At 46.7% G+C, this 230,686-nt stretch carries 189 protein-coding genes, 1 rRNA gene, 1 pseudogene, 2 riboswitches and 1 other annotated feature (1 of these 194 cut by a window edge); of the genes and pseudogenes, 164 read left to right on the top strand and 27 right to left on the bottom strand.

Features of this window, described 5'->3' with window-relative positions; genetic code table 11:
* Positions 1-644, bottom strand: the 5' portion of a protein-coding gene (locus ACXX53_RS17780; protein WP_458570014.1) for an FAD:protein FMN transferase. Its footprint begins 475 nt before the window's first position; only the first 644 of its 1,119 coding nucleotides appear in the window; its start codon is at positions 642-644; its stop codon lies off the left edge, out of view.
* 251 nt (positions 645-895) lie between these two features.
* On the opposite strand from ACXX53_RS17780, the gene ACXX53_RS17775 reads away from it, so the two are divergent.
* The 8 genes from ACXX53_RS17775 to ACXX53_RS17740 all read left to right on the top strand — a co-directional run bounded on the left by ACXX53_RS17775 (position 896) and on the right by ACXX53_RS17740 (position 8,859).
* Positions 896-1,288, top strand: coding sequence for a NusG domain II-containing protein (locus tag ACXX53_RS17775; RefSeq protein ID WP_458570013.1), 393 nt, complete (start codon positions 896-898; stop codon positions 1,286-1,288).
* On the top strand, positions 1,272-1,838 hold the full coding sequence (locus ACXX53_RS17770; protein WP_458570012.1) for a Gx transporter family protein: 567 nt from the start codon (positions 1,272-1,274) through the stop codon (positions 1,836-1,838). The genes ACXX53_RS17775 and ACXX53_RS17770 overlap by 17 nt, the downstream gene beginning before the upstream one ends.
* Before the next feature lie 110 nt (positions 1,839-1,948).
* Entirely contained in the window at positions 1,949-2,773 is an 825-nt protein-coding gene (locus ACXX53_RS17765) for an energy-coupling factor transporter ATPase (RefSeq protein ID WP_458570011.1), read from the top strand.
* On the top strand, positions 2,746-3,642 hold the full coding sequence (locus ACXX53_RS17760; protein WP_458570010.1) for an ATP-binding cassette domain-containing protein: 897 nt from the start codon (positions 2,746-2,748) through the stop codon (positions 3,640-3,642). Before ACXX53_RS17765 ends, ACXX53_RS17760 begins: the two co-directional genes overlap by 28 nt.
* On the top strand, positions 3,643-4,440 hold the full coding sequence (locus ACXX53_RS17755; protein WP_458570009.1) for an energy-coupling factor transporter transmembrane component T family protein: 798 nt from the start codon (positions 3,643-3,645) through the stop codon (positions 4,438-4,440).
* Positions 4,441-4,585: 145 nt separating this feature from the next.
* A complete protein-coding gene (locus tag ACXX53_RS17750; RefSeq protein WP_458570008.1) occupies positions 4,586-6,568 on the top strand; it encodes a peptidase U32 family protein in 1,983 nt (660 codons plus the stop codon).
* A gap of 109 nt (positions 6,569-6,677) precedes the next feature.
* Positions 6,678-7,979 carry an aspartate aminotransferase family protein gene (locus ACXX53_RS17745; protein ID WP_458570007.1) on the top strand — a complete coding sequence of 434 codons (1,302 nt, stop codon included), beginning with the start codon at positions 6,678-6,680 and terminating at the stop codon, positions 7,977-7,979.
* Between the two features lie 7 nt (positions 7,980-7,986).
* Positions 7,987-8,859 (top strand): UbiA-like polyprenyltransferase, encoded by an 873-nt coding sequence (locus tag ACXX53_RS17740; RefSeq protein WP_458570006.1) that lies wholly within the window; start codon positions 7,987-7,989, stop codon positions 8,857-8,859.
* Between the two features lie 1,009 nt (positions 8,860-9,868).
* On the opposite strand, the gene ACXX53_RS17735 is transcribed toward ACXX53_RS17740, so the two are convergent.
* From ACXX53_RS17735 to ACXX53_RS17705, 7 genes are all read right to left on the bottom strand, one after another.
* Entirely contained in the window at positions 9,869-10,051 is a 183-nt protein-coding gene (locus ACXX53_RS17735) for a hypothetical protein (protein WP_458570005.1), read from the bottom strand.
* Between the two features lie 138 nt (positions 10,052-10,189).
* On the bottom strand, positions 10,190-11,635 hold the full coding sequence (cls, locus tag ACXX53_RS17730) for a cardiolipin synthase (protein ID WP_458570004.1): 1,446 nt from the start codon (positions 11,633-11,635) through the stop codon (positions 10,190-10,192).
* Positions 11,636-11,885: 250 nt separating this feature from the next.
* Entirely contained in the window at positions 11,886-12,383 is a 498-nt protein-coding gene (locus ACXX53_RS17725) for an ADP-heptose synthase (RefSeq protein WP_458570032.1), read from the bottom strand.
* A gap of 205 nt (positions 12,384-12,588) precedes the next feature.
* Positions 12,589-13,584 carry a polyprenyl synthetase family protein gene (locus ACXX53_RS17720; RefSeq protein WP_458570003.1) on the bottom strand — a complete coding sequence of 332 codons (996 nt, stop codon included), beginning with the start codon at positions 13,582-13,584 and terminating at the stop codon, positions 12,589-12,591.
* Positions 13,571-14,050, bottom strand: coding sequence for an adenylate kinase and related kinase (locus ACXX53_RS17715; protein WP_458570002.1), 480 nt, complete (start codon positions 14,048-14,050; stop codon positions 13,571-13,573). The genes ACXX53_RS17720 and ACXX53_RS17715 overlap by 14 nt, the downstream gene beginning before the upstream one ends.
* A 118-nt stretch (positions 14,051-14,168) precedes the next feature.
* The gene (locus ACXX53_RS17710; RefSeq protein WP_458570001.1) at positions 14,169-16,043 is read right to left on the bottom strand and encodes an FAD-dependent oxidoreductase; all 1,875 of its coding nucleotides are present in this window, start codon (positions 16,041-16,043) and stop codon (positions 14,169-14,171) included.
* A 184-nt stretch (positions 16,044-16,227) separates the two neighbouring features.
* On the bottom strand, positions 16,228-17,076 hold the full coding sequence (locus tag ACXX53_RS17705; protein WP_458570000.1) for an FMN-binding protein: 849 nt from the start codon (positions 17,074-17,076) through the stop codon (positions 16,228-16,230).
* Between the two features lie 371 nt (positions 17,077-17,447).
* On the opposite strand from ACXX53_RS17705, the gene ACXX53_RS17700 reads away from it, so the two are divergent.
* The 6 genes from ACXX53_RS17700 (at position 17,448) to ACXX53_RS17675 (ending at position 22,433) form a co-directional block, all read left to right on the top strand.
* The gene (locus tag ACXX53_RS17700) at positions 17,448-17,990 is read left to right on the top strand and encodes a PadR family transcriptional regulator (protein WP_458569999.1); all 543 of its coding nucleotides are present in this window, start codon (positions 17,448-17,450) and stop codon (positions 17,988-17,990) included.
* Positions 17,991-18,106: 116 nt separating this feature from the next.
* Entirely contained in the window at positions 18,107-18,793 is a 687-nt protein-coding gene (locus ACXX53_RS17695; protein WP_458569998.1) for a queuosine precursor transporter, read from the top strand.
* A 155-nt stretch (positions 18,794-18,948) separates the two neighbouring features.
* A riboswitch (TPP riboswitch) is annotated at positions 18,949-19,061 on the top strand.
* A gap of 366 nt (positions 19,062-19,427) precedes the next feature.
* A complete protein-coding gene (locus ACXX53_RS17690; RefSeq protein ID WP_458569997.1) occupies positions 19,428-20,477 on the top strand; it encodes an ABC transporter substrate-binding protein in 1,050 nt (349 codons plus the stop codon).
* A gap of 31 nt (positions 20,478-20,508) precedes the next feature.
* On the top strand, positions 20,509-20,802 hold the full coding sequence (locus ACXX53_RS17685) for a thiamine-binding protein (protein ID WP_458569996.1): 294 nt from the start codon (positions 20,509-20,511) through the stop codon (positions 20,800-20,802).
* Positions 20,799-21,575 (top strand): ABC transporter permease, encoded by a 777-nt coding sequence (locus tag ACXX53_RS17680; protein WP_458569995.1) that lies wholly within the window; start codon positions 20,799-20,801, stop codon positions 21,573-21,575. Before ACXX53_RS17685 ends, ACXX53_RS17680 begins: the two co-directional genes overlap by 4 nt.
* A gap of 12 nt (positions 21,576-21,587) precedes the next feature.
* Entirely contained in the window at positions 21,588-22,433 is an 846-nt protein-coding gene (locus ACXX53_RS17675) for an ABC transporter ATP-binding protein (protein WP_458569994.1), read from the top strand.
* 150 nt (positions 22,434-22,583) lie between these two features.
* On the opposite strand, the gene ACXX53_RS17670 is transcribed toward ACXX53_RS17675, so the two are convergent.
* Together ACXX53_RS17670 and ACXX53_RS17665 are read right to left on the bottom strand one after the other, a co-directional pair.
* Positions 22,584-23,441 (bottom strand): radical SAM protein, encoded by an 858-nt coding sequence (locus tag ACXX53_RS17670; protein ID WP_458569993.1) that lies wholly within the window; start codon positions 23,439-23,441, stop codon positions 22,584-22,586.
* Positions 23,442-23,632: 191 nt separating this feature from the next.
* Positions 23,633-24,976 (bottom strand): Na+/H+ antiporter family protein, encoded by a 1,344-nt coding sequence (locus tag ACXX53_RS17665; RefSeq protein ID WP_458569992.1) that lies wholly within the window; start codon positions 24,974-24,976, stop codon positions 23,633-23,635.
* A 238-nt stretch (positions 24,977-25,214) separates the two neighbouring features.
* Here ACXX53_RS17665 and ACXX53_RS17660 point away from each other — a divergent pair, with 238 nt between their 5' ends.
* The 5 genes from ACXX53_RS17660 (at position 25,215) to ACXX53_RS17640 (ending at position 31,402) form a co-directional block, all read left to right on the top strand.
* Entirely contained in the window at positions 25,215-26,486 is a 1,272-nt protein-coding gene (locus ACXX53_RS17660; RefSeq protein WP_458570031.1) for an MFS transporter, read from the top strand.
* A 107-nt stretch (positions 26,487-26,593) separates the two neighbouring features.
* Positions 26,594-26,847, top strand: a binding site (T-box leader).
* Positions 26,848-26,893: 46 nt separating this feature from the next.
* Positions 26,894-28,189 (top strand): threonine ammonia-lyase IlvA, encoded by a 1,296-nt coding sequence (gene ilvA / locus ACXX53_RS17655; protein WP_458569991.1) that lies wholly within the window; start codon positions 26,894-26,896, stop codon positions 28,187-28,189.
* 101 nt (positions 28,190-28,290) lie between these two features.
* A complete protein-coding gene (locus tag ACXX53_RS17650) occupies positions 28,291-29,241 on the top strand; it encodes a hypothetical protein (RefSeq protein WP_458569990.1) in 951 nt (316 codons plus the stop codon).
* Between the two features lie 96 nt (positions 29,242-29,337).
* Complete coding sequence (locus tag ACXX53_RS17645) at positions 29,338-31,014, top strand: glutamine--tRNA ligase/YqeY domain fusion protein (protein WP_458569989.1); 1,677 nt, start codon at positions 29,338-29,340, stop codon at positions 31,012-31,014.
* A 49-nt stretch (positions 31,015-31,063) separates the two neighbouring features.
* Positions 31,064-31,402 (top strand): DsrE family protein, encoded by a 339-nt coding sequence (locus ACXX53_RS17640; protein WP_458569988.1) that lies wholly within the window; start codon positions 31,064-31,066, stop codon positions 31,400-31,402.
* Between the two features lie 639 nt (positions 31,403-32,041).
* Here ACXX53_RS17640 and ACXX53_RS17635 read toward each other — a convergent pair.
* Complete coding sequence (locus tag ACXX53_RS17635; RefSeq protein WP_458570030.1) at positions 32,042-32,725, bottom strand: transposase; 684 nt, start codon at positions 32,723-32,725, stop codon at positions 32,042-32,044.
* Between the two features lie 36 nt (positions 32,726-32,761).
* A pseudogene (locus ACXX53_RS17630) lies at positions 32,762-32,944 on the bottom strand (transposase); the annotation flags it as partial.
* Positions 32,945-33,319: 375 nt separating this feature from the next.
* Between ACXX53_RS17630 and ACXX53_RS17625 the strand changes: the two are divergent.
* Both ACXX53_RS17625 and ACXX53_RS17620 read left to right on the top strand, forming a co-directional pair.
* Entirely contained in the window at positions 33,320-33,685 is a 366-nt protein-coding gene (locus ACXX53_RS17625; RefSeq protein ID WP_458569987.1) for a cytochrome-c oxidase, read from the top strand.
* 326 nt (positions 33,686-34,011) lie between these two features.
* Positions 34,012-35,562, top strand: coding sequence for a VanW family protein (locus tag ACXX53_RS17620; RefSeq protein ID WP_458569986.1), 1,551 nt, complete (start codon positions 34,012-34,014; stop codon positions 35,560-35,562).
* Between the two features lie 37 nt (positions 35,563-35,599).
* Here the strand turns inward: ACXX53_RS17620 and ACXX53_RS17615 are convergent, their stop codons facing one another.
* Positions 35,600-36,478, bottom strand: a complete 879-nt coding sequence (locus ACXX53_RS17615; RefSeq protein WP_458569985.1) for a C40 family peptidase — start codon at positions 36,476-36,478, stop codon at positions 35,600-35,602.
* A 601-nt stretch (positions 36,479-37,079) separates the two neighbouring features.
* On the opposite strand from ACXX53_RS17615, the gene ACXX53_RS17610 reads away from it, so the two are divergent.
* Together ACXX53_RS17610 and ACXX53_RS17605 are read left to right on the top strand one after the other, a co-directional pair.
* Entirely contained in the window at positions 37,080-38,363 is a 1,284-nt protein-coding gene (locus ACXX53_RS17610; protein ID WP_458569984.1) for a glycoside hydrolase family 125 protein, read from the top strand.
* Between the two features lie 46 nt (positions 38,364-38,409).
* Positions 38,410-41,127: an alpha-mannosidase gene (locus ACXX53_RS17605; protein WP_458569983.1), complete on the top strand. Its 2,718-nt coding sequence runs from the start codon at positions 38,410-38,412 to the stop codon at positions 41,125-41,127.
* 133 nt (positions 41,128-41,260) lie between these two features.
* Here ACXX53_RS17605 and ACXX53_RS17600 read toward each other — a convergent pair whose 3' ends face one another.
* Positions 41,261-42,352: a M24 family metallopeptidase gene (locus ACXX53_RS17600; protein WP_458569982.1), complete on the bottom strand. Its 1,092-nt coding sequence runs from the start codon at positions 42,350-42,352 to the stop codon at positions 41,261-41,263.
* Positions 42,353-42,870: 518 nt separating this feature from the next.
* On the opposite strand from ACXX53_RS17600, the gene ACXX53_RS17595 reads away from it, so the two are divergent.
* Positions 42,871-43,548 (top strand): TorD/DmsD family molecular chaperone, encoded by a 678-nt coding sequence (locus ACXX53_RS17595; protein ID WP_458569981.1) that lies wholly within the window; start codon positions 42,871-42,873, stop codon positions 43,546-43,548.
* A gap of 117 nt (positions 43,549-43,665) precedes the next feature.
* Here ACXX53_RS17595 and ACXX53_RS17590 read toward each other — a convergent pair whose 3' ends face one another.
* Genes ACXX53_RS17590 through ACXX53_RS17580 form a run of 3 tightly spaced genes read right to left on the bottom strand, consistent with a single transcriptional unit; the run spans position 43,666 to position 44,926 of the window.
* Positions 43,666-43,980, bottom strand: a complete 315-nt coding sequence (locus tag ACXX53_RS17590) for a DMT family transporter (protein ID WP_458569980.1) — start codon at positions 43,978-43,980, stop codon at positions 43,666-43,668.
* Positions 43,980-44,315 carry a DMT family transporter gene (locus tag ACXX53_RS17585; protein WP_458569979.1) on the bottom strand — a complete coding sequence of 112 codons (336 nt, stop codon included), beginning with the start codon at positions 44,313-44,315 and terminating at the stop codon, positions 43,980-43,982. Before ACXX53_RS17585 ends, ACXX53_RS17590 begins: the two co-directional genes overlap by 1 nt.
* Positions 44,316-44,344: 29 nt before the next feature.
* Positions 44,345-44,926: a TetR/AcrR family transcriptional regulator gene (locus ACXX53_RS17580; protein WP_458569978.1), complete on the bottom strand. Its 582-nt coding sequence runs from the start codon at positions 44,924-44,926 to the stop codon at positions 44,345-44,347.
* 233 nt (positions 44,927-45,159) lie between these two features.
* Between ACXX53_RS17580 and cls (ACXX53_RS17575) the strand changes: the two genes are divergently transcribed.
* The 9 genes from cls (ACXX53_RS17575) to ACXX53_RS17535 all read left to right on the top strand — a co-directional run bounded on the left by cls (ACXX53_RS17575) (position 45,160) and on the right by ACXX53_RS17535 (position 56,045).
* A complete protein-coding gene (gene cls, locus ACXX53_RS17575) occupies positions 45,160-46,671 on the top strand; it encodes a cardiolipin synthase (RefSeq protein ID WP_458569977.1) in 1,512 nt (503 codons plus the stop codon).
* Between the two features lie 372 nt (positions 46,672-47,043).
* Positions 47,044-47,706, top strand: coding sequence for an L-serine ammonia-lyase, iron-sulfur-dependent subunit beta (gene sdaAB, locus ACXX53_RS17570; protein ID WP_458569976.1), 663 nt, complete (start codon positions 47,044-47,046; stop codon positions 47,704-47,706).
* Positions 47,707-47,778: 72 nt separating this feature from the next.
* Positions 47,779-48,669 (top strand): L-serine ammonia-lyase, iron-sulfur-dependent, subunit alpha, encoded by an 891-nt coding sequence (gene sdaAA / locus ACXX53_RS17565; RefSeq protein ID WP_458569975.1) that lies wholly within the window; start codon positions 47,779-47,781, stop codon positions 48,667-48,669.
* Positions 48,670-48,982: 313 nt separating this feature from the next.
* On the top strand, positions 48,983-50,050 hold the full coding sequence (fni, locus tag ACXX53_RS17560; RefSeq protein WP_458569974.1) for a type 2 isopentenyl-diphosphate Delta-isomerase: 1,068 nt from the start codon (positions 48,983-48,985) through the stop codon (positions 50,048-50,050).
* 220 nt (positions 50,051-50,270) lie between these two features.
* On the top strand, positions 50,271-52,001 hold the full coding sequence (locus ACXX53_RS17555; protein ID WP_458569973.1) for a methyl-accepting chemotaxis protein: 1,731 nt from the start codon (positions 50,271-50,273) through the stop codon (positions 51,999-52,001).
* Positions 52,002-52,176: 175 nt separating this feature from the next.
* A complete protein-coding gene (locus tag ACXX53_RS17550; protein WP_458569972.1) occupies positions 52,177-53,538 on the top strand; it encodes a sodium-dependent transporter in 1,362 nt (453 codons plus the stop codon).
* Between the two features lie 40 nt (positions 53,539-53,578).
* Positions 53,579-53,710 (top strand): hypothetical protein, encoded by a 132-nt coding sequence (locus ACXX53_RS17545; RefSeq protein ID WP_458569971.1) that lies wholly within the window; start codon positions 53,579-53,581, stop codon positions 53,708-53,710.
* Positions 53,711-53,752: 42 nt separating this feature from the next.
* A complete protein-coding gene (locus ACXX53_RS17540; protein WP_458569970.1) occupies positions 53,753-54,709 on the top strand; it encodes a hypothetical protein in 957 nt (318 codons plus the stop codon).
* A gap of 196 nt (positions 54,710-54,905) precedes the next feature.
* The gene (locus ACXX53_RS17535; RefSeq protein ID WP_458569969.1) at positions 54,906-56,045 is read left to right on the top strand and encodes a hypothetical protein; all 1,140 of its coding nucleotides are present in this window, start codon (positions 54,906-54,908) and stop codon (positions 56,043-56,045) included.
* A gap of 48 nt (positions 56,046-56,093) precedes the next feature.
* On the opposite strand, the gene ACXX53_RS17530 is transcribed toward ACXX53_RS17535, so the two are convergent.
* Positions 56,094-56,240: a hypothetical protein gene (locus tag ACXX53_RS17530; protein ID WP_458569968.1), complete on the bottom strand. Its 147-nt coding sequence runs from the start codon at positions 56,238-56,240 to the stop codon at positions 56,094-56,096.
* 376 nt (positions 56,241-56,616) lie between these two features.
* Here ACXX53_RS17530 and ychF point away from each other — a divergent pair, with 376 nt between their 5' ends.
* The 22 genes from ychF to ACXX53_RS17420 all read left to right on the top strand — a co-directional run bounded on the left by ychF (position 56,617) and on the right by ACXX53_RS17420 (position 77,504).
* Positions 56,617-57,717, top strand: a complete 1,101-nt coding sequence (ychF, locus tag ACXX53_RS17525) for a redox-regulated ATPase YchF (RefSeq protein ID WP_458569967.1) — start codon at positions 56,617-56,619, stop codon at positions 57,715-57,717.
* Positions 57,718-57,794: 77 nt separating this feature from the next.
* Positions 57,795-58,868 (top strand): peptide chain release factor 1, encoded by a 1,074-nt coding sequence (prfA, locus tag ACXX53_RS17520; RefSeq protein WP_458570029.1) that lies wholly within the window; start codon positions 57,795-57,797, stop codon positions 58,866-58,868.
* A complete protein-coding gene (gene prmC / locus ACXX53_RS17515) occupies positions 58,865-59,788 on the top strand; it encodes a peptide chain release factor N(5)-glutamine methyltransferase (RefSeq protein WP_458569966.1) in 924 nt (307 codons plus the stop codon). Before prfA ends, prmC begins: the two co-directional genes overlap by 4 nt.
* Positions 59,789-61,502: 1,714 nt before the next feature.
* Positions 61,503-62,309: a stage II sporulation protein R gene (spoIIR, locus tag ACXX53_RS17510; RefSeq protein WP_458569965.1), complete on the top strand. Its 807-nt coding sequence runs from the start codon at positions 61,503-61,505 to the stop codon at positions 62,307-62,309.
* A gap of 124 nt (positions 62,310-62,433) precedes the next feature.
* Complete coding sequence (locus tag ACXX53_RS17505) at positions 62,434-63,618, top strand: L-threonylcarbamoyladenylate synthase (RefSeq protein WP_458569964.1); 1,185 nt, start codon at positions 62,434-62,436, stop codon at positions 63,616-63,618.
* A gap of 83 nt (positions 63,619-63,701) precedes the next feature.
* The gene (locus ACXX53_RS17500) at positions 63,702-64,265 is read left to right on the top strand and encodes a manganese efflux pump MntP (protein ID WP_458569963.1); all 564 of its coding nucleotides are present in this window, start codon (positions 63,702-63,704) and stop codon (positions 64,263-64,265) included.
* A gap of 106 nt (positions 64,266-64,371) precedes the next feature.
* A complete protein-coding gene (locus ACXX53_RS17495) occupies positions 64,372-64,944 on the top strand; it encodes a low molecular weight protein arginine phosphatase (RefSeq protein ID WP_458569962.1) in 573 nt (190 codons plus the stop codon).
* 61 nt (positions 64,945-65,005) lie between these two features.
* Positions 65,006-65,088, top strand: a riboswitch (ZMP/ZTP riboswitch).
* A gap of 157 nt (positions 65,089-65,245) precedes the next feature.
* Positions 65,246-65,704: a ribose 5-phosphate isomerase B gene (rpiB, locus tag ACXX53_RS17490; protein WP_458569961.1), complete on the top strand. Its 459-nt coding sequence runs from the start codon at positions 65,246-65,248 to the stop codon at positions 65,702-65,704.
* A 20-nt stretch (positions 65,705-65,724) separates the two neighbouring features.
* Positions 65,725-66,309 carry a TIGR01440 family protein gene (locus ACXX53_RS17485; RefSeq protein ID WP_458569960.1) on the top strand — a complete coding sequence of 195 codons (585 nt, stop codon included), beginning with the start codon at positions 65,725-65,727 and terminating at the stop codon, positions 66,307-66,309.
* A gap of 82 nt (positions 66,310-66,391) precedes the next feature.
* The gene (locus tag ACXX53_RS17480) at positions 66,392-67,642 is read left to right on the top strand and encodes a serine hydroxymethyltransferase (RefSeq protein ID WP_458569959.1); all 1,251 of its coding nucleotides are present in this window, start codon (positions 66,392-66,394) and stop codon (positions 67,640-67,642) included.
* Between the two features lie 466 nt (positions 67,643-68,108).
* On the top strand, positions 68,109-68,738 hold the full coding sequence (gene upp, locus ACXX53_RS17475; protein ID WP_458569958.1) for a uracil phosphoribosyltransferase: 630 nt from the start codon (positions 68,109-68,111) through the stop codon (positions 68,736-68,738).
* Positions 68,739-68,832: 94 nt separating this feature from the next.
* The gene (wecB, locus tag ACXX53_RS17470) at positions 68,833-69,987 is read left to right on the top strand and encodes a non-hydrolyzing UDP-N-acetylglucosamine 2-epimerase (RefSeq protein ID WP_458569957.1); all 1,155 of its coding nucleotides are present in this window, start codon (positions 68,833-68,835) and stop codon (positions 69,985-69,987) included.
* A 186-nt stretch (positions 69,988-70,173) separates the two neighbouring features.
* Entirely contained in the window at positions 70,174-70,404 is a 231-nt protein-coding gene (locus tag ACXX53_RS17465) for an AtpZ/AtpI family protein (protein ID WP_458569956.1), read from the top strand.
* Positions 70,401-70,781: an ATP synthase subunit I gene (locus ACXX53_RS17460; protein ID WP_458569955.1), complete on the top strand. Its 381-nt coding sequence runs from the start codon at positions 70,401-70,403 to the stop codon at positions 70,779-70,781. The genes ACXX53_RS17465 and ACXX53_RS17460 overlap by 4 nt, the downstream gene beginning before the upstream one ends.
* Positions 70,782-70,814: 33 nt before the next feature.
* Positions 70,815-71,561 (top strand): F0F1 ATP synthase subunit A, encoded by a 747-nt coding sequence (gene atpB / locus ACXX53_RS17455; protein WP_458569954.1) that lies wholly within the window; start codon positions 70,815-70,817, stop codon positions 71,559-71,561.
* A 100-nt stretch (positions 71,562-71,661) separates the two neighbouring features.
* Positions 71,662-71,874 (top strand): F0F1 ATP synthase subunit C, encoded by a 213-nt coding sequence (gene atpE / locus ACXX53_RS17450; protein WP_458569953.1) that lies wholly within the window; start codon positions 71,662-71,664, stop codon positions 71,872-71,874.
* 100 nt (positions 71,875-71,974) lie between these two features.
* Complete coding sequence (gene atpF, locus ACXX53_RS17445; RefSeq protein WP_458569952.1) at positions 71,975-72,460, top strand: F0F1 ATP synthase subunit B; 486 nt, start codon at positions 71,975-71,977, stop codon at positions 72,458-72,460.
* Entirely contained in the window at positions 72,460-73,008 is a 549-nt protein-coding gene (locus ACXX53_RS17440) for a F0F1 ATP synthase subunit delta (protein WP_458569951.1), read from the top strand. Before atpF ends, ACXX53_RS17440 begins: the two co-directional genes overlap by 1 nt.
* 33 nt (positions 73,009-73,041) lie before the next feature.
* Positions 73,042-74,556 carry a F0F1 ATP synthase subunit alpha gene (atpA, locus tag ACXX53_RS17435; protein WP_458569950.1) on the top strand — a complete coding sequence of 505 codons (1,515 nt, stop codon included), beginning with the start codon at positions 73,042-73,044 and terminating at the stop codon, positions 74,554-74,556.
* A gap of 106 nt (positions 74,557-74,662) precedes the next feature.
* Positions 74,663-75,529 carry an ATP synthase F1 subunit gamma gene (atpG, locus tag ACXX53_RS17430; protein WP_458569949.1) on the top strand — a complete coding sequence of 289 codons (867 nt, stop codon included), beginning with the start codon at positions 74,663-74,665 and terminating at the stop codon, positions 75,527-75,529.
* An 85-nt stretch (positions 75,530-75,614) separates the two neighbouring features.
* Positions 75,615-77,021: a F0F1 ATP synthase subunit beta gene (atpD, locus tag ACXX53_RS17425; protein ID WP_458569948.1), complete on the top strand. Its 1,407-nt coding sequence runs from the start codon at positions 75,615-75,617 to the stop codon at positions 77,019-77,021.
* Positions 77,022-77,090: 69 nt separating this feature from the next.
* Positions 77,091-77,504, top strand: coding sequence for a F0F1 ATP synthase subunit epsilon (locus tag ACXX53_RS17420; protein WP_458569947.1), 414 nt, complete (start codon positions 77,091-77,093; stop codon positions 77,502-77,504).
* A gap of 482 nt (positions 77,505-77,986) precedes the next feature.
* Here the strand turns inward: ACXX53_RS17420 and ACXX53_RS17415 are convergent, their stop codons facing one another.
* The gene (locus tag ACXX53_RS17415; protein WP_458569946.1) at positions 77,987-78,640 is read right to left on the bottom strand and encodes an SDR family NAD(P)-dependent oxidoreductase; all 654 of its coding nucleotides are present in this window, start codon (positions 78,638-78,640) and stop codon (positions 77,987-77,989) included.
* Between the two features lie 502 nt (positions 78,641-79,142).
* Between ACXX53_RS17415 and ACXX53_RS17410 the strand changes: the two genes are divergently transcribed.
* From ACXX53_RS17410 to argH, 78 genes are all read left to right on the top strand, one after another.
* Complete coding sequence (locus ACXX53_RS17410; protein WP_458569945.1) at positions 79,143-79,511, top strand: NADH-quinone oxidoreductase subunit A; 369 nt, start codon at positions 79,143-79,145, stop codon at positions 79,509-79,511.
* Positions 79,496-80,014, top strand: a complete 519-nt coding sequence (locus ACXX53_RS17405; protein ID WP_458569944.1) for a NuoB/complex I 20 kDa subunit family protein — start codon at positions 79,496-79,498, stop codon at positions 80,012-80,014. Before ACXX53_RS17410 ends, ACXX53_RS17405 begins: the two co-directional genes overlap by 16 nt.
* Positions 80,011-80,895, top strand: a complete 885-nt coding sequence (locus tag ACXX53_RS17400) for an NADH-quinone oxidoreductase subunit C (protein ID WP_458569943.1) — start codon at positions 80,011-80,013, stop codon at positions 80,893-80,895. The genes ACXX53_RS17405 and ACXX53_RS17400 overlap by 4 nt, the downstream gene beginning before the upstream one ends.
* Positions 80,896-80,901: 6 nt before the next feature.
* The gene (locus ACXX53_RS17395; RefSeq protein ID WP_458569942.1) at positions 80,902-82,002 is read left to right on the top strand and encodes an NADH-quinone oxidoreductase subunit D; all 1,101 of its coding nucleotides are present in this window, start codon (positions 80,902-80,904) and stop codon (positions 82,000-82,002) included.
* Positions 82,002-83,012 carry an NADH-quinone oxidoreductase subunit NuoH gene (gene nuoH / locus ACXX53_RS17390; RefSeq protein WP_458569941.1) on the top strand — a complete coding sequence of 337 codons (1,011 nt, stop codon included), beginning with the start codon at positions 82,002-82,004 and terminating at the stop codon, positions 83,010-83,012. Before ACXX53_RS17395 ends, nuoH begins: the two co-directional genes overlap by 1 nt.
* Positions 83,013-83,028: 16 nt before the next feature.
* Complete coding sequence (gene nuoI / locus ACXX53_RS17385; protein WP_458569940.1) at positions 83,029-83,481, top strand: NADH-quinone oxidoreductase subunit NuoI; 453 nt, start codon at positions 83,029-83,031, stop codon at positions 83,479-83,481.
* The gene (locus ACXX53_RS17380) at positions 83,474-84,121 is read left to right on the top strand and encodes an NADH-quinone oxidoreductase subunit J (RefSeq protein ID WP_458569939.1); all 648 of its coding nucleotides are present in this window, start codon (positions 83,474-83,476) and stop codon (positions 84,119-84,121) included. The genes nuoI and ACXX53_RS17380 overlap by 8 nt, the downstream gene beginning before the upstream one ends.
* Entirely contained in the window at positions 84,118-84,429 is a 312-nt protein-coding gene (nuoK, locus tag ACXX53_RS17375) for an NADH-quinone oxidoreductase subunit NuoK (RefSeq protein WP_458569938.1), read from the top strand. The genes ACXX53_RS17380 and nuoK overlap by 4 nt, the downstream gene beginning before the upstream one ends.
* Positions 84,430-84,495: 66 nt before the next feature.
* A complete protein-coding gene (gene nuoL, locus ACXX53_RS17370) occupies positions 84,496-86,388 on the top strand; it encodes an NADH-quinone oxidoreductase subunit L (protein WP_458569937.1) in 1,893 nt (630 codons plus the stop codon).
* On the top strand, positions 86,389-87,996 hold the full coding sequence (locus ACXX53_RS17365) for a complex I subunit 4 family protein (protein ID WP_458569936.1): 1,608 nt from the start codon (positions 86,389-86,391) through the stop codon (positions 87,994-87,996).
* The gene (locus ACXX53_RS17360; protein WP_458569935.1) at positions 87,993-89,546 is read left to right on the top strand and encodes an NADH-quinone oxidoreductase subunit N; all 1,554 of its coding nucleotides are present in this window, start codon (positions 87,993-87,995) and stop codon (positions 89,544-89,546) included. Before ACXX53_RS17365 ends, ACXX53_RS17360 begins: the two co-directional genes overlap by 4 nt.
* 268 nt (positions 89,547-89,814) lie before the next feature.
* Complete coding sequence (locus ACXX53_RS17355; RefSeq protein ID WP_458569934.1) at positions 89,815-92,634, top strand: S8 family peptidase; 2,820 nt, start codon at positions 89,815-89,817, stop codon at positions 92,632-92,634.
* A 38-nt stretch (positions 92,635-92,672) separates the two neighbouring features.
* Positions 92,673-92,927, top strand: coding sequence for a DUF1146 family protein (locus ACXX53_RS17350; RefSeq protein WP_458569933.1), 255 nt, complete (start codon positions 92,673-92,675; stop codon positions 92,925-92,927).
* A 314-nt stretch (positions 92,928-93,241) separates the two neighbouring features.
* Positions 93,242-94,582: a UDP-N-acetylglucosamine 1-carboxyvinyltransferase gene (gene murA / locus ACXX53_RS17345; RefSeq protein ID WP_458569932.1), complete on the top strand. Its 1,341-nt coding sequence runs from the start codon at positions 93,242-93,244 to the stop codon at positions 94,580-94,582.
* Between the two features lie 1,600 nt (positions 94,583-96,182).
* Positions 96,183-97,295, top strand: a complete 1,113-nt coding sequence (gene spoIID, locus ACXX53_RS17340; RefSeq protein WP_458569931.1) for a stage II sporulation protein D — start codon at positions 96,183-96,185, stop codon at positions 97,293-97,295.
* Positions 97,296-97,378: 83 nt separating this feature from the next.
* On the top strand, positions 97,379-98,140 hold the full coding sequence (locus tag ACXX53_RS17335; protein WP_458569930.1) for a peptidoglycan DD-metalloendopeptidase family protein: 762 nt from the start codon (positions 97,379-97,381) through the stop codon (positions 98,138-98,140).
* 207 nt (positions 98,141-98,347) lie between these two features.
* Positions 98,348-98,635, top strand: coding sequence for a sporulation transcriptional regulator SpoIIID (gene spoIIID, locus ACXX53_RS17330; protein ID WP_458569929.1), 288 nt, complete (start codon positions 98,348-98,350; stop codon positions 98,633-98,635).
* Positions 98,636-98,834: 199 nt separating this feature from the next.
* Positions 98,835-99,836, top strand: coding sequence for a rod shape-determining protein MreB (mreB, locus tag ACXX53_RS17325; RefSeq protein ID WP_458569928.1), 1,002 nt, complete (start codon positions 98,835-98,837; stop codon positions 99,834-99,836).
* 56 nt (positions 99,837-99,892) lie between these two features.
* Entirely contained in the window at positions 99,893-100,750 is an 858-nt protein-coding gene (locus ACXX53_RS17320; protein WP_458569927.1) for a flagellar hook-basal body protein, read from the top strand.
* A gap of 52 nt (positions 100,751-100,802) precedes the next feature.
* Complete coding sequence (locus ACXX53_RS17315) at positions 100,803-101,633, top strand: flagellar hook-basal body protein (protein ID WP_458569926.1); 831 nt, start codon at positions 100,803-100,805, stop codon at positions 101,631-101,633.
* A 21-nt stretch (positions 101,634-101,654) separates the two neighbouring features.
* On the top strand, positions 101,655-101,945 hold the full coding sequence (locus ACXX53_RS17310) for a DNA-directed RNA polymerase subunit beta (protein WP_458569925.1): 291 nt from the start codon (positions 101,655-101,657) through the stop codon (positions 101,943-101,945).
* A gap of 181 nt (positions 101,946-102,126) precedes the next feature.
* Positions 102,127-102,642: a CDP-alcohol phosphatidyltransferase family protein gene (locus ACXX53_RS17305; protein WP_458569924.1), complete on the top strand. Its 516-nt coding sequence runs from the start codon at positions 102,127-102,129 to the stop codon at positions 102,640-102,642.
* Positions 102,643-102,775: 133 nt separating this feature from the next.
* Complete coding sequence (gene fabZ, locus ACXX53_RS17300; protein ID WP_458569923.1) at positions 102,776-103,210, top strand: 3-hydroxyacyl-ACP dehydratase FabZ; 435 nt, start codon at positions 102,776-102,778, stop codon at positions 103,208-103,210.
* A gap of 113 nt (positions 103,211-103,323) precedes the next feature.
* The gene (locus ACXX53_RS17295) at positions 103,324-105,330 is read left to right on the top strand and encodes a DUF5693 family protein (protein ID WP_458569922.1); all 2,007 of its coding nucleotides are present in this window, start codon (positions 103,324-103,326) and stop codon (positions 105,328-105,330) included.
* Positions 105,306-106,427, top strand: a complete 1,122-nt coding sequence (csaB, locus tag ACXX53_RS17290) for a polysaccharide pyruvyl transferase CsaB (RefSeq protein WP_458569921.1) — start codon at positions 105,306-105,308, stop codon at positions 106,425-106,427. Before ACXX53_RS17295 ends, csaB begins: the two co-directional genes overlap by 25 nt.
* A 16-nt stretch (positions 106,428-106,443) precedes the next feature.
* Complete coding sequence (locus tag ACXX53_RS17285) at positions 106,444-107,196, top strand: WecB/TagA/CpsF family glycosyltransferase (protein WP_458569920.1); 753 nt, start codon at positions 106,444-106,446, stop codon at positions 107,194-107,196.
* 120 nt (positions 107,197-107,316) lie between these two features.
* Entirely contained in the window at positions 107,317-108,450 is a 1,134-nt protein-coding gene (locus tag ACXX53_RS17280; RefSeq protein WP_458569919.1) for an MraY family glycosyltransferase, read from the top strand.
* 195 nt (positions 108,451-108,645) lie between these two features.
* Complete coding sequence (locus ACXX53_RS17275; protein WP_458569918.1) at positions 108,646-112,683, top strand: S-layer homology domain-containing protein; 4,038 nt, start codon at positions 108,646-108,648, stop codon at positions 112,681-112,683.
* Between the two features lie 621 nt (positions 112,684-113,304).
* Positions 113,305-116,208: an S-layer homology domain-containing protein gene (locus tag ACXX53_RS17270; protein WP_458569917.1), complete on the top strand. Its 2,904-nt coding sequence runs from the start codon at positions 113,305-113,307 to the stop codon at positions 116,206-116,208.
* A 151-nt stretch (positions 116,209-116,359) separates the two neighbouring features.
* Complete coding sequence (locus ACXX53_RS17265; protein ID WP_458569916.1) at positions 116,360-118,861, top strand: hypothetical protein; 2,502 nt, start codon at positions 116,360-116,362, stop codon at positions 118,859-118,861.
* A gap of 18 nt (positions 118,862-118,879) precedes the next feature.
* A complete protein-coding gene (locus tag ACXX53_RS17260) occupies positions 118,880-119,419 on the top strand; it encodes a hypothetical protein (protein ID WP_458569915.1) in 540 nt (179 codons plus the stop codon).
* Between the two features lie 636 nt (positions 119,420-120,055).
* Positions 120,056-121,318 (top strand): group II intron reverse transcriptase/maturase, encoded by a 1,263-nt coding sequence (gene ltrA, locus ACXX53_RS17255; RefSeq protein WP_458569914.1) that lies wholly within the window; start codon positions 120,056-120,058, stop codon positions 121,316-121,318.
* Positions 121,319-121,498: 180 nt separating this feature from the next.
* On the top strand, positions 121,499-121,777 hold the full coding sequence (locus ACXX53_RS17250) for a small, acid-soluble spore protein, alpha/beta type (RefSeq protein ID WP_458569913.1): 279 nt from the start codon (positions 121,499-121,501) through the stop codon (positions 121,775-121,777).
* A gap of 187 nt (positions 121,778-121,964) precedes the next feature.
* The gene (gene metK / locus ACXX53_RS17245; RefSeq protein WP_458569912.1) at positions 121,965-123,164 is read left to right on the top strand and encodes a methionine adenosyltransferase; all 1,200 of its coding nucleotides are present in this window, start codon (positions 121,965-121,967) and stop codon (positions 123,162-123,164) included.
* A gap of 135 nt (positions 123,165-123,299) precedes the next feature.
* Positions 123,300-127,640: an Ig-like domain-containing protein gene (locus tag ACXX53_RS17240; protein ID WP_458569911.1), complete on the top strand. Its 4,341-nt coding sequence runs from the start codon at positions 123,300-123,302 to the stop codon at positions 127,638-127,640.
* Positions 127,641-127,913: 273 nt separating this feature from the next.
* Complete coding sequence (locus tag ACXX53_RS17235) at positions 127,914-130,631, top strand: stalk domain-containing protein (RefSeq protein ID WP_458569910.1); 2,718 nt, start codon at positions 127,914-127,916, stop codon at positions 130,629-130,631.
* Positions 130,632-130,688: 57 nt separating this feature from the next.
* Positions 130,689-131,843 (top strand): sensor histidine kinase, encoded by a 1,155-nt coding sequence (locus tag ACXX53_RS17230; RefSeq protein ID WP_458569909.1) that lies wholly within the window; start codon positions 130,689-130,691, stop codon positions 131,841-131,843.
* Positions 131,844-131,847: 4 nt separating this feature from the next.
* Entirely contained in the window at positions 131,848-132,567 is a 720-nt protein-coding gene (locus ACXX53_RS17225; protein ID WP_458569908.1) for a response regulator, read from the top strand.
* Positions 132,568-132,682: 115 nt separating this feature from the next.
* On the top strand, positions 132,683-133,126 hold the full coding sequence (locus ACXX53_RS17220; protein WP_458569907.1) for a glycosyltransferase family A protein: 444 nt from the start codon (positions 132,683-132,685) through the stop codon (positions 133,124-133,126).
* A 666-nt stretch (positions 133,127-133,792) separates the two neighbouring features.
* A complete protein-coding gene (locus ACXX53_RS17215; RefSeq protein ID WP_458570028.1) occupies positions 133,793-135,895 on the top strand; it encodes a DEAD/DEAH box helicase in 2,103 nt (700 codons plus the stop codon).
* A 12-nt stretch (positions 135,896-135,907) separates the two neighbouring features.
* The gene (locus ACXX53_RS17210; protein WP_458569906.1) at positions 135,908-136,138 is read left to right on the top strand and encodes a hypothetical protein; all 231 of its coding nucleotides are present in this window, start codon (positions 135,908-135,910) and stop codon (positions 136,136-136,138) included.
* Positions 136,138-136,767, top strand: coding sequence for a ComF family protein (locus ACXX53_RS17205; RefSeq protein ID WP_458569905.1), 630 nt, complete (start codon positions 136,138-136,140; stop codon positions 136,765-136,767). Before ACXX53_RS17210 ends, ACXX53_RS17205 begins: the two co-directional genes overlap by 1 nt.
* An 80-nt stretch (positions 136,768-136,847) precedes the next feature.
* Positions 136,848-137,270 carry a TIGR03826 family flagellar region protein gene (locus ACXX53_RS17200; RefSeq protein ID WP_458569904.1) on the top strand — a complete coding sequence of 141 codons (423 nt, stop codon included), beginning with the start codon at positions 136,848-136,850 and terminating at the stop codon, positions 137,268-137,270.
* A gap of 175 nt (positions 137,271-137,445) precedes the next feature.
* Complete coding sequence (gene flgM / locus ACXX53_RS17195) at positions 137,446-137,721, top strand: flagellar biosynthesis anti-sigma factor FlgM (protein ID WP_458569903.1); 276 nt, start codon at positions 137,446-137,448, stop codon at positions 137,719-137,721.
* 40 nt (positions 137,722-137,761) lie between these two features.
* Positions 137,762-138,262 (top strand): flagellar protein FlgN, encoded by a 501-nt coding sequence (locus ACXX53_RS17190; protein WP_458569902.1) that lies wholly within the window; start codon positions 137,762-137,764, stop codon positions 138,260-138,262.
* A gap of 27 nt (positions 138,263-138,289) precedes the next feature.
* Positions 138,290-139,867: a flagellar hook-associated protein FlgK gene (gene flgK / locus ACXX53_RS17185; RefSeq protein ID WP_458569901.1), complete on the top strand. Its 1,578-nt coding sequence runs from the start codon at positions 138,290-138,292 to the stop codon at positions 139,865-139,867.
* A 27-nt stretch (positions 139,868-139,894) separates the two neighbouring features.
* A complete protein-coding gene (gene flgL / locus ACXX53_RS17180; protein ID WP_458569900.1) occupies positions 139,895-140,809 on the top strand; it encodes a flagellar hook-associated protein FlgL in 915 nt (304 codons plus the stop codon).
* 43 nt (positions 140,810-140,852) lie between these two features.
* The gene (locus tag ACXX53_RS17175) at positions 140,853-141,254 is read left to right on the top strand and encodes a DUF6470 family protein (RefSeq protein ID WP_458569899.1); all 402 of its coding nucleotides are present in this window, start codon (positions 140,853-140,855) and stop codon (positions 141,252-141,254) included.
* Entirely contained in the window at positions 141,251-141,709 is a 459-nt protein-coding gene (fliW, locus tag ACXX53_RS17170) for a flagellar assembly protein FliW (RefSeq protein ID WP_458569898.1), read from the top strand. Before ACXX53_RS17175 ends, fliW begins: the two co-directional genes overlap by 4 nt.
* Positions 141,690-141,929 (top strand): carbon storage regulator CsrA, encoded by a 240-nt coding sequence (gene csrA / locus ACXX53_RS17165; RefSeq protein ID WP_458569897.1) that lies wholly within the window; start codon positions 141,690-141,692, stop codon positions 141,927-141,929. Before fliW ends, csrA begins: the two co-directional genes overlap by 20 nt.
* A gap of 44 nt (positions 141,930-141,973) precedes the next feature.
* The gene (locus ACXX53_RS17160) at positions 141,974-142,348 is read left to right on the top strand and encodes a flagellar protein FlaG (RefSeq protein ID WP_458569896.1); all 375 of its coding nucleotides are present in this window, start codon (positions 141,974-141,976) and stop codon (positions 142,346-142,348) included.
* Positions 142,349-142,389: 41 nt separating this feature from the next.
* Entirely contained in the window at positions 142,390-143,766 is a 1,377-nt protein-coding gene (gene fliD / locus ACXX53_RS17155; protein ID WP_458569895.1) for a flagellar filament capping protein FliD, read from the top strand.
* A gap of 12 nt (positions 143,767-143,778) precedes the next feature.
* On the top strand, positions 143,779-144,180 hold the full coding sequence (fliS, locus tag ACXX53_RS17150; protein WP_458569894.1) for a flagellar export chaperone FliS: 402 nt from the start codon (positions 143,779-143,781) through the stop codon (positions 144,178-144,180).
* Positions 144,173-144,547 carry a hypothetical protein gene (locus ACXX53_RS17145; RefSeq protein ID WP_458569893.1) on the top strand — a complete coding sequence of 125 codons (375 nt, stop codon included), beginning with the start codon at positions 144,173-144,175 and terminating at the stop codon, positions 144,545-144,547. The genes fliS and ACXX53_RS17145 overlap by 8 nt, the downstream gene beginning before the upstream one ends.
* Positions 144,548-144,648: 101 nt before the next feature.
* Positions 144,649-145,488: a flagellin N-terminal helical domain-containing protein gene (locus tag ACXX53_RS17140; protein ID WP_458569892.1), complete on the top strand. Its 840-nt coding sequence runs from the start codon at positions 144,649-144,651 to the stop codon at positions 145,486-145,488.
* 155 nt (positions 145,489-145,643) lie between these two features.
* Positions 145,644-146,267 (top strand): hypothetical protein, encoded by a 624-nt coding sequence (locus tag ACXX53_RS17135; protein WP_458569891.1) that lies wholly within the window; start codon positions 145,644-145,646, stop codon positions 146,265-146,267.
* Positions 146,251-148,089 carry a motility associated factor glycosyltransferase family protein gene (locus ACXX53_RS17130; RefSeq protein ID WP_458570027.1) on the top strand — a complete coding sequence of 613 codons (1,839 nt, stop codon included), beginning with the start codon at positions 146,251-146,253 and terminating at the stop codon, positions 148,087-148,089. Before ACXX53_RS17135 ends, ACXX53_RS17130 begins: the two co-directional genes overlap by 17 nt.
* A gap of 40 nt (positions 148,090-148,129) precedes the next feature.
* Positions 148,130-149,143, top strand: coding sequence for a glycosyltransferase (locus ACXX53_RS17125; RefSeq protein WP_458569890.1), 1,014 nt, complete (start codon positions 148,130-148,132; stop codon positions 149,141-149,143).
* On the top strand, positions 149,140-150,183 hold the full coding sequence (locus ACXX53_RS17120; protein ID WP_458569889.1) for an SDR family NAD(P)-dependent oxidoreductase: 1,044 nt from the start codon (positions 149,140-149,142) through the stop codon (positions 150,181-150,183). The genes ACXX53_RS17125 and ACXX53_RS17120 overlap by 4 nt, the downstream gene beginning before the upstream one ends.
* Positions 150,158-150,625 (top strand): GNAT family N-acetyltransferase, encoded by a 468-nt coding sequence (locus ACXX53_RS17115; RefSeq protein ID WP_458569888.1) that lies wholly within the window; start codon positions 150,158-150,160, stop codon positions 150,623-150,625. The genes ACXX53_RS17120 and ACXX53_RS17115 overlap by 26 nt, the downstream gene beginning before the upstream one ends.
* On the top strand, positions 150,622-151,347 hold the full coding sequence (locus ACXX53_RS17110) for a cytidylyltransferase domain-containing protein (protein WP_458569887.1): 726 nt from the start codon (positions 150,622-150,624) through the stop codon (positions 151,345-151,347). Before ACXX53_RS17115 ends, ACXX53_RS17110 begins: the two co-directional genes overlap by 4 nt.
* A 14-nt stretch (positions 151,348-151,361) precedes the next feature.
* Positions 151,362-152,444 (top strand): UDP-2,4-diacetamido-2,4,6-trideoxy-beta-L-altropyranose hydrolase, encoded by a 1,083-nt coding sequence (gene pseG, locus ACXX53_RS17105; RefSeq protein ID WP_458569886.1) that lies wholly within the window; start codon positions 151,362-151,364, stop codon positions 152,442-152,444.
* Positions 152,437-153,486 (top strand): pseudaminic acid synthase, encoded by a 1,050-nt coding sequence (gene pseI, locus ACXX53_RS17100; protein WP_458569885.1) that lies wholly within the window; start codon positions 152,437-152,439, stop codon positions 153,484-153,486. The genes pseG and pseI overlap by 8 nt, the downstream gene beginning before the upstream one ends.
* A 27-nt stretch (positions 153,487-153,513) precedes the next feature.
* Positions 153,514-154,464, top strand: coding sequence for a dTDP-glucose 4,6-dehydratase (locus tag ACXX53_RS17095; protein WP_458569884.1), 951 nt, complete (start codon positions 153,514-153,516; stop codon positions 154,462-154,464).
* A 14-nt stretch (positions 154,465-154,478) separates the two neighbouring features.
* Positions 154,479-155,660: a UDP-4-amino-4,6-dideoxy-N-acetyl-beta-L-altrosamine transaminase gene (gene pseC, locus ACXX53_RS17090; RefSeq protein WP_458569883.1), complete on the top strand. Its 1,182-nt coding sequence runs from the start codon at positions 154,479-154,481 to the stop codon at positions 155,658-155,660.
* A gap of 126 nt (positions 155,661-155,786) precedes the next feature.
* A complete protein-coding gene (locus tag ACXX53_RS17085; protein ID WP_019424729.1) occupies positions 155,787-155,984 on the top strand; it encodes a cold shock domain-containing protein in 198 nt (65 codons plus the stop codon).
* A gap of 231 nt (positions 155,985-156,215) precedes the next feature.
* Positions 156,216-157,151 (top strand): DUF2920 family protein, encoded by a 936-nt coding sequence (locus ACXX53_RS17080; protein ID WP_458569882.1) that lies wholly within the window; start codon positions 156,216-156,218, stop codon positions 157,149-157,151.
* Positions 157,152-157,272: 121 nt separating this feature from the next.
* Positions 157,273-157,821 (top strand): ribosome hibernation-promoting factor, HPF/YfiA family, encoded by a 549-nt coding sequence (gene hpf, locus ACXX53_RS17075; RefSeq protein WP_458569881.1) that lies wholly within the window; start codon positions 157,273-157,275, stop codon positions 157,819-157,821.
* Between the two features lie 268 nt (positions 157,822-158,089).
* Positions 158,090-160,597, top strand: coding sequence for a preprotein translocase subunit SecA (gene secA / locus ACXX53_RS17070; RefSeq protein WP_458569880.1), 2,508 nt, complete (start codon positions 158,090-158,092; stop codon positions 160,595-160,597).
* Between the two features lie 93 nt (positions 160,598-160,690).
* Positions 160,691-161,807 (top strand): peptide chain release factor 2 gene (gene prfB / locus ACXX53_RS17065; protein WP_458569879.1). Its coding sequence is split into 2 segments (ribosomal slippage): positions 160,691-160,762 and positions 160,764-161,807, totalling 1,116 coding nucleotides; the frame shifts between segments, so codons are not numbered across the junction.
* A gap of 136 nt (positions 161,808-161,943) precedes the next feature.
* Complete coding sequence (locus tag ACXX53_RS17060; RefSeq protein ID WP_458569878.1) at positions 161,944-162,846, top strand: YitT family protein; 903 nt, start codon at positions 161,944-161,946, stop codon at positions 162,844-162,846.
* A 412-nt stretch (positions 162,847-163,258) separates the two neighbouring features.
* The gene (argC, locus tag ACXX53_RS17055; protein ID WP_458569877.1) at positions 163,259-164,311 is read left to right on the top strand and encodes an N-acetyl-gamma-glutamyl-phosphate reductase; all 1,053 of its coding nucleotides are present in this window, start codon (positions 163,259-163,261) and stop codon (positions 164,309-164,311) included.
* 127 nt (positions 164,312-164,438) lie between these two features.
* Positions 164,439-165,653: a bifunctional ornithine acetyltransferase/N-acetylglutamate synthase gene (gene argJ / locus ACXX53_RS17050; protein ID WP_458570026.1), complete on the top strand. Its 1,215-nt coding sequence runs from the start codon at positions 164,439-164,441 to the stop codon at positions 165,651-165,653.
* A 96-nt stretch (positions 165,654-165,749) separates the two neighbouring features.
* Positions 165,750-166,589 carry an acetylglutamate kinase gene (gene argB, locus ACXX53_RS17045; RefSeq protein WP_458569876.1) on the top strand — a complete coding sequence of 280 codons (840 nt, stop codon included), beginning with the start codon at positions 165,750-165,752 and terminating at the stop codon, positions 166,587-166,589.
* A gap of 113 nt (positions 166,590-166,702) precedes the next feature.
* Positions 166,703-167,902, top strand: coding sequence for an acetylornithine transaminase (locus ACXX53_RS17040; protein ID WP_458570025.1), 1,200 nt, complete (start codon positions 166,703-166,705; stop codon positions 167,900-167,902).
* A 57-nt stretch (positions 167,903-167,959) separates the two neighbouring features.
* A complete protein-coding gene (gene argF, locus ACXX53_RS17035; protein ID WP_458569875.1) occupies positions 167,960-168,907 on the top strand; it encodes an ornithine carbamoyltransferase in 948 nt (315 codons plus the stop codon).
* Between the two features lie 75 nt (positions 168,908-168,982).
* On the top strand, positions 168,983-170,227 hold the full coding sequence (locus tag ACXX53_RS17030; RefSeq protein WP_458569874.1) for an argininosuccinate synthase: 1,245 nt from the start codon (positions 168,983-168,985) through the stop codon (positions 170,225-170,227).
* 40 nt (positions 170,228-170,267) lie between these two features.
* Positions 170,268-171,689 carry an argininosuccinate lyase gene (argH, locus tag ACXX53_RS17025; protein ID WP_458569873.1) on the top strand — a complete coding sequence of 474 codons (1,422 nt, stop codon included), beginning with the start codon at positions 170,268-170,270 and terminating at the stop codon, positions 171,687-171,689.
* A 1,559-nt stretch (positions 171,690-173,248) separates the two neighbouring features.
* On the opposite strand, the gene ACXX53_RS17020 is transcribed toward argH, so the two are convergent.
* Positions 173,249-174,682 carry a VanW family protein gene (locus ACXX53_RS17020; protein WP_458569872.1) on the bottom strand — a complete coding sequence of 478 codons (1,434 nt, stop codon included), beginning with the start codon at positions 174,680-174,682 and terminating at the stop codon, positions 173,249-173,251.
* Positions 174,683-175,139: 457 nt separating this feature from the next.
* On the opposite strand from ACXX53_RS17020, the gene ftsE reads away from it, so the two are divergent.
* The 5 genes from ftsE (at position 175,140) to ACXX53_RS16995 (ending at position 180,899) form a co-directional block, all read left to right on the top strand.
* The gene (ftsE, locus tag ACXX53_RS17015; protein WP_458569871.1) at positions 175,140-175,826 is read left to right on the top strand and encodes a cell division ATP-binding protein FtsE; all 687 of its coding nucleotides are present in this window, start codon (positions 175,140-175,142) and stop codon (positions 175,824-175,826) included.
* Entirely contained in the window at positions 175,816-176,730 is a 915-nt protein-coding gene (gene ftsX, locus ACXX53_RS17010) for a permease-like cell division protein FtsX (protein ID WP_458569870.1), read from the top strand. Before ftsE ends, ftsX begins: the two co-directional genes overlap by 11 nt.
* A 33-nt stretch (positions 176,731-176,763) precedes the next feature.
* On the top strand, positions 176,764-178,005 hold the full coding sequence (locus ACXX53_RS17005; protein WP_458569869.1) for a murein hydrolase activator EnvC family protein: 1,242 nt from the start codon (positions 176,764-176,766) through the stop codon (positions 178,003-178,005).
* 70 nt (positions 178,006-178,075) lie between these two features.
* Complete coding sequence (locus ACXX53_RS17000; RefSeq protein WP_458569868.1) at positions 178,076-179,512, top strand: S41 family peptidase; 1,437 nt, start codon at positions 178,076-178,078, stop codon at positions 179,510-179,512.
* 88 nt (positions 179,513-179,600) lie between these two features.
* Positions 179,601-180,899, top strand: a complete 1,299-nt coding sequence (locus ACXX53_RS16995) for a PDZ domain-containing protein (protein ID WP_458569867.1) — start codon at positions 179,601-179,603, stop codon at positions 180,897-180,899.
* A gap of 235 nt (positions 180,900-181,134) precedes the next feature.
* Here the strand turns inward: ACXX53_RS16995 and ACXX53_RS16990 are convergent, their stop codons facing one another.
* Together ACXX53_RS16990 and ACXX53_RS16985 are read right to left on the bottom strand one after the other, a co-directional pair.
* Positions 181,135-181,992, bottom strand: coding sequence for a flagellar motor protein MotB (locus ACXX53_RS16990; RefSeq protein ID WP_458569866.1), 858 nt, complete (start codon positions 181,990-181,992; stop codon positions 181,135-181,137).
* Positions 181,976-182,809 (bottom strand): flagellar motor protein, encoded by an 834-nt coding sequence (locus ACXX53_RS16985; RefSeq protein ID WP_458569865.1) that lies wholly within the window; start codon positions 182,807-182,809, stop codon positions 181,976-181,978. The genes ACXX53_RS16990 and ACXX53_RS16985 overlap by 17 nt, the downstream gene beginning before the upstream one ends.
* A gap of 349 nt (positions 182,810-183,158) precedes the next feature.
* Between ACXX53_RS16985 and uvrB the strand changes: the two genes are divergently transcribed.
* The 3 genes from uvrB (at position 183,159) to ACXX53_RS16970 (ending at position 190,241) form a co-directional block, all read left to right on the top strand.
* Positions 183,159-185,156, top strand: coding sequence for an excinuclease ABC subunit UvrB (gene uvrB / locus ACXX53_RS16980; protein ID WP_458569864.1), 1,998 nt, complete (start codon positions 183,159-183,161; stop codon positions 185,154-185,156).
* 120 nt (positions 185,157-185,276) lie between these two features.
* Positions 185,277-188,153 carry an excinuclease ABC subunit UvrA gene (uvrA, locus tag ACXX53_RS16975; RefSeq protein WP_458569863.1) on the top strand — a complete coding sequence of 959 codons (2,877 nt, stop codon included), beginning with the start codon at positions 185,277-185,279 and terminating at the stop codon, positions 188,151-188,153.
* A 1,323-nt stretch (positions 188,154-189,476) separates the two neighbouring features.
* Complete coding sequence (locus tag ACXX53_RS16970; protein WP_458569862.1) at positions 189,477-190,241, top strand: HAD family hydrolase; 765 nt, start codon at positions 189,477-189,479, stop codon at positions 190,239-190,241.
* 46 nt (positions 190,242-190,287) lie between these two features.
* On the opposite strand, the gene ACXX53_RS16965 is transcribed toward ACXX53_RS16970, so the two are convergent.
* Positions 190,288-191,916 (bottom strand): nitrite/sulfite reductase, encoded by a 1,629-nt coding sequence (locus ACXX53_RS16965; protein WP_458570024.1) that lies wholly within the window; start codon positions 191,914-191,916, stop codon positions 190,288-190,290.
* 328 nt (positions 191,917-192,244) lie between these two features.
* Between ACXX53_RS16965 and ACXX53_RS16960 the strand changes: the two genes are divergently transcribed.
* The 5 genes from ACXX53_RS16960 (at position 192,245) to galU (ending at position 199,558) form a co-directional block, all read left to right on the top strand.
* Complete coding sequence (locus ACXX53_RS16960; RefSeq protein WP_458569861.1) at positions 192,245-192,448, top strand: hypothetical protein; 204 nt, start codon at positions 192,245-192,247, stop codon at positions 192,446-192,448.
* A 177-nt stretch (positions 192,449-192,625) separates the two neighbouring features.
* Entirely contained in the window at positions 192,626-193,783 is a 1,158-nt protein-coding gene (locus ACXX53_RS16955) for a S1C family serine protease (protein ID WP_458569860.1), read from the top strand.
* A gap of 75 nt (positions 193,784-193,858) precedes the next feature.
* The gene (locus tag ACXX53_RS16950) at positions 193,859-195,736 is read left to right on the top strand and encodes a stalk domain-containing protein (protein ID WP_458569859.1); all 1,878 of its coding nucleotides are present in this window, start codon (positions 193,859-193,861) and stop codon (positions 195,734-195,736) included.
* 228 nt (positions 195,737-195,964) lie between these two features.
* Complete coding sequence (locus ACXX53_RS16945; RefSeq protein WP_458570023.1) at positions 195,965-198,517, top strand: DUF3656 domain-containing U32 family peptidase; 2,553 nt, start codon at positions 195,965-195,967, stop codon at positions 198,515-198,517.
* 156 nt (positions 198,518-198,673) lie between these two features.
* On the top strand, positions 198,674-199,558 hold the full coding sequence (gene galU / locus ACXX53_RS16940; protein WP_458569858.1) for a UTP--glucose-1-phosphate uridylyltransferase GalU: 885 nt from the start codon (positions 198,674-198,676) through the stop codon (positions 199,556-199,558).
* A 130-nt stretch (positions 199,559-199,688) separates the two neighbouring features.
* On the opposite strand, the gene ACXX53_RS16935 is transcribed toward galU, so the two are convergent.
* From ACXX53_RS16935 to ACXX53_RS16920, 4 genes are read right to left on the bottom strand one after another with little or no spacing between them, the layout of a single operon-like run.
* Complete coding sequence (locus ACXX53_RS16935; RefSeq protein WP_458569857.1) at positions 199,689-202,175, bottom strand: O-antigen ligase family protein; 2,487 nt, start codon at positions 202,173-202,175, stop codon at positions 199,689-199,691.
* 2 nt (positions 202,176-202,177) lie between these two features.
* Entirely contained in the window at positions 202,178-203,275 is a 1,098-nt protein-coding gene (locus tag ACXX53_RS16930; protein WP_458569856.1) for a glycosyltransferase, read from the bottom strand.
* Positions 203,276-203,292: 17 nt separating this feature from the next.
* Entirely contained in the window at positions 203,293-204,429 is a 1,137-nt protein-coding gene (locus ACXX53_RS16925; RefSeq protein WP_458569855.1) for a glycosyltransferase family 4 protein, read from the bottom strand.
* On the bottom strand, positions 204,429-205,919 hold the full coding sequence (locus ACXX53_RS16920) for a sugar transferase (protein WP_458570022.1): 1,491 nt from the start codon (positions 205,917-205,919) through the stop codon (positions 204,429-204,431). Before ACXX53_RS16920 ends, ACXX53_RS16925 begins: the two co-directional genes overlap by 1 nt.
* A gap of 236 nt (positions 205,920-206,155) precedes the next feature.
* Here ACXX53_RS16920 and ACXX53_RS16915 point away from each other — a divergent pair, with 236 nt between their 5' ends.
* From ACXX53_RS16915 to ACXX53_RS16830, 18 genes are all read left to right on the top strand, one after another.
* Positions 206,156-207,232, top strand: a complete 1,077-nt coding sequence (locus tag ACXX53_RS16915) for a mannose-1-phosphate guanylyltransferase (protein WP_458569854.1) — start codon at positions 206,156-206,158, stop codon at positions 207,230-207,232.
* A 19-nt stretch (positions 207,233-207,251) separates the two neighbouring features.
* Entirely contained in the window at positions 207,252-208,025 is a 774-nt protein-coding gene (locus tag ACXX53_RS16910; protein WP_458569853.1) for an ABC transporter permease, read from the top strand.
* A 20-nt stretch (positions 208,026-208,045) separates the two neighbouring features.
* Positions 208,046-209,296: an ABC transporter ATP-binding protein gene (locus tag ACXX53_RS16905; RefSeq protein ID WP_458569852.1), complete on the top strand. Its 1,251-nt coding sequence runs from the start codon at positions 208,046-208,048 to the stop codon at positions 209,294-209,296.
* Positions 209,297-210,421 (top strand): glycosyltransferase family 4 protein, encoded by a 1,125-nt coding sequence (locus ACXX53_RS16900; RefSeq protein ID WP_458569851.1) that lies wholly within the window; start codon positions 209,297-209,299, stop codon positions 210,419-210,421.
* Between the two features lie 32 nt (positions 210,422-210,453).
* Complete coding sequence (locus tag ACXX53_RS16895) at positions 210,454-212,127, top strand: methyltransferase domain-containing protein (RefSeq protein WP_458569850.1); 1,674 nt, start codon at positions 210,454-210,456, stop codon at positions 212,125-212,127.
* A 16-nt stretch (positions 212,128-212,143) separates the two neighbouring features.
* Positions 212,144-216,211: a glycosyltransferase family 4 protein gene (locus tag ACXX53_RS16890; protein ID WP_458569849.1), complete on the top strand. Its 4,068-nt coding sequence runs from the start codon at positions 212,144-212,146 to the stop codon at positions 216,209-216,211.
* Positions 216,212-216,265: 54 nt separating this feature from the next.
* On the top strand, positions 216,266-216,883 hold the full coding sequence (locus ACXX53_RS16885) for a DUF1796 family putative cysteine peptidase (RefSeq protein ID WP_458569848.1): 618 nt from the start codon (positions 216,266-216,268) through the stop codon (positions 216,881-216,883).
* Between the two features lie 228 nt (positions 216,884-217,111).
* Complete coding sequence (locus ACXX53_RS16880; RefSeq protein ID WP_458569847.1) at positions 217,112-218,161, top strand: DUF1796 family putative cysteine peptidase; 1,050 nt, start codon at positions 217,112-217,114, stop codon at positions 218,159-218,161.
* Positions 218,162-218,323: 162 nt separating this feature from the next.
* A complete protein-coding gene (locus ACXX53_RS16875) occupies positions 218,324-219,229 on the top strand; it encodes a decaprenyl-phosphate phosphoribosyltransferase (protein ID WP_458570021.1) in 906 nt (301 codons plus the stop codon).
* Between the two features lie 17 nt (positions 219,230-219,246).
* Positions 219,247-221,112 (top strand): hypothetical protein, encoded by a 1,866-nt coding sequence (locus tag ACXX53_RS16870; RefSeq protein ID WP_458569846.1) that lies wholly within the window; start codon positions 219,247-219,249, stop codon positions 221,110-221,112.
* Between the two features lie 13 nt (positions 221,113-221,125).
* Positions 221,126-221,488, top strand: a complete 363-nt coding sequence (locus ACXX53_RS16865; RefSeq protein ID WP_458569845.1) for an EamA family transporter — start codon at positions 221,126-221,128, stop codon at positions 221,486-221,488.
* 16 nt (positions 221,489-221,504) lie between these two features.
* Positions 221,505-221,912 (top strand): divergent PAP2 family protein, encoded by a 408-nt coding sequence (locus ACXX53_RS16860; protein ID WP_458569844.1) that lies wholly within the window; start codon positions 221,505-221,507, stop codon positions 221,910-221,912.
* Between the two features lie 93 nt (positions 221,913-222,005).
* The gene (locus tag ACXX53_RS16855) at positions 222,006-223,100 is read left to right on the top strand and encodes an acyltransferase family protein (protein WP_458569843.1); all 1,095 of its coding nucleotides are present in this window, start codon (positions 222,006-222,008) and stop codon (positions 223,098-223,100) included.
* Positions 223,101-223,491: 391 nt separating this feature from the next.
* Positions 223,492-224,214, top strand: coding sequence for a heptaprenylglyceryl phosphate synthase (pcrB, locus tag ACXX53_RS16850; protein WP_458569842.1), 723 nt, complete (start codon positions 223,492-223,494; stop codon positions 224,212-224,214).
* Positions 224,215-224,303: 89 nt separating this feature from the next.
* Positions 224,304-226,736, top strand: a complete 2,433-nt coding sequence (gene pcrA, locus ACXX53_RS16845; protein WP_458569841.1) for a DNA helicase PcrA — start codon at positions 224,304-224,306, stop codon at positions 226,734-226,736.
* Positions 226,737-226,901: 165 nt separating this feature from the next.
* Positions 226,902-228,953 carry an NAD-dependent DNA ligase LigA gene (gene ligA, locus ACXX53_RS16840; protein ID WP_458569840.1) on the top strand — a complete coding sequence of 684 codons (2,052 nt, stop codon included), beginning with the start codon at positions 226,902-226,904 and terminating at the stop codon, positions 228,951-228,953.
* 430 nt (positions 228,954-229,383) lie between these two features.
* The gene (locus ACXX53_RS16835; protein WP_458569839.1) at positions 229,384-229,749 is read left to right on the top strand and encodes an HsmA family protein; all 366 of its coding nucleotides are present in this window, start codon (positions 229,384-229,386) and stop codon (positions 229,747-229,749) included.
* A gap of 624 nt (positions 229,750-230,373) precedes the next feature.
* Positions 230,374-230,686 (top strand): 16S ribosomal RNA (locus ACXX53_RS16830); the annotation flags it as partial.

The raw sequence follows: 230,686 nt of genomic DNA, 5'->3' as shown, positions 1-230,686 counted from the left end.
GCCTCTCGAATATAATTGGCTATGACATCAGCAGCGTAACCTTTTGCGATACCGCCTAAGTCCATCACCATGCCCGGCTTCTCCAGCGTCACCGTCTGGTTGGCCTCATCAAGCTGAACCATTTCGTATCCAACCAGCGGCAGATCCGCGTCAATCTCTGCCTGTGGCGGAACGTGCGCATCCTCGTGACCAATGTTCCAGGAGTTAACCAATGGTCCCACTGTTGGATCGAATGCGCCATTTGTTTGCTGTGCATAATCGATTGCTTTGCTGATGACTTCGAATGTATCTGCAGAAACTTTATAAGGACCTTTGCCTGCGTGTTCATTAAGCTTGTACAGCTCGCTCGATTTGAGCGTTCGGCTCATTTTGTTCTCAATATTGACCAACAGGTCGTTAATATTTTTAAAGTCCTGATCTGTTGCGCGTTTATCATAAATTTTCACAGTTACAATCGTATCGAATATATAATAAGTCTCTTGCTTAATCTCATTGGCTGCGGTTGTTTCCGATTGATTAGGAGGTTGCCCGGTCTGTTGCTGATCTTTCTGTGATTTTGTGCATCCGCTGAATAATAGAGCTGTCGATAATGCCACAATAAGGGTAGGCACTGCAAATCGGAAAAGTTTCTTGCTATGATGCATGGTTAATTCCTCCGCATTTCAAAGTCGATCTAGATATAGGATGTGTACAAGCATATTATTATATCAGGGCACTGAAAAATTGGAAAGGAAGCATGACACAAGCGGAGCGCAGGCCAACTTCATATACCGAATAATTCAGTATATGTTCACGATTGTACCAGTTCCGTTACATTGAACCTTCGTTCACTAAGTTGTATAATAGCATAGAACTAGATATTTAAAATTATATTTGTTTTCAGGGAGTATTGCGAATGAAACGTGGAGATATGATCTTAATCGGCATCGTTATAGTTGCAGCCTTGGCCTTCATCATACCAAAGTGGTTGCTTCAAGACACAAGTGAAAATTTGCACAATGGCAATATGTACGCAGATATTACTGTAGATGGTAAGCCGTATAAACAAGTCGAATTAACTGAGGAAGAGCAGATCGTCGAGGTTAAGACGGATCATGGCACCAATATACTGAAGGTGCACAATAATGGAATTGAAATGATCGACGCAGATTGTCCGGACAAAGTTTGTTTAGGTTTTGGCTTTGTTACACATAAGGGAGATACCATCGTATGTCTGCCGCATCGGGTTCTAGTTGAACTAAAGAGCGAGGCAGGCGGGGAGGCTGACACGGATGCCGTCGTTAAGTAGCTACAGCGACACGACGATTAAGCTGAAAAAGGCAGTAATAATTGCCATCTTTAGTGCGGTTGCAGTCGTATTGGGCATCTTAGAGTCGATGTTTCCGACACAATTGTTGTTTCCTGTTCCAGGCGCTAAGCTTGGACTCGCTAATATAATGGTGTTGACCTGTCTCTATTTTTTAAATGGCCGCGATGCCTTTGCATTAGTTGTACTTAAAACATTGCTGATGACGTTGATATTGGGTACGTTCTCGGCGTTCCTATTCAGCTTCTTTGGCTCACTGTTCAGCTTTATTGTGATGTATGGCTTGCTTAAGATTGGGCGGGGGAAGATCAGTTTAATTGGGATCAGCGTAGTTGGCGGTGTTGCGCATAACGTTGGACAATTGACTGCGGCAGTTATTATATTTCATTCATCGAAGATCTTCTTATATTTGCCTCCACTCATGCTTTTGGGCGTCGTGACTGGCGTATTCGTTGGTTTTGCAGCTAAATATGTAACGACTTCTTTGTCCAAACTATCGATATTCGAGTCATTCATACCTGAATCTCAATAGTCGTTTTAGACCTTATTATATGGCGTCATGTCCGAAGCGGCATGATGCCTTCATCATGTTCATAAGCAGTGCTCTATGGTTCTGCGATGGAATGAAAGGCAGGGAAACGCATGATTCAATTGGAACGTGTGAGCTTCCGCTATCCGAAGCGAGAGGCGTTGTTTCAAGATTTGTCGCTGCATATACCGCGTGGGCAGTGGGTTTCAATCGTAGGGCCGAATGGATCTGGGAAGTCCACACTCATCAAGCTAATCAATGGGTTACTCGTTCCCGAAGCCGGCACGATAACAGTAGCCGACATGGTTCTCAGCCGTGACACCATTGAGCAGGTTCGACATCGGGTCGGGTATCTATTTCAGAACCCGGATAATCAGTTTATTGCCACAACTGTGCGTGATGATATGGCGTATGGAATGGAAAATAGATGCGTGCCGCGTGAACAGATGGAAGAGCGAATTGAACAGGTGGCGAGTGAGCTCGGGTTGACCGAGTGGATGAATCGCCATCCAGCTTCGCTCTCGGGCGGCCAGAAGCAGCGAGTTGCGATCGCCGGTCTTCTCGTGCTGAATCCAGATATTATGATCTGGGATGAGGCGACATCGATGCTCGATGAACGAGCTAAGCGAGACATGATTGCCAAGCTGAAGGAGCTTCATCGAGACTTAGGCATGACGATCATATCCGTAACGCATGATGCGGAAGAGATTCTAGAATCGGAGCGCGTCGTAGTCGTGAAGGATGGCGCGATCGCTGCTGATATGCTGCCGCTGGAGCTATTCGAGCACAAGCAGCTTGCAGAGGAGTGCAAGCTGCGGCCTCCATTTACGCTAGCGATATCACTTGAGATGCGATCTAGAGGTATCGATATCGAGATGTACCAAGATGAGGGAGAGTTGGTGAAGGCGCTATGGCCATCGTGCACGGGCAGAATATAAGCTATCAATATCCGCAGCAAGGCATCGGCCAACAGTATGCGCTGAACCATGTGAACCTCCAGATCGAAGAGGGGTTGTTCACGGCTGTTCTAGGTGCAACCGGTTCGGGGAAATCGACCTTGATGCAGCATTTTAACGGGATCTATCAGCCTACCGACGGACGGCTGCAAGTGTTCGACGTCGTCTTTAACGGCGGGCAGCGAGTGAAAGGATTAAAGCCTTTGCGGAGTCGCGTAGGGCTGGTGTTCCAGTTTCCGGAGCAGCAGCTATTTGAAGAGACGCTAGAGAAGGATCTTATGTTTGGACCGCTTCAGTTCGGCATGAGTAAAGAAGCGGCACGCGAGGCAGCATTAGAAGCCCTGCGAGAAGTAGGCTTGTCGGAGGAGCTGTTAAGCCGCAGTCCGTTTGAATTGAGCGGCGGTCAGATGCGTAAGGCGGCGATTGCGACAGTGCTTGCTTCGAACCCGGAGATGCTCGTCCTGGACGAGCCGACAGCTACGCTAGATCCTGTGAGCCGCAACGAGCTGATTGAGCTGTTGAAGCGGCTGTGCGTAGATCATGGCAAGACGATCGTTATGGTAACGCATCGATTAGATGAGGTTCTAGAGCATGCAGACCGGTTTATTCTGATGAAGCAGGGTACAGTCAGCTTCGAAGGCACACGCCAAGAGCTATTAGATAAAGCAGAGGTGCTTAGCGGTGCTGACATTGAGCTGCCTTCTGCGATAAAGCTGGCACAGCAGATCCAAGAGCTTTCAGGCATATCGATCACCGATCTGCCTTGCAGTGTTGATCAATGGGTTGACTGGTTCATGCAGAGGATGAACAGTTCCAATTCCGAGAATGGTAATAGGAAGGAGGGCAGCTAGATGCAGATGCAATCCAGAATGGTCATGGGTCGGTACGTGGCGGCTGAATCATGGGTTCATCGGCTCGATCCAAGAGCCAAATTAATTAGTATGATTCTCTTTCTGATTGCTGTTATATTGGCAGACAACGCTGTAGAATTAACGATCATTTCCGCCATTGCCATTGCAATCTTAGCAACGTCTCATATTCCTTTGAAGAGATATTGGAGAGCGTCCAGACCGCTCAGGCCGCTTATGGTATTCATGTTCATATTCTACGTACTTTTTGAAGGCGGCGGTCAAGCTTGGCTAAGTATTGGCGGCTTCCAATTGTACACTCAAGGCTTAATTCTAGGTGTGTACGCTGTATGGCGCATGCTGCTATTGGTCTCCTTTACGTCCATTCTTACATTTACCACAACGCCAGTGGAATTGAACCTTGGACTTGAATTTGTGCTGGCACCGCTTCGATTGATCGGCGTGTCTTCACAGGAGTGGACGATGATGATATCCGTAGCCCTGCGCTTCATTCCGACCATATTTCAGGAAGCAGATAAGATCATGAAGGCACAAGCATCACGGGGTGCTGATTATGAGGATCTGACTTTTCGCGAGAAGGGCAAGCTTCTTGTTACCTTGCTTGTACCCGTCATAGTAGGTTCATTTCGACGTGCAGAGGATCTTGTTATGGCTATGGAATCGCGCGGATATGTCTTAGATGCGAAGCGTACCTCATTGCGCAAGCTGGAATGGAAAATGGCTGATAATTTATTCGTATCCTTATTTATTGTGATGATTATCACAGCAACCGTGCTGTAGCGATATTATTTTAATAAAATCTGCTTATGAAATCGCTTTAGATCGAACGATTTGTGAATTGTGTCACAATGAGTCCGTAATGGTGCTATAATAGCGATAGATTAATTTTTAGATAATTTACCCAGGTTGGTAAGGAGGAACGACTATGGCCAGATTTTTTAACGGTAAAGAAGTTGAACTGTTGGCTCCTGCCGGAACATTTGACATATTCAAAGAAGTAATTGATATGAATTGCGATGCAGTGTACTTCGGTGGACCTTCTCTAAATATGCGTATGATGCGCAAAGGATATAACTTGAGCTATGACGAGGTGCGCGAAGCTGTAAAGCTTGCGCATGAACGCGGCAAACGCGCTTATGTTACCGTAAACAATCTGATGAATGATGATGATCTGGATGAAGCGAAGCGGTATCTCACCTTCTTAAATGAAGTTGGACCGGATGCTATCATTGCGCAGGATATGGCTGTATTTCCACTCATTCAAGAAATGAACTTAACGAATATCCCGGTGCATTCATCTGTTATGATGAATGTGCACAACTACGATATGATCGAAGCCCTGAAGAACATGGGAGTGACACGTGTTGTTGCATCTCGTGAGATGGATCTTCATACAGCAGAATTGCTTCAATCCAAGACTGGGATAGAATTTGAATATTTTGTTCACGGTGACATGTGCACAGTTCATGGCGGCAACTGCTTGATCAGTTCGATGCTCTTCGGCAACTCCGCTAACCGCGGCCGGTGCATGAAGCCATGCCGCTGGGATTATCGCGTTAAGAAGGATGGCCATATCTATCCTACTGAGTATCCGTTGGCTGCTAAGGATATGTATATGTACGAGCATATTCCAGAGCTGATCAAGTCCGGTATTACGTCCTTCAAGATCGAGGGTCGGATGCGCGAGGTCGATTTCCTCCGCTCTTTGATCAATAGCTATGGCGACGCGATTGATCGTTATATCGCGGATCCATTAGGCTACGACCGCAAGGAAGATGCGGATGCGCTGTATGAGAATCGTAAGCGTGATTTCAGTACGGGCTATGCATTCGGTAAGCCGGGCCTAGACTATATCAACCGCCGTTACGAAGGAACAGGCAAGTTCTACAGCACGGGCAAAGTATTCAGCACACCGACTGCGGAACGTGAAATAAAGGCCGAGCGGATGGAGCAAGTTCGCGATACGTTTGCGAGCAGCAAGCGGACAGCGGCTAAAGCTTCAACAACGCCTAAGATCAGCGTTCATGTTAATGATATTAAGCAAGCGCGCGCAGCGTTGTCTGCAGGCGCAGATGTTATCTATCTGACAGGCGATGTATTCCAGCCGGGAAGACCGTTCACACGTCAGGAGATCGAGCAGCTGACGGCTGAGAAGGGCGCAGCACGGATCGTGCTGGGCATGCCGCGTATGATGACGGAGCTCCATATGGAGCAATACAGCCAATTCCTTAATGAAGGTGCGAAGCACAATTACTACGGACTGGATGGCCTGCTCGTGACGAATATCGGCGCGATGCATAAGTTCCGTCATGTACCATTGCCAATGATGGCGGATTTCAATCTAAACGTATTCAACCACATGTCTGCTGATCTGTACCATAACCATTTTAATATGCAGCGGGTCCATGCTTCGCTTGAGCTTCCGTTGAACGACATGGTGAAGCTGTTGAACAGTGCGCCGGCACCAGTTGAAGTTATCGTGCACGGATCGCCGATCGTCATGTATCTTGAGCTCGATCTGTACGAAAACACAGAAGTTATGGATCCGATCGGACAAGAAGATAATAAATATGTTGATAATCAGTATCTTGTACTGATGACGGACAAAGGCGAGAATCCAGTCTATCGCGATTGGAGCGGCCGAAACCATTTGGCATTATCGAAAGAGCTGTGCTATTTGCCTTTGTTAAAGGAACTGCATGAAGCAGGCGCTGATTATTTCCGCATCGAAGGCAAGACTTATACACCGGAGCAGCTTGGACACATCGTGAGCATGTATAAGAAAGCTGTATCCGATCTAACACAGTGCAAGCAGCTCTTCGAAGAGATGAACCCTGTGTATGCAGGCTATACGTTCGGTTCACTGCATTTCGGCAATGCACTTAAATTAGAGTTGGTAGAAGCTTAGGCAGCTGCTGATACTCTCCTGTAGGGCGGCAGACCATGAGTCTGCCGCTTCTTGCGGGAGGACAAAGGTAGATAAAGGGTAATGTAAACTATTTCAGGGGTGGATAAATGTGAGCAACGAACAGCAATCGTATATCGGACCAGAAGGAGTGCTGGCTAAGCGCAAAGAGTATTTCTTTCCATGTACCCATCATTTTTATAAGAATCCGCCGCAGATTGTGCGCGGCAAGATGCAGCATCTGTATGATGAGCAGGGCAATGAGTATGTTGATTTCTTTGCTGGCGTTTCAGTCGTAGCGTGCGGACATTGCAATGAGCAGATTACGGCTAAGACGATTGAGCAGCTGCAGACGCTTCAGCATACGACAACGATTTATTTGACTCAGCCGATGGTTGACCTGGCTGAACGGCTCGCCAACGGGGTGCTTCCAGGCAATTTGAAGCGCACCTTCTTCTGCAACAGCGGCTCTGAGGCCAATGAAGGCGCGATGCTCCTTGCGCGATTGCATACGAAGAAGCGCGACTTTATCGCGCTTGAATATGGGCTTCATGGCCGTACCTTCCTCACGATGGGAGTAACGGGCATTCCGATGTGGCGTGCGGACGATTACTTAGATCCGGGGGTTACTTTTATCCCTCGTCCATACGACCCCGAGTTGGATCTGGATACAGCAGCGCATCGTTCTGTTGATGCTCTTCGCGAGGTACTTGCAGAGAAGGGGGATACCATTGCGGCTATGATCGTCGAACCGATCCAAGGCAATGGCGGCATGATTACTCCGCCCGATTGGTATTTCCGTGAAGTGAAGACATTGCTGGAGCAGCATGGTGTGCTGTTGATTGCAGATGAGATTCAGACTGGCTTCGGCCGCACGGGTAAAATGTTCGCCATGGAACACTTCGACGTCGTGCCAGACATCATGTCGATGGCCAAGGCGCTCGGCAATGGTGTGCCGGTTGCGGCATTTGCAACGACAGATGAGATTGCAGCCAGCTTCAACCGCGCGTCTGCTTCGACATTTGGCGGCAACCCGGTTTCAGCCGCAACCGCTATGGCCGTGCTCGATTATATCGAGCAGGAGCATCTCATTGAACGCGCGGAGCGAGTCGGCGGGCGGTTATTGAATGGGTTGTATGCCCTTCAAGCGAAGCACCCGTACATAACGGATGTGCGCGGCAAAAATCTAATGTGCGGTGCGGAGCTGAGCGGTATGGATGATCAGGCGAGCGCTGCTTTGACAGATGCTGTGTTGGAGAAAATGAAGGATCGCGGCTATATTATCGGCAAGAATGGTATTGGTCGCAATGTGCTTGCCTTCCAACCTCCGATTATAATGCCTGTTCAAGATGTTGAATCGATGCTGATAGCACTGGATGAAGTTCTGACGGAATGCAAAGCAGAGGAGTTCTGATCACGTTATGGAAATGATTCATAAAGTTGTTCATAAGACTCGAATGTTCGGCGAGCTGGTTATGTTCTCGCATACGTTATTCTCACTTCCTTTCGCGATTATTGCGATGGTGTGGGCGGCAGAAGGTATTCCTTCAGGCTATGTGCTGCTCTGGTCATTGATCGCGCTAGTTGCTGCGCGTAACGGTGCAAATGCATTTAATCGCCTCGTCGACCGTCAATTCGACGCCGCGAATCCGCGAACAGCTCATCGGCATATGCCGCGCAAGCTGCTGCAGGAGCGCGAAGTAGTCGCGTTCGTCATCATTAACTTTGCGATCTTCATTCTAGCGGCAGGCATGTTAAACACGCTCTGCCTTGTGCTGTCGCCGGTGGCCATCGTGCTGATATGCTCGTATTCGTATACGAAGCGCTTTACGTGGCTCTGCCACCTGTATCTTGGCTTCACCATCGCCTCAGCTCCAATCGGCGCATGGTTCGCCGTTACAGGCGAGATCGCTTTTACGCCATTTGTACTCGGCACGATCGTTATGTTGTGGATCGGCGGCTTCGATATCATCTACGCCACTCAGGACATCGATTTTGACCAAAAGACAGGCTTATGGAGCGTGCCGCGTGTATTTGGATTAGATGATGCCTTGTTTATATCGCGAAGCTTGCACGCCATTATGGTTCTGCTACTGTTTTCATTGTTCTTCCTTCAGGATCTGGGATGGATCTACCTGGCAGGGATTATCATAGCGACAGTGCTTCTGGCGGTTGAGCACAACATCATCAAGCCATCCAGCCGTAAACGGATGAATGTTGCTTCTTACAACTTAAACCAAGTGATCAGCATGGTTATCTTGTTGTTTACAATGGCGGATTACTTTATAGGATAAAATGTTCGAACAAGACGGTTGCTTTGTCTACTAACGACTAGTGGATAGGCAGCCGTCTTTTCGTACAGTGCAAAGGTTACTGGTGAGCGATGACCTAAGTAGGTCCCCTCTGGAGAGTGTCGCGGTACTATCCCCTTGGCTCAGAAGGGTCTTGTGCAATAGCTCAATAGCCGCTGGTACGAGACGTCCTGACTGAGGGGGATAGTGCCTAGAGGCGCTTGTAATATATGAAGCGCGCATATGGTAAAACAGAATATGTCTGCGTCCTGAATGGATGGTAGATGGAGAATCATTTGTGCGGTGTATGTATCCTCTAGAGAGCGTTGCGGTACTATCCCCTTGGCTCAGAAGGGTATTGTGTAATAGCTCAATAGCCGCTAGTACGAGACGTCCTGATTGAAGGGGAGAGTACCCAAAGGCGCTTGGAGATAGATACATTGTGCTGATGAAGCAATGAAATCTGAATTGCAGAGGATGCACAGTACAGATATTTGATTCTGACTGAAAGGGATAATACCAAGATGTGTTTGTAAGTACATACCGCATTCTAATGGCGTAACAGAATGTGTCTGCGTCCTGAATGGAGATGGTAGATGGAGAATCGCTCGTGTGTGGTGTATGTCCCCTCTGGAGAGTGTCACGGTGTTCTCCCCTTGGCTCAGAAGGGTATTGTGCAATAGCTCAATAGCCGCTAGTACGAGACGTCCTGATTGAAGGGGAGAGTACCCAAAGGCGTTTGGAGATAGATACATTGTGCTGATGAATCGGTGAAATCCGAATTGTAAGGGATGCGCAGCACAGCAAAGTGCAATACAGATATTTGATTCTGACCGAAGGGGATAATACCAAGAGGGACTTGGAGATAGGTACACTTTACGATCAGCATCCTCCACCCATATGAAAGAAGCTGGTCCGTTAGCGGACCAGCTTCTTTGAGCATCTTAGTCATGTGCAATTCATGATATGCAATGTTAATCCTAACCTTAGGATTTGCGCTGCAGCTATACAACTACGATCCGCCAGTGCGGCGACGTTGGTTGTTTGGCTTTTTGTTGTTTTGGCTTACCAGCTTCTTTGTGTTGTTGTTAGCATTAAAGCTGCCTTTTTGGGCCCCTTGTTGTTTCTTCTTAGCGAGCATTTCTTTCATCGCATCGGCTAGACTAACTTTTTTCGGCTCATTGGATTCTGACATTGTTTCCACCTGCCCTATATATAATGCGCTAAATTTATACATTAACAGACTAACATGTGTTTGACAAATGGGCAATACAACCTAGCACATAACTCGGCATCCAGCATGTTGTGATCTGGGAGCAACCAGCTTGTAGTGCTACAAGATTGGAGACATCAACCGCGCAACGGATTCCATGAAGCGGTTAAAGAGGCTTCGCTTCTGGTATTCATGCCAATTGATAAGCTGGCTGTCGAGCATGTCCTGCTCAAATATACTTCCCAGCTGTGTTGCGAATTCCTCATCGTACAAGAAGGCATTGACTTCAAAGTTAAGCTCGAAGCTGCGATGATCTATATTGGCTGTGCCGACGGAAGCGGCTTGATTATCGACAACGATCACTTTCGAGTGAAGGAAGCCTTTTTCGTAGAAGTAGCATTTTGCCCCTTCACGCAGGAGCTCAGCCAAGTAGGCATTGGATGCCCACTGCACGAGTTTGCTGTCGCCTTTCAGCGGTATCATAATATGAACATCTATACCGGATTGTATGGCCACCTTTAAGGCATTCAGCACACTGTCATCCGGTACAAGATATGGGGTCTGCAGATAAATTCTATGTTTAGCCTCAAAGATAAGCTTGATCAGGCCGTTTTTAATCTGCTGCTTGTCAGAGTCTGGGCCGCCGGATACGATCTGTACTGCGGTGCTGCCTTGTGATTGAATGTCTGGAAAGTAAGTCTTATCGTATGCGGGGTGCTCGTTTGCCGCAATCGACCAATCCAGCATGAACTGCAGTTGCAGTCGGTGGACAGCTTCGCCTTTAAGCATCAGATGCGTATCTCGCCAGAACCCGATTGCAGGGTCCAGACCCAAATATTCATTACCGATGTTGAACCCGCCGACAAAGCCTACCTCGCCGTCAATGACAGCAATCTTGCGATGGTTGCGGTAGTTGACGCGCAGATTAAGAAAACGAATTCGTGAAGGGAAGAAGCTATGCACTTCTCCACCTGCAGCAATCAGGTCCTGCAAGGCCTTCTTCTCAAGCTTAGGCGATCCAATGTCGTCGTATAGAAGCCGAACAACCAAGCCTTCTCGCGCCTTATCGGTTAATGCGGCAATCAGCTTGCGCCCGGTCTCATCAGAGGCCACTTTATAATAGAGCAAATGAACATGGCTCTTCGCCTTGCCAATCTGCTCAATCAGCAGATCCATCTTCTCGCGCCCATCCGTTATGATGCGGACATCGTTATCTTGGGACAGCGGGGCAAAGCAGTTGATCAAATTCATATAGATGAGATGCTGGTAGTTCTTCACCTCAGGCCGTCGGTATTGGAACTCATCGGACTTAAGCAGGTTGATCTGCTTGTTCAAACCTTCTTGGGCCAATCGCATTGCACTTGGCTTGATCTTATATACTTTATGGCGAGCTAGATTCTGGCCTAGCAAGATGTAAAAGATAAACCCGAATATGGGAATGAATAAGAGCAGCATCAGCCACGCCCATGTTACCGCAGCGTTGCGCCGTTCTAGAAAGACAACAACTAACGCAAATATAAAGTTAAATACAATGAGCCAATTCGATATGATATCCCAGTAATGCACGTAGTCGTCTCCTTTATAGCATTAAGTATTTGCCTCTCGTGAGGTAGGATGTCTGGTTATCTTACAAGACTAATCATAAGGTGCTGGGAATGTGAAAAATAGCAAAGAGCTGCTGAAAGGCAGCGCATACGCTGGGGAAGCTGTCGAGAAGCTTTAATTGGATCGTGCCGTCAAATGTACATAAGTTAAAGAACCGCCAAAGGGATGCCTTCAGCGGCTGTTCTCAGGTCGAATCATCGTACAAATGACATTATGTGTTCGTGTTCCGATCTTGTTGGTGTGGTTCCTGCTCCAACGCATATTCGAAATCTTCGATATCGTAAATGGGCACCGGAATCTCGTGCTCGATGATACGTGCGACATACTCTAATTGATCTGTCAGAAGCGGCGCTTGCTCACGCATGGACGTCATAACAAGCTCCGTTTCAATCGGGTCAAAGGCTTCCCCGTAACGCATATTGTCTAATGCGTTCACGACGATGCAGGAAACATTGTCCTGCAGTAACAGGGGAGCGCTGTTGCGCCAAGGGACGCTAATGGCACGGTCAAGCTTCTTCTGGTTCAACTCGTTCTCGAAAAAACGGATCAGCGCTTCGATCTGTTGCTTCGCAAACTGATCCTCTTCTGGATCTGGCATCACCCGATCTTCGCTCTGTCTCATCTCGTACAATTCCATAATGGTGGAATAGGGGATGAGAAATTCCACCGGGTGCTTTGGTACGAGCAGGTGACCGTATACGGCTAACATCACCGCTTCAATTACAAACCGACGAGGCTGCACGGTCAATCCTCCTTCTTCCTTCAAAGATGCTGTTATACATGTACATAATAACACCTTGCCCCTTCGCAAGAAAGAGTAAACGGTACAAACGTGATCGATCTTCTTGAAAAAGGGCAGTACGAAAAAGAGCCCACCGCTTGGATAGACTCGATCTTCGACATATGGTGTCCTATTAATAAGTGCGTTCTTCGAAATAGTGCCACAGTAACTGCAGATCTCGATGTGCAGGATAGCTCGATAATTGCTCGCTTATCGTCCAAGCACGCTGCATAAATTCGTGGCTGATGTCAAGCGCGCTAGCCAATGCCCCGCTGTTGCGGATAAGGGCTACCGCTTCATCGAATGCTTCTGGAGAAGAATCGCTGTTAAGCTTGCTTAAGTGACTATGTACCGCTGGGTCATCCATGGCTAGCATGGCAGGCAGCGTAACCTGGCCATTGCGGAGATCCGCTCCAGCGGGCTTGCCGAGTTGGTCAGATGATTGTACATAGTCCAATATATCATCGCGTATCTGAAAGGCCATGCCTAATTGTTCTCCGAATTGGTAAAGCAGCTCAGCTACTTGCGGTTCAGCTTTGCTTGCTTCTGCTCCGAGTTGAAGGCACGTAGCCATCAACATAGCTGTTTTGTTGCGCGTCTTCTCCCAATAGCGATCTAACGTGATGGAGAAGTCATAACGCTGTTCCATCTGCTGGTACTCACCGATGCACAGTTGTGTTGTCGTGATGGAAGCCAGCCTATTTATGTATGGCTCCAAATCGTTCTTTTGCTTCGTTAACAGCTCTACGACACGGCACATCATATAATTGCCGATATAAACAGCTGTTTGCGTATCCGTCTTCCGATGCAGTGCGGGTTGACCGCGTCTAGTATCCGCCTGATCGAGGATATCATCGTGAATGAGTGATGCGGCATGAATAAATTCGCATGCAGCAGCCAGCCTGAATACTTCAGCGTTCTCGGGGCTATTGCCGAAACGGCTTCCCACGATCACCATAATAGGGCGCAGACGTTTGCCTCCGGAACGAATTAATTCCAACACATGCTTCGTAATAATGGAGCGTGAAGTTAATGCGGGATCATGAGCGACCATACGCTCTAGATCTCGGTTAATTCGCTGCATGGATATATGCAGGTGTTCGGCTAAGGTATGGCTAGATAACGTCATAAGTCACCTGCTTGAATCGTTGTGGTGGAATATGCCGTCTTGAATATTGCTCCTTCACGAAGCTGACGAATCGTTGATACAGCAAGTCATTGCATCTTGTTTTTTCAGCACGGCGGATCTGAATCTCTTTAATGGTCGAGGCCAGATCAGTGACAAGATCGAGAAATTGATGGCGCAAGGCGAACTGCAGATAGAAGCTTTGCAGGAAATCACCATCCAACACGGCACGAGCTGCGGCCTGCGGGTCTGATGGCAACTGTTCATGCGAACGCATCGCTTGCAGCAGCAGCCAGTAACAACCCAAGAGGACGCATTGGTCACGCTGTTCCATCTCGTATGAAGTTAGGATATCTGCCATTGCCGCGAGCTCCGATTGTATGTGTGCCATACTAAGACGGATAGCTGCGTCTTTCGGTAGTTGCTGCTCCAGAAGATACTGCGTCTCCTGCAAGAGTTGCCGATTCAAGGGAACACCCCGCTTCTCGTGGTCTAATCAAGATGTAGTTAATATAAACAAGTAAAGTAATGTGTAGGATGTACACATTACTTTACTTTTATTGAATGCAATCTATTCTATATACGGATTAGTCGGTGTAAAGGTACCATTTTTTCACGATCGGTATCTTTTTGTATACACGTTTCAGGCGAGGGTACAAGTAGTAGTCCAAGCCAAGTGTGCTTCCAGATCCGCCGATAAGCGCGATGCCGCCGAAGACGTACCAGAGCATTTCATAAGGAGCCATACCAGACATGTAGATCATTGCGCCCATCGCAATTGTACCGATCGATGCAACAGCCGTGAACAGACCGATAATAAGCATAACGCCCAATGTGATTTCCGCAAGTACCATACAGGTTTGGAAGATCGTAGCGAGTGCTGTGTAGCCGCCATCAGCTGTATAGAAGAATGTATCCATGGACCAGCTCATGATCTTTTCGATAAAGTCAGGAACAGGCAACGCTTGAACTGCAGTAGCAGCATTTTCTACAGACGATGCTGCAGAGCTTGCGTCGACAGTATCTTTAACTTCGCCAATAGCTTGTGTCGCTGCAGTTACACCATCAACCGCTTTAGGAGGAATCAAGAAGATATTGTTAGGGTCAGCGATAACCTTGCCAATCTTATTGAGACCTTCAAGCAACCATTTCACACCGATAAAGATACGAAGTGGTACAAGCCAGATGTTAGGGGAGCGCATTGCCAAGTGTCCGCCTACGAAGCTGCGGTTGTTCTTAACTCGGAAGAACTCATGGATCTTATAAGACCAGATCTTATGGAAACCGAGTACTTGTAAGAAGTACACGAAGTTAATCATGTGCTTGAAGAACATAGCTAGGAATCCAGAGCAGTTGAACATCTTGCCTGGCATACCGACAGAAGCTACGCCATAACGGCCGCCGATACATACCATAGTGCCGTGGAACGTCGGTTTGTACGACTTCTTCTGGCCGCCTTTGATATCAACAGTGATGTTGTGTGCAATTGTTCCAGCGGAATGCTCAGCGTTCTCAACCATTTGAGGTACTGGACGCTCTTCGCCTTCTGGAATGTAGAAGATGTTGTCGCCGACAACATATACATTTTCATGGTCAACGGATTGCAGTTTATCGTTAGTCACGATACGCTTGCGTCCATTTTGTTGAACGTCAAGGTTGCCAACAAGGTCAGAACCTTCAACGCCTGCTGTCCACACAACGGTGTCAGCTTTAAGCTCGCCTTTGTCGCCGAGCAATACGGAATCTTCCGTAACGCCGGTGATCTTCGCGCTAGTGATCATTTCAACGTTCATTTTGCGCAAGTATTTTTCGGCTTTCTTAATCAGCTTTTCAGGCAAGATCGGAAGGATCTTTGGTGCCATATCCGCAACAACTAGACGAACTTCAGACGGTTCGATGTGGAACTCGTGGCAGAGCTCTTCGCGATACTCAGCGATCTCACCGATAAGCTCAACGCCAGTGAAGCCAGCGCCGACAACGACGAAAGTGAGCATCTTCTTGCGAAGCTCAGCATTGGTTTCTTTGGAAGCCTTCGTAAACATGTCGCGAATTTGACGCTTCAATTTCACGGCATCGTCAAAGGACCATAATGTCATCGAATGTTCTTCAGCACCTGGGATACCGAAGAATGTTGGCTTACAGCCAGTACCGATTACGAGATAGTCGTAATCATAGGATTTGTTCTTACCTGTTAATTTCTGACCATCAAAGTCGATGTTAGCGATGTCGTCCAATACAACATCCACTTTGCGGCCTGCAAAAATTTGCTTGAGATCCATCTTGATAGCTTCTTCTTCAACGCGGCATGCTGCCACTTCGTGAAGTTCAGTCATCATTGTGTGGTAAGGATGGCGATCGATCAGTTGGATGCTAACATCTTTATTGTTGTTAAGACGTTTAGCCAACTTTTTCGCCGTCAGGACGCCGCCATAGCCACCGCCCAATACAACGATCTTTTTCATGTTCTTCAGTCACCCCTGAGATTATGGTTAGTAAATGTATGATTCCAATTTGATTGCGATTTGATGTGCAATCAAGAAGGCAGCTCCGCCACCCAGTGAGTGACGATGGACATATGATAAAGTGTCATCGACCTATTAGTGAGTAAGCGGAGCTTCCATTATCAAATCATTATTACATCAACATTTATTTAGCGTTAGCCAATGCCTCTTTGGACAGGTTAACGAAATCATTTACGTGGATAGATACGCCAGAGATCGCGTCCTGAGTGCCGTCTTCTTTCATAACGATTGCTGCAGGATCTTGCTTCTCAATAAGGGCTGCTTCCATCTTGGAAGCTTGCTCATGCCAGTTCATGCCGTAAGTGCCAGCAATGGATTGAGCTTTCTTAGTGTCGCCGCCATCTTTGTGGATAGCATCCCAGTTAGCAGCTACAATTTTACCGTCGAATACAGTGATATCAAGAGTGGATTTCCAACCGGATTTCTCTTCGAATTGAGGAGCTTCCGCATGGTATGCACCATCTTTGTATTGACCTTTTTCTACTGGACCAGCAGTCAGAGCTTTGTCAGCCAATTGTACGAAGTTGTCAGCATTGATAGATACGCCGGATACTGCATCTGTCTTGCCTTCAGCGTTAAGTGTGATTGCTTTAACATCTTGCTTCTCGATCAATGCTTTTTCCAACAATTCAGCTTGCTCATGCCACTCGGAAGAAGCGCCGCCAGCTTTCATGCCGTATTTTCCATCTTGGGACAATTTTTTCTTAGTATCGCCAGCTGTTTTAACGTTAGCAGCATCAAAGTTTACGTTTTCGATCTTGCCGCCTTTAACATCGAGCTGAATCATGTACATCCAGCCTTTGTCGTCTGGCTCAGCTTGTGCATAGTAGTTGCCGTCTTTCAAGGCAGCTTGCTCTGTGCCTGTTTGTTCTGTATTTGCTCCCGTGTTAGGTGTTTCTTCTTTCGCACCGCATCCGACCAAGATACCAAATGCCATAACTGCTGTAAGCAGAATCGCTAGTTTCTTTTTCATGACGTACCTCCACCTTCTCCTCTTTGATCTTTTTAAAAGTACTTTGTGAAAATTTTATCTAACTCATTGCAAAGTTTATTGTATCATTTTTTCACAAAGATTCAAGAGTGTTTGTATAGGAAATTGATACGGATCGTTTAATTCACAATCATTGTTTGCAGAAATGTCAAATTTTAAATAACTAAAAGTTATGGTAAATATAGGATACTATATATTGAGACTATTATATAGGATGAACGTATTTACATATATTCATAGAATAGAATTCCTATCGAAACATACCTGGGTATCATCGCAGCATGTCGGTAAAGCATCGCTTATTTTACGCTAAAACGACTTGAAATAAACAAATAGATAATTGAGGTGCGAATATGCAAGCCAAAGATGTTGTTCTCGGACTGCTCATGCAAGGGCCGAAGTCTGGATACGATATTAAGCAGGAGTATGAAGTTAGTCTGAACCATTTCTTTGATGCAAGTTACGGTTCGGTATATCCTACACTGAAGCAACTCGAGAAATCAGATTGCATTATTAAGGAAATAATAGTTCAAGAGGGCAAGCCCAATAAGAATATCTATTCAATTACGGAATCCGGCAAGAAACACTTTATGGACTACATGAATTCTCCTGTGCAGGATGATATTTATCGATCAGATATATTAGCGAGGCTGTTCTTCAGCAAATACATGGATGATGAAAGGCTTGTTTCCCATCTTGAAGAAGCTGTTGAGCTGCGCAAGAAGTATCTATCTCAGCTCGAAGACGTATACGAGAACCTCAAGCACCAGCTGTCCAAACCTCGAATGATAACCTTGCAATTCGGGATTAAAGATTATCGTGCGCAGGTTGAAGTGTTGGAACAGAGCATCAGTTATATGAAATCGGATGATCATCCGGCTGATTACTGGGATTAAGCGATTGGCATTATGATCTCCCTGTGCTAGAATGTTTAGATTGTGCCTGCAGTCGCAGCAGGCTCCGCGGTTCGTAACCATCCCGCGTTATCAAAACTAAAGGGGAGCATCAAATTATGTATAATGCGATATGGGGCGTACTGTTCGTGTTAGTGAACTTTGCGTTCTTCTTGGTTTGTTACCGTATATTCGGCAAGTTTGGTCTATATGCATGGATAGGGGTAATGACGGTATTAGCCAATATTCAAGTAACCAAGAACATTGAGATGTTCGGCATCGTTATGACCTTAGGGAATACGGCCAACGCTTCCTTGTTCTTAACAACAGACCTATTAAATGAGAGATACGGTCCAAAGGAAGCGAAGCGTGCGGTATGGTTCGGCTTCTTTACGTTAATTATGACGACCGTTATTATGCAGATGGCTCTGCAGTTCACACCGCATGAGAGTGACTTAGCTCAAGATGCGCTGCAAACGATCTTCGGGATCATGCCGCGGATCGTAGCCGGAAGCTTGATGGCTTATTGCATCAGTCAATTCCTTGATGTTAGGCTGTTCAGCGTTATCAAGGCAAAGTACGGCAAGAAGAATCAACTGTGGATTCGCAGTAATGCGAGTACAGGGCTAAGCCAGTTAGCCGATTCGTTCGTATTTTGTTCCATTGCCTTCATGGGTGTATACGAATGGGATGTATGGTTTGAGATCTTCATTACCACGTACCTAATTAAATTTATTATATCCGTGGCCTCCACTCCATTCTTATATCTGGCGCGAAGCTTTACAGTTAATGAAGATAAGTTCTGATATTTCGATGATGTTGAGAATATACATTATATATAATGGCATTAAGTACAGGCACTAAGTACATTATTTGATTACATTAAATTTGAAATTACTGGACTTTCCTTAGAACCGATACTATAATGACACAAGAACCAAGTTTACCGATGAACAATTGAATAGCACGCTAGGGGAGCTGGAATTTGGCCGGCTGAGATTGTATCCCAATAAGATACCGACCCTTCACCTGATCTGGGTAATGCCAGCGTAGGAAAGACGTGATATGGTGTGCTTGCCACACATCCCGTGCCGAATCCCGTATGGATGAGGCGGAATCACAACTACAATCTTAGTCGTAAATGGCTTGCTCTATGCACAGTGATTGTGCGGAGTTGAAGCGGTTAGATGGATTGTATTAGATGAGCGGGTTGCCGGATTCTCGGTGTAGGCAGGCAGTACTCTCCATGAACATACGCTACGGTTAAGCGCCCTTACAGGGGCGCTTTTTTTGTGCGATATAGACGAAGACATATAACCGGGCTTGCAGCATTGCGGTCGATAAGTGCGAACTTCAACTTCGTTCGTCGGAAATGGTTACTAGTGCGCTCTGCGCGATAAGCAGGGAAGCATATACAGAAAAGTTGGAGGGGTATCGGCTATGAAACAGGCAAGACATTCTTTACGGAAGAGCGCTTTACTGCTCATTGTGATGATGATGATCACAGCAGCGCTAACGGGCTGCGGCGGGAATGCGACTACAGAAGGCTCCGCGAATGGCAGCAAGGATGCGGCGAATACGGGAAAAGAGCTGCGCAAGGTTCAGATGGTGCTCGATTGGACGCCAAACACGAATCACACAGGGATCTTTGTCGCGCAGGAGAACGGCTATTTTAAAGAGCAGGGGCTTGAGGCTGAGATTATTCAGCCAGGCGGCGGCGGTGCGGATCAGATGGTTGCGAGCGGGGAGATCCCATTCGGCATAAGCGTCCAAGAGAATGTTACGCAAGCTAGATCGCAGAATGTACCGATCGTATCGATAGCGGCTATCATTCAGCATAATACGTCCGGATTCGCGGCGCCAAAGTCGAAGAACATTAAGTCTCCAAAGGACTTTGAAGGCAAGACTTACGGCGGCTGGGGATCGCCTGTGGAGCAAGCTATTATTCGTTCAATCATGCAGACTGAAGGCGCGGACTTCGATAAAGTGAAAAATGTAAGCATAGGTAATGCAGATTATTTTACGGCTGTGAAGAAGGATATCGACTTCGCGTGGATATTCTACGCGTGGACAGGAATCGAGGCGGAGCTTCGCAACGAGCCGGTCGACATGATCTATGTGAATCAATTTTCCGACAAATTGGATTACTACACACCTGTAATTATAACGAACGAAAAGACGATTAAGGAAGATCCAGAGCTGATCAAGTCGTTCATGGCGGCTGTGTCGAAGGGCTATGAATTCGCGATCGATCATCCGGATGAAGCGGCTGACCTGCTTCTTAAGGCAGTGCCGGATCTCGATAAAGAGCTAGTCCATGCGAGCCAGAAGTGGCTGAGTCCGAAGTACAAGGACGATGCTCCACGCTGGGGCGAGCAGAAGCGGGAAGTATGGGAAAACTATACGGATTGGATGACTGAAAACAAGCTGATGGAGCAGACAATTGATGTAGACAAAGCATTTACGAACGATTATCTGCCGCAATCATAAATCGAAATTAACGAATAAGGGAGAGATTAACATGGCAAATAGCTTAGTGAGCATTCAGATTATTCCGAAAACACCGAACGGTGAAAATTCGATACCTTATGTCGATCGTGCGATTGAGATTATTAAGGCTTCGGGTGTAGCGTATCAAGTGAACCCGCTCGAAACGACAATGGAAGGCGACATGAACGAATTGCTTGGCGTTATTGCACAGATGAATGAAGCCATGATCGAGATGGACTGCGTCAGCGTTATTTCACAGATCAAGATTTGTTATAAGCCTAGCGGCATTACGATGAACGAATTAACCGAGAAGCATCGGCCATGAGAAGACGCCGTTGGTCGCAAGCGGGGCCGCCCATTGTGGCGGTCCTGCTTCTTCTTGTGCTGTGGCAGCTTGGAGTCATGGTGTTCGATGTAGAGAAATACATTCTCCCGAGTCCCATTGATGTTGCGCGTGAGGCTTGGATTAACGCTCCATCCTTACTGCATCATACCTGGGCCACGCTGCAGCTGACATTGATTGGTTTTGTGATCGGCTCACTATTCGGTTTATTGGTAGCGATGCTGCTTCATCCGTTCCCGCTCGTCAAGCGCGCGCTGTACCCGCTCATCATCGTGAGCCAGAACGTGCCTACCATAGCGCTGCTGCCGCTCTTGATGATCTGGTTCGGGTTCGGCATGCTCCCGAAGATCGTCGTCATTACGCTTGTATGCTTCTTTCCCATTACGATCGCGACGATGGATGGCCTCATGCAGACCGACCGCACGATGCTTCGCTACATGCGAATGGCAGGAGCAACTCGGTCACAGCTGTTCTGGAAGCTGGAGCTTCCGTCAGCGCTTCCTTCTCTCTTCTCTGGTTTGAAAATAGCTGCTACATACAGCGTGATGAGCTCCATTGTGGCGGAGTGGCTTGGCACGGATAAAGGGATTGGCTACTATATGACCTTGCAGAAGGCGGCCTATCGTACAGATCGCATGTTTGTGGCGATATTAATCGTGGTCGTCATGAGCATTACTTTATTCTCGATCGTGCAAGTTATAGAACGCCGTGTCATCCACTGGCAGGCGCAGCGCTCGGAACAGGCAGAAGAGTAGGAGGTGACGCAGATGAGTACGTTAACAGCAAGTGGACAGTTGAGCGCGAATGAGCTGCATTCCGCAGGAAGCCAAGCTCCTGAGCAAGCTGGGGGTTCTTCCAGCAGCGTGGCCGCGCTTGAAGTTATAGATGTATGTATGTCTTTTGCGGGAGCGAAGGAGCAGGTGTCGGTGCTGGATGGACTGTCCCTGCGAGTGGAGCAGGGGCAGTTCGTTTCCATCATCGGACCGTCTGGTTCGGGGAAGAGTACACTGTTTCACCTCGTCGGCGGGCTGGTAAAGCCGACCGCCGGCGATATTCGCATTCACGGTGACTCCGTCATCGGTCAGACGGGTCACGTGAGCTATATGCCGCAGCAGCCGGCACTATTTCCGTGGCGCACGGTGGAGGACAATGTCATCCTGGCACAGGAATTGACCGGCCGCAGCAAGAAGGAGCTGCGCCAAGAGGCACAGGCGTGGCTCGCCAATGTCGGCCTTCAAGGCTACGAGAAGGCCTACCCGCACACGCTGTCCGGCGGGATGCAGCAGCGTGCGGCTTTCCTGCGGGCGCTGCTTAGCCCGCAGGAGCTGATGCTGCTCGACGAGCCGTTCAGCGCACTCGATGCGCTGACGCGCGGCGAGATGCAGGGCTGGCTGCTCGCGCAGTGGGAGAAGCACCGCCGCTCGGTGCTGTTCGTCACGCACAGCATCGAGGAAGCGCTGCTGCTGTCGGACGTCGTGTACGTCCTGACAGCACGGCCAGCGCGGGTGCTCGAGCGTGTAGTGGTGCCGTTCGCGCGTCCGCGACGGCAGGATCTGACGCTCGAGCCCGCTTTCAGCGAGTTGAAGCAGCGCATAGGCGAGCTGCTGCGCTAGGGCGCAGTAGCATTAGTAGTAGCATTATAGATGAAGTAATAAAAAACATTTAACCGCACAAATAAAGCAAAAAGGCTGCACGAGGTCATTTTCCATGACTTCGGTGCAGCCTTTCTTGCATATCTCGATCAATCTACGAACATAACTCATTTAGAACAACGTAAGCTGTCGATCCCCGTACCCTTGCTTATAAGCATCAATGATGTCCTGCATGCGATACAAGATGCCAAGTCGGTCACATTCGCTAGAAAATAATTTCCACAGCTCCTTCGCACGAGGAGATGAGCATTCATATGAGTTTCCATATTGCTGAATGTACTTATATTTGAGTCCTGGAAATTTTTCATCCAGCTTGTCATAGTACCAATCCCGCTGATTGTTTCGCAGCGTCATGCCGAATGCGGGGTATATGAATCTAGCTCCATGCTCTGCGGCGCGAGTGATGATTCCTTGAATGTTCTCCGCATTATCCTCGAGAAATGGCAGCACGGGCATCATCAGTATGCCTGCAAAGATCCCATGGTCGGCCATTTGCTTAATAGCGGCAAACCTTCTGGAGGAGACGGCGACATGCGGCTCGATCTTCCGACAGAGCTCATCATCGACAGTCGTGATCGTTACCTTCACGATAACGGGAGAATGCTCCTGTATACGTTGAAGAACATCGATATCTCTCGTAATGAGATCGCTCTTCGTTGCAATCGCCACGCCAAATTGATATCTATCCAGATACTCCAGCGCTTGTCGTGTTAAACGATGCTTCTTCTCAAATGGATTATACGGGTCAGACATCGAGCCTGTCCCGACCACTCCGGTATTGCGTCTCCGCTTTAGATTATCTTTAACGAGTTCAGGAGCGTGCTCCTTCGCTCTTACGGTATCAAAGTTGTCGATCCCATAGCAGTCGCTTCGGCTGTCGCAATAGATGCACCCGTGGTTGCACCCTCTATAGATGTTCATCGTGTAGTCAGTGCCAAACCATTCCGAACTTTTCGTTTTCGTAATCATTGATTTCGCAGGTATGAATTCTATCCTGAGCCCCCCCCTTGTGACGAAGCATAAGAACATTATGCCACATGTAACTTGACAGCTATGTGTCATATTTATCCCGGGCCGCACATCTCTTATATAGGGTGCGGCAAGCACAGAGCCCCAAGTCACCTTGAATGACTTGGGGCTCTGTATACGTGCCGGCGAAGCTACAACACCATCGCTGCGATGAAGCCGAAGATGAGGAGCGGGATGTTGTAATGCAAGAATGTCGGCACGCAAGTGTCCCATATATGGTCGTGCTGGCCGTCGGCCGCAAGACCTGAGGTCGGACCGAGCGTGCTGTCCGACGCCGGCGACCCGGCGTCGCCGAGCGCTGCGGCCGTACCGATCAGCGCAACGGTCGCGAGCGTGCTGAAGCCAAGCTCGAGGCTGAGCGGCACGAACACGGTCGCGATGATCGGAATCGTCGAGAACGACGAGCCGATGCCGAGCGTGACGAGCAGCCCGATCGCGAGCATGAGCATCGCCGCTAAGGCGCGGTTGTCGCCAACCAGGCCGACGCAGGCCTGGACGAGCGACTCGATGCCGCCAGTCGCGCGCAGCACGGCGGCATATCCTGCGGCGGACATCATCACGAAGCCGATGTACGCCATCTGACGCATGCCGCTGGTGAAGACGCGCTCCGCGCGTTGGAGCGGCATGATGCGGCCGAGCAGCAGGACAGCGAGACCTGCTGCTGCGCCGTAAATCATCGAGCCTGTGCTAAGCTGCAAGGCGAGCATGGCTGCGATCGAGAGCAGCCCGGTCCATGTCATCCGGGCGGATGGGACTTCCCGCGCATCATCCGCGCGGTCATCGGACGCTGCCGACGACGTATACGGCAGCTCCTTGTATGTTCTCGTTTTCCTATAGGTGAATAGGATCGAGATTAAGAGACCTGTTAACATACCAAGCGCGGGCAGAAGCATCGCCTTAGGCAGAATGGATGCATCCACGGGCAGCCCATTCTGTGTGATGTTGCTGGCAACCGTCTCGTGAAAGATAGAGCCGAAGCCGACAGGCAGCAGCATGTAAGGCGTAATCAAGCCAAAGGTTAAAGCGCTGGCCACCGCGCGGCGGTCGATATGCATCATGTTGAACAGCTGCAATAACGGCGGGATCAGCACTGGAATAAAGGCGATGTGAACAGGTATCGCATTTTGCGAGAGCGATGCAATCCCTGCAATCGCGAGCAGCAGAACAATACGGGAAGCTGCATTCGCCTTGTTGGAGGCGTGCTTGCTCCCAACTAGCTTGACAGCACCTTGAACGAATCGTTCTGGCAGCCCGGTTTCGGTCAACCCAGCGGCATATGCGCCCAGCAGAGCATAGCTGAGTGCTATAGCGGCGTTGTCTGTAATTCCTCCGGTAAATGTATCTATGGTATGCGTGAGGCCCAGCCCCGCGATCAATCCGGCGACTAAGGTTGCTGCCAGCATCGAAAATACAACCTGAACACGGCATAAACTCAATATAAATAGTACGGCTAACGATAGTAATACTGCGCTCATCTGGATGTCACCCTATCTAGTTCAAAATGTTTTACTATAATATCTAATTAAAACATTAACGCTTTACCATGACAATGTAAAATATATGTAAGACAATGCAACTTTACCGAAAACAGCTGATATTATACATAAATTTACCAAAAAACCATGCTGCAGACGGATGTTGAGCTTCTACAATGCAAGTAAACTGGAAATCATGAGTAAATATACAAGGCTAAAATGGGAGAGGAGAGCAATGATGAATACGAGCGCTTCAACTAGCGGAAAGGCTTCAGTATTTAGTTTGTTCCGCAACCGCTTTGTGCAAGCTATTATGCTTTCTGGTTTGTTTATGCATCTTGGTATTTGGATTCGCAATTTTGCTGTACTGCTATATGTAACGGAAATGACGAAGGGTAACTCTTATGCCGTGTCCATGGTCTATGTCGCGGAGTTTGCGCCGATATTTGTGTTTTCCTTCATCGGCGGGACATTCGCCGATCGCTGGCGTCCAAAGCTTACCATGATCTGGTGTGAGGTGCTCAGTGCTCTATCCGTCTTTTTGGTACTCTTTACGATCATGCTGGGGTCATGGCAGGCCGTGTTCTTTACGACTTTCATTTCAGCTATTCTCTCACAGTTCTCTCAACCTTCATCCATGAAGCTGTTTAAACAGCATGTGCCGGAAGAGATGCTGCAAGCGAGTATGTCCATCTTTCAGACGATGGGTGCCTTGTTTATGTTGATCGGTCCAGGGATCGGTACACTTCTATTTCAGGCTTATGGAATAACGACATCTCTAGTCGTAACGGGAATTGCCTTTCTCTTATCAGCAGCGGCTCTTCGCTTGCTTCCCGCAGATTCAGTTCAATCGGAGAAAAAGGCGAAGGAATCCACGGTACGTAAAGAGTTGGCCGCTGGATTTCGCTATGTCATGCAGAGTAAGCTTCTCAAGCCGCTTGGCGGCTGCTTTGCGATGGCGGGCTTGGCAGTCGGCCTCATTCAACCGATGGGAATATTTCTTATTACAGAGAGGCTGTTATTGGATAAATCTTATCTGAGCGTGATGCTGATGGTAAATGCTGTCGCTATGCTGATTGGCGGTGCTATTGCTATGATTCTGTCGCGCAAGCTTCCGCCTCAACACATGCTTGCACTAGGAATGATAATGAGTTGTATGACCATACTGGTAGTAGCTTTCTCCGACAAGCTGTGGATTATATTGGTTGCTCAATTTTTGAATGGTCTGGTTATGCCGAGCCTTCAGATTGGGATTAACACCTTGATATTGAAGAATACAGAGTCCTCGTTCATCGGACGGGTAAATGGAATACTGAATCCGATGTTTATAGGGGCTATGGTTGTATCGATGTCTATATCGGGTATTATTAAGGAGGCTGCTTCACTTACAGTGCTTTACGAGGTTGCATCTGCATTCTTCTTCTTAGGCATCATCATCATGATCCCTCTGCTTCGTATGGGTAATAAAGCTGTACCGATTGAAGCGAATCAGGCAGTGGGTGTGGAGTAGTCATCGAACGGTTTCTGTCTATCTGAGGAGGACGAAATGAGTAGAAGACCATTGACTTTTACGAACAGCGTGCACATAATAAGAATCAATATATATGACAGGTTGAACCAACATTGATGACGAGAACAGGTGCGCTGTGTGTAGCCTTCAGAGAGTCGACGGCAGGTGAGAGTCGATGGCGAGTGCAAGCTGCATATCCTCTCCGAGATGCCGAGCGGAATGTCCGTTTCATGCGGATGCTGTAAGCACGGCCGGCCTCCTCCGTTAACAGGAGTGCGCTTAGATCGCGCAGTCGAGAGCTGCAGGAGCTGATGCTGCTGTAGAATAAGGGTGGTACCGCGAGTTCAGACTCGTCCCTTTCAGGGACGGGTCTTTTTGCTATTCAATAAATGTTGATCTGAGGCGTCATGAGCAAACAGAGCTTCAAGAAGGAAAGCGAGGATGTTGACATGGGAACGACGAATGTGACGATGGAAGATATTATTAGAGCGCACCACGTATTGAAGGAAGTTATTGTGAAGACACCGCTGCAGCGGGATCCGATATTGTCTGCGCGATATGATTGCAACGTGTATTTGAAGCGGGAAGATTTGCAGGTAGTGCGCTCTTTTAAGATCCGCGGCGCGTATAACAAGATTCGCCATCTATCCGAAGATGAATTGAATCGCGGAATCATCTGTGCGAGTGCGGGCAATCATGCGCAAGGTGTGGCTTTTTCCTGTAAAGCCCTGCAAATTCAAGGCACGATCGTGATGCCAAGCACAACACCGAGCCAGAAGGTGACCCAGGTCAAGCGATTCGGAGGTTCCTTTGTCAAGGTAGTGCTGACAGGCGACACCTACGACGATGCGTTTGATGCTGCGATGAAGCTCATGGAGGAGCAAGGCTTGACCTTTATCCATCCGTTTGATGATCCTTATATTGTCGCAGGCAACGGAATAGTTGGAATGGAAATCATGGAGTCTTTGGATACTCGCGCAGACTACGTGTTCGTTACGATTGGCGGCGGCGGCTTGGCAGCGGGCGTTGGAACATACGTCAAGACGGTTAGTCCCGGGACTCGTGTCATCGGCGTTGAGCCAAGCGGAGCTGCTTCCATGACCGCTTCCCTCGAGAAGAAAGAAGTCATTACGCTGGAAAAGATCGATAAGTTCGTGGATGGCGCGGCTGTAAAGCGTGTTGGTCAATTGCCATACGAGATCTGTCAGAACGTACTGGATGACGTCATTCACGTACCAGAAGGGAAGGCATGCACAACCATATTGCAGCTGTATAATGAAAATGCAATTGTCGTTGAACCTGCAGGTGCACTTCCTGTTGCTGCGCTTGATCTGTATCGCGATCATATCCGTGGTAAAAATGTCGTCTGCGTCATCAGCGGCGGCAACAATGACATCGATCGTATGCAGGAGATTAAAGAACGCTCGCTTATTTATGAAGGCTTGCTGCACTACTTTACAGTTAATTTCCCGCAGCGCGCTGGCGCATTGCGTGAATTCTTGCAGGACGTTCTCGGGCCGGAAGACGATATTACTCGTTTCGATTATAATAAGAAGCATAACAAGGACAACGGAGCAGCCTTGGTCGGCATTGAGTTGAAGCATCCGGAGGATTACAACGGTCTTATTAAACGAATGAAGAAGAAAGGTCTGGAGTTCATTGAGTTAAATAAGGACGCCGTATTGTTCAATCTTCTGGTCTAGGTCAAGCTGGACTAGGTGTTGCTCTTAGACATCATTTGCAGGGTATACTTTCGTATGAATCTTTATTCTAGCGGTAGACCATGTCTGAGGAGGCGATCATGATGAACGACTTGCAGCGAATTGAAGAGGAACGTCAACAAGCACTGTTAGACAGGGAAATGATGAACCGATGGGACACGCAGCTGACCAAGCTTTCTCAAGAGAAAGAGACAGCTAAGGCAGAGTGCTACCGTTTGGAAGAGTGGTGGCGGCAGGAGCAGCATGATGTAGATCGTTTGAAGTCGAGGTCGCTTGCGAATATGTTCTTTACGTTAACAGGTCAGAAGGACTCTCGCCTATCGAAGGAAGCTGAGGAAGCGCTCCGAGCGAAAGAACGATACGAGCAATCTCTGGCTGCTCTGAAGGAAATAGAAGCCGAGATTGGTCAGTTGCTGGTGAAGCGAAACGCCGCCGGTCAGTGGCAATCGAGGCTTCAGCAGGCCAATGATCGCAAGGTGCAGCTTATTCGCGACCTCAGTTCGGAAGCGGCGGCTGAGCTAGATGAGCTGTCTACTGCTAGAGCCGGGCTGCTTCGTGAGCGCAAGGAGCTGGATGAGGCCATTCATGCGGGGAAGCGTGCGATTGCTGCCCTGAGTCGTGCAGAGGATAAGTTTGAGTCTGCAGGCGATTGGAGCACCCTCGATCTACTTGGAGGCGGAATGATCTCGACTCATATGAAGCATGAACGATTCGATGATGCGCAGGCAGAGGTTCAAACGGCTAATTCCTGTATTCGTACCTTTCAAAGGGAATTGAAGGATGTAAGTACGCTCATGCAAGCAACAGACCTAGTCGATATAAGCGGTGGCTTGAAGATGGCAGATTACTTCTTTGACGGATTAATCGCGGATTGGCTTGTGAAGGGGAAGATCGATGATTCCCTGTCAGCAGTACGGAACGGGAAGAGTCGGGTTTCTAGCGTGGTTTCAAAGCTGGAGACGGCTGGTCGTGACGTAAATCAGCGCATGAATGAGTTAGATCAGCGTTATAATGAAATATTGCGTCAATGGTGATACATGCTGGCCTTGTTGTGAGGTCAGCAGTTGAACTGTTTTGGCGTTACCGTTATATTTATGTAAAAGCGTCAATGGGAAAGAAAGGTTGAGATTATGGAAAACACAAATACAGCCAATAACTTTATACGCCATATTGTAATGGATGACCTGAAGGAAGGTCGAGTGAACGAGGTCGTTACTCGATTCCCGCCGGAGCCTAACGGTTACTTGCATATCGGGCATGCCAAGTCGATCTGTTTGAACTTTGAGATTGCGCGCGAATTCAAGGGGCGCGCTAATTTGCGTTTTGACGATACGAATCCATTGAAAGAGGATCAGGAGTATGTCGATGCGATCAAGCATGACGTAGAATGGCTCGGCTTTAATTGGAACGAGCTGCGTTTTGCATCGAATTATTTTGACGAGATGTATGATCGTGCTGTGCTGCTTATTAAGAAGGGATTAGCATATGTCGACGACCAATCAGCTGATGAGATTCGTGCTGCTCGCGGAACATTGACTGAGCCTGGTTCAAACAGTCCCTACCGTGAACGTACTATTGATGAAAATATGGATTTATTCGAGCGTATGCGCAAAGGTGAATTTGCCAATGGTGAGAAGGTGCTTCGCGCTAAGATCGACATGAGCTCGCCAAACATTAACCTGCGCGATCCGGTTATTTACCGTATTTCGCATACAACTCACCACAATACAGGCGACAAATGGTGCATCTATCCGATGTATGCCTTTGCCCATCCGCTTGAAGATGCGATTGAGGGCATTACACATTCTCTATGCTCGCTGGAATTTGAAGATCAGCGCCCATTCTACGATTGGGTAGTGCAAGAGTGCGAGATGAGCAGCACACCGCATCAATATGAATTTGGCCGTCTTAACATGACCAACACGGTAATGAGCAAGCGTAAGCTGAAGCTGCTTGTAGATGAAGGTGTTGTTGATGGTTGGGATGATCCACGCATGCCTACGATTGCAGGACTGCGTCGTCGCGGCTTCACGCCGGAATCCATTCGCACATTCTGCCGTGAGATCGGTGTAACGAAGAGCAACGGGATCGTGGACTCGAAGTATTTGGACTTCTTCATTCGTGAGGACCTGAAGCTGAAGGCACCGCGCACGATGGGCATATTAAAGCCGCTTAAAGTAGTCATCACCAATTATCCAGAAGGACAAGTGGAATGGCTGGATGCGGAGATCAATCCAGAGGTAGAGGAAATGGGCATCCGTAAGATTCCATTTTCCCGTGAAATTTATATCGAGCAGGACGACTTCATGGAGAATCCTCCAAGCAAGTACTTCCGCCTGTTCCCGGGTAATGAAGTTCGCTTGAAGCATGCTTATTTTATCAAGTGCGAAGAAGTTATTAAGGATGAGAATGGGCAAGTGGTAGAGATCCACTGTACGTATGATCCTGAAACGAAGTCAGGCTCAGGCTTTACAGGCCGTAAAGTAAAAGGAACGATTCATTGGGTGGAAGCGACTCAGGCGATCCCTGCGGAGTTCCGTTTGTACGAACCGCTTATCCTGGATGAAGAGGAAGAAGAGGAAACTGAAGGAGAATCCAGAAGCTTCTTGGATCATATCAATCCGAATTCACTCGTTGTTGAACAAGGATTTGTTGAACCAAATATGAAGGACGTTGCAGCTCATGATAAGTTTCAATTTTTCCGTCACGGTTATTTCAACGTAGATCCTAAAGAGTCTACCGAAGCAAAGCCTGTGTTTAATTTGATCGTATCGTTAAAGAGCTCGTTTGTGCTTCCTAAAGCATAAGGTAAGTTCGGAGCATACTAAAACAACGATATGAATGGAGGCGAACCGAATGGAGAACAAAGTCATTTTGCTGCAATCGGACCGACTTGGAGCTGAAGCGGATGGGTTGGGTGCAACAGTGCTGGAAACCTTTCTGACTGTACTGAAGAGCGAAGGCCATAGACCAGCTGCGATCTTCTGTATGAACCGCGGGGTGCTGGCATTAACACCGCAATCCCTATCTTCATTGAAGCTGGCGGAGCTGGCCGAATCTGGAGTGCCGGTATTGGCTTGCAAAACGTGCGTGGACCACTACGGAATCTCAGAGCAGTTGAGCTGTGGTGAAATTTCAGGAATGGCGACCTTCGTGGAGCTTGCAGCGAAGCATGAGGTTATTACCATCGGATAAGCATTACTCTTCATGAGACATTTACTCCGAATTAATGCAGCCAATAAGCTGCCAATATGAATATGTGCACGGCCCGTGATATTACAAGCTCCTTTTCTGAGCTGCAGGTCACGGGTCTTTTTACGTGGATGATTCGGATTCTTTGATAATGTACAGCGCTTGATAAGCAGCTTGAACTCCAACATGAATACCATTTAATATTGACAACCTAAACGTATCTCCCTCAGATGTGGTGAGCCATGCATATGTGTCTCCGGGAGTATTGCACTAATATCCCCCTCGCTCAGAAGGCAGTTGAGCATCAGTGAAGTAAATGGCAACCCGTTACTTGTTGGGTTATACACGGAAGAACAGTACATCAAACGCTAATTAACACGCGGTGAATGATGCATAGTTGTCTCAGAGAGTATTGCGGTAATATCCCCTTCGCTCAGGAAAGGCAGATGGTGCTATTTAAATAAGATAATAATTCTAAAAAGTAGTTCAAGAAAAATGACAAAGAAAATACGACAACGCCATGAATCATTGTTGCGAATGATAAATATAGAATCTTCCCATGTCCAGAGGCATGGTAAGAGAGCGTGATTGTTGAAAAGTGTTGTAGTTATCCATTTGTAAATGAATACTTGAATTGATGGTTTATGCAGCCAAGTTCGTAGAGGAGGACGTTATGTGTCTAGAAGCGAACCCGAAACGTGTAGACATAGTTAAGCTGATTAATCGTTCCCATGCAGAATAATGACCGACCAGCGCATTAAAACGGAAACAGAACTCATCCAGATAGTTCTGCAAATACTTTGGTCCGATCCCGTGGAAGGTATCGATCATCCATCTGCGAGCTTTCATAAACACTTTTTTTAAGTAGTGAAATTGATGTGTTCTAAAGAGAAGCTGGATAATTGTGATGCATGAGATATCTGTGCACGTGTGAAGATCAATGAAATGGCTGCAAGCAATATTGCGTAAGGATCTCCCGTAAAGATGTTGTCGGCTAACGGTCTTTATCTTGAGGTTAGTGATCTGCTCATGTGAAGAGATAGATGCAGCGACAATAAGCGGTTGCTCGTAAGGACGAAGCTCATACGCTGTACGATAAAGAGGCTTGGCATGATAATCTACAACTCCTTGAATGATACCTTCAAGAGGCTGCTCGACATCGGCAGCGCTGATGACAGATCGAATCTTATGTAGAATAGACCACGCAGTCTTATAAGTAACTTGAATAATTGTGCTGAGTTGCACCGCATTAATGTTGACGTGATGCTGGGACATCAGCCATATGGCTGTGATCCACTTCTTCAATGAAGTGCGGCTATTTTCCATGATGGTGCCAGCAGTGAGTGAAGTTTGATGATGACAAGCACAGCATTCGTACAAAGGAAGCCGCCGTGAATTAATGACATAGGCATGTGGATGATGACAGCGTGGACATTGGAACCCAGACGGCCACTTTAGATCATAAAGAAAGGAAATGCAAGATTGCTCATCTGAAAAGTAATGAGATAACCCCTCGATTGTAGTCCAACATTTCAACTTCTCCATCGGAACCACGGCCCCTTATCGAATGTATGTTCCCTTCATACACAAATTATACCAAACAAATGTTCGTTATTCAACTAATAATTGTTAAATCTCGACTTAATGAGAGAAGTATTGCGGAGAGCGAAAAAGCTAATCAATCTGAGCGAAAGGGAGAGTAGCGAGACGGTTGCAGAAGGGTATATGTACAAGCGAGGCGATATTCGAGAACAAGAGAAGGAGAGTAGGATATTTCAGTTTCTGAGTGAAAGGGAGAGTAGTGAGAAGGGCTACAGGAGGGTATACGCACAAGCGAGATGGGCAGCAGACGGGTATACATTTTATCTTACGCGCATATAAATAATTGAATGCTCACTTTCGCGCATAGGAGGTAATCTTATGGGAGTCAGATTCCTGAAGGTAGCGGTTTTTTATTTTTTAATAGGCGTACTGGCGGGGCTCGTTATGGGGTCGATGAAGGCGTTTGAGTATACTTCAATGCATGCACATATCAATTTGATTGGGTGGGTGTCGCTTGCTCTGAGTGGATTGATCTATGTTAAGTTTCCGAAGGCAGGGGAGAGCTCGCTTGGGGCGGTACATTTCTGGCTGCACAATGTCGGACTGCCGGTCTTCGCAGTAGGACTCGCTCTGGAAGTGAACGATGTGGCTGTTGCTGTGCCGATGTTAATCGGTGGAGGCTTGTTGATTGTATTAGCAGCGCTAACGCTGCTTGTGAATGTATGGAAGAATGTCTCGTCATGACATTTATAAATGAAGGGTAGTCTGCTGATGATGCAGGCTGCCCTTCTTCTTTTTCACAATAGCGTTTGGGGCGGACATCTTTACGAACAGCATGGCTAACAAGTCAAGTGATTTAAATGATAGCGCTTCAATCGGCGAATATGCAATTATTTCTTTGTTCAATAATAAGCTAACTTTTCTGTGATTCGTATAGGGAAGCATGGAAAGAAACACGATATAAGTACTCCATATATAGAAAGGGAGAGTAAGGATAAGGGTTAAAGCGTTGTAACACCTTGCTTAAAAAATTAGGTTATTATTATGGCGTGATAGGAGGAATGGCAACGATGCAGCAACATGAACAGCATAAATCACCGAATGAGCCTGTATCCAACGATTCATCACCAGACTTAAACTTGTTCGTTCGGATTATTCGTGCAAGTAAACGACATACAAGATTGCTGGTGCTGATCGGTACGGTACTCCTCTTGCTTGGGGCTGGAACAGGATGGTTCGTTACGCGCACATTAAATGATAACCTGCTGCCATCAGGATTTCGTGTAATGGGGATTCAAGCAGGTGGATTAGATGCCGAACATACGGAACAACTAATACATAAACAAATCAATCGCTGGGAAAATACAAATGTTAGCTTTGTACCGGATCGAACAGACGACTCTTTAGAGCCTCTCGCAGAACAAATGTTTACGCTTAAGGGATTAGGCGTTACATTTGTAGCTGATGAAGCAGAAGCGGTGCTTCAGGAATGGGAGCAGGGCGGTTTCTGGACGAAGCTTCGACTGCAGCGCGAGCTCAAGAATACGAAGATTGATGTAAAGTACGAAGTAGATGAAGACATAATGACCAACACTGTAATTGATACTTATGGTAAGCTTGTGAATCGAACTCCGACGAACGCTAAAGTTGATTACTCGAATCCGTTGAAACCAGTATATAAGGGTGAGGTAGATGGCATAGAGCTCGATGAGTATAAGCTGGAGCAACAACTAAAGAGTGCTGTAGATGAGCAGTTGCTTAAAGAATCGAGTAATTCTAAAAAGTCTGTGCAAATGATGCTAGTAGATGATGAGATGGAGCCAGCGACGTTAACTCTTCGCATGCCGTTGGTGACACTTCCCGCTAAGCTAACTCTCGAAACACTTCAGCAGCGCAAACCAGATGGGTTGCTGGCCGAATATACGACTACTATCGCTGATGTAGGCGAAGGACATTATCATAACATTAAATCTAGCGCCACTGTTCTGAATAACTGGGTACTATCGCCGGGACAAAGTATTCATTATGATGACATTGTTAATCGTACGAGTGATAAATACGGTTTGCAGATGGCCCCGGTTATTGAAAAGGGAAAGCTAGTGAATGGGCTCGGAGGCGGTCTGTGTCAGACTTCGACTACGATGTATAATGCGGCGCTCCTCAGTGGGCTTGATATCGTCGAACGTCATGCGCATTCGTTGCCAGTGAGTTATGTTCCGCTCGGATTAGACGCCACCTATTCTGAGAATGGTCCCGACTTAGTTATAAGCAACAATACGGAAGGCGATATCGTATGGAAGACGAAAGTGACCGATGATAAGATCACTGTGCAAGTATATGGCCAGAAGGAACCGGGTGTAACCTATGAAACGGAAACACGCACGGTTAAGGAAACAGATCCAGTGTCCATGTATGAATTGAAGGAAGTATCAACGGATCTGCAGACGCATGTCATTCAGCAAGGGAAAAAGGGATATGTGGTGGAGACGTACCGTATCAAGCGTAAGGACGGCTACGTTGTGTCGCGCGAGAAGATGCGTACCTCGACCTATCGCTCGCAGCCTGAGCGAATGACCGCTCCCGGGGAAGTACATCCGGTGCATAAACCAAACATGCCGTAGCGATAAGCTACGGCATGTTCTATGTAAGATATGAGATTTACAGGACTCTCTTTGCTCCAACATATGTTCTCTTGGCCCAACTGGAGCCTAAGTTCGAGATAGTAACACAGTTGGCGGATCCGGTCGCAGCGTTAATATATTGATCATTACCGATCGAGATGCCGACATGAGTGATGCCATTTCCACTTTCAGAGAAGAAGACTAGATCACCCTTCTGCGGATTGCTATAGGTTTGTCCAAGTGACTTGTACATTTGTTGTGCTGTTCGAGGAAGCTCGATACCATGCTTGTTAAACACATAGCCGACGTATCCCGAACAGTCAAATCCGCTTGGCGACATGCCGCCCCATACATACGGTACGCCTAAATAGCTCTTCGCTGTATGTATGATCTTATCAGCCGTCGTTGATTGGTAGCTGTTGCTAGGTGCTGGCGATTTTGCATAACGATTTATTGAAGGTAGAGTTTTTGATAAGCTAGGATCCCAAGTGTAATCCAATCCGAGAGTGTCGATTAAGAAACGCATCGAAATGTATGTATTATCTTGATAAGACCATGGTGAGTCGGGCATTACAACAGACTCTCCATTCACTTCAGCCATCTTATCGTCAGTTCGGAATGTAATGGATGTATCTTTATTTTGTATAGTAATTTCCACGCGTCCGTTGCCAATAGAGCGCCAATCAAGAGAGTAGTTCATCTGCTCAGCGAATGGACGGATGGGAACATACATATTCGTTCCGCTCTCTAGAATGGGTACGCTGGAATTAAAGTTAAGTTGTTGTTGATTAACCGTCATAGTAACATTCTTCGCTCCGGCATCAGCATAGGCTTTCATGTCGTGCCCGCCGTCTGTCAGGAGCATGCATCCCAAAACTGCTCCAGTAATGAGTGCAGTTCGTATTGCAAATTTCAAAAAATCTCCTCCTCTAAGATGTTGGTTTTTGTTAGTATGGCGAGTAAAATTATGTACAGGTGCTATTGTTAGCGGTATCACACTTGCAGCCATAAGAATTACAAATCTTTTTCTCCAGTAGGTTTAATGATTATTACAGATTTGTAATGTCTCTTCGCTTATTTTCTTACAAAATTGTAACCATGTCAAACTCATAGCCTACTTTTCTAGTATCTAATTTCTGGTATATTAATAATGTTAATATTCACAATAGAAAATGTCATTGTGATAAATGCTGATTCACCTTGTTATACATATAGTTATGGATTCGTAAATGGAAGAATGTTATCGATGCGTAGTCAGTCTCAATATGGAGAGGGGCATAAGTTGATGAGTGAGGTACGCGAGCTATAACGATCCAGACAATGAGTAGGAGAGTTCAAAATTGGACAAGTGGAAACAAGCAAAGAAATAGCATAACAAATGATTAGATATTAAGGTGGGGCCTAGGCTTCACCTTAATTATGTTTAGTAGAATTGTATTTTTAGATAGTATGATATAATATAATGGATATAATAAATAAATCATTTAGACTTTGGTTAGAAAAAGGAGAGAACTCATATGGAACGCCTACCTCAATCCGTTCTTCGTGTCATGGAAGAAGCTAAGCAGAAGCTAGCGGAACAGCCTAAATTGCAGCGTGTATTTTTGAATTGTTTCCCGAATACCCTTAAAACGACGACCAAGCTGCAAGATGACGGTACATCCTATGTATTTACAGGTGACATTCCAGCAATGTGGCTGCGCGATTCCAGCGCACAAGTCCGTCAGTACTTGCCGCTTGCAAATGAAGATGCGGATGTTCGCCGTGTCATTACAGGCCTTGTGAAGAGACAACTAAAGTATATTCAAATAGATCCTTATGCTAATGCATTTAACGAAACGCAACTGCCCCTTAATGAAGTTCATCACCGTGATAATACGGAATTGAACGGCTGGGTGTGGGAGAGAAAGTATGAGATTGACTCTCTCTGCTACCCGATTCAATTGAGCTACTTGTACTGGAAGGAAACAGGTGATACTTCGTTGTTTGACGGTGAATTCAAGACAGTGGCGAATATCATCATGAACTTGTGGACGACGGAGCAGCGCCATTTCGAGCAATCTCCATATCGCTTCCAACGCATGGAATGCCGCAAGACAGATACGTTGAAGAACAACGGAATGGGTATGCCGGTTAACTATACAGGTATGACATGGTCGGCTTTCCGTCCGAGCGATGATGCGAATACGTTCGGTTATTTGATTCCTGCGAATATGTTTGCGGTTGTTGTGCTTCGCTACCTGGCTGAGATCGCGAAGGTTATCTATGAAGACCAACCGTTTGCACATAAAGCGTTGCGTCTGGCAGAAGAAATCGATGACGGTATCCAAGCTTATGGTATCTATAATCACCCAACTTACGGTAAGATTTACGCCTATGAAACAGACGGCTTCGGCAATTACAATCTAATGGACGATGCCAACGTGCCTAGCTTGCTGGCGATTCCTTACCTTGGCTATACAACAGCAGATGATCCTATCTACCAGAACACACGCCGATTTATTTTGAGCGAAGATAATCCTTACTTCTTCTCAGGAACGAAGGCGAAAGGCATAGGAAGTCCGCATACCGAGCACAATCATATCTGGCATATCAGCTTATCTATGCAGGCGCTTACATCGGTTGATGAAAATGAAGTGAATGATCTAATTAAGGTTATTCTAAGCACGGATGCGGATACCGATTATATGCATGAGGGCTTTGATGTTAACGATCCGAAGAATTTTTCGCGTGAATGGTTCGCATGGGCAAACAGCTTATTCTCTGAATTGGTATATCGTGAATATTGGCTGAAAGGCTAGGCTAAGTACAACATAGATTAGGATTGGTTGGAAGGGGAGCTATACGATGACGAAGAAGACAGCTCATATTATTTCTCATACACACTGGGACCGCGAATGGTATTTGCCATATGAATACCACCATGCGCTTCTTATTGAATTGATGGATACACTTCTGGAAACGCTTGATCGCGATCCGGACTTCAAGAGCTTCCATTTGGACGGTCAGACGATTATATTGGAAGACTACTTGCAAATTCGTCCAGAGATGAAAGAGAAGCTAGAGCATTACATCCATGAAGGCCGCATTCATATCGGCCCTTGGTACATCCTGCAGGATGAGTTCTTGACGAGCAGTGAGGCGAACATTCGCAATCTGCAGATCGGTCACCGCGACGCGAAGAAATATGGCGTTAACATCTCGAAGCAGGGCTATTTCCCAGACTCCTTTGGAAACATGGGTCAAGCTCCGCAGATTCTGAAGCAAGCGGACATCGATGTAGCTGTATTCGGACGCGGTGTTAAGCCTACTGGCTTCAACAACGAAGTATCGGAAGATGCGGCATATGAGTCGCCGTTCTCTGAGATGATGTGGCAATCGCCAGACGGTTCACGCGTCATCGGTATCTTGTTCGCTAACTGGTATTGCAACGGTATGGAAGTCCCAGTAGAAGAAGCGAAGGCAGTAGCCTACTGGGAACAACGTATTCCAGCAGCAGAGAAGTTCGCGTCGACGAACCACCTGTTGTTCATGAACGGCTGTGACCATCAACCGATCCAGACGGATCTGTCGCAAGCGATTGAAACAGCGGAGCGTCTGTTCCCAGACGTAGAGTTTGTTCATTCCAACTTCAACGATTATGTTGACGCTCTACGCGATGAGCTGCCTGAGAACCTGAAGACGGTAGCAGGCGAGCTTCGCAGCCAACGTACAGACGGCTGGTATACGCTCGTGAACACAGCATCGTCCCGCGTCTACTTGAAGCAGGCCAATGCGGAGTGTCAAACGCTGCTTGAGAAGGTAGCAGAGCCGCTTGCGGCATTTGCTCACCATAACGGTAAGCCTTATCCGCATCATCTGTTCGTGTATGCTTGGAAGACGCTGATGCAGAACCATCCGCATGACAGTATCTGCGGCTGTTCCGTAGACGAAGTGCACCGCGAGATGGAAACGCGCTTCATGAAGTCGAAGCATATGACGGAAATGATCATTAATGAAACGCTGGACAGCTTGATGCCGCAGGTGAATACTAGCGTATATGAAGGCAAGGATGCGACGCCGTTTACGGTGTTCAACTCGGCCGGATATGCGCGCGACGGCGTTGTTGAAGTGACGCTTGAGCTGAAGCGTCGTTACTTCAGCGAAGCGTATCCGACGGTGCTGGCGAGAGAGCTGAGACAAGAAGCGATCGAGCCTGGCGCAGTGGTGGACGCACAGGGCAATGTGCTGGACTGCGAGTGGGAAGATGCTGGCGTTATGTTCGGCTATGATCTGCCGAAGGATAAGTTCCGCCAGCCATACATGGCGCGCATCATTAAAGTGCGCGTGCAAGTGCAAGACATCCCTGCGCTCGGCTACAAGACGCTCGCTTGGGTTTCCGGCGCGAGCAAAGAAGCGGGTGCAAACCTTGTGACAGGCGAGTTCACGATGGAGAACGAGCGCCTGCAGGTTGAAGTGCTGGACAACGGCTCTTTGAAGCTGACAGACAAGAAGACTAAACACGTATACGACGGTATCAACGTGTACGAAGATGCCGGAGATATCGGTAATGAATATATGTACTTTATGCCGAAGGGTTCGACACCGCTGACAACAGCAGGTGTGAAGGCTGAGCGTAAAGTAGTGGAGAATACACCGTTCCGCGCGGTGGTCGAAGTGACGCACAACTGGGAGATTCCAGCTTCGGCAGACGAAACGCTGCATCAGGAGCAGATCGATGTGGTTAGCTATCCGAACCGCAAGGCTCAGCGCTCTACCGAGATGGTGCCATTCCACATCGTGACTCGCTACACGCTTGATCGCGATGCGAAGCGCGTCGACGTATCCGTAACGATGAACAACCAATCCAAGGACCATCGCGTGCGCGCGCTGTTCCCAACTGGATTCCAAGCGGGAACGCATCTTGCGGATTCCATCTTCGAGGTGGCGCGCCGCAACAATATCCCTGAGAAGGAATGGGCTAACCCTAGCAATGACCAGCATCAGCACGCGTTTGTCAGCGCGAGCGACAATAAGCTGGGCTTGACGATCGCGAACAAAGGCCTGTTCGAATACGAATTGTCGCAGGACGAGAAGAACACGATCGCGGTTACCTTGCTTCGCTGCTCGGGTGAGCTGGGCGACTGGGGTTACTTCCCTACGCCAGAAGCGCAATGCATCGGCATTCAAACGGCGGAATATGCAATCATCCCTCACGAGGGTGATGTGATCACTTCCGGCGCTTATGCAGAGGCATACGGCTATGCCGTGCCATTCCTAGTGCGTCAAACAGGCGTGCACGAGGGCAAACTGCCTGCAGACCATGCCTTTATGCAATGGTCTGGCGAAAGTGTAGCCTTCTCATCCGTCAAGATGGCGGAAGAGAGCGGCGACATGGTTGCGCGCTGGTACAACCTTGCGCATGAGCCACGCTCCCTGCGTGTGGATCTGTCAGAAGCGGGAACCGGCTTCTATGCGAGCGACGTGCTGGAGCGCGAAGGTGAAGCGATCGCTTCCGGCGACGCGAAGTCCGCGCATATCGAGCTTCGTGCTGCTGAGATCGTAACAGTAGGTATGAAGAAGTAAGATGGATAATAGAAGAGCTGATTCGGGTTTAGGCCTGAATCAGCTCTTTCATTTTAGTAGGTTAATCATAGTAATCGATCTTCTTCTCATAAATAAACCGCTGGAGCCCGCAAGCCCCAGCGGTTTATGTCATTTATACGCCGATGATGGTCAATTCCTTCGGATAGGAAGTCAGCACGCGAACGCCTTGTTCGGTCACGACCACATCATCTTCGATGCGAACGCCGCCCTTGCCAGGCAGATATATGCCTGGTTCAATCGTAAACACGACTCCAGGCTGCGTGAGCGCCTCGTTCTGACCGTGTACCGAAGGATATTCATGCACATCGATACCAAGACCGTGACCAAGACGATGTGTGAAATACTCTCCGTACCCCTTATCCACGATAACCTGACGCGCAACCTTATCCAGCGAGCCGAAGCTGACGCCTGGCTTAACGGCAGCGATTGCGGCTTCATTAGCCGCCAGCACCGTGTTATAGATGTCCTTCAGTTCATCACTTACTTCACCAATAGCGAAGGTCCGCGTGATATCGGACGCGTAGCCGTTAAGGTAAACGCCGAGATCGAACAACAGCAGTTCGCCTTCGCGAATAACGCGAGCGCCCGGCACGCCGTGCGGCAATGCCGCGTTCTCGCCAGCGAGGACCATCGTATCGAAGGATGGTCCATCAGCACCCTGCTTCTTCATCTCGTACTCGAGCTCCGCTACCACTTCTGCTTCTGTCATGCCGACGCGGACGCGGCGCACGACAGAGCCGAGTACGGACTCGACACAGTCCACAGCCGCTTGCATGCGATCCAATTCCGCTTCCGACTTGATCACGCGCATCGCTTGCAAGACATTGCCGATGTCCGCATAGCGCAGTGTGCCAAGCTCTGCCTGCATCGTCTCAAATCGGCTGACGGACAGGTTCGCCTTCTCGACCCCCAACGTCTTAAGTCCAGCAGGGAGATGGCGCTTCAGGATCGCGTACGGGTTATCAGTATCAGTATGGGTCGCGATACGCTGTACAGACGATACAGCCGCTGCCTTATCGGCATCGAGGGCTGGCACGATCAGTACCGGCTCTACACCGCGTGCGAAGACTACACCTAGAAAACGCTCATGTGGATTGCACGCAAAGCCTGTCACGTAATACACATGCTTGGGATCCGTAATCAGAACAGCATCCCACTGTTCAGCTTCCATAGAGCGGGAAATATTGTCCCATATATGACTCATTGCTTAACACCCTTTCTAACTGAGAGCATGATTACGGCATCCGATCAGCAGAGGTTGAGCAGAGTTGCTCCCTGCATACGCTGGTGAATGAAATCATGCTCGTAATATATGTTGAATGTACCACTTTTAACTATGAATTGCGACTGAGGAGCATCGGAAAATGAGAAAATGGAAAATGTTTCACGTTCCCCGTGGAACAATTGGTTGGAATATGTATGGCTGTATCACCTCAACTGATAGCCGATAATGTCTCATTTTACAGAGAGAAATGCAATAGGTTGAATCCCAGACGATGTAAATCATTCCCTACCAATATCACCGCGCGAACGTCTCCATCTCTGCATGAGATTCAATTCACAAGACTGTAACAAACGAGCTGTTTTGTTCATTTTTCGTCACACTTTGAACAGAGAACGTGTGGGAGAATGGATGTAGACACCAGTCAGAATATAGATATATCACGGTCTGGGCTGAAGCCAACCGCTGATTGGAATAATGATCTTATGGAGGGAAAGACGATGCTTACGATGGCGGGAAACCTAACTCATAGGGAAGAACAGACGGTTGAATGCTTGGAAGTTCGTAATGCCGCTTATCAACTGCTTGTCGATTTTATTGGGGAAGAACCCACGCTGGAGAACATCGTGGCTTGGCGCAATCATTCGAAATGGGCTCAACTAAGCACCATGTCTGAAGGGGCTCGACAGGTATGTAAACGATTACAAGAGGTGCCGGTGCTTGAGCTGTACAATCTGCTCACATCGATGCGTGAGGAATATCAACGACTATTTAGACTTGGCGGGGAGCTTCCGGTAACACCGAGCGAATCGATGTATCGCGCACATGAGCAGATGCTGCCGAAGTCATACGCACAGGAAGTGCGTGAGGATTATGCTGACTTTAGCATTTATTTTAAGAAGACGCAAGGCGAGAGCGACGACCATATCGCGGTTGAATTGGAATTTATGGCTGTTATTATTGGGAAGATGTATCACACACTAATGACTGAAGAGCGTTATGAGCGCTATATCAATGGACAGAGTCGGTTTATTCAAGATCATTTGCAACATTGGGTTATTCGATTCGGGCAGGATCTAGAGCAATACTCCAAGCATCCTGTATATACGGCAATTGGTATGATGCTGCAGGATTTCATCGCGAAGGAAGCAGCTTGGGCAAGAGAGTCAGCTTATTAATCATGTTAAACGCATACGACCAGGGACGTTAACATCATATAACATTCCGATCACTATAAATCAAGAAGGCTGCTCCTGCTGGAGACAGCCTTTTTCGTCGTGTAGTTATGCAGTCTATTATGAGATAACCTTCAGCCCGATAACAGAAGCTAAAATGAGAGCAATGAAGAATACGCGTTTCCCTTCCTTTGGCTCACCAAAGGCGAACATTCCGAGAAGCGTACTTCCAATGGTACCAATGCCTGTCCAGATCGCATATGCAGTTCCCATCGGAATCTGCCCCATCGCATATGACAACAGGGAGAAGCTTGAGAGGAATGAAACGCTCAAAAATAAATATGATTGCCAATTATGATATAGCGTTACACGTTTTATAGCGAGCACGCCGAGCACTTCGCACAGTCCGGCGATGATTAGTGCGATCCAAGCCATTACGCCTCACCTTCCTTTGTATCCGGCGTTACCAGCTTCAATCCAATTACTCCTGCAGTCAGCATTGCGATGAGTATAAGCTTTATAGGATCAACGGGCTCTCCGAAGAACACCATTTCGGTTATTACGGTTCCAGCAGTGCCAAGTCCCGTAAAGACGGCATACACCGTGCCAATCGGCAATCGCGATGCTGCTTCAATTAGCAGTTTGAAGCTTAATACGATAGAAGCTATCGTAATTAGCCATCCCCACCATGAAGTGGAGTACTTAAGCCCGCTGACCCAAACGACCTCAATAACACCGGCCAGAACGACGAGCCACCATTCCTTTTTCATTTTGAAGTATCCTCCCTTAATCTGGATGTCTAAGCTTTGAGTGTCAGGCCTCTCCAGTAGATATACCATGAGCGGTCCAGCTTGCGCTTGAATCGCTCTGTGTCGCCATATAACAATTCAGCATACAGGCCATCTAACATGCACATAAATGCAGTGGCGGCTTGTTCAGGCTGAACAGCAGCAATCTCACCGCTCTGCAGTGCCAATATGATGATGGGTACAAGATCATGCTCGAGTTGATCCAAGAAAGCATTGACTCGCTTCATTACCTGCTTCTCTAAAGCAGCAGGCGGGAAGAGGGACATACGGATCATGAACTTGATCTCTGACTGCTGTTCATATCGTTTCAAATAGCTGTATAGGAACGTGTTCATCTGCCACTCTAATGGTTGTCCGCGATGTTCCTTGAAGAATTGGCTGGCCGTAAGCAGTTCTTGATCGAATACCAATTGCACAACCTGCAGGAACAGATCCTCTTTGCTGGCATAATGAGCATATATAGAGGGCTTCTTGATGCCAACTTCATCCGCGATCTTAGAAAGAGATGTACCGTCATAGCCATACTGTGCAAAATGAGCAAGAGCAACCTGTCGAATATGATGTGCTGTCATTAGCTTTACCTCCTGACGTCATTGCTTATTGCCTACCTACCGTTCGTTAGGTAGAGTATGTCACATGATAACTGGGTTGTCAATATGAAGCTTTAGCCGATTATGGAGAGACGCTATCTGCCTCTATCTGGTATGATAAGCATTACTGGTCATATATAAATAAAAGTAATGAAGTTAAATATTCATGAAATAAATTAGATACATACATTAGATATATACATTGGGGGATTCACATGAGGAGAGCCTTACAGGTTGCTCTATTTATTATCCTGTTGTTTTCATTCGGTGTTTACTTGAATGGGACATTCGGCAAATCGATTACCTGGGTCGTTAGTTTGATGACTACTTTGGGTGTTATATCATTGATCTTAATTATTTTCATGGAGAATCGGCATCCTTCCAGTACAGCGGCTTGGATTCTGGTGTTAGCACTTGTACCAGTAGTTGGTTTTATCTTCTATCTCTTATTCGGTCAAAATTATCGCAAGCGCCGCAATTTTCATCAGAAGGCTCAACGAGACAGGCATAGCTACGGCTTCATCGACAGCAGGGTGCTGAATGAACATCATATGCTCTCCGGCTTGTCGCTGGAGCAGCGCCAGATGCTGAAACTTACACAGCGCATGAGCAAGAGCCCTGTAACCTTCGCTACACATACGGAAGTACTGACGAACGGTGAGGAGACGTTTTCTGCACTTATTCGAGAATTAAGGCGTGCAAAGCACCATATTCATATGGAGTATTATATCTATCGCGACGATGATATCGGACGTCAAATCAAGTCTATCCTGATGGAGAAGGCCAGAGCTGGAGTGCAGGTCAGATTTATGTTTGATGCGGTGGGCAGTATATATCTGAAAAAGTCATTTCTTAATGAGATGCGGCAGGCGGGCATTCAGGTCGTTGCATTCGGGCCGATGAAGTTCCGTATCTTCACGAATAGAATGAATTATCGGAATCATCGCAAGATTGTCATCATCGATGGCGACGTTGGATTTATCGGCGGATTAAATGTCGGCGACGAATATTTGAGCCGCAGCAAGACGTACGGCTTCTGGCGGGATACTCACATGATCGTTCGCGGTGAGGCGGTTCAGACGCTGCAGATGATCTTCCTGCAGGATTGGCGGCATATGACGAAGGAGGAATTGTACGATTCACGATATTTCGTGGTGAGCTCGCCTATTAAGGAATCAGCAGGCGCAGTCCAGATCATTGCAAGCGGACCGGATCAGCAATTCCAGACGATGAAAAATGTATTCTTCTCCATGCTGACCTCAGCCAGACGCTCGATCTGGATGGCGACGCCTTACTTTATCCCAGATGAAGATATATTGACTGCGATGAAGGTGGCGGCCTTGTCCGGTATTGAAGTTAAGCTGCTCTTTCCCGCTAAGCCCGACAAGTGGCTTCCGTTCTTGGCGTCCCATTCCTACTTTCAAGGGTTGATTGAAGCGGGGGTCAAGATCTATGAGTATGAGAAGGGCTTCCTGCATTCCAAGCTCGTCATCGTCGATGGTGAGATTGCTACAATAGGTACGACAAATTTGGATATGCGGAGCTTTTATCTGAACTTTGAAGTGAACGCACTGCTCGTGCAAACGAAGAGCGTAGACCAGCTGGTACGGGATTTTGAACGCGACCTGCAGTCGACGAAGCGTATTCGAGAAGAGCATTTTCTGCACCGCCGCATCGTGATGAGGTTCTTGGAGTCGGTTGCGCGATTGTTTTCACCGCTGCTATAAGCTTTCATATTTGCTTTATCTAGCTGTTGAGTCGAGCTCAACAGCTTTTTTTTAGACGACAGAGACTGAATATGAAGCTGTACATATAGGGGCAGGATCTATTTTAGAGCAGATTGCATAGGATAGGATGGACAGGATTTCCACAGGATGTGGCCATTATGGTCATTTGTCATCTAAGTAAAGACATATCTCAATTTTCCATGTCTTTATTGCGTCTAAAAGTGAAAATGTCTTTGGTAAGTGGACACTTTCTAACGTACAATAGTAATGCGGTGGAACCGATAACAGTTAACCGTTAGCATAAGCATATACACTGCATGTGATTAAGGAAATTACGCCGAATAGCGTTAAATAACGGAGGGGAAAAGGAGCATGAAGTATCGTAGTGTGTTTGACATCATTGGACCTATCATGGTCGGTCCATCCAGTTCTCACACAGCCGGAGCGGCAAAGATCGGCAGGCTTGCTCGAAGTATCTTCGGAAGGCAACCGAAGAAAGTGCATATTATGCTGTACGGTTCTTTTGCTGAGACCTATAAGGGTCATGCGACGGATGTAGCGCTTATCGCTGGATTATTGGATTACGATACGGACGATCCTCGACTGCCGGACGCGCCGAAGTATGCAGAAGAAGCGGGCGTAGAGATTGTGATAACTACAGAAGAAGCCATTCCGGTGCATCCGAATACGGCTCGTATTCATATGCAGGATGAGTTGGATGAGATGGAAGTAGCAGGGATATCGATCGGAGGCGGCAAGGTAGAAATATGCGAATTGAACGGTTTCCAGCTTAGCTTGTCCGGTCAGAGTCCGGCGATCCTCATCGTGAACCAAGATCGATATGGCGTTATTGCGGGAGTTACGAACATATTGAGCCGCGAGCAGGTCAATATCGGCAATATGAAAGTGTCCAGGAAGGAAAAGGGGAAACAAGCTCTGATGGTCATCGAAACCGATGAGACGATGGATGAAGAGATCCTACAGGAAATTCGGGGTCTGCAGGGCGTAGTACGCGTGCTGCGGATGGAAGACTAACAGAACGTATCACGGTGTGAACAATTAGCTGCAGTATGGGCATTCTATATGATTAGAGGAGGCAGCGCTTACATGTTTCGGAATGTAGCGGAATTGATAGCGATGACGGAAGAGCGGTCATGCTCGATTGCTGACATTATGATTGAACAGGAGATGCAGGTGACGGGCCGCAGCCGTGAAGCGGTGCGGGAGCAGATGAGCCGCAATCTCACGGTGATGGAGCAGGCGGTGGAGCGCGGGATGGCCGGAGTGAAGTCGCACTCAGGCCTAACAGGCGGCGATGCCGTGAAGATGCGCGCTTATATCGACAGCGGGCTCGGCCTGAGCGGCAACACGATTCTGGACGCCGTCTGCAAGGCGGTCGCCACGAACGAGGTCAATGCCGCTATGGGCATGATCTGCGCGACGCCGACTGCCGGCTCGGCAGGTGTCGTGCCGGGCACGCTGTTCGCGCTGCGCGACAAGCTGAACCCGACGCGCGAGCAGATGATCGATTTCTTGTTCGTATCCGGTGCCTTCGGCATGGTGGTAGCGAACAATGCATCGATCAGCGGCGCAGCGGGTGGCTGCCAAGCCGAAGTCGGATCGGCTTCGGGCATGGCAGCGGCATCCATCGTCGCGTTAGCCGGCGGAACGCCGCAGCAATCGGCAACGGCGATGGCTATCGCGTTGAAGAATCTGCTGGGTCTGGTATGCGACCCAGTAGCAGGGCTGGTAGAGGTGCCCTGCGTGAAGCGCAATGCCATGGGCGCGGCGATAGCCATGGTAGCGGCGGACATGTCGCTAGCCGGCATAACGAGCACGATCCCATGCGATGAAGTGATCGAGGCGATGTTCCGCATTGGACAGACGATGCCGACTGCGCTGCGTGAGACGGCGCTGGGCGGATTGGCCGCCACGCCGACCGGGAAGCGGCTGAAGCAAGAGATATTCGGGCAATCAGCGGCAGCAGATTCCCAATAGTCAATTTTATATGATGCAGACGGGAGTCCTGAGAAGGGCTCCTTTTCTTGAAGGCTGTATCTCTACTTAGTGATGTGAAACGGGACAATTCGCAGCATCATATATTTACCACGACTTTGTGGATAATCGTCGTATACGTTGCCGTCAGTTTTTGTTATGCTTAGTCATATTATAAGAAAATGATGGAATATCATGTATATATAAGACGCCATACTGGTTCGCATAAGCTGGCACGAAGCTGCGACTGCGTACACTGTGCAGCCGATCTGCCAATATCTCGTCAGCGACGATGGGGAAAGGAGAGTTACTAGTAGTGACAATACAATTTAATGAGTCAGCATCAGAGTCTCCTGTTTCTCATGCAACAGAAAGACGCAAGGCGGAGCATGTGCGAATCTGCTTAGAAGAAGAAGTGAACGGGATCGGCATCTCGACAGGACTTGAGCGATATCGATTTATGCATCAAGCACTGCCGGAGATCGATTTCCACGACATAGATCTCTCGGTGACTTGGTTCGGCAAGCAAGCCAAGACGCCGTTTCTCATTAGCTCCATGACAGGCGGAAGCCATGGAACGGGACAGATTAACCGCCGCTTAGCCGCAATGGCAGAAGTGCGAGGGTGGGCTATGGGAGTCGGCTCTGTGCGCGCGGCAGTTGAGAATCCTGAAGTTGCGGATACGTTCCAATTGCGAGATGTGGCGCCAACGATCCCGATGTTTACGAACATTGGAGCGGTGCAGCTCAATATGGGGATGGGGGTAGAGGAATGCCGCCGCGCAGTAGATATCGTGCAAGCTGACGGTTTAATTCTGCACCTGAATGCGCTGCAGGAGGTATTTCAGCCGGAAGGCGATTTGAACTTCGCGAACCTGCTGCGGCAGATCGAGAAAGTATGCCGTGAGCTTGAAGTTCCTGTCGGCGTGAAGGAGGTCGGCTGGGGCATCGCTGCGGATACAGCGCGCAAGTTGACGGATGTCGGCGTCGCCTTCATCGATGTGGCCGGCGCGGGAGGCACATCCTGGAGCCAGGTGGAGAAGCTGCGCTCGAAGGACAGCATTCGCCGCAAGGCAGCGGAAGCGTTTGTCGGCTGGGGGATTCCTACAGCCGATTGCGTACGGGATGTGCGCAGCGCCCTGCCCGACGTGACGGTGGTCGCAAGCGGGGGTCTGCGCAATGGCGTCGATGCCGCCAAAGCTTTAGCTTTGGGTGCTAATGCCGCTGGTTACGGCCGATCGCTGCTGCAGTCAGCGGTATTGTCAGACGAAGCGGTGCATGATACATTGGCACAGGTCGAATTGGAGCTGTCGATCGCGATGTTCGGCATCGGCACCCGGACGATTGAAGATTTGCGTCATACAGATCGACTAATGTTGATATAATTATGTTTGCAATAGCGAGGAGCCCTGTAGGGCTCTTTTTATGCAATCTAGATCTATATGTTGTGAACGAAAAGTTAACTCAGAGGATTAGTGGTGAACGAAATGTGAAAAAATGCTCAAATATCTATTGTTAGGCATTAATCTATTAGACATTTATCTATTAGATAGTAATATTGTGAATGTCAACAATGTTTAGACAGACTGTGAAGAGGTGTACGATATGAGACAATGGTTTATTAGAGTAGCGGATAAACGTTCCTTGAAGCAAAAGTTTTTTTTCTTGTTTATAGTTATATTGATCGGATTCATGACGACAGGAATTGTCTCATTAAGCCAAGCCAATAAGCTGATGAACAGCTTAGATGAAATGTACAATACGCATATGAAGTCGGTAATCCGGTCGGAAGGCATGATGATTTCCTTCAAACAGGCTACTGCTTACTTAGAACGAATGGCAGAAAGTGAAGATTTGAACGTAGCCGTATGGCACTGGGAAGATTATGAGCGTTATATGAAGCAAGTGAAAGACGCCCACTCCGACTTTATGTCGCTGCAGACGAATTTAGGCATAAATGAAACGCTGAATCAACTGAGCAGTAACCTTTTGAAGATGGAACAGATGGCGAATGAAATACATAGATTGGCTGAACATAAAAATTTTACTGCTGCCCAAGAGCTATATGAGGACCAGGGGGCTCCGCTGAACAAATTAATGTTCGATCAGATGAAGAGTCTGGAAGGCGCCAGTTTAAAGGCATCAGAGGATATCTATAACAGTAATCAGGCAAGTGCGAAGTCCGAAATGTGGAAGAGCATGATCATCGTTATCGTGATTTGCGCTTTCGTGGCAGGGATATGCATCTTGATTATGCGCTCGGTTAATCGACCTGTCATGAAGCTTCAAGCTTTAATGGCGAAGGCTGCGAGCGGAGATCTGCGCGTGGAATGTGATGAGTTAAGCAACAATGAGATGGGCAAGCTATCACAAAGCTTTAATCATATGATCCATAGCTTGCGTGATTTGGTATTCCATATTAAGTCCAGCAGCCATCAGCTGGCCGACAGTGCCTCCCATGTTGCGGATTATACCGAGCGGTCGCACGAGAATGCGAAGCAGACGGTAAGTACGATGGGATTGGCAGCTGAGCGGGTGAACCAGCAGCAGCTCTCGACATCCGAAACGTCTACTGCTATGGAAGAGATGTCGAGAGGGATTGAAGACATCGTCAATGCAGCTGGAGAAGCTATGGAGCTGGCAATCGATGCTGGAGTTCATTCTCAAGCTGGAACCGTACAGATGCAGCAGGCTATCGATAAGATGAAGCTGATTCGCAGCGCGGTTGAAAGTGCTGCAGCTGTTGTACAAGAGATGAATGAGTATTCTGCTTCAATACATAAGGTAGTTGCCACCGTTCAAGGTATAAGCAAGATGACCAGCTTGCTGGCCTTGAATGCCTCTATTGAAGCCGCGCGTGCAGGTGAGCACGGTCGGGGCTTCAGCGTCGTAGCGGAAGAAGTGCACAAGCTTGCGGCCCAAACCAGCGACTCGCTGAAGGATATAGAACAAGTTATTGCTAACTTGAGCCTGGGCACTAGTCATGTTAATGAGGCAATGGAGGATGTGCAGGAGCATGTGAACAGCGGTGAGCAGACGATAGAGCTTGCGGGGCAATGCTTTATGGAGATTGACCTTCAAGTGCAGCAGGTTTCAGCCCAGATGCAGGCGGTGTCCGCAGCTACCGAAGAAATGAGCGCGAGCTCTGAAGAAATTGCCGCCTCTACAATCGAAGTTTCGAAGCTTGCAGATCAATCGATGCAGGACACTCAGCATGTGATGAATATGACGAAAGACCAACTGGAATCGATGAGTCAAATATCAAGCACGGTGGAAGAGCTGCATAAGCTGTCGGATGGCTTGGAATCGCGTGTTAATCAATTTGAATTGGAATAAATGAACCTTGATGCGGAAGACTCTTATGCCGTCGGCGTAGGGGTCTTTTTATCTGCGCTGCGTAGAGAAATTATTACCTTTGGATTTTAGGGAAATACCAATATACAATGGGTTTAATAATTATGCAAAAGCTACATGATATCTTACAGAGTATGAAGGAGTGAACGTTTGCAGCATGTCCAAGAAGCAATCTACTTCAAGTCAGACGCAAGGGACAAATCTAGGCACAACTGATCAATTTAGCTCGACAGGGTTCATATTGGCGGCTATCGGCAGCGCTGTTGGACTAGGTAATATGTGGAAATTCACATATGTAACAGGAGAGAATGGCGGTGGAGCCTTCGTCCTGCTATTTATATTTTTCTTATTCATTGTCGGCCTCCCGGTATTGCTTGGCGAGATGGCGATTGGCCGCGCTGGTCGCGGTGACGCCGTACATGCATTCACGAAGCTTTCAGGCAAGAAATGGTGGGGTATCTTGGGCTTTATCGCAGTACTGGCGGCATTCCTCATTTTGACTTACTACAGTACGATCGCTGGTTGGACGCTGCACTATGCGGTGCAATCGCTTAACGGCGAGCTGTTTACCCATACGGACTTCGCTCAGTTCTTCGATGAATTCACTGGCAGCTATTGGCCAATCATATGGCAAATTGTTGTACTGGCACTCTGCTTTATCGTTATCGCGCGCGGTATCTCCAGCGGTATCGAAAAGTTCAATAAGATCGTTATTCCAAGCTTGCTCGTTTTTCTCGTTATCATGTTGTTTCGCAGCTTGACGCTTGATGGCGCAGCTGAAGGAATTCGCTATTTCTTGTATCCGGATTTCTCACAATTGACATTCCAGTCCGTACTTATGGCGCTGGGTCTAGCCTTCTTCTCGTTATCACTAGGTATGGGGGCTATGCTTACGTATGGAGCCTATGTAGACAAGCGTCAGTCGCTTCCGAATGCGACCATCGCGGTTGGAGCTGGTAATCTGGCGTATGCATTGATGTCTGGCTTGATCATATTTCCGATTACATTTACATTTGGAATCGCGCCTGACCAAGGCCCCGGGCTTATCTTTGTGGCACTGCCCGCAGCGTTTGCGTCGATGCCGTATGGCAGCCTGTTTGGCGGCATATTCTTTGTCCTGCTAGCTATTGCGGCGATCACTTCATGTCTGGCTTTGATCGAAGTGCCGGTAGCCTTATTGATGCGCAAGTTCTCTATGAGTCGAGTGAAGGCGGCGACCGTGTTCATGATTGCGCTATATGTGCTGGCATTGCCTGTTACGCTCTCATCAGGCGGCGTGCTGACCGATTACGTCGTTGGCGGCAAGAACCTGTACGACTGGGTTGATTTTATTACATCCAACGTGATGCTTCCGCTCGGCGGATTGTTCGTAACTTTGCTTGTAGGCTATGTATGGAAAGAGTCCAGAGCAGAGACCGGCTTGTCCAATGGCTGGATGAAAGTTTGGTATGTCTCCATGCGCTACATTATACCGATTCTGATCGTGTTGATCTTGCTGTCATCCATCGGAATTATTTAATAGATGGGATCCTGTCTCTTGCGGCAGGATTCTTTTTTTGATGAAAAATCAAAAATTTTGGAGTTGTTTAAATAATTTTGTGTATTTTGATGCAACCTTTCTCGAGCAGGCACGTCTAGGGGGTGTAGCTGAACAAGCAGCAAACTTGTTCCTCGATTCGGAAGAATCATGAAGGGGAACTCCCATAACTTACATAACACAGGAGGTAATCATTATGAAATCATGGTCTAAACTACTCGTTACAACAACAGTCGTAGCAATGATGGCAATTCCGCTGACAGCAGCAGCAGCACCAACAGAAGTTCCAGGACATGTGGTGATGCCAGTAAACGATGTGAAGAAACCAGAAGCAGTTGCTACTAAAGGAATCATCACTGAAATTGTTCATAACAAGTACGGTACTTATGCAATGCTCGAAGGAAAAGGCGTTAAATCAGGTAATCAAGAAGTGATTCGTCTCAATTTGGGCGATGATGTTGTAGTGAAAGATCAATACGGTAAGAAGGCAGACCTGTATGAAGCGGTTAAGAACGAATGGACAGTAACGGCGACTTATGGTCCGGCAATGACGATGAGCATTCCTCCGCAGTCCGCTGCAGTATCGATCACTGTTGAAGTTCCAGCGAAGCAGGAGCAAGAAGCGATCGTATCGACAGGCGTCATTACAGATGTACAAGAGATGGATGGCAAGAACAAAGGTGACGATTACTACCGCGTTACAGTAGCAGGCGCTAACCCTGTTATCCTGAATGTAAACAAAGATACGAAGATCGTAGATGAGAAGGGCAAGAAATTGAATGTAGATGCACTGGACAAAAACGTCAACATTACAGCAACATACGGTCCAGCAATGACAAGAAGCCTTCCTCCAATCGCGACAGCAGAAAAGATTGTTGTTCACAACGCGACTTCTAAAGTTGAAGGAACAGTAGCTAGTGCGGATCACAACAAAATTCACGTTGATGTGAAAGCTGACGGCAAGATCGAGAACGATATGATCTTGAAGATCAAGAAAGACACACCAATTGTCGATGTTAATGGTAAAAAGGTAGCGGTTTCTGATCTGAAAAAAGGCACGAAAGTAGTTGGATACCACTCCCAAATCGTAACAGGTTCTATTCCAGCTCAATCACATGCTGATATGATCATTGTTCAAAATGAAGTGAAATAATGAGGAAGGGCGCCAGAGATGGCGTCCTTTTTCATATTCCAGAACATACAACAGACCCAACTACTCATCATGATCCGGACGAGTCCGCCTTGAAACAGACACTTTTCAAAAATGCGATAAATGCTATAATGGATAGCAATATCAAGCGCACTATATGCGCATAGTATGGAGGCGTAAGGCTCGAATGGGCATCTTGATGAATCAACACCACATCTATTTCTCAGGTGATTCTTATAATGGTCTGCCAGAGCTGTTAGCTGTGATGGAGAACGGTTCGCAGCGACAATCTGCAGAAGCGGCCCATGAATGCTTCGACCAGCTGATGCTTGAACCGCTGTCGAATGATTACGCGCAAATATTTATTCCGTTACTAATCGACCTGCTTCATATTCGAGACAAGTCAGTAGCTAAGTCTGTAATCTTGAATCGAATATCAGAGTTTCTGATTCAGGAATGGGACGGGCATGATGTATTTGGAGTTACAACATCATATGGACCAACTCGAGCTGACTCATCAGCGGGAAACGCCATTTGGCGTCAAATGATGACGAATAGATTACCGCAATTAATCGACTTGCTGCATGAAGAGGAAGCAACAGCTATTCAAGCTATCTATGCGATCCATTTATTGCAGAGTGACGATGAACGGATTGAGACAGCGCTTCTTGAGGTCACACTGCATACGTCATCTCCTTATGTACGACTTAATGGATTAATAGCTTTGGCTGATATGCGACGACGCGCGGGGACATCGTTTAATCCGTCTATTGCGTTCGGTCAGATGAGCCAACAACCATTATATGAAGCGATGCGCGCTGTCAGTATGGGGATCATGTCGAATGGCGGCGGGATGCGTGAAATGGATATGGATATGCTGCTAAGCGGAATGGCTATGCCTCGTTCTGAGCGCTCTTTATTTCCATGGGCGGATGGTTCGCCGACTGCTTGCTGTGCGCAAGCGGCACGCCTTGCTATTCATCAGCTCGGATGGAGCGACAGCCAGATGCTAAAGTGGTGGCGCGATGCGCTCCAAAGCGCAATTACAGGTCATCAACACATGAGCAAGCTGGTTACATGGGAAGTTGGATATTCGAAAGTACAGTGGGATGAGGAATTCCTACAATGGCATTGGAACGCGCCTATGCTGGTGGCAGATAATATGCTGCGATGGCGGTTCAGCAGCCTCGAGACGGCAGGTCCGTTTGAGGAGCAGCCGAAGATGCTGCGCGAAGCCTTGCGGCTCATTGTGGAGCACTCGGTAGATGTTCCATTTGCATCCGCATATGGTATCAAGCATTTGCTGTATCCTGCACATTATCAACATAGAAAGAAGTAGAGGGTATCCTCTGATACCCCCGTATTGGTTTAAAATAGGCAAGGCGGATCATTTATCCGTCTTTTTTGGTTTTTGGCGGAAGGGAACTGCGGTTTTCGCCTGCTCGATCGTATCGTTGACGAACGCCATATCTTGATTTTTGGCTTGCATGTTTGTAGTGCCGACATAGTTGCCGCGATGAGTCTTATTTTCCATCGTTCAAGCCTCCTTCACTGCCGTTAGGCAGCTCTCGGTATGATGTGATCGTCTATAGTGTGGAATCAAGCTCGGCGTCCTATTCATTTTACGAAATGGGGTTAGATGGCTAAAGTGTTGGCGGGCAATTCTGTGTTATAATATATGTAAGTGGTTCACTTGTTTCAAATGGCAACAAAAAATCTAGTCTATGACTAGGTTTTTTTGATGTTGTTGGTTATAATGGGTAGGGTATTTTTTTTGAGAATAGAAGGAGACGTCTGGAAACGTTGTTTAACATACAGATTTAGAAGCTGCTTTTTACGAGAGGCGATTATTAAACGGCGGACCAATGAACGTTGATTATACATGACAACAACTAAGGAGTGGAATAAATATGGCATTGAAAGCAGGGATCGTAGGACTACCTAACGTAGGAAAGTCGACGTTGTTCAACGCAATTACACAAGCAGGTGCTGAATCAGCTAACTATCCGTTCTGTACGATTGATCCGAACGTAGGTGTCGTTGAGGTACCGGATGAGCGTCTTATTAAATTGACTCAGTTGGTCGTGCCTAATCGCACAGTTCCTACAGCGTTTGAATTTGTTGATATTGCAGGTCTTGTTCGCGGCGCAAGCAAAGGCGAAGGTCTCGGCAACAAGTTCCTTGCTCATATTCGCGAGGTAGACGCGATTGTTCACGTTGTACGCTGCTTCGAGGATGAGAACATTACGCATGTTGATGGTAAGATCGACCCGATCAGCGATATTCAGACAATCAACCTTGAGCTGATACTCGCAGACTTGGATTCGGTTGAGAAGCGCCTGGATCGTACGAAGAAGAACATGAAGGGCGGCAACAAGCAGTATGCGGCTGAATTAGAAGTGCTGGAGAAGCTGAAAGAGTCCCTATATAACGATATGCCGGCTCGCAGCGTGGAGCTGAGCGACGAAGAGAAGCTGGTTGTTCGTGACCTTCATTTGTTGACGATGAAGCCGGTTCTTTATGCAGCTAACGTTAGCGAAGACGAAGTTGCTAACTCAGAAGATAATCCGTTTGTAGCGAAAGTCCGTGAGTTTGCATCGCAGGAAGGTGCAGAAGTAGTGCCGATTAGCGCAAAGGTGGAATCCGAGATTGCTGAGCTTGAAGGAGAAGATCGTGCGATGTTCCTTGAAGAGCTTGGACTTGAATTCTCCGGTCTGGATCGCTTAATTCAAGCGGCTTATCGTTTGCTTGGACTGTATACTTATTTTACAGCGGGTGTACAAGAGGTGCGTGCTTGGACGATTCGCAAAGGCATGAAAGCTCCGCAAGCAGCAGGTGTTATTCATAGTGACTTTGAGCGCGGCTTTATCCGTGCAGAAGTTGTATCTTATGATGACCTGGTAGCCGGTGGATCGATGAATGCTGTGAAGGAGCAGGGCAAGCTTCGTCTAGAAGGCAAGGATTATGTCGTTAAGGATGGCGACATTATGCATTTCCGCTTCAACGTATAGTTGGGGCTTCTGATATAAAACTGGAGAGCGCGAGTGCAGTCTCCGCAATAATATAAGATAAGAGGTGAACCATTATGATGCTAGATCGTTTGCAATCGCTCGCTGATCGCTATGAGAAGCTGAGTGAATTGTTATGTGACCCGGATGTGACGAACGATACGAAGAAGCTGCGTGACTTGTCGAAGGAACAGTCCGATCTTCAGGAGCCATATGAAGCTTTTATGGAGTATAAGACCGTCGTGAGTGAGCTGGACGGCGCTAAAGCAATGATGCAGGAGAAGTTGGACGACGAAATGCGTGAGATGGTTAAGATGGAGATCGATGAGCTCTCTCAGCGCGAAAAAGAGCTAGAAGATAAGATTCGTATCCTGCTTCTGCCTAAGGACCCTAACGACGATAAGAACGTTATCGTTGAGATTCGCGGCGCTGCCGGCGGTGACGAAGCAGCATTGTTCGCAGCTGACCTGTACCGTATGTATACACGTTATGCAGAGTCTCAAGGCTGGAAGACAGAGCTCATGGAAGCAAACATCAATGACCTGGGCGGCTTTAAAGAGGTTATCTTCAGCATTAACGGCAAAGGCGCATACAGCAAGCTGAAGTATGAGAGCGGCGCTCATCGCGTACAGCGTATCCCAGTGACAGAGTCCGGCGGACGTATTCATACTTCGACATCTACTGTAGGGGTAATGCCGGAGATTGAAGATTTCGAAGTGGAGATCCTGGATAAGGATATTCGCGTAGACACGTTCTGTTCCTCTGGCGCAGGCGGTCAGTCGGTTAATACGACGAAATCTGCGGTTCGTGTCACGCATGTTCCTACGGGCATCATGGCGACATGTCAGGACGGCAAGTCGCAGAATGACAATAAAGCGAAGGCGCTGCAAGTATTGCGCGCGCGCATCTACGATATTAAGCGTCAAGAGGAAGAAGCGAAGTATGCGGGCGAACGTAAGAGCAAGGTCGGTACTGGTGACCGTTCTGAGCGCATTCGCACATACAACTTCCCGCAAAGCCGTGTAACCGACCATCGCATCGGTTTGACGCTGCACAAGCTGGATCAAGTGATGAGCGGTGATATGGAAGATATCATTCAAGCGCTCACGTTGACGGAGCAAGCGGAATTGATGGAGCGGGAGAACCAAGTATGATGCAGGGGCGCGAAGCGGAAGGAACGGAAGCGAATTTCCGCCTCGAATGGCCCTGCACAATAAGAGAAGCCTGGGTTCAGGCTTCTTCTTATTTATCCGGCCATGGAGTCGCGGACGGGCCCCATCATGCGGAGCTGCTGCTGCGGCATGCGCTGCAGTGGGAGCGTACTCGCTATCTGATGGGGCTCGTTGAGCCGCTTGCGGCGGAAGTCGCTGAGCCGTTTGCCGCGATGATGATGCGGCGAGCGGCTGGTGAGCCCACCCAATATATTATGGGTGAGGCATGGTTTTACGGTCTGCGCTACGAAGTGAGCGCAGACGTGCTCATACCGCGCCCAGAGACGGAGCTGCTCGTCGAGGCGGTGCTGGCCGAGGCCGATCGCCTCTGGGGCCAAGACGCGGCAGCTGCGGCGCTCCGCGTTGCCGACATCGGCACGGGCAGCGGCGCGATCGCGTGCACGCTGGCGCACGAGCGTCCGCAGTGGCGCGTGAGCGCGGTCGACATCTCGCCAGCGGCGCTTGCCGTGGCGCAGCGCAACGCCGAGCTGCTTGGCGTGGCCGCACAGCTCGAGTGGCTCGAAGGCGACCTGCTCGCGCCGCTGGACGGCCGCGCGCTGGACATCTTGGTGTCTAACCCGCCGTATATACCGGCGTCTGACATCCCTGATCTCCAGCGCGAGGTGCGCGACTTCGAGCCGCATACCGCACTCGTCGGCGGTGCTGACGGGCTCGACCCGTACCGCCGCATGGCGGATACCATCGCGCGCTGGAACAATCCACCGCTCCTCGTCGCGTTCGAGCTTGGCATGGGCCAAGCCCCTGTCGTTGCCGACCTCGTCCGCGCCGCCGGATACCGCGAGATACGCATAATAACAGACCTAGCTGGCATCGACCGCCACGTGCTAGGTATTCGTTCATAACAGCTTTACAGGGAGCCTGCCACTTTGCAGGCTCCCTTTTTTTGAATATGCAATAGCTCTAAAGAGGAAACATCCAGCTTTTCTAAGTTGCTTGATGAGGTTAACTAATTTTAGCTGAACATCCTCAATCGAATAATGTACAAAAGAATATCTACAGCAGCATTAATGATGAACCTGTAAATGTGAATCACGCCTCGCCCTTGTGAAAATAACAACAATAGGTAACAAAGTCCTCTGTCGTCGACATCTGACCATTATCCCATTGACTCAGAAAGATCGGACAAGCATAAATGAACAGCCTGTACAACCTGATCCAAAGGGAGAGTGGTGAGAGGCAAGAGAAGGGTGTACATAGGTCCTCCGACTATTATCCCCAATGCTCAGGAGAATGAAGAGAGCACGACAGAAGGCCAGCTACCATAGACAAAGGGAGAGTAGTGAGAGGGAAGTGAATGGAGCACAAGCTCTTCGACCATTATCCCCAATACTCAGGTGAACGGAGATAGCACGACAGAAGGCCAGCTACCTGAGCCAAAGGGAGAGTAGTGAGAGGGAAGCGGTGGTTGCACAAACCCTTCGACTAATATCCCCAATGGTCAGGTGAACGGAGATAGCGTGACAGAGGGCCAACTACCTGAGCTAAAGGGAGAATAGTGAGAGGGAAGTGGCAGGTACACAACCCCTTCGACCGTTATCCCCAATGCTCAGGAGAATGAAGATAGCACGACAGAAAGCCAGCTACCTGAGCTAAAGGGAGAGTGGTTAGAGGCAAGATAAGGGTGTGCATAGTCCCTTCGACTGTTATCCTAAATGCTCAGGAGAATGAAGATAACACGGTAGAAAGGCAGTTGCCTGAGCCAAGGGGAGAATAGTGAGAGGCAAGTGAATGGTACACAAGCCCTTCGACTATTATCCCCAATGCTCAGGTGAATGTAGAGAACACGTCACGAGGTCAGCTACCTGAGCTAAAGGGAGAGTAGTGAGAGGGAAGTGAGGGTATACAAGTCCTTCGGCTGTTATCCCCAATGCTCAGGTGAATAGAGAGGTCACGTCAGAAAGGCAATTACCTGAGCCAAAGGGAGAGCAGTGAAAGGGAAGTGAATGGTGCACAAGCCCCTCGACTATTCTCCCCAATGCTTAGGTGAATGGAGAGATCGCGTCGAAAGGTAGTTACCTGAGTAAAAGGGAGAATAGTGAGAGGGAAGTGGTGGGAACACAAACCCTTCGACCATTATCTCCAATGCTCAGGTGAATAGAGAGATCACGTCAGAAAGGCAATTACCTGAGCCAAAGGGAGAGTAGTGAGAGGGAAGTGAGAGGGAAGTGAGGGGTACACAAACCCTTCGACCGTTATCCCCAATGCTCAGGTGAACGGAGATAGCACGACAGAAGGCCAGCTACCTGAGTCAAAGGGAGAATAGTGAAAGGGAAGTGAAGGGTACATAGTCCCTTCGACTGTTAACCTAAATGCACTGGAGAATGGAGAGAGTGCGTCAGAAAGGCAGTTACCTGAGCCAAAGGGAGAATAGCCCAAAGGGTTGGGGAGGGTTATATATTAATTATGGCTGAGAGTTTAGTTGCTCGACTCAATTGGAGATATTAGGTGTTTGAGAGTGAGGGTATATTTTAATAGATTGATAGGTTTAGCTCGGTAAGGTTGGGGACATAATGATGGCTAAGAGGCGCGCCCAACCTCACAAGGAGCATGACCATCATGCAAATTAAAAAAGTTATAAAAGCTGTAATGCTAGGGTCGATCTTAGCAGGCGCTGTGATGAGTTGGGGAACTGTAGTATTGGCTGGTTCGAATGGGAATATTAATGAATCCGCACGTGTATATGTGAATGCAGCGGAGGATTCTAAAAATAATCAAGCAGGTGCTGATATTATTCCGACAGATGCGATTCGTTTGCGTATCTTGGCAAATTCGGACAGTGATGAAGATCAGGCTGTTAAACGAGAAGTGCGCGACCGTGTGGTTGAGCTGATGAATGGCTGGCTGGAAGACGGTAATGTACCAAGTACGAGAGATGAAGCTCGAGTGTTGATTGAAACGAATCTAGAACAACTGCAGCGGGTAGCAAATGATGTACTGGAGTCAGCGGGCATCTCTTATAAGGCAGTAGCAGAGCTGAAGGTGGTTCCGTTTCCCGCTAAGCTCTATGGAGGACGAGTTTATCCTGCTGGCGATTATGAGGCTCTGCGGATTACGCTAGGTGTGGGAGAAGGTCAGAATTGGTGGTGTGTGCTGTTCCCACCGTTATGCTTTGTTGATGGAACCCAGGGTACGGCGACGGCTAAAGCAGAAACTGGAGCTGATGGGGATGAGCAGAAAGAGAAGGCAGGTAAAGCTGATCAGGATGGATCCAGCAAAGAAAGTACAGCTTCCAACAATGCTGAGGACAGCGCATCAGCGGATAATTCAGATCAGACAGAGCGTGAAGTGAGATTTTTTCTGTGGGATATGCTTGTAGCAATTGGAGAATGGTTTCAGGCTATGTTTACTGCCATTTTTGGTTAGTTTATATCATATATGGATTGACACGATCCTGTATAATGAGTAGAAGAATAAGGAGGATGTCGGACGCATGTGTCGACATCTTTCTTGCATTGCACGATAGTTAGCGATAGAAGGACGGATCAACATGGAACTAGTTAATCAAGATGCTGCGCTGAATCAGGCGTGTAAGAACGATAACGATATAGATACACGGTGGTGGTCGCTGAATGGGCTGCAAGGGCTAAAGCGAGAGGAAGCCATTCGCGAGGCGGCTCATTTGTTGGCTGCGGGGCAGACCGTTGCGTTCCCGACAGAAACGGTATATGGATTGGGCGGCGATGCCGGCTCGACGGAGGCTGTTGAGGCTATATTTGCAGCTAAGGGGCGTCCTTCGGACAATCCGCTTATTGTCCATGTGGCAGACCGTGCGCAGGTGGATGCATTGGTTAAACCGTATGGGGAGATAGCGGCACGTCTGATGGAACGTTTCTGGCCGGGACCGCTGACGATTGTGCTGCCGGTACGTGAGGGTGCGGTATCGCCTCGCGTTACGGCAGGACTTGATACGGTGGCGGTACGGATGCCGGACCACCCGGTGGCGCTGGAGTTAATCCGCGCCTCCGGGTGTCCGATTGCGGCGCCGAGTGCGAATCGCTCGGGGCGCCCAAGTCCGACGCGCGCGGAGCATGTGCGCGCGGATCTGGCCGGTCGCATCGCCGGTATCGTAGACGGCGGCGCGACCGGCGTTGGTGTGGAATCGACCGTCGTGGAAGTGAACGTGAACGACGGCTCGATTCATGTGCTTCGCCCAGGCGGCATCACGCCGGCGATGCTGAAAGAGGTGTGCCCGCGGGTAACGATAGATCCCGCGGTTGATCCGGAGCGCGGCATGCTGCGCGAGTTGCCTAAGGCGGCGTCTCCGACGCTGGCAACCGATAAGCGGATGTCCGCGCAAGCGCCGCGGTCGCCCGGCATGAAGTATACTCATTACGCTCCAAAGGGCGTAATGTCACTCGTGCAGGGCGATTCCGCGGATGCGGTGTCGGCCTATATTCAGACCGACCTCGACGACGCTAAGCGCCGCGGAGAACGGACTGGCGTACTCGCCTTCAGCGAGCACGCCAGTCGCTACCGCGCCGACGTCGTCGTCGAGCTGGGCAGCTTGGCTGACCTGAGCCAAGCCGCCCAGCTGCTCTATGACGCCCTGCGTCAATGTGACGACGCAGGCGCCACATACATTTTGGCCGAGACATGTCCGGCCGAAGGGATGGGCTTGGCGGTGATGAACCGCCTCGTGAAAGCCGCCGGCCACCGTCTCGTCCGTATCTAACGGCACCATATTATCGGTGCCGTCATGTTTCTCCCCTTGTCCGCATAAGGTGTATAGATGCTGGGACAAGGGGAGAACGGGCCATGCTGGAGACTACATTTCCGATTGGACAATGGTTAACGATTATCGTCATGGCCGTCGCGCTTGGATTTGATGCCTTTTCTTTATGCTTAGGGATCGGGTTTAGAGGGGTGCGGCGGCTTCATATGCTGCGCATCAGCTTTATGATCGCGCTCTTTCACTTGATCATGCCGCTGGTAGGTGTATTAACTGGCAAGTGGATGAGCGCAATGTTAGGGCAAATAACGGGCTTCGTTGCTGGTGCATTGCTGGCGCTGCTCGGAGCTCATATGATTTATAACTCGCTGAAAGGCGAGTCGTCGGGCTTCATGAGCACAGCCACTTGGGTAGGAACGATATTTTTCGCATTAAGTGTGAGTGTGGATTCATTTTCAGTAGGAGTATCGCTCGGTATGTTTCAGTCCGACTTGTGGACTACGATCGTGGCATTTGGATTGTTCGGAGGGCTAATGTCGGTAGTGGGGCTTATACTAGGCAACCACATTGGACAGCGGATTGGAGAGTACGGCGAAGCGGCAGGCGGTGCGATCTTACTTACATTCGGGATATTGTTCTTGATCGGATAGGACAATTACACCTAAATATTAGGTTATAATAAACAGCAGGAGAATGCGCAGGGCAGGTGAACGAATGTCCTTCGCATGATTCAATGACTTGGAGCGGGGGGACAGCATGAGACGCGTATTATTTGTGTGTACGGGGAATACCTGCCGCAGTCCGATGGCAGAATCGATTCTCAGACATCTTGCTAAGGAGCAGGGCGTAGAAATGGAAGTGCGCTCCGCTGGAGTGTCAGCATGGGACGGCACACCGATGTCCAATCATGCACAGAAGGTGCTGCGGGATATGCAGATGGAGAATGCATCGTTTTCTTCACAGATGCTATCAGAGCCTATAGTGACTTGGGCGGATCTAATATTAACGTTGACCACCAGCCATAAACGCCATTTACTGCACCTGTATCCGGAAGCGGCAGATAAGACGTATACTTTAAAAGAGTATGCCGATGTGCCGTCAGACGAGTTAGCGTTGGATGAAATGACGGCGTTGGCTGCTGAACTGCAGATCAAATTGTCAAAGGGTGAACAGCCTACGCCAGCAGAAATGGCACGACTTCGGGAATTGCATCAACAAGCTCCAAGCCTGGATATTCAGGATCCATTTGGGGGCTCAGTAGTAGATTACAAGCTCACAGCGGAAGAGATTCATGCCGCGATTGTTAAGATCGTTGAAAGATTTTCATAAAAATTTTAATTAGTAGCAATTGAGTTTCTTTACCGAATAGGATATGATACAGCTAATGAGCAGTGTTCGATGTAACTGGCGACGAACGTGGATGAAACCACAGTGGAGCATCGAACTATACGGCCGGTCGCCTGGGCAGGAGAGCAGGGTATGCGTGTAGAAACGCATGCTTGGCTCTCCTTGTTTATTTGGTTGTCTGTCTTTCCGTATGAAATCAGCTATAATAAGAGAAAGGGTTATAAACCAGACTAGATTAAGCTGCACTTTGCGGCTAACCGTTTCATTCAAGGAGGATACTATCATGCTAATAGCAATCGGCGCAGACCATGCAGGAGTTAATTTGAAGCAGGATATCATTGACGTAGTTAAGGAACTAGGTCATGACGTAATCGATAAGGGCTGTGACTGCTCCACATCTGTCGATTATCCGGACTATGCGCTGCCAGTTGCAGAAATGGTTGCCAAGGGAGAGGCGGATCGCGGCATTCTGATCTGCGGCACAGGAATAGGCATGTCGATCGCTGCAAACAAGGTACGCGGTGTACGCTGCGCGCTTGTACATGATCTGTTCTCAGCTAAGGCGACACGTGAACATAATGATACGAATGTGCTTGCATTAGGCGAGCGTGTGACGGGTCCTGGACTTGCGCAGGACATCGTTCGGACTTGGCTGTCCACTGAATTCAGTAATGGCGAGCGTCACGTCAATCGTTTGGGTAAGATTAAGCAGATCGAAGATCAATATCATTCCGAGGCCTAACGGAAAGGGGAACTGAGACTGTGCATGAACCGCAATTGTTGAATAACATCAGGCAGGAAGCAGAAGCAGCAGCACATGCACTTGCGGCAGAAGCAGGGCTCCGCCCAGGACAGCTGGTCGTTATTGGCTGCAGCACCAGCGAAGTCATCGGCGAGCGTATCGGCACCTCCGGCACGTTAGAAGTGGCCAATGCCTTATTGGACGGCTTGGATATATTGAAGCATCAGTACGGTGCCAAGCTAGCTTATCAATGCTGCGAGCATCTGAATCGGGCGCTTGTCGTAGAACGGGATACATGCGATGCAGAGCGGCTCGTAGAAGTAAGTGCTGTACCTGTGCCCAAGGCTGGAGGCTCCATGGCCGCTGCGGCATATCGCCGATTGGCAGAGCCGTGCTTGGTAGAGCATATTCAAGCTCACGCTGGCATCGACATCGGCGAGACATTGATTGGCATGCATCTTCGGCATGTAGCTGTACCGCTGCGCACAGCGGTCAAATCAATAGGCTCAGCTCGTGTCACTATGGCTAGAACACGGCCTAAGCTTATTGGCGGGGAACGGGCTGTGTATCAATTGGAGAATACTTCGTCGACGAAGTGCGATTGACCTTTGCGCCTGCCACATCGTGGGGCGATCTAATAAGAAGGTACTATATGATATGAGTTAACTATTGGGAGGGGTTGTAATTATGGTGGATCATCTGAGACAGCAAGATCCTGAAGTATTGAAAGCGATGGATCTGGAGCTTCACCGTCAACGTCACAACATCGAACTGATTGCTTCTGAAAATATTGTCAGTGAAGCAGTTATGGAAGCGATGGGAACGGTTCTGACGAACAAATACGCGGAAGGCTACCCAGGACGCCGTTACTATGGCGGCTGTGAGCATGTTGACATCGTAGAAGACATCGCACGCGATCGCGCGAAGGAATTGTTCGGCGCTGAGCACGCTAATGTGCAGCCGCACTCTGGTGCGCAGGCAAACCTTGCTGTATATCTGGCAGCTTTGAAGCCTGGCGACACTGTGCTGGGGATGAACCTTGCACATGGTGGACACTTGACGCACGGCAGCCCGGTTAACGCTTCTGGCTTGCTGTACAACTTCGTCGATTACGGCGTCAATGAAGAAACGTTCCGCATTGACTATGACGACGTTCGCAAAGCCGCTTTCAAGCACCGTCCAAAGATGATCGTAGCCGGTGCAAGTGCATACCCTCGCGTGATCGACTTTGAAGCGCTCGCTTCCATCGCAAACGATGTCGGCGCGCTGTTCATGGTCGATATGGCGCATATCGCTGGCCTCGTCGCTGCAGGCGAGCATCCGAGCCCAGTGCCGCACGCGCACTTCGTGACCACGACGACGCATAAGACGCTTCGTGGACCGCGCGGCGGAATGATCCTGTGCCGCAAGGCTTGGGCACAGGCCATCGACAAAGCCGTATTCCCGGGCATCCAAGGCGGCCCGCTCATGCATGTGATCGCCTCGAAGGCTGTCGCACTCGGCGAAGCACTGCAGCCTTCCTTCAAGCAATACGCGAAGCAGGTTGTGAAGAATGCCAGCGTTCTGGCCGAATCATTAATCGCGCAAGGCCTGAACCTCGTATCCGGCGGCACAGATAACCACTTGATGCTAATCGACACACGAAACATTAACATCACAGGTAAAGATGCCGAGAAGGTGCTTGATTCCGTAGGCATTACCGTGAACAAGAATGCAATTCCATTTGACCCAACAAGCCCATTCGTAACGAGCGGTATTCGTATCGGTACGCCGGCAGCTACATCCCGCGGTATGGATGAAGCGGCAATGGTCAAGATTGCAGAAATCATCGCGATCACGCTCAAGAATCCGCACGATGCGGCTGTGCTTGAGAAGGCAAAAGGTATGGTTCGCGAATTGACGGATCAATTCCCTCTTTACTCTGATCTGAAATATTAATCGATAACGAATTATTTTGCGTAAGGAACCTCCAATTCCACATTGAATGTGTGCTGCGGAGGTTCTTTTTTTATGTGAATTTATAATTTTTATGGGTTCCTTCATATAACACCGCTATCCAATAAGTAGCAGCCGAATTGTTTTATGTCAGAGCTAACTCTATAAAGGAAAGGGCATATCGTTCGTGCGAGATGTTAAAGCTATATAGAGAATACTGTTGGGAACAGTTGATATAGCTGGATTGTGGAAGCGTAAATTGGTTGGTGTGAGTATAACTCGTTTTCAAAATGACCACTAATAAAGCATGTGCAGAAGCTTGCATACTTTGTACGCTCTGATTCGTATTCCAAGTGTAAGAGATGTAACACATGTGCAGTTCTATCACAAGGATGTTATAATAGAGCCTGTTTATATTCATGCACCAAGAATCATCACGGATAAGTAAATAGCGGAGGTAACTATTGTTATGGGTAAATTGGTCATTTGCGATCATCCATTGATTCAACACAAATTAACGTTCATTCGAGACAAGCACACGAACACGAAGGATTTTCGTGAGCTGGTGGACGAAGTAGCCACGTTGATGGCTTACGAGATTACACGTGAATTGAAGCTCGATACGATTCAAGTTGAAACGCCGGTTGCTGCGACAGAGTGCAAGGTCATTTCCGGTCGTATGCTCGGTCTTATTCCAATTCTTCGCGCAGGTCTTGGCATGGTGGACGGTGTTGTTAAGCTCGTGCCAGGCGCTAAGATTGGTCATGTTGGTCTGTTCCGCGACCCAGAAACACTGAAACCAGTCGAGTACTATACGAAGCTTCCAACAGACGTACAAGAGCGTCAATTGATCGTTATCGATCCGATGCTGGCGACAGGCGGATCTGCAATTGCGGCAATCGATGTATTGAAGAAGCGCAACTGCTCGCAAATTAAATTGATGTGTCTAGTAGCTGCACCAGAAGGTGTTAAGGCAATGCAAGAAGCGCATCCAGATGTAGACATCTATGTGGCAGCGCTGGATGAGAAGCTGAACGATCATGGCTATATCGTACCAGGACTTGGAGATGCTGGAGACCGCCTGTTTGGAACGAAATAGTATAATAAGTAAATAATTAGATGTGAGTCTGGGGCTGCTAGCGGAATATGGCAGTCCTCCTCATTATTATGATCGGGAACGGAGGATTTGCATAATGAGAAAGATAAAGGTAATGACCGTGTTCGGCGTACGGCCGGAAGCGATCAAAATGGCTCCGTTGATTCTCGAACTTGAGAAGCATAAGGAACATATCGAATCGATCGTATGCGTTACGGCGCAGCATCGTGAGATGTTGGATCAGGTGTTGGAAGTGTTCAAGATTAAACCGGATTATGACTTGAACGTCATGCAGAAGAGTCAATCGCTGAATGACATCACGATTCGCGTACTGCAAGGGCTGCAGCCTGTTCTGGAAGAAGCGAAGCCGGATATCGTGCTTGTTCACGGGGATACGCTTACAACATTCCTGGCGAGCTATGCGGCATTCATGCAGCAGATTAAAGTTGGTCATGTAGAAGCAGGACTGCGGACATGGAATAAGTTGTCCCCGTACCCTGAAGAAATGAACAGACAGCTGACAGGGGTGATTGCTGATCTGCATTTTGCGCCTACGGAATGGTCTGCTAACAATTTGAGAAGAGAAAATAAAAATAATGCATCGATATATGTCACAGGCAACACAGTAACAGATGTGTTTCAATATTCAGTATTACAAAATTACAAACATGAGGTTTTGGAGTGGGCTAAGGGTAAAAGACTTATTCTGATGACAGCCCATCGCCGTGAATCACAAGGCGAGCCTCATCGCAACATATTCAGAGCAGTCCGCCGAATTGCTGACGAATTCGAGGACATCGCGATCGTGTATCCAGTTCACTTAAGCCCAGCAGTTCGTGAACCGGCCCATGAGATGCTTGGTAATCATCCGCGCATCAAGCTAATTGACCCGCTTGACGTTGTTGACCTCCACAATTTTTACCAGCACACACATCTCATTCTGACCGATTCTGGCGGACTTCAAGAAGAAGCTCCGTCTTTTGGCGTACCTGTTCTTGTACTGCGCGATACAACCGAGCGTCCGGAAGGAATTGAGGCAGGCACTCTAGAATTAGTAGGAACAGATGAAGAGAAGGTCTATGAGCGTACGAAGCTTCTTCTCGAAGATCAAGAGGCATATGAGCGAATGAGTAAAGCGGCTAATCCTTACGGTGATGGAAAAGCTTCTGAACGAATTGTCAGTGCGATTCTTCACAGTTTCGGAGTGAAACCGGATCGACCAGAGCCTTTTCACACAATGTTCACAAATTAACAGACCACTCCATTCTTTCTGAAAACGATTCAGCATACAGTGAAACTGTACGGTTTGGCGCGGGTTTCCGGCTTGAAAACAATGAAAATCAACGCAGTTCAGCCCATGAAACAAGGGAGATTTGAAGCATTTGGTTCGTTGACAAAAAGTTGTTTTTTTAAGTAAAATGAATGGGAATTATAGCCTATGAAATCGTCGAATGATAACGAAAATTTATGGCGGATTGCATTAGCCATTAGCGGAATGGGTCTAACCTTAGTTGTATATATTCTGCTGGGTTATTTCGTGGGATATGGGTTGGTTCAGATATGGGACGGGCCTAAGTTGTGGTTGGGTATCGGAGCGATAGTGGGGATGTTTCTCGGTATCGCCAATATCATCTGGTTGGTTAGAAAGTTCATTGGGGGAACAAAATGATTGATATTTCAACCATTGTGAATGTTGTCACCAGAGTGGCGCTTCTTCTCATGTCATTGTTCCTTTTTGGATATGCATTACTTCCGGAATACCGCCCTGTTGCCATTGGATTGACCCTTGGCATGGCGGCCGGGTTAATAAATGTACGCTATCTGGCGACAAAGGTTCAGCAGATCGCCCAGATGGCGCTTGCTCAGACAGAGAAGAAACGTTTCAGCTTCGGCTTCATTACCCGAATGTGCATAGCGCTGTTGACGGTAATGGTTGCAGTTAAGTTTGAAGAAGTTTCACTCGTTTCCACTATTATTGGATTGTTCGCGGCACAACTTCTCATTTTGGTTGTCGCCTTTGTCATCAATTTGAGGCAGAAACAATGACCAAGTTTACTTGAAAGGGGTGAACACAACACAATGCATTTAGCTCCAATAATTGAAATCAATGGATTTCGACTAGACCTGTCAATTATCATGATGTTAACCGTCACCGTCCTCGCCGTCTTCATTCTTGCACGTCTCGCTGTCCGCAATCTATCAGTTGAGAATCCGACAAAAATGCAGAATTTTATGGAATGGGTTGTCGAATTCGTACAGGGTATCGTGGCGAGCGCAATGGACTTCAAGAAAGGCAGAGGCTATGTAACATTAGGATTAACGCTTATCCTATTTATCTTCGTAGCTAACGTGCTCGGATTGCCGTTTGCGATCATCACAGAGGCCCATGGCCCAGTCGAGGTCTTTGGACATCAGCTTGTGGGATCCGAGGCTGGAGCCGAGTATTTATGGTGGAAATCACCAACAGCCGATCTCTCGATTACAGCGGGTCTGGCGATAATGGTGTTTGTCATCGTGAATTTCTTAGGTCTTAAGAACAACGCTAAGCATTACTTGAAGCACTATATTGAGCCGTTTCCAATCTTCTTACCGCTCAATATCGTTGAGAACCTCGCTAAACCGATCGCGTTGGCTATTCGTTTGTTTGCCAATATCTTTGCGGGTGAGGTTATTCTCGGAACACTCATTGGGGCGGGCTTCTTCGGAATTCCTTTCGTTGCGGCATGGCAAGGATTTAGTATCTTTGTCGGCGGCTTGCAAGCGTTTATCTTTGTCATGCTGACCATGGTCTACATCGGTCAAGCGGCAGTGCACGAAGAGCATTAATAGACTCTGCCCGTACTACCTTCCGTTAACGGACTAGTCGGATGAGATATATTAATTTATCAAATTCAAAAATAATAACAATTTTGAGGAGGATTTTCTCATGGAATTCTTGGCAGCAGCAATTGCAGTAGGTTTAGGCGCTTTGGGCGCAGGTCTTGGTAACGGTATGATCGTAAGCAAAACAGTAGAATCCATTGCTCGTCAACCAGAAGCTCGCGGTACTCTGCAAACAACAATGTTTATCGGTGTAGGTATCGTAGAGGTTATTCCTCTCGCGGCTACTCTTATCGCGTTCTTGATTATGTTCTCTTAATAATTCGACAAACGGTTTGGCGGGGAAGGCCGATGCCATCCGCGCCTTCGTTTTGTAAGGACTGGCGTGTACGTGATGTTACCGGAAAGGAGTGACTGTATTGAGCTTAGTGTGGGAAAATCTAGTGTTTGCATTAATAGCGTTCGGTATTTTGTACTGGCTGCTTTCAAAATATGCGTTTAACAAATTGTTCGATGTGATGGAAAAACGCCGTGAATTGGTTAAACAGCAGCTCGAAGAAGCGGCTACAAGTCGTTCACAGGCACAACAATTTGTGGACGAGCAGAAGCAGGCACTTACAACAGCACGCAAAGAAGCGTTCGATATTGTTGAAATGGCAAAGCAGAATGCTAGCCGTCAAACTGATGAAATCATCGAGCAAGCGAAGAATGAATCCTTGCGCCTGAAGTCGGATGCGGCGCGCGAAATCGAGAGCGAGAAGAACAAAGCGATCGAATCTCTGCGCAACGAAGTCAGCAGCATGTCCGTGGCTATCGCCTCCAAGATTATGGAGAAGCAGCTGGATGAGAAAGACCAATCCCAATTGGTTGACCAATACCTGAAAGAGGTAGGGGGCAAACATTAATGAGCCAGGAAACAGTAGTTGCAAAACGTTATGCGAAGGCCTTGTTTGAACTGGCTCTTGAGCAGAAGTCTGTGCTGGAAACAGAACAGCAGCTCAAATCCGTTGTAGAGGCTATTCAATCCAGTCATGAATTGGAATTGCTGCTTACAACACCAAACATCGATATGGCTGGTAAGCTTGATGTGTTGAACACGATGTTTCAAGGCCATATTTCCGATCATGTCATTGAATTGATAAAACTGCTAGTTGAGCGTGGACGCGTCGCAATCTTGAACGATGTACTCGCTAGCTACGTACAGATCGCTGGGGCAGCGCTTGGCAGTGTTGACGCGGTAGTAACTTCTGCGAAGCCGCTTAGCGAATCAGAGCAGCAAGCGATTGCTGAAACGTTTGGCAAGCAATTAAATAAGAAGATTCGGATTAGCAACGTCATTAATGCTTCAATTATTGGCGGCATTCAAGTACGCATCGGCGACCGCCTGTATGACGGCAGTCTGTCTAGCAAGCTTGCACGTATGGAACGTTCATTATTGTCCGGAAGACGGTAACATATAAAGTACGGTAGAATGGGGTGAAGCGAATTGAGCATTAGACCTGATGAAATCAGCACGCTGATTAAAAGTCAAATCGAGAAGTACAAATCCGAGATCGAAGTGGCAGAGGTCGGTACGGTCATCAACGTAGGTGACGGTATTGCCCGTGTACACGGACTTGAACAATGTATGTCCGGCGAGTTGCTCGAGTTTGCTAACGGCGTTATGGGTATGGCGCTGAACTTGGAAGAGAATAACGTCGGTATCGTTATCCTCGGACCATATAAAGACATTCGCGAAGGAGACCAAGTGAAGCGCACAGGCCGCATCATGGAAGTTCCTGTCGGCGAAGCAATGCTTGGACGCGTAGTTGATCCTTTGGGTCAACCGCTTGATGGTCAAGGACCAATCCATACAACTGAATTCCGCCCAGTAGAAGGTAACGCACCGGGCGTTATCGACCGTAAGTCGGTTCATGAGCCGATGCAAACGGGTATCAAGGCGATCGATTCCATGGTACCGATCGGCCGCGGCCAACGTGAGCTTATCATCGGTGACCGTCAGACTGGTAAGACTGCGATTGCAATCGACACCATCATCAACCAAAAAGGCAACGGCGTGAAATGTATCTACGTCGCTATCGGTCAAAAGCAATCCACTGTTGCACAGGTAGTTGAAACACTCCGCCGCAACGGCGCACTGGACTACACGATCGTAGTTACAGCTTCTGCTTCCGAGCCGGCGCCATTGCTGTTCTTGGCTCCATACTCTGGCTGCGCAATGGGCGAATACTTCATGTATAAAGGCGAGCATGTTCTCGTTATCTATGATGACTTGACGAAGCAAGCTGCGGCATACCGCGAATTGTCCTTGCTGCTCCGTCGTCCGCCGGGCCGCGAGGCTTATCCGGGTGACGTATTCTACTTGCACTCCCGTTTGCTGGAGCGCGCTGCGAAGCTGAGCGATGAGAATGGCGGAGGTTCCTTGACTGCATTGCCATTCATCGAGACGCAAGCTTCTGACGTATCGGCTTATATTCCGACGAACGTAATCTCAATTACAGACGGTCAGATCTTCCTTGAAGCTGACTTGTTCTACGCAGGTCAACGTCCAGCGATCAACGTCGGTATCTCCGTATCTCGTGTCGGTGGTTCCGCACAGATCAAAGCGATGAAAAAAGTTGCAGGTACACTGCGTCTTGACCTGGCTCAATACCGCGAGCTGCAAGCCTTCGCACAATTCGGATCCGACTTGGATAAATCAACGCTGTCCCGCTTGAACCGCGGTGCTCGCTTGATGGAAGTTCTGAAGCAAGGCGTTAACCAGCCGCTTCCGGTTGAGAAGCAGGTAGTAAGCTTGTATGCAGCGACTAAGGGTCATCTTGATGAGATCCCATTGCAAGATATTCGCCGTTTCGAAGCTGACTATCTGGAGTATGTGCAGAACAATTACGCTTCCATCTATGAAGCAATCCGCACAACGAAGGACTTGTCCAAGGAAACAGAAGAAGCGCTTGTTGAATCCGTTACGAAATTCAAGAAGAGCTTTGCTGTATCTGCTTAATGAATATATTGGTGTGCTGGGTGTCTGTTAGACGCCCGGTATACAGCGTTCAAGCATAGAAGTTTGCTTTGCCTCACGCAAAGCGTCAAAGGCAGGTGAAACGTAAGTGGCTAAAGGAATGCGCGATATTAAACGCCAGATCAAGAGCGTTCAGAGCACAAGACAAATCACGAAGGCAATGGAGATGGTGGCTGCAGCTAAGCTGCGCCGCGCTCAAGAGAAGGCGCAATCTGCACGACCGTATGCTGAGAAGCTGAAGGAAGTCGTGTCCAGTATTGCTGCCGGAACGAAGGGTGTAAATCATCCTATGCTCGTGAAGCGTCCTGTGAAGAAGACGGGATATCTGGTTATTACATCGGACCGCGGTCTTGCTGGTGGTTACAACGCGAACATCTTGCGTAGTGTCATGCAGGTTATCAAAGAGCGCCATAAGTCGAGTGACGAGTATGTATTGTTCGTTATCGGACGCAAAGGACGCGATTATTTCCGTCGTCGCAATATGCCAATCGTTGAAGAGATTACAGAATTGCCTGACTCTCCGATGTTTTCGGATATCAAGACGATCGCGAATAAAGCTGTCAAATATTTCGAAGATGAGCAGTATGACGAATTGAACCTGTTCTACAACGAGTTCGTTAATGCCATTACGCAAGTTCCGGTTGAGAAGCGCTTGCTTCCATTGGAAGATAACCACATGGCTGGCGGTGGTGCTGTGGCTTCATACGAGTATGAGCCGTCAGCGGAAGTGGTCCTGGCTCACTTGCTGCCTAAGTATGCAGAAACGCTGATCTACAGCGCTCTGTTGGATGCAAAGGCGAGTGAGTTCGGAGCTAAGATGACAGCTATGGGCAGCGCGACTGAGAATGCGTCGAAGATGATCTCGGATCTGACGTTGACTTACAACCGTGCTCGTCAAGCGGCCATTACGCAAGAGATCTCAGAAATCGTAGCTGGAGCGAACGCTCAAGGCTAATCGGATAAAGCAAGTTTCAAATAGGATAGAACGATCGCGATCTGAGTATATCACCGCGGTCTGTTCTGTCAGAGGAGGTAACGAGATGAATAAAGGACGCGTACTTAGCGTTATGGGTCCGGTCGTTGACATTGAATTCGAACGTGGACATCTTCCGGAAATCTTGAACGCCATTAAGATTGATCGACAATCAACTGCGCCTGGCGAGCCTAGTATCGACCTGACGCTGGAAGTATCCTTGCACTTGGGCGATAATACCGTTCGTTGTGTATCGATGTCCTCCACAGACGGCTTGGTGCGAGGTATGGATGCACTTGACTTGGGTCGTCCAATCACAGTTCCAGTTGGTAATGCTACATTGGGCCGTGTATTTAACGTACTGGGTCAACCGATTGACAATGCAGGTGAAGTGGTTAGTGAATTTAGCAATCCTATCCACAGAGAAGCTCCTAAGTATGAAGAGTTGTCTACAACTGCGGAAATTCTTGAGACAGGTATCAAGGTAATCGACTTGCTCGCTCCTTATGCTAAGGGCGGTAAAGTTGGTCTCTTCGGCGGTGCCGGTGTAGGTAAGACCGTTACGATTCAGGAACTGATCAACAACATCGCGCAAGAACACGGCGGTATCTCCGTATTCGCAGGTGTTGGTGAGCGTACTCGTGAAGGTAACGACTTATACGGCGAGATGACAGAGTCCGGCGTTATCAAAAAGACAGCGATGGTGTTCGGTCAGATGAACGAGCCTCCAGGTGCTCGTCTGCGCGTAGCGTTGACAGGCTTGACGATGGCGGAATATTTCCGTGATCAAGAAGGCAAAGACGTTCTTCTCTTTATCGACAACATCTTCCGCTTTACTCAAGCGGGTTCCGAAGTATCCGCATTGCTTGGCCGCATGCCGTCCGCGGTAGGTTACCAGCCAACGCTGGCAACTGAGATGGGCCAATTGCAAGAGCGCATCACTTCTACGAAAAAAGGTTCCGTAACGTCGATCCAAGCGATCTACGTTCCTGCGGATGACTATACTGACCCGGCTCCAGCTACGACGTTTGCTCACTTGGATGCAACGACGAACTTGGAGCGTAAGATTTCCGAGATGGGTATCTTCCCTGCGGTTGACCCGCTCGCGTCTTCTTCCCGTATCTTGGCGCCAGACGTAGTCGGCGAAGAGCACTATAACGTAGCACAAGGCGTTAAGCGCCTGCTGCAGCGTTACAAAGAGCTTCAAGATATCATCAATATCTTGGGTATGGACGAATTGTCCGAGGAAGATAAGCTGACAGTTTCGCGTGCTCGTAAGGTACAGCGCTTCTTGTCCCAGCCATTCAACGTGGCCGAGCAGTTTACAGGCCTCAAGGGCAAGTATGTTCCGATCAAAGAAACAGTTCGCAGCTTCAAAGAAATTCTCGATGGCAAGCACGACGATCTTCCAGAAGCAGCATTCTTGTTCGTAGGTACGATCGAGGAAGCTGTTGAGAAAGCGAAGACGCTGTAAGCGGCCTCGACGTGATACGGTCTGCTTGAACCCTAGCAAGGGACGCAGAACGGAAGGAGGAAACCGCAGTTGAGCACCTATATGTTAGAAATTGTCACGCCTGAGCACAAAGTGTTTGCTCAAGAGGTGGACATGATCAGCGTTAAAGGCGTTGAAGGGGAGCTTGGCATCATGGCTGGACATATTCCGTTAGTCACGCCGCTCCAGATTGCACCGATGAAGATCAAGACTGAGGGTAAAGAGCATTGGCTTGCAATCCATGGCGGATTTCTGGAGGTTCGCAGCGACAAAGTCGTCGTTCTTGCGGAAAGTGCGGAAATGCCTGAGGAAATCGATCTGGAACGTGCGAAGGCAGCTAAGATTCGCGCAGAACAGCGTATCTCGATGGCAGATCGCAGCAAGCGAGATTCAGTTGACTTCCGTCGTGCAGAATTGTCGCTTCAACGCGCAGTTACACGAATCCGAGTGTCCGAACATCGGTAATCAATGTTTAGTAAAAGGGTGTACCTGGAGATTGGTTCTCTGGGGCACCCTTTTTTGATTGGATGTTAGGGTAACCACCGGTCATGCTGACTCGCTGTAACGGACAACAGATAACGGACACAGTAGACGCTATTTTTTGATTTCGGGGCTTTTTGATGAGTTTAGCGGACTCAGATGACGTTATTTGTGTCGAAACTAGTGATAATCCAATGTTTTGAAGCTAATAACGGCTCTACGGTCCGCAAAGATGGCAAATAGGCGGTTTTGTTCACAGATAACGGCCTGTGTGTCCGCTCCTGTCGATGTTGCAGGGGAGATTATTAATGTTACTAAGGAACAATATCAGCGAATGCTGCTCAAACACCACCACAACTTCGTCCTCGACCACGATTTCCCCATATGATCAAATATCCGAACATGAAAAAACCCCGCTCACCTATAAGAAGATGTGCGAGGCTGTAGTTCGTGCTTTATGGAGTTGTTTAAGGTTTTATTGTAACCTCAGCGTCTGATTTCATCTTATGCATGTGATAGAATGCGTCACCGATCATGTCAGGATTGAATGGTGTATTCGGCTGAACGAATCCGCTCACAGTCAATGTGCCCGCATACAGTCCGTACGCTTTCAATTCCTCATGCAAGCTGAGCGCCAGGCTGCGCAAACCTGCTTTACCGACACCAAGAGATGCCAGAGTTGCAGATGGATTAAGGGCTTGTCCGCCGCCAGTCAGAAGTACTGTACCGCTCCCGCGCTGCTTCATACCAGGAAGAATGCTTTGAACGGTAATCAGCGCTCCGACTACATTGACTTTGAAGTCGTCTATCATATGCTGCGGTTCAACCTCGGAAGGGTAACCAGGTGTATGAGAAGATGCGTTATACACGAGAACGTCTGGTGTGCCGTAGCGTGAATCTAATGCCTGCAATGTTCTGTTCAGATCTGCTTCATCGCCAGTGAAAGCGACATCCCCATGCGCTTCAATGTTATGCGAGGCCAGCGTCTGTATCATTTCTTCTAATATTTCACTGTTGCGAGTTACGAGAATAGGCGTGTAGCCTTTCTTGCCAAATGACTTCGCAATCCCCAAGCCAATACCGCAACCGGCACCCACGATCCAGATCGTCGGTTGTTTCATTCGGTTCATCCCCTTGTCGTCAATATCCAATGTAAATCTATTGTAACGGAATTCAGAAGCACGATTCAAAGTGTAAGATATTTTAAAAATGGACAAGAATGGAATTCTTGCAGTGATAATATGGGAGGAACTCTCGTGATTATCGGAGATGGTCCGAGTTCTATTGACCAGTGTTCAAGTGGTGCTACAACCTATCATATCTAAAACTCGGAAGGGCCACAAGATCTCTGTCATTGAGGTGCAATACCGTTGGCAGTCAGGGGAAGTGGTTAACATGGTCATTCGAGAGCGGCGATGGCAACGTCACAGAATATTCGAAAATGCTTCTTCTATTTGCGGAAGCTCTCTCATAATAGTAAAGAGGAAAAATAAGCTATAAAAAAGAATAATATGGGAGCATTTTCATAGACTGTATTGGCAGGTTTTGTTATAATTGTGGCGGGTTTATTACAAATATCACATATTTTCTGCAAAAAAAATGCTGCACGACGGAGGAGATGTCATGAACTACATCAACAATTACGTCATCGTGGCCATTTTTGTCGCACTTGGAATTCTGTTGCCGGTTGCTGCTCTAGGCATCGGTCGACTGCTGCGTCCAAACAAGCCGACAGAAATGAAGAAGACGACTTATGAAAGCGGTAACGAACCGGTAGGCGTAGGACAAATACGGTTTAACATCCGGTATTATTTGTTTGCCCTTATGTTCGTCATCTTTGATGTGGAAACCGTTTTCTTGTACCCCTGGGCTGTAGCGTATAAGCAGTTGGGCTTGTTCGCATTAGTCGAGATGCTTATATTTGTCGCCTTATTGTTAGTTGGACTAATCTACGCTTGGAAAAAGAAGGTGCTCACATGGAATTCGCTTTAGAAGCCATTTCCCCGCAGGAACGGGAAGAGTTGGAACGCAATGTGTTCTTTACGACGCTTGAGGAGTTGAAGGCGTGGGCACGCAGCAATTCAATCTGGCCGCTGACCTTTGGTTTGGCCTGCTGCGCGATAGAGATGATGAACACGGGTGCTTCACACTATGACTTAGATCGATTCGGCGTTATATTCCGCACATCGCCTCGTCAGTCCGACTGCATGATTGTGGCAGGGACGGTAACGAAGAAGATGGCGCCGCTGCTGCGCCGTCTATATGACCAGATGCCGGAGCCGAAGTGGGTGATCGCGATGGGCTCCTGCGCAACAGCGGGAGGACCTTATGTAAAGTCCTACGCGGTTGTAAAGGGCGTGGACCAAGTTGTACCGGTCGACGTCTATATTCCAGGTTGTCCGCCTAACCCTGCGGCACTGATTTATGGCATTAATAAACTGCAAGAGAAGATCCGCTATGAGGCGAAGACCGGAAAGCGGGTGACGAACCGATGAGTGAGAATCGGATAGAGGAACAGCTGAACCGAGAGGCGACGGATAAGCCGACCAGGCAGCCGCTGAGCGAGGAAGAGAAGGCTGCCCGCGTGAAAGCGGCGGAAGAGCGACGCGCAGCGAAGGCTACGATATCCGGGGCTGACGCGGGCAGTGTAGCCACGGAAGCCGAAGCTAGGCCTGAGGCAGCCGTGGATAAGCCGGTTAGGCAGCCGCTCAGCGAAGAAGAGAAGGCTGCTCGTGCGAAGCTGGCTGAAGAGCGGCGCGCAGCGCGTGCGAAGGCGCCTGAGGCAGGCGCGGACAGCAGCGCGGCCGAAGGCGAAGCGGCGGCATCTGCCACGGAGCGCCCGGCGCGCGCGCCGCGTGCCGCGAAGAGCGAGGAGCCTGAGCAGCCGAAGGAGCCGTCGCCGAAGCAGCCGCTGCTCGACAAGCTCGTTGCTGACCTGCAAGCGGCATTCGCGCCTGAAGCGATCGAAGGCGCTGTGATTAATGAAGTTAATAATCACTTGCCTACACTGACTGTGAAGTCAGACTATTGGTATCGAGTCGCGCAATGGCTGCGTGACGAGCCCGAATGGTCCTGCAACTACCTTCGCAATCTGTCCGGTGTTGACCTGGAGACAGAGATGGAGGTCGTTTATCATCTCATCGGCTTAACGACGAAGAATGAAGTTGCCGTGCGCGTAAGGACCAATCGTGAACATCCTTCCATCGATTCTGTGACGCCGCTGTGGGCGACTGCGAACTGGAATGAGCGCGAGGTATATGACTTGCTCGGGATCGACTTCCCGGGGCATCCCGACCTGCGACGTATTATGATGTCGGATGATTGGGTTGGACATCCGCTTCGCAAAGACTATGAGCCGCTCGATTCGGAGGTGTAATGACCCGTGTTACGCACAGAAGAACTACTATTGAACGTAGGACCCCAGCATCCGAGTACCCATGGTGTATTCCGGATCGTAGTTAAGCTGGACGGGGAAGTCATTAAAGAAGCCATACCAGTTATGGGTTACTTGCATCGCGGAACGGAGAAGCTCGCAGAAAACCTTAATTACACTCAGATTATCCCTTATACCGATCGTATGGATTACGTCTCTGCCATGACGAACAATTATGTGTTGGTTAGTGCCGTAGAGAAGTTAATGAATATTGAAGTGCCAGAACGGGCCGAGTACTTGCGGATCATCGCAATGGAGCTGCAGCGTGTGGCGAGCCACCTCGTATGGTGGGGAACCTACTTGCTCGACATTGGCGCCCTGAGCCCGTTCCTATTCGCCTTCCGTGATCGTGAGATCATCATCGATCTGTTCAACGAATTGTCCGGCGCACGACTAACTTACAACTACATGCGTGTAGGCGGCGTGAAGTGGGATGCTCCATCCGGCTGGATCGATAAAGTTAGAGATTTCGTGCCTTACATGCGCAAGCGCTTGGATGAGTACGACAAGCTGGTGAGCGGCAACGAGATCTTTCTGGCTCGAATCAAGGACATTGGCGCTTATGATGCGGAGACTGCGATTGCATACGGCTTGAGCGGCGCTAATCTGCGCTGTACCGGCGTAGATTGGGACCTGCGCAAGAACGAGCCCTACAGCTTGTATGACCGCTTTGAGTTTGATGTTCCGCTTGGCCAACGCGGCGATTGCTACGACCGCTATCTCATTCGGATCGAAGAGATCAAGCAGAGTCTCCGCATCCTGGAACAGGCTGTCGCGCAATTCCCATCCAGCGGAGAAACATTGGGCAAGGTGCCTCGGGTGCTTCGTCCTCCTGTTGGTGAAGTGTACCAACGCATCGAGTCGCCTCGCGGCGAGATCGGCTGCTACATCGTATCCAAAGGCAAGACGGAGCCTTACCGCTTGAAATTCCGTCGTCCATCATTCGTCAACCTGCAGATCTTGCCTAAGCTGCTCGTCGGTGAGACGATGACGAACCTGATTACCATCTTGGGCGGCGTTGATATCGTCGTCGGGGAGGTGGATTGCTAATGAATGATCTCATTCAGCAACCTTTTTCATGGATCAACACTTTAACATTTTTTGCATGGGCGGTCGTGTTTCTGTTGTTCATCCTGCTCTTTGTATCCTATGCCATCTACTTTGAACGCAAAGTTATCGGCTGGATGCAGTTCCGGATCGGACCCAATCGGACAGGACCATGGGGACTGTTTCAATCCTTTGCTGACATCTTTAAGCTGTTGATTAAGGAAGATACGATTCCGAAGAAGGCGGACCGCGCGCTGTTCATACTTGCGCCAATCCTTACGTATGTACCTGCATTCGCTGTATTGGCAACCATACCGTATGCGGCTAACTTGGGCTTTGCAGATTTGAATGTCGGCTTGCTGTATTATGCGGCGCTGTCCAGCATCTCAACGATTGGTATCGTGCTGGGAGGCTGGGCTTCGAACAACAAGTATTCCTTACTTGGCGGCATGCGCTCAGCGGCACAGATGGTCAGCTATGAGATACCGCTAGTGATGTCCCTCGTTGGTGTTATCATGCTGAACAGCAGTCTGAGCATGCGCACCATCGTGGAAGGACAAGGCAACAACTTCTGGGAGTGGAACTTCCTGCCGCAGATCATCGGCTTTGTTGTATTCATCATTGCTGCGGTGTCTGAATTGAACCGTACACCGTTTGACTTGCCGGAAGCGGAATCTGAGCTTGTCGCGGGTTATCACGTTGAATACAGCGGCTTCCGCTTTGCATTCTTCATGCTGTCGGAATACGTTTACGTATTCGCTATCGCCGCTCTGACTACCGTATTGTTTCTGGGCGGCTGGAATCCGCCGTTTGCCTTTCTGGACTTCATTCCAGGCTTATTGTGGTTCATACTCAAGTTTACCTTCTGCGTGTTCTTCTTGTTCTGGTTGCGCGCGACGCTTCCGCGTATCCGCGTTGATCAACTGATGAGCTTTGGCTGGAAGGTGCTCATGCCGTTAGCGTTAGTCAATATATTCGTAACGGCGGTATATATCGAGATATTCATCAAATAAGCAAGGGGTGATCTCCGTGAAAGGAATATTCAAGGGTCTTGGTGTGACGTGGAAGGCCATGACATCCAAAAAAGTAACCTATGCCTATCCGGATGTCCCTTTGCAAATGCCGGACCGCTTCCGCGGTATCCAGCATTTCAAGCCGGAGGACTGCATCGTCTGCAACCTGTGTGCCAAGATATGTCCAACGGAATGCATATCGTTGACGGGCAAGCCGAACCCGGACCCAGAGAAGAAGGGGAAGGTTATCGACACGTATGACATAAACTTCGAGATCTGCATCTTGTGCGATCTGTGCACAGAGGTATGTCCGACGGAAGCCATTGTCATGACTAACAATTTCGAGCTAGCGACTTACAGTCGCGATGATCTATACAAGAACTTGCAGTGGCTGGACGAGAACAACAAGAACGTGCGCAAAGAGAACGTTACGACAGCGCCGAAAGGAGGCGCCAAGAAAGATGTTTGATCTGTCATTTGATTGGAATGCACAAACGATCATGTTCTTCGTATTTGCAGCATGTATCATTTCCGGCGCGGTGTTGATGGTGCACTTCTCCAAGGTTGTACATATGGTCGTTTCGCTCGCTTTCACATTTATCGGCTTGGCCGGTGTCTACATTATGCTGGAAGCGGAGTTCATAGCGTTTGTCCAAGTGCTGGTGTATGCAGGGGCCATCTCGATCCTGATGATCTTCGGCATCATGATGACTCAACATGATAAACAAGATGCGGCATCTGTTAAGCCTATGAAAGAGGTGTTGGCGGGTGTTGGATGCATCGCGCTGTTCGGTGTGCTGTTCTTCGCGATTCGCGGAACGGCCTTCCCAACGCCGGCGGACAAGTCGCTTGCTGTGGACAATACGATGGAGCTAGGGAAGAAGCTCTTCACCGAGCATGTTATACCGTTCGAGCTGTTGTCCGTGTTGCTTACGGTCGCGTTTATCGGGGCGATCGTATTGGCGAAGCAGGAAGATCCGGATGAAGCTAAGCTTAAAGTCGAGCCAACGACGAACAATGAAGCGATCAAGGAGCTGCTGCGTCAATCGGTACCAGCGGACAGCGAGTCTCACAAGTCGCAAGCTACAGAGGAAGGTGAATCGAAATGAGTACGATGCTGGCTTCCTTCTTAACGCTTGCGGCGATTCTGTTCTGCATTGGACTGTACGGAGTACTAACCAAGCGCAACGCGGTAATCGTGCTGCTCTCCATCGAGCTGATGCTTAACGCGGTTAACTTGAATCTGATCGCCTTTTCGAAGTATGGTGCGGTACCTAGTTTGCAGGGACAAGTATTTTCACTCTTTAATATTGCCATAGCAGCGGCGGAGGCTGCGGTTGGGGTCGCGATCCTGATTGCGTTATTCCGGAACCGAGGTTCGGCAAACGTGGACGAATTTGACGACTTGCGCAGATAAACCGTGTAGATGAAGCGATAGGGTCGTGAAATACGGCAACCCGTTTCATCATAGGAGGATACGAGAATGAATACCGTCTTTTCACAGTACGCGTGGGCTATTCCGGTCATTCCGCTGCTCGCGTTCCTCGTGCTGACGGCTTTCGGCCGATCTATGAAAGGTGCGGCCGCCCTGCTTGGCGTCGTAAGCTCGCTGATCTCGTTAGTGTTATCTGTCTTGGTATTGACGGAGCGCGGTACGGGAGCGGAGCCGTTCACGCGCAGCTATGAGTGGGTCAGCTTTGGGGATGTTCGATTCGAAATCGGATACGAAATAACGAACTTAAACGTGTTGATGCTCATTATTGTAACGGTCGTGAGCACGCTCGTTAATCTGTATTCCAGTGGATATATGGCAGACGATGAGCGTAAGAGCGTGTTCTTTGCCTATATCGCGCTGTTTACAAGTGCGATGCTCGGACTTGTCATTTCGCCGAATCTGCTTCAGCTCTATATCTTCTGGGAACTGGTAGGCGTATGCTCCTTCTTGCTCGTAGGCTTCTGGTATGAACGTCCTGCCGCCCGAGCGGCGGCTAAGAAAGCATTTATTGTCACCCGCATCGGAGACATAGGCTTGCTGATCGCGATTCTGATCTTGTTCTGGTATATGCCTAACCATGCGCTTGACTTTGGAACGATCAAGACCGTATTCGTGAGTGCGGATTCTGCCGCTCAATACGGCATTTCGCTCAGTCTTGCGACATGGATCGCTTCGCTGATCTTCGTCGGCGCTATCGGCAAATCGGGTCAATTCCCGCTGCATACCTGGCTTCCAGATGCGATGGAAGGCCCGACGCCGATCTCAGCGCTCATTCATGCCGCAACGATGGTTGCAGCAGGGGTGTATCTGGTTGCTCGCACGTTCGATATCTTCCAGGTGTCGGACACGGCGATGGCGATTGTAGCGGCAGTCGGCGGATTTACAGCCATATTTGCAGCAACGATAGGCATCGCACAGCGTGACATTAAGCGGATCTTGGCTTACTCCACCGTGAGCCAGCTTGGATACATGATGATGGCGCTCGGACTTGGCGCCTTGACGGCAGGAATATTCCATCTGTTTACGCACGCATTCTTCAAGGCTCTTCTGTTCTTGGGAGCGGGCAGCGTTATTCATGCTATACATACCCAAGACATCTTCGGTATGGGCGGCTTGAGCCGCAAGATGAAGATTACAACCTGGACCTTTGCGATTGGCGCGTTGGCGTTATCCGGTATTCCGCCATTCTCAGGGTTCTGGTCCAAGGATGCCATTCTGACAGCGGCTTGGGAACAAAATAAGCTGCTGTTTATCGTAGGTCTAGTAGCAGCGTGCTTTACTGCATTTTACATGGCACGATTGTTCTTCTTGGTGTTCACCGGTTCAGCCGCTAATCAAGAAGCGCACGATCATGCTCATGAATCTCCTTCTACGATGACAATTCCGCTTATCGTATTGGCGGTTCTCGCCGTTGTAGCAGGCTTCGTCTATACGCCATTTAATGGTCAATTCGGCACATGGCTGACAGGCGCGCCTGAAGAGGAGCATGCCAATATTCTCGTTATTGTACTGTCTTCTGCAGCAGGTATCGTGGGGATTCTGCTTGGATACATGCTGTACGGACCGGGCAAACGCGGCCGCACGGCACCTGGCGAACAAGTGAATCCAGTCTACCGTCTGCTGGAGAACAAGTATTATATCGATGAGCTGTACCAGCTCATTATCGTTCGTCCACTTGGTGCGATCGGACGCGCGCTTAACGCCTTCGACTATTACATCGTTGATGGTGTTGTACGCGGTATTACTGCGATTACGGTCGGCTTCGGAAAGACTTCTACTCGCTTGCAGAACGGTCAGCTGCAAACCTATGGCCTCATCTCATTGTTTGGTTTTGCAGCGCTTGTCGTGCTTGTGTTAGCGCTCGGAAGGGAGTTGTGGTAAATGCTATCATCTGTCTCATCCATCCCATGGCTGACGCTGTTAACCTTCTCGCCGCTGCTTGGTGTGCTGCTGCTTCTGTTCGTTCCGAAAGAGCGTGTGCCGGCTATTCGTGCGATCGGGATTGTGACGACCCTCATTCCGTTAGTGCTGTCGTTGTTTATATACGCTGACTACGCGAACTTGGAGAACGGGAAATCACTCACGGAAACATTCAATTGGATATCGATTCCGCTGAATATCGAACTCCTGATGAATGCTGCTTCATGGAAGTTCGATATCCAGTATCATTTGGCGATCGATGGATTGTCATTGCCGTTGGTGTTGTTAACGACGATTATTGCGGCAATGGCAGCATTAGCGTCATTAAACATTCAGAAGCGTGTCAAAACCTACTTTATTCTGTTCTTGCTGCTAGAAGTAGGTACGCTGGGTGTCTTTATGGCAAGGGATCTGTTCTTGTTCTTCATGTTCTTTGAGTGGACGCTTGTACCAACCTTCTTCTTGATCGGAATCTGGGGATTCCTCAACAGAGAGAAGGCTGCCAATCGCTTTCTGGTATATAACGGATTAGGTTCAGCCTTAATGCTGGTAGCTTTCGCAATCTTGACCGTCACTGCCGGCCTAGTTCAGGACCCGAGCGGTCAGCTCGTATACACCGGCAACATTGACCTGATCATGAGTCAGCTGGCGAATCCTAATGCACTCGTTAACACCATGAATACTCCGATCTACCTTTCAGAAGGCTGGCGTATGTTCGCATTCGTCTTGTTATTGATCGCATTCGGTATCAAGCTTCCGATATTCCCATTCCATACCTGGATGCTGCGCGTGCACGTTGAAGCGCCTACGCCTATCGTCATGCTGCACTCCGGTATTCTGTTGAAAATGGGCGCCTACGGCTTAATCCAGTTCGGAGTTGCTTTGCTTCCTAAAGAAGCGGCATCTTGGACTACGGCTCTGGCGATTCTCGGTATTATCAACATCGTATACGGTGCTGTCTTGGCATTCGTACAGAAGGAATTCAGACTTGTACTGGCATATTCCAGTATCAGCCATATGGGATTCGTACTGTTTGGAATCGCGGCTATGAATGAGATCGGGCTGCAGGGAGCGGTACTGCAAATGGTTTCCCACGGCTTTATCTCAGCGCTGTTCTTCCTGTTGGTAGGCGGACTTCTGGAGCGTACGAATACAACTCGCCTTGACGAACTTGGCGGTCTCGCGAAGGCAATGCCATTCATCAGCGGCATGCTGCTGCTAGTCGGTCTAGCGTCACTTGGCTTGCCAGGCTTGTCCGGTTTCCCGGCGGAGCTGTTCTCCTTGCTCGGTCTATTTGATGCCATGCCTTGGGCTGCTATCATTGGCACATTAGGTCTTGTGCTGAGCGCTGTCTATGTTCTGCGAGCTGTGCTGGCTATCACATATGGACCGATCGCGGAGCATCACACAGGTTTGAAAGACGCGCGAATGATAGAAGCTGTTCCAGCCATTGTCTTGACTGCTTGTATTCTATTAATCGGAATCTTCCCTTCCTTCATCACAATTCCAGTTGACGAAGGAATCCAGCACATTATTGAAATCTTAAAAGTAAGGGGGGTAGGTCCATGAGTGAGCAGCTGGTTTCACCCTTACAATGGAGCGATCTAGCGATTCTGGCACCAGAATTGACGCTGGTTATCGCGGCCGTCATCTTATCCTTAATAGACTTAATACTCCCGCGTCGAGTGAATCGTGAATGGATCGGTATCATGTCCCTTGCAGGTGTAGTAGTCTCGCTCGGATTCGTCATCTGGACATTAATCGATCGTTACTCGCAGACGCTTGGAGGAGCTGAAGTAGAGGCGATAATGCTGCTAAACGGCAGCTATCGCGTAGATGATTTCGCACTGCTGATCAAAGTGATTTTCCTAGTAGGAACAGCCTTTGTTATCTTAATGAGCATAGGCAGCATGCGTGAAGATGAGATTCCTCATCGCGGTGAATACTACTATTTGCTGCTGCCAGCGGTGCTCGGAGCTATGATGATGGCTTCAGCTGCGGAGCTGATCACGATGTACGTTGGTTTGGAGCTGCTCAGCATCACATCCTATATACTGGTGGGCATGAAGAAGAAGGATCGCTTATCAACTGAGGGCGCCTTTAAGTACGCGGTACTCGGCAGTGTGGCTTCCGCTTTCATTTTATATGGAATGTCGTTCTTGTATGGTATGAGCGGCAGTACCTTTATGCCGGATATTGCAGTAGCGCTTAAATCATCGGTTGATATTTATGAACCGCTTATCTATGTAAGCTTGCTGCTCATGATTGTGGGAATAGGCTTCAAGATTGCGGCAGCACCGTTTCATGCATGGTCGCCAGATGTGTATCAGGGTGCTCCGACACCTGTCACCGCATTTCTGGCAGTTGTAGCGAAAGGCGCGAGCCTTGTGATCTTACTGCGAATGATCTATAACATTTTCTTCGGGATGGGTAATGACTTCGTTATCTACCATGATATCCTGACCATTCTATTGGCTATCGCGGCGCTCTCGATGGTAGTCGGTACGACGATGGCGCTTCGTCAAACGAATGTGAAACGATTGCTGGCCCTTTCCGGTATCGCCAACGCGGGTTACCTGTTAGTGCCGATCGCTATGAACCTGCTGTCAACGGAGTCGGTGTACACATCGATTTTCACTTCTTTTTGGTTCTATCTGGCGGCTTATCTCGTATCGACGATGGGGGCATTTGCTGTGCTGCTGCCGGTTAGCCGCGCGGCTGGCCATGATGAATTGAACGGGTTCGCAGGCTTGTATTACCGCAAGCCATGGCTCGCGATCGCCATGACAGTATTCGTGCTTTCCCTTGCAGGAATTCCGATAACGGCTGGATTCTTCGGCAAGCTGTACATTATCGTAGGGGCTGCTGCAACCAGAGCGTACTGGATTGCTATTGTGATGATGATAACGAGTGTGATCTCATTCTACTTCTACTTCGGATTTATCCGACAGATGTATATGCGCCAGAATAATCACGATACTGTAAGAGTGCCAGTTGCACAAGGAATCGTGATTGGAGTATGCGTGGTACTTGTTATCGTTCTAGGCGTGTTCCCGAATGTGATTACCGAATGGTTGAATACCCTATTCTCTATTCCTTCGGACTTGCTCGTACATTAATGTGAAAATAACGACGCTGTCCTGAATGTGTTATAATGAACCGGTTCACGCTCGCCTTTAATGGTGGGATTGAACCGGTTTATTGCGTTTAAATGCGACGAGAAGTCATTCGCATGGGACTTTCATCTCATTTCCATATCAAGTACAGGATTGGAAAGTGAGACGGCGAATATGTTATACACGCTAATTCTATTTATTGGAATAGCACTTGAATGGGGGCGCATCAGTCCCTCTAGTTCAACTATTGATACTACTGGATGTGATCATATTGCAAATAAGATGGCGGCGCATCATTGCAATGCTCTTAACCGTCACGTTAACGTGCGGGGTACTTACTGGATGCACTTCTTGGTCATCAACAGCTTCTGATCAAGTTAGACTTGAGGACGAAGCTGCAGATAAGGAATCTACTTGGCTTGTAAAATGGAAATCACCAGACCTCCGCGATGAGGAACTGATATCGTATAGCATCATTGATAGCGAGCAGCCCGAAGTGGGCATTAACGTAATGCGTCCTTCACCAGATGTAGAGCTTCAACAATGGCTGCATATGCTGAAGCAGAGCGAGTACGTAGATTATGCGGAACAGAATCAACGAGTCAAGACGCTTGCTGATGCGGTCAAGCCTAATGATCCATATGTTTCTCAGCAGCAATATCTGAAGCAGATTAAGGCGGATACCGCTTGGTCGTGGAAGAAGATATCTCCGGAAATAACGATTGCGCTTGTGGATACCGGAGTGGACATGGATCATCCAGACTTGAAGCCCAATTTAGTGCAGGGCGTAAACCTATTGGATACGGGTCCGCCAATTGACGACAACGGTCATGGTACGAACGTTGCTGGTATTCTCGCTGCTATTGGCAACAACGGAGAGGGCGTAGCGGGAGTTACATGGTCCGCTAACATTATGCCTATCAAGGCTCTCGATGCTCGAGGCTACGGAGATGAAGATAAGCTCGGAGCAGGAATACTGTATGCGGTCGATCATGGGGCCAAGATTGTGGTTATGTCAGTAGGACTGTATCGATATTCGAAGTATATGCAAGACATTGTAGATTACGCCGAAGAGAAGGGCGTACTGCTTATAGCAGCAACAGGCAATGATGGAACAAGATATCTGGATAAGATAGAAGTCAAGTATCCTGCAGCCTATCCAAGTGTGTTGGCTGTTGGTGGCAGCACGCCTGATCTGGATGTGGAGCAGCGATCGAACTCGGGTCCAGAAGTGGATATCGTAGCACCATGGAATGTATTCACAACTGCAATGGGAGGCGGTTATCGAGCGGGAGAAGGAACCTCGATGTCAGCTCCCCAAGTAGCTGGTGTTGCTGCATTGGTATGGAGCATGTATCCCGATATGAAACCTTACCAGATACGTGAGCACTTGCGTCGAACTGCCCAGGATATCGGTCCAAAGGGATGGGACAGTAAGAGCGGCTACGGTTTGTTACGCGCAGATAAGGCTGTAATGACTAAGCCGGAGACAGATAGCCTAAGCCCTAATCCGACACGGGATAAAGCGCGGGTGTTTCCGATCAATACGATGCAGAACGGGATGATCACCTCATCAGAAAATAGTGATTGGTATCGCGTTGAAGTACCGTATGACGGTATCTTGCAGGTGGACTACAGTCGGATCAGCGGCGACGGGCAAGTAAATCTACGTCATTATTCGGGCAATAGCACGGCCTACACGACCTATTCGAATCTAGGTGAGAAATCTACCCGCATAAGAGTTAATAAAGGGGTACAATATTTACAACTTCAATCCGCTCAAGCAACGAAAACGAATCCCATAGCGTATAAGATATGGACGCACATGTGGATTGCTGACGATCCGTTTGAGCCGAACGATAAACAGTACGAAGCATACAATTTAGCCCCGAGAAAACAGCAAGTTACGGCTACGTTCAGCCATAAAGGTGATGAGGACTGGTATGTGGTCCAGATTCCAAGCAAAGGAACCTTATCCGTTAAGGTTACGACGGATACCGTTCGTATCGATCCGCAGTTTCAGATCAAAGGGTCGATGTTGGACCGTCCGAAGCTAGTTGACGAGAGTTCTGAAGGTCAAGCGGAAATGACCGTTCTGTCTGATCTAGAGCCAGGAAAGCTGTATATTAAGGTGGAGAATGCGGTAACCCCGAAGGCGGAAGCTGTTGCTGGAGAATATACCCTGCATCTTGATTTCCTAAAACAATACTCGGATCCGAATGAACCGAATGATAGGCAGTACGAAGCCGTAACGGTTGCGCCGGAAGTGGATTATCATGGCGTATTCCATGCGTTAAGTGATAAAGATTGGTTCCAGATACGAATTGATGAGCCTACTTATGCTGTCTTCAGCGTCAATCAGATCCCGAACGACAGGACGGTTGAGATGAAGGTGCTTAAGAACGACGGGACTGCTCTGCTGACAGGACGCAATGATAAGAGGCAGACATCCGTTGAAGCAGGAATCCTGCTGGATAAAGGGACTTATTATGTACAGTTAAGCACGAACGAGAAGTTTGATATGCAAACCTATCGTTTCCGTGTGGACTTATCGACGCTAATTGAGGGAATGCGCGACATTGAAGGACACTGGGCCCAGGATGCCATCGTAAGCGTGTTGAAAAAGGGCTGGATGAATGGCTATGGCGATGCGGAATTTGCTCCTAATCGTACGATTACACGCGCTGAAGCAGCTACAGTTCTATCGAAAGTGTTTGATTTAAAGGCGAAGGAGAACGGCAAGGTCAGCTTTAAGGATGTGTCGAAAAAGCACTGGGCATACGATGCTATAGAGCAGGTCGCCCAAGCAGGTATTGCGAATGGGTACAAACCAGGCTTGTTTGGTCCGAATCAGCAGGTCACGCGTGCAGAGATGGCGGTTATGTTCGGTAATGCGTTGAATCTGAAGCCATCTAAGAACCAGGTAGCGCCATTTGATGATGTCGCGGTTAACTATTGGGCTGCGCCGATGCTCGCCGAGATGAAAGCGAAGGGCCTGCTTGGAGGTTCAGATCATAATCTGTTCCTGCCAGAGCGACCTGCAACTAGAGCAGAATTCGCGGCGCTGCTTATTACAGCGGTAGGCAATTAAGAAGTGGTGTGCGGCAAGAAACGGAAGGAGAGTACGTGATGGACAATACGTTGAATGAAGTAACTACACAAGTTGGCATTGCTGGCTTAGTACAGATCATCGTTACGCTGTGCTGTATCGCAATTGCTTGGTGGTCCTTGAAAAATGTGAAGCTAGACTTATTTATTCGACATCCAAAGGATGGGCCTGGAAAGATGCTTCATATTCTGCTCGCAATTGTGTTGGGGCGGGCAGTATCACTCTTCTTCCTTGATTATTGGGACTGGGCACAGTCATTAAAGTATTTATTTTGATTTCTGTTTATTTGCTGGACTTTAAGATTTTATGTAAATGGAATATAAAATCGTTATCTTGAGGAATTCGGCGTTCTGCTGACTTCGGATTAAGATCGAATAACATCGGATGAAGATGTGAACAATGGATGATAGCACTAAAGAAAATGTAGAATGCTGTTGTCGAAAATAGGGCTTGTCCATCATTGTCAAACAGTGGTATTATTAAATTTGGATGAAATTTAGCTGAAATTTAGGAAAAAACAAAATTCGTACCATTTTACAGATAATAAATAGAATGATGGGGCGGGAATAAGATCGCGGAGGGAAACAAGATGAGTAAATTTATCGTCCGCGGAGGCAAGCAGTTGTCGGGTACGGTACGTGTAAGTGGTGCCAAGAATGCAGTGCTTCCGATACTCGCGGCTTCGTTATTGGGGGAAGAAGGCGTTAGCATCATTCATGACGCTCCTCCACTCGAGGATGTCAAGACGATACATCAAGTGTTAGAACAATTAGGTGCTAGCCTTACATATGTTAATGAGACAGTTCACATTCAAGCTGAACAACTTCATTCGTATGAAGCCCCATACGAGCTAGTGCGCAAGATGCGTGCTTCTTTCCTAGTCATGGGTCCATTGCTTGCGCGGGCAGGTAAAGCACGAATCTCATTACCAGGTGGTTGTGCGATTGGCACACGACCGATTGATCAGCATCTAAAAGGCTTTGAAGCTATGGGTGCAGAGATCGGCCTGGGACAAGGTTATATTGATGCTACAGTTAATGGCCGTTTAAAAGGCGCTAAGATTTACCTCGACGTCGCAAGCGTAGGAGCGACAGAGAATATTATGATGGCAGCAACATTGGCAGAGGGCACTACGCTGATCGAAAATGCCGCACGCGAACCAGAGATCGTCGATCTGGCAAACTATCTGAACAAGATGGGTGCCAAGGTGCGCGGCGCTGGTACTGGCGTGATTCGCATCGAAGGCGTAGAACGTCTCCATGGAGCAGAGCATACGGTCATTCCGGACCGCGTTGAAGCAGGAACGTACATGGTTGCAGCAGCAATGACTGGCGGCAATGTATACGTGGAAGGCGCGATTGCTGACCATCTAGGTCCTGTTATCGCAAAGATGGAAGAGATGGGTATTACCGTTATACCTGACGAGAACGGCTTGCGAGTAATCGCAGATAAGCCGCTTAAGGCAGTTGACGTTAAGACTTTGCCGTATCCAGGCTTCCCAACAGATATGCAATCTCAGATGATGGCGCTTCTGTTAACAGCGTCGGGTACGTCGGTCGTTACAGAGACGGTATTTGAGAACCGCTTCATGCATGTTGATGAATTCAATCTGATGAATGCCAACATTAAGGTTGATGGCCGCACATCTGTAATTCCAGGCAATTGCCAGCTGATCGGAGCGAAAGTGACAGCTACTGATCTTCGTGCAGGCGCAGCGCTAATCTGTGCAGGCTTGGTTGCAGAAGGTACTACTGAAGTAGGCGGTGTGCATCATATCGATCGCGGTTATGTGCATCTGTCTGAGAAGTTGGCATCCCTTGGCGCAGACATCTGGCGAGTATCCGTAGAGAAGCCAGACGCAGCTGAAAAAGTCGAGAAGAATGACAACCAGGAAGTAAATATGTTTAACGCGCAGCCGACTTGGGCTTAAGTCCAGTTCGGGGCAACCGTTAATGAATAGATCGTCCGTTGCTTTACCTAAGGGTAAGGAGGCGGGCGATTTTTTTATGTGTTGAGACTAAGTTGCAGCATTCTATAGCTCCGCTTATTGTATCGGACCACATTCCTGAGGCGGCAAAGTAACCAACGGATTTCAGCCTCAGCGCGATGACCGAATCATAGTCCGTAAGTGCCGAGATACAGCGCTTCTGTCTACAAATATCTGAGTTATAGCATACCTTATAAGAAATAAATGAATGGAACTTATATCGGCCTTTTTCATATCTCTCATAGGGACACATGCTATCATGCTGCTGATAATAGACGGAAGTGCGTGCCTCAGAAGTAGTATTCGACTAATATCCCAATAGCTCAGGAGTAGGATGTTAAGTGGATTGTGGAGCGAGGAAGTGTGTGCCTCAGAAGTAGTATTCGACTAATATCCCAATAGCTCAGGAGTAGGATGTTAAGCGGATTGTGATGTGAGGAAGTGCATGCCTCAGAAGTAGCATTTGACTATTATCCCATTAGCTCAGAGATAGGATGTTGAGCGGAGTGTGGGATGAGGAAGTATGTGCCTCAGAAGTAGTAATCGACTAATATCCCATTAGCTCAGGGCTGGGATGTTGAGTGGATTGTGGTGTGAGGAAGTGCGTGCTTCAGAAGTAGTGTTCGACTAATATCCCAATAGTTCAGGGCTGAGATGTTGAGTGGAGTGTGGGATGAGGAAGTATGTGCCTCAGAAGTAGTATCTGACTATTATCCCAACAGCTCAGGGAGAAGAAAGTTGAGTATAGCTCAATTGGAGTACTTCTGAGCGTGGGGGATAGTAGTTATATGGAGGCTGGAGGAGTTACATCAAGCGACTAATTTCCTGCTTCAAGATCGGGGATCGGACACACAGGCCGTTATTTGCAGCTAGAACCGCTAAATGATCGAGTTCGCGGACTGTAGAGCCGCTATTGGGCTAGAATCAGCGGAAAATTGCGAGTTTTGAAGCAAATAACGTCATCTGAGTCCGCGAAACTCAAAATATGCGTCGAAATCTCAAAATAGCGGCTCCTGTGTCCGTTTCAGCGAGTCAGGCCCCTAATTTACTACCAAATGGTACCGAGAATTCCATCCTGTAAGTAGGGAGCGGACACACAGGCCATTATTTGCAGCTAAAACCGCTAAATGATCGAGTTCGCGGACTGTAGAGCCGCTATTTGACTAGAATCAGCGGAAAATTGCGAGTTTTGAAACGAATAACGTCATCTGAGTCCGTGAAACTCAAAATATGCGTCGAAATCTCAAAATAGCGGCTCTTGTGTCCGTTCAGCGAGTCAGGCCCCTAATCTACCACCGAATCGTGCAGAAAGTTAGAGGTGTTTAGATGTGCTCTGAGCTATGGGGATAATGGTGAGATGCGTTGCCAGATAACACTTACAACCGACCAAATGGACATGCTAACGTTCTAGTCTCTCTTAAACTCGCATAGGATGGCAGTACAAGCCCGCTAGATAGGTTCTACTCTGAGAAAATATGGGCACACTGACAACTAGAGAGGAGAGATTCATGTCATGCAACGGAATTCATGGCTAGGACCGGGGTTGAGGCGGGGGCGGCGAGGTGCAACCGCCGCGCGCGGACAAGCCGCAGCGAGCCTCGCCCTATGGGCTGGCTCGCTCATCGCGCTCGCCCTGCTCGTGCCGCTTATTATCGTGACCGCCGGTCACGATAATAAGCCCAGCACGAGCGCTGCCGGCGAGCGCGCGGCGCCGCAGGCGCCAAACCTGGCGGCGCCAGCGGATGCGCCGCCTTACGTGCGCGTGCTCCTGAGCGGCATGCGCCAGGTTGAGCGCGTCGCGCTGGAGCAGTACGTGCGCGGCGTCATCGCGGCGGAGATGCCAGAGCGCTTCGAGCTCGAAGCGCTCAAGGCGCAGGCGATTGCCGCCCGCACGTACATCGTGCGCCGCCTCATGCAAGGGGAGGCTAGCGGCGGCGCACCTGAGGGCGCCGATGTCACCGACACCGTCGCCCATCAAGCGTACGTCTCGCTCACCGAGCTCGACGCGCGAACTGACGACGCGGTCGCTAAGCTGAACCGCGCCGTCAACGAAACCGCCGGGCTGATTGCAGCCTACGACAATCAGCCCATCGACGCACTCTACTTTTCAACTAGCAATGGTTTCACCGAGAATGCAGAGGATTATTGGTCTGTGAAGCGCCCATACTTGTGCAGTGTGGCGAGTCCGTGGGACGAGGAGCTGTCCCCGCGCTTTAACGGCACAACTAGAATGGATGCCGCCGAGCTATTGAAGAAGCTGGGCCTATCAGCAGCATCAGTGCCTGCATTTCAATCCATAGATTCGTCCGATTCGTCTTCTGATCAAGCGCTAGCTTCGGCTATACAACTTGTATCCAAGACACCTGGTGGGAGAGTTGCGCAGATAAAAGTGGGAGAGAACGTATTTTCAGGCAGAGAAATCAGAGAGAAGCTAGAACTGCCTTCTACCGACTTTACTTGGTCATGGGACAAAGGAAAGATCGTATTTGAGACTCGAGGTTACGGTCATGGTGTAGGGATGAGTCAATACGGGGCGCAGGGAATGGCCCTCGCAGGCGCTGCAGCGGAACAGATCCTAACCTATTACTATCAAGACGTCCAAATCGTACCTCTAGCGAGCATAGTTCCAGACTCGGCGGCGCTTGCTCGAAAATAACTAGCTATGAATCTTAAATATTACCAATTTCGTACGTATAAAAGAAAAACACTCGGTAACAATGGTTACTGAGGTGATCACAAATGAGTGAACAAAACCAAAACTCAAAACAAACAAACAAATCTACGACATCATCTTCGAATACGAACACGCCAGAAGCTTCAAAACTAGCAGGGGCATCGGCTGTTCCAACTTCGGGATGGAGAAAGCTGCTTTCGAAGAAGTGGGTATTCCCTGCTCTCTACATCGCAGCTGCAGCACTGATTTTAACACTGGTCTGGGTATACCAGAACGAACAGACAACGACTAATCCGAATCCAGGTGCAGTGCAGACTGAGGGCAAAGCCAACACTGGCAACGGCACTACAGATGAGAAGGTTGTCGAAGTGGTGGCAAACAATGAAACACTTGGCTGGCCGGTGGCAAATGCTGCCGATGTAGAAGTGGTTATGGGCTTCTTTGATGCATCTGCTTCTGTGGAAGAGCAGGAAAAGGCGATGGTAGAGTACAAAAACACCTTCACGGCTAACTCAGGTATTGATTTGGCTCGCAAAGACAAGAAGGAATTTGATGTACTTGCTGCCATGAGCGGTAAAGTAACACGCGCTGAAGCTCATCCGACACAGGGCAACGTCATTGAGATCGACCATGGCAACGGCATGAAGACCGTTTACCAGAGTGTAACGGATATGAAAGTTAAGAAGGGCGACGTTGTTTCTAAGGGCGATGCCATTGCGAAAGCTGGACGCAGTGAACTGAAGAAGGATTTCGGAGTACACGTACACTTTGGAGTGTTCGAGGACAACAAGCCAGTTAATCCGTCTACGCTGCTTGCGAAGAACTAATATGTGCAAAGGGAGCTGTCACATGAGTAGTTTTCTACTTATGGGACGAGCTCCTTTTTTTTTGAAATGTCACGCTGTAAAACAGATCAAACCGTTCATTTTCGAAATAATCCAAGTTACATAGCTTGTCAGACTTGTCTATAAGACATAAGTGCCGAGACCCCTCATATAATGTACCAAACTAAACCGAGTAGGGGAGGCGGGAGCGTGCACGATTACATCAAGGAACGAACCATTAAGATAGGTCGATGCATCGTCGAGACGAAACACACGGTTCGGACCATCGCCAAAGAGTTCGGTGTGTCAAAGAGCACGGTGCATAAAGATTTGACCGAGCGGCTTCCGGAGATTAATCCGGATCTGGCGGACCAAGTCAAGCACATTCTCGAATACCATAAGTCCGTGCGCCATTTGCGAGGAGGCGAAGCCACCAAGATTAAGTACAAGAAAACAACTGGCAAGAAACGTGAGGTAATGACTGCTGGAAAAGCTTAACTCCCCCATTCCGCGGTCTTGACATAGGATCCGCCACCTGCCCTTCCGTTCGTTTCACGAATGTGTATTGCATTCTCAATCTTTCATTGAACCGGATATATTAATTGTGCTATGGTAATGAGGAATGTAGAAAATGCAGGAAAAGGTCGGAATTTATCGCAACTTATTAACAATATCTATTGTGGAGGCTCTCGAACCTATGTTAAGCAAGGATATCGGAATTGACTTGGGAACGGCGAACGTTCTTATTCATGTGAAAGGAAAGGGGGTTGTCTTGGACGAACCGGCAGTAGTAGCTATCGAGAGCGATACGAAGCGTGTACTGGCGGTTGGTGAAGATGCGCGCAAGATGGTAGGACGTACTCCCGGGAACATCGTTCCCATTCGTCCTCTGAAGGACGGCGTTATCGCAGACTTCGAGATTACTGAGGCAATGCTTAAACACTTTATTCAACGTGTCGGCGGCCGCAAATGGTATTCGCATCCGCGCATCTTAATTTGCGCCCCGACCAATATTACTTCTGTTGAACAGAAAGCTATCCGTGAAGCAGCGGAACGCAGCGGCGCTAAGGAAGTCTTCCTCGAGGAAGAGCCTAAAGCAGCCGCTATTGGCGCGGGAATGGACATCTTCCAGCCTAGCGGCAATATGGTAGTTGATATCGGAGGCGGTACAACGGACATTGCGGTGCTCTCTATGGGTGATATCGTAACGGCCTCCTCCATCAAGATAGCAGGTGACAAATTCGATTCCGCTATCATGAGATACATAAAAGGAAAGTATAAGCTGTTAATCGGCGAACGCACTTCAGAAGATATAAAGGTCAATATTGGTACGGTACGCTCTAATGGCAATATTCGTGAGATGGACATTCGCGGCCGAGACATGGTGACGGGCTTGCCGTTAACGGTTACGATTAGTTCGGATGAGATTCGTGAAGCGCTGTGGGATCCGATTTCTTCTATTGTAGCAGCTGCTAAGTCCGTGCTGGAACGGACGCCGCCAGAGCTCTCAGCAGATATTATCGACCGCGGAGTTATATTGACAGGCGGCGGTGCGATGCTTGATGGATTGGATGACTTATTAGCTGAGGAGCTGAAGGTTCCTGTCTTGATTGCAGACGACCCTATGCATTGTGTAGTGAAAGGAACGGGCATCATGCTCGATAATTTGGATAAAGTCGTTAAGAAATTGTCTCTCTAAACCGATATATAAGAATAGTAGTTTATTTCCCATATCGGTTATCGGGAGGAACGTTCATGTTAAGAGGATTATATACTGCCGCTTCTGGCATGATGACGCAGCAGCGTCGCCATGATACGGTTACGAATAATATTGCGAATATGAATACGCCAGGTTACAAGTCAGTCAATACGGTTCAGCACACATTCCCTGAACTTATGATCCAGTTGATGGGGAATGATGCGGCCGCAGGAGCCCAGCTTGGTAAGCTGAGCACGGGTGTATTTGGTGAAGAAGGCCGTCATGTGTTTACACAAGGCGATCTGATGCAGACGAATCAAATGAGCGACTTTGCGCTCGTTTCCGATATTGAAGTTCCAGGTGTGGTATTCGATCAATCGGGCAAATCAGTTGATGAACAAGGCAATGTGACTTATAAACCGGAAGCATTCTTTACGGTGCGCGAAGGGGATCAGATCCGCTATACGCGTGATGGGCATTTTCAATTAAATGCAAATGGACAATTGATGACGGCTGACGGCGCGCTTGTGTTGAACACGAATAATCAGCCGATCGTCTTGAACAATATCAACATGTCCGATGTGGTCGTGAATGAGCAGGGTCAACTGTTTAACGGTCGTACAGGAGCGGGACTTGGCCAAGCCATTCTCGTAACGCGGATTGAAGATCCGAATAAGCTGCTGCGCGTCGGTAACGGGCGTTATCGTCTGGAAGATGGCGCTGCTGCGGGACAACCTGTTCAGCCAGGAGATGTTCGGATCCAGCAGGGTTATCTGGAGCGATCGAATGTGGATCCATTGCAATCCCAAGTTGACTTAATGTCGGCATACCGGGCTTATGAAGCGAATCAGAAAATAATCCAATTCTATGATAGGACGTTGGAGAAGGCAGCAAACGAGGTTGGGCGAGTCTAAGATGTAGCCCGATCTATGCTGTCTCCTCAGCAGAAGGAGGCTTTCAGCTATTATGAATCAATCAATGATTGCAGCATCCGTATCGATGAGCGGCTTGCAGCGCAAGATGGATGTCATATCTGACAACGTCGCTAATGTGGATACACGAGGCTATAAACGGAAAACAGCTAGCTTCTCGGAAGTTCTTACGACTGCACAGCAGCAGCTTCCGGAATTTGCGCTCCCAGGACGTGCTACCCCGCTTGGGTACACTGATGGCTACGGTTCGCGATTAACCTCTGTCATGCGTGATTTCTCGCAGGGGTCGTTCGTACAGACGAATTTGCCTACAGATCTCGCATTAGAGGGCAACGGCTTATTTGAAGTCCGTACGCCGGAGGGACAGGCTTATGTTCGTGAAGGAGATTTTCAATTATCTCCGGTAAATGATGAAGAAGCGATGCTGACGACGAGAGACGGCTATCCTGTGATGAGCACTGATGGTACCGATATTCGGATTCGCAAAAGCTATCAGATGAAGATTGATGAAGCAGGCCGTGTGTTCGAAGTTAATCTCGCTAAAAATGAGACTAATGAAGTTGGCAATATCAAGATTGTACAGCCAGTGAAGCCAGAGCTGCTTCAACAGATTGAAAACAATCTATATACAGTGCCGCAGGGAATTGACATCAATACGGTTATTCAACAATTAGACTTGACGAATATTCCCGCAGATGGTAATGTGCCATTGACGGTACGTCAAGGCGTATTGGAAAATTCGAATGTCTCGTTAACAGACGAGATGACCGAATTGATTCAAGCGCAGCGTGCATATCAGATGGCTTCTCGTGCGCTGTCCTCGGGAGACGCCATGTGGGGACTCGCGAACAGCATTCGAGGGTAGATGAAGTAGGTGAGAGTTAGTATGGATAAGGATCAAGAGCCTTATACTCCAGCTAAAGTTATTAGTCGTGTAGAGCGGCTGCGTCCAACTGATAAAGAAGGGCCTGCATCTGAACCGGATCATACCGCTAAGGAACCGAAGAAGTCCAACGCTATGAAATGGGTGTTCCGTCTGCTCATCGTACCGATGCTATGTATTCTAGCGACATTTGGAGGTATGATGGTCGGCTTTGTTGTACTAGGGAAAGGCACTGTATCAGAAGCGCTAGACATGGATACATGGACACATGTATTCAAGCTTGTGTTTGGTTAACGACATATGAGATTAATGTGATAAACATTAGGGCATCTCTAGGCTGTTGCGGCCATAGAGGTGTCTTTTTTATGATCGATCTCCTATTTTACAGCAGGGTGGACAACGGCTATACAGTTTTATTTTTATAGATGGGCATGTATAATATGTTGGAGGAATGAAGTCAATTGGGGGTTAGGGGATGAATGTTCCGAATGCATTAACGGCGTTTCGATTCGTTCTCATCCCGGTGTATGTGGTCCTATTCTTCATGGGTGGACGTATTGCGGCATTCGGTGTTTGGATGCTAGCCGGACTGACAGACATTCTGGACGGATATTTGGCACGCAAACGCAACGAGGTAACCTATGTGGGGATGATGCTTGATCCACTAGCTGATAAGCTGATGATGATTGCAGTGCTGCTGACGTTGCTCTTGTCTGGTGATCTGCCGCTTGCGGCAGCATTAGCTATGTTGCTTCGAGACGGGGGAATGATTGCAGGATCGATCTGGTTTCATCTAAGAGGCAAGAAGACGGTACCTGCCAACTTTATGGGCAAACTAACAACCGTGCTGTATTACGTTGCGATTGTTTGCATTTATTTTCAATGGGAGCATGCTGTATCTTTTTTATGGGGTGTTATCGTGTTCTCCTTCATTACGCTGTTTCAATATGCGGTTAAGTTTGTACGGATCAACCAGAAAGCCGAGACGTAGAAGAAAGAGCTTTCCATTCCGCGCCTTGACGCTCTGGAAAGCTCCTTATCTTAACCTCCAAGCCTGCAGTCAATGAAGGATACTTCTAGTTTGGACGAAAACCTATGCTTGTTATTCAGAAAGGAGAAATATTATGGAGTTAACGAATCAGCAAATTCAAGAAATCATTCCTCACCGCTACCCGTTTCTGCTGGTAGACCGGATCACAGAGGTGGAAGAGGGCAAGCGTGCTGTAGGTATCAAGAATGTGACCATTAATGAGCCGTTTTTCCAAGGGCATTTTCCGCAATATCCTGTAATGCCTGGCGTATTGATTATTGAAGCATTAGCACAGGTTGGCGCTGCGGCTATATTAATGAAGGAAGAAAATAAGGGACGCATTGGATTCCTTGCTGGAATTGATGGCGCGCGTTTTCGCGGGCAGGTGTTCCCTGGAGATACATTGACGCTTGAAGTGGAGATTACTCGTTTGAAAGGCGTTATTGGCAAAGGACAAGCCGTTGCTATGGTAGGCGACCGAGTTGTAGCAGAAGCAGAGATTATGTTTGCTTTATCGAAGCCTGAATAGCAGTGATTGTATATGAATAAATTGGACAATCTATGTGTTAACCGCGAGGGCAAGGATGGGGATGCGATGAAGTTACCCATGCAGAAGTCCAGATCATCAGTGGAGGGGATCTCGTGTTTCAATCGTTAGAACGGGCAAATCGACGGTTTAAAATTTGGCTCTGGCTTATTGTGATCGTCGGTTTGGTCGCTTCACTGCCTGTTGTAGTGCAACGTGTGCAGACAGAGCAGTCGTCAAAGCAAGTGGAGTTTGTTGTTGATTACCGCGACTTAGTCGATATTTCAGCGTTACAAGCTAATCCTGCAGCATATTTAAATACTCAGTTGGATCTATTGAAGGAAGCCGGCGTTCAATCCATGGCTATGTATGAAAGTTCATTGCTGGAATTCAAGAACGCACGGCGTATTACGCTGTACAATTCCAATGATGCGGCAATGCTGCAACATAAGGTGCCGAATCCGAATGAGAATTATACATATCTGCTGTTCATCACACCAGAGGATGAGCGTCAGTTATCTCCAATCATTACGGAAACATTCCAACAAGTAGGCATTCCTGTTAGACCATGGACCTTTGAAGGCAAGAGCGGTCTGATTCTGGAAACACCTATGGAGGATGCGCTGCTGAAGTCGATGCCACAGGATCCGATCGCGATGAAGATGCTCGTTGATAAGGGCTTCAATATCGTACCGCGGCTATCGGACACGATGCCATACGATGAGAAGCAGGTAGATGCGATGCTCACACAGTTCGAAGAGCTCGGTGTAACACGCATCTTGTTTGAAGGTGATGCCGTTAAAGGCTACAAGGATAATGCGGAGAAGAAGAGTCTGTCCTCCTTCGCGGAGCTCTTGAACAAGCACGGCATTGGTATTGCTTCAATAGAAGGCTTGAAGGCGCCACAGAAGGGCTTTAATGAGCTTGCCTATATGACAAACTACAATGTGGTGCGGACACATTCAATTTCCGAAGAGGAATCATTTAATGATCCGCTGGTGTTGGGAGATCGCATGGCGCTAGCCGCTAAGGATCGCAATATCCGCATGTTTTATTTAAATGTGGGTGTGAAGAAAGATGTAAGCAACTCTACGCTTGTCACGTCAACCGACAACTTGATTAAAGCAATGCACGAACCAGGTCATGGTATGAATATGATCGCTCAGGATGGCTTCTCTTTTGGAGCAGCTAAGCCGTTTGATGTAGTGGATTCTGGATGGCAGCGATATGCGAAAGCAGTTGCTGTAGTTGGCGGAGTAGCCTTTATTGCTCTACTGTTGTCGTATTTTGTGCCGTATGTGATGCTGCCTGCTTTCATTATCGGGTTGATTGGAGCGGGTGGATTATTTGTATTGAAGCCTTCGATGTTGGAACAGATGCTTGCCTTGGGCGTAGCAATCAGTGCTCCAACAATTGCGATGGTGCTGGCCGTTCGTCGTATTGAAAAGAGTCCGGTTGTAACAGGCTTTGGCGCACGCTTAGGCCGCGTGACAGCATTGTTCTTCCGTACATCGCTATTGTCTTTGATGGCCGTGCCATTTGTTATCGCATTCTTGAATAACATTACGTACAGTCTGCTGCTTCAGCAATTCCGCGGCGTCAGCTTGCTGCACTTTTTACCGATTGCTTTGACTGCGTTGTATGTATTCTTGTACCGCGGTGAATCCGTGTTTAAGGAAGCGAAACGCTGGCTCTCTACGCATGTGACCCTGATGTGGGTAGTTGGCTTCTGTATCGTAGCTGTTGTAGGTTACTACTACATGTCCCGTACAGGCAATGCTGGTAATGTAAGCTCGATTGAGTTGACGTTCCGAGCTATACTCGAAGATACATTTGGCGTTCGTCCACGTACGAAGGAGTTCTTAATAGCGCATCCTCTGTTCATCGTCGGTGCCTTTATCGCATTCCGCTATCGTATTGGTCAGTTCATTCTAATCGTTGCTGCCATGGGACAATTGTCGATGGTGGATACATTTGCACATATTCATACGCCAGTGATGATCTCGCTTGCTCGTACAGCTCTCGGCCTAGGCCTTGGATTTATTGTTGGTTTGGTTGGTGTATGTGTCTGGTACTTCATTGAAAGGTGTTGGGAAAAATGGCGGCCGAAGTTCGGACTATAGCCTTATCTGGATATTACGGCTTCCATAACAGCGGTGACGAGGCGGTGCTGATCTCTATCTTGACTGCATTGGAAAAAGCGGGACAAGATCAGGGAATAAAGGTAGAGCCAATCGTTTTGTCCGGTGACCCAGCTGTAACAACGAAGCTGTACGGCGTTCGTGCTGTGCATCGTATGAAGCCGGGAGAAGTGCTTGGCGCCATACGGCAGAGCAACGGATTGATCAGCGGCGGCGGCAGCTTGCTGCAGGACGCGACCAGTCCGAAGACAATCCCGTACTACATTGGAATATTGAAGCTTGCGCAGTGGCTGCGCAAGCCGACATTTATATACGCGCAAGGGATTGGACCGGTGGGACGTGAAGCGTTCTTCCCTATGATCCGCAATGCGTTCAAGCGTTCTTCGCTGATCACGGTGCGAGATGTTGAATCCAAGCAGCTGCTTGAGAAGATGGGACTGGATGGAGCGCGCGTATCCGTCGTGCCGGACCCGGTAATGGGCATCAAGCTTCCGACGGAGAAGAGGCTGCCTGCGATTAAGGATGCGAATGGACTGCCCGTCGTCGGTGTGTCCGTTCGCTATTGGAACGCGGATCGCGCAGATTTGCAGCGCGTCGCTGCGCTGCTCAAGGAAATGATCAAGCGCCAAGCGGTCCATATCCGCTTTCTTCCGTTTCACGGGAACGCGGATGAGGAGGCTTCGCGCTTCGTGATGAAGGAGCTGGGCGATGTACATGCTCATGGCTCAGCCATGAGCATCAGCCCTGCTTATGACCATCCGCTCGATATGCTCGCGGAGGTGGCGCGCTGTGATCTGATGATCGGCATGCGGCTGCATGCCCTCATCTACGCAGCGTCACAGCGCGTGCCGGTGCTCGGAATATCCTATGATCCGAAGATCGATCAGTTTCTGCACCGTTTGGATGAACAAGCGATCGGCTCGACCGAGAAGCTTGATGCTGAGCACGCGGCCGACGCAGTCGCCGCTGTGCTTGGCAATATTGACGGCTGGCGCAGCAATCATGAGGCTGCGATCACACGGTTAATGGAACAAGCAGAACAACCAGCGCAACAAATCATGAAGCTTATGCGTCCATAGAATAGGTGATAAAATAATGAAACAAGCAGAAGGCTTTAAGACAGTACCGATATATGGAATACCTTTCTCTTCACTGTCGATGAAGGAAACGGTCGCTTGGTTATCCGAGGCCATCATCCAACGTCGCAGTACGCACGTGATTACAGCTAATCCCATAATGGTTATGGCTGCTTTGGAGAATGATAACTTCATGCGCGTTATGCAGCAAGCCGATATGATCGTACCGGATGGATCTGGTATCGTGTGGGCTGCTAATTACGCAGGTGCACCGCTTGCGGAACGTGTAACAGGGTTTGATCTGCTCCATGAATTGATGCGCACAGGTGAGCAACACGGCTGGCGCGTGTATATGCTTGGCGCGGCGCCAGAAGTGATCCAGGCAGCTAAAGAACGATTGCAGCAGCAATATCCGGGTGTTCAGATTGTTGGGGCGCGTGACGGATATTTCGGCGCAGCGGAAGATGAACAGGTTGTGGAGCAGATTCGTGCCGCAGCTCCGGATATCTTGTTTGTAGCCCGCGGCGCGGACACGCAAGAACCGTGGATTGCGAAATATCGCGATTCCCTGAACGCCGCATTAATGATGGGCGTCGGAGGAAGCTTTGATGTCATCTCGGGTCGTATGAAGCGTGCTCCGCAATGGGTTCAGCAGATGAAGCTGGAATGGCTGTACCGATTGGTCAAGGAGCCAACTCGTTACAAGCGAATGCTGGCGTTGCCGAAATTTGCCTTGAAAGTCATGCGAGATAAGAATAACGTGCTAAAATGAAATAAACACGTTTATTAGCTTACATTTTCGTAAGTTCTCAACGTTTTACGGTATTGGAGTTTCCATTTTGAACGGAGTATAATTCAATCCGGTACATCAAATGGAGGTTGAACGAAACCAATGACTATTGTCTATATACTCGGTGGATTGATGGGGTTGCTGTTAGCTACTGGCTTAACCCCTTTAGTAAAGAAATTTGCGATTAAGGTAGGAGCAGTCGACGTTCCTAATGCGCGAAAGGTCCACACACGCATCATGCCTCGAATGGGCGGCCTTGCGATTTACGGGGCTTTTGCCATAACGCTGCTCGGAATGATGCTGATTGTACCGGATATTTTATTTGGAACTACGCGAGACGCTAATCTGGTTAAAGCTCTATTAGCGGGCGGTACGATCATCGTTTTGGTCGGTGCGCTGGATGACCGCTTTGAATTGTCTGCTAAGGTGAAATTGCTCGGTCAGATCGTTGCGGCTATGGTCGTCGTGTTTGGCTTCGATATGACCGTTAACTTTATCGATGTGCCATTCGGCGATCATTACTTGAATATCGGTGATTGGGTTGCAATTCCGCTTACGATCTTCTGGATCGTCGGTGTGACGAATGCGATTAACCTTATTGATGGCTTGGACGGCTTGGCTGCCGGTGTATCAGCGATCTCGATCGGCACGCTGCTTGTCATGGCCGTTATAATGGGCAACCCGGTTGTCATTCTGCTCTGTTCGCTGTTGCTGGGCAGCATTATCGGATTCCTGTTCTTTAACTTTCATCCGGCACGCATCTTTATGGGTGATACAGGCTCCCTGTTCCTTGGCTTCAGCTTAGCGGTATTATCGATGCTTGGATTTAAGCAAGTAGCAATCGTATCCTTTATCACTCCTTTGCTTATCATTGGTGTGCCGTTATCTGATACGTTCTTTGCCATTCTGCGCCGCTGGCTGCAGAAGAAACCGATCTTTGCGCCTGACAAGGGACATCTTCATCATTGCTTGCGCGAGTTAGGCTTCAGCCACCGCAAGACGGTATTGATTATTTATGGTATTGCGGCTTTCTTTGGAGTATTAGCGATCATTTCATCGATCGCAGCTTCACATGATGCAAGCTGGGTGACGTTCGTAGTGATATGTATTCTGCTTGTCGCATTGCAGATCGGTGCCGAAGTCATCGGTATTGTGAGCAAGACGAGAAAGCCTTTGCTTAATATGCTGCATCGTCTAGGTGCTAAGGTCCATGCGACGAATTCTCGCTCGGAATAATCATAATCATATAGCTGTTATAAGAACCTTCAAGTCCTCGAATTGCATTCGAGAACTTGAAGGTTTTTTTTGTTGTAATTGATGCTTTGTCTAAAGATTGAAGCAAGTTGAACCGATAAGAAATGTATATGACTATCTGTATTCTGACCAAGGAGTCTAGAAGCGAACATGCAAGTACAAAGGAGGACGTACACTTTGAAGAAATTGATCTCCATAATACTCACTTTGGCGCTTATCGTTACGTTTGTGCCATTGCCTGTTAGCTCAGTTGTAGAGGCAGCGGCTACGACTGTGACGGATAAGGGGACTTACTTCTTATTCCCGAATGAGAGCTATACATTCGAAAATGCTCGAGTAACAACTGACGAACGCGTCAATCTCTCGGGTACGGTGAACGGGATATCTGATTTTAAGACGATAACCTACACCGTAAGTAAAGTAGTGAAGAATGGCACCCAAGAAACCACCATTGAGTCGCGTGAAGGACTGGTAGGAAATATTACGCAGTCGGGCACCAAGATTACGGTTTCCAACATTCAGCTGTATGATGGAATGAACCGAATTACGTTCCAGGGTAACGTCGGTATATCTCCGGTTCCGCCTGAATCCGTTTATATCGAGTACCGTAATGGCCCTACTCTGCAAGACTTGAAGGTGAATAACCAAGAGCTGAAGGAGAATGAAGCGACGGTTATTACATCTTCTAACAATAACAGCACGAATAAAGACAGCATCAACGTCAGCATTAGCGGTATAGCTAAGAATGCTGAGCAGGTTAAGGTTACAACAGACAGCGGCTCTTGGACGTATAACGTATCGAGATCCAGCGGATGGAAATTTACAGCTGGCGCCGTCAATATCAAACGAGGGACGAATGTAGTCAAGATAAGTTCAATCAACGGTTCCCAAGTGTTTGAAACGGAAAGGCTCATTACGTTCTTCAATGGCAATGTTACCTTTCATAATGTAAATCTTGTGAATGTAGATGGAACGACGGGCAGCAAGAATAAGATCAATATTACGACCAATCCGAATATATCTATGGCAACAGATGCAGATATGCAGAAGTATTCGATATTGGAAGGTTCCGTTACAATTCCGACAACAGCTTTAATGAAAGATAATAACGGCGATGTTATTAACCCCGTTATAACGATTAAGACGAGCGCGTATCCCACATTAAGTGCAACAGCCCAGATCGTTTCGATTGATCAAGGCAGTGCGGCAACGACCATACAATATAGCTACGATAACACAGGTGGTTATCTTGCGTTCGGCAAGAACAGAATCTCGGTTGAGATAAGCGGGATATCTACTAATGTACTCCCTAACAACATTGTAAGTGAAACTTATACAGTCGAAGTAACGAATAACAGTACGCCTTTCTTCCAAACGGTTAATTATCTAGAGGGCTATGATGTTTCGATGGCTGGTAATGACAGTGCAATATTCGGCCTTCCAGGATCTCCTCTCAATGGCGCAGGCATTTACCGCTTGCCAACAGCAATTGAGTTTGTTGTGGTAAACGGTGCGGTTGGGGAAGATCTAATTGAGATTAAAGAGGTTAAAAACTCTGCTGGTAAGACAGCTAGTACTGTGCCAGTTTTGAAATTCCTTGCTAAAGAACCTGTATCGGTTGATGTAGGCAGCGGGCAAGCGATGCGCTATATTTATCAACTGGATCAACTGCCGTTCTCGGGAGAACAGAAGATTGAATTTGTCTACGATAAAAATGGAGCAAATAAGTCCTATACGGCAACCGTATCCGTCGTTCACGGCCCTTATTTCAAATTTGATAAAGCCTATAACGGAATGATTGTTAATGCAAACACGAACAAAGATGATTGGAAGGTTAGTGTATTCCAAAATGACCTAGGGCGTTTAGCAGGGGATTTGCTTAATGTTCCTAGTGACAGCAAATTAACAAACGATAACGTATCTTTGTATTTGAACAATGTGCGTATGCATCCGCTGAATGAGACTCAACTAGGACTCAATCGAATCGAAATTAGTGGTACGGATGACACATCCTTTGCTAGCCGCTTGGCTTTGGGTGAAAACAAGATTCGATTGGAATATCGCGATAGCAAAACAAGTTATACCAATGAGATCAAGATTTCGATTGTACCTAAGAATTTACCGATAGTGGAGAAGCTGTTCCCGTATAGCAATACGCAGAGCGTGAAGCCTTATCCGATTCCGAATTCGGAATTGTTCGAGCAGAAGGGCGGCGTATTCTATACCAGAGAACAATCGGCCAATGTGTTTGGTACCTTTGACTTTATTGATCTTCCGAATGTTGAAGATGCTAAAGAAATACGCGATAGTTTGGGAGACGCATCTGAGTACAAGGTTCAAATCAAGGCGCCGACGGTTGGTAATCTGGACCTGACATGGACTCTTGCAGACGCTTTTACAGTCATTGGCGTCAACAAAGATGATCTGTACGTTCCTGGTGTAAATGATTATGAAGACCGTGGACTTAAGGTTGTCTATGACCGCGATAAGAAGAACTTCTCTTTCTTCCTGCGAAACAATGAGCTTCCGACGAACGGAAGCATGGTTGTATTCACCGTTGTTGTAAGCAGTCATGGTCAAGCAGCACCGCCGGCAGAGCTATTTATAGCACCTATTAAATTGCCATATACAATTGTTAAGCCGTATCCAATCAGTTCCGGCAATGTCTTGAAGCCGATCTTGAATCAGAACTTTGTCGAGGTTGTCATTAATTCACCAGGTGCCGACAAGGTCATTATTAATGGTGAAGTTGTCAAGAAGCAGGAGTATACGCTCGGCGATAAGCATTTTGACGATGCCTATCGAGTTATTGTCAAAGGTCTGAAGAAGAACAAGGAAACACCGATTAAGTTTACGATCGTGACGGGTACGGAAAGTATCCAAGATACCATTAAGGTAACTTATGTGCCGACGAACATTCCTGGCGCTCAATATATGGAGCCTATGAAAAAGTCTCATAAAATGTTCGATAACGCCTTGTCACTGAATTTTGCTACAGGTACGAGCTTGATTCGCAAAGATTATGATGTGCCGGAGCAATATAAAAATCAGGTATATGCGAATAATGATCTGTTATTTGCAATGGCCAATCCGCGCGATGGGGTAGTCAATCGTCACGATTTCCTTGATCTCCCGGCAAACTTTGTTGACGAAGAAGTCAATAAAGGACGTGCCATATTTGAGGTGTTCCCAGACCGCTTTACACAGGCCAGCCCAGTCTTCTGGATCGATCCAGGCTTAGCCGATAACATCGAACCACCAGGTTCAGATGCTGTCTATGATCCAATCCTATATGGAAATGATCCGTATCAGTTCCCTAATGCTGAGGTTCCATCTTTCATGAACCGTGAACCGGAACGAGAATTGGTTCCTTCCAAGGTCGGCGAGCTCACACTATCCTATGATGCAGACGTAACGCATGATGCTGGTTCTGTCATCACCGTATTCCGATATGTTGGCGATACCTATAAGACGGGTGTAGGTACACAAGGATGGGAGAATCTCGGCGGTGTTGTAGATCCGGCGAAGCATACGATTACCGTTCCATTTGATCGATTCGGTTACTATGTCGTAGCGAAGCTGGCATATTCCTATAATGATGTAGTCGGCCATCCATACGCTCGCGATCATATTGAAGCGATATTTGCAAAGGGGATTATGAATGCAGAGCTGCCGAATCAATCGTTCGGTACAGATACGTACGTGAGTCGCGGAGAATTGGCGCGCATGCTCGTTAAAGCGCTCGATATCCCGCTGGATTATGATGGGCCTAAGCATTTTAATGATATCTACTTCTCTGAAAATAATGTCTATGATGAAACAGCCCTATGGGATGCTCGATATGTCGAGACGGCCGCCCGTAAGGGGATCGTGCGCGGTGTTGCGCCGTATGCGTTCGAAGGAGACATGCCGGTTATTCGTCAAGATGCCGCGGTTATGATCGCTAAGGCTCTTAATTTGAAGCTGGAGACTGACCGTGCGAAGATTGATAAGGAACTTGCGAAGTACTTTAAGGACTGGAACCAGGTAGAATACTATGCACGTCCATCCGTTTTAGCAGTCGCTAAGAAGGGCTTGATTTCAGGTATGCCTGTTAATCCTAGCGATCCTAAGACCGCTTATGTGTTTAATCCTGATGCCAACATGCTTCGCGGAGATGCTGCTCTGATCATGTCGAGAGTCATGGTTGATATGAAGAAGCTTCCTAAGCTGTAGGATCAATTGCTTTGATTATTGTATTAATGGGTAATAAATTGGGAGAGTCTGAGGTGATTCTCGGCTCTCCCTTTTACTATTTAGATGATTACGATCAGAATTGTAAGCATAGCTCAAATCATCCAGTTAGCTGAATTAATTACATCTGTTGGTAAGTATTGATGAATGACTAAGGGTATGTATAGCGATATACTATGTGACGTGGATGATGAAAGTGTACATATTGTATAGCAGTTCGTATTGAGATTTATGATGTATGACAGAAGAAAAACGATTTTTAAAAAGTTTTTTCTGTTTTGCGCAACTTTTTTGAGATTGTTGCGTTAAAATACATGAAGTTGAAAAACAAACGGTAAAATTCTTTATTGTTCCCTGTTTTTCACAAATTATGCTTTACGCTAGGCACTAGCCCATGTATAATGTCTAGAGTGGCATACATATCTCTATTATTCCCATTCGTTTACGAGTTTCTGTAACATGCTCGTGTTGCAGACTTCTTTTGTATACATTTCGCTCTACTCTGGGAAGGGGGTGAATCGGCGAATGAGGGAAATGAGCTATCAATCTTCTATGCAACACTCTCAACAACCGAAGCAATTTAGAGGAGGAGAAAAAAAGGTTATGAAAAAAAGATTAGCTATGTTGCTGTCCGTTGCTATGGCGTTCTCCATGTTCGCGAACGTAGCATTCGGTGCCGCAGAACTCACAACAGAACAGAAATACGAAGCATTGGTTAAAGATGGTATCTTTAACGGAATTCCAGGAAGCAACGATCCGCAATTGAACGTTCAAACTGACCGTGGTCAATTCGCTAAGATCCTTGCTCTTACAACTAACTTGGAGATCGTTAAAGACGCACCTCCAACATTCAAGGATCAAAACTATGCTAAGCACTGGGCTAAAGACTATGTAGAAGCAGTTAACAAAGCTGGCTACATGGGCGGTGTAGGCAATGACAAGTTTGACCTTAAAGGTAAGGTTACAGGCGAGCAAATGGCGAAAGCATTCGCAAAAGCTCTTGGTCTTGAAGAAGTTAAAGACGCTCCAGCAATCGACGGCGTAAGCAAATGGGCTTATGGCTGGGTTGCAGCTATGAAGGCAGAAGGCTATGACTTCTCCGTTAACGGCAAATGGAACGTTCCAGTAACTCGCGCTATCTTGGTTGATGCAGCATATGCTGTTCGTCAAGAAACTGGCGTAGTTGTAGAAAAAGTACAAGTAATCGATGCGAAGAACATCGAAGTTACTTTCTCTGACAAAGAAGTTGTTAAAGTAGCTCTTGACAAGGCACTTGTTGAAGGCCAAAAAACAACTGTTGAAGTAAACCACAAGGGTAAAACATACAAAGTAGACGTTACTCTTGAAGCAGTATCTGCTACTTCCAAGTTGGTAGGCGCTAAGAAAGTAGAAGTAACTTTCAACCGTGCGGTTGACACAGCTAAAGCTACTTTCGACGTGAAGAACTCCACTGGCGGAAAAGCAAACGTTGCTAAGGTAGCTTGGAACGATAACAAGACAGTTGCAACTGTTGAATTCGTTACTAACCTTATGAAAGGCGACTACACTGTAACAGTGAACGGCGTTTCTGAGAAAGCTGTTGACGCTGGTAAATTCAGCGTAGAAGCTGAAAAAGTAGCTAAGATTGAGTTCTTGTCTGACAAAGCTATCTTGCAAAAGGATCCTAAGGTAGTTACAACAGCATTCAAGATCACAAACCAGTACAACGAGGACATCACTAAGGCTAAAGCTTCTGGTCTGAATGTTCATGCTGGTCAACACACTGCTGTTGCAGATCCAAGCGGCGTAATTAAAATAACAAGCAAGACTGATTTCAAGAAGGACGAGAAGGTTGCTGTTAACGTTCTTGATGTTCAGTCCCAGCAGTTCGCAACTCAAGTGCTGACTGTGTCTGATCAAGCTGGCGTAGCTGAAATCAGCGCTACTGGTCTTTATAACATCGATAAGAAGGAATTGACAGCTGGTGAAGCAGCTCCAGAAAACTGGGCGATCGTTCTTGATGCTAAGGATCAATACGGAAACGTAATTACGGATCCACAAGTTATTAAAGACAACATGCTCATCGCAGTTTCAAATCCTACTGTAGTTGACGCAACTTACACTGATGTCAAAACTATGACAATCGATGGTGTGAACAAGCTTGTTCTTCCATTGAAGCTTGCAGCTAATGCAACTTCGGTAAATGCTGGTACATCTACTATTACATTGTTCTCCAAGACATCTCCTGCTCGCGTTAGCTATGATGTTGTCGTTAAGGAAGCTGTAACAGTTGATTCCATCTCTCTTGGAACTCCAGCAGTTGCTGTAGTAGGTGAAAAGACTGAGATTCCGTTCACTGCAGTTGACCAATTCGGAAACGAAATCACAGATGCGGCTAAACTTAATGCTGGCTTCTTAAGCTTGACTGCAGCAAATGCAACAGCTGATCCTGTATTTGAGCAAGACTATGTAACTAAAAAAGCAAAACTTTACGTTACACCGGCTGCTGAAGGTACAGTATTCGTCAACGCATATACGAAAAAAGGTAAACCAGCTCAAACATCTTTCAGTGCGGTAGCTAAAGCTGAAGGTAAAGTGGTTTACGGTACTAAAGACTTCGTATCCAACTTTGCAGAAACTGCAACTGGCACATTGAAGTCTGGCAACCTCAAAGTTCAAGACCAATACGGTCGCGACTTTGACTTCGCTAAAGCAGGCTACAAGGTGAACGTAGAATCTTCTAACGGAGCAGTTGTTGCATTGACTGGCTCTGAAATTGCAACCGGCAAAGAAGTAACATTTACAGCTAATAAGCCTGGTAGCTCCACTATCACTTTGACTCTGGTCGATGCTAAAGGTAATGTGGTTGAGGGTAGCCAATTCTCATTCACTTCCCGTGTAGTTTCTAAAGCAGATGTCAAGAGCTATGAAGTAGCTGACATGGGTAAACTTTACAACGGCGGTGGTGCTAAGTACGCTGTAGGAGTTACAGTTAACGGCGTGCTCGAAGATGGAACTAAGGTTGCTATTCCAACTACAAGCTATAAAGTTAACCCAGCGAACAGTGGTCTGACATTGAATGGTGAAGGTAAGCTTGAAGCTAATTTCGATAAAGATGACTTCACTAATGGTGAACTGAAGAAGACTGTTGTAGTTGCTGTATACGGCGCAAATACATTTGAAAACATTCAAAAGGAACTGGTAGTTTCGAATGTTAAGCCTACAGCGACTAAAGTTGAACTGAAAGACGGTTCTGCAACGAGCGCTAAGAAAGTAGCAGCTGATACAATCACTGTTAAAGCTGCAGATGCTAGAGACGCTCAGAAACTTGCTAATGATATCGTTAAAGTAACTGACCAATACGGTGTAGAACTTGCTGCAAATCCGTTCCCAATGGTTGGTAACATCAAAGATGAGAAAGGTAACAAACAAGAGCTGTCAGCTGTAACTGAAGGCTCCACTTATGTTCTGAACCTTCTCTTTGATAACGCAGTTAGCATCACAGTTAACGTTATCGTTACTAAATAATTAACGTAACTTAGAAAAAGAGCTGGGATTTATCCCAGCTCTTTTTTTGTGTCAATATTGTCATCTAACTTTAAGCAACTTTTATCCATTCTAGTCGTCTTACATTATATAATTGTATATATTAAAAGATTTACCAGAAAGGATGAAAAGCTTGAAACTGAAACGTACTGTATTGTTGTTGACTGCATCTGCTATGTTAATGTCCTTCTCAGTGGGCGGCTTAGCACCATCAACCGCACATGCTGCATCAGGAATTACGAATCCTGTATACGAATCACCTAATTTGCAATCTATATACATAACGAAGAACAGTTATATTCAGATTAAGGATCCGGAAATGAGCTACACCGGAAATGACAAAACTGTATATTTTACTTTTGCAATACATAACGGAGAGAAGTCCTCGCTTGATTTCAAGGATTACTGGGTCAGGGTAACTGATGTATTAGGTTCCAATTATACTCCAGTCATCAATCCGGCTGATGCTAAGAAAAGCAAGATAGCACCGAATACGACTGAAGGTATTCAATTTTCAGTCAAGGTAAATCCTAAAACAAACTTATCTGATCTAAGATTTAAAGTTGTAAAATGGAATTTCAGCATGCCAGGTTATGAGCAAGCGCTAGGAACGATTGCTGTGCCTGCGAAATTCTCAACGGTTGTACCGTACGGTAGAAGCAAGGTAATAACGCAGAAAGATCTTAAGCTCAAAACAGTAGCTTCCAGTCTTCAATTAGTGAAGGTAGGTCAGGTGACTGAAGGAACAATGTCACTTGCGATAGAGAACATTAGTAACAATAATGCGAAGCTTCCAGAGATGAATTATTATCTGAAGAGCTCGGAAGGCAAGTTCTATAAACTAGATGCTGACATAGCCGCGGGTACAGAAATTGCACCTAACGAGCAGAAGAATATCAATCTCTATGCTAAACTGCCTACTCAAAATCGTGGCGTAACCTATCAATTGTATGTTACATCGAAAGACGGTGAAAATAACACCGAAGTTCCGCTTGGTTATTATGGTACGATCATTAAAGCTGACGAACATGTATATACCAAACCAGGCGCCAAGAAAATCGTCCATATCAATGATGTTAGTGTAGCGACACAGATCGTAGATTCTATGGTTGATACATCTGGTGATACGAAAAATATTAACATTACGTTGAAATTCGAGAACATTGGTAAGAAGGCTGTATCGTTGCCGGCTTATCAATACAGCATCATGACATCAGAAGGTATTGTATATCCTATGAAAGCTGATGAGATGAAGGAAGAGATTCTTCCTGGCATGCAGGCTCAGGTTAATATGTCAGTGGGTATTCCTAGTACAGCTAACAAAGATGGTCTAAAGCTTCTGGTTCAAAAGGCTAAGGAAGAGAACAAAAAGAATGACTATCTCGTCGCAATCTATCAAGTTCCTGCGATGAATGAAGGAAGTTCATCAGGCAACACAACAACATTGAAGAATAAGGACGGCGTATATGAAGTGAAGGTAGATAAGCTTCAGCGCTTGCCTTGGGAAGATACAGATATATTGAATGCAATTATTGAAGTTACGAATAAAGGCACAGCAGACGCCTCAGTACCGAATATTAAAGGATATATGGTTCTGAACGGTAATAAGATGGACGAAAAGTCTGTCCACTTAATAAAGCCTGCAAATAAGCTCAGTATAAAGCCTGGTGAGACGATCCAAATGGTGATGTCAAGCAAGGTTCCATACAATTATGATTACAGCAACGTGTCTGTTGTACTGTCCAACGTGCTGAGTGAAACAAGTAGCAGCACTATTGGAAGATTCTCGCTGACAGGAAGTAAATTCACGTATATGCCATACCTGCAAAATCATCAGCCGTACCTGATTGCGAACAGCGGCAGACAGTCGCAAGTCAATATTATGAACTATTCTGTATATGAAGGAAAAGAAACAGATCTGTTGTATGTTGACTTTAAGCAAACGAATCAGGAAACACGGATGAACGCACTTCCAAGAATGTCGGCATACTTCATCGCAGAGGATGGCACTTATATTCCAGCTAAGTTCGAGTATGCGAAAAATAAGATCAGTTCGACTGGATCAGCACTAGTAGCCATAACTGCGAATATTCCTAAATCCGTTTCTAAGGAAAAGATAAGACTATATGTCGGTGAAGCTATTACAGGAGCTGAATATACGACTGGAGAAGCACAGCCGGATGGTATCGTAAATGTGAAGGAATACATTCTTCCTCAGCAATCAACAACAGTATTGACGGATCTGAAGGGTCTATCTTTCAATCCATATACATTAGATGTGAATAAGCTTAGCGTATCCGTTCCTTCTAATGATCAGTTCAACATTGAATTCAGCTACAACATGAAGATGTCTACACCATATGAAGAGGTAGCTAACTCTAGTCACAAGATTGTATTCGAAATCGTAGATGGAACGCGCACATTTGAGAAATCTTATACAATTGGAGGAAGCGAGTCGGAATCGATGCCTACAGGTGAAGACAAGAAGCATACCGTTACATTCGAAGGCAAAGATGTAATCAATGTTCTCTATAAAGGCTACAACATCAACATTTACGATGAGATTAATGGACATCGTAAATTACTGGGAACTAAAGAGATTGCAGCTTACAGAAGTATTATTCCTATAAACTAGTTAATGAAGGATGTAAATATGAAACAATCGAAGAAAATCATATTCACAGCCGCGGTGCTTAGCGGCGGCATATTGATGGGCAGTTTGATGAACATAAACGCATGGAGTACGGCAGGTGCTGAACCAGGCAATGCACAGGACCCGCTCGTGACGAAAAGTTATGTAGATCAATTGTTTGCGAAGCTGAGCGGCGGCAATGGCGGCAACGGCGGTGGAACGAGCGACAATGGTTCAGCTGGCGGAAGTGCGACAGCTGACAAGATGGAGATCGTGACGATCAAGCCAGGGCAGCAGATAATTGCGAACGGCGGAGCCGAGTTCGTGGTCCGCGCCGGCAAGTCCGAGATCTATAGTGCGGATGCAAGCGGAGTATCTGACTTGACCGACGGCGTGGACTTGTTGAATGGCGCAGATGTGCCGAAGAACCATCTGCTGCTGTTCCCACGCGACGGGCGCGGCATTACAGCGAAGGATACGCCTAAGAACAGTGTCGTCGTCATGGTTCGTGGTGGATACACCATTAAGAACATTGCGACGGATGAAGCAGTTAAGCCATAGTATGGCGAGATAGTACAGCAATTATTCATGTGATGTGTAGAAGAGCGGCCTTGGAGCCGCTCTTTCTTATGTGCGCCCAGCATGGGCGCTATCTATAGGGTTCAAGTCCCGAATGGTGAAGGCAGTAGTAGCCATAGCTTAAGACAAGGGTGTCCACCGTGAGGTGGAATCTAAAGGAAGTCGGCGGCAAATCTCCGGTCTGAGGAACACGAACTTCATATAAGGCTAGCATATGTTGGACGAGGCTGCATAACAAGCTAAAGTCCTTACTGCCGAAGGCATATGAGAGTAAATGAAGCAGATGGATGGAGAGGAAGATAGCGTTCTTACCTGGGGAGATCTGTATGCACGCAGAATGATTCTGTAAATCTGCTTGGGAAAGCAGACTGAGCATACAGAAGTCAGCAGAGGTCATAGTACATCCGTTGTGACGACAACGGATGAAAGGGCCGAACATGGTATAGGAATTGAACAGCTTGGATTTCGGATGCGGGTGAAGAAAGCAGACAATCTCCTAGTTTTTTTTTCGGGAGACCTATCTGGAGAAAGTAGCGGTGAATACGCGAGGGTATCCAGAAGGGCTGAGCTCGCGACGGCATGAACAGAAGAACAATTCACGTAAGGAGTATATTTCAAATGATGGAGCAGTTGCTTTCACGGGAAAACCTGCTATCCGCACTGAAACGTGTAGAAGCGAATAAGGGAAGCCATGGAGTAGATGGAATGGGCGTAAAGGATTTACGACCTCACATCCTGCAACATTGGCACTCTATTCGCCAAAGCTTGAAACAGGGAACCTATGAACCAAGTCCAGTCCGTCGGGTCGAAATCCCGAAACCGAATGGCGGAACGAGGTTATTAGGTATCCCGACCGTGATGGATCGATTCATCCAACAGGCGATTACACAAGTATTGACGCCGATGTTTGACCCCAAATTTTCCGAGCATAGTTATGGGTTTCGTCCGAATAGACGAGGACATGACGCGGTAAGGAAAGCGAAACAATTCATGCAAGAAGGATGCCGAATTGTGGTGGATATCGATCTAGAGAAATTCTTTGATCGGGTCAACCATGACCGACTCATGGCAAGGTTGGCAGAACGAATTGCAGACAAAACACTATTAAAGCTAATCCGCAAATATCTGCAATCTGGCGTACTTATAGATGGGCTTGTCCAAGCAACAACAGAGGGAACTCCGCAAGGAGGACCGCTTAGTCCGCTGCTATCCAACATTGTATTAGATGAATTGGATAAGGAATTGGAGAAGCGGAAGCTCAAATTTGTAAGGTATGCAGATGACTGCAATATCTATGTGAAGACATGGAAAGCAGGGAATCGGGTAAAGCGATCCGTAACGAGCTTCATCGAGAAGAAGCTAAAGCTGAAGGTGAACGAAGCTAAGAGTGCAGTTGATAGGCCGTGGAAACGCAAGTTTCTCGGATTTAGCTTTAGTGTGGATAGAGAATATCTGAAGGTGAGGATATCTAAGGAATCGATGCAACGCGTGAAAGCAAAGATTAGGGAGTTGACCTCTCGGAAAAGTCCGATCTCAATGGAAACGCGTATACGGGAGCTAAACCAATACCTGACGGGATGGTGTGGGTACTACGCATTGGCAGACACTCCATATCCGTTTAGGGAACTCGATTCATGGATACGAAGAAGGATGCGCATGTGCGTTTGGAAGCAATGGAAGTTGCCAAGAACCAAGGTGAGGAATCTGCAAGTATTAGGCATTCCGAAGCAAAGGGCACGGAAATGGGGAAATACAAGGAAGAAATACTGGCGAATCGCTCAAAGTCCGATTCTGAGTCAGGCGCTGAGCAATGAATATTGGGCTAAGCAAGGACTAAGAAGCTTGTCAGAAAGATATAAACTCCTGCGGAATATACCGTGAACCGCCGTATACCGAACAGTACGTACGGTGGTGTGAGAGGACGGGGGCTAGGCGCCCCCTCCTACTCAATTTCAGCCAAAGGGGACATTATTTCCTACGGGTGTGGTTAGGGCGTTCGCGCATACTAACAACATTACTTCATTTAACATATAACATACCTAAATAAGGAGAGAAATCCCCATGGCTAATAAGAAGCTTGTCCCTGCAAGCAAAGATGCACTTTATAGAATGAAATATGAAATTGCAGCAGAATTCGGATTGCCAGTCGCACAACAGCGAGTTCAAAATGGCTTTGGAGATACAGAGTTCGCTGGAGAACTTGGCTCGATCTCATCTTCTGGATATGGAGTGTCATCCCACGAATACTGGGGTCACATGTCTTCACGTGATGCTGGTTCAGTAGGCGGCGAGATCACGAAGCGTTTAGTAGCTCAAGGCGAACAATTATCCAAATCCTAATTCCGAATATTAAGAAATATCTGGACAAGTAATTTATGGTGGTTACATTGACACTTACTATCAAATGCAGTAATATGAATTTTCGAAGGCTGGTATAACAACCTTTTCCACAGTGGAGAAGGTTCGTTTTTTGTCTAGAGTTTCCATCATGGAACGCTCACATTTTTGGTATGGGGGGTAGAGTCCAATGTCTATTAAAGGACGCCATTTGTTCACTTCCGAATCCGTCACTGAAGGACATCCAGATAAGATCTGCGATCAGATATCAGATGCGGTATTGGACGCCTTTCTGGCAAACGACCCGAATGCTCGGGTTGCGTGCGAAGTATCCGTTGCTACAGGCCTAGTGCTTGTAATCGGAGAAATTAGCACCACAGCCGATTATGTTGACATTTCATCCATCGCGCGCGAAACGGTGAAAGAGATCGGATATACACGCGCGAAGTATGGTTTTGATTATAAGACATGCGCGGTGTTGACTTCATTAAATGAACAATCGCCTGACATCGCACAAGGAGTTAACTCAGCGATCGAGACGCGTACTGAAGATGCTAAGAGTGAAACGGATAATATCGGTGCTGGAGACCAAGGTCTCATGTTTGGTTTCGCAACGAACGAAACACCGGAATTAATGCCGCTTCCAATCTCATTATCTCATCGTCTTGCTCGTCGCTTGTCTGAAGTCCGCAAAGACGGCACATTGGACTACCTCCGTCCGGATGGTAAGACACAAGTAACGATCGAATATCAAGACGGCAAACCAGTTCGTGTAGATACGATTGTTGTTTCAACACAGCACGCTGAAGATGTATCGTTGGAGAAGATCCAAGCTGATATTCGCGAGCATGTTATTAATCCGGTTGTTGCAAGTGATTTGATTGATGAGAAGACTCGTTTCTTCATCAACCCTACTGGACGTTTCGTTATCGGCGGACCTCAAGGGGATGCAGGCTTGACTGGACGTAAGATCATTGTTGATACGTACGGCGGCTATGCGCGTCATGGCGGCGGTGCATTCTCCGGCAAGGATCCAACGAAGGTTGACCGTTCAGCGGCATATGCAGCTCGTTATGTAGCGAAGAACATCGTCGCTGCTGGACTAGCTGACAAGTGCGAGATCCAATTGGCATATGCAATCGGTGTAGCACAACCAGTGTCCATTAACGTCGACACTTACGGTACAGGCAAGGTGGAAGAGGAGAAGCTTGTAGAACTCGTTGAGAAGCACTTCGACCTTCGTCCTGCAGGCATCATCAAGATGCTCGACCTACGCAAACCAATCTATAAGCAAACAGCCGCATACGGTCATTTTGGCCGTACTGATGTTGACCTCCCTTGGGAGCGTGTTGACAAGGCTGAGCAGCTTCGCGCAGAAGCTGGCCTATAAGCAATAAGATACGACCTCTGTCCTGTAATGGGACAGAGGTTTTATTTTGCCCAGAATAAAGGAATAACTCTAAACTTTCACCTCCCCGAAGCCGAAAAATATAGTACGAGTGTCTTTTCGGAAGGGGAATTCATAATGAAGCGTACATTGTCCATCGTCTTGGCGATGATGTTGTTTATGCAAGGGATAGTTGGCGGTACGGTAGCAGCTAAACCGATAACAGATATTGGTGAAGTTCAAGTGCTCGCAGCAGGTCCAAGTCTGACAGAAACATACCCGGAAACAGGCATGAAGAATATTTCGCCTCAATCTTCATTTTCCATGGTATTTAGTGAACCTGTAAAAGCAGACTCTGGAAATATAACCGTGTATGATGCAACATCACAAACAGCAATTCAAGTTATTAAAGCAGGCGATGTATCGATTAATGGCAATATCGCTAGATTTACTGTCAGCGAGCTGAAGCATGATAAAACATACTACATAACCGTAGACAATAATGCATTTCTGAATTATAGCAATCAGCCATACGTTGGTATATCGACACCTAGCCAATGGCTATTTGAGACAGGCCCTGCTACAAGCAGTAATCCGATTCTCGTGACGGACAAGAAGCCGTTAGGATATGGAGTACCGGTAAACACGGCCTTAACGATCACCTTTAATCAGGAAGTGTTGGCGAACAAGGGACAGATCTTGATCAAGAAGGGCGGTCAAGTAGAGACCTCTATTCAAGTGCCTAGTCCTAGTAATGTTAGTGGCTGGGGTACGAATACGTTGACGATTACCGGACTTAATTTGCAGCATGGGACGGATTACTCCATAGAGATCACACCAGATGCGATCATGGATCGCTCGGGCAAGCCATTTTCAGGACTCAATGATTGGACCTTTAAAACAGTGTCTGCTAATAATACACCTCCACAGCTGCAGGGCACTTTCCCTCAACATCTTGCGGGAGGGGTTGTCCTTGGCTCTGAGCTAATCATGCGAATGGATTTCAATGAGCCTATAACGGTAGGCAGCGGTAAGATCCAGATCAAGCGCATGAGTGATAATACGACTAAAGATATCATGGTTCCATCGAATGATGTATCGGTATCAGGCAATACGGCCACGATTCGTGTCAGAGGCCTAGAGAAAAATACGGAGTATTATGTTTTAGCTGATTCAGGAACATTTTATGATTCTGATATGACTCCGTTCGCTGGAATCCAGAATTCCAACGTATGGCGATTCACTACCGAAGCTGGCAGCAATCAGAGCCCCATTACAGTAACAAGCTTATCACCTGCCAATAACTCGACTGGGGTATCCAAGAAGCCAACCTTAAAGATGGTATTCAACAAAGAAGTTTATCTTGGAAATGGCTATATCACCGTCTATCAGGGTACGAATGCCGTACAGCAGCACAAGGCGACATCTGCGAATGTAAAGGGTGGAGGCAGTAATACAATCGAGATTGCTCTTAATGAGCTGGAAGATAATAAAACCTATTATGTGCAAGTGGATCGCGGAGCCTTCCGAGATAGCTACAATAATGAATTCAACGGCATTAAAGATAGTACAACCTGGACATTCCGGGTATCGTCAGATACGAGTGCACCTGCGATCTCATCCGTATATCCCGCAGATAATGCAACGAATGTACCGCTGAATACGGAACTGATCATGACCATGAATAAGGATGTCGCGATTGCTAACGCAAGTGGAATCGTGTTAAAACGCAGCAACGGAAGTGCTGTATCTGTAGATGTGTCAGTGAGTTCATCTGATAAACGACAAGTGCATATTAAGCCGCGATCTCCGCTCTCCTCTGGTACGTCCTATACGGTGAGCATTGCACAAGGGGCCTTGAAGGACTTGTCGGGCAATCCATACCCAGGAATGACGAATGCCTGGACATTTAAGACCCTTATACCGGATACGGTAGCTCCAGTTCTTGAATCGGCAGTGATGGCAAAATCAGATATGATTGAATTGACTTACAGCAAAGACCTGGACAGCTCAAGCACACCTTATCTGGCCAGCTTCAAAGTAACAGTCAATGATGAAGAACGCCCTCTGGTAGGCGTTACGGTCCAAGGTAAGAAAGTGAGCATTTTCATGCAGAGCGGAATCGCCACTGGTCAAGTTGTAAAAGTCTCTTATACACAGGGCAGCATCCCGTTAAAGGATGTAAACGGCAACCGCGCCGCGAGCTTCTCATCGCGCGAGGTAACGAATAATGTGGAAACCTCGTCGAATAAGATTACTTCGGTTACGGTGATGGGCACCATTATACAAGTTACATTCAACGAGTGGCTGAAGGAGCTGGACAGCCGCGGGACTTCACAATTCACAATTATGGTGGATGGTGTAAAATACACTCCGGTTAGTGCGACTGCAGCTAACAGCACGTTGCTGTTAACTTTGAATACGCCAGTTACAGATGGACAGGTTGTGACCGTACAGTATACGCCTGGTTCTTATCCGTTGACGGATCGCAACAATGCTAATATATCAGCGTTCGGACCTGTATACGCCCGTAATAGTGTAGATACGAAGCCGCCGGTTCTCGTCTCGACAGTCGTTGACGGTTCTCGCTTGGTTCTGAACTATAATGAGGGCTTGCATCCAGACTTCGTGCCGATGAAGAGCTTCTATTCGGTACTCGTTAATGATAAAGCGCGTTATGTCAACAAGGTAGACATTAGAAACAACCAGGTCATCTTGACACTAAGTTCAGCAGTCACATCTAAAAATGATATCGTAACCTTATCTTATGTGCCTGGAATTCCACGGTTGATGGACTTGTCAGGCAATCAAGCGCCAGCATTCAACATGATTCCTGTAGGAATTACGACGGATACCTCTTATCCACAAGTGGATAAGGCAAGTGTAGACGGGAACCAGGTCACGCTGCTCTTCACGAAGCAGTTGGATCATTACTCGGTTCCTTCAGCAGGCTCCTTCACAGTACGAACGGATTATGCCAAGAGCACCGTACGTTCGGTGCAGGTAAACAATTCAACCGTGACTCTAACGCTGGCACAGCCAATAGCATTTGGCGAGACAGTGTATGTGACTTATAGCGCGCCAAGCTCTAACTATTTGCAGGATATGAGCGGTAATAAGGTAAGAGGGTTCACTTCTTTGAAGGTGACGAACTCATCGATAGATGGCGGCGGTTCTTCTGGCACCCTGCCAAGCAATACGAAGGAAGCTTCGTGGAGCTTATTCCTGAAAGATATGCTATTGGTAGATACGGCAGCCGCAAAGAAGACGACGGACCGCTCGTTGTCAGGTCAGTATGTAAACCGATACAGTGTAGACGATGCTCATTGGAAGACTGCACTAGAATATGCATCTCGCAATGGAGTAGAGGCTGTAGTTCTGGATCTGTCTGAAAATGAGAAGGCGGCTCTTGTTGCGATACCAATGAGATCTCTTGAGGAGATGGCTCGCAAAGACAAAGAATTAAAGATTGGTTTGCGCTATGGAGATTGGTTGTATACGGTCGCGTTGAAGGATCTGGACTTTGCATCTATCAATCGTCAGCTAGGAACGTCATCTGCTAGCGCGACGCTGCTGTTCCAGATGGAGAAGCAATCTTCGCAGCAGGCATCGGGATTGTCGAATGCAATCCGCAATGCTTCAGGCTCCGTCATTGTAGAGCCGCATGAGTTCCAGCTATCGGCTTATACGAGTTATCCTAGTGCCAAGGCCGTGACATTAGATACGAAGACGCACATTAGCTATCGTACGACTCAGTCTATTGCCGCAGAGAAAACATCAGCGGTTCGATTGGATCAGGGATCCTCTGGACAGATTGCCTATATACCGACAACGGTAAAAGATGAAGGCAGCGTCAGTGTTGTGAACAGCCAGATGCCGAAGAATGGCGCGCTTGCGATCGCGCGCAGCAACCGCAGCTTCTCCGATGTGGGCGGTCACTGGGCTGCGAGCGACATCAACGCGCTCGCGGGTCGCTTTATCGTCGACGCGCGCAGCGGCGGCAAGTTTGAGCCGAACAAGCCTATTACAAGAGGCGAGTTCGCAGTCTTTGTGTCGAAGTCGCTTGGTCTAGACGGCAACGTGGATTCTGCGAAACGATTCCGTGATGTGAATCCGACTTCGGCCGCCGCGCCTTACATTGGCGCAGCCGTTAAGGCGAATATCATTACAGGCTTCACGGATGGTACCTACAAGCCGGACAGCCTGATCACACGAGAGCAAATGGCGCTCATGATGAACCGCGCCATGATTGCTGCTGGCAAGCCAGTAACTTTGAACGGATCCGTAAGCAGCTATATTAGCGGCTTCAAAGATTACAAGAGCATCAATGTATCGTCTCAAGATGCTGTCGCTAAGATGGTGCAGGCAAACATCATTCAAGGGATGACAGGCAATAAATTTGGTCCTAAGGAGAACGCGACACGAGCTCAAGCGAGCATTATGATTCGACGTATGATGCAGCAACTTAACTATATTTAAAGAATGATAGAGGACAAGCACTATCCTAACTTCTTAGTGAAGAAGGATGGTGCTTTTCTTGTGATATACGAGCAGTTCCATGAATTACATAGGCTGAAAACGCAACTTTTATCTATCGAAAGGAGTCTATTTAAATAGGAAAATGCACAATTTGGTAGAATTATTGCTAGCGAAATAGAGTTAAAGTTGTGGGGAGAGGCGGCTTTAACTAGATTATCCGTTGCTTGGCTTGGGAGAGCAGGAAGCGACAACTTGGGGAGTGAATGAAACGAAATGTCTTTCAATGCAAATGTAGAAACGAAGAAAACACGCCATCCAAAGTGGCTTATACTATTGCTCACTGGAGCGATGCTATTATCACCGCTCTACGGCTTTACAGGCACGGTTCATGCGTCTGGAGATGAACAATCGCAGCCAGCACTGACCGCTGCAGCGACTGCACCTGCATTGAAACAGGTTGATGAGGAAATCATCACTTCTGGCGCACGCTTAGTCAAGTATCAATATACAACACCGCGTGCTGGCAAATCAGTACCCGTGAATATGAATGCGATAGTAGTAGACTTATCAAACCCTTATGTAAAGCTCGATACGATGAATGGACAGCAAGGCAAGCTGAATTCGAATCAGAGTGTTGTTGGCATGACCAAGGATACCGGCGCAGTAGCAGGTATAAATGGCGACTACTTCACCATGAATTTGGAGGGCGCACCGCTTGGAGGCGACATAACAAGTGGAGAAATGATATCAAGTCCTTCGGACCTAAAGGGTATGTATGCATTTGCAGTTACAGAGGACGGTAAGCCTGTTATTGATGAATATGAATTCGAAGGAACAGCACGCGGCTCTAACGGAGAAACATTCCCGTTGGCGGGCATTAATAAGGCAACTTATATGACTGAGCCGGATAAGCAATATAGTCATGCAAACACAATGTACATCTACACAAGCGCGTGGAAGAACAAGGAACGTCCGAAGAACAGCTCCACAACACCAACGGAAGCGCTCGTGCAGAATGGCGTTGTCACGGACTTCTCAGACGGCTCCTCGCTTGATATGAGCGTGCCAGAAGGAGCATACATACTGCGTGGCCATGGGAAGGCTGCAGAGTATATGCGTCAGAATATGCAGGTCGGCATGCCTGTGGCGGTAGACTATCATTTAGTCTCTGAAACTACTGGAAAGGAAGTAGATCCAGACTCGTTCCAGATGATGATAGGAGGGCACACACTGCTTGTACAAGACGGCAAAGCGTCTTCGTTCACACGTGACACGGGCTCGATCAGCGGTGATGCTGCGCGCGCTCGTACTGCAGTAGGCTACTCGAAGGATAACCGCTATGTATATATGGTAACCGCTGAGAAGAATGATAACAGCAGCGGTTTGACGCTGAAAGAGTTTCAGCAAGCTCTTGTCCAGATGGGAGTATGGAAAGCAGTTAACCTGGATGGCGGCGGCTCCACACAGATGGTGACTCGACCGCTTGGAGATACGGATACAAAGTTGACGCACAACACAGAGGATGGCGCTTCACAACGCAGGGTTGTTAATGGTCTGGGTGTGTTCTCTATTGCTCCTAAAGGTGAAGTCAAAGGGATGCAGTTGTCTGGACCTAACCGCCTCTTTATCGGACAGAATGCCAATTACAGCTTCAAGGCGTATGACCAATACTACAACCCAGTGGATTCTAATAATATGGATGTGAAATGGAGCGCTTCTGATGATAGAGTAGCGTGGAATGGAACTTCCTTTACGGCGAAGAAATCTGGTAAGACGCAAGTCATTGCCAAGTCAGGCAATGCGACAAGCAAGAAGGACGTTGAAGTAATCGGCTCGGCTCAGATTAAGGAAATGTCTATTGGTGCAAGCGGCGGACCTCTGCAGGCCGGCGCTAAGATCGCTGTGCCGGTAAAGGTGAAGCTGATGGACGGTTCTACTGCAACTCTGCCTAATGAATCTATCAAGTGGGAATTCCAAGGCTTCAGCGGCAGTGTAACTGACGGAGTCCTGACGATCGATGCAGTCTCCGACAACACGAAGGTTGGATACGCCTTTGCCAGCTATGACGGAGTGAAGACGATGATTCCACTCACACTCAGCTCTGAGCAGATGGTAGACAATTTCAATAAATCTACAATTAAGCCTAGCTTCGCTGGATTGCCGAAGGAGTCGACGTTCGGTGAAGCGTCAATCGTTAGCGGTTATGACGGACGGGAAGCCGCAGATAAGGTGGTTAAGCTGTCGTACGACATGACAGGCGACACTGCCGACAAATTCGCTTATGCGATGCTGAATGGGGCAACAGGCATCAAGCTTCCTGCGGGAACGACATCCTTTTCGGTGGATGTTTACGGTGATAACAGCAATAACTGGCTGCGAGCCAAGCTGGTAGATGCAAATGGCAAGCAGCATCTCGTAGATGTGGCCAATGTGATCAACTGGGATGGATGGCAAACGTTCGAGGTAGATGTAGCCTCATTAGGAGTGCCTGGACCAGTAACATTGGAGCGTTTGTACGTGGTTAATCTCGCAGCGGGCCAAGATGAGCGTTCTTCGGCAGGTGAAATTGCATTTGATAACATCAAAGCTAAGCTTCCAGCTGGAGGCTCTGTAGCGCTGCCTAAAGCCGAGATGAAGCTGACGGTCAACAGCAAGCAGGCGAAGGTCAACGACAAAGACGTCAAGCTGGATGTAGCGCCGATCGTATTGAACGGAACGACGTATGTGCCGGTTAAAGTCATCTTGGATGCATTTGGTGGGAACGCGACTTGGAATAATGAAGCGAAACGAGTAAGTATACTTCGCGGCGACAGTTACTTGGAGCTGAGAGTAGATCAAAAGACTTACTGGAACAATGGCAAACGATCAGAGTCTGAAGTAGCACCTATCATTCGATCGAACAGGACTCTAGTCCCTCTTCGACTCGTATCCGAACAATTAGGACTACAAGTGAATTGGGACCAAAAGACGAAGTCCATAACAATCCGTTAATATGGTATCATAATAGGAGAATTCAGCACCTATTCTCATGCAAGGGACGGAACCGTATTGGACAATCAAGTCGATGTTATTGATCGCGTGATTAAGAATGCCATTCAAGTGATGCAGGACAGTAAATATCAAATATTCGAGATTCTGGACTCTGCGCGAGACGAAGCAGCGACACTGCAGCATCAGATGCAAGAGATGCTGGAGGAGACGGGTCGTGTATGTGATAAAGTGGACGAGTTGGAGCTGAAATTTGGACTGGCTCGTCGACGACTTACTGAAGTCAGCCGCGAATTCATGAAGTATTCGGAAGAAGACAACAAGCAGGCTTATGAGAAAGCGACGGCGTTACAGGTAGAACTCATGATCTATAAAGAGAAGGAATCCTATCTGAAGGCTCGCCGTGAAGACTTACAGAAAAGACTGCGACATGTTGAAATGTCCGTTGAACGCGCTGAAATGATCGGCTCGCAGATGAATGTTGCACTTGAGTATTTATCAGGAGACTTGTCACAGGTCACTCGCATATTGGAATCAGCGAAGAATCGGCAGATGCTCGGCTTGAAGATCATCTTGGCGCAAGAAGAGGAGAGAAAACGGATTGCCCGAGAAATCCATGATGGTCCTGCTCAGTCGCTTGCCAATGTAGTTCTTAGGACGGAAATTGTGGAGAGGATGCTGAGTAAGCAGGAATTTGAAATGGCTCAGCACGAAGTAGTAGATCTAAAATCGCAAGTGCGAGCTGGGTTAGAGGAGATCCGTAAAACTATTTTCAACTTGAGGCCAATGGCTTTAGATGATCTGGGGCTTGTTCCAGCATTGCGCAAGTTCATTCATGACTTTGAAGATAGATTACAGATACACACCTCGTTTGACTTGAAAGGCAAAGAACGCCGGTTGAGCTCGGCCATGGAGGCGGCCATCTATCGGTTGGTTCAAGAGGCTTTCACGAATGCAGCCAAGCATGCGATTCCAACACACGTATTCTGTAAATTGTCTTATGAATATAAGGAAGTCAAGCTAGTTATTAAGGACAATGGCGTCGGATTCAATATGAAGAGTTTGGAATCTAAAGCCAAAGAACATTTTGGCCTGATCGGCATGCGCGAGCGTGTTGAACTGTTGGAAGGTGAGATCACTTTTCATTCGATCGAGAACGAAGGTACTGAAATCGTCATTGTCATTCCTACGAATGTAGATAAGGGAAAGGAGTAAACCTATGGACAGTCGTAAGTCGGGAAACAAAATCAAAGTACTCCTTGCTGACGATCACCAGCTATTTCGTGAAGGATTAAAGCGTATTTTAAATATGGAAGATGACCTGGAAGTTATCGGGGAATGCGGCGATGGCATTCAGGTGCTGGAATTCTGCAATCACATAGTGCCTGACGTCGTGCTAATGGATATTAACATGCCCGTAGAAAATGGTGTAATAGCTACAGAACGTATGCGAGACATATTTCCTAATGTAAAGATACTTATTCTATCTATCCATGATGATGAAAGCTACGTATTTGAAACTTTACGCAAAGGCGCATGGGGTTATTTGTTGAAGGATATGGAGGCTGAGGCCTTGATTAATGCGATTCGTTCAGTCGTGAACGGGTTCGCGTATATTCATCCAAAGGTCACGGGGAAATTGATTCAACAGCTGCGCCGCATGACATTATTGGATGCTGAAGGGGTCATGGAGCACGACACGGTACAAGATGCAGGTGTGCGTCTTAACAATGTGGAAGAGAATCCGTTGACTAGACGTGAAGCGGAAGTGCTTCGACTTATGGCAGAAGGCAAGAGCAATAAATTAATTGCCGAGTATCTATTTATCAGTGAAAAGACAGTTAAGAATCACGTTAGCAGCATCCTGCAAAAGATGGGTGTGGAAGATCGGACTCAAGCCGTTATCGGGTCCATTAAGAATGGATGGGTAACTCTATAAGCGGATTGCGGATGGAGAAGTACAACTCTTAAGAAAAAAATCAAAAAATGACGACGCTTGTCCGTCACCGTAGCGCATATTGCGGCATACACTTTGTTATAGGGAGGTGGGCCGCATGATTGCAATGCTGTTATGGATTGTGGGATGCTACGGGTTGGCGGTGGTGGTCGTTCATCTGGTACACCGACTGCAGAACAAGCTGCGGGGCGTTAAGCCAGCACCTTGGATGCATGTCGTGATTGTGTCGCATAATGATGAGCGTCATATGGAATGGATTATCCGGGCCTATAGCTGGTTCGCTTGGATTAAGGGTAGACGGCTGCAGTTCTCCGTTGTGGACAATAACTCGACGGACGATACAACAGCGATCATTAGCAAAATGGTACATCGCAATGATATGACTTGTCATGTTGTGCATGTGAATAGCAAGAAAGAGCAAGAGGATGCGGTACATCGTTTGCAGATGCAGAAGCAGCCGGAGGAAGTACAGATTGTGCTGATGCTGCATAAGCAAGCAGACTGGCGAAGAGTACCCTTTGTGGCTGGCGGCGCGCTGTAGAAGGCGCGTCCGCCAATGGTCGCGTCGGTTTCGCCGCTGATCCATAGCTGCATCTCGAGTTTGAGTACTTGGCAAATCAAGAACTTGGTGGTAATATTAGGGAGCAGTTATACATGTTCGTAGATGTGAAGCACACATCATTCCGATTGAACTCGGAGTGGGTGTGCTTTTTTGCTGTGTTGGTCACGTGAGGGTCACATTAATCGAAGAATATGCATTAACAGATTAAATAGTTAATCTCGTTTAATGTCAATGGCGTTAGGAAGCTATGTCGCGTAATCAATAATTGTATACTAAAGTACCAATTTGTTAATAGAAACAGAGTAGAGAAAGGCATTATCGCAATTACTAGGAATAATGAACTACATAAGGTGAACATGAACTGGTGACGCTAATTGAAGAATAATATCGAATTATGAAAAAAATACATCCGTGGTAGCAGGAAGTTGAATAGGATTAGAGAACTAATAGATGAAAATTAATAGTTTATAAAGGTAAGTAATGAAATTTTAAATAAATCCCCCCCTAATAAGTTGCACCAGTATCCTCATTAAGACACAACCAACCCGAGATATTTCATAGCAGCAGATGACAAGATCGAGATTGATAAAGTTCTAAAGCCCAAAATAGAGTGAGATAAAAAAGTAGAGAGGTAAGGTGGGAAAGATGCAGGTCATGCTCTATACGGTACGTTCGCGTACAGGCTGGCATATGGGATTGACGCTCAACGGTCGCGTAGACATTAAGTATTGGATGGAAGAATGGAGAGGGGGAACTCCACTGGGAGAGAAGCTCGTCATGCTCAATCAGCTGCTGCCGCTGCCGATTGCGCTTAGAGCATCACAGAAATTTGAAGCGCATTCGGATATGGATAGTTGGGGAGAGGAAGAGTGGGGACGATATTTTGATGGATTCTTGATTATGGCCTATACGATTGACCTAGGGTATCAAGAACAGACGACGAAGAGGATCGATGTTAGGATCTTTGGCAGGAGACAAGTGAATGAAATTGCAGGCAGATATGCAGACAACAGCTACGTGAGGGAGATAGCTACAGCGTATGAAACGAATACTCAGCGAATGATGCCTAGATACGACCGTTTAGTAACGGGATTTGCAGGTATTATTACGTTGAGTGAGCGCTTGTGTGAACTGTTAGAAGGACGTTCTTTGTTTGAAAGTGAGATACTTTCTTTATTGGAGTCTTATGGCGAGAAAATGGATCGGGGTACGCTGCATGCGGCGCTTCAATGGGGAGTGCTGCATGGCAAGCTGGCATTAACGAATGGAATAGCGTGGGGAGAGGGAGGCAGCACCTGGATTCGCTTCGGTCAGCGAACGCTGCGATTGGTTGGGAAGTCGTTTCATGCGTTGAAGTTTCGCTTACCAATCCTGCATGATCCCAAACTGAACGATGATGTGAGCCATACTACAGAGCCTTATTGTCGAAGATGTGGGGGCAGAGGCGAGAAGCTGCAGGAATCCGTTTGTGAGAGCTGCGGCTCGAAGAAGTGTTTGACGTGCACGGAATGTCTGAATCTAGGACGGAGTCGGTCGTGCGCATTGCTCGTGATCGGACTGACAACTTCGGACCCTGTACAAGCTCAGGCGCATAAGAGCTATGGTCCGTCATGGAATGAAGGTAAAGATGCAAGTGATGAGAGTGATCTGGACGAGCTAATGAATCCCTATCATCTTGCACCTGCTCAACGAGACGCGAGTATGAAGGCGTTAAAGTATCTGGAGGGACGCCGCGTGGGTGGAACGGCTGGGAAAGGGGAGTTTTTGTTGTGGGCGGTGACGGGAGCGGGTAAGACGGAGATGATGTTTCCGCTCGTTGGTTACGCCCTCGCGGCGCGGAAGCGGGTATGCATCGCGACACCGAGACGAGATGTGGTGCTGGAGCTTAAGCCGCGGATTGAGCGGGCGTTTGCCAATGCGAAGGTGGCAACGCTGTATGGCGGGAGCGCAGAGCGCTGGGTCAAGGCGGAGATCACGCTGGCGACGACACACCAATTGCTGCGCTTCGCGCATGCTTTTGAGTTGGTTGTTGTGGATGAGCTGGATGCGTATCCTTACCACAACAACCCGATGCTTCAGCGAGCGGCGCAGCAGGCGTTGAAGCCGGGCGGCACGTTTGTGTTTTTGTCGGCGACGCCGCCGGCGCCGATGCAGCGCGCGGTTCGGCGCGGCCAGCTCGCACAGGCGATTGTGCCTGTGCGGTACCATCGCCATCCGCTGCCGGTGCCTGAGCGGATGGCGATGCCGGGGGTGGCCCGCTGCATCGCGCGCGGGCACTTGCCCCGCTGCGTGACCGCCGCTCTGCGGCAGGCGGTTGCGCGGGGGGCGCAGGTGTTCGTCTTCGTGGCGCGAATTCGCCACGTCGAGGGGATGGTCCGGCTGCTGCGCGCGGTGCTTGCGGAGCAGCCGGTGGCAGGCACGTCCGCCGCAGATGCGGAGCGGACGGAGAAGGTGCTTCGCTTCAGGCAGGGAGACATCCGCGTTCTCGTCACGACGACGATCCTGGAACGCGGCGTGACCGTGCCGAGAAGCGACGTCTTCATTCTGGACGCGGACGACAAATTGTTTGACACGTCGTCTCTCGTCCAGATGGCGGGGCGCGCCGGGCGGTCGAAGGACGACCCGCATGGGCGCGTCGTGTTCGCCGCGCCGCAGTGGACCAGCGCCCAGCGCGGAGCGGTGCGGCAGATCCGCCGCATGAACCGCCTGGCGAAGCGCGGCGGTTACTTGCTGGACGGCGCTTCGTAGCAGGAGGGAGTTATGCGATGGAGACAAGACGCAGCTGGTTTGAGCAATGGAGCGCCCCCTCGCATGGCAGCTGTCTCACCTGCGGTGCTCCAACGGGAGGAGCCCCTGGCAATACGGATCCGAGACGATGGATGCATCGTCTCTGCCGGTCTTGCCTGGAGACCATCCCCTGGATCACCGCAATCGGCTGCCGCAGCTGCGGGCGGGGCATCCGCTGCTCGGACTGTAGGCGCCATCCTCTGATGGCGCATGGTCTTGCAGCGAACCGCAGCGTGGTACAATACGATGCGGTCATGAAGGAATGGCTCTCCCGTTTCAAGTTTAAAGGGGAGATCAGGTTTGCCCAGCTGCTTGCAGGCATGATGCTGGAGAGGTACGAGGATGTGTATCAGCGTACCGAGCTCGCCAATAGAAGTAGTCAGAGTTCAGGTTTTTTACAGGGAATAAGAGATCTTGTTGTACAGGGGAATCGCTCACGATTATCATACCCGGACGTTGTAACCTTTGTGCCCTCCAGTACAGAACGGCTGCAGGATCGCGGATTCAATCAAGCCGCTCTTGTGGCGGAGCTGCTGGCGCAAGCTTGGAAACGACCCTTGCTGCCGGCGCTGTCCCGTATGAGGGATGACGCTAGACAGAGCCATCAGAGCAGAAGCGGTCGTGAGCGCAGTATGCAGGGGGCGTATCGCAGCAATCACGAAGTTCTGTCTCGGATTGTTTCTGGTAATAGCAGCTCTGTTTCTATTATGTTGGTTGATGATGTGTTCACGACCGGGAATACGCTGCGTGCTTGTACGGATGCTCTGCGGAGAGGGCTGGATGAAGCGGGCATTAAGAGTACGATATGGAGTTATACTTGGGCAAGGGCTTAAGAACTATAAAAAAAGACTCGTTTTCTGTCAAATGATGAGATATGATTATAGTTAAAGTGATGACAGAAGAGGTGACGGCAATGGAATTGAGTAACTGTTACCGTTGCGGACGGTTATTCGCGAAGGCATTTCGTGATCTGTGTCCCCATTGTTTGAAGGACATTGAGGTTGAATACAACAAATGCGTGGACTATTTGCGAACAGAACGGAAAGCGACGATGTTTGAACTGTCTGAAGCAACAGGTGTCAGCATGAGTCAGATTACGAAGTTTATTCGCGAAGGACGTATCTCGATTGCAGACGCGCCGAATATGTTCTACGACTGCGAGACTTGCGGAAGTCCTATCAATGTGGGGAATATTTGTGAGGATTGTCGTCGCAGACTAATTGGCGATCTGAAGCGCGCACAGGATCATAGTGAAGAGGATGCGGCAAGAGCCGCGCGCAACGCTTCTCATCAGGCAGCTACATACCGTACATCGGAGAAGGAATCGAATCGATAGTAATTATTTTCTAATAGTCAAGCGATTTATTTTGAAGAGACTAAATATTTATGACAGTTAAGCCGATAATCTTAGTAAAGGTTATCGGCTTTTTGCTATTGTAGAGCATATAGAGGTATGAATTCTGATAAGGTTACGATATATATTCCTTTAGTTGAGTGAAGAGGTGAACATGATGAAGATTAATGATACACAACGGATAGGTGCAGCACAGCAATATCAGCGTCAGTCAGCTTTGCAGCGGACAACGAAGCCTTCGGCGCGGAAGGACGAGGTATCTATCTCTACTGAGGCGAAGGAGATGCTCGACGCGCAGAACAAGGTTCAGGATACGAATCGAGCTAGTCGTATTCAAGAGCTGAAGCAGGCGGTTTCTACTGGGACTTATCATGTAGATGCCGAGAAAGTAGCGGAGAAGCTTCTACCGATATTTCGTCGTTACTCAGAATAACAGACGGATGGGCGATGCTATAGGAATGGGAGGCGATTGAATGGAGATTGGAGCTATAATCGATAACTTATACACATTAGAAGGCTACTATCAGGAGCTTATTGAGAGCGCGCGCCGGAAGACGAGAGTCATCGTTGAGAACGATATCGATCAGCTGCTGAAGTGCACACAAGCTGAGAAATCGTTGATGAAACAGATCGCTGAAGCAGAGCAGCAGCTCCTTGATCGTTCATATGCTTTCATCCAGAGCAAGGGGATACGCTCGCAGTTAAAGCTTACGGTTACGGAGCTTTCGAAGCTGGTGTTTGATCCTGATCAGCGTCAGAGTCTGCGCGCTGTACAGCTGAAGCTGAATGACACACTGGAGTCGTTGAAGGAGCTTAACGATCATAATCAGCAGCTGCTTGATCAATCGCTGCAATATGTTAATTACCGACTTGATCTGATGATTGAATATCCAGATGAAGGTCTTACGTATAAACGGCCGGAACAAAGCAATCGCTCAGTGTGGACGGCAGGGCGCATGGACACTAGAGCATAACTATGAACGGGTAAAGGAAGGTATCGTATGAGATCTACTTTTCATGGATTAGAGACGAGCAAACGCTCACTGTTTGTACAGAACACGATGATGCAGACGTTGGGACACAATATTGCGAATGCATCCACAGAAGGCTATACACGTCAGCGCGTCAGCGCTTCGGCAACGCGCCCGCTGGAGATGCCGGGCATGTACTCCTCTGTTGCTCCAGGGCAGCTGGGTACAGGGGTTCAATATGACAGCATCACGCGAGTTCGCGATTCATTTCTAGATGTGCAATATCGAAGAGAGAATCAAAGCTTGGGCGAATGGCAGGTTCTGAACAGCTCCATTAGCTCCATAGAGGGATTCCTGAATGAGCCGTCTGACAATGGTCTAAGAGCGGTAATGGATAAGTTCTGGGATTCATGGGAAGTACTGAACCGAGATCCTAGCTTGTTAAGTGCCCGAGTAGAGGTAATAGGCTCGGCGACTAATATGACAGATATGATTAAGCATGTCGGCAGTTCACTGACGAAGCTGCAGGATGACATTAATACCAATATTAATATTAAGCTCACAGAAGCTAATGATCTGATTAATAACATTAATAATCTAACGCAAATGATTAAGAAGGTTGAAGGTCTTAACGACAATGCGAATGACTTCCGCGACCAACGGGATCTATTGATCGATAAGCTGTCAACTATTATAGATGTTCAAGTGGTAGAAGGCGCTTATGGCGAAATGACGTTAACCGCAGGCGGACAGGTTGTCATGGAAGATGATGCGGTTACTTTCCTTACTGAAGATATTCTCGATACTGCGCAAGCAGGTGAATTGAGCGGATATAATAAATCGCTTACTGAAGTGGAACGGATGCGTACTCAGCTGAATGCGATGGTCAACACGCTGGTCACTGGCAAGGTAGAAGTCGAGTTGCCTTCGGGATACGTTGCAGCCCAAGATATGATCGCGAAGACGGCTACTACTTTGGAAAATGGCTCCGTGATTCAGCCGGGCAGCACCATTCCAGCAGGTTCAGTGCTGTCAAGTTCCGTTAAAGTGGATGTGCAAGGCTTTAACGGCCTGCATCAGATGGGATATTCGCTATCGGACCCTGCTAAGTCGGGCATTCCATTCTTCACCACGATGGATGGTGGGACAGCGTTCACGATCGATAACATCCAGGTTAATCCTGATATCGTGAAGGATACGAATATGATCGCGGCTTCCGGCCGTTACAATGTGGAAAAAGGTCAAAACGTTACGGTCAAAGGCAACAGTGTTATCGCGCACGGGCTAGCTTCGATGCGTGACTCGATATTTGAATTTCCGAAGGATCTGACGGCATTGTCAACGGGTACGACGGATGACTTCTATCGAGCCTTGGTTGGAGACTTAGGTACACGATCCGCCAATGCGGGACGGAATGTCAAGGTTCAACAAGATATGGTGGACAATGTCGATCTCAGACGTCAATCGGTCAGCGGTGTATCCCTGGATGAAGAGATGGCTGACATGATTCGATTCCAGCACGCTTATAATGCGGCAGCTCGGAATATGACGGCTGTTGACGAAATGCTGGATCGCGTTATTAACCAGATGGGAATAGTCGGACGCTAACATAGGCATTGACGAAGGAGGATAAACATGCGGGTAACAGGGAGTATGCAGAACACGCAGCTGCTTAAGAATATGCGTAACAATAATAGCAATATCACGGATCTGCAGAACAAGCTGGCGTCGGGGCAGAAGATCCATCGACCGGGCGACGACCCAGTAGGGATCGGCTATCAGATGCGTTATGACACGGAATTAAGCCGCAATGATGAGTATACAACTAACGCTTCGATGGGTTCTGGAATGCTCAGCACGATGGATTCCTTGATGCAGCAGGCGAACGATGTATTGAAGCGTGTTCGGGTGTTAGCTCAGCAAGCCTCCACCGGAACTACGCCAGATGATGCTCGCAAGGCGATATCTGCTGAGATGAAGCAGCTCAAAGAGCAGCTCGTTATGATTGGAAACAGCTCCTATAATGGACGTTATCTATTTAATGGGCAGATGACGGACCGCCCGCCATATACGGTGAAAGGCGCATCAACGGAAACGACGGATAAAGGCGTATACGAGCTTAATGTAAGCCCAGCCGTTACAGTTCCTGTGAGTATTACCGGAGAGCTCATATTCGGCGGTGCTGTAGACCTAAGCAAGCCTGCAACTCCAGATAATGATAATGTATTTCGTATGATGGATGATTTGATTAGTGCACTTGAAACAAATGATACGAAACAGATTGCGGATAGTATGACGAGAGTTGACTTACATGTTGATCGGATCGTAACACAATGGTCAGAGATCGGCGCGCGAATGAACCGCTTCGAGCTCATGGAGAATCGTCTGCAAGATGATAAAGTTTCGTTGACGGAACAACGCGCGGATGTGGCGGATGTGGATATGCCGGGAGCATTTATCAAGCTGAAGACACAAGAGAACGTTTTGCAGGCCTCGCTCGCAACTGGGGCTCGCATTATGCAGGTATCCTTGATCGACTTTATCCGATAGTCGTTAACCTAAATTGCTATAGAAAGTGAAGGTGGCAGCATCGGTGCAGATTTCTAGCATTATTCGTCAGATTCAGTCTCATTCCTTTCGGTATGAGCCAGCTGAGCTTCATATCTCGACCCGCAATCCAGAGATGGATGCGGATTGGGAGGCGGTCTGGGAAGAGATCGGAGTGCTGCCGCCTTCCTCGCTCGCCAAGGAACTGAAGTCTGATGCCTTTCTCAATGGGCTGGAAAGTATTGCTCAACATACGCAAGAAGGCGACCAGTTAGGCAACATCGCAAAGAACAATGTGTCTTATGGTGAGTTGGTCTTCCAACGTTACATCAGAAGCGGAGTGAAGGAAGTACAGCTTCAAGCGCTGCCCAGATTCGGTGTATCTATAGACGTGAGGATCTATCCGCCTGAGATTAAAGTAGAAACGAAAGGTGTTGTTCGAGAGTGAGTATAGCGAGTGAAGCGGATGAAGTAGTGATACACAGCTCTGTTTATGGAGTATTGAAGCCGCATAATCATCAGCTGTTTGATATGACCAAGGGAATGATAGGTTTTCAAGCCATTCGTGAGTATGCCTTAATTCCATATGAAGATACGCCCTTCTATATATTGCATGCGGTTCAGGAGGATATTAGCTTTATCCTGCTGCCTGCCGATCAAGTAGATAATTTCGCGATAGAGCTTGATCCTGCCACAGTTCATTCTCTTGAGCTAAGCGGACCGGAAGATGCCGTCACGATGCTTGTCGTCAATCTGAATGAGGGTCAGGTGAGCGTTAATTTGCGTGCCCCGGTGATTCTAGCACCATTGACTAGAAAGGCATGTCAATACATCATTCACAATGCGGAACTCCCGATTCGCCATGTGTTGCGTGAAGGAGGCGATGACTCTGCTCGTCCTTAAACGGAAAGTCGGAGAGAAAGTGATGATTGGCGACGATGTTGAAGTTGTCGTGCTTGGTGTCGAAGGCGATTATGTCAAGCTTGGCTTTAATGCCCCGCAGCATGTTCAGATTATGCGCAAGGAGCTTCATCAAGGCATTGCAGCAGAGAATGCTGCGGCCGAAACGATCAAGCCTAATAAGCAACAGATAGATAATGTACTTAAGAACTTTAAGAAATAGGGAGTAATACGGTAAATCAAACGGTCTGGTGAGGTGGAAATAAGATGAACGAAATTCATCGATATAATACCGGCAGCATAGACTTTCAACGAGATAAAGCAGGATTCTCGCTTCCGAGGTCCATTAATACAAGTAATATGGGGAACATACTGCCGCAGCTGGGCAAGACCGATCTCGAGCCGTATTCGGAATCAGACAAGAAACAGGTTGAACTAGCACTGCGGCAATTGAATAAAACCATTAAGACATCTGGAACAGAGATTAGATTGAAGTACCATGAAGAAGCCGAACAGATCGTAGTGGAGCTGCTGGATCAAGCCTCGAGAGAGGTTATTGCAACTTCACCTGCAGAATATCTGTTGGAATTGTCGATTCGGATGAAAGAGATGGTCGGTGTCTTTTTGGACGAGAAAGTATAACAAGCTTTGTGAACCTATTCTATTGTTGGGTGGTGGAATAAATGTCATTTAGTATATCAGGTATTGCGTCAGGTATTGATACAGCGGGAATGATTGACCAGCTGATGAAGTTAGAGCGCATACCTTATAACAAGTTGGAAACGAAGAAGAAGGATTTACAGAGTTCCCAGGAACTATTTCGTTCGTTAAATACGAAGTTGAATACATTAAAGACAGCTGCTACGGATTTGACTTACAATAATAACTTTAACATATCCTCTGTTAAGAGCTCGGATGAATCTGCTGTTAGAGTATCGGGAACATCTAAAGCGGCTACGGGAAACTATAATATTGAGGTAGAGAAGTTAGCCAAAAGCCATGTAATCAAATCGAGTGAATTCTCAGAGACCGGCAATGCACTTAAGCCCGATGATATAATCACGATCGATAACGTTGATTTCAAGCTTAGAGGCAATAATGATGCAGAAGTGTTAGAGAATTTGAAGAATGATATTAACGGTAAATCTAAAAGTATATCAGCAGCTGTCGTTGAGACATCGGCAGGAAACAAGACTTTAGTTTTAACCTCAATTAATTCAGGGAAGAAAAATACAATTAATAGTGCAACGGGTCCCCAGATAACAGGGTTGGACAAGATCGGTATAACGGGAAGTTTGATAGATCCTAAACAGAATATGGTCCAAGATTCTAGTGATGCGCGCCTTAAAGTTAATGGACTAGTGGTTGAAAGTGCGACAAATGAAATAAAAGGAGTTATCGATGGAGTCACCATTACGGCGCTTAAAGAAAACTCCTCATCCATGATCACGGCTCAAAAAGATACCAGTAAGGTATACGATAACGTTAAAAAATTTGTAGATGCTTTCAATGATGTCCGTAAACTCATTCGGGATAATACGGCAAAAGATAAACCCTTGCAAGGTGATTCTACTCTTAGACAATTGGATATGGAACTAACAGACTGGGTAACCAAAGTTGTAGGTGATACCCCTGCCACTAAAGTAATGCTTGCCGATATTGGTATTGATATGGACAAGGGTAAAAAAGGATCAGAGATGACGGGTCAGCTGACTCTAGACGAAAAGAAATTTAAAGAAGTCTTCGAGAGCGATCCAGATAAAGTTATTGCACTTTTTAACTTTGAAGGCAGTTCTAATGGGATTGCGCGAAATATTACTGATAAAATTGATGGATGGACGAGTACAACGAATGGGATTCTGAATTCTCGTATAAAAGGGTATGATTCCGAAATTTCCTTTGTCGATGAATCGATGGAAAATATGTTGGTTCGCCTTGAGAAGAAAGAACAAAGTCTCAAGAGGGAATTTACCGCTATGGAAGTTGCAATGGGTAAATTGCAGAGTGAAGGGAATTGGTTGAACAGTCAATTGGCCGGTCTAAGTAAATCCAAAGGTTAAGGGGATAGAAATGTGAATCCTTCGCTAGCAAAGAGTTATCAAGCTTACCAGAAAAACAAATATGAAACGGCTTCTCCTCATCGTTTAATCTCTATGTTGTACGCAGGTGCAATTAAATTCGTAAATCAATCCATTGTCTTTTTGGACAGTGGGGATTATAAATCCGCTCATCAATCATTGCTGAAGGCTCAAGACATTGTGTGTGAACTTATTTCTTCTCTTAATGAAAGAGAAGGGGGAGAGATCGCTAGCAATCTAAAGAATCTATACCTGTATATGATCGAACAGATGGTGGGGGCTAATCTCAACAAAAGTTCGGAAACTCTTCCGGTTGTTGTAGAGATGTTGCAGTCTATTAGCAGTGCTTGGAATGAAATGGGGAAAGAAATGTCAGCAGGGAAATCCTATGCATAGTATTACAGATAAGATCAGTATTTATCATGAAATGGATCGTTTAATTAAGAAGCTCTCTAACGAGATTCAACAAAGTACGGAGTGGAACGATGCTGCTTTCCTACTGTTCGAGGATGAATGGGAGACGTGCAAGCAGATTATTGAAAGTTCCTCTTCTTCGATCGAGTCATTAGATGAGGATCAAGAAAAGGTGCTGCTGCAACAATTAATAGATAATCATCAGTCTTTGTTGAAACTTGTGGAGAGTAAGTTTAATGACGTTAAGTCTCAAGTCGTAGTTGTAAAGCAGAATCAAACCATTGCCAATGCCTACTATAACCTAGGGCGGATGAATGATACTGCCTATTATTTTGATAAAAAACAATAATTTTTTTGAATCTACTATAAACTTCTATTCACGAAATAACGATATATATAATAGGTCGCAAGGACGTGACCTATAACTTATAATCATGGAGGATGATTAGAATGTCTATGTTTATCAACACAAACGTTGGCGCGATCAACGCTCACCGCAACCTGGGTATCAACAACAATGCAATGGGTAAGACAATGGAAAAGTTGTCTTCTGGTTTCCGCATTAACCGTGCAGCAGACGATGCTGCTGGTCTTGCAATTTCCGAGAAGATGCGTTTCCAAATGAACGGTATGACTCAAGCTATGCGTAACGCGCAAGACGGCGTTTCTTTGATTCAAACAGCTGAGGGTGCTTTGACAGAAGTTCACTCCATGCTGCAACGTTTGAACACATTGGCTAACCAATCTGCTACTGGTACTTACGATGACAAAGACCGTGCGAACATTCAAAAGGAAGTAGACCAACTGGTCTCCGAGATCGACAACATCTCCAAGTCCACTAACTTCAATGGTATTCAATTGCTAGGAAGTGGTGGAACAGGTGCTGCTACATTCTCAACTTCTGTTACATTCCAAATTGGTGTTGATGGTTCTAACCAATTGACTGCAACATTGCAGTCTATGGATGCTAACACTTTGAAATTGTCGGGCTTGTCCCTTAGCTCTGCTGCAGCTGCTAAAGATGCAATTGCTCTAATTGAATCTGCTATCAATACAGTTTCTGAGCAACGCGCAGACTTCGGTGCTGTTCAAAACCGTTTGGAGCACACAATCGCTAACCTTGGTGTTACGAATGAAAACTTGTCAGCTTCCGAATCCCGTATCCGCAATGCAGATATGGCTAAAGAAATGACAGACTTTACACGTAATCAAATTTTGGTACAAGCAGGAACATCGATGTTAGCTCAAGCTAACTCCGCTCCTCAAAGCGTACTGAAATTGCTCGGCTAATTAAATTCGTAATATCCAATAACCTGAGGGTACTTATACCCTCAGGTTATTTTTATATGTACCGATTGTCAAAGCGTTATTTCACCTTTGTTCTTCAAACATAAAGCTTTTATGCCGATATAAATATTATTAAATCGAAAATATGAGGTGCAAATGTGAATATAATTGTTGATGATATATCTGAAGATTACATAATAGAATCAATAACTGACATGGAAAATACATGGATGGATATTACTAAGCAGATCATGAACAATAATAAATTGCTCTATAGTGTCGAATTAGATGGCATAGTGTATTATGACGGATACGCAGAAGAATTATTAGAAAGGTATAATGAGATCCAGACCGTTTCGATAAAGACAGTAACTCCAGAACATAGCATTACTATTACTCTGCAGGAGCTTAAACAGTATTCCGCAAAAGTAATGGGTACAATGGGAGAGTATATAAAACCGCTTTATGGTAATTCTTCTGACGAATCCGGAGAAATAATATCTACAGTCGTAGGGGCTGTTGAATGGGTCGGAAGTTCATTGGCATTCCTGCAGCTCTTAAGCCAACAAGTTGAAGCTCAAGCAGAAGTTTATGAGTTAGCTAATGGTGCTATAGAGAAGTTAAACCCAGTTCTTGAATTGTTAGGTGGAGAATTAGAATGGGGGAATCATATTGGGTTTGCAGATATCATTCAGTATGAATTCATTCCTCTTGTAGAAGAGTTCTATCTTAAAAGTGAGGAGGTTGTAGGTTCTATTGAGACAAGTGGATATATACAGTAATGTGATCGAAGAACGTTTCCCGCATCTAAAGTCTGTAATTGTCGATAATGAACAAATTCCCGAATCCTTTAAGATTGTGACATCAAGGGATAACCGAAGTAATTTAGCGGTGCATATAAATGGGCGGCATCATTATATATATAGTAACTATAATTCCGAACGTGAAGTTTCAATGTGGCTAGATCAAATTACAGACAGAGTGGTCAACTCGAAGAATATCTTACTAAAAGGGTTAGGTTTAGGATATCATCTGTATGCGCTACTAGAAAAGTTTCCAGAAAAAAAATTCTATGTTTATGAACCAAGTCAATATTTATTTTCATTAGCGATTCATTCACAAATGCTTAAAGAAATACTTAAATCTCAAAGTGTTATTGATATAGCAGTTGGTACTGAGGAAATCGAAAATAGAAGATTCTTAGATAAGTTTACGGAAAAAGTTTCAGATTCGTTTACTGAATTGGTTATCCCTTCTTATGAAAAAATGTTCGAGAAGGAGATTGTGGATTTTGGTGAACTTGCAGTTCAAATTACGAAGATGAAAAGAAGTAATCTTGCAACCTTTAGCACCTTTGCTCAGGATTGGATTGATAATATTCTATCTAACATAAAGTACATTACAAGGTCCCACGGTGTTAATGTACTATCGAATATTTTCACTAATATTCCAGCGGTGGTTGTTGGTTCGGGTCCGTCTCTTCAATATGATATCGAACAACTAAGAAGTATTAAAGATCGAGTTGTTATAATAGCAGCAGGTACAAGTACGCAAGCGTTGTTAGCGGCAGAGATAGAACCCCATATCATTGTATCAATGGATGGTGGAGAGCCCAATTTAAGAGCGTTTCAGTCTATTGCGACAGACCACATTCCACTAGTATACGGGTCATTTATTCATCCAGGTATACTGAATAAGAATCGTAGTTATACTGCATACGCAATTATGGATTTAGATCCTATCACTTCACATCTCTTAGGGAATGAAGTTGAAGGGGATAAATTCAAATCCAACTTTAGTGTTACAGGGTTATGTGTACAATTGGCAGCTCTAATGGGATGCCATATGATCATTTTTACAGGGCAGGATCTCTCATTCCCGAATCGACAATACTACACTGGGGGAGTCAATCATATTAACGCGGAGTTAACTGCAACAGTTCTGGATGATGCTTCGATGGAAGTTGAGAATGTATACGGCGGAAAAAATGTTACCAATCATGGGATGTATGTTACCCTCCGTGATATCGAGAATCTGATTGGGTTATTCCCCCATTTGCAATTTGTTAACGCATCTCAAAATGGAGCTGTAATTGAGGGAGCACCGTTTCAAGCTCTGTGCGATATTCACTTACCAGAAACAGTGGACCTTAACCCGGATACCGTTATCAATGCTCTTGATAGATTGACTGTGAAGGATATGACGAACGATGTCATATTACAGCTTGATCGTGATATACAAGATTTATATATATTAGATCATACCCTCAACAAATTGCTAAAGGTCATTAATCGTTTGAAAAACCATACTAACAATCGTAACGAATTAATAACTGGGCTGAATAAAGTGGCATCTTTATGGTCTGATATATCACATAATAAAGCTTATAGAGTATATGTTAACTTTGGACTAAGCTCTGTTATGAATAGTTACCAGCGCTATATTGCTGAGATTAGTGAATATGCGGATCCAAAAGACAAGTTCAAGATTATCGATAACCATTTAAGATCATTGAGTGAGAAAATAATAAAGTTTATTCCTAATGTGGAATCATCTATTAGAGAATGTGTTAAAGATTTGCGCATGGATCAAAGTGATCAGTAGCGTGTACATTGAGGCATTTCGACAATAGGAAGTGAAATGAGTGGCTAATCTAAGTGTTATTGTCCCTATCTATAATTCAGAACAATATCTTCGCAGGTGCGTGGATTCATTAATTGATCAAAAGCTAAATGAAATGGAGATCATTCTAGTAAACGATGCTTCCCCTGATAATTGTATCGAGATAATGAGGGAATACGAGCTTGCTTATCCACATATGGTTAAGGTTATTGACTCTAAGGAAAACCTTAAGCAGGGAGGCGCGCGTAATTTAGGGATTAAAGCTGCAACAGCAGACTATGTCGGATTTGTAGATAGCGATGATTGGGTCGACGCGATGATGTTTAAGTCCCTGTACGAAGTAGCGATAGAGCGAGATGCAGATATTGTAAGCTGTAATTCCGTTCGTGCAGTGAGTAACACGGAGTTTGTACCTATCCCTGCTCGGGATCTCTCATCGGTAACCGGGAATCTTGATGAACATAAGCGCTTTGAAATATTAATGGATGGAGCTTCATCAGGTATAGTTAGCAGGATCTATAGGAGGAATTTACTTTTAGAGAATGATTTGTGGTTTCCAGAGCGTTTATTTTATGAGGATAACTTGTGGGGACCATTAGTTTTTCTATATGCTACTAGTTATTATCATATTAATGAAAACTATTATTATTATTTTCTTAATCCTAACTCCACAGTAACATCGACTGAGAGTATGCATCATTTTGATCGATTAATAATCGAAACTATGAAATTAGAAGAATATAAAGCTAGAGGATTCTATGATAGGTACATAGATGCAATAGAATACAATTTTATTAATCTTTATTATGTTAACTCGCTGCACTTATCATTCTCTAGATTTAGCAGACCACCGTTTCATAAGGTATTCGAGATGAGAAAGTACATGCAGGATAACTTTCCGGAATATAGAAAAAGTAGATTCTTTGATCGAGTAAGTGACTTTGGACGAGTATTGACAGGATTGAATGATATCAGCCCATATAAGGCATATGAATGGTATAAATCAGTCATGCTCCAGAAAGAGGTTGTGCAATGAATTATCAAGGGAAAAAGATCTTGTTAATAGGTGGCACAGGTACAATCGGTCAGGGGTTGTTAGATCGTTTGTTGAATGAGAATCCCGCTGTGATAAGAATATTGAGCCGTGATGAATATAAGCAATACGAGCTGCAAAGAAAATATCGTGAGTATTCCAACATTAGATATTTGATCGGTGACATTAGAGACTATCAACGCCTAAGACGGGCAATGGAAGGAATAGACTATGTATTTCATGCTGCTGCCATGAAACATGTTCCAGCTTGTGAATACAACCCCTTTGAAGCAGTACAGACTAACGTACTGGGTACTCAGAATGTTATCCAAGCAGCACTTGATCTTGAAGTTGAAAAAGTCATTTTTACCAGCACAGATAAGGCTATTGCTCCAACAAATACATACGGAGCTTCTAAATTAATGGCAGAGCGTTTAATCTCTGCAGCCCAATACCAAGCAGGCTCCAAAAGAACCATATTTGCTGCAGTACGATTTGGCAATGTAATGGGCTCTAGGGGATCAGTGATACCATTGTTCCAGAAACAAATAAAGGAAGGCCGTTATGTAACGATTACTTCCAAACAAATGAGTCGTTTTATGATGTCATTAAATGAAGCAACTGATCTTACCTTGAAAGCGATGGAAATTGCTCAAGGTGGAGAAACATTTGTTTTGAAGATGCCGGTCATTAGACTGATGGATCTTGCAGAAGTCATAATTGAGAATACCTGCTCAGAGCTTAATATAAGAGCTGATTCTATCGAAATGAATGAGATTGGTGTAAGACCGGGAGAAAAAATGTTTGAGGAGCTTATGACAGCAGATGAAGCGGAGCATGCACTTGAATTAAGGCACATGTATATCATCTCGAATATGTTTATGAATAAACATAATTATTCAGATGCTAAGCCTGCAGTAAAACAAGCGTACAGCTCTAACCTTGTAAAGCCCATAACAAAGGATGAATTGAGAACGTTGTTACTGAAAAATGAACTGATTCAACCAGTTAAAGAGGATGTATATGGAACTCCGTCCTATTAGTATGAAAGATGCCGATTGGATGCTTAGAACACGTAACCTTGAATCCATCAGAATGCAGTCTATTAATACGAGTGTTATATCACTTGAAGATCATATAAAGTGGATGGAGTCGACTCTTCAGAATACGTCACGAAAAGTATGGATAACAGAAGCAGACGCCTTTCGAATTGGAGTATTAAGATTAGATGGGTGTCATCCTGGTGTCGAAGTGAGCATCTATGTTCATCCGAATCATTCATCTAACGGTTATGGTACCCAGATGATAACAGAGTCAATAAAGCTTGCAAAAATACACTTTCCGAATGCCTACTATCTGAAAGCGATCATTAAATCAACAAACGCTGCTTCAATTAAGGTGTTTCAGAAAGTGGGCTTTACAAAAGCATATGGGAATGAAGATATATCGGAATATTATTTCAATCTAGGGAGTTCAGAGACATGAAGACGATAGTTATCATTCAAGCCCGTATGGGATCAACTCGATTGCCAGGAAAAGTTCTAATGCCGCTTAACGATAGTCCAGTGCTGAAATATGTTGTTGAGCGTTCTAAACAGATAGACGGTGTGAACGATGTAATTGTAGCTACTTCAACTTTAGTCGGAGATGATCCGATAGAGCAATGGTGCCTGGAACATGATATTCCCTGCTATAGGGGCTCTGAAGAGGATGTCCTTGCACGTTATTATGAATGCGCTCGAATCTATCAACCGCAGTATGTAATTCGTGTGACTGCAGACTGCCCTTATGTGGATTACCATATGGCAAGCGAAATTGTTAAATCCATGATGAAGAAACCAGTGGATATAATTCGCGTAAATGGTGAACTTCCTCGTGGCTTGATTGTAGAAATGATATCTTTTAAAGCACTTAGCTACATATTTGAACACGGGCATGAAGACAGACATCGTGAACATGTTACTTATTATGCATATGAATACCCGAATCAGTTTACATTCAGTTATTTAGAGCCTTCAGCACAGATAACTTACCCTGAATTACGAATTACACTTGATACTCCTGAAGACTACGCTGTATGTCAAGCGGTAGCAGCACACTTTAAAGGAGATATCTTGGTGTCAGCGGAAAAGGTTATACAATATTTACGCGAGCACCCTGATATAGCCAATATGAATGCAAGTATTCAGCAAAAGCCGGTTATATAATGGGGGTATCAACATTGCCTAAACATATACTTTTTCGTGTTGACGCTTCCTATAAGATTGGTACAGGACACGTGATGCGTTGCCTTGTGCTTGCTGAAGAGTTGTTGAAGAAGGGCTGCAAAGTAACATTTATATCGTGTAATATGCCGCTAACCTTAATTAACAAGCTAGAGAATATGAAGATACAAGTTATTGAATTGTCCTTTGATAATCATGATAGTCAATTCAATATGGAAGAAGACGCATCCAAAACAGTTAAGTACATAGAGTGTTGTCAACCAACAGCAGATATTCTAGTTATAGATCATTATATGGTCGATGAAAGATGGGAAAAGAAAGTTAGACCCTATATAGAGACTATTGCAGTAATTGACGACCTGGCCAACCGCAGGCACGAATGTGATTGGCTGTTAGATCAGAATTATGTGAAGAATATGTCGGTACGGTATGAGGGTCTTGTGCCTTCAACATGCCGACTCTTTTTGGGTCCGGCATATGGACTGTTTCGGAACGAATTCCACCATCAGAGAAGGCATGTGAAGGTTAGAACTCGAGTAGAGAGGGTATTGGTGTCATTTGGAGGGACAGATCCAACAAACGAAACACTACGAATTATTGAGTTATTGGAAGAGGAGCTTCTCCCTTCCTGTATCTATAATATAGTGGTAGGTTCTCTGAATCCGTATAAAGAAGTTATAAAGAAAAAGTCTAGTCAGCTTCACAATGTTAATTATTATGAAGACGTGACCAATATGGCTGAACTGATCGTTCAAGCAGACTTGTGTATTGGAGCAGCTGGCATTTCATTGTGGGAAAGGTCTGTGTTAGGTCTTCCATCAATTATTATAGTTGTAGCTGATAATCAACGTGATTCAGCTTCTGAAGTTGCGGATACCGGCTTAGGATGGAATCTAGGCTGGTATTCAGATGTATCAGGAGCAGACATTGCCAATATTATTACTTCACTTAAGGATAATCCCACACAATTAAAGTTAATGAGTGAAAGGTTAATGGAATTCATAGATATATCCAATAGGGATGGTGATGACATACACCCTTTTGCTAAAGCGTTATTAGGAGGTAAAGGACATGCATGAGATTGCAATAGGCAATAGACTCGTTGGTAAACAGCATCGGCCATTTATAATCGCTGAGATGTCTGGTAATCACAACCAATCGCTTGAGAGAGCTTTGCAAATAGTGGAAGAAGCAGCGAAGACAGGTGTCGATGCCTTAAAACTTCAAACCTATACTGCAGATACTATGACATTGGATATATCAGATGGTGAGTTCTTTATTGAAGATCCCAATAGTCTTTGGAAGGGAAGTTCTCTTTATTCCCTATATCAACAGGCTTATACACCATGGGAGTGGCACAAACCAATATTTGATCGCTGCAAAGAACTTGGGCTTATCGTGTTTAGCTCTCCATTTGACCAGACGGCGGTTGATTTCCTAGAGGAATTGGATGTTCCGGTCTATAAAGTAGCATCTTTTGAAAATACGGATCATCGCTTGATACGGAAGATAGCGCAAACTGGAAAACCAATCATCATGTCTACAGGGATGGCTACAGCTGCTGAACTAGATGAGTCAGTACGGGTTGCTCGTGAAGCAGGATGCAAGGAGTTGATCTTATTAAAATGTACAAGTACTTATCCTGCGACCCCAGAACATACAAATTTGAATACAATTCCACACATGGAACAGTTGTTCAAATGTCAAGTAGGTTTATCTGACCATACAATGGGGATCGGAGTTTCAGTAGCTAGTGTTGCTATGGGGGCAACCGTTATTGAAAAACACTTTACATTGTCTCGTGCTGATGGTGGAGTAGATTCTGCATTCTCCATGGAACCTGAGGAAATGAGACAACTGGTTATAGAGAGTGAACGTGTATGGCAAGCTATGGGACAAGTATCATACGGTCCCACTTCAGTAGAAAAGGCATCTTTAAGATTCCGTAGAAGCTTATATATTGCACAGGATATTCGTGCTGGGGAAACGTTGACCGAGAAGCATATTAAAGCTATTCGCCCAGGCTTTGGTCTTCCTACCCAATACGCAGATGTATTTATTGGCCGACAAGTGAAGCAGGATGCTGCCAAAGGAACACCACTATCATGGGATCTAATCTAGAATAGAGTGTAAATGGAGGACACGCATATGAATATATTACTGACAGGTGGTGCCGGATTCATTGGGCGCTGGGTAGCAAAGCAATTGCTGGAGGATGGCCATCATGTTTGGATACTGGATGATCTGTCCAACGGCAGATTAGAGAACTTAGCTGAGTTCAGTCAACATACTGGCCTTAAAGACTTTATTCAAGATTCGATTCTGAATGAAGAGCTTTTAAGCAACCTGTTTAATGAGTATAAGTTCGATATCTGTTATCATCTTGGCGCATCTATTAATGTACAGGATTCCATAGATGACCCTCGTACCACGTTCAATAATGATACAGTAGGTACGTTCTATATTCTGGAGCAATGCCGTAAACATCGCACGAAGGTTGTATTTATGAGCACTTGCATGGTCTATGATCGCTGCAATGATGAGACTGGAATAACAGAAGCGCATCCGATTAAGCCTGCTTCTCCATATGCTGGCGCGAAGATAGCGGCTGAGAATATGGTACTCTCCTATTATTATGCCTACGATCTTCCTGTCGTTGTGGTCAGACCCTTTAATACATATGGTCCCTTCCAGAAGACAGGCGGAGAAGGCGGCGTAGTCGCTATCTTTATCCAGAATGAGCTGAAAGGATTGCCGCAGCGAATCTATGGCTCAGGCAATCAAACGCGTGATTTATTATATGTATCAGATTGTGCCCGATTTGTCGTGCAAACAGGTTATAGTAGCGAAGTTGATGGACATATCGTCAATGCAGGCTTGGGTGAGGATATTTCGATCAATGAATTAGCAGCTAAGATTACGTCAGACCCTGATCGAATCCTTCATGTTGAGCATATTCACCCGCAAAGTGAGATCATGAAGCTTCGCTGCAATTATTCGAAAGCTGAATATTTACTAGATTGGAAGCCTCAAGTTAGCCTTGATGAAGGTATTGCTTTAACTATGGCGTGGATTAAGGAACATGGGATGATGCTATAAGGAGGCTTCTATTCATGACGGAGAACCATAAGAACACTTTCATACCTTATGGCAAGCAGTGGATCGATGAAGCGGATGAACAGGCTGTTTTATCAGTACTTCGAAGTGATTACATTACTCAAGGTCCATGGATCGAGGAGTTTGAGGCTCGTATAGCTAACCGTGTAGGTACTAAATATGCAGTAGCATTCTCCAATGGAACTGCTGCTCTGCACGGCGCTTGTTACGCGGCTGGAATTGGAGCGGGTGATGAAGTCATCACATCTCCAATTACGTTTCTAGCCAGCGCCAACTGTGCGTTGTATCAAGGTGCGAAGCCTGTATTTGCCGATATAGATATGGATACCTATAATATTGACCCTGATCAGATTATTCGACATATATCTGAGCGGACAAAGGCAATTATTCCCGTAGACTTTTCGGGTCAGCCGGTAGAAATTGATCGAATAATGGATATTGCCAGAGAAAATGAACTCGTAGTTATAGAAGATGCGGCGCATTCTCTAGGGGCGACATACAAGGGCAAGCCCGTAGGATGTTGGGCGGATATGACGATGTTTAGCTTTCATCCTGTTAAGCATATAACGACAGGTGAAGGCGGCATGATTGTAACGAATAATAAAGAGTACTATGAGAAGCTGATTCAGTTTCGCAGTCATGGTATGACGCGCAACCCGGAGCTGCTGACTCGGAACGACGGCCCATGGTATTACGAGATGCAAAGTCTCGGATACAATTATCGTATGACCGACATTCAAGCTGCTCTTGGAAGCTCTCAATTGAACAGGCTAGATGAGTTCGTTGCAAGAAGACAACAGATAGCGGCCTCCTATAACGCTGCTTTTGCGGAATTGGAAGGGATCGTTCTACCTGCTCAAGCTCAAAACACTTATTCAAGCTGGCATCTATTTGTAATTAGATGGAATACGCAATATTTCAAGGTAGATCGACGATCCATATTCGAATCTCTTCGCGCTGAGGGGATTGGAGTGCATGTTCACTATATCCCGGTGTACAAGCAACCCTACTATCAATTGCTGGGCTATGGCAACGAGGAATGCTCGAATGCTGAGGTTTATTATGATACAGCGCTGACTTTGCCGATCTTTCCTAAGATGACCGATCGAGAGATTAGCACAGTTGTATCCGCAGTGAAAAAAGTTTATTTTACGTGTCATAACTCAACCAATAATTAGTTTTTTTTATATCCAATTAGGATGTATTTTTCCCATAATTATCATTGACACCGTTTCCACTGGGTGATATAGTCGAAATTGTGAGGGTCACCCTTACTGATTTGAAGATGAAGGGAATGTTTAGAGATGCAAGGTAAAGTTAAATGGTTTAACGCAGAGAAAGGCTATGGCTTCATCGAGACTGCAGAAGGTAACGACGTATTCGTTCACTTCTCCGCTATTCAAACTGACGGTTTCAAAACGTTGGAAGAAGGCCAAGCTGTTGAATTTGATATCGTGGAAGGCGCACGCGGACCACAAGCAGCTAACGTAATCAAATTGTAATTGTTACGGCAATCGCCGAATAATATATGATTTCGATTAGCTAACCCCCAGCTTTGCTGGGGGTTTTTATTATGGTTTGGTTTCTAATGACGAACAGCATTATTGACGATATATAGACTAGTTATTTTATGAATTATAGCGCTGTCATACTCTTGAGGAATTAATTCAGTAACTAGTACGAAGCGCCATCTGCAACAAAGTACGTAAACATCAGAGCACTAGGAGGATACAATGGCAGAACATTATAGATTATCAGCACCAGGTCATTGTAACATTTATACGAATACACCAAGAGAAATAGATATCGTCTATTCTCTGCCTAACAAAGGGGTAAATGAGGAGACGGGGGTCGTGTTATTAATCCCTGGATTCGGTGCTACTACAGAATCTAGAGTGTATCAGAAAATGAGAGATCAGTTCGCGGATCAATACAATCTCATCGCAGTTCAATGTCATTACTTCGGGCAAGAGTTTATGCAACTGGATGTTCAAGAGGAGAATATTGAGAACTTTAACGATATGTCCTTTATGCAGTCCATTGATAATATTACAGCTGTGCTTACAGTTGTTGGAATACTTAAAGAGCAAAACCGTGATATAAATTACGGAAAGATCATTGTACTCGGGCAGTCGCATGGATCATATTTAGCGTATCTGTGTAATGCATTCGCTCCAAAATTATTTACATTATTAATTGATAACTCTTCCTATTTATATCCTTTATATCTGCTGTCAGATCGTATACTAAATACTGAGGATAAACAAATTAGGTTTCATTATATCGCCGCAGACTTTCCACAAGAAAAAGAAGTATTTTATCTGCCTTCACTTTATAGGAAATTCAATAATGTATGTAGGATTGTAAGCTATAACGGAGACCAAGACTTGATGGTGCCTGCTGCAAGCAAGAAGAAGTTTTGCGAGCAAGTCGCTAACGTGGAGTTTAACCTAATCACTTTAGATGAAGTAGAGGGGATAGTATTTAAATCAAATACCCATGGACTAGGGGCGGATTTCCTCTTGTTATTTGAAAAAGTAATGTCTAATGTCAAATTCGAGCAGAAGAGATCAATTGAATTACCTAGAGTGAATATTAAGACGAGTGAACATTTATTTACTATTGATTATTCAAGTGGATTGTTACAGTTTTTTGCTCTGATCTTATAATTCACCCCTCCATCTCAGTCATATAAACTGTAAGTAAATGTACATAAATAAGTCTGGCTGACGTTTTGAATTGAGATACTCGGCTGTGGTATAATACAGGTAAGCAAAGGAGGAGTTCCTTATGAAATACAGCATTCGAGGTCAACAAATTGAAGTCACAGAAGCTCTTCGCGATTACGTTGAGAAAAAGATTGGTAGACTTGAACGCTATTTCGAAACACCACCATCATCCGATGTGAACGTTACACTCAGTGTAACGCGCGACCTGCACAGTGTCGAAGTTACGATTCCTATGCCTGGCTTGATTCTTCGAGCAGAAGATCGCAGCAACGATATGTATGCGTCTATCGACCTTGTGGTGGAGAAGCTGGAGCGCCAGATTCGCAAGCATAAGACGAAGGTCAATCGCAAGATTCGCCAGCGTCAAGAAGGCGGCTTGAAGCAACTGTTTACAGAAGCAGCCCCTGTTGCTACTGTAGAGGATGAAGACGAGCTCGAGCTTGTGCGTACGAAGCGGTTTACGTTGAAGCCAATGGATGTTGAGGAAGCGATCCTCCAGATGAATATGGTCGGACACAATTTCTTCGTTTTCTCGAACGCGGAGACGAAGGAAGTCAATGTGGTGTATCGCCGGAATGACGGACGTTATGGCCTCATTGAACAAGGCTAAGAAACGGTAGTAACCAACCGCCTGATATAGACGGTTTCTAATGCCAATAATGAATTGAGCCTAATTCCACAACGGAATAGGCTCTTTTCACGTATAATAGATATTATAACTCATGATTATCGGTCGAAACGAGACTTGAGCGGTTGCGGCTCTCCCGTGAAACTGTTACAATTTATTGCAAACACGAGTCAACGGATAAGTTCTCCACCTTCATATAATGATGATGGTGACGACCACAACGATCTGTTTGGGGCGAAAGGGGTTAACCATGCTAGGACTTGTTAAAAAAATATTTGGCGATGTCAATGAACGCGAAGTAAAGCGTATCATGAAGACCGTTGAGGTCATCAATGGCTTAGAGCCAGAATTCGTAAAATTAACTGATGAACAGCTCAAAGCGAAAACGGTAGAATTCCGTGAGCGCTTAGAGAAAGGAGATACTCTGGATCAATTGCTGCCTGAAGCATTTGCAACGGTGCGTGAAGCGTCCAAGCGTGTATTGAACAAGCGTCACTATGATGTTCAGTTGCTTGGCGGTATCGTTCTGCATGAAGGCAAGATCGCAGAGATGAAGACGGGTGAAGGGAAGACGTTGGTTGGTACGCTTCCGGTTTATTTGAACGCACTCGCAAGCAAGGGTGTTCATGTCGTCACGGTCAATGACTACTTGGCTACACGCGACAGTCAAGAGATGGGTCAGATCTATAACTTCCTCGGTATGGAAGTTGGCTTGAACCTTGCGGGCATGGATCCAGACGACAAGCAGCAAGCATATGCAGCGGATATCACATATGGTACAAACAATGAGTTCGGCTTCGACTATCTGCGCGATAACATGGTGCTGTATAAGGAGCAAATGGTACAGCGTCCATTGACATATGCAATCATTGACGAAGTAGACTCCATCCTTGTCGATGAAGCGCGGACACCGCTCATCATCTCTGGACAAGCAGCGAAATCTACTGAAATGTACTTCGCCGCTGACCGATTCATTAGACGTCTGGAGAAGGATGACTTTACTGTAGATGTAAAGACACGCCAAGTTGCACTGTCAGAGGCGGGCGTATCGAAGGCTGAGAAGTCATTCGGTGTCGAGAACCTGTTTGATGTGAAAAATGTTACCTTGAACCACCATATTCAACAAGCGCTGCGTGCACATGTGATTATGCGCCGTGACGTAGACTACGTCGTAACAGAAGGCGAAGTTGTTATCGTTGACGAGTTCACAGGCCGTATGATGGCAGGCCGCCGCTACAGTGACGGCTTGCACCAAGCGATCGAAGCGAAGGAAGAGCTGGATGTTCAGAATGAGAGCATGACGCTCGCGACGATTACGTTCCAGAACTATTTCCGTATGTACCGCAAGCTTGCGGGTATGACGGGTACAGCGAAGACGGAAGAAGAAGAGTTCAAGAGCATTTATGGTCTTGAAGTTGTTCAGATTCCAACGAATAAGCCGAACATTCGTCAAGATATGCCGGATGTCGTCTACAAGACCGTTAATGCGAAGTTCCGTGCTGCTGTAGAAGAGATCGTAAAGCGTCACAAGACGAACCAGCCGGTACTCGTTGGTACGGTATCGATCGAGAACTCTGAGCTGCTGTCGGATATGCTGCGCAAGAAGGGCATTGCTCATAAAGTATTGAATGCGAAGTTCCACGCTGAAGAAGCGGAAATTATATCTCGTGCGGGTCAGCCGGGTTCGGTTACGATTGCGACGAACATGGCAGGCCGCGGTACGGACATTCTGCTCGGTGAAGGTGTGCCGCAAGTAGGCGGATTGCACATCATCGGTACAGAGCGCCACGAGAGCCGTCGGATTGACAACCAGCTTCGCGGACGTTCGGGACGTCAAGGCGACCCAGGATCGTCACAGTTCTATCTGTCGCTTGACGATGAATTGATGCGCCGTTTCGGTGCGGATAACGTGCTTGGCATGATGGAGAAGCTTGGATTCGAAGAAGATCAACCGATCGAATCGAAGCTGATCTCGCGTGCGGTTGAATCGGCACAGAAGCGCGTAGAAGGCAACAACTTCGACTTGCGCAAAGTCGTCCTGCAGTATGACGATGTGATGAACCAGCAGCGCGAGATCATTTATCGTCAGCGTCGTGAAGTATTGGCCGCAGATAATATTCGACAGATTGTTATGGACATGATCGAGCCTTGTATCGATCGAATCATTGACGCACACTGCAATGAGGAAGATATTCCAGAGAACTGGGAATATGAAGAAGTTATTCAATATATGAATCGCCATTTGCTTGAAGAAGGTTCCGTAACGAAAGACGACCTCTGGGGCAAAGAGAAAGAAGAGATTAAGGAATATCTCTTCGACAAGGTTATGTCGAAGTATATCGAGCGCGAACAGCAGATGGGTGAAGAGCTCGTACGCGAGTTCGAGAAAGTGATCGTGCTTCGTGCAGTCGATTCGAAGTGGATGGATCATATCGATGCGATGGATCATCTGCGTCAAGGTATTCACCTCCGCGCATACGGCGGTACAGATCCGCTTCGCGAATATCAATTTGAAGGCTATGAGATGTTCAATGCGATGGTCGCAGCGATCCAAGAAGAAGTATCCACGTATATCATGAAAGCTCAGGTTCAACAGAAGGTTGAACGTCAAGCGGTTGTGGAAGAGAGCAAGATGTCCACTAACGCTGAGCCTGCGACGAAGAAGCCAGTGGTTAAGCAGGCTACGGTCGGCCGCAATGACCCTTGTCCATGCGGCAGCGGCAAGAAGTTCAAACAATGCCACGGTAAGGATGCTTAATCTCTAACCGTGCATATGATATAGACATCGGGCGACCCTCGGGGCGCCCGATGTTGCTGTACTAGTGAAGAATCTACAATAGAGGTGACTCAGATGATCGATCCAAGTGTACGTCATCAACTGCGTGAAGTCGCAGCGAAACTATTAAATCTTAGGGGGTCTCTTTGACTTAGACCTTAAGCTGGAACAGATAGCGGATTATGAAGAGAAGATGTCTGCTCCTAACTTCTGGGATGACAATGAGAAGGCTCAAGCCATAATTGCTGAATTGAATGGTGTAAAGAGTATTGTTGATCAATACCAGACGCTCAAGGAAGAGCAAGAAGAGATCGAGATGATGTGGGAACTTGCTGAGGAAGAGCAGGATGAGAGTCTTGCTGTGGAGATCACCGAGTCCGTGGAGAAGCTATTCGAGAAGGTGGAGAAGTATGAGCTTCAGCTTCTGCTTAGTGAAGAGTATGACAAGAATAACGCAATCCTTGAGCTGCATCCGGGAGCCGGCGGCACCGAGTCTCAAGACTGGGGCCAGATGCTGCTCCGTATGTATACGCGCTGGGCTGAGAAGCGCGGGTTCAAGGTTGAAGTGCTGGACTACCTGCCTGGTGATGAGGCGGGTATTAAGAGTGTAACGCTGCTCATCAAGGGCTTCAATGCTTATGGCTATCTGAAAGCAGAGAAGGGTGTTCACCGTCTGGTGCGCATCTCTCCATTCGATGCTTCGGGTCGTCGACATACCTCTTTCGTATCCTGTGACGTGGTTCCAGAGATTACGGAGGATAGTGCAGTTGAGATTCGTACAGAGGACTTGCGAATTGATGTGTACCGAGCAAGCGGTGCAGGTGGACAGCATATCAATACGACGGACTCTGCCGTACGAATCACGCATATTCCAACTGGAGTAGTCGTGACTTGTCAGACAGAACGTTCGCAGATTAAGAACCGTGAACGTGCGATGACTCACTTGCGCTCCAAGCTCGTTGAGATTAAGATTGAAGAGCAGGAGAAGCAACTTGCCGAGATTCGCGGCGAACAGATGGATATTGCATGGGGCAGTCAGATCCGCTCTTATGTATTTCATCCGTACAGCATGGTCAAAGATCACCGCACACAGAATGAGACTGGCAATGTTGGCGCCGTCATGGACGGCGATCTTGATTCGTTCATTGAAGCCTATTTACGCAGCCGTATACAGAAACCTTCTGAACAATAAATATGCTGAGCTTGTAATGGACCTGCCGCCGACATTGTCGGGGCAGGTTTTTTGATGCACTTGAACGCTGTAGCACAGCAGAGTAAGAGATTAGCTATTATCGAGAGTACTAAGTGTATATTAAAGGAGAGAAATTATGTCATCATCATCTCGCGTCCGGTCATCCAAGAAGAATCGCAGGAGGCCGCTAATACCTCCTAACCATCCCATAAATACGGTCATCGAATACGGAATGATCCTGATCGGCGCATTTATCATGGCGGTTACCTTCAATATGCTGCAACAGCCTAACAACATTGCTTCAGGCGGCATATCGGGGCTATCGATCATATTGAAAGATACATTTGGCTGGAACCCAGCTATTACCCAATATGCTTTCAACATTCCACTCTTCATCCTAGGCGTTTCGCTGCTGGGCAAGCAATACGGCATTCGGACGCTTGTTGGCTCAATCGCATTTCCGACATTTATATATCTGACCGAGAATCTGCCTGCGGGAACGGATAATCAGCTCTTAGCTGCTATCTTCGGCGGAATCGGGATTGGACTTGGTCTTGGGATTGTATTTCGTGGAAGAGGATCTACTGGCGGTAATGCGATTACGGCGCAATTGCTGCATACCTTCGTAGGGATCAGTTTGCCGCTTGCTGTCGCGATATGTGATGGTGTAATCATCCTGCTGGCGGGCTTCATGCTGTCATTTGAAGCGGCGATGTATGCCTTGATTGGGCTATTTGTAATGAGCAAGACGCTGGATGTGGTGCAGCTAGGGTTCAGCTATACGAAGCTCGCTCATATCATAACGGATAAGAATGAGGAGATGAGCAACGCCATTCTTCATGACCTGGATCGAGGCTTGACGAAGCTGCATGCGGAAGGCGGGTATACAGGCGAGGGTCGTCAGGTATTAATGGTCGTCGTCGGACAAACGGAGATCGTAAAGCTCAAGAGCATCGTTCGCTCGGTCGATCCAACGGCCTTTGTCATCATAAGTGACGCGAATGAGGTGTTGGGTGAGGGATTTAAAGTTCATTCGTAATATGCAATGAAAACAGTAAAACCGATCATTACGCAAAGAAGCGTGGTGATCGGTTTTTTGGTGTTACCCCATAAATACGGACCCTGTTGTGAGAGCGTGTGATGACACGAAGCCAGATATCGCTAATTCTATCTTTTCTACACAAAAACTCATAAATCTTAAATTTCAACTATTTCACCCCATACATAATTAACCCCATTTATGCATCAATATCGGTATAACTGAATAATTTTAGCTGAATAAACGTGAGATTTCCCAGTCGCTACAGGGCGAAAGTGTTTTTTTATAAAAGTGGTTGTATTATTATAAATACGATCGTATAATGATACATAAATTGTTTAAGAGGTTTGCAACTAAAACTTCTGCTAGTGAACGGCTAAACGTCATTATAGGGGGAAAAGGAGAAATCATCATGACATCTACGACCATTCGAGCGGCCATCGTAGGCTCTACTGGATACGGTGGCGTTGAACTTATACGTTTGTTGCAGCAGCACCCTCAGGTTCATATCACTTCGGTAATCTCGTCGTCTAGCGCAGGCATGCCGATTGCGGATTGGTTCCCGCACTTGAACCAGATTATGTTGGACACCTTGGATGGCGTAGATCCCGAGGTGATCAAGGAGAAGGCCGATGTTGTATTTACGGCGACTCCCTCTGGTGTAAGTGCGAAGCTCGTTCCGCAGCTCTTGGCGGCAGGCCTTAAGGTCATTGACCTGTCCGGCGACTTCCGCTTGAAGGATGCGGAGGAGTATAAGCAGTGGTATAAGCACGACCCTGTTGATCCCGTTACGCTGGAGCAAGCCGTGTACGGCTTGTGTGAATGGTACGGGAGCGATGTGCAGGGAAAGAGCTTCATTTCGAACCCCGGGTGCTATGCAACCGCCGCGCTGCTTGGCCTGGCGCCTGCACTGCAGGCAGGCTGGCTGGAATCGGACAGCATCATCATTGATGCGAAGTCCGGTGTATCCGGCGCTGGGCGGGGAGTGAACATGGGGGTTCATTTCTCTGAGGTAAACGAGAACTTCAAGGCTTATAAGATCAATAAGCATCAACACACGCCAGAGATCGAGCAGGTGCTGAGCGATCTGACCGGGAAGCCGGTGACCGTGACGTTTACACCGCACCTCGTGCCGATGACGCGCGGCATCATGTGTACGATGTACGCGAAGCTGAACGGACAGTACACGGAACGCGACTTTGTACATTTATACAATGAAAAGTATGAAGGCAGACGGTTCGTCCGTGTGCGGCCGGAAGGGAACTGGCCGATGACGAAGGAAGTGACCGGATCGAACTACTGCGACATCGGCTTTAGTATCGATGAGCGAACGCAGCGCGTGACGATCATCTCGGTCATTGATAACGTCGTGAAGGGCGCAGCAGGGCAGGCAATTCAGAACCTGAACCTGATGATGGGCTGGGATGAGACGACGGGGTTGTTGTTCACGCCAGTTTATCCATAATTACGAGATTCAGTCATTATTCATATATGAAATAGATAGAGTAATAGATTACAAGATGAAGGGCGAGGAGTGCCTTATGAATAGCAAGCTGGCAGACGCTTCGAAGGAAGCGGCAGGCGGAACGCCAATGTTTCATGTAACGGAAGGTTCCGTTACGACACCGCAAGGATTTCGGGCCGCAGGGTTGCACTGCGGCCTCAAGAAGACGACGCGCAACGATATCGGCGCGATCGTATGTGACGTGCCGGCTGCTGCGGCGGCGGTCTACACGACCAACGCCTTCCAAGCCGCGCCGCTTGGCGTGACGCGCGCGAGCATCGCTGTGGAAGGCAAGCTGCAGGCGGTCGTGGTCAACAGCGGAAACGCCAATGCCTGCACAGGCAAGCAAGGCGAAGCTGACGCTTACCGCATGCGTTCCGCATTGGCGGAGCTGCTGGGCATAGAGCCGCATCTTGTTGCCGTAGCCTCCACAGGTGTTATCGGTGAGAACTTGAAGATGGATCGTGTCGAGAACGGCATTGCCGCACTGCCTGCCCAGCTCACGAAGGAGCGGGACGGAGCGGAGCAGTTCAGTCAGGCGATCCTCACGACGGATCTCGTGAAGAAGGAAGTATGCGTAGTTGTGGAGATAGACGGCAAGCCAGTCTCGATCGCAGGAACGGCAAAGGGCTCAGGCATGATTCACCCGAACATGGCGACCATGCTAGCGTTCGTTACGACGGATGCAGCAGTGGAGCAATCGGCTCTGCAGGAGCTGCTGAAGCACACAACAGACCGCACATTTAACATGATCACTGTGGACGGTGATACGAGCACCAACGACATGCTTCTAGTTATGGCAAGCGGCTTTGCCAATAACGACACGCTTAATAAGCAGCATAAAGCATGGGAAGCCTTCGCAGCGGCATTCCACTATGTATGCGCAGCACTGGCAAAAGCAATCGCTCGCGATGGTGAAGGTGCGACGAAGCTGATCGAAGTTCGCGTATCGGGCGCTTCCACTGACCATTCCGCACACGTGATTGCGAAGAGCATCATCGGCTCAAGCCTGGTGAAATCGGCGGTATTTGGCGCTGATGCCAACTGGGGACGGATCATCGCAGCGGTCGGCTACTCTGGAGAGCAGGTGCAGGTGGACACAGTCGACATTTCCGTCGGACCGATAGAAGTGCTTCGCCAATCCACACCAATAGCTTTCGATGAGGAAGCAGCGCTTGCTTACTTAAAGGGAGACACGATTGTGTTCCACGTTAACTTGAATATGGCGGGCGGGGAAGCAATCGCATGGGGCTGTGATTTAACTTATGATTATGTCCGCATTAATGCGGCGTATCGAACATAGAGGCTTGGCACATGGGAGAGCAGTACGAAGCTGCCCTCGATGATCAACAAATCATACTTCGTAAGAACAGAGAACAGAGAACAGGAGGAGAACCGGATGGGAAACGAGCGTTTAGTTATGAAATGCGGAGGCAGTACGCTGGCGGCCTTGCCGGATTCCTTCTATGAACAACTCCGTGATGTGCAGGCTAGCGGGACCATGCCTGTCATCGTGCACGGCGGCGGGCCGGCAATCTCGGGAACGCTTGAGAAGCTGGGAATCGAGACCGAATTCATCAACGGCTTGCGCAAGACAAGTGAAGAAGTGCTGGATGTTGTGGAAATGGTGCTCGCAGGCAGCATGAACAAGCAAATCGTGCGTAGGCTTACGCAGGCCGGAGCTGCTGCGATCGGGCTGTCGGGCACGGACGGCGCCATGATTCAGGCGCAGCCGGTGGCGCAAGCCGCTGAGATTGGCTTCGTCGGGGATGTAACCCATGTGGATGCTTCATTGATTACAGGGGTAATCAAAATGGGCTACATCCCGGTTATCGCGCCGATTGGCATCGACGCCGCAGGACAGCGCTATAACATTAACGCGGATACCGCCGCAGGCGCGGTTGCAGCTCACCTCGGCGCTGATCGGCTAATCGTCATCACCGATGTACCAGGAATTATGAAGTCGATAGACGGCGAGAAAGTAGTACTGCCAGTCCTATCAACGGAAGATATAGAGCAAATGATAGTGGACGGAGACATATATGGCGGCATGATCCCCAAGGTTCGCGCCGCGATGCAATGCATGGATGGAGGAGTAGCGGAGGTAGTCATCGCCCAAGGAACTGAGCCGGATGTGATGAGGCGCTTGGCTGCGGGCGAGCAGCTGGGAACACGAATCGTCAAGGCGTACACAGTAGCGGAAAATACAGCAGAAGCAGGAGCGGGTCATCGACGATAGATCACCGCATACCCTGCCACACAGACTCCAACGCACCATGGTGCGAATATACGACTGCGCAATCTACGCTCAAGCTGCGATATGCGCCAACAAAGGGGGATTACAGGATGTCCATGTCCAACGCGACAAATTCTAGCGCAAGCTCCTTGTTTCCAACCTATGCGAGATATCCAATCGCGCTGGTGAAGGGTGAAGGAAGCCGACTCTGGGATGATCAAGGCAAAGAATACATCGACTTTATGTGCGGACTCGCGGTTACGAACCTCGGCCATGCGCCGAAGCGGGTCGCAGACAAAATAAAAGCTCAGCTGGACACCCTCTGGCATGTGTCCAATCTGTTCCACATACCGCAGCAGGAGGAAGCTGCGCAGCTGCTCACGCAAAACAGCTGTGCAGACGCAGTGTTCTTCTGCAACAGCGGCGCAGAGGCGAACGAAGCCGCGATCAAGCTGGCCCGCCGCTACAATCAGAAGATATTGGGCAATGATCGCTACGAGATCATCACCTTCCATCAATCGTTCCATGGCCGTACGCTCGCTACGCTGACCGCAACCGGGCAAGCCAAAGTGCAGGAAGGCTTTGCGCCACTTCCGGAAGGTTTCCGCTATGCTCCATTTAACGATGCAGAAGCTCTCGCATCAGCCATCGGTCCACATACAGCGGCGATTATGCTGGAGATCGTGCAAGCGGAGGGCGGCGTGCATCTGATCGAGCCTGCATTTGCCGAAGCCGTGACACAATTGTGCAAAGAGCATAACTTGCTGCTCATTATCGATGAAGTACAGACAGGGATGGGTCGCACAGGCCGCTGGTTCGCGCATGAGCATTACGGGCTGAAGCCGGACATTTTCACAGTAGCCAAAGGCTTGGGCAGCGGATTCCCAGTAGGCGCGATGCTGGCGCAGGGTCATCTCCGTGAGGCGTTCGGTCCAGGAAGCCACGGCTCTACATTTGGCGGTACACCGCTCGCGATGGCAGCAGTGCTTGGCACACTCGAGACGCATATTGAAGAACAATTAGCGGCGCGCGCAGCTGATACCGGTACCTACTTGATGGCGCAGCTCCACGATAAGATCGGTCATTTGCCTATCGTAACCGAGATCCGCGGCATGGGACTTCTCATCGGCATCGAATGCAAACAGCCAGTGGCTGAGTTTCTTTCGAAAGCTCAAGAAGACGGCTTGCTGTTCGTGACCGCAGGTCCGAATGTCATTCGCCTTCTGCCGAGCTTGCTCGTTACGAAAGAAGACATCGATCTGGCAGTGAATATGCTGCAGCAATTGCTGCAGGAAGCCACGATTCCGGTTTCATAACACCAGCATGATCACGCACGAAGAATACGACCGCACGACACGGAGGGGAATACCGATATGAACCTGAATCTCATTGAACAAATGAAAGGCCGCGACTTCATCGCGCTGGCTGATTATACTCAAGAAGAATTGTATGCACTTATTCATTATGCGATCGAACTTAAGCGTAAGCAGAAGGCAGGGGATCCCGAGCAGCCGCTGAAAGGCAAGACACTGGCGATGGTATTTGAGAAATCATCCACCCGCACACGTGTTTCCTTTGAAGTCGGAATGTATCAGCTAGGTGGTTCGGCGCTGTTCTTAAGCAGTAACGATATCCAGATCGGGCGAGGTGAGCCGATTTCCGATACGGCGCAGGTGCTGTCCCGCTATGTCGATGGCATTATGATCCGTACTTTCGGCCATAACACCGTAATTGATCTGGCTCGCAACGCGACCGTGCCCGTCATCAACGGACTGTCGGATTTCAACCACCCTTGTCAGGCGTTGGCGGATTACATGACCGTATATGAAATGAAAGGCAAGCTCGAAGGTCTCAAGATCGCATACGTGGGCGATGGCAACAATATGGCTCATTCGCTCATGATGGGTGCGGCGAAGTTCGGCATGACGATCGCAGTTGCAACACCGGCGAACTACGCGCCGGATGTGGAATTCGTGAAGCAAGCGTACGAAGTGGCTGCGGAGAATGGCGCCAACATCATGTTGACAAACGATCCGAAGGAAGCGGTCAAGGACGCGGACGTCATTTATACAGACGTATGGGCAAGCATGGGCTTTGAAGCGGAGCAGAAGGAGCGCGAAGCCGCATTCGCGAATTATCAAGTGAACGAAGAATTGGTTGAACACGCAAAGCCGGATTACCTGTTCATGCACTGCCTGCCTGCACACCGCGGTGAAGAAGTTAGCTCGGGCGTCATTGACGGACCGAATTCCGTCATCTTCGATGAGGCGGAGAATCGCCTGCATGCACAGAAAGCAATCATGGCAGCCTTGATGGCTTAATTAACCCCATTAACAGATAACACAACCCAGCGACATCGACGTGCGGGTGGCAGATTGGAAGGAGCGGAACTCATTATGGCTAAGAACAAGATCGTGCTGGCCTACTCGGGCGGCTTGGATACATCGGTTATTTTAAAATGGCTGAAGGAAACATACGACGCGGATATTATCACATTTACGGCGGATATTGGTCAGAAAGAAGAGCTTGACGGCTTGGAAGAGAAAGCCCTCGCTACAGGGGCAAGCAAAGCTTATATCGACAACCTGCAAGCAGAGTTTGCGAAGGACTTCATCTATCCGATGTTCCAAGCAGGCGCCCTCTATGAAGGGCAGTACCTGCTTGGCACGAGCATCGCGCGCCCGCTGATCGCGAAGCGCATGGTCGAGATCGCGCGCGCGGAAGGCGCCATGGCAATCGCGCACGGCGCGACAGGCAAAGGCAACGACCAAGTGCGCTTCGAACTGACGGCGGCTTCACTCGCGCCGGAGATTCAAGTCATAGCGCCTTGGCGTTCCGAAGAGTTCCGCGCACAGTTCCCAGGACGCGCGGAAATGATCGCCTATGCCGAAGCGCACGGAATCCCTGTGCAGGCTTCAGCGGCGAAGCCTTACTCCATGGACCGCAACCTGCTGCATATCAGCTATGAGAGCGGTGTGTTGGAAGATCCATGGTTCGATCCAAGCGCGGATGAGAACAAAGGCATGTACCTCCTCAGCGTCTCGCCAGAGGATGCGCCGGATACGGCGGAATACATCGAATTGACGTTCGAGCAAGGCAACTGTACGGCAATCAACGGCGAGTCCATGACACCGCTCGAAGTCATGGAACGCCTAAATGAACTAGGCGGCAAGCACGGCATCGGCCGCGTCGACATGGTCGAGAATCGCTTCGTAGGCATGAAGAGCCGCGGCGTATATGAAACGCCGGGCGGCACCATCCTCTTCACGGCCCATCGCAAGATGGAATCGCTCACGATGGACCGCGAAGTGATGCACCTGCGCGACTCGCTCATCACGAAGTACAGCACGCTCGTGTACAACGGCTTCTGGTTCGCACCGGAGCGCCTCGCAATTCAAGCGCTCGTGAACGAGAGCCAGAAGAGCGTCACAGGCGTGGTGCGTTTGAAGCTGTACAAGGGCAACATCATAGGCGCAGGCGTCCAAAGCCCTGTGAGCTTATACAACCCGGATATCGCGACGATGGAAGCTGATCCAACTCAAGCTTACGATCAAAATGACGCCACAGGCTTCATCCACCTGAACGCGCTTCGCCTCAAAGTGGCTTCCGGCGTGCATGGTACCAAGGTTCACGGATTATAATCTCATACCACAAGACGAAGCAACGTAAGGAGGAAGCCGTGTGAGTAAGCTATGGGGAGGCCGGTTTACGAAACAAACCGACCAATTGGTAGAGCAGTACACTGCCTCCATCACATTTGATAAGGAAATGGCAGAAGAAGATATACAGGGAAGCTTGGCACACGTCACGATGCTCGGACGCTGCGGCATCTTGCCGCAGGAAGACGTCGAGACAATCAAGGATGGCTTGTACCAAGTGCTGAAGCTGATCCAGAATGGCGAAATGATCTACTCGGTGTCCGATGAAGATATTCACATGAACATTGAGAAGAAGCTGATCGAGCTGATCGGACCGGTAGGTGGCAAATTACATACCGGACGCAGCCGCAACGATCAGGTGGCAACGGATATGCATCTGTATCTGCGCAAGCATGTGATCCTGTTCGTGGAGCTGCTATCCAAGCTTCAGGAAGCGCTGATCCAGCAAGCGGAAGCGAACATCGACACGATCGTTCCAGGGTATACTCATTTGCAACGGGCGCAGCCGATCTTGTTCGCGCATCACCTGATGGCGTACGTGTCGATGTTCGAACGCGACATCGAACGCCTGCAGGACAGCTACAAGCGCATCAATACGCTGCCGCTTGGTGCAGGAGCGCTCGCGGGTACAACGTTCGCGATCGATCGACACTTCGTCGCCGAGCAATTGGGCTTCGACCGCGTGTACGAGAACAGCCTCGACGCTGTCAGCGACCGCGACTTCATCGTCGAGTTTCTAGCAAACGCTTCGCTCATCATGACACATCTCTCTCGCTTCTGTGAAGAGATGGTGCTCTGGTCCAGCACCGAGTTCCAGTTCATTGAACTGGACGATGCTTTCTGCACCGGCTCAAGCATCATGCCGCAGAAGAAGAATCCGGATGTGCCGGAGCTCGTGCGCGGCAAGACCGGCCGTGTTTATGGCAATCTCGTTGGCATGCTGACGGTATTGAAGGCTTTGCCTCTTGCTTACAACAAAGACATGCAAGAGGACAAAGAAGGCATGTTCGACACCGTCGCAACATTAGATGGCGCGCTTCGTTTGTTCGCGCCGATGGTTGCGACGATGAAGGTCAACCGCGACCGCATGCGGCAAGCAGTGCGCCAGGATTTCTCGAACGCAACGGATATCGCAGACTTCCTCGTTCACAAGGGGCTGCCTTTCCGTCAAGCGCATGAAGTCATCGGTAAGACCGTGCTCTACTGTATTCAGAAGGGTGTATACCTGCTCGATCTGACACTCGATGAGTTCAAACAATTCTCACCGTTATTCGACGAGCGAATCTACGATGTGCTCCAGCCGGAGCAAGTGGTCAACGCCCGCGACGTCTTCGGCGGTACCGCTACGCCGCAAGTCACGGCTGCTATCACTCGCGCAGGCGCTGCCGTACAAATAACAAAAGAATGGTTATCCGCACACGAAGCTGCGCTGAAAACAATATAAACCCATGCTCCGTGCGTTAAGCTGGTCCAGCGAGGCCGCACGCGCGTGAGCAGACCATAAGAGCCGTCCTCTGCTGCTTGAAGAGGACGGTTTTGTTGTTTTAGTTGGTTTACTTCTATAACTTATAGCCAACCCCACATGTCTACTAGCCCATCCGCCGCCCTCTAGCAATATGTGCTCAAAGATCCCGAAACCATCTCCCAGTATGTAGTTCACGTAAACCTCTGCCCAATCTCCCAATGGCTCAGGTAATCACGCTCGAAACTGAGAGGAAGTCGATAAACCAGCCTTCACTTGGGAGTAAGTCTGAGCAATCCTCTGGCTAATCTCCTACTAGCTCAGGAGATCACGCTTGAACTAGGGAAATCGATAAACCAGCCACCACTTGGGAATATGTCTGCGCAAACCTCTGCCCATTCTCCCACTAGCTCAGGAGATCACGCTCGAAACTGGGGAAGTCGATAAACCAGCTACCTCTTGGGAATATGTCTGAGCAATCCTCTGACTAATCTCCCACTAGCTCAGGAGATAACGCTCGAAACTGGGGGAAGTCGATAAACCAGCCTTCACTTGGGAGTAAGTCTGAGCAATCCTCTGGCTAATCTCCCATTAACTCAGGAGATCACGCTCGAAACTGGGGAAGTCGATAAACCAGCTACCTCTTGGGAATATGTCTGAGCAATCCTCTTACTAATCTCCCACTAGCTCAGGAGATAACGCTTCGAACTGGTGAAATCGGTAAACCAGCCACCACTTGGGAGTAAGTCTGAACAATCCTCTGACCAATCACCCAATCGCTCAGGTAAAAAAAATTATGACCTTAGTTAGCCTCTAGCCACACACTCCCGTTAGATGTCCCATAGGACCTTTCTCCAAATGATCACCTGAGCAAAAGGTATAGTACCCAAATACGTTTGAGGAGGACATAAGCACCTGATTAAGTGGGATATTACCTGAATGGAATCACGGAAGATACATAAATCTGAGCGAACCGTATAATACCCAGATGTGAACGCGGAGGGCAGGTGTACCTGAGCCAAAGGTATAACACTCAGATATGTTTGAGGAGGATATGAGCACCTGATCGAGTGGGATATTACTCGAAGGGGTTCACAAAGGGTATACGAATCTGAGCGAACGGTATAATACCCAGATGTGAATGCGGAGGGCAGGTGTACCTGAGCCAAAGGTATAATACTCAGATACGTTTGAGGAGGATATGAGCACCTGATCGAGTGGGATATGACCTGAATGGAATCACGGAGGACATACAAACCTGAACGAACGGTATAGTACCCCAATGTGAACGCAGAGAGCTGGTGTACCTGAGAGAGCAGCATAGTACCCAGATATGAACGTGGAGGATATGCGCATCTGATCGGGTGGGATAGCAGCAAGAGGTGTGCGCGGAGTGCATGCACGCGCACGTTAGTCACGAACGCAACTGCAGCCGCTGGGTAGCGGGCGAGTACGGGATCTGCAATAATGTGTGGATCCCGTACTCGAGCGAGCTTAAACCAGCGGCTGTTAGCCGTGAATGGATATGAGGCTGTATGGCGTTAGCGGAAGTTAGGGCCGCTTAGGCCGTCTTCGACAATCGGAGTGGGATTCTCCTGCTTGGCATCGGATTTGCCTGATTGCCCGCCGGAGTTGGTCGCGATTATAGTTGGTTGCGCGCGATAGTTATCTACATCGAGACGTTCGCGAGATACTTCTTTGCCGTTGACCATTTTAATACGATAGGATTCTACTGTGTACCCGCGTTTGCCCTTCTGGATCGTTTCCTGCTGTCCGTCGGCAAGTTTGTTGTTGACGACATATTTTATGGTAGGCTCTATGACTTTTGTGGTTTTGGTTTCCGTCTTATAGCTGATGCTTGGGTCCATGGTGCCGAACATTTTGATGGTGAGACGATTGTCGTCAGTGGATGTGTGGATGAGTATATCTTTGCCGGTTGTGTTCTTAAAGCGGAAATTAATATAGCCCTCAGAGAAGGTTGCGTCTAGGCCAAGAGGCAAATAGGCTACAGGCAGCGAGTGATTGCGGCGCTCGACGATTTCAAGCCCGGTACCGAGTGCGGCGTTATAGAGTGTGCTGGATACTTGGCAGATTCCGCCGCCGATTCCTGGAACGAGCTTTCCATTTAAGATGACAGGGGCTTCTTTGAAGCCGTATTGTTTTTCAGCCTTGGCAATGACTTTGTCATAGTCGAATATATCTCCCGGCTTCAGGACCATTTCGTTCACGGTATCCGCCGCTGCTTTAACATTGTGAAAACGTCCAGCATCCCCAGGCGCTATGTTTGTGACCATTTCGATAATTTTGCGGTCGATCCCTTCGGCTTTCAACGACTCTAGTGTGATCGTGGCTTCTTGCTTCACGAGTGGAACATCGATGTTGAGCTCCTTCTTCTCGCTCCATTCATTCGGAATGGCTGCGCGAATGAGCTGCTCCAACTGTACGCGATCTAAGCGGAATACGGTCGTATCGGGTGTATAAATAACCTGATCCTGCGCGTTGATCTCACGCGAAGCATTAGTGGGGTTGCCAAAGGCATTTTCCTCCCATGAAGCGGTAAAACGCTGCTTCCATACATTATTGTTCCATAGAAAACGCACCTTCCATTCTTTCTGGAAGTTCCGACGAGCTTGAATGCGTTCCAACAGACTTCCCTCTTGCAAGTGACGGAGTGCGATGAACAATGCTTCAGCGTCATACTTTACCCCTAATTCTTTCAAGGTTGTGCTCACGGGCTCGACTTCTGTTTGACCGAAGGTAAATATTACAGGAGTATTTTCAAGTGCGGCTAATTTCTGTTTGTACTCGTTTATGAACGCATCGATCTCCATTCCTCCGACAGCCCAACTGGATAACCTCACTTCAGGAGGTACCGTTGTAGAGGCTGCGTATCGTTCAGCCAATCCCCACAGAGTTCCCGCCCCAATCATCAATAGCAGGATTATTCCTATTAACCATCCAAAGAACTTTTTCAATGCTGTTTCCTCCTGTGCTCCCATGCGATGAAATGCGAATGATATGCTGCTCTCTATCGAACTGCACCACCTGTTATATTCATGATCTTGCGCATCTAGCTGTTCATGGACAGGCTTGGAACAGTACGACGAAACAAACGGAATGAGCCGCTATGCATCATAGTTGATTAAGCGACCCCTACGTTCATTCATTATATGATCGTCATTTCAGAAACTTGACTGTTTTTAGGAGTTTGAGCGGATGTGGACTAGGTCAGAGGACAAGATTGATAGTTAATAGTGATGGTGATTCTAGAATGCTGAGGATAGCTGTCAGACGCTGACTTTTTCCCGGGAAATAATGCTGGCAACCGCAATAAAGCTCAAAAAGAATATGGAAATTGAAAAAAAGAAAAGGAATTGTAACCTTTGTGTCGAATATATTAAAGCTGAACTAGACGCATAGGAAGTGATACAGTTGATTGAAATGCAAGATGTCTGGAAAACGTACACCGACGGTTCCCACGCCCTGCGAGGGATTTCCGTACAGATCGACAAAGATGAATTCGTTTATTTAGTAGGTCCGTCAGGTGCGGGTAAGTCTACTTTTATGAAAATGATATATAGAGAAGTCGTTCCGACAAAAGGTCAAATATTTGTCAACGGATTCAATATCGGTAAGCTGAAGCAGCGCAAGATTCCATTTGTACGAAGAAATATAGGCGTTATATTTCAGGACTTTAGGCTTCTACCGAAGATGACCGCTTATGAAAATGTAGCTTTTGCGATGGAAGTTATTGAAGCTCCGAAGAAGGTCATAAAACGCCGTGTTCCAGAAGTGCTGGAGCTCGTCGGATTGAAGCATAAGATGAACAGTCTGCCGGCCCAATTGTCCGGCGGTGAGCAGCAAAGGATCGCGATCGCGCGTGCGATCGTTAATAACCCAGCGGTTATTGTAGCGGACGAGCCTACGGGCAACTTGGATCCCGAGACGTCATGGGGCATTATGAAGCTGCTCGAAGAGATTAACTATCGCGGTACGACCATTTTGATGGCGACTCATAACAAGGATATCGTAAATACGATTCGGCGCCGCGTTATAACGATCGAACACGGAAATATCGTGCGAGATGTGATGCGGGGGGATTATGGCTATGACGCTTAATACATTACTCCGCCATATACGTGAAGGCAGCAAGAGCGTTTTTCGCAACGGATGGATGTCAGTCGCTTCGGTTAGCTCGATTGTCATCTCATTGTTTGTATTAGGAGTATTCATTATCTTGACTCTTAATATTAACTCGTTAACGAAGGAAATGGACAGTCAGGTTCAGATTCAAGTTTATTTGCATCAAGAGGTTACACAGGAACAGATCGACCTCCTCAAAACGGACATAGGCAGCATGGCAGAAGTCAGTAAAGTTGAATTCCTGTCGAAAGCAGACGGGATGAAGCAGATGGAGAAGAGCTTGGGCGAGGATGGGGAAGATTTCTTAAGCGGATATACCGACGATACGAACCCATTGCCGGACTCCTTAATAGTAGAAGTACATAAGCCGGAAACGATTCCGATGGTAGCGAAGAAGATTGAGTCTATTAATGAAACAAACAGTGCCAAGCCGATCTGGCAAGTCAAATACGGCGGCGGACCTGTTGAGAAGATGCTTCAGGTAACGGAAGCTGTACGTAATTTTGGCTTTATTCTAGTAATCGGGTTAGCCGTTACTTCAATGTTCCTCATTTCCAATACGATCAAGGTTACAATTATGGCTCGTCAACGTGAGATCAGCATCATGAAGATGGTGGGGGCAACAAATGCCTTTATCAGATGGCCATTTTTCATAGAAGGCGTGCTCTTGGGGTTAATCGGCTCGATTGTTACGCTGGGCATCTTAATGTTCGGTTATTCGCAATTGATCACGGCTGCGAATGATGCAGGCTGGTCGTTCCTGCAGCTGATTCCACTTCGTGAAGTATGGCTGATCATAACGGGTTCATTGCTCGTATTAGGCGTGTTAATTGGAGTATGGGGAAGTGTCACCTCGACGCGCAAATATTTGAAGGTATAACGTAGATACGATTAGTTAAGAGGAGGAGCCGTATTGAAAAAGAAGTTAGTATTGCTCATGATGAGCGTAGTACTCTTATTCACGATGGTACCACCCAAAACAGGGTATGCATCAGAACTCGATAAGATCAACCAGCAGTTGTCGGATCTAGAAAATCAGATGCGTTCTGCGGAGAAGAAGCAGCAGGCTGCCCAGTATAAAATATCTTCCGCAGAGGCAGGCAAGAAGAAGACGCAAGCCGATTTGGAAGCCATCTCGAATAAGATAGATGCTCAGGTCAATGAAATGGCGAAGGTTTCAACGGAGATCGATCAAGCTGAAGCCAATCTTGAAGAGAATGCACGGCAGTTGGAAGAGGCCAATAAACGTATTGAAGAACGATCCGAGTTGTTGGATTCTCGCGTCCAGCTGATGTATATGAACGGAAGAGTGTCCTATCTGGATGTGCTGTTTAGCGCGACGAGCTTTTCCGACTTCTTGAGTCGATTAGACTCAATTGAGATCATTGCCGGTACAGATAAGAAGATACTTGATGACCATAAACGTGATAAGCAGCTGGTGTTGGATAAGAAGAAGGAAATTGAAGAGGAACTAGTGCAGGTTCGCGGTCTCTACGCGAAGCTGGAGCAGACGAAGCAAGACCTTATGAATCAGGAAAAAGAAAAAGAAGTGATGATTGCGGGCTTCGATGATCAGATTGAAGAAATGCATGGCTTGAGCGAAGAGCAGGACGAGATGTTAGTACAATTCCTGCAGCAACGCTCAGAGCTTCAGAAGAAACAGATTGAAGAAGTTGAAAAGGAACGCAAACGTAAGGAAGCAGCAAAGAAAAAAGCTAAACCTTCGTCAGGCGGCGGTTCGGGTCCGTTCAACGGCGGGGAATTAGCTGTTCCTCTAAAAGACGACTATGTGATTTCATCTCGCTTCGGCTCACGTACAGACCCTGTATCAGGCCGCAAGGGTGCATTCCACAGCGGTTTGGATATGGCTACACCTGGCGGTACTCCAATCTATGCGGCGGAAAGCGGCGTTGTCATCTTAGCGGAATGGTGGAGTGGCTACGGGAATTGTGTCATTATAGATCACGGCAACGGTCTCTGGACGCTGTATGGACATATTCGCAATGGTGGTATCAAGGTTGAGAAGGGCGATAAAGTAAACCAAGGCGACAAGATTGCTGAAGTGGGGACGACCGGAAATTCGACAGGAAACCATCTTCATTTTGAAGTCCGTGTTGATGGAGATAAAGTTGATCCAGAACCATACTTGAAATAATTGCTTCCCTTGCGGTATATAATAGAAGAGTTGAAGTATTAGAACTGGACAAGACAAGGGCGGTGATTGGGTGCAGTTTAAAGGACGGACCGTTGCTGTTGTTATCGGGATAACGGTTGTACTAAGCAGCATGCTGACGATGTTGGCTATGGATTTGCCGATCTTTGCAAGCAGTGTATCAGCGAACTCTAACAATTTAACTTCTAAGGAAACCGCAAAGATCAATGCAGTACTTGATGTTATCGAGAGCAAATACTATCAAGATGTTGATCGAACAAAGGTGATTAACGGCGCAGTGGAAGGCATGTTCAATTCACTTGGCGATCCGTACTCCACTTATATGCAGAAGGAAGAAGCGGAAAGCTTTAACGTCAGCGTAGAAGGCCAATTCACCGGGATCGGTGCGGAAGTGACGATGGAAGAAGGCAATGTCACGGTTGTGTCGCCGATTAAGGGATCACCTGCCGAAAAAGCAGGTTTGAAAGCTAAGGATGTTCTATTGAGTGTCGACGGAACGAGCTTGTCTGGAATGACGTTGAATGAGGCAGTATCGAAGATTCGCGGTCCTAAAGGGTCAACAGTGAAGATTGAAGTGAAGCGCCCAGGAACTACACAAGTATTAGTCTTTGACATTGTTCGGGACAAAGTGGATCTTGAGACGGTTCATTCTTCTATGCTCGATAATAAGATCGGATATATTGAGGTTAGCCAATTCTCTACGAATACAGCAGATCGTTTTGCTAACGCGTTAACGGATCTGGAGAAACAAGGCATGAAAGGGCTTGTGATTGATGTCCGCAACAATCCAGGCGGCGTGCTTGATGTTGTAGAGAAGATGACGGAGCTGTTTGTACCGAAGGGCAAGCCGATCCTTCAGGTAGAATACAAAGATGGCAAGCGAGAGGTACACAAGTCTGACAGCGATGTGAAGGAGAAGAAATACCCGATCGCGATCCTGACGAATAAAGGCAGTGCCAGCGCCTCCGAGATTATGGCGAGCGCCCTGCAGGAATCGGCAGGCATGAAGATTGTCGGTGAGCCTACCTTCGGTAAAGGAACTGTTCAAACGAGCTACACGACTAAAAATGATGAAGGAAGCCTGATTAAGATTACGATTGCCAAGTGGCTGACGCCGGATGGCAATTGGATTCATCAGAAGGGCATTCAACCGGATATTCTCGTTTCACAGCCGGATTATTACAGTGCAACGCCGATTCCTAAGGATAAGACGTTGGAGTTCGATATGAACAGCGAGGAAGTGAAGAATGTTCAGGTCATTCTGAATGGTCTGGGCTATAAGATAGATCGCAAAGACGGCTACTTCTCGAAGCAGACAGAAGAAGCAGTGAAGGCGTTCCAGAAGGCTTCAGGTCTGACTGTAAGCGGCAAGGTTGACAGCAAGACAGCGGAGAAGATGGAGGTTAGCATTCTCGAAGTAATGCGCAACAAGGAGAATGACGCTCAGCTGCAGGCTGCGATCGATGCGGTGCAGAAGGATATCCGTTAACGGGTGTCGAATATAGGGAAGGTCGGGAGCGAAGGCTATCGACCTTCCCTTTTTAGTGCGCGAAAGGAATAGAAAGGAGCGGATGCCGGTGCAGGTTTTCCTGGAAGTTGGTTATAAAGCGATGGAGGCTGGAATTCAGCTTGTGTTGTCGCCATTTTATTGGCTGGCGATCGTGCTGATTGCGATACATTATAGACGTCAAATGTTAATGGAAAGGCGATTGTTTGCTGTAAAGATGCACGGCTGGATTGACCAGACGATCCGAGCGGCGCTCGGTGGTCTGGTTGCTGGAATCATAATTAGCGCGGTATCTGTAAGTCTTGGGATCGTCATCCCCCCATCCATCATGATGCTGATATGGGGGATAAGTATCTTGCTGCTGTTCATTCGCGTTCGCATGCTGTGTCTCGCGTATTCCGCGGGAATTGTAGCTATATTGCAGGGCGTATTGCTGCTCTTTCCGCAATGGCAAGCGGAAGGATGGCTTGGCGGCATCATGCAGGATATACGCGAATTGAATGCAGCGGGCTTGCTGGTGCTAGTCGCGCTTGTACATGCTGCAGAAGCGATGCTCATACGCAAGCAGGCGGTGAAGTTTGCGAGCCCGCTGTTTATGCAGAGCAAGCGCGGGCGCATCGTAGGCGCCTACTCGATGCAGATGATGTGGCCGCTGCCGCTCATCCTGCTCATGCCTGCGGCGGCAGCTGGCACCACTCTGCCGTGGGCTCCGCTCTTGAGCGGCGACATATGGCAGCAGGGCTGGGCGCTCGTCGGGCTGCCCGTCATGGTAGGCTTCGCCGAGCTGACATTCACTTATACGCCGCAAGAGAAGGCGAATAAAACTTCAACGCGGCTGTTCATATACGCCGCGGGGCTGCTCGCCGTATCCCTGCTGGCGAACTGGTGGACTCCGCTTGTTCCATTGGCCGGCTTGATCTCCATCGGCTGTCACGAATGGCTTATATGGTACAGCCGACAGGAGGAGCTCAAGCGGAGTCCAGTGTTCGCTCACGATGCCAGAGGCTTATGCGTGCAGGCGGTGCTGCCTGGCAGCCCAGCGGAGGAGCTGGGCATTCAATCCGGCGAGATCATCTCGAAGGTAAACGGCATTCCGATCCACTCAAAGGAAGAGCTGCACCAAGCGATGAGCACGAATTCAGCGTTCTGCAAGCTCGAACTGTATAACGCACGAGGTGACGTGAAGTTTGTACAGCGCGCGATCTATGCGGGAGAGCACCATCAACTGGGCGTGCTGCTTGCGCCAGATGATCATGTAACGTACGTGGCGATCACGAGGCAGCCTTCGCTCTTATCGCTGCTTAAAGAGCCGTGGCGACGTGCTTCACGCGCGAAAGTGGATGCGGAATCTAGAACAACTACCGCATAAATAAGTTATGAACAGAGGCGTCCATCTTGGACGTCTTTTTTTGTGGATTGTGGATAAGTTAGCTTATACATGTCAACAACCTGTTAGTTTTGTGTGGATAATGTGGATTAATCTGTGCATAACTACGTGAATTATGTGTGTAACCTGTTGATAATAGGTATGAGGATAAAAATACCCCCATCAGTAAAGGCTTAAGCCTTGCTAATGGGGGTATCTGTTCATTATAGATGTGGATTTACTGTGGAGAAATAACATTGCGCAGAATAATAATCTCCACTCGACGATTCTTCTTGCGGCCCTCTTCCGTATCATTGCTCGCTATAGGACGAGTATCGCCATAGCCCGCAATTTGAAATTTGTCGCTCTGCAACTGCTTATCTTCCACGAAGTAGCGAAGGACGGACAGTGAACGTTCTGCTGAAAGTTCCCAGTTGTCTTTATATCGCGCTCCAGGAGCCATCTTCAAGTTATCCGTATGGCCCTCTATGCTAATCGTTGAATCTAACTGACTGAACATGCTTGAGAGCTTGTCCAAAGTAGGTATAGCAGCGTCTGTTAAATCTGCTTTTCCTAGTTCAAACAAGAGGGAGTCGCTGAGTCTAATCTCGATTCCTTTTGGTGTATCCGTAATCGTGATGTCATTTTGCAAATTATTGTCCTGGATATATTGTTCAATGGTGCTCTTCACGTGCTGCAGCTGCTGTTCCTGTTTGCGGAACGCAAGATCCTTCTCGGTTATCTGCCCCACCATTACTGCAGGGGACTGCTCATTATTTTCCTTATCGCCATCGCTAATACCATTCGCATTTTGCTGATCTTTGCCATTATCAGATGCATTGCCGTCTCCTGGATTTACATGAGCGCCATCCAGAATACCCGTGCCGCCTGGTAGGTTGCCATTGCCACCGCCGCTGCTAAATGTCGTCTGCAGCGTTTCAGATAGCGAGGCATACTTAGTAGTATCGACCTGACTCATGGCATACATGACGACGAAGAAGATCATGAGCAGGGTTATGAGATCCGCATAGGTGATCAGCCAGCGATCCTGACTCTCGTGATTCGCCTTGTTGTGGGCCCTACTTCTGCGTCTCATACTTCATCCCTCGCTCTGGTGCGACCTTGGCTGATTTCGTATTAGCTTCGCGAGCAGGAGGTTCTGTCGCCATCTCTCCCTGCAGGAATGAGCTGAGCTTCTTGCGAATAATCTGTGGATTCTCGCCTGCTTGAATGGCCAGCACGCCGCATTGAATCATTTCCATCTCGCGAATATGCTGAGCACTGCGTGTTCGAATCTTGGATGCGATCGGCAGATAAATGACATTGGCAGTCGCAACACCGTATAGTGTAGCTGTAAATGCTACTGCGATAGATGGTCCGAGCATCGCTGGATCGTTCAAGTTGCTCAAGACATGGATAAGACCCATTACCGTACCGATGATACCAAAGGTCGGAGCAAATCCGCCGGCGGATTCAAATATCTTAGCATATCCATCATACTTATATTCAACGGCATCCATTTCGATATCGAGCATGTCCTTTATGATCTCAGGGTCAGTTCCGTCTACAACGAGCATTACACCATCCCGTAAAAATGAATTACTGTGCTTCTGTGCTGGTTCTTCTAATACCAATACACCGTTGCGGCGAGCTTGCGTGCTCATGGCGACGAGATCGTCAATAAGCTTCGGCATTTCATTGTTGCGCTGTTTGAAAGCTATTCGAAGTGCGTTCGGAATGCTGCGCAAGCGGTGGATTGGATAACTGACGACTACAGCGGCAATCGTACCGCCAAATACAATAAGTGCGGCTGTTCCTTCCCACAAACCGCTGATGTGACCGCCTTCCCATAGAAAACCACCGATGAGGGCGGCAAGTCCGGCAATGATGCCGATTAACGTCGTCATATCCATCTTTTTTTCCATCTCCCTAAGTGATGTTCCCATTTGCAACCAATCGATGATCGGAGTATAATGAACGGGAACAAACATTCTTATTTTGTCTGCTGATATTAATATTCGGAAATGCGTGCACATTCCTATTTAAAGTATATAATATTGATACATTTATCGGGTTTTTAAGGGATAAAGTTTAGTGATTTTTATGGAGTAGCAAGATATGCGACTAGAGTCCTACTTTGTTAGTCGGCAGATGTGAGATAACGAGAATAACTTGAAATTTATACAGATTTATATTTGATTCAATAGAATTAGGGTAAAGCTGTAAATAGCAGGTATAGAGAGGGACGGTGATGGTGAATCCATGGCAGATATCCATATGTCATCGAAAGGGTTCGAACTGGTGTCTGAATTTAATCCGCAGGGCGATCAGCCTCAAGCTATTAAACAGCTGGTGGAGGGTGTGCATAACGGCAAGAAGTATCAGACTCTGCTCGGTGCGACCGGTACCGGTAAGACCTTTACGGTTGCTCAGACGATTCAGCAGTTGAACCGGCCGACGCTGGTCATTGCGCATAACAAGACATTGGCTGCGCAGCTTCATAGTGAGTTTAAAGAGTTTTTCCCGACTAATGCGGTCGAATATTTCGTCAGCTACTACGATTATTATCAGCCGGAGGCATATATTCCATCTTCCGACACCTATATCGAGAAGGATTCCAGTGTAAATGAAGAGATCGACAAGTTGCGGCACTCCGCGACCTCTGCCTTATTTGAGCGCCGAGATGTCATTATTGTAGCGAGTGTGTCGTGCATTTACGGCTTGGGTTCACCTATAGAGTACGGCAATCTGGTACTGTCGCTGCGTACAGGCATGGAGAAGCCGCGCAATGAGATCTTGGCGAAGCTCGTCGATATCCAGTACCAACGGAACGACTTGAATTTCATTCGCGGCACATTTCGCGTGCGCGGAGATGTCGTGGAGATCTTTCCAGCATCGAAGAGCGAGCACGCGATCCGCGTAGAATTGTTCGGAGACGAGATTGAGCGGATCAGCGAGATTGATGTTCTGACAGGCGAGATCCTTGGCGAGCGTGATCATGTTGCGATCTTCCCAGCGTCTCACTTCGTAACCGCGGAGGAGACGATGAAGATCGCGCTCGTTAATATCGAGCGCGAATTGGAAGAGCGGCTCGCGGTGCTGCGCGATGCCGGCAAGCTCTTGGAGGCGCAGCGTCTGGAACAGCGCACGCGCTACGATATTGAGATGATGCAGGAGGTGGGCTTCTGCTCCGGCATCGAGAACTATTCCGGCCCGCTGACGTTCCGCGAGCCGGGCGCTACACCGTATACGCTGCTCGATTATTTCCCCGACGACTTTTTAATTGTCGTCGACGAGTCGCACGTCACCCTGCCGCAGATTCGCGGCATGTACAATGGTGACCGAGCGCGGAAGACAGTGCTTGTAGAGCACGGCTTCCGTCTGCCGTCAGCGCTCGATAATCGACCTCTTCAATTCGATGAGTTCGAAGGCAAGGTATGCCAGGCGATGTTTATATCCGCGACGCCTGGTCCGTTTGAACTGGAACACTGTCCGGAGATGATTGAGCAGATCATCCGACCTACAGGACTGCTGGATCCAATCATTGAAGTAAGACCGACAAAGGGTCAGATCGACGATCTGATCAGCGAGATTCGCATTCGCTTGGATCGCGAGGAACGCGTGTTGGTTACGACACTTACGAAGAAGATGTCCGAGGATCTTACCGACTATTTGAAGGAGATTGGGATCAAGGTTCGTTATTTGCACTCGGATATTAAGACTCTGGAGCGGATGTCGCTGCTTCGTGATCTTCGCCTTGGCGTGTTCGATGTGCTGATAGGGATTAACCTTCTGCGGGAAGGCTTGGACTTGCCGGAAGTATCGCTTGTCGCGATTTTGGATGCGGATAAGGAAGGCTTCCTGCGTGCGGAAAGATCGCTAATTCAGACGATAGGTCGTGCGGCGCGCAATGCGGAGGGTCGTGTCATTATGTATGGCGACAAGATCACCGATTCGATGGATAAGGCCATTAAGGAGACGGAACGCAGACGCAAGATTCAGATCGCTCACAATGAGAAGCATGGCATTACGCCTCAAACGATTAAGAAGAAGATTCGCGACGTGATTGAAGCGACGAAGACGGCAGAAGAGAAGAGTGATTATCTCACCGACAAGGGCGTCGATAAGCTGTCGAAGAAGGATCGCCATTCACTCATTCAGCGCCTAGAGAAAGAGATGAAGGATGCAGCGAAGAATTTGCAGTTTGAGCGCGCTGCCGAGCTTCGTGATGCATTGATGGAGCTTCGTGCAATGGATTAATTTCAAGAGTAGATTAATGAGCTTAATAATTAATAACATATATGAACGTGCATCAGAGCTGCAGTTTGCAATATAGGATGAAACGGTTCGAGTGGACCTAGAAGCAGGAGGGTATTAACATTGGCGAGTGATCGTATTGTCATTAAGGGGGCGAGAGCCCACAATCTGAAAAATATCGACGTCACCATTCCGCGAGACAAGTTTGTTGTACTCACAGGATTAAGTGGTTCAGGCAAATCATCGTTGGCGTTCGATACGATATACGCGGAAGGCCAGCGTCGCTACGTAGAGTCGCTGTCTGCTTATGCGCGGCAATTTCTAGGGCAGATGGAGAAGCCGGATGTAGACTCTATCGATGGCTTGTCGCCCGCAATATCGATTGACCAAAAGACGACTAGCCGTAATCCACGTTCCACGGTCGGTACAGTTACGGAGATTTATGACTATTTGCGATTGCTGTTCGCGCGAATTGGTCATCCTCATTGCCCGGAGCATGGAATTGAGATTACATCGCAGACCGTCGAACAGATGGTAGACCGTATTATGGAGTATCCTGAACGGACGAAGCTGCAGCTGCTTGCTCCGATCATTTCGGGACGCAAGGGTGAGCATAAAACTGTATTCGCTGATATCCAGAAACAGGGCTTCGTGCGTGTGCGTGTCGATGGAGAGATGCGTGAGGTATCGGAAACGATTGAGCTAGAGAAAAACAAGAAGCACAATATTGAAGTTGTCGTCGACCGAATTGTCGTAAAGGACGATGTTCAGTCGCGATTGGCAGATTCTATTGAGACGGCGCTGCATTTGTCTGGAGGCAAGCTGATCGTAGATATTATTGGCCAAGAAGAGCTTATCTTTAGCTCGAATCTGGCTTGTCCCGTTTGCGGCTTCAGTATGGATGAGCTTGCTCCGCGTATGTTCTCGTTCAATAGTCCATTCGGCGCATGTCCGGACTGCGATGGCTTAGGGCAGAAGATGATTGTAGATCCGGATCTTCTCGTGCCGGATATGGAGAAGTCGATTGAAGAAGGCGCATTTGAGGCGTGGGCAGGCAGTACTTCTAATTACTACCCGCAGTTCCTTCAAGCGGTATGCGAGCATTATGGCATTCCAACGGATATCCCAGTCAGACTACTAGAGCCTGAGCATATGGCGAAGCTGCTTAATGGGACAGGCAATGAGAAGGTTCGCTTCGTCTATGAAAATGATTTTGGACATAAGAAAGAAGCTCAAGTGGCATTTGAAGGCATCGTTCATAACTTGGAACGTCGTTTCCGTGAAACCGCATCAGAAGGTATACGTGAATTCATTCAAAGCTTCATGAGCGCTAAGCCATGCGGAACTTGTAAAGGAGACCGCTTGCGCAAGGAGAGCCTTGCCGTTACAGTCGGCGAGCAGAATATGGCTTATGTGACTTCACTTTCAATTGGCGAAGCACAGCGATTCTTTGATTCGCTTTCGTTGTCTAATAAAGAGATGCTGATTGCAAACCTTATCCTGAAGGAGATCAATTCACGGCTTGGATTCCTCGTAAATGTAGGCTTGGAGTATCTAACGCTGAATCGTGCGGCAGGAACGCTGTCTGGCGGCGAGGCTCAACGGATACGCTTAGCAACACAGATTGGATCGAGCCTCATGGGTGTACTCTATATCTTGGACGAGCCAAGTATCGGCTTGCATCAGCGAGATAATGACCGCTTAATCAAGACTCTGGAGCACATGCGCGACTTGGGTAACACGCTAATCGTCGTTGAGCATGATGAAGACACGATGCTCGCTGCTGATTATCTGATCGACATTGGTCCAGGAGCGGGCTTGCATGGAGGCCAAGTTGTCGCACAAGGCACACCGCAGGAAATAATGGCGGATGAGAAGTCGATGACAGGGCAGTATCTAAGCGGCCGGAAGTTCATTCCGATCCCGCTGGAGCGACGCAAGCCGGATGATCGATGGCTGGAAATACGCGGTGCGAAGGAGAACAATCTGCGCAACGTCAATGTGAAGATCCCACTGGGCGTATTTACAGCGGTTACCGGGGTATCAGGTTCCGGTAAGTCTACGCTCGTAAATGAAATCTTGTTCAAGTCGCTTGCTCGTGACTTGAACAAGGCGAAGGTTCGCCCTGGTGAGCATCGCGAGATTCGCGGCCTGGAGCATGTCGATAAGGTAATCGATATCGATCAATCTCCAATTGGGCGCACACCTCGCTCGAACCCGGCGACATACACAGGTGTCTTCGACGATATTCGCGACTTATTCGCTACGACCAATGAAGCGAAGATTCGCGGCTATAAGAAAGGCCGCTTCAGCTTCAACGTCAAGGGCGGTCGCTGCGAGGCTTGCCGCGGCGACGGTATCATTAAGATCGAGATGCACTTCCTGCCGGATGTGTATGTGCCGTGCGAGGTATGTAAGGGCAAGCGATATAACCGTGAAACGTTAGAGGTTAAGTATAAAGGGAACAACATTTCCGATGTGTTGGAAATGACGATTGAAGACGCCGTCGAGTTCTTCCAGAACGTGCCGCGTATTCATCGCAAGATCCAGACCTTGCTGGATGTAGGCTTGGGTTATATGAAGCTTGGCCAGCCGGCAACAACCTTGTCCGGTGGCGAAGCGCAGCGCGTCAAGCTTGCTGCTGAGCTGCATCGCCGGAGCACTGGCAAGACAATGTACATCTTGGACGAGCCGACTACAGGTTTGCACGTAGCGGATATCGATCGCCTGCTGCAGGTGCTGCACCGCCTCGTTGATTCTGGAGAGAGCGTGCTCGTCATTGAGCACAACCTCGATATTATCAAGACGGCTGATTACCTCATTGACTTGGGACCTGAAGGCGGCAGCGGCGGAGGTTCCATCGTTGCTCAAGGCTCACCTGAACAAGTCGTAAAAGTCGAGGGCTCCTATACAGGACAATATTTGAAGCCTATCCTAGAGCGCGATCGAGTTCGTACGGAGCAAGCAGCAGCCTCCCTTGCGGCTGAGGCTCAGGTATAACAAGCGACAATTGCATGTAATAGTATGAACAAGCCACCTTCTGAAGTTGAGGGTGGCTTGTTTAGTTATTTATGGGGATGTAGGTCAGCAGAGGTTATTCTTTTGGAGAGTATTGCGGTATTCTCCCCAAAGCTCAGGAAGTCTTGATAGCGCATAATCATAAGAGGGAGTTTATTGGAGCAAGACAGGATATTTGTACACGAGAGAAATAAATGCTTTGTGCGAGATGCAGAGATCAAGAATGTGATTAAAGTAACCAGCAGGAGATATCCTTCTGGAGAGTATTGGGGTATTCTCTCCTAGACTCAGGAAAGTCTTGATAGCGCATGATCAGAAGAGAGAGTTAATTGGAGCAAGACAGGGTATTTGTACACGAGAGAAATAAAATGCTTTGTGCGAGATGCAGAGATTAAGAATGTGATTAAAGTAACCAGCAAGAGATATCCTTCTGAAGAGTATTGGGGTATTCTCCCCATAGCTCAGGAAAGTATGGAAAACAAATTATCTGTCTGTGAAAAGTATAGTTGATGGTAAATGAAAATGCCTATTATGTCGATCTGAGCGAAGGGGATAACGCCGAGATGTAGCAGATAGGTACATGTATCTGAGCGAAAGGGATAGTAGCGAGATGTAGCGGAGAGATACATATCTGAGTAAAAGGGATAGTAGCGAGAAGGAGCGGAAAGGCATGTATCTGAGCGAAAGGGATAGTAGTGAGAAGGAGCGGAGAGGCATATATCTGAGCGAAAGGGATAATAGCGAGATGTAGCGGAGAGATACATATCTGAGTGAAAGGGATAGTAGCGAGATGTAGCGGAGAGATACATATCTGAGTAAAAGGGATAGTAGCGAGATGGAGTGGATAGATACATACCTGAGTGATAGGGATAATAGCGAGATGTAGCGGAAAGATACATATCTGAGCGAAAGGGATAGTAGCGAGAAGGAGCGGAGAGATACATATCTGAGCGAAAGGGATAGTAGCGAGAAGGATCGGAGAGGTACATATCTGAGTGAAAGGGATAGTAGCGAGATGGAGTGGAGAGGTGAATGTATCTGAGTGAAAGGGATAGTAGCGAGAAGGAGCGGATAGGTACATGTATCTGAGTGAACGGGATAGCACCCAAATGGGGCAGAGAGGAACATATCTGAGCGATAGAGATAGCGCCGCGATGGGGCTATGGGGGAATAACCATTTTGTAGAGTAGAGTAATTAGTTTGAAGGTCGGGCAGGAAGATGGGCTTGCGCGTAGAAGTCGTAGAGAAGTCAAAGAGCGCCCATGACGGGCGGGAGAGAATACGAGATGGAGGTAGGTATCGGAGATGACTCAGCTTATCGTTGGAGATCGAATTGTGCAGGTGCGCGGTATTTTGTTCGACAAGGATGGAACGATACTGCAGTTTATAAGCTTGTGGGGGAACTGGGCGGAACAGGTGATGGACAGCTTGGAACGGGAACTTCGCGCGGAGGGGGCGGAGCTTCCAGACCAGCCTGGATATATATTGGGCGTGCATTTGGATGAGCAGCGTCGGGTGACGGCGCATGATCGGTTCGGGCCGCTTGCGATGGGCTCGCCTACGCAGATGATTTCAATCGCTACGTATTATTTATACCGTGCGGGTGTTCCGTGGAATGAGGCGATGCGCCGCGCGAATAATTTGTTCGAGCATGCTAATGAGACGAATCTTGACCATGCCCAGATTAGACCTGTTGCGGGAGTGGTGGATTTTCTGGAACGATGTGAAGCAGCAGGCTTGATTCGCGGTGTTGTAACGGCAGACGATAAAGAGCCCTCGAAGCAGCATCTAAGCAAGATGGGGATTCTGCATCATTTTAACTCTGTAGTTGGTGACGATTGTGTTACACATGGCAAACCATATCCGGATATGGTGGAGCTGGCTTGTCGAGAGCTTGGACTTGCGCCGCATGAAGTGGTTGTCATTGGCGACTCCGTCGGCGATATGGAAATGGGACGAAGCGCGGGCTGTGCGCTTAATATTTTTATCGACGAGGAAGGGTATTTTGAGCACAAGCCGGATGCGGCGGATGTCATGATTCGTTCCTACCATGAGCTCACATTGGAATAACAAAAGGCTGCCAATCCCGCGTCATGCGGCTAGGCAGCCTTATTATTTAGGAAGAGGCGAGAGCAGGGGAGGCAAGTATTTCGGTCAGCTTCTGTTGAAATGCTTCTGCGCCAACACGTAAGAAGAAGGAATGGAAGGTTTCGTCTTGCAGCCGTCCTTGCTTATAGAATAGAAGAAGTTGCTCTAAGACGACTGGCAGATCATCTGCTTTGACACGTCCTTTGAGCGTCGTATTGAAGCGGGCATTTGGCCCGAGAATACCGCCTACCGCAATATCGAAGGCATCGACCGTACCGTTTGGCGTCTTAACCAACGCGCCCTGCAGGCCAATATCTGCAACATGCTTCTGACCGCAAGCGTTCGGGCATCCAATAAAATGAATGCGCACCTTCTCGCCCAAATCCACATGTTCATCGAGGTACTCGGCTACTAGACGCGCGCGCTCCTTCGTTTCGACGACTGCGAGATTGCAGAACTCGTTGCCCGTACAGGAAACAGTGCGGCTCATGAATGGTTTCGGAAAAGGGGATAATCGCTGCAATACAGGTTCTGCCAGCACTTCATCGATAGCGTGGTCCGGAATACTGCTGATTAATATATTCTGAGACATGGTCGTTCGTAGGAGTCCATCGCCGTACTTCTCTGTAATATCAGCGAGAGCGAGCAGCTCGCTAGCGTTCAAGCGCCCAACAGGCACGTTCAGACCGATGTAATTCAAACCAGATTGAGCCTGTGGATGAACGCCATCAAAGTAAGCGGCCTGCCATCCGACGGTTCGATCAACTCCGGCGCGTTCTAATGGCCCGATGATCTCTTCTAGCTTGGTCAGGAATCGCTCGACTCCCCAATCTGCAACCAGGAACTTCAGTCTTGCCTGGTGACGCTTCTCTCGATAGCCGTAGTCGCGGAAGATGGTTGTAACGCCTACCGCAATCTTCAATACCTCATCCGGCCTCGCAAATACATCAAGCCGCTGAGCTAGATGCGGCTTCGCAGACAGTCCGCCACCTACGTGAACATGGAATCCAATCACTTCTTGCCCATCGATAATCTTAGTTGCTGGTGAGAAGGACAAATCATTAATTTCCGCATGCGCATTGTTATAGATGTTGGATGAGATCGACATCTTGTACTTCCGCGGCAGATTAGAGAAGTCGCGGTTCAATAGGAAGAAGTCGTTAACCTCGTTAACAATCGCCGTGGTGTCAAGCAGCTCGTGCGGGTCAATCCCCGCGAGCGGGTTCCCTACGATCGTGCGCGGACAATCGCCGCACGCCTCGTAGGAGTACAGCCCGACATCTTCTAACCGCTTGAAGATGTCGGGCAAATTCTCGACGCGCAGCCAATGGTACTGAATGGCCTGCCGCGTCGTCACATCAATGAGATCGCGCCCGTATAGATGGGCGATCTCGGCAAGCGCTCTTGCCTGGACGGTCGTCATAATGCCGGAATTAATCCGAATCCGCATCATAAAATAGCCGTCCTTAGGCTTCTGCTCATAGACGCCCGCCCATTTGAAGCGGGACTTGTCATCGTCAGGAATTCCTTCATAGCCTGTATTTGCATAAGTTTCAATAATGTCGCGGATGACGTCCAGCCCGTCTTTCTCCATTTTCATAAACTCGACCTTGTTCAGTTTACCCGGATTCTGCATCCAAATAGGATCATAAGCCAATCTCATCCCTCGCTTTACATTTAATTCCGATAAGATTAATCAGATATGAAATTGATCTAATCGTATCACGTTTCCAATAAGATGTAAATTGTTGGAAGTATAAATGGTTTATCAGTATTTCTGATGGAAATCCCGCATATTGCTTATAATCAGTGTGTACTCGCCGTTAGCAGTGAAGATTGTCATGCGGATGCTGATTGCAATGGTTAACACGTGACAAAAGTGTGGCAATCCTGTTAAAATTACAAAAATTAACTTGCATCAAAATCTGGTTAAATATAACATAGGAAAAGATAGGTAAAATGTGTCTATTAAGGGAGGTCGCATCATGTTTCTAGCAGAGGGGGCAGCTGAAGGCCAGAGCTTGTTTCATTGGTTTGATCTGATTATTATTGCCATTACGTTAATATTGGCATGGGCTGTCGTTCGCCAGATTAAGCAACGTCCTAAAAATTTGTTCGCGCTCGGCTTCGCCACAGTGAGCTTGCTCGCATTCCTGGTTATTGATGTCATCATGGTTAAAGGTTGGTAACCCGATAGCTTCAAGAAGATCGTAATTCATACATAATCATTCTGCTTCATGAATGGAGATTCATAAGTGCTGAAAGACTCTTTGATAATGGTATCAGGGAGTCTTTTATTGTATAGACAAGAACTTAACAATAGGTTATAAAAAGATAGAATATGGTTTAAGAGGAGAGTGCATCCATTGTTAAAAGCGGCTTCAAAGGACAATGCTGAACGTCATTTAGTAGGTCGATCCATGGGGTTAAGATTAGTAGCCATAACAGCAGCAGTTATGATGCTGAGTGCGCCTGCGGCTGTGTATGCGGAGTCGATTTCATTTCCTACGGTACAGGTAGATGGAAAGACTTATATTGAAGCCAATGCGGTTGCTGCAACGGTTGGAGAGGGTGGAACCTATGATCCTGCCACGAAGAAGTATGTGTTGAATGTGAAATCCATACCTTCTGTGGTGAAGAAAGTAAGCCCGTCTGTTGTAGCGATCATCGGTCAAGATAAGGAAATGGTTAGCAAGGTTAAAGACCCGCGCGATGCCATTATTCATGGAACAGGTGTCGTGATCCGACAAGAGGGATGGATCGTTACCAATGCTCACGTCATAAGTGGAATGCAGAAGCCGCTCGTCGTGACCCCTGATGGCAAGTCTTATCCTGTAACCAAGATATACTCGGATGAGCTCACAGATCTCGCACTTATACGAATCGAAGCTAAAGGCTTGAAGCCCGCGACGCTGGCTCCAGAATCTCGCAAGACGGAAGTAGGTGAGACAGTGGTTGCCGTTGGAACGCCAATATCTTTTGCCCTGCAGAATTCGGTAACAGCAGGAATCGTGAGCGGCATGGATCGCGTAGTGGACAACGGATACAAGCTGATTCAGACAGATGCGGCCATTAATCCAGGCAACAGCGGAGGACCGTTAGTTAACATGGATGGCGAGGTTATCGGAATTAATACGCTTAAGTATTATGGAGAATACATTGATAATATGGGTTTTGCGATTCCCGTGGACACCGTAAGGTGGGTAGTGAATGATTTTCTGAATTATGGGGAACTGAGACGGCCTTCCATCGGGATTGCGGTCGAAGAGAATTGGGCGGCTTCGGTTGGTCTGCCGACGGATCGATCGTTGAAGATAACCAATGTCATCAGCCCACAAGCGAAGAATGCTGGAATTAAAGCGGGAGACACGTTGCTCGAGGTGAATGGGAAGGAAGTATGCACCTTGGCAGACGTTAATGAAGCGCTGAAGGGACAACTGCCTGGGGATACGGCGAAGCTTACGCTGCTCTCAAAAGGAAAGAAGACCTCAGTAAATGTTACGCTAGGAAAAGTAGATAACTAGAACTATATGTAATCCCATAATATTCCTATATCATAAGTATAGTGCATTCAATATGAGATAAGGGTGAAAATACATATGTTCAAAGGGCGAAAGTGGCTGGCGGTTATCGCGGCATTGGCTTTATTGCTTGAGGGTGTAAGTCTAGCAACTGTTGGTGTGGCTAGCGTTGAGGCTGCGGCAGCTTCGACGGTAAAGGAACTGCGCTATAAAGTTGGCAGCGATCAGGCCGTTGCAAACGGAACTAATCTTAAGATTCCGAAGCCGTTTCAAGTAAATGGCAGCACATTGGTATCGATCAGCACGTTGAAGTCGGCATTTGGCATGACGTTTAACTGGACAGTGCCTAATGAAGAATTTATACTTGCGGCTGGCAATCGAAAGATAGAGATGGCAGTCGGCGAAGTGTATGCGTTATCGAATCGAAAAGCGATTATGATGCCTACTGCGCCTGTTGTGAACAACGGAAATCTGATGGTTCCGATTCGACCTGTCACAGAAGCGATCAATGCTACGATAAAACTAGGCACTGGCGGTCAGACAATTGTGAGCTGGGATGCGAAGGAAGCGCAAGCAGATATGTCTCGAGTGGGCAGCAGTGCTGATAAATGGTCGATCTATCTTCCTGATGAGTGGTTGTATGTGGATGATCAGGATGTCGGTCTGACAACATTTTCAGATACTAGCGGAGAGCAGTATGTGACCATGGAAATGGACTATGTCATCGATGAAACTGCGGACAGTGCGGATCAGTTGATGGCAGCCCTCACCAATGATGGTCAGTTCGATTCTATGGAGATTATCAATGGTATCACAGGGAAAATTGGAAACTATCCATATGCGCAAGTGACTGCGGCAGAATATTTGGAAGACGGCACATTAGGAGAAGAGGCCATATACCGAATCTATCAGGCAAATGAAAAGAATTATGTGCTAAGTGCGTATGGCGTGGACGCTGCGGCAATTGATGGCATGCTTAACAGCTTCCGTCCAGCGTATGTTTTGAGCGGAGTGCCGGCCAACCAGAAAGACCCTAATCAACAAAGCGAACGAAGTGTAGTTTATGACGAGTATGGTGTTGAAGTGACGTTGCCGGTAACCTGGACAACGGATACAGAGTATGGCTATGCGTATTCGCAGTACGGGATGTATCAATTCCAGATCAGCATGCAGGACGCTAAGGGCCTGACTGCTGCACAGGTTGTGAAGGCACGCAATGATTATACTGCTCGTGTCTATCAACCAGGTGTAGTGAAGCTCATAGAGGAGAAGCCTTATAAGCTTGCCGATGGCAAAGAAGGCATACTGCAGCGCGTGGTCATGAATGTAGGCAAGGGCAAGTATACTCAGTATGTGTTGTACGTCGTAGATGGCAGCTACAACTTGAACTTGTTCATATCGGATAATTATATCGAGAATGGCACAAGTGATGCAGTAGAACATATTCTCAAGTCTATCAAGATCGACGCTTCCAAGATCAAAGACTCGCTTGGCACCTTCGGTTATATGGAATCGTGGGATGCGGTGGTGAAGCATGAACTGAAGGATCTATCAGCATCCATCGAACTGCCTAAGGCTTGGCATGCATTTGAGCAGGATGAGGAAGGTTGGTACGAATTCGCACCTCCGTTTGGCGATATGATGGGTGTATTCAAGCTTGAAGATACAAGTCTCTTGGATGTAAAGCTGATTGATGATGAGGACTTCGCGGAGCAAGATATGATCTACAACAATGTTTTGGACGAGACGAAAGTGATCAACGGCCATAAGGTGCGGATCTTGAAGTACGATTATAAGTTTGACCGCGACGATTTCGAGCGTATCTGGCATGCTGCCTATGTAGAGGCAGGATCAGATGTAATCGCAATATGTATCAGTGACTATAAATCAAGTTATTCCGAGAATGTGGAGAAGCAGTTCCTGAAGGCGATTGAGTCGTTTAAGTTTGTGAAGTAGTCGTGCGGGTGAGCGGGTATGAAGGCATTAGAGCATCTGAAAGCGTATATTAGGAAGTAGGGCGGTTATAGGAGGAATCTCGTGAGGGATTTCTCTTTTTTTGATGCGAGTTTGGGAGTGGTTGTTATTTGTGAAACATTTCATAGTCAAGGAGGTAGATTAGCGCTATGGAATGGGGTAAACTGTATTATTGGAGCTCTTGAGAGGGCACTTCTAACGGAGGTTAACATGGATACGAAGATGATTCAACGTGAAGATATAGAGTTGTTGGCGCCTGCGGGCGACTGGGATTGTATGCGCGCGGCGGTGGCGAATGGCGCGGATGCGATATTTTTTGGTGTTGAAAAATTTAATGCGCGTGCGCGTGCGAACAATTTTCGGATGGATGAGCTGCCTGAGATTATGTCGTATTTGCACAGCTACGGAGTGAAGGGATTCTTGACGTTTAACATTCTCGTGTTCGAGGATGAGCTGAAGGATGCGCAGCATTTGATCGAGGTGTGTGTGGAGGCAGGGGTAGATGCGGTTATTGTGCAGGACTTGGGCTTGGTGAAGATGATCCGCGAGATCTCGCCGGACTTCCCGATTCACGGCTCGACGCAGATGACGATTACTTCTCCTGAAGCGGCGGAGTTCACGAAGCCGTATGGTATGGAGCGGGTTGTGCTCGGGCGCGAGAACAATCTGAAGCAGATTCAGAAAATAGGCGAGGAAGCGAAGCTGCCGATGGAGGTATTTGTCCACGGCGCGCTGTGCGTGTCGTACTCGGGACAATGTCTGACGTCCGAGATGTGGGGCGGCCGCTCGGCCAACCGCGGCGAGTGCGCGCAGGCATGCCGCCTGCCGTACGATATGATGGTCGACGGCGAGCATCACCCAATGGGGGATGTGACATACCTGCTGTCGCCGAAGGACTTGGCGGCGATCGACATCGTGCCGGAGCTGATCGAGGCGGGCGTGACTTCGTTCAAGATCGAAGGCCGCATGAAGCAGCCGGAGTATGTGGCGAACGTAGTGAGCAAGTATCGCAAGGCGATAGATGATTATTTTGATGGCAAGTGGACGGGCCCGTCGAAGGAAGATGTACGTGAGCTGCAGCAGAGCTTCTCACGCGGCTTTACGCACGGCTTCCTGAAGGGCACGAACAATAAGCAGCTCGTGGACGGCACGTTCCCGAAGAGCCGCGGCGTGTATCTGGGCCGCGTGGAGCAGGTGCTGCGTGACGGCGTCGTGTGCAAGCTGGAAGCGCCGCTGAAGCGCGGCGACGGCATCGGCTTCGATGCGGGCGATCCGACGCAGAAGGAAGAAGGCGGACGCGTGTATGACGTGCGCCGCAAGGGTGTGAAGCTGGAAGGCGAAGCCGAGGAAGGCTGGATCGTGGACATCGTGCCAGGGCGCAATGATGTGAATTTGCGCCGCGTGAAGGTCGGCGATCGGATCTGGAAGACGAGCGATCCCGCGCTGGATAAGCGGATGCGCGCGACATTTGAGACGGAGAAGCCGTATCGGGTATTCCCGGTGCATGTGCGCGTGGAGGGCCGTGTAGGCGAGCCGCTCCGCACTTGGTGGACCGATGTGCCTAAGGGCACGACGGTGCAGGTAGATTCGGAGCTGGCGCTGGAGGAAGCGCAGAAGCGCCCGATGGATAAGGCGCTGCTGGAAGAGCAGCTCGGCCGCTTAGGCGGCACGCTGTATCAGCTCGAGCAGCTGGACGTTGCCCTAGAAGGCAACGTGATCGTGCCGATGCGCGAGCTGAACGCGATTCGCCGCCGCGCGGTTGAGGCGTTGACTGGCGAGCGGCCGAAGCCGCCGGTGTACGTGAAGCATCGCGCAGCGGACGCGTTTAGCGACGCCGTGGTGGAACACACGGCGGTGCCGTATGGCGCTGCGCGCCTGACCGCGCTGTGCCGCACCTTGGAACAGGTGCAGCAGGCGGTGAAGACCGAGGCGGCGATGATATACGCCGACTTCGAGTTTATTAAGCAGTTCCCGGCGGCGATCGAAGCGTGCCGCGCGGCGGGCAAACCGATTGCGCTGGTAACACCGCGCATTCATATGCCGAACGAGAACGGCTACCATAAGAACATCCTGAAGCTGAAGCCGGATGCCGTTCTCGTTCGCAACACGGGCGCCTTGCAGTTTTACATGCAGGCGAAGGCGGAGTGGGAGCAGGCTCAAGCGGAAGCAGGCGCGAATGCTGACGTTGCCGAGCGCTTCCCGCAGCTGATCGGCGATTTCTCGCTGAACGTGGCGAATCACAAGGCCGTTCAGCTGTTTACGGAAGCGGGATTGGATCGCATCACGCCTTCCTATGACCTGAACATTCAGCAGATGGTAGATATGCTGCGCAATTCGGATACGACGATGCTCGAGATCGTCATCCACCAGCATCTGCCGATGTTCCATACCGAACACTGCGTGTATTGTACGTTCTTAAGCGAAGGAACGGACTTTACTAACTGCGGCCGCCCGTGCGAGGAGCATCGCGTTTCCCTACGTGACCGTATCGGCATGTCCCATCCGGTCCGCGTGGACGAGGGCTGCCGCAACACGGTGTACAACGCCATCGAGCAGTCGGGTGCGGAATATTTGTCGCACTTCCTTGAACTGGGCGTTGGTACCTACCGCGTGGAATTCCTCGAGGAGACGGCAGAGCAGGTCTCCGAGGTCCTCGATCTCTATACCCGCGCGCTGCGCGGCGAGATCAGCGGCACGCAGGTGTGGCGCAAGCTGAAGGCAACGAACCAGCTCGGCGTAACGCGCGGGCAGCTGGTGAAGTAACTTACGATAAGCGATTGCGCGGATGATGAGTCCACGCAATCGCTTTTTTATAGTTGTAAAGTATTTGTAGTGGAATAGCATGCCTGAGTGATTCGTATCATGTATAATTGAAGCAGTGCTGAAGCGCTTATAACATAACATGACGCGGAGGAACCCATGAAGATTCGTAAAGCGATTATTCCTGCTGCTGGTCTCGGTACCCGATTCTTGCCGGCTACGAAAGCTATGCCGAAAGAGATGCTTCCGATCGTCGATAAGCCGACCATACAATACATAGTGGAAGAGGCTGTAGCGTCTGGTATTGAGGACATCATTATTGTTACAGGTAAAGGCAAACGTGCGATTGAGGATCATTTTGATAATTACTATGAGCTCGAGCATGCGCTGCTTGAGAAAGAAAAAATATCGCTGCTTGAAGAGGTGCGCAGATCCTCTGAGATGGCGAACATTCACTATATTCGTCAGAAAGAACCTCGTGGGCTAGGCCATGCGATATGGTGCGCCCGCAAGTTCATCGGCAACGAACCGTTTGCCGTGCTGCTGGGGGATGATATGGTAGAGTCAGATACTCCATGCCTGCGGCAGATGATGGATGTCTACGATGATTATGAATCCACTGTAGTCGGAGTTCAGCCTGTACCTTGGAAAGAAGTCCATCGTTATGGTGTAGTTGCAGGAGAACAGTTAACAGAACGGATTATGCGCTCGGATCGTTTGGTAGAGAAGCCGCCTGTTGATCAAGCGCCTTCCAACTGGGCGATTATGGGGCGTTATATCTTGACGCCGCGTATCTTTGAATTGCTGGATCAGCAAGAGGCGGGTGTGAACGGTGAGATTCAATTAACCGATGCCCTTGCTAAGCTTGGAATGAAGGAGCAGGTTCTGGCTTATCATTTTACAGGCCATCGGCATGACGTGGGAGAGAAGCTAGGATTCATCGAAACGACCATTCACTATGCATTGCAGCGGCCGGAGCTAAGAGAGGATCTGCTGCGCTATATGGCAGAGAAGCTGGAAGAAGCTCAATTGTTAACGAACTAATCATTATTATTGATAGGGACAGACCCGCATTCTTTTGGAGGAGTGAGGGTCTGTTCTTTTTGATAGACATAAGAAGAGGGAAGCTCAAGTCGCATAACGACAAGGGCTTCCCTTCAGTGCATTTCACGTACTATTTAATTGGTGTATTGATAATCTTTTCAATTTCTTTCGCTTCTTCAGGGTTGAATGCAATTAGCTTATCATAAGCAGCCTGATCTCTAGCGCCAAGGATCTCAGACATGGCAATGTACCAGCGATGCAGTTCAATATTGCTCATATCAGAAGTATCCTCTAAGTTAATAAGCTGCTCTTGCAGACGCGGCTTCATAAAGTCGTACGCTTCTTGCGTCTTGCCGTTCAAGTAGTAGATCTGTCCAACATGTAGAGCAACCTTCGGTGTAATCTCAAATACTCGACCTTGCAGTTGCCCCTCTGGAAGAGTCTTGAGGTACTCCATGCCATCTTCAACATATTTCAGCATGTCCATCACGACGGCAGAATACTTATCGACTTCTGCTTGATCGCCAACTGACATGTAGGCTAAACGTGAAGCTGAACGCATGTAACCTTCAATCCACTTGATATTCCAAGGATAACGGTGCAAGTTCTGCTCGTAGACGCTTAAGATTTCTTTCTCCATATTTTTAGTGGAGTATAGATTGATTAGTTGAACGTACAGGTTCATACTGTTCGGTTCATACTTCAGCGCTTCCTGCAGTAAGGTATAAGATGCATCATAGTAGGATTCATCTTGTGTCTGCTTATAAATTTGGGTCAGCAAGTTAGCTTTTAAACTTACATAATCCGGGTGATGCGGTCTTATGCTTAGCGCTTTATCAAGCGGTGCTGTAATCACATTATAATCGTTGCTAGTTTGAAGATTGGTGGTCGCTTGTTTGTATCCATTAGTAGCAGATATAAACGTTATGGATGTGAACAGCAATACAACAGCTAGAAGACCGATGAAAATACTAAGCGATGTTCGGAGTGTCTTTGGCTGCCACTTTATCTTCTTCAGAGGCTTATGATCAATAGATGCAGTCATTGCGCCTAGGCATATAAATACTAATATAGCTATATATACAAAACTCATATTAAAGTCCATCACACTATGAACAAGAATAGACACAGCTATGATGAAATATGGGAAGTAGCTATCGCGTTCCTCTTGTGTAGCTCGTATAAAGGTACGTATATACTGATAAAAAATAGTAAATAAGAAAATGGCAAAGATTAGGAATCCAATGATACCAACTTCAACCAGATACTGCATGTAAAAGCTGTGAGCTTGTCTTGAAGTATAAGGGTTGTTCTGATACTCTTCGTACATAGCTGCCCATGCGCCGCCGCCAGCACCAATCAGCGGGTAATCAGCGATAACTTTAGCTGAATCCTTATAGAACGTGATACGTTCCAATACACTGTGCTGGTTAAGATTAATCGTTTCAAGACGAGCTTGGATGCTATCAGGAAGCACATTCTTAGCACTTGTTCCCGTGAATACAAACAGCAGCAATCCTCCTAAGATCATCCCACCTATTGGGAAAAGGAAATTACCCCACTTCTTAGAAGTTAGACCGCTAAACTTGGCTTCTAACCATGGCGATACCCAGCGTTCCAATGCATATGAGATTGCCGCTGATATGGCGGAACCAATTAGAATGAATGCCCAACCCTTAAAGGATTGTGAAAAGCTGAATGTTTCCTGTACAGCCAGTCCGAGCTCTGTAACAGGATTCATAATTATCAGCGTAACCATTCCACTTACAGCTAGATGAAGGATCCACATCAACTGACGATGCGGCTTTAAGAATACGAGCAGTATAACGAAGACAACTGGCAGAAGCACCAAACCGCTGCGTGATAGAGTTAAGAATATAGATAAAATGATCGGCACGAGCATGAAGCTATGCAGAGCCTTCTCCCACCATCTACGCGCGACACCTGTCATGAATAGGGCAGTAAACAAGAATGCCATTAAGTAAGCTGCGTATGTATTTGCGTACTGGAACACAGAAGTGAGACGCTGGCCATCGACTGTAGGTAATACAGCTTCGTTAAACTTACCATCCGGGCCAATTGGAATGAACCAGCCCAGTATGACACTAAGCCATTTCGTACTATTTAGCCAATGCAGCAGACCGAATGCTACTATGCTGTAGGCTGTACCTATGATAATCCATTGCATAATTGTATTGACTCTTTTATCTTCAAACAAGTATGCCGAAATCGTATAGAAGATAAAGTACGTACTTGTGATTAATACCATATTGGTAGCTGAAGAACTAGAGACAGCGGTTGTTAATGACAGTAAGTAGCTCCCAGGTATCAATATGCTTAATGCGACTAGAATTGTCTTTGTATTAACTTCTTTGAGTGCTTTTCTAAGGAAAGGAATGGATACCAGAGCGATAACGGATGTCATCAATACCGCGGTGAAAATAGGCTTATCAAAACTCCACGTCAATCCATTAAATAGAGCGACTTGGTAGGGAGCCCATACTAGAAATAGACCAATCATCCAGACTAGAATCTTGCTTTCTAAGGGCCGCGGTGTACTACTCTTAGAATTTTTAGCAGATTTACTTGCTTTGCTGCTATAACCGTACTGTGACATGATTATGTTACACTCCTCTTCTGATGTGCATTAAACACAAATTCGTTTATGCGCTCAATAAATTGCTGCTTATTAAAGGTGTGAGCATGCTGCTGTATACGAACAGAGTCGAACTCAATGCTTGAGATATCCTGCACACGTCGGACAACAGATGTGACAGTGGGTTCTTCAAAGAACAGTCCAGTTTCACCTTGAATTACAGTTTCGAGCGCGCCGCCTTTACCGTATGCTAGAACAGGTCTACCAGATGCTTGAGCTTCAAGAGGAGTTATTCCAAAGTCCTCTTCTCCTCCTAATATGAAGGCGCGACATCGTGAGTAGTATTGAGCAATTACTTCATCGGATTGATAGCCCATAAAAGTAATAGTTGATCCTGCCAAGCTTTCTAGACGCTTACGATCATAACCATCTCCGATGATAACTAACGGCCACTTTAACTGATTGAACGCCTCAATGATCAGATCGATTCGCTTATATGGAATAAGACGGGATACGATTAAGAAGTAATCCTCTATTTGATCGGACCGTGTGAATTGCTCCGTAGAAACCGGAGGATGAATGACAACTGATTCTCGTCCGTAGTATTTGTGAATCCGTTTGGCGACATTGTTAGAATTAGCGATAAAATAATCCACCCGCTGCGCTGTTGCTTGATCCCACAATCGAATCTTGTGCAGCACTCGCGGCAGCACAAACTTAAATATTGGGTTGCGAAGCTCTGCCATGTACTGATGGTACAGATCCCAAACATATCGCATTGGTGTATGGCAGTAGCAGACGTGAGTCTGGGATGTATTTGTTATTACTCCTTTGGCAAATGCGCTTGAGGTGGATAAGACAACCTCATACTCACGCAGATCAAACTGCTCAACTGCTAGTGGTAGCAGTGATAGCATTTTCTTATAGTGTTTCTGGGCTAGCGGCAGCTTTTGCACAAATGAGTTTCGGATGTCGGCATGCTTAAACGATTCTGGCATCTTGTCCAGATTGGAGATCAACGTATAGATTGGTGACTCTGGATAGCGCTCCATAAACGCTTCCAATACTCGCTCAGCACCACCGTGCTGATTGATATAATCATGGACTATGGCTAGGTTCATGTCATAACTCCTACATATTATTTTCTGGAATCCATCACTTGCTGATACACAGCAGCTGTAATCTCAGCAGTATGATTCCAACTATATAAGCAGGCTCTAGCAAGAGCTTGTTGTTGTCTCTTCTGATACAAGGATTCATTATGAATAATCTCAAAGATCTTATCCGCCCATTGTTCAGGCTCGTGAGGACTGCATAAGAGATCAGGTGCTCCGATTATTTCAGGAATAGAGGATACATTAGATCCGATAACAGGTGTTCCGCACTTCATCGCTTCTACTAACGGTAATCCAAATCCTTCGTACCAAGAAGGCATAGCTAGAAGAGCAGCCTTATTATAGAGAGCAGGAAGATCCTCGTCTGGTATATAACCAGTAAAATGAATATCATCACTCAACTGGTGTTGCTCGATATATTCGTATAACGGAGATGTCCGCCAGCCTTTTGCCCCTACGATGACGAGCTTGTAGTCAGTATGATAACGCTGCTGTATCATATGAAAGGCTTTAGCTAGTGTTAATAGATTTTTACGGGCTTCTATTGTACCGACGTATAGTATATACCGATCTGGGAGCCCGTGTTTCTTAATAACCTTATCGATAGATTCATTCTCTAAAGGTTGGAATTGATCATCAGCCGCCAAAGGCGTCACGGTTATTCGATCTGGTTCGATATTCAATAGCTCCACGATGTCTGATTTGGTTGCTTCGGATACGGCTAAGATATGATCTGCATGTTCAGCACAGTAGGGCACCCATTTCATATGGTGATTGTATATTTTTTGACTTGTCGTTTCAGGATACCTCATAAAGGCTAAGTCGTGAATGGTGATGACATGACGCTTATGCTTTATCGGCATATAGGTAAAGTTTATTCCATGAAAGATGTCAAAAGGTGACGAAGATCGAAAGTCATAAGGGAAACTGTACAACATATTCGGTCTCATCAGACGTCGGATCACCTTATATGGATAACGACTATTATACATGGAGAAATGATCACGTGAGATTGGATACACTTCACGTTTCTTGGCTATCTGATTCATACCTACTGTTACGTTAAGATGTTGCGGAAGGTGCTCAATTAATTTAGCTGTGTAGCGGCCTATCCCTGTCAAAGGTACGACAAGAGGCTGGCCGTCGATGCAAATGTTCATTAATAAGCTCCTTCTCCCTTAAGCACAACAGGTATCGTTTTTAAAAGGATCTTGATGTCGAGTGTTAAGCTCCAATTTTCGATATAATACACGTCAAGATTCATCCACTGCTGGAAGGATAGATCACTTCGACCGCTAACCTGCCATAAGCCTGTTATACCAGGGAGCACCTCTAGTCGTCGCCATTCCCAGTCACTATAATGTTCAACTTCCATCTCGAGCGGAGGTCTCGGACCAATAAGACTCATATCACCCTTAAGGACGTTGAGCAGCTGAGGAAGCTCATCGATTGAATACTTGCGGATAAAGCGACCCACTCTTGTAATTCGAGGATCGTTCTTCATCTTGAATGCTATTCCTTCAACCTCATTCTCCTGAGCTAGCTTTGTAATCAACTGATCTGCATCCTGCACCATTGAGCGGAACTTGTACATGTAGAATAGCTTTCCGTTCTTTCCTACTCGTGTTTGCTTATAGAATATAGGCCCCTTTGATTCACACTTGATACAGACAGCTGTAAATAACGTAATTGGCAGTGTTAGAACAAAGGCAATTGTCGTTAGCGTATAATCAACCAATCGCTTTAACCATAAGCCATATCCTCGCATCGGTGTACGCACAAGTGATACGGTAGGCAGTGAATTAATATTGCCGACCTGTACCGTCCCCAATACGAGATTAAACATATCAGGGATTACCTTGATCTCAATCGGCGATTTGCGGAAGTCAGCAATGATGGATTGTACAAGAGGTCTTTCAGACGGAATGGTAATGATAATTTCATCAGCCATCAGATTACTGTTGAATATTTCACGAATCTTTCCTGTTGGTCCGAGACAGGGAATACCTGCGATTGGTTCTTCGACAGAATCGTCTATGTATCCGACAACATGATAGCCAAGCCACTTGTGCTGTTGAAATTCTTCAATCAGGGAGGTACCTACCTTTCCAGCACCAATGATAACTACTGAGCGGGAAAGAAGACCGCTTTGATTCAAGCTCAGATAAAGTCGACGTTTGAGGAAACGTAAGATCACATTTGTTCCAATCGCCGAGAACCAGAACAGGATAATGACGATTCGTGACAAGTCGGTTAGCTTAAATAAGAAGCCCAATCCAACTGCTAGAACAATCGCATAAGATAAAGCCCGAGTAGATTTGAGGATCTCATCTATTAGACCGGAAGTTGCTATAAAGGTGTGCAATCGATATTTATACGTCAGGAAGCCATAAACTAAAGCGAATATTATATAAAAGTATAAATAATAAGAGAACCGAGGATTAGCCAACTCAAATAGCTCTAGCGGCACGTTAAACTCCAAGTGAATTCGCCAAGCATAATACAAAAAGTAGATAAGGGTGAGTGCTAGACCTTCAAGAGCTACGAATAAGATGGACAATAGATTGATAGTCATTCGCTTGCTCTCTATTTTTTTATTCAATTCTATGGAAGGTAAGAAAGTATCCTGCTTTCGTTCCTTAGCGTACATATATTCCACTGCAGCTTCCTCCATATGCTAAATTTTATTACAGTACTATTGCAAATATATATATGTAGAAATTTGCATGATTTATTGTTACGATGATAGATATATGTGTCGAGCTTCATTAATTATAACTCTTTTTGTAGGAATTAGGTATCATATGGCGAATGTTACATTGTATATTGAAAATAAAGTAAATTATAATAGATAATTGGGATATAAAACAACGGAGGTATTTTAATATGACGATTACGGCAGTCATTATGGCTGGTGGTAAGGGAGAACGTTTTTGGCCGAAGAGTCGGACGAACTTGCCCAAACAGTTTTTAAATATCTCAGGCAGCAAATCGATGATACAGCAATGTATCAGCCGCCTGCAAAAGTTTATACCTGTCGAACAGGTATTTGTGGTAACGAATGAGCTGTATGCTGAGTTAATCAAAGCTCAAATTCCATTGTTGCCAGTTGAGAATATCATAATTGAACCAGTGGGGCGAAATACAGCTCCTTGTGTTGGGCTTGCATCAATTATTATCGAGGATCGTTATCCAGATAGCACCATGGTTGTCCTGCCATCAGATCACATCATTAAGGATGAGGATGAATTCCTTCACATACTTGAAACAGCAGCAGAAGTGAGCCAGGTAGGCAAGAATCTGGTGACGCTGGGCATTGAACCTACATATCCTGAGACAGGTTACGGTTATATTGAAAGCACCAATATTATAACACCAGTAAATGGTTTACAGGTTCACAAAGTAGATAAATTTGTCGAAAAGCCAGATCTTGATACAGCAACTTCTTATCTAGAAGCAGGTAATTATTATTGGAACAGCGGTATCTTTGTATGGAGAACTGATGTTATAAGAGGGTACATCCAAGAGCATATGCCCCAGGTCCATGATCTAATTGAAACGATGAAGGTCGCTTTCCAAGACGAAGATAGAAATGAAGTTATTCGTCGAGAGTTCCCTAAGATGCCGGATCAGTCTATCGATTATGGAATAATGGAGAAGGTCAAAGATATTTATGTGATTCCGTGTGATTTTGGTTGGGATGATGTTGGCAGCTGGACGGCGTTGGAAAGAATCAACTCCGTAGATGATAACGGAAATGTTATAAAAGGAAATGCGATTAATATCGACACTAGCAATTGCATATTGGAAAGTGATGGTAAATTAATAGCTACTCTGGGTGTTAATGATTTGATCATTATTAACACGGATGACATCACATTGGTTTGTACTAAAGACAAAGCCCAGGAAATTAAAAAGATTATTAAAGAGCTCAGAGATCAGGAAATGGATCAATATCTATAAGAATTAAGGAGATATGCAGGTGTCTAAACTTAAAGAACTTTACTCATATAGACAGATGCTTAAGAGTATGGTGTTAACGGATTTAAGAACAAGATATAAGGGCTCCATATTAGGGTTTCTTTGGACATTTTTAAATCCACTATTACTGCTTGTTATTTATTCGGTTGTATTTTCTATTATCATGAGGATGAATATTGAGAATTATTCCATGTTTTTATTTGTTGCGATGCTTCCATGGACTTTCTTTCAGTCAGCAATTATGTCTAGTTCAGGGGTTATTATTAGAAACGGGAGTCTAGTTAAGAAGATATTTTTCCCTCGGGAAATACTTCCTATCTCAACAGTCTTAGGGGCTGCAGTCAACTATTTATTTGGAGTTGTGATACTGATTCCTTCTCTAATATTCTTTGGAATCAGCATTGAGTGGACAATATTGTTGTTCCCAGTTATCCTTGCCATTCAAACTATTATGACACTGGGTATTTCCTATATCGTATCTGCTTTAACTGTGTTCTTTAGAGATTTAGAGCATATAATAGGGATACTGTTTACAGCTGCCTTTTATATAACACCAATCATTTATCCAATTACGATGGCACCAGAACAGTTTCAAAAATTATTCTACCTAAATCCAATGACAACTATTATTGAATCATATAGAGATATCTTGTTCTATGGTAAGCTTCCATCATTCGTAAATTTATCGATATCCCTTATTACTGCAATTATCTTCTTGCTACTAGGTCATTATATTTTCTCGAAGATGCAGAAGCGGTTTGCTGAAGAAATATAATATTACTAAAGGAGTTACGTATGGATGTTATCAAGATTTCTAATGTTTCCAAAAAGTTTACGTTACATAAAGAGAAGAATGTAACTCTGAAAGAAAAATTGATTTATAGAAATCGAAGTTCTGTTGAAGAGTTTTGGGCTTTAGATAATGTGAGTTGTAATATTAAAAAAGGTACGACAGTTGGATTGATTGGAAGAAATGGATCTGGGAAGAGTACCTTGTTGAAACTTATGACAAGAATTATATATCCTACTTCCGGAGATATTGAGACAAATGGAAGAGTTTCTAGTTTATTGGAGCTAGGAGCAGGATTTCATCCTGACTTTTCAGGTAGAGAGAATATCTACATGAATGCCTCTATACTTGGTTTCACCAAACGAGAAATAGATGAAAGATTTAATGATATCATCGAGTTCTCGGAATTGGAGGAGTTTATTGATAATCCTCTTCGAAGCTACTCTTCAGGGATGTATATGAGGCTAGCCTTTTCTGTGGCAATAAGCGTAGATCCTGACATTCTTCTCATTGACGAAGTGCTTTCCGTAGGTGATTCTTCATTTCAAAAGAAATGTATTAATAAATTGAAGCAACTTAAAATGGAAAAGAAGACAATAGTAATTGTCTCACATGACAACTTCACGATGGAGACGTTGTGTGATGAAATAATATGGTTGAATAAAGGCAAAATTGTACAATTTGGCGAAGCAAGAACGGTTGTAAATGAGTACATGGATTTTTTAGCTAAGGAAGATGGAAAGAGATTAACAGAAAAGTCATCAGTACAACAACCGGATCAAATAGAGCTTGTAGTGGATGAACCAACATTTGAGGAGCGAACGTTGGGGAGTCGATGGGGCAATCAGAAGGTTGCAATTAGTAATGTAAGAATGTTTAATGCGCAGGGAGAAGATTCACGACTATTTCCGAGTGGAAATAAGATGTCGATTACATTTGATTTTGAGTTAAATCAAGATATCGGCAAAGATTTAGTATTTGGATTTGGAATCATGACGATGGATGGAAGAGATTGTTACGGGAGTAACACTTATAACAGTGATGTTATATATTTTAAAGATGAACCAAAAGGTAGAGTTACAATTAATATTTCTGAGTTGAATTTAATGGGCGGCAATTATCTGATTAATATTGCTGCGCATCAAGTAAATGGAACATCATATGATTATCACTATGGATGCTATGAAATACAGGTAATATCAACAGATAGAGGAATCGGTATCTGCCAGTTAAAGCACTCATGGGATATTCAATAGATGAAGATATTAATGGATGGAATATCTTTGTTGTCGTCCAGAACAGGAGTTGGCTATTATACTAGCAATCTTTATAAACATCTGAACCTATTGTATGACAGTTCATCAGAGATCAAACTTATATGTAATGGACTTAAGCCACCTTGGAGAATCGCTACATCTAATGGGACTATTTATAAGGTGCCATTTCCATACGAGAAGCTTAAGGACAAAAATCTAGATGCGCTATTTTCTCTTGCAAAACTAGAGTATTTTAGTCGTTCATTTGATATTTATCACGGTACTAATTTTTCTTTGCTCCCGACTAGGGACGCCAAAAAGGTTGTTACAATTCATGATCTTTCTTTCTTAAAATTACCTGATTTACTAAGCGAGTCAATAGTAAAGCACCATATGAAGTGGGCGTTAAACAGTATTGAGGAAGCAGATGCAATCATAACGGTATCTGAAAGTGTCAGGCAAGAATTGATTGACACTTTGAATGTAACACCTGAAATGATTCATATCACTCATTTGGCTGCTTCTCGCGATTTTAGACCTAGAAATGACGCACTTCAATTTGAATCTTTACGATTGAAGTATGGGTTTGATCATTCATTCCTGTTGTTTGTAGGTACTTTAGAACACAGGAAAAACATCACAGGTCTAATTCAGGCTTATGAAATCGCTAAGCGCAAGTATGGATTAAAACAACAGTTAATTCTAATAGGTAAAGATGGACTTGGAATTGAAGAAGTTCATAATATGATTGATAAATATAACTTGAGAAAATCAGTTCGAATAGTGGGTTATGTTGATGAACAGGATCTTCCATGTATTTACAACATGGCTGACGCATTAGTTTATGTTTCTCTTTATGAAGGGTTCGGTCTTCCAATCATTGAAGCTATGCAATCAGGTCTCCCAGTTATTACATCTAATCTATCATCTATGCCTGAAGTAGCAGGTCATGCGGCACTACTGGTGAATCCATATGATGCTGACGAAATAGCAAAATATATATGTGAGCTGACAGAGGATGAGGTTAAACGCCAAGATTTAATTATGAGAGGAATTCAACGAAGCAACCAATTTAATTGGGATGCTACTGCTATAAATACAATGAGTATCTATAATAAGCTGTAGAAATAATCAACTAGAGGGAGGGGTATCTTGCTATGGTTCCAAAGATCAATGCAAAGGATCTCCTAAATTTAATTAATAAAGAAATGAATGTAGTTGACGGTAGGAAAGTAGAGGAACTAAACAATTCTGATTATAGAAGCTATCAAAATCTTATTTCAGATCAACAAGATTGTATATACGCGAAACAGGAATATGCCATCAAAGAATTTTTAGATTATCACGATGAGCAATTTATTATGAATGCCTACAGAGGGATATTACATCGTAGTCCTGACCCTGAAGGTTATCAGTACTATTTAAAAAAACTACGAAATGGTAAATTGACTAAAATTGATATACTAGGCAGACTTCGCTTCTCCAAAGAAGCAAAGAGAGAAAAAGTGAAGATTAAGGGGTTAATGGCTCCATTTATTTTTCATACCGCATATAAGATTCCAGTTCTCGGATATGTAATTAATTTAGGTTCATCTCTTTTAAGACTTCCTAAGATTGTAAAATCACTTCAAGGCTTTCAATCTCACTTATATGTTCAACATATGCAACAGATTGATAAGAAGAATGAAATTGTATCAATTGTTGAAAAAGATATCTTTAACTTGAATACGATTATTCAAAACCATTCAGATAAATTAGGCAGTGTAGAAAAGGATTTTAATGATAAATTAAGCAGTGTGGAAAGAGAATATAATAATAAGTTGAGTGCAACTAAGGTTAACATAGAGGAGTACATCCAGGCTGAACTCGATATGCAAATAAATGGTTATATCGACAAACAAATTCGTGAGATCATAGAACATCAAGATAGTATATCTAATAATATGATGGGTGTGATGAATCACATCAACGAGATAACTAATGATCTTAACTATCTGAAAGAAGTTACTCAGTCTCCAAATAGTGAATTACATGAGAAAATGATGGAATTGAAGGTCAATTTGTTAAATCAAGAACGCAGATTGCTTATATTAATTGAAGAAGTTAGAAAGAATGTCCTTAGAAATCAAAATGCAAGTAACACATTAAAAACTCTAGATAATGTATCTGATGGATTTATTGATTCTTTGTATGTTTCATTTGAAGATAAGTTCAGAGGGACACGGGAAGATATCAAGAATAGACAGAAAAGGTATCTGTCATTAATTGACGAGGTTAAAGGTGAGGCAGGACAATCGCCTATCCTAGATATCGGCTGTGGGAGAGGGGAATGGCTTGAGCTCCTAACAGAGAACGGTTACAAGGCTCAGGGTGTAGACATGAACTCCGTAATGGTTAATAAATGTCGTGAAATAGGGCTGCAAGTTCATCAATCTGATGCGCTTGAATATCTGAGAAGTTTGAAAGATAATTCGCTTCGAGCAGTAACAGGATTTCACATTATTGAACATATACCGCTGAAAGTACTGATTCAGCTATTTGATGAAGTATTAAGAGTGTTAAAGCCAGGTGGAGTTATGCTGTTTGAGACGCCAAACCCAGAGAGCATATGGGTAGGTGCCTATACCTTTAGATCCGACCCTACGCATATTAATCCAATAGTTCCGGATACGGTTCAATTTATAGCTGAACAAAGAGGATTTATCAATACAAATATCATTCGATTGCATAAACGCAAAGAGCCTGTATATACTGGGCAGGAATATGTGGATGAAATTATCTACAAATTCAATATGGAACAGGACTTTTCAATTGTAGGTTACAAAGCATAATTAAGAGGTGTTCTTATTGAAGAAAATATTGGTGTTGAACTTTTTTCCGGCGTTCTCTCCTCCGTCTAGTGGAGGGGAGTTACGCTACTTTCATATGTATAATGTCTTAAGTAATTATTTTGATATTACACTGCTATCCCCAACATATTCACATCATAAAGAAGAAGTAATTACTCATTCCAACACTTTTCGTGAATATAGAGTTCCTAAAGAGGGCATTCATAGCGATCTTCATATGGCTTTGGATTTAGAGAAGATTGGTTCTGAAGTTTCCGCTTTAGTATGTGCTTTAAGTGCAGGAACCAACAATAGATATCATGAGATGTATCTGCAATTGTACAGTTTGAGTGACATTATCATCCATGAATTTCCGTATATGTTAGAGTATGATTTGTTTTTTGGTCTTGATAATAAACCGAGGGTATATAACAGCCACAATCTAGAGTCGGATCTCGTCAGACAAATCTGGCATGGCCCGAATAGTCAGAAGTATATTGATTATATTGAAGGACTTGAAAGAAAGCTTGTCAAAGGAGCAGCACTTATATTTGCTACCTCTCAAATTGAAAAGAAGTCATTCGAAGAAAGGTTCAGTGCAAGTCCGCAAAAAGTTAAGTTAGCTCCAAATGGTGTGGATACGAGTGAGACAACAAGACGTAACGAGGCACTAGAGCATCATAGCAAAAAAAACTTGTTGAGTGCATTCTTCATAGGTAGTTCACATCCACCGAATATTGAAGCAGTTAATTATATTATCAGTGAAGTAGCTCCAAAGTGCAGAAACATAGATTTTCTTATAGCTGGAGGATGCTGTGACTCGTTTAATGGTTCATATCTTGAGAATGTACACTTGTTAGGTAAAGTAAGTGAGGATAAAAAGCATGAACTATTTACGACATCGGATATAGCTATAAATCCGATGTTTTCTGGCGCGGGAACAAACTTGAAGACACTGGAATACCTGGCATTTGGATTGCCATTGATTTCAACTGATGTAGGTGCCAGAGGACTTAATCTTAAAAATGGCGTTCATTATTTACTGGCAGATAGTTTAAACTTTTCAGATATTCTTGATCAGTTAGCCGATTCAAGTGAACTTATCTCGAGTTTATCTCGCCAAGGAAAGGAATTTATAGTAAATAATTACACTTGGGAATCTATTGCACATAACGTAGCACAAGAAATTAATTCTCTCTCTCCGGAAAAGAAAATGAAGGATACAATCTTAGTACTAAATGATTTTGAATGCTCAAAAGCTATTTCGGGCGGACAAGTTAGAATTAATAGACTGTATTCTCATCTATCCGATTCGTATAATGTGATCTTATTGTGTTTAAATGACAATTCGAATATCAGTGTTACTTCGATTAGAGATACCTTCATAGAAGTTTCTATACCCAAGACAAGTGAGCATATAAGTGAAGAAGTAACTGTTAATTCACAGTATTGGATAAGCGCTAATGACATAGTTTGTTCTTACATGGTGAGGAAAAATGAATTATTAGCAAAGGTATATGACACTTTGCAGGATGTTGCCGATGTAATTGTGTTATCCCATCCCTACATGGCTGGATTGATCCGAGATTCGAATAAAGTAATTATATACGAAAGCCATAATTGTGAAGTAGATCTTAAGAGAACATTGTTAAAGGATCATCCCGAATACAAGAAACTGATAAGCTTAGTCGAAGAGGTAGAATCTCGCGCTTGTGAACTAAGTCAAGGGATCATAACGGTTTCTGACGAAGATGGAATTAAATTGAAGGAACTGAATCTTCAACTCAGTCAGAATGTTATTACGATTCAGAATGGTGTAGATCTGAAACCAGAGTCCTTATTTAATAAGGATTTGAATGCAATTAAAAAGGTATTTAATAATCATCCGGTAATCTTATTTATTGGCAGTTCCCATCAACCTAACGTAGAAGCGTTGTCGTATATTATAGAACGTTTAGCACCTAACAATAGAGAGTATTACTTTTTAATAATCGGATCAGTATGTGACAGTTATACAAAGATAACTCCTGATAATGTTATATTAATGGGTAAGGTAGATGAGCATATAAAGGATATTCTATATAGGGTATCTGATATAGCAATTAACCCTATTTTTTCGGGATCAGGTTCGAACCTTAAGTTAGCAGAATATTTCTCCTATAGACTTCCAGTCGTGACAACTGTTTTTGGAGCAAGGGGATATAAGATACTGTCTAGACAGCATGCAATAATTTGTGAACTAGATTCGTTTTCATCTGAGATTTCTAATCTCATAAATAATGCGGTGCTGAAGACAGAGTTAATTAATAATGCCTATACTTATGTTCAGAATGATGTGAATTGGCTGGCTCTTGCAAGGAAATATGATGAATATCTTAAGCAGAATTTTCTCAGCGATAAGCGCAAGAAACTGTTGTTTATCACTTATCGCTTTACCACACCTCCACTTGGAGGTGCAGAGGTATATGTGATGAAGATGCTAGAAGAACTGAATTCCATTGGAGACTATGCCATTGATGTGCTGACTTTAGACATAAAAGATGTATATCATAAATATCATTTTGGTCTTGAATATACGAAGCATATTGGACAGAAATATGTCGAGGGTCTGCAGAATGTGAAAGTACATTACTGTAAAGTTGATGAGATCTCAGAGGAGTCCATGTTTATTAACGCTTTGAAATTGTTTGAAGTGTGGATGAATGAATCAAGAGATATCTCGTTGAAATTTGTAGATGATTATTCAAAACCTATGCTATTAGGTGGATGGTTCTATCCAGAGAAACAAGAAGTCGGCTATTCGGTGTGGTCAAGCAACGAAGCATTAATTTACTTGAATAATGCCAAGAGGCTTATTCTATCGGGATCATCACCATCTTGGAAGACAGTAAATATTTATTCGGATTCGAATGAGCTGTTACTATCTAAGAAGGTATATCGACAATTCGAACTGACAGTTGATACTGAGGGATTCATCTATGTTAAAATCCAAACTGAAGCGAAAGAAATAAAGAACATAGATCCCCGTAAATTAGGAATACAAGTAAGGTCCATTCAATTAGAGCACAACTTAGGAAACGAGCATATTACTATCCCTCTCAACTATGACTATAAGGCATATTTAAAAGAAACACATGTTGAGCAATATATTGAAGGGTTAATCGATAATGCTAAGAAGCGTGCACCAGGTATAGATAATACGTTTCAGAAGACAAGGGGTCCTATCTCTAGTGAAATGGAACAATGGTTAGATAAGAGTATGAATGATTATGATGTTGTAATTGGACATAGTATTCCATTCTACACATCCGTGTTAGCTTCAAGATACGCGAAACAATATAATAAACCTTGTGTTATTATTCCTCATTTTCACATCGAGGATGAATTCTACCATTGGGAATCTTACTATACAGCATTGAGAGAGGTTAAAGGCTCTATTGTATCGCCTAATATCGCTGATAATCTCTTTTATAAAAAGATAGGTGCAAATGCAGTATTGACGCCTGGAGGAGCAATTGATCCGCAAGAATATAATCACGTAGATAGCTCATTGTTTAAGAAAAAATATAATAACTCTGCACCGTTCCTCTTAGTACTGGGGAGAAAAACAGCATCTAAAAATTACAAGCAAGTCATTGAGGCAGTAGATGCGTTTAACAATCAAGGTAATAAACTTAAACTTGTTATGATTGGGAAAGACGAGGATAAAGAACCAATTCAATCATCCAATACTATTTACATGGGACAATTGGATAGAGAAGAAGTTCTAGGGGCCTTAAAGGAATGCTCAGCCTTAGTAAGTATGAGTGAGAGCGAGAGCTTCGGTATTGTACTATTAGAAGCTTGGATGCAAAAGAAGCCGGTTATCGTTAATGAAAACTGTGCTGCGTTCACCGAGTTGGTCCAAGATGGATATAACGGTGTATATGCTAATCCACATAATCTGAAGGATAAGATTGAAGAGTTAATGAATAACCCTAAACTTAGCCATGAAATGGGCATTCGAGGGAAGGATAAAGTTAGTGAAAAATATACTTGGGCAGCGGTTTCTCGATCAGTAAATAATTACTTGAATAGTATTCTTTAATTTATTCGTTCAGACACTTTCTGTGACTTTTTTTAGCTCCTTGGAGGTGAAATGATGAAGCTGGAAGAAATATGGGGATGTTATGAAAATATACTAAGCATCGGTTCTAGTTGTCAGACTGCTTATCAATTAAAAGAAAATCAACTACGGAAATTCAGTGGCCCGATTGATTGGTTTGTAATGAATGATCTTTCTAAACTTAATCTGCTTTTAGAAAACAAATTTGTTGATTTTATGAGCATGAATAATATAACAGATGAGGGTATTCATGATGAGCACCATCGTAGAATTCGAGACGTGAAATATGATTGCTTATCGGTTCATGACTTTAGTAGTGAAACGCCGTGGGTAGAACAGTATAGTCAATTTAAAGAAATGGTCAGCAGAAGAATTCTGCGATTCTACAATGTGATAGAAGAAAGTAATTCATTACTGTTTGTAAGGACACAAGCTTATGAAAGAGCAGAAATAATAAGGTTATGCGAAAACTTGAATAAACTGCACCATAATTACAAACTTTTAATTGTAAATTATACAGTTGAGCAGAACGTAATTGATGTAAATTGTGATATTGAAAATGTAGTTATGGTACAAATACCAAGCCCAGAAGGTAGATGGCAGGGCTGCAATGATTCTTGGAAATACGTATTAAGTGGGATACAACTCATATAACTCAGAACCTACTGGCATTTCGAACTTAACAGATTTCTAGATACCTATGTTGGTTTGAATCAGTAATTTAGGAGCTACTACATCGTAATATTAGAAGTGTGGACGATAGAGTAGCATAATATCAAACATGAATCGATAAAATCTATATATTTTATGTTGAAATATAGATTTTATCGATTATTTTTTAATGTTTTTAAATAGAATCTATTATATATTGAGGTAGGAAAATTGAGACTAGATGATCTAAAACAAGATTACGATGTAATTGTAAGTTTAGGAACTAACTGTCAAGTTGCTCATCAATTAAAAAAGAATGGACTTAGAAGTTTTGCTGGTCCTTTTGATTGGTTTGTTTTTGAATCTTTATCTCATATGAGCAACCTTTTTAAAAATAATATGCAAGGGCTTTATGAACCTCATAATACGATAGCTATTGAAAAGCATGATAATACTTTTGTCGTTAAAGATGAAAGATATACTTGTTTATCCTATCATGATTTCCATGTTTCTGAGGGACAATCGGAAATAACATTGAAATCTTATAATATGTTCATTAAGAAGCTCAGCCAAAGAATCATCAACATGAAAAGAAGGATACAAGAAGGGAAAAAGGTCTTACTTGTTAGAACAGTAGCTTCGTATAAAGAAGCTATGGAATTAAAAACTTGTTTCTATGAATGCTTTCATAAGGAAACAGATATTTTGATTGTTAATTATGCTAACCTAAATGAGGTTGCTGTGCGTGATTGGAACATTGAAAGAGTATGTAGTGTGGAGATACCTGAAGTCAAAGGAAAATGGCAAGGTTGTGATAAATCGTGGGAGTATATCCTTTCGTTTATTGGTCTGAATCCATATGCAAACTTGTCATATAGAAGTAAAGAGGAAGACATATTTGAAGAGGATCAAGAAGTATTTTTTGCAAGTGGAGTATATGGATTAGAACATAATCCATTACCCTCGCGTTGGATTAATTCTCATGCGGTGATATATTTAAAATCCAACCATAATATACAACAATTAAAGTTTAAATTAAGTTCCTTTTATGAACCAAGAACGTGTTGTGTTGTAATTAATGGAAAAGAGGTTGCTCGAAAGAACGTGCAACCAAACTTCATTCAGGATATTCTGTTTTCAGCTCAATTTGTGAATGGTGTAAATAAAATAGAGATTATATCTCTAGATGGTGATGCAGAGCCTAGAATGATTAACTCTCTTAATAGTGAAGATACTAGGAGACTTTCATTTTATTTAGAATCGATATCTCTGCAATTATAGAAATAACATGAGCCTGTAATTATTTTATAAAAATGGAAGTTCATATATATCTAGTGCTTCTTTCTTTGATATAGATATGACATAAAAAATGTAACCACTTTAGATTTACTTTAGATATTAAGTTAAGGTTATTAATGGGAGGGTGAAATCAGATTGGGTAATATCTCACATCCGTTAAGCAATGAAGCCGCGATTAAAGATAGAAGCTTTATATCGTTAATGATTCAGGAAATGCGACCAAAGCAATGGACAAAAAATCTTTTGGTTTTTGCAGCACTAATATTTAGTGTGAATAATGTAAAATATGACTCGCTATTTTTAGCGCTTATCGGATTTGTATGTTTCTGTATTATCTCAAGTTGTGTCTACATACTAAATGATTATTTGGATCGAGATTCAGATAAGTTACATCCTGAAAAAAAATATAGACCTATAGCCTCAGGAATGCTATCTGCTAATAAAGCCTTATTTACAGGTATTGTTTTGTTTGGAATTACATGTTCTATATCCTTTTATATTAATTATCTATTCGGTTTAATCATACTGATTTATTTTTTACTAAATGTTGCATATTCAATAAAGATAAAGCATGTGGTTATACTCGATGTTATGACTATCGCAATTGGCTTTGTACTGAGGGCGGTAGGAGGGGCTATAATCATTGATGTGAAACTGACTCCTTGGTTTTTAATATGTACTTTGTTATTGGCATTATTTCTTGCCACTAGTAAAAGAAGACATGAACTTTATCTACTTAGTGAAAATGGTAAAAATCATCGCAAAGTTTTAAATCATTACTCATTTGAATTTATTGACCAGATGAATAGTATTGTTATAACAGCAACAATTATAAGTTATGCTCTATTTACGTTTACATCAGGTCATACAATTCATTTGATGTGGACATTGCCTTTTGTGCTATACGGAATATTCAGATATTTATACTTGATACATATAAAGAATGAGGGCGGGGCTCCTGATAAGATTTTGTTTGAGGACAAACCACTACTAATTACTGTTGCCCTGTTTACCATTACTGTTGTATCAGTTCTTGTGATTTTTGAATAACAAAGGAGCTATATTAAATGTTTACTCAAAGCAATGTAAAGTGGGTAAAGATTGTTGCTTTTTTCTTATTATCCATTGTGTTTACTTTGACACCTCTATTGAAAAATCCTGTCATTACAGGCGATGGTAAAGAATATTTGAGCATGACAATATCATTCAGTAATCATCTTTCTCCTGAATTAGACCAGGAAGATATTAATGATCGTTTACAATTAGAAGCAAAAAATAATATTTTGACCCCAAGTGACTTAGTTAAATTTGGATACTACGAAGATTTGAATGGCGATCTCTATTCATACCATTTTTGGTTTTATTCTCTATTTAATGTTATACCTTATTTAATATTAGAATCACTAGGAATTAATCCTTTGAAATGTTTTCAACTAACTAACTGCATATTGTACTTATTACTGCTCTATAAAATATTATTCCTTACAAATTTGAAAAATAAAACAAAATTATTACTTGTTATCATTTCTTTATTTAGTCCAATACTACTCTATATGAATTGGACTCACACTGAAGTATTTAGTTATGTGTTTCTATTTATGGGGTTACTTAATTTATATGAAAATAAGAAGAAAAGAGGGATGCTATTTTCTTCAATCGCAGCTTTACAAAATCCAGCTATATCAATCGTACCATTATATATCTTAATTAATGAGTTGGTACAAAAGAAGAGTGACATACTTAGAAAAAATGAGCTAAGATCATTTATCACACTCGGAATCATTTCAATTATTAATATTGTTCCATATATTTTTTATTGGCTGAATTATAGACAGTTTAGTTTAATTTCTACTTCAGGGTATTCATCATTAGATCTTATTTCTTTTGATAAAATTTGGAGTTTGTTCTTTGATTTGAATTCGGGCTTGATAATATATGTTCCTTTATTGCTGATTCTATTTATATATTCATTAATAAAGAAAGAGAAGAATGTTATAGTCGTTTCGGTAATTATACTATTAATATCACTGGTTTCAGCTACTCAACTTAATTGGAACTCAGGAATGATGTATATTAATAGATACTCTGTTTGGTTTATCCCCTTACTAATCTTTGGTTTATTACCTGTTTTAGAACAAATATCTATAAAAAAAATAGTTATCTGGTCTTTGTTATATGTGATGACCACTGGAGTCGTAACTGTTACATGTCTAAAGGAACAAGATTATGGGAATTATTTAAAATTCGGACCGGTTGCTCAATTTGCAATATCTAGTTTCCCTCAACTATATAATCCTCAACATGAAATTTTTTATGAGAGGTCGCTTGGATATGAGGGGATAGATGATGCTGCTTTACCGATAAAATTAAGTAATTCTGATGGTGTTAGAAAAGTAATGGTCTGGGATGAATCTCTAGAGACTTTTGGATACATCAATGGAGATATAAACTTATCAAATACCGAGATATATAGAGTAGAAAATAACCTAGAATCTAAAGGGAATGACCCTACATTGATCGAATTTTTAGAAAATAATGGTGAAGATATTTTAACTGGTCCTCAACAGTATTCTTTCTTAAGTGGATGGTATCACTTAGAAGAAGCTTCGGGGTTAAAGCACAGATGGATTGATAAGGAAGCATCACTTGCGTTTTCTTTTGAGGAGAAAGGTAACCAGCACTTTATATTTAAGATTGCAAGTTTTAATATTCCAAGAACTTGTGAAGTGAAATTAAACGATCAGGTTGTATTTAATGGAGTAATACCCCAAGATAGTTATAAGGAAATTGCATTCACTGCTGAAGTCTTGAAAGGTACCAATATTCTTTCTTTAACCTCTAAAGATGGTGCTGATCAACCACAAAGAATATTAAAGGGCTCAACGGATGAGAGAGAGCTTAGTTTCGATGTGAATTCTATAATAATTAAATAAGAAGGTTAAGTATATGAATGTCTCATTATTATTGGTGATTGTATCTATACTTTTAAGTTCATTTGGTCAAATTGCTATGAAGTATGGAACCTTAAAGCTAACTAACTTAGACAATTTGACTATTTTCCAAAAATTAATTGAGTATTTTATGAATCTATATGTAGTTTCAGGATTTTTACTTTATGGGATTTCTGCTGTAGTTTGGATATTTGCAATTTCAAAACTGCCATTATCTATTGCTTATCCAATGGTAGGTCTAAGTTATGTACTAGTTATGATATTATCTTATTTTATATTCAATGAACCTATAACAATAATTAAGGTTATCGGTATGGTACTAATAACATCAGGAGTAATTGTTATTGCAAAGGCATGATAAATGAGGTGTGAATGTGTATTTTATTGTTCCAATACTATCTTGGTTCATATCTGGAATACTTAAACTGAGTATTAATTATATTAGATATGGGTCAGATGCAAAAAAAATGATTGGTAACGGTGGATTTCCAAGTACCCATACAACTGTTGTTGTTTCTACAGCAGCAGCGATAGGGTTCACTAAAGGTTTTGACACGGATATTTTTGGATTAGCTGTTTGTCTATGCGTAATTGTCATAATAGATGCTACTGGTATACGTCGTGCATTAGGAAACCATGCTAAAAGTATTAATGAGTTGACTTTGATGAATGGAGTAAGTGGCAAAAAACATCGTGAACGACAAGGGCATTCTAAAGAGGAAGTTATCGGTGGAATAATATTAGGAGTGATTATAGGGTACCTTTTTGGACATATCGTATAAACATTTTGTGATTTATAGTTAAGACTTGAATATAGCATACGAAGCTATCAATAATTAGACAACATTAAGTAGTACTTTGAAAATATTAGTTGTGTGCATGGAAATATTAGGGGGAAACATGTGAGAGATAGAGAATTGGATATATTTCGTGGATTAATTATGATTTATATTATAGGAGTTATCCATGTTGTATACTGGGGTGGTTTGGTAGAGTCACACTATAAGTCTCTTTTGCTATTTGAGATGCCAATTGTCTTTTTTATCTCAGGAGCAACGTACACTCTAAGCAAAAAGAAAAAATACTATTTGTATTTAACTAATAGACTGACTAGAATACTACTCCCATACTGGATATTTGCAACCATATTTGTGTTTGTTATGATTAGTTTTAATTATTATGCCATGAGTTTAGGAAGTGTTGATGCAATAAATGCAGACCCTTTTAATGTATATCTGGATTGGGTAAATCCTTTCGGGGATCATGTTACAAATCTTCCTTATTTTAGTTGGCATTTATGGTTTATCCCGGTTTATTTACTTATTATCTTATTTATTCCGATACTACATAAATATTTTTTAAATGTTAATGTTATTTGCAAATTAATTCCGCTAGTAATACTGCCTTTTATAGTTTATATAACTGACGAAATAATTCTACTGGAGGATTACTATTCTTATATTAAGCCAGTAAGCTTCTATATGTTTTGGACATATTTAGGGTTTTATTATAAGAATACTGATTGGATTGTTTATAAAAGAGTAACGTACTTCAGCATTTCCTTTATCTCTTTTCTATTAGTATACTTTATTGTTAGTACAACAGATTATAGATTGGATATGCAGGTTAATAAGTTTCCACCTAACATTGTATTTTTCTTTTATTGCTTAGGGACCTTTTTTTTGTTAGTTCTTTTAAAAAAATCAATTTTAAAATTCGTTAGCATTTTAAAGATTGACCGATTACTTGATGTATATTCACAGTATGGATTTACAATGTATTTATACCAACCGTTTTCATATTTCGTTTTGTTGGTAATAAACTCGGAAATTATTAATATATTTCAATTCACCAACTCCAAAATTCTTACATTATTTATATATTTCCTATTCGTAATTTTTATTGGGCTTATATATCCTAAATTATTTGGAAGTGTGGAACATATAAAGCTAGAACTTAAGAAACGATAGAATGGAAACCTGAAATTCGTTATTGGTATAGATATTAAAAGGAGCAATATGGTATGACAACTAAAACAGATTAATACTATTACGTAATTTTGATTAAATCATTTTAGTTGAGATATTTTTGTACAATGAGATTTAATTGATAAAACATCTCCTCTTACCTTAATAAGAGGGGATGTTTTTTTATCCCTTTTCCAGTACAATAAAACAAGAACATACATTCTATTCAATCATCTGCTTCGCATTCCAACCAACTCACATTGACACCCCACTTTCACTGACTTAGACTTAATATGTTAGGCCTTTTTTGGACAATAAACAGGTCGAAGATTGATGCTGAAAACTACGATACAGGATACGTAAACACCTTGCGAACAAGAGTGGAGGAACTGAAGTGACGGCTTCCGCACAGGAAACAGGAGCAATTCATGATATACGTCTGCGTGAATGGCAGCACGTATTTAAATTAGATCCAGATAAAGAAATATCAGATGAAGCACTGGAAGCAGTATGTATGTCAGGGACAGATGCGATTATGGTGGGCGGGTCGAGTGGTGTCACATTTGGCAATACGGTGGACTTGATGTCGAGGATTCGGCGGTATGAACTGCCCGTCGTGCAAGAAGTGTCGGATCTGGATGCAGTGGTGCCGGGATTCGACGCGTATCTCATTCCGATGGTACTGAATTCGACGAGCACCGAGTGGCTGGTCGGCCAGCACATGCGGGCGATTGCCCAGTATGGATACATGATTCCATGGGAACTGTTGATCCCGGAAGGGTACATCATCTTGAATCCTGAAGCGACTGCTGCCAAGGTTAGCGAGGCACATACGGAGCTGACAGCGAAGGAAGCGGCCGCGTACGCGGAGCTTGCGGACAAGCTGATGCGACTTCCTATTATATATACGGAATACAGCGGTACATTTGGAGATATGCAGGTAGTGCGTCAGATTCGGGAGGCGGTACAGCAAGGGCGGCTGCTTTATGGCGGCGGCATATGTACCGTGGAGCAAGCGCGGGCGGCGGCGCAGGTTGCGGATACCATCGTGGTAGGCAATGTCGTTTATAGCGATTTACAGGCGGCATTAGAGACTGTCCAAGCGGTTAAAGGGTAATATCGAGCATTGATATAGACGATGAGACCGAATGCAAGATATGAATCATTTGGATCTCGGATAAAATAGAGGAGAAGGGAGCTGCGGCAATGTTTGAATTTTTAGAATCTGGGGATAAAAAAGAGACGCGTACATGGACGGGTCCTGATATACAAGAGGCGATTAAGCGGCTTAACCCCGAACAGAGACGCGCGGTGGAATCGACGGATGGACCGCTGCTCATTATGGCCGGAGCAGGCTCCGGTAAGACGCGAGTACTAACGCATCGCATCGCGTACATTATTGCCAACCGCAAGGCGGCGCCATGGAGCATTTTGGCGATCACGTTTACGAATAAAGCCTCACGTGAGATGCGTGAGCGGGTGTCGAAGCTGGTTGGTCCTGAAGGGGAGGAGATATGGGTATCCACCTTCCACTCCATGTGCGTGCGTATATTGCGTCGTGACATCGAACGAATCGGTTTCTCTTCCAACTTCACGATCCTCGATTCGAGCGATCAGTTGTCTGTTATCCGCGGATGCATGAAGGATCTGAACATTGATACGAAGAAATTCGAGCCCAAGGCAATTCAAGCAACAATTAGTACAGCCAAGAATGAACTGGTTTCCCCGCAGCGCTATGAGCAGAAGGTTGGAGACCATTTTGAAGGACTGGTAGCTAAGGTTTATAAGGCTTACCAGAAGCGCCTCAGAATGAATAACGCGCTCGACTTTGACGATCTGATCATGACGACGATCGATCTGTTTAAGCAAGTGCCTGAAGTATTGGACTTCTATCAGAAGAAATTCAAATATATTCACGTCGACGAGTACCAGGATACGAACCGTGCGCAGTATATGCTGTGCAACATGCTGGCGGACCAGCATAAGAACATCTGCGTCGTCGGTGACAGTGACCAGTCCATCTACCGTTGGCGTGGTGCGGATATTACGAATATTCTCAACTTTGAAGAGGATTATCCAGATGCGACGACGATTCTGCTGGAGCAGAACTATCGTTCGACTGCGAATATCTTGAACGCTGCAAATGAGGTAATCAAGCTGAACACAGGACGTAAGCCTAAGAAGCTGTGGACGGACAGCGGTGAAGGTAATCCAATTAAGGTGTTTCAGGCGGATACCGAGCATGATGAAGGATATTTCGTCACAACAGAAATTAAGAAGAATCAGATGAGCGGCAAATCATACAGCAATCATGCCATTCTATATCGGACGAACGCCCAGTCGCGGGTAATCGAGGAAATTCTGATCAAGTCCGAGATTCCGTATCAGATCGTCGGCGGCGTGAAGTTCTATGATCGCAAAGAGATTAAGGATGTACTTGCGTATTTGCGTCTGATCTCTAACCCGGACGATGACATCAGCTTGGAACGCATCGTCAACGTGCCGAAGCGAGGCATCGGTGCGACCACGATCGCGAAGCTGGCGGAAGCGGGAACAGAACGCGGCATATCTATTATGAAGGTTATTGCCGATATGGATCTGCTCGACATCTCGCCTAAGACGAAATCGACGCTGCGTGAATTCCATGCGATGATGGACAATCTGAATCGGATGCAGGAGTATCTCTCCGTTACCGAATTGACAGAGAAGCTGCTGGAGCTGTCCGAGTACAAGCTGGAGCTGCAGCGTGAAGCGACGCTTGAATCGAAGGCTCGCCTCGAGAATATCGACGAGTTCCTGTCCGTAACGCAGGAATTCGAGAAGCGCAATGATGATAAGACGCTCGTCTCGTTCCTGACCGATCTGGCGCTGATCGCCGACATCGATTCGATGGATAAGAACGATGAAGAGCAGCAGGACGCCGTCGTGCTCATGACGATGCACAGCGCGAAAGGTTTGGAGTTCCCCGTTGTCTTCATTATCGGGATGGAAGAAGGCGTGTTCCCGCACAGCCGTACCTTCCAAGACAATGAGGAACTAGAAGAGGAGCGGCGCCTCGCGTATGTGGGTATTACGCGAGCGGAGCAGCAATTGTTCCTTAGCTGCGCGCGGACGCGAACCTTGTTCGGCCGGACGAGCGCGAACCCGCCTTCACGCTTCCTCAGCGAGATTCCTGACGAGCTGAAGGAAGACGTCTCGCCGAGCCGAGCTGGCGGCGGAGCGGCGCGCTACGGTGGCGGCGGCTACGACCGCTACGGCCGCCAAGCGTCGTCCGCCTCATACGGCGGACGCGGCCTTGGCAACGCCGGCACAGGCGGCGTCGCGCCGGGCTCGATCCAGCCCGGCGGCCCGATGCCAGGCGGCCGCGGCCCTGGCGGCACTGCCGCCGCGCGCCCAGGCCAGCCTGCCAGCGGAGCGGCTCGCGTCAGCGTGAGCTCGCCGCTCGACCAGGCGCGCCAGGCCGGCGCCGCGGACGCCTCCTTCAAGGCAGGGGACAAAGTGTCCCATGCCAAATGGGGCGTCGGCGTCATCGTGTCCGTGAAAGGCACAGGCACGGACACGGAGCTGCAGATCGCTTTCCCGGCACCTGTCGGGCTGAAGCGACTGCTCGCCGCATTCGCGCCGGTGACGAAGGTATAGCATTGCCTTCGTCACCCTCGACGAGGATGTCGAATACGTCACAGATGTTACCTGCGTCGCATTTGACATTATTAACATCATTAACATTACCGACATCCTCGACATCTTCGTCATTGCAACACTTTGCAAGCTATTGATATCCATTTGAAAGGGGCCGACCGCCGTATGGCAGATCAACCGACTCCATCCGCACAAGCTCCGGCTCGCATGCTGGAGCTTGTGAAGGAACTGAACCGCTACAATCATTATTACTACACACTCGATAATCCGCTTCTAAGCGACAAGGAGTATGACGTACTCTACGACGAGCTCGTTGCGCTGGAGCAGACGACAGGAATCATACTGCACGATTCCCCGACTCAACGCGTAGGCGGCGAACTGCTGAACGGCTTTGAGCCGCATCGTCACCTGGCCCGCCTATGGAGCTTGGATAAAGCGCAAAATGTCGAAGACCTTCAAGCCTGGCACCAACGCGTGGTCAAGCTCGTGAACGACTACAATACCAAGAATCCGGGGGAGCAGCCGCTGCCTGAGCCGGCATTTGTCGTGGAGCTTAAGTTTGATGGCTTGACGCTGAACCTGACTTACACCAACGGAGTGCTCGTGCAGGCATCGACTCGGGGGAATGGGGTCATTGGCGAGGGCATATTGCCGCAGGTGAAGACGATCCGCTCCGTGCCGCTCACGATTCCATTTGCAGAGGGAACGATCGAAGTGCAGGGCGAAGGCATCATGAACCTATCTGTCCTGGAAAAATACAATGAGACTGCCACAGAGCCGCTCAAAAATGCCCGCAACGCCGCAGCAGGCGCCCTGCGGAACCTGAATCCGAAGGTAACTGCCACGAGAAAGCTGAACGCCTTTTTCTATAATATTGGATATGCCGATCAATTGGATTTCAACAATCACGAGGAAATGATGCAGTTTTTGCGTGATAATCATTTTAAAGTCAATCCATATGTCACTTATCACAAGACGATAGATGAAGTAATAGCAGAGCTGCAGCATGTAGTGGAGCAGCGCAATACGCTGGACTTCTTGATCGATGGAGCCGTCATTAAGGTGACGGACATGCGCACGCGCGAGGTGTTGGGCTACACCGACAAATTCCCTCGCTGGGCGGTTGCCTTCAAGTTCGAGGCAGAGGAAACGACTACCGTGCTGGAATCCGTAAGCTGGGAAGTAGGGCGTACGGGCAAGATTACGCCTGTTGCTCGCGTGGAAGCCGTGGAATTAGCAGGTGTCACCGTTCAGAACTGCACCTTGAACAACATCGGCGACATCGAGCGCAAGAACCTGAAGTTTGCGCTGGGCTCTCAAGTATTCATTCGCCGTTCCAATGATGTCATTCCAGAGATTCTCGGCAAAGTGCCGGAGGAGCCGGATGGCGAAGAGATCGTCTATCCGACAGCTTGCCCAGCCTGCGGCTCTGAGCTCGAAATGCGCGGCGCGCACCTGTTCTGCAACAATAAGCTCGGCTGTAAGCCGCAGATCGTGGCGCGTCTCGCGCATTTCGCCTCGCGCGATGCGATGGATATCGAGACGTTCAGCGTCATGACAGCGGAGCAGCTGTATGATGAGCTGGAGGTTCGCGATCCAGCGGATCTGTTCGCGCTCACCTTCGAGCAGCTCGTGACGCTGAACCGTTTCGGCGAGAAGAAAGCGAGCAATCTGCTCGAAGCGCTGGAGAAGAGCAAGACGCGCGATCTCGCGGCGTTCTTATTCGCGCTCGGCATCCCAAATACCGGCAAGACGACAACACGCTCCCTTGCCGAGCATTACCGTAGCCTGGACGCGATAATGAACGCGTCTGCTGAAGAGCTGATCGGACTCCCGGATATCGGCGGAATCGTTGCAGAGTCTATCGTTTCCTTCTTCCAGGATCCGCTCATCCAGGATAGCATCTCACGGATGCTTGCTCTAGGTGTCTCACCGCACATCGAGGCTGCGCAGGCACCGGTGAACACGGACTCCTTCTTCTTTGGGAAGACCGTCGTCCTGACCGGCACCCTGCACCAGCTTACTCGCGATGACGCCACCGCCAAGCTCGAGGCCGCCGGTGCCAAAGTGACCGGCAGCGTCTCGAAGAAGACCGACCTCGTCGTTGCTGGCGAGAAGGCGGGCAGCAAGCTCGCTAAAGCCGAGCAACTGGGCATTCCTGTCATCACCGACGAGAACGAGCTAATCCGCCTGCTGAATGAGGCGCTAGGCAACTAATAAAAAACCTCTGTGAACCAAGCAGCAAGCTGCTATGCGTTCACAGAGGTTTTTTGCTATTGAATACCTATAGAGTACTACTCGAATAGCATCTGACCATTATCCCATCGACTCAGGTGTTGTCCTCTGGTATCCTCCAGATCTACCGATCCTTGCTTCAACCTCGTCATCCATCCTCCCTGCGAGCTGCACTCCATCTTGAGCCTCCACATCCACCATTTTACCGACTCACCGATTCAACAATTGCCCAGCCCACAATCCTGCTCCATCTTATTCTCCCAATGTAATCCGCCGTTCATACTCCGTTCACACAAGCGTTCTACAATTACGTTGCTGGTGAAATAAATAACAAACATTCCGCAAAGGGATGCGAAATATTCCTCATCAAGCGGTAAACATTATAAATACTACATCAGAGGAGTGGTTAACGATGTTAGCAACAGCGGTTATTTTTATCAATTTAGCATTAGTGTTTTACACCATTGGAGTATGGGGAGAGAAGCGCGCAGGTACAATTAATGGAGTGCATCTGAGCTTCTTTGGCCTAGGTTTGATATGTGATACAGTAGGTACATCATTAATGAGCGCCCTTGCAGCTCAAGGGACGAATAACATCGTGCACGCTATAACCGGCGGAGCAGCACTTGTTCTTATGCTGTTGCATGCAGTATGGGCGGCATTCGTTTATTGGAAAGGCAGCGAACAATCGAAACAAAGCTTCCATCGTTTCAGTTTAGTTGTCTGGGGAATATGGCTGATTCCTTACTTTATTGGCGTAGCAATGAGCATGTTTTAATAAATTGAAACCCTGCAATCTGACCCCGATCTTAGATCGATCCATCAGACTGCGGGGTTTCTTTGTTTGTCTGCATCTCCATACATATATGATCAAGCTTTGCCTTTCCTTCTTAACGTCTCTGAGGCTGCGAGTGTGGACAACGATAATGCTCAAGCAGCATCTGATGCAACGGCTCACTTGATCTCTCATTGGAACTTTCTTTATGAAAATGACCAAGCGTCTGAGTGATAGAGTGCGTTTGTTGCATTGAGATCGGAAGATGTGGCGCCGATCTGCTTTATACATATTAATTTTGCGGCAATGTCGAATCCTGCCTTACGCAGTATCGCATGGACGCTGAGGATATTATCTATATAGGAAATTGGGAAAAACTATAACATTGCTTTTTATGCATCCTGTATGGTATAGTTATTTTTGTTGATTCGAGCTGAATAACTTCGAAATAAGTTTTCAAAAAAAGAGTTGACAAGCTAGACTCGTTCTGGTAAAGTAAATAACTGTTCGACACGATATGTCGAATCGAAGTAGCAACAAAGTTCCTTGAAAACTGAACAAATGACGAAGCACAATAAATGAGAATTAACATTCTCGTCAGCAATACAAATGAGCAAGTCAAACACTTTTATGGAGAGTTTGATCCTGGCTCAGGACGAACGCTGGCGGCGTGCCTAATACATGCAAGTCGAGCGAACTTGATGGAGTGCTTGCACTCCTGAAGGTTAGCGGCGGACGGGTGAGTAATACGTAGGTAACCTGCCTGTAAGACTGGGATAACCCACGGAAACGTGAGCTAATACCGGATAGGCGAGACTCCCGCATGGGGGATTCGAGAAAGGCGGAGCAATCTGCCACTTACAGATGGACCTACGGCGCATTAGCTAGTTGGCGGGGTAACGGCCCACCAAGGCGACGATGCGTAGCCGACCTGAGAGGG

This window comes from Paenibacillus marinisediminis (assembly GCF_054343325.1).
This window is presented reverse-complemented; position numbering and strand designations above follow the sequence as displayed.

What these genes read in the sequence shown, in the direction of transcription:
- ACXX53_RS17495 (WP_458569962.1), top strand. Translation starts at nt 64,372, where the DNA reads ATGAGACGCGTATTATTTGTGTGTACGGGGAATACCTGCCGCAGTCCG.
- ACXX53_RS17250 (WP_458569913.1), top strand. Translation starts at nt 121,499, where the DNA reads ATGGCTAATAAGAAGCTTGTCCCTGCAAGCAAAGATGCACTTTATAGA.
- ACXX53_RS17740 (WP_458570006.1), top strand. Translation starts at nt 7,987, where the DNA reads ATGGAAATGATTCATAAAGTTGTTCATAAGACTCGAATGTTCGGCGAG.
- ACXX53_RS17640 (WP_458569988.1), top strand. Translation starts at nt 31,064, where the DNA reads ATGGAGAACAAAGTCATTTTGCTGCAATCGGACCGACTTGGAGCTGAA.
- ACXX53_RS17760 (WP_458570010.1), top strand. Translation starts at nt 2,746, where the DNA reads ATGGCCATCGTGCACGGGCAGAATATAAGCTATCAATATCCGCAGCAA.
- ACXX53_RS17770 (WP_458570012.1), top strand. Translation starts at nt 1,272, where the DNA reads ATGCCGTCGTTAAGTAGCTACAGCGACACGACGATTAAGCTGAAAAAG.
- ACXX53_RS17660 (WP_458570031.1), top strand. Translation starts at nt 25,215, where the DNA reads ATGAATACGAGCGCTTCAACTAGCGGAAAGGCTTCAGTATTTAGTTTG.
- ACXX53_RS16930 (WP_458569856.1), bottom strand. Translation starts at nt 203,275, where the DNA reads ATGAACCTAGCCATAGTCCATGATTATATCAATCAGCACGGTGGTGCT.
- ACXX53_RS17040 (WP_458570025.1), top strand. Translation starts at nt 166,703, where the DNA reads ATGTCCAACGCGACAAATTCTAGCGCAAGCTCCTTGTTTCCAACCTAT.
- ACXX53_RS17675 (WP_458569994.1), top strand. Translation starts at nt 21,588, where the DNA reads ATGAGTACGTTAACAGCAAGTGGACAGTTGAGCGCGAATGAGCTGCAT.
- ACXX53_RS17365 (WP_458569936.1), top strand. Translation starts at nt 86,389, where the DNA reads ATGCTATCATCTGTCTCATCCATCCCATGGCTGACGCTGTTAACCTTC.
- ACXX53_RS17060 (WP_458569878.1), top strand. Translation starts at nt 161,944, where the DNA reads ATGTCATCATCATCTCGCGTCCGGTCATCCAAGAAGAATCGCAGGAGG.
- wecB (WP_458569957.1), top strand. Translation starts at nt 68,833, where the DNA reads ATGAGAAAGATAAAGGTAATGACCGTGTTCGGCGTACGGCCGGAAGCG.
- spoIIR (WP_458569965.1), top strand. Translation starts at nt 61,503, where the DNA reads ATGCAAATTAAAAAAGTTATAAAAGCTGTAATGCTAGGGTCGATCTTA.
- ACXX53_RS17285 (WP_458569920.1), top strand. Translation starts at nt 106,444, where the DNA reads ATGAAACAAGCAGAAGGCTTTAAGACAGTACCGATATATGGAATACCT.
- ACXX53_RS17700 (WP_458569999.1), top strand. Translation starts at nt 17,448, where the DNA reads ATGCAAGCCAAAGATGTTGTTCTCGGACTGCTCATGCAAGGGCCGAAG.
- ACXX53_RS17530 (WP_458569968.1), bottom strand. Translation starts at nt 56,240, where the DNA reads ATGGAAAATAAGACTCATCGCGGCAACTATGTCGGCACTACAAACATG.
- prmC (WP_458569966.1), top strand. Translation starts at nt 58,865, where the DNA reads ATGATGCAGGGGCGCGAAGCGGAAGGAACGGAAGCGAATTTCCGCCTC.
- ychF (WP_458569967.1), top strand. Translation starts at nt 56,617, where the DNA reads ATGGCATTGAAAGCAGGGATCGTAGGACTACCTAACGTAGGAAAGTCG.
- sdaAA (WP_458569975.1), top strand. Translation starts at nt 47,779, where the DNA reads ATGTTTCGGAATGTAGCGGAATTGATAGCGATGACGGAAGAGCGGTCA.
- ACXX53_RS17725 (WP_458570032.1), bottom strand. Translation starts at nt 12,383, where the DNA reads ATGTTAGCCGTATACGGTCACCTGCTCGTACCAAAGCACCCGGTGGAA.
- ACXX53_RS16970 (WP_458569862.1), top strand. Translation starts at nt 189,477, where the DNA reads ATGACTCAGCTTATCGTTGGAGATCGAATTGTGCAGGTGCGCGGTATT.
- ACXX53_RS16990 (WP_458569866.1), bottom strand. Translation starts at nt 181,992, where the DNA reads ATGAGACGCAGAAGTAGGGCCCACAACAAGGCGAATCACGAGAGTCAG.
- ACXX53_RS17505 (WP_458569964.1), top strand. Translation starts at nt 62,434, where the DNA reads ATGGAACTAGTTAATCAAGATGCTGCGCTGAATCAGGCGTGTAAGAAC.
- ACXX53_RS17095 (WP_458569884.1), top strand. Translation starts at nt 153,514, where the DNA reads ATGAATATATTACTGACAGGTGGTGCCGGATTCATTGGGCGCTGGGTA.
- metK (WP_458569912.1), top strand. Translation starts at nt 121,965, where the DNA reads ATGTCTATTAAAGGACGCCATTTGTTCACTTCCGAATCCGTCACTGAA.
- ligA (WP_458569840.1), top strand. Translation starts at nt 226,902, where the DNA reads ATGGCAGATCAACCGACTCCATCCGCACAAGCTCCGGCTCGCATGCTG.
- ACXX53_RS17465 (WP_458569956.1), top strand. Translation starts at nt 70,174, where the DNA reads ATGAAATCGTCGAATGATAACGAAAATTTATGGCGGATTGCATTAGCC.
- csrA (WP_458569897.1), top strand. Translation starts at nt 141,690, where the DNA reads ATGACTCTGCTCGTCCTTAAACGGAAAGTCGGAGAGAAAGTGATGATT.
- ACXX53_RS16925 (WP_458569855.1), bottom strand. Translation starts at nt 204,429, where the DNA reads ATGAACATTTGCATCGACGGCCAGCCTCTTGTCGTACCTTTGACAGGG.
- atpE (WP_458569953.1), top strand. Translation starts at nt 71,662, where the DNA reads ATGGAATTCTTGGCAGCAGCAATTGCAGTAGGTTTAGGCGCTTTGGGC.
- ACXX53_RS17315 (WP_458569926.1), top strand. Translation starts at nt 100,803, where the DNA reads ATGAATCAATCAATGATTGCAGCATCCGTATCGATGAGCGGCTTGCAG.
- ACXX53_RS17360 (WP_458569935.1), top strand. Translation starts at nt 87,993, where the DNA reads ATGAGTGAGCAGCTGGTTTCACCCTTACAATGGAGCGATCTAGCGATT.
- ACXX53_RS17685 (WP_458569996.1), top strand. Translation starts at nt 20,509, where the DNA reads ATGGCAAATAGCTTAGTGAGCATTCAGATTATTCCGAAAACACCGAAC.
- ACXX53_RS17280 (WP_458569919.1), top strand. Translation starts at nt 107,317, where the DNA reads ATGACTATTGTCTATATACTCGGTGGATTGATGGGGTTGCTGTTAGCT.
- ACXX53_RS16895 (WP_458569850.1), top strand. Translation starts at nt 210,454, where the DNA reads ATGGTTCCAAAGATCAATGCAAAGGATCTCCTAAATTTAATTAATAAA.
- ACXX53_RS17240 (WP_458569911.1), top strand. Translation starts at nt 123,300, where the DNA reads ATGAAGCGTACATTGTCCATCGTCTTGGCGATGATGTTGTTTATGCAA.
- ACXX53_RS17260 (WP_458569915.1), top strand. Translation starts at nt 118,880, where the DNA reads ATGAAACAATCGAAGAAAATCATATTCACAGCCGCGGTGCTTAGCGGC.
- ACXX53_RS17405 (WP_458569944.1), top strand. Translation starts at nt 79,496, where the DNA reads ATGGAATTCGCTTTAGAAGCCATTTCCCCGCAGGAACGGGAAGAGTTG.
- ACXX53_RS17030 (WP_458569874.1), top strand. Translation starts at nt 168,983, where the DNA reads ATGGCTAAGAACAAGATCGTGCTGGCCTACTCGGGCGGCTTGGATACA.
- ACXX53_RS17310 (WP_458569925.1), top strand. Translation starts at nt 101,655, where the DNA reads ATGGATAAGGATCAAGAGCCTTATACTCCAGCTAAAGTTATTAGTCGT.
- ACXX53_RS17400 (WP_458569943.1), top strand. Translation starts at nt 80,011, where the DNA reads ATGAGTGAGAATCGGATAGAGGAACAGCTGAACCGAGAGGCGACGGAT.
- cls (WP_458569977.1), top strand. Translation starts at nt 45,160, where the DNA reads ATGAGGAGAGCCTTACAGGTTGCTCTATTTATTATCCTGTTGTTTTCA.
- nuoK (WP_458569938.1), top strand. Translation starts at nt 84,118, where the DNA reads ATGAGTACGATGCTGGCTTCCTTCTTAACGCTTGCGGCGATTCTGTTC.
- ACXX53_RS17710 (WP_458570001.1), bottom strand. Translation starts at nt 16,043, where the DNA reads ATGAAAAAGATCGTTGTATTGGGCGGTGGCTATGGCGGCGTCCTGACG.
- ftsX (WP_458569870.1), top strand. Translation starts at nt 175,816, where the DNA reads ATGACGCTTAATACATTACTCCGCCATATACGTGAAGGCAGCAAGAGC.
- ACXX53_RS16865 (WP_458569845.1), top strand. Translation starts at nt 221,126, where the DNA reads ATGAATGTCTCATTATTATTGGTGATTGTATCTATACTTTTAAGTTCA.
- ltrA (WP_458569914.1), top strand. Translation starts at nt 120,056, where the DNA reads ATGATGGAGCAGTTGCTTTCACGGGAAAACCTGCTATCCGCACTGAAA.
- ACXX53_RS17480 (WP_458569959.1), top strand. Translation starts at nt 66,392, where the DNA reads ATGGTGGATCATCTGAGACAGCAAGATCCTGAAGTATTGAAAGCGATG.
- ACXX53_RS16950 (WP_458569859.1), top strand. Translation starts at nt 193,859, where the DNA reads ATGTTCAAAGGGCGAAAGTGGCTGGCGGTTATCGCGGCATTGGCTTTA.
- nuoH (WP_458569941.1), top strand. Translation starts at nt 82,002, where the DNA reads ATGAATGATCTCATTCAGCAACCTTTTTCATGGATCAACACTTTAACA.
- ACXX53_RS16920 (WP_458570022.1), bottom strand. Translation starts at nt 205,919, where the DNA reads ATGTACGCTAAGGAACGAAAGCAGGATACTTTCTTACCTTCCATAGAA.
- ACXX53_RS17440 (WP_458569951.1), top strand. Translation starts at nt 72,460, where the DNA reads ATGAGCCAGGAAACAGTAGTTGCAAAACGTTATGCGAAGGCCTTGTTT.
- ACXX53_RS17220 (WP_458569907.1), top strand. Translation starts at nt 132,683, where the DNA reads ATGATTGCAATGCTGTTATGGATTGTGGGATGCTACGGGTTGGCGGTG.
- pseI (WP_458569885.1), top strand. Translation starts at nt 152,437, where the DNA reads ATGCATGAGATTGCAATAGGCAATAGACTCGTTGGTAAACAGCATCGG.
- galU (WP_458569858.1), top strand. Translation starts at nt 198,674, where the DNA reads ATGAAGATTCGTAAAGCGATTATTCCTGCTGCTGGTCTCGGTACCCGA.
- fliD (WP_458569895.1), top strand. Translation starts at nt 142,390, where the DNA reads ATGTCATTTAGTATATCAGGTATTGCGTCAGGTATTGATACAGCGGGA.
- flgL (WP_458569900.1), top strand. Translation starts at nt 139,895, where the DNA reads ATGCGGGTAACAGGGAGTATGCAGAACACGCAGCTGCTTAAGAATATG.
- ACXX53_RS17305 (WP_458569924.1), top strand. Translation starts at nt 102,127, where the DNA reads ATGAATGTTCCGAATGCATTAACGGCGTTTCGATTCGTTCTCATCCCG.
- ACXX53_RS16960 (WP_458569861.1), top strand. Translation starts at nt 192,245, where the DNA reads ATGTTTCTAGCAGAGGGGGCAGCTGAAGGCCAGAGCTTGTTTCATTGG.
- flgM (WP_458569903.1), top strand. Translation starts at nt 137,446, where the DNA reads ATGAAGATTAATGATACACAACGGATAGGTGCAGCACAGCAATATCAG.
- ACXX53_RS16835 (WP_458569839.1), top strand. Translation starts at nt 229,384, where the DNA reads ATGTTAGCAACAGCGGTTATTTTTATCAATTTAGCATTAGTGTTTTAC.
- mreB (WP_458569928.1), top strand. Translation starts at nt 98,835, where the DNA reads ATGTTAAGCAAGGATATCGGAATTGACTTGGGAACGGCGAACGTTCTT.
- ACXX53_RS17695 (WP_458569998.1), top strand. Translation starts at nt 18,107, where the DNA reads ATGTATAATGCGATATGGGGCGTACTGTTCGTGTTAGTGAACTTTGCG.
- rpiB (WP_458569961.1), top strand. Translation starts at nt 65,246, where the DNA reads ATGCTAATAGCAATCGGCGCAGACCATGCAGGAGTTAATTTGAAGCAG.
- ACXX53_RS17735 (WP_458570005.1), bottom strand. Translation starts at nt 10,051, where the DNA reads ATGTCAGAATCCAATGAGCCGAAAAAAGTTAGTCTAGCCGATGCGATG.
- ACXX53_RS17380 (WP_458569939.1), top strand. Translation starts at nt 83,474, where the DNA reads ATGTTTGATCTGTCATTTGATTGGAATGCACAAACGATCATGTTCTTC.
- ACXX53_RS17335 (WP_458569930.1), top strand. Translation starts at nt 97,379, where the DNA reads ATGAGTGAACAAAACCAAAACTCAAAACAAACAAACAAATCTACGACA.
- ACXX53_RS17665 (WP_458569992.1), bottom strand. Translation starts at nt 24,976, where the DNA reads ATGAGCGCAGTATTACTATCGTTAGCCGTACTATTTATATTGAGTTTA.
- ACXX53_RS17270 (WP_458569917.1), top strand. Translation starts at nt 113,305, where the DNA reads ATGAAAAAAAGATTAGCTATGTTGCTGTCCGTTGCTATGGCGTTCTCC.
- ACXX53_RS16945 (WP_458570023.1), top strand. Translation starts at nt 195,965, where the DNA reads ATGGATACGAAGATGATTCAACGTGAAGATATAGAGTTGTTGGCGCCT.
- fabZ (WP_458569923.1), top strand. Translation starts at nt 102,776, where the DNA reads ATGGAGTTAACGAATCAGCAAATTCAAGAAATCATTCCTCACCGCTAC.
- ACXX53_RS17235 (WP_458569910.1), top strand. Translation starts at nt 127,914, where the DNA reads ATGTCTTTCAATGCAAATGTAGAAACGAAGAAAACACGCCATCCAAAG.
- ACXX53_RS17140 (WP_458569892.1), top strand. Translation starts at nt 144,649, where the DNA reads ATGTCTATGTTTATCAACACAAACGTTGGCGCGATCAACGCTCACCGC.
- ACXX53_RS16985 (WP_458569865.1), bottom strand. Translation starts at nt 182,809, where the DNA reads ATGGATATGACGACGTTAATCGGCATCATTGCCGGACTTGCCGCCCTC.
- ACXX53_RS17115 (WP_458569888.1), top strand. Translation starts at nt 150,158, where the DNA reads ATGTATATGGAACTCCGTCCTATTAGTATGAAAGATGCCGATTGGATG.
- ACXX53_RS17765 (WP_458570011.1), top strand. Translation starts at nt 1,949, where the DNA reads ATGATTCAATTGGAACGTGTGAGCTTCCGCTATCCGAAGCGAGAGGCG.
- ACXX53_RS17410 (WP_458569945.1), top strand. Translation starts at nt 79,143, where the DNA reads ATGAACTACATCAACAATTACGTCATCGTGGCCATTTTTGTCGCACTT.
- atpB (WP_458569954.1), top strand. Translation starts at nt 70,815, where the DNA reads ATGCATTTAGCTCCAATAATTGAAATCAATGGATTTCGACTAGACCTG.
- hpf (WP_458569881.1), top strand. Translation starts at nt 157,273, where the DNA reads ATGAAATACAGCATTCGAGGTCAACAAATTGAAGTCACAGAAGCTCTT.
- ACXX53_RS17080 (WP_458569882.1), top strand. Translation starts at nt 156,216, where the DNA reads ATGGCAGAACATTATAGATTATCAGCACCAGGTCATTGTAACATTTAT.
- flgK (WP_458569901.1), top strand. Translation starts at nt 138,290, where the DNA reads ATGAGATCTACTTTTCATGGATTAGAGACGAGCAAACGCTCACTGTTT.
- ACXX53_RS17320 (WP_458569927.1), top strand. Translation starts at nt 99,893, where the DNA reads ATGTTAAGAGGATTATATACTGCCGCTTCTGGCATGATGACGCAGCAG.
- ACXX53_RS17690 (WP_458569997.1), top strand. Translation starts at nt 19,428, where the DNA reads ATGAAACAGGCAAGACATTCTTTACGGAAGAGCGCTTTACTGCTCATT.
- ACXX53_RS17645 (WP_458569989.1), top strand. Translation starts at nt 29,338, where the DNA reads ATGGAAAACACAAATACAGCCAATAACTTTATACGCCATATTGTAATG.
- ACXX53_RS17225 (WP_458569908.1), top strand. Translation starts at nt 131,848, where the DNA reads ATGGACAGTCGTAAGTCGGGAAACAAAATCAAAGTACTCCTTGCTGAC.
- ACXX53_RS16870 (WP_458569846.1), top strand. Translation starts at nt 219,247, where the DNA reads ATGTTTACTCAAAGCAATGTAAAGTGGGTAAAGATTGTTGCTTTTTTC.
- argB (WP_458569876.1), top strand. Translation starts at nt 165,750, where the DNA reads ATGGGAAACGAGCGTTTAGTTATGAAATGCGGAGGCAGTACGCTGGCG.
- ACXX53_RS16915 (WP_458569854.1), top strand. Translation starts at nt 206,156, where the DNA reads ATGACGATTACGGCAGTCATTATGGCTGGTGGTAAGGGAGAACGTTTT.
- ACXX53_RS17620 (WP_458569986.1), top strand. Translation starts at nt 34,012, where the DNA reads ATGCAGCAACATGAACAGCATAAATCACCGAATGAGCCTGTATCCAAC.
- ACXX53_RS17210 (WP_458569906.1), top strand. Translation starts at nt 135,908, where the DNA reads ATGCGATGGAGACAAGACGCAGCTGGTTTGAGCAATGGAGCGCCCCCT.
- ACXX53_RS17600 (WP_458569982.1), bottom strand. Translation starts at nt 42,352, where the DNA reads ATGAGTCATATATGGGACAATATTTCCCGCTCTATGGAAGCTGAACAG.
- sdaAB (WP_458569976.1), top strand. Translation starts at nt 47,044, where the DNA reads ATGAAGTATCGTAGTGTGTTTGACATCATTGGACCTATCATGGTCGGT.
- ACXX53_RS17775 (WP_458570013.1), top strand. Translation starts at nt 896, where the DNA reads ATGAAACGTGGAGATATGATCTTAATCGGCATCGTTATAGTTGCAGCC.
- ACXX53_RS17145 (WP_458569893.1), top strand. Translation starts at nt 144,173, where the DNA reads ATGCATAGTATTACAGATAAGATCAGTATTTATCATGAAATGGATCGT.
- ACXX53_RS16885 (WP_458569848.1), top strand. Translation starts at nt 216,266, where the DNA reads ATGAAGCTGGAAGAAATATGGGGATGTTATGAAAATATACTAAGCATC.
- ACXX53_RS17610 (WP_458569984.1), top strand. Translation starts at nt 37,080, where the DNA reads ATGGAACGCCTACCTCAATCCGTTCTTCGTGTCATGGAAGAAGCTAAG.
- ACXX53_RS17215 (WP_458570028.1), top strand. Translation starts at nt 133,793, where the DNA reads ATGCAGGTCATGCTCTATACGGTACGTTCGCGTACAGGCTGGCATATG.
- ACXX53_RS17750 (WP_458570008.1), top strand. Translation starts at nt 4,586, where the DNA reads ATGGCCAGATTTTTTAACGGTAAAGAAGTTGAACTGTTGGCTCCTGCC.
- prfA (WP_458570029.1), top strand. Translation starts at nt 57,795, where the DNA reads ATGCTAGATCGTTTGCAATCGCTCGCTGATCGCTATGAGAAGCTGAGT.
- argJ (WP_458570026.1), top strand. Translation starts at nt 164,439, where the DNA reads ATGTTTCATGTAACGGAAGGTTCCGTTACGACACCGCAAGGATTTCGG.
- nuoL (WP_458569937.1), top strand. Translation starts at nt 84,496, where the DNA reads ATGAATACCGTCTTTTCACAGTACGCGTGGGCTATTCCGGTCATTCCG.
- argF (WP_458569875.1), top strand. Translation starts at nt 167,960, where the DNA reads ATGAACCTGAATCTCATTGAACAAATGAAAGGCCGCGACTTCATCGCG.
- ACXX53_RS17605 (WP_458569983.1), top strand. Translation starts at nt 38,410, where the DNA reads ATGACGAAGAAGACAGCTCATATTATTTCTCATACACACTGGGACCGC.
- ACXX53_RS17635 (WP_458570030.1), bottom strand. Translation starts at nt 32,725, where the DNA reads ATGGAAAATAGCCGCACTTCATTGAAGAAGTGGATCACAGCCATATGG.
- ACXX53_RS16905 (WP_458569852.1), top strand. Translation starts at nt 208,046, where the DNA reads ATGGATGTTATCAAGATTTCTAATGTTTCCAAAAAGTTTACGTTACAT.
- ACXX53_RS17585 (WP_458569979.1), bottom strand. Translation starts at nt 44,315, where the DNA reads ATGAAAAAGGAATGGTGGCTCGTCGTTCTGGCCGGTGTTATTGAGGTC.
- ACXX53_RS17110 (WP_458569887.1), top strand. Translation starts at nt 150,622, where the DNA reads ATGAAGACGATAGTTATCATTCAAGCCCGTATGGGATCAACTCGATTG.
- ACXX53_RS17460 (WP_458569955.1), top strand. Translation starts at nt 70,401, where the DNA reads ATGATTGATATTTCAACCATTGTGAATGTTGTCACCAGAGTGGCGCTT.
- ACXX53_RS17680 (WP_458569995.1), top strand. Translation starts at nt 20,799, where the DNA reads ATGAGAAGACGCCGTTGGTCGCAAGCGGGGCCGCCCATTGTGGCGGTC.
- ACXX53_RS17650 (WP_458569990.1), top strand. Translation starts at nt 28,291, where the DNA reads ATGAACGACTTGCAGCGAATTGAAGAGGAACGTCAACAAGCACTGTTA.
- csaB (WP_458569921.1), top strand. Translation starts at nt 105,306, where the DNA reads ATGGCGGCCGAAGTTCGGACTATAGCCTTATCTGGATATTACGGCTTC.
- ACXX53_RS17540 (WP_458569970.1), top strand. Translation starts at nt 53,753, where the DNA reads ATGAAATCATGGTCTAAACTACTCGTTACAACAACAGTCGTAGCAATG.
- ACXX53_RS17535 (WP_458569969.1), top strand. Translation starts at nt 54,906, where the DNA reads ATGAATCAACACCACATCTATTTCTCAGGTGATTCTTATAATGGTCTG.
- ACXX53_RS17190 (WP_458569902.1), top strand. Translation starts at nt 137,762, where the DNA reads ATGGAGATTGGAGCTATAATCGATAACTTATACACATTAGAAGGCTAC.
- ACXX53_RS17160 (WP_458569896.1), top strand. Translation starts at nt 141,974, where the DNA reads ATGAACGAAATTCATCGATATAATACCGGCAGCATAGACTTTCAACGA.
- ACXX53_RS17720 (WP_458570003.1), bottom strand. Translation starts at nt 13,584, where the DNA reads ATGACGTTATCTAGCCATACCTTAGCCGAACACCTGCATATATCCATG.
- ACXX53_RS17085 (WP_019424729.1), top strand. Translation starts at nt 155,787, where the DNA reads ATGCAAGGTAAAGTTAAATGGTTTAACGCAGAGAAAGGCTATGGCTTC.
- ACXX53_RS17545 (WP_458569971.1), top strand. Translation starts at nt 53,579, where the DNA reads ATGAAAAATCAAAAATTTTGGAGTTGTTTAAATAATTTTGTGTATTTT.
- ACXX53_RS17670 (WP_458569993.1), bottom strand. Translation starts at nt 23,441, where the DNA reads ATGATTACGAAAACGAAAAGTTCGGAATGGTTTGGCACTGACTACACG.
- ACXX53_RS17705 (WP_458570000.1), bottom strand. Translation starts at nt 17,076, where the DNA reads ATGAAAAAGAAACTAGCGATTCTGCTTACAGCAGTTATGGCATTTGGT.
- ACXX53_RS17595 (WP_458569981.1), top strand. Translation starts at nt 42,871, where the DNA reads ATGCTTACGATGGCGGGAAACCTAACTCATAGGGAAGAACAGACGGTT.
- ACXX53_RS17120 (WP_458569889.1), top strand. Translation starts at nt 149,140, where the DNA reads ATGAATTATCAAGGGAAAAAGATCTTGTTAATAGGTGGCACAGGTACA.
- pseC (WP_458569883.1), top strand. Translation starts at nt 154,479, where the DNA reads ATGACGGAGAACCATAAGAACACTTTCATACCTTATGGCAAGCAGTGG.
- ACXX53_RS17550 (WP_458569972.1), top strand. Translation starts at nt 52,177, where the DNA reads ATGTCCAAGAAGCAATCTACTTCAAGTCAGACGCAAGGGACAAATCTA.
- pcrA (WP_458569841.1), top strand. Translation starts at nt 224,304, where the DNA reads ATGTTTGAATTTTTAGAATCTGGGGATAAAAAAGAGACGCGTACATGG.
- ACXX53_RS17590 (WP_458569980.1), bottom strand. Translation starts at nt 43,980, where the DNA reads ATGGCTTGGATCGCACTAATCATCGCCGGACTGTGCGAAGTGCTCGGC.
- ACXX53_RS16900 (WP_458569851.1), top strand. Translation starts at nt 209,297, where the DNA reads ATGAAGATATTAATGGATGGAATATCTTTGTTGTCGTCCAGAACAGGA.
- ACXX53_RS17200 (WP_458569904.1), top strand. Translation starts at nt 136,848, where the DNA reads ATGGAATTGAGTAACTGTTACCGTTGCGGACGGTTATTCGCGAAGGCA.
- murA (WP_458569932.1), top strand. Translation starts at nt 93,242, where the DNA reads ATGAGTAAATTTATCGTCCGCGGAGGCAAGCAGTTGTCGGGTACGGTA.
- ilvA (WP_458569991.1), top strand. Translation starts at nt 26,894, where the DNA reads ATGAGCAAACAGAGCTTCAAGAAGGAAAGCGAGGATGTTGACATGGGA.
- ACXX53_RS17555 (WP_458569973.1), top strand. Translation starts at nt 50,271, where the DNA reads ATGAGACAATGGTTTATTAGAGTAGCGGATAAACGTTCCTTGAAGCAA.
- ACXX53_RS16935 (WP_458569857.1), bottom strand. Translation starts at nt 202,175, where the DNA reads ATGTCACAGTACGGTTATAGCAGCAAAGCAAGTAAATCTGCTAAAAAT.
- upp (WP_458569958.1), top strand. Translation starts at nt 68,109, where the DNA reads ATGGGTAAATTGGTCATTTGCGATCATCCATTGATTCAACACAAATTA.
- ACXX53_RS17580 (WP_458569978.1), bottom strand. Translation starts at nt 44,926, where the DNA reads ATGACAGCACATCATATTCGACAGGTTGCTCTTGCTCATTTTGCACAG.
- secA (WP_458569880.1), top strand. Translation starts at nt 158,090, where the DNA reads ATGCTAGGACTTGTTAAAAAAATATTTGGCGATGTCAATGAACGCGAA.
- ACXX53_RS17500 (WP_458569963.1), top strand. Translation starts at nt 63,702, where the DNA reads ATGCTGGAGACTACATTTCCGATTGGACAATGGTTAACGATTATCGTC.
- ACXX53_RS17625 (WP_458569987.1), top strand. Translation starts at nt 33,320, where the DNA reads ATGGGAGTCAGATTCCTGAAGGTAGCGGTTTTTTATTTTTTAATAGGC.
- atpD (WP_458569948.1), top strand. Translation starts at nt 75,615, where the DNA reads ATGAATAAAGGACGCGTACTTAGCGTTATGGGTCCGGTCGTTGACATT.
- argC (WP_458569877.1), top strand. Translation starts at nt 163,259, where the DNA reads ATGACATCTACGACCATTCGAGCGGCCATCGTAGGCTCTACTGGATAC.
- ACXX53_RS17415 (WP_458569946.1), bottom strand. Translation starts at nt 78,640, where the DNA reads ATGAAACAACCGACGATCTGGATCGTGGGTGCCGGTTGCGGTATTGGC.
- ACXX53_RS17350 (WP_458569933.1), top strand. Translation starts at nt 92,673, where the DNA reads ATGGACAATACGTTGAATGAAGTAACTACACAAGTTGGCATTGCTGGC.
- uvrB (WP_458569864.1), top strand. Translation starts at nt 183,159, where the DNA reads ATGGCAGATATCCATATGTCATCGAAAGGGTTCGAACTGGTGTCTGAA.
- ACXX53_RS17755 (WP_458570009.1), top strand. Translation starts at nt 3,643, where the DNA reads ATGCAGATGCAATCCAGAATGGTCATGGGTCGGTACGTGGCGGCTGAA.
- ACXX53_RS17205 (WP_458569905.1), top strand. Translation starts at nt 136,138, where the DNA reads ATGGCGCATGGTCTTGCAGCGAACCGCAGCGTGGTACAATACGATGCG.